222 protein-coding genes and 3 pseudogenes (1 of these 225 only partly in view) are annotated in these 227,952 nt (G+C 62.9%); 129 read left to right on the top strand and 96 right to left on the bottom strand.

Annotated elements, in window-relative coordinates:
- Both AB0O52_RS08775 and AB0O52_RS08770 read left to right on the top strand, forming a co-directional pair.
- A protein-coding gene (locus AB0O52_RS08775; RefSeq protein ID WP_364536249.1) for a LacI family DNA-binding transcriptional regulator crosses the window boundary here: on the top strand, positions 1-534 show its 3' portion. 483 nt of this gene lie to the left of the window's left edge; the window shows 534 of its 1,017 coding nt (coding positions 484-1,017); its start codon lies beyond the left edge, outside the window; the stop codon is at positions 532-534.
- A 115-nt stretch (positions 535-649) separates the two neighbouring features.
- Positions 650-2,242, top strand: coding sequence for an AMP-binding protein (locus AB0O52_RS08770; protein WP_364536246.1), 1,593 nt, complete (start codon positions 650-652; stop codon positions 2,240-2,242).
- 111 nt (positions 2,243-2,353) lie between these two features.
- Here the strand turns inward: AB0O52_RS08770 and AB0O52_RS08765 are convergent, their stop codons facing one another.
- Positions 2,354-2,530 carry a CsbD family protein gene (locus tag AB0O52_RS08765; protein WP_364536243.1) on the bottom strand — a complete coding sequence of 59 codons (177 nt, stop codon included), beginning with the start codon at positions 2,528-2,530 and terminating at the stop codon, positions 2,354-2,356.
- A 147-nt stretch (positions 2,531-2,677) separates the two neighbouring features.
- Here AB0O52_RS08765 and AB0O52_RS08760 point away from each other — a divergent pair, with 147 nt between their 5' ends.
- Entirely contained in the window at positions 2,678-3,649 is a 972-nt protein-coding gene (locus AB0O52_RS08760) for a magnesium transporter CorA family protein (protein WP_364536240.1), read from the top strand.
- A 26-nt stretch (positions 3,650-3,675) separates the two neighbouring features.
- Here the strand turns inward: AB0O52_RS08760 and AB0O52_RS08755 are convergent, their stop codons facing one another.
- The gene (locus AB0O52_RS08755; RefSeq protein WP_364536237.1) at positions 3,676-5,334 is read right to left on the bottom strand and encodes a phosphodiester glycosidase family protein; all 1,659 of its coding nucleotides are present in this window, start codon (positions 5,332-5,334) and stop codon (positions 3,676-3,678) included.
- A gap of 160 nt (positions 5,335-5,494) precedes the next feature.
- Between AB0O52_RS08755 and AB0O52_RS08750 the strand changes: the two genes are divergently transcribed.
- Positions 5,495-6,079 (top strand): histidine phosphatase family protein, encoded by a 585-nt coding sequence (locus tag AB0O52_RS08750; RefSeq protein WP_364536234.1) that lies wholly within the window; start codon positions 5,495-5,497, stop codon positions 6,077-6,079.
- Positions 6,080-6,171: 92 nt separating this feature from the next.
- The gene (locus tag AB0O52_RS08745; protein WP_364536231.1) at positions 6,172-7,485 is read left to right on the top strand and encodes an alkaline phosphatase family protein; all 1,314 of its coding nucleotides are present in this window, start codon (positions 6,172-6,174) and stop codon (positions 7,483-7,485) included.
- Positions 7,486-7,511: 26 nt separating this feature from the next.
- Here the strand turns inward: AB0O52_RS08745 and AB0O52_RS08740 are convergent, their stop codons facing one another.
- Positions 7,512-8,627, bottom strand: coding sequence for an AI-2E family transporter (locus AB0O52_RS08740; protein ID WP_364536228.1), 1,116 nt, complete (start codon positions 8,625-8,627; stop codon positions 7,512-7,514).
- A gap of 343 nt (positions 8,628-8,970) precedes the next feature.
- Between AB0O52_RS08740 and AB0O52_RS08735 the strand changes: the two genes are divergently transcribed.
- The 3 genes from AB0O52_RS08735 to AB0O52_RS08725 are packed head-to-tail and all read left to right on the top strand — an operon-like array spanning position 8,971 to position 12,115.
- Entirely contained in the window at positions 8,971-9,909 is a 939-nt protein-coding gene (locus tag AB0O52_RS08735; protein ID WP_364536225.1) for an ATP-binding cassette domain-containing protein, read from the top strand.
- Positions 9,906-11,015 (top strand): ABC transporter permease, encoded by a 1,110-nt coding sequence (locus AB0O52_RS08730; RefSeq protein ID WP_364536222.1) that lies wholly within the window; start codon positions 9,906-9,908, stop codon positions 11,013-11,015. The genes AB0O52_RS08735 and AB0O52_RS08730 overlap by 4 nt, the downstream gene beginning before the upstream one ends.
- The gene (locus AB0O52_RS08725; RefSeq protein ID WP_364536219.1) at positions 11,015-12,115 is read left to right on the top strand and encodes an ABC transporter permease; all 1,101 of its coding nucleotides are present in this window, start codon (positions 11,015-11,017) and stop codon (positions 12,113-12,115) included. Before AB0O52_RS08730 ends, AB0O52_RS08725 begins: the two co-directional genes overlap by 1 nt.
- A 44-nt stretch (positions 12,116-12,159) precedes the next feature.
- Here AB0O52_RS08725 and AB0O52_RS08720 read toward each other — a convergent pair whose 3' ends face one another.
- The 3 genes from AB0O52_RS08720 to AB0O52_RS08710 all read right to left on the bottom strand — a co-directional run bounded on the left by AB0O52_RS08720 (position 12,160) and on the right by AB0O52_RS08710 (position 15,872).
- Positions 12,160-12,426 (bottom strand): GlsB/YeaQ/YmgE family stress response membrane protein, encoded by a 267-nt coding sequence (locus tag AB0O52_RS08720; protein ID WP_364536217.1) that lies wholly within the window; start codon positions 12,424-12,426, stop codon positions 12,160-12,162.
- Between the two features lie 111 nt (positions 12,427-12,537).
- Positions 12,538-14,805 carry a glycogen debranching protein GlgX gene (gene glgX, locus AB0O52_RS08715; RefSeq protein WP_364536214.1) on the bottom strand — a complete coding sequence of 756 codons (2,268 nt, stop codon included), beginning with the start codon at positions 14,803-14,805 and terminating at the stop codon, positions 12,538-12,540.
- A gap of 167 nt (positions 14,806-14,972) precedes the next feature.
- Positions 14,973-15,872, bottom strand: coding sequence for a diacylglycerol kinase family protein (locus tag AB0O52_RS08710; RefSeq protein WP_364536211.1), 900 nt, complete (start codon positions 15,870-15,872; stop codon positions 14,973-14,975).
- 331 nt (positions 15,873-16,203) lie between these two features.
- Here AB0O52_RS08710 and AB0O52_RS08705 point away from each other — a divergent pair, with 331 nt between their 5' ends.
- A complete protein-coding gene (locus AB0O52_RS08705; RefSeq protein ID WP_364536208.1) occupies positions 16,204-17,097 on the top strand; it encodes a transglycosylase domain-containing protein in 894 nt (297 codons plus the stop codon).
- Positions 17,098-17,161: 64 nt separating this feature from the next.
- On the opposite strand, the gene AB0O52_RS08700 is transcribed toward AB0O52_RS08705, so the two are convergent.
- The 3 genes from AB0O52_RS08700 to AB0O52_RS08690 are packed head-to-tail and all read right to left on the bottom strand — an operon-like array spanning position 17,162 to position 19,759.
- Positions 17,162-17,803, bottom strand: a complete 642-nt coding sequence (locus AB0O52_RS08700; RefSeq protein WP_364536205.1) for a hypothetical protein — start codon at positions 17,801-17,803, stop codon at positions 17,162-17,164.
- A 43-nt stretch (positions 17,804-17,846) separates the two neighbouring features.
- Positions 17,847-18,878, bottom strand: coding sequence for an aldo/keto reductase (locus AB0O52_RS08695; RefSeq protein WP_364536367.1), 1,032 nt, complete (start codon positions 18,876-18,878; stop codon positions 17,847-17,849).
- An 8-nt stretch (positions 18,879-18,886) separates the two neighbouring features.
- A complete protein-coding gene (locus tag AB0O52_RS08690; RefSeq protein WP_364536202.1) occupies positions 18,887-19,759 on the bottom strand; it encodes an NAD(P)-dependent oxidoreductase in 873 nt (290 codons plus the stop codon).
- A gap of 382 nt (positions 19,760-20,141) precedes the next feature.
- Between AB0O52_RS08690 and AB0O52_RS08685 the strand changes: the two genes are divergently transcribed.
- The 3 genes from AB0O52_RS08685 (at position 20,142) to arfB (ending at position 21,513) form a co-directional block, all read left to right on the top strand.
- Complete coding sequence (locus AB0O52_RS08685) at positions 20,142-20,396, top strand: hypothetical protein (protein WP_364536199.1); 255 nt, start codon at positions 20,142-20,144, stop codon at positions 20,394-20,396.
- Positions 20,397-20,441: 45 nt separating this feature from the next.
- Positions 20,442-21,026: an HhH-GPD-type base excision DNA repair protein gene (locus tag AB0O52_RS08680; RefSeq protein WP_364536196.1), complete on the top strand. Its 585-nt coding sequence runs from the start codon at positions 20,442-20,444 to the stop codon at positions 21,024-21,026.
- Positions 21,027-21,090: 64 nt separating this feature from the next.
- Positions 21,091-21,513: an alternative ribosome rescue aminoacyl-tRNA hydrolase ArfB gene (gene arfB / locus AB0O52_RS08675; RefSeq protein WP_364536193.1), complete on the top strand. Its 423-nt coding sequence runs from the start codon at positions 21,091-21,093 to the stop codon at positions 21,511-21,513.
- 6 nt (positions 21,514-21,519) lie between these two features.
- Here the strand turns inward: arfB and AB0O52_RS08670 are convergent, their stop codons facing one another.
- The 4 genes from AB0O52_RS08670 to AB0O52_RS08655 form a co-directional block, all read right to left on the bottom strand.
- Positions 21,520-21,915: a carboxypeptidase-like regulatory domain-containing protein gene (locus tag AB0O52_RS08670; protein ID WP_364536190.1), complete on the bottom strand. Its 396-nt coding sequence runs from the start codon at positions 21,913-21,915 to the stop codon at positions 21,520-21,522.
- A gap of 93 nt (positions 21,916-22,008) precedes the next feature.
- Complete coding sequence (locus AB0O52_RS08665; RefSeq protein WP_364536188.1) at positions 22,009-22,398, bottom strand: heavy metal-responsive transcriptional regulator; 390 nt, start codon at positions 22,396-22,398, stop codon at positions 22,009-22,011.
- A gap of 66 nt (positions 22,399-22,464) precedes the next feature.
- Positions 22,465-22,791, bottom strand: coding sequence for a thioredoxin (gene trxA, locus AB0O52_RS08660; protein WP_364536185.1), 327 nt, complete (start codon positions 22,789-22,791; stop codon positions 22,465-22,467).
- 198 nt (positions 22,792-22,989) lie between these two features.
- The gene (locus AB0O52_RS08655; RefSeq protein WP_364536182.1) at positions 22,990-23,625 is read right to left on the bottom strand and encodes a dihydrofolate reductase family protein; all 636 of its coding nucleotides are present in this window, start codon (positions 23,623-23,625) and stop codon (positions 22,990-22,992) included.
- A 218-nt stretch (positions 23,626-23,843) separates the two neighbouring features.
- Here AB0O52_RS08655 and AB0O52_RS08650 point away from each other — a divergent pair, with 218 nt between their 5' ends.
- The gene (locus AB0O52_RS08650; protein WP_364536179.1) at positions 23,844-24,590 is read left to right on the top strand and encodes an SDR family NAD(P)-dependent oxidoreductase; all 747 of its coding nucleotides are present in this window, start codon (positions 23,844-23,846) and stop codon (positions 24,588-24,590) included.
- 47 nt (positions 24,591-24,637) lie between these two features.
- Here the strand turns inward: AB0O52_RS08650 and AB0O52_RS08645 are convergent, their stop codons facing one another.
- A complete protein-coding gene (locus AB0O52_RS08645; protein ID WP_364536176.1) occupies positions 24,638-25,945 on the bottom strand; it encodes a phosphoribosyltransferase family protein in 1,308 nt (435 codons plus the stop codon).
- Positions 25,946-26,195: 250 nt separating this feature from the next.
- Between AB0O52_RS08645 and AB0O52_RS08640 the strand changes: the two genes are divergently transcribed.
- The 12 genes from AB0O52_RS08640 (at position 26,196) to AB0O52_RS08585 (ending at position 35,876) form a co-directional block, all read left to right on the top strand.
- Positions 26,196-27,176 (top strand): CapA family protein, encoded by a 981-nt coding sequence (locus AB0O52_RS08640; RefSeq protein WP_364536173.1) that lies wholly within the window; start codon positions 26,196-26,198, stop codon positions 27,174-27,176.
- Between the two features lie 105 nt (positions 27,177-27,281).
- Entirely contained in the window at positions 27,282-27,740 is a 459-nt protein-coding gene (locus AB0O52_RS08635) for a hypothetical protein (protein WP_364536170.1), read from the top strand.
- Positions 27,741-27,838: 98 nt separating this feature from the next.
- Positions 27,839-28,465 (top strand): dihydrofolate reductase family protein, encoded by a 627-nt coding sequence (locus tag AB0O52_RS08630; protein WP_364536168.1) that lies wholly within the window; start codon positions 27,839-27,841, stop codon positions 28,463-28,465.
- Positions 28,462-29,550 (top strand): DNA polymerase IV, encoded by a 1,089-nt coding sequence (locus AB0O52_RS08625; RefSeq protein ID WP_364536165.1) that lies wholly within the window; start codon positions 28,462-28,464, stop codon positions 29,548-29,550. The genes AB0O52_RS08630 and AB0O52_RS08625 overlap by 4 nt, the downstream gene beginning before the upstream one ends.
- 138 nt (positions 29,551-29,688) lie before the next feature.
- Positions 29,689-30,282, top strand: coding sequence for a sulfite oxidase-like oxidoreductase (locus tag AB0O52_RS08620; protein ID WP_364536364.1), 594 nt, complete (start codon positions 29,689-29,691; stop codon positions 30,280-30,282).
- Between the two features lie 10 nt (positions 30,283-30,292).
- A complete protein-coding gene (locus tag AB0O52_RS08615; protein WP_364536162.1) occupies positions 30,293-31,030 on the top strand; it encodes an FAD-binding oxidoreductase in 738 nt (245 codons plus the stop codon).
- The gene (locus AB0O52_RS08610; protein WP_364536159.1) at positions 31,027-31,389 is read left to right on the top strand and encodes a DUF6510 family protein; all 363 of its coding nucleotides are present in this window, start codon (positions 31,027-31,029) and stop codon (positions 31,387-31,389) included. The genes AB0O52_RS08615 and AB0O52_RS08610 overlap by 4 nt, the downstream gene beginning before the upstream one ends.
- A 92-nt stretch (positions 31,390-31,481) precedes the next feature.
- Positions 31,482-32,420 (top strand): MTAP family purine nucleoside phosphorylase, encoded by a 939-nt coding sequence (locus AB0O52_RS08605; RefSeq protein WP_364536156.1) that lies wholly within the window; start codon positions 31,482-31,484, stop codon positions 32,418-32,420.
- Positions 32,417-33,481, top strand: a complete 1,065-nt coding sequence (locus AB0O52_RS08600; protein ID WP_364536153.1) for an NAD-dependent epimerase/dehydratase family protein — start codon at positions 32,417-32,419, stop codon at positions 33,479-33,481. The genes AB0O52_RS08605 and AB0O52_RS08600 overlap by 4 nt, the downstream gene beginning before the upstream one ends.
- A gap of 135 nt (positions 33,482-33,616) precedes the next feature.
- Complete coding sequence (locus AB0O52_RS08595; RefSeq protein ID WP_364536150.1) at positions 33,617-34,393, top strand: glycosyltransferase family 2 protein; 777 nt, start codon at positions 33,617-33,619, stop codon at positions 34,391-34,393.
- Entirely contained in the window at positions 34,390-35,094 is a 705-nt protein-coding gene (locus AB0O52_RS08590) for a DUF2064 domain-containing protein (RefSeq protein WP_364536147.1), read from the top strand. The genes AB0O52_RS08595 and AB0O52_RS08590 overlap by 4 nt, the downstream gene beginning before the upstream one ends.
- Entirely contained in the window at positions 35,094-35,876 is a 783-nt protein-coding gene (locus AB0O52_RS08585) for a class I SAM-dependent methyltransferase (protein ID WP_364536144.1), read from the top strand. Before AB0O52_RS08590 ends, AB0O52_RS08585 begins: the two co-directional genes overlap by 1 nt.
- Here AB0O52_RS08585 and AB0O52_RS08580 read toward each other — a convergent pair.
- Together AB0O52_RS08580 and AB0O52_RS08575 are read right to left on the bottom strand one after the other, a co-directional pair.
- The gene (locus tag AB0O52_RS08580) at positions 35,837-36,349 is read right to left on the bottom strand and encodes a hypothetical protein (RefSeq protein ID WP_364536142.1); all 513 of its coding nucleotides are present in this window, start codon (positions 36,347-36,349) and stop codon (positions 35,837-35,839) included. The genes AB0O52_RS08585 and AB0O52_RS08580 overlap by 40 nt on opposite strands.
- Positions 36,349-37,566 carry a molybdopterin-dependent oxidoreductase gene (locus AB0O52_RS08575; RefSeq protein WP_364536139.1) on the bottom strand — a complete coding sequence of 406 codons (1,218 nt, stop codon included), beginning with the start codon at positions 37,564-37,566 and terminating at the stop codon, positions 36,349-36,351. The genes AB0O52_RS08580 and AB0O52_RS08575 overlap by 1 nt, the downstream gene beginning before the upstream one ends.
- Before the next feature lie 112 nt (positions 37,567-37,678).
- Between AB0O52_RS08575 and AB0O52_RS08570 the strand changes: the two genes are divergently transcribed.
- Positions 37,679-39,094 (top strand): glycosyltransferase 87 family protein, encoded by a 1,416-nt coding sequence (locus AB0O52_RS08570; RefSeq protein WP_364536137.1) that lies wholly within the window; start codon positions 37,679-37,681, stop codon positions 39,092-39,094.
- A gap of 49 nt (positions 39,095-39,143) precedes the next feature.
- Positions 39,144-39,839: a maleylpyruvate isomerase family mycothiol-dependent enzyme gene (locus AB0O52_RS08565; RefSeq protein WP_364536134.1), complete on the top strand. Its 696-nt coding sequence runs from the start codon at positions 39,144-39,146 to the stop codon at positions 39,837-39,839.
- Positions 39,840-39,958: 119 nt separating this feature from the next.
- On the opposite strand, the gene AB0O52_RS08560 is transcribed toward AB0O52_RS08565, so the two are convergent.
- Both AB0O52_RS08560 and AB0O52_RS08555 read right to left on the bottom strand, forming a co-directional pair.
- The gene (locus AB0O52_RS08560) at positions 39,959-40,420 is read right to left on the bottom strand and encodes a GyrI-like domain-containing protein (protein ID WP_364536132.1); all 462 of its coding nucleotides are present in this window, start codon (positions 40,418-40,420) and stop codon (positions 39,959-39,961) included.
- A gap of 24 nt (positions 40,421-40,444) precedes the next feature.
- Entirely contained in the window at positions 40,445-40,750 is a 306-nt protein-coding gene (locus AB0O52_RS08555; RefSeq protein ID WP_364536129.1) for a hypothetical protein, read from the bottom strand.
- Between the two features lie 224 nt (positions 40,751-40,974).
- On the opposite strand from AB0O52_RS08555, the gene AB0O52_RS08550 reads away from it, so the two are divergent.
- From AB0O52_RS08550 to AB0O52_RS08540, 3 genes are all read left to right on the top strand, one after another.
- Positions 40,975-42,093, top strand: coding sequence for an alanine racemase (locus tag AB0O52_RS08550; RefSeq protein ID WP_364536126.1), 1,119 nt, complete (start codon positions 40,975-40,977; stop codon positions 42,091-42,093).
- Between the two features lie 45 nt (positions 42,094-42,138).
- Positions 42,139-42,756, top strand: a complete 618-nt coding sequence (locus AB0O52_RS08545; RefSeq protein ID WP_364536123.1) for a helix-turn-helix domain-containing protein — start codon at positions 42,139-42,141, stop codon at positions 42,754-42,756.
- Between the two features lie 189 nt (positions 42,757-42,945).
- Positions 42,946-44,226: an MFS transporter gene (locus AB0O52_RS08540; RefSeq protein WP_364536120.1), complete on the top strand. Its 1,281-nt coding sequence runs from the start codon at positions 42,946-42,948 to the stop codon at positions 44,224-44,226.
- Here AB0O52_RS08540 and AB0O52_RS08535 read toward each other — a convergent pair.
- The 3 genes from AB0O52_RS08535 to AB0O52_RS08525 form a co-directional block, all read right to left on the bottom strand.
- Entirely contained in the window at positions 44,213-45,226 is a 1,014-nt protein-coding gene (locus AB0O52_RS08535; RefSeq protein ID WP_364536117.1) for a Gfo/Idh/MocA family oxidoreductase, read from the bottom strand. The two genes, AB0O52_RS08540 and AB0O52_RS08535, sit on opposite strands and share 14 nt — an antisense overlap.
- Positions 45,227-45,271: 45 nt before the next feature.
- Positions 45,272-46,765, bottom strand: a complete 1,494-nt coding sequence (locus AB0O52_RS08530; RefSeq protein WP_364536114.1) for a CoA-acylating methylmalonate-semialdehyde dehydrogenase — start codon at positions 46,763-46,765, stop codon at positions 45,272-45,274.
- Between the two features lie 94 nt (positions 46,766-46,859).
- Positions 46,860-48,020 (bottom strand): iron-containing alcohol dehydrogenase, encoded by a 1,161-nt coding sequence (locus tag AB0O52_RS08525; RefSeq protein WP_364536111.1) that lies wholly within the window; start codon positions 48,018-48,020, stop codon positions 46,860-46,862.
- A 148-nt stretch (positions 48,021-48,168) separates the two neighbouring features.
- Here AB0O52_RS08525 and AB0O52_RS08520 point away from each other — a divergent pair, with 148 nt between their 5' ends.
- A complete protein-coding gene (locus tag AB0O52_RS08520) occupies positions 48,169-49,062 on the top strand; it encodes a LysR family transcriptional regulator (protein ID WP_364536108.1) in 894 nt (297 codons plus the stop codon).
- A gap of 63 nt (positions 49,063-49,125) precedes the next feature.
- On the opposite strand, the gene treS is transcribed toward AB0O52_RS08520, so the two are convergent.
- Positions 49,126-51,372, bottom strand: coding sequence for a maltose alpha-D-glucosyltransferase (treS, locus tag AB0O52_RS08515; protein ID WP_364536361.1), 2,247 nt, complete (start codon positions 51,370-51,372; stop codon positions 49,126-49,128).
- A gap of 147 nt (positions 51,373-51,519) precedes the next feature.
- Positions 51,520-52,818, bottom strand: coding sequence for a histidinol dehydrogenase (gene hisD, locus AB0O52_RS08510; protein WP_364536105.1), 1,299 nt, complete (start codon positions 52,816-52,818; stop codon positions 51,520-51,522).
- A gap of 219 nt (positions 52,819-53,037) precedes the next feature.
- Here hisD and AB0O52_RS08505 point away from each other — a divergent pair, with 219 nt between their 5' ends.
- Both AB0O52_RS08505 and AB0O52_RS08500 read left to right on the top strand, forming a co-directional pair.
- Positions 53,038-54,459, top strand: a complete 1,422-nt coding sequence (locus tag AB0O52_RS08505) for an aspartate ammonia-lyase (RefSeq protein ID WP_364536103.1) — start codon at positions 53,038-53,040, stop codon at positions 54,457-54,459.
- Between the two features lie 34 nt (positions 54,460-54,493).
- Complete coding sequence (locus AB0O52_RS08500; protein ID WP_364536100.1) at positions 54,494-55,462, top strand: LysR family transcriptional regulator; 969 nt, start codon at positions 54,494-54,496, stop codon at positions 55,460-55,462.
- A 60-nt stretch (positions 55,463-55,522) separates the two neighbouring features.
- Here AB0O52_RS08500 and AB0O52_RS08495 read toward each other — a convergent pair whose 3' ends face one another.
- The 6 genes from AB0O52_RS08495 to AB0O52_RS08470 all read right to left on the bottom strand — a co-directional run bounded on the left by AB0O52_RS08495 (position 55,523) and on the right by AB0O52_RS08470 (position 63,010).
- Positions 55,523-56,377 (bottom strand): carbohydrate ABC transporter permease, encoded by an 855-nt coding sequence (locus AB0O52_RS08495; protein WP_364536097.1) that lies wholly within the window; start codon positions 56,375-56,377, stop codon positions 55,523-55,525.
- Complete coding sequence (locus AB0O52_RS08490; RefSeq protein WP_364536094.1) at positions 56,374-57,324, bottom strand: sugar ABC transporter permease; 951 nt, start codon at positions 57,322-57,324, stop codon at positions 56,374-56,376. The genes AB0O52_RS08495 and AB0O52_RS08490 overlap by 4 nt, the downstream gene beginning before the upstream one ends.
- A gap of 29 nt (positions 57,325-57,353) precedes the next feature.
- On the bottom strand, positions 57,354-58,664 hold the full coding sequence (locus AB0O52_RS08485; protein WP_364536091.1) for an extracellular solute-binding protein: 1,311 nt from the start codon (positions 58,662-58,664) through the stop codon (positions 57,354-57,356).
- Between the two features lie 91 nt (positions 58,665-58,755).
- Positions 58,756-59,592: a sugar phosphate isomerase/epimerase family protein gene (locus AB0O52_RS08480; RefSeq protein ID WP_364536088.1), complete on the bottom strand. Its 837-nt coding sequence runs from the start codon at positions 59,590-59,592 to the stop codon at positions 58,756-58,758.
- Between the two features lie 14 nt (positions 59,593-59,606).
- Positions 59,607-61,400 carry a thiamine pyrophosphate-binding protein gene (locus AB0O52_RS08475; protein ID WP_364536085.1) on the bottom strand — a complete coding sequence of 598 codons (1,794 nt, stop codon included), beginning with the start codon at positions 61,398-61,400 and terminating at the stop codon, positions 59,607-59,609.
- The gene (locus AB0O52_RS08470; RefSeq protein WP_364536082.1) at positions 61,397-63,010 is read right to left on the bottom strand and encodes a GMC family oxidoreductase; all 1,614 of its coding nucleotides are present in this window, start codon (positions 63,008-63,010) and stop codon (positions 61,397-61,399) included. Before AB0O52_RS08470 ends, AB0O52_RS08475 begins: the two co-directional genes overlap by 4 nt.
- Positions 63,011-63,336: 326 nt before the next feature.
- Here AB0O52_RS08470 and AB0O52_RS08465 point away from each other — a divergent pair, with 326 nt between their 5' ends.
- The gene (locus AB0O52_RS08465; RefSeq protein ID WP_364536080.1) at positions 63,337-63,987 is read left to right on the top strand and encodes a TetR family transcriptional regulator; all 651 of its coding nucleotides are present in this window, start codon (positions 63,337-63,339) and stop codon (positions 63,985-63,987) included.
- On the opposite strand, the gene AB0O52_RS08460 is transcribed toward AB0O52_RS08465, so the two are convergent.
- Positions 63,982-64,590 carry a TetR family transcriptional regulator gene (locus tag AB0O52_RS08460; protein WP_364536078.1) on the bottom strand — a complete coding sequence of 203 codons (609 nt, stop codon included), beginning with the start codon at positions 64,588-64,590 and terminating at the stop codon, positions 63,982-63,984. The genes AB0O52_RS08465 and AB0O52_RS08460 overlap by 6 nt on opposite strands.
- Positions 64,591-64,595: 5 nt before the next feature.
- Positions 64,596-65,183, bottom strand: a complete 588-nt coding sequence (locus AB0O52_RS08455; protein ID WP_364536075.1) for a sugar O-acetyltransferase — start codon at positions 65,181-65,183, stop codon at positions 64,596-64,598.
- Between the two features lie 378 nt (positions 65,184-65,561).
- Between AB0O52_RS08455 and AB0O52_RS08450 the strand changes: the two genes are divergently transcribed.
- From AB0O52_RS08450 to AB0O52_RS08440, 3 genes are read left to right on the top strand one after another with little or no spacing between them, the layout of a single operon-like run.
- Positions 65,562-66,299 (top strand): sugar phosphate isomerase/epimerase, encoded by a 738-nt coding sequence (locus AB0O52_RS08450; RefSeq protein WP_364536073.1) that lies wholly within the window; start codon positions 65,562-65,564, stop codon positions 66,297-66,299.
- Positions 66,296-67,432, top strand: coding sequence for a Gfo/Idh/MocA family oxidoreductase (locus tag AB0O52_RS08445; protein ID WP_364536070.1), 1,137 nt, complete (start codon positions 66,296-66,298; stop codon positions 67,430-67,432). The genes AB0O52_RS08450 and AB0O52_RS08445 overlap by 4 nt, the downstream gene beginning before the upstream one ends.
- 10 nt (positions 67,433-67,442) lie before the next feature.
- Complete coding sequence (locus AB0O52_RS08440; RefSeq protein ID WP_364536067.1) at positions 67,443-68,621, top strand: Gfo/Idh/MocA family oxidoreductase; 1,179 nt, start codon at positions 67,443-67,445, stop codon at positions 68,619-68,621.
- An 80-nt stretch (positions 68,622-68,701) separates the two neighbouring features.
- Here the strand turns inward: AB0O52_RS08440 and AB0O52_RS08435 are convergent, their stop codons facing one another.
- On the bottom strand, positions 68,702-69,460 hold the full coding sequence (locus tag AB0O52_RS08435) for a DeoR/GlpR family DNA-binding transcription regulator (protein ID WP_364536064.1): 759 nt from the start codon (positions 69,458-69,460) through the stop codon (positions 68,702-68,704).
- A gap of 103 nt (positions 69,461-69,563) precedes the next feature.
- Here AB0O52_RS08435 and AB0O52_RS08430 point away from each other — a divergent pair, with 103 nt between their 5' ends.
- Positions 69,564-70,814 (top strand): MFS transporter, encoded by a 1,251-nt coding sequence (locus AB0O52_RS08430; protein WP_364536061.1) that lies wholly within the window; start codon positions 69,564-69,566, stop codon positions 70,812-70,814.
- A 163-nt stretch (positions 70,815-70,977) separates the two neighbouring features.
- Here the strand turns inward: AB0O52_RS08430 and AB0O52_RS08425 are convergent, their stop codons facing one another.
- Together AB0O52_RS08425 and AB0O52_RS08420 are read right to left on the bottom strand one after the other, a co-directional pair.
- Positions 70,978-71,325, bottom strand: a complete 348-nt coding sequence (locus AB0O52_RS08425; protein WP_364536058.1) for a UBP-type zinc finger domain-containing protein — start codon at positions 71,323-71,325, stop codon at positions 70,978-70,980.
- Positions 71,326-71,365: 40 nt separating this feature from the next.
- Entirely contained in the window at positions 71,366-72,367 is a 1,002-nt protein-coding gene (locus AB0O52_RS08420) for a DUF5996 family protein (protein WP_364536055.1), read from the bottom strand.
- A 76-nt stretch (positions 72,368-72,443) separates the two neighbouring features.
- Between AB0O52_RS08420 and AB0O52_RS08415 the strand changes: the two genes are divergently transcribed.
- The 4 genes from AB0O52_RS08415 (at position 72,444) to AB0O52_RS08400 (ending at position 77,071) form a co-directional block, all read left to right on the top strand.
- A complete protein-coding gene (locus tag AB0O52_RS08415; RefSeq protein ID WP_364536052.1) occupies positions 72,444-73,715 on the top strand; it encodes a phosphatidylserine decarboxylase family protein in 1,272 nt (423 codons plus the stop codon).
- 74 nt (positions 73,716-73,789) lie between these two features.
- A complete protein-coding gene (locus AB0O52_RS08410; protein WP_364536049.1) occupies positions 73,790-74,875 on the top strand; it encodes an acyl-CoA dehydrogenase family protein in 1,086 nt (361 codons plus the stop codon).
- The gene (locus tag AB0O52_RS08405) at positions 74,869-76,266 is read left to right on the top strand and encodes a bifunctional PIG-L family deacetylase/class I SAM-dependent methyltransferase (protein WP_364536046.1); all 1,398 of its coding nucleotides are present in this window, start codon (positions 74,869-74,871) and stop codon (positions 76,264-76,266) included. Before AB0O52_RS08410 ends, AB0O52_RS08405 begins: the two co-directional genes overlap by 7 nt.
- Positions 76,253-77,071: a glycosyltransferase gene (locus tag AB0O52_RS08400; RefSeq protein ID WP_364536043.1), complete on the top strand. Its 819-nt coding sequence runs from the start codon at positions 76,253-76,255 to the stop codon at positions 77,069-77,071. Before AB0O52_RS08405 ends, AB0O52_RS08400 begins: the two co-directional genes overlap by 14 nt.
- Here the strand turns inward: AB0O52_RS08400 and AB0O52_RS08395 are convergent.
- Positions 77,008-77,574 carry a hypothetical protein gene (locus AB0O52_RS08395; RefSeq protein WP_364536040.1) on the bottom strand — a complete coding sequence of 189 codons (567 nt, stop codon included), beginning with the start codon at positions 77,572-77,574 and terminating at the stop codon, positions 77,008-77,010. The genes AB0O52_RS08400 and AB0O52_RS08395 overlap by 64 nt on opposite strands.
- 159 nt (positions 77,575-77,733) lie before the next feature.
- Between AB0O52_RS08395 and AB0O52_RS08390 the strand changes: the two genes are divergently transcribed.
- From AB0O52_RS08390 to AB0O52_RS08380, 3 genes are all read left to right on the top strand, one after another.
- Positions 77,734-77,871 (top strand): hypothetical protein, encoded by a 138-nt coding sequence (locus AB0O52_RS08390; protein WP_364536037.1) that lies wholly within the window; start codon positions 77,734-77,736, stop codon positions 77,869-77,871.
- Between the two features lie 35 nt (positions 77,872-77,906).
- Positions 77,907-78,815, top strand: coding sequence for a prephenate dehydratase (locus AB0O52_RS08385; protein ID WP_364536034.1), 909 nt, complete (start codon positions 77,907-77,909; stop codon positions 78,813-78,815).
- A 135-nt stretch (positions 78,816-78,950) separates the two neighbouring features.
- Positions 78,951-80,042 carry a hypothetical protein gene (locus AB0O52_RS08380; protein ID WP_364536032.1) on the top strand — a complete coding sequence of 364 codons (1,092 nt, stop codon included), beginning with the start codon at positions 78,951-78,953 and terminating at the stop codon, positions 80,040-80,042.
- 41 nt (positions 80,043-80,083) lie between these two features.
- Here the strand turns inward: AB0O52_RS08380 and AB0O52_RS08375 are convergent, their stop codons facing one another.
- Positions 80,084-81,022, bottom strand: coding sequence for a 5'-3' exonuclease (locus AB0O52_RS08375; protein ID WP_364536029.1), 939 nt, complete (start codon positions 81,020-81,022; stop codon positions 80,084-80,086).
- Between the two features lie 123 nt (positions 81,023-81,145).
- The gene (locus AB0O52_RS08370; RefSeq protein ID WP_364536026.1) at positions 81,146-82,099 is read right to left on the bottom strand and encodes an NAD(P)/FAD-dependent oxidoreductase; all 954 of its coding nucleotides are present in this window, start codon (positions 82,097-82,099) and stop codon (positions 81,146-81,148) included.
- A 120-nt stretch (positions 82,100-82,219) separates the two neighbouring features.
- Here AB0O52_RS08370 and AB0O52_RS08365 point away from each other — a divergent pair, with 120 nt between their 5' ends.
- From AB0O52_RS08365 to AB0O52_RS08355, 3 genes are all read left to right on the top strand, one after another.
- Positions 82,220-82,804, top strand: coding sequence for an XRE family transcriptional regulator (locus AB0O52_RS08365; protein WP_364536023.1), 585 nt, complete (start codon positions 82,220-82,222; stop codon positions 82,802-82,804).
- A 72-nt stretch (positions 82,805-82,876) separates the two neighbouring features.
- The gene (locus AB0O52_RS08360; RefSeq protein ID WP_364536020.1) at positions 82,877-83,416 is read left to right on the top strand and encodes a TspO/MBR family protein; all 540 of its coding nucleotides are present in this window, start codon (positions 82,877-82,879) and stop codon (positions 83,414-83,416) included.
- 15 nt (positions 83,417-83,431) lie between these two features.
- Positions 83,432-84,457: an NADPH:quinone reductase gene (locus tag AB0O52_RS08355; RefSeq protein WP_364536017.1), complete on the top strand. Its 1,026-nt coding sequence runs from the start codon at positions 83,432-83,434 to the stop codon at positions 84,455-84,457.
- Positions 84,458-84,495: 38 nt separating this feature from the next.
- On the opposite strand, the gene AB0O52_RS08350 is transcribed toward AB0O52_RS08355, so the two are convergent.
- The 6 genes from AB0O52_RS08350 to AB0O52_RS08325 all read right to left on the bottom strand — a co-directional run bounded on the left by AB0O52_RS08350 (position 84,496) and on the right by AB0O52_RS08325 (position 89,407).
- A complete protein-coding gene (locus AB0O52_RS08350; protein ID WP_364536015.1) occupies positions 84,496-84,990 on the bottom strand; it encodes an FMN-binding protein in 495 nt (164 codons plus the stop codon).
- Positions 84,987-86,309 (bottom strand): ferredoxin reductase family protein, encoded by a 1,323-nt coding sequence (locus AB0O52_RS08345; RefSeq protein WP_364536012.1) that lies wholly within the window; start codon positions 86,307-86,309, stop codon positions 84,987-84,989. The genes AB0O52_RS08350 and AB0O52_RS08345 overlap by 4 nt, the downstream gene beginning before the upstream one ends.
- 152 nt (positions 86,310-86,461) lie before the next feature.
- Complete coding sequence (locus tag AB0O52_RS08340) at positions 86,462-87,757, bottom strand: HAMP domain-containing sensor histidine kinase (RefSeq protein ID WP_364536009.1); 1,296 nt, start codon at positions 87,755-87,757, stop codon at positions 86,462-86,464.
- Positions 87,754-88,425: a response regulator transcription factor gene (locus AB0O52_RS08335; RefSeq protein WP_364536006.1), complete on the bottom strand. Its 672-nt coding sequence runs from the start codon at positions 88,423-88,425 to the stop codon at positions 87,754-87,756. The genes AB0O52_RS08340 and AB0O52_RS08335 overlap by 4 nt, the downstream gene beginning before the upstream one ends.
- A 152-nt stretch (positions 88,426-88,577) precedes the next feature.
- The gene (locus AB0O52_RS08330; RefSeq protein WP_364536003.1) at positions 88,578-88,733 is read right to left on the bottom strand and encodes a hypothetical protein; all 156 of its coding nucleotides are present in this window, start codon (positions 88,731-88,733) and stop codon (positions 88,578-88,580) included.
- 161 nt (positions 88,734-88,894) lie between these two features.
- Positions 88,895-89,407 carry a PRC-barrel domain-containing protein gene (locus AB0O52_RS08325; RefSeq protein ID WP_364536000.1) on the bottom strand — a complete coding sequence of 171 codons (513 nt, stop codon included), beginning with the start codon at positions 89,405-89,407 and terminating at the stop codon, positions 88,895-88,897.
- 616 nt (positions 89,408-90,023) lie between these two features.
- On the opposite strand from AB0O52_RS08325, the gene AB0O52_RS08320 reads away from it, so the two are divergent.
- Complete coding sequence (locus tag AB0O52_RS08320) at positions 90,024-90,449, top strand: Hsp20/alpha crystallin family protein (RefSeq protein WP_364535997.1); 426 nt, start codon at positions 90,024-90,026, stop codon at positions 90,447-90,449.
- Positions 90,450-90,745: 296 nt separating this feature from the next.
- Here the strand turns inward: AB0O52_RS08320 and AB0O52_RS08315 are convergent, their stop codons facing one another.
- On the bottom strand, positions 90,746-91,258 hold the full coding sequence (locus AB0O52_RS08315) for a hemerythrin domain-containing protein (protein WP_364535994.1): 513 nt from the start codon (positions 91,256-91,258) through the stop codon (positions 90,746-90,748).
- A 223-nt stretch (positions 91,259-91,481) separates the two neighbouring features.
- On the opposite strand from AB0O52_RS08315, the gene AB0O52_RS08310 reads away from it, so the two are divergent.
- From AB0O52_RS08310 to AB0O52_RS08270, 9 genes and pseudogenes are all read left to right on the top strand, one after another.
- The gene (locus AB0O52_RS08310; RefSeq protein ID WP_364535991.1) at positions 91,482-92,237 is read left to right on the top strand and encodes an HAD family hydrolase; all 756 of its coding nucleotides are present in this window, start codon (positions 91,482-91,484) and stop codon (positions 92,235-92,237) included.
- A 182-nt stretch (positions 92,238-92,419) separates the two neighbouring features.
- On the top strand, positions 92,420-93,370 hold the full coding sequence (locus AB0O52_RS08305; RefSeq protein WP_364535988.1) for a hypothetical protein: 951 nt from the start codon (positions 92,420-92,422) through the stop codon (positions 93,368-93,370).
- Entirely contained in the window at positions 93,367-93,792 is a 426-nt protein-coding gene (locus AB0O52_RS08300) for a phage holin family protein (protein ID WP_364535985.1), read from the top strand. Before AB0O52_RS08305 ends, AB0O52_RS08300 begins: the two co-directional genes overlap by 4 nt.
- Complete coding sequence (locus tag AB0O52_RS08295) at positions 93,789-94,364, top strand: DUF3618 domain-containing protein (RefSeq protein WP_364535982.1); 576 nt, start codon at positions 93,789-93,791, stop codon at positions 94,362-94,364. Before AB0O52_RS08300 ends, AB0O52_RS08295 begins: the two co-directional genes overlap by 4 nt.
- Before the next feature lie 80 nt (positions 94,365-94,444).
- Positions 94,445-95,515 (top strand): YihY/virulence factor BrkB family protein, encoded by a 1,071-nt coding sequence (locus AB0O52_RS08290; protein ID WP_364535979.1) that lies wholly within the window; start codon positions 94,445-94,447, stop codon positions 95,513-95,515.
- A 78-nt stretch (positions 95,516-95,593) separates the two neighbouring features.
- A complete protein-coding gene (locus AB0O52_RS08285) occupies positions 95,594-95,857 on the top strand; it encodes a hypothetical protein (RefSeq protein WP_364535976.1) in 264 nt (87 codons plus the stop codon).
- 31 nt (positions 95,858-95,888) lie between these two features.
- On the top strand, positions 95,889-96,227 hold the full coding sequence (locus AB0O52_RS08280; protein WP_364535974.1) for a lipopolysaccharide assembly protein LapA domain-containing protein: 339 nt from the start codon (positions 95,889-95,891) through the stop codon (positions 96,225-96,227).
- 148 nt (positions 96,228-96,375) lie between these two features.
- Positions 96,376-97,224: pseudogene (locus AB0O52_RS08275) on the top strand (substrate-binding domain-containing protein); the annotation flags it as partial.
- Positions 97,225-97,330: 106 nt separating this feature from the next.
- The gene (locus tag AB0O52_RS08270) at positions 97,331-97,510 is read left to right on the top strand and encodes a heme-binding protein (protein ID WP_364535971.1); all 180 of its coding nucleotides are present in this window, start codon (positions 97,331-97,333) and stop codon (positions 97,508-97,510) included.
- A gap of 60 nt (positions 97,511-97,570) precedes the next feature.
- On the opposite strand, the gene AB0O52_RS08265 is transcribed toward AB0O52_RS08270, so the two are convergent.
- The 7 genes from AB0O52_RS08265 to AB0O52_RS08235 are packed head-to-tail and all read right to left on the bottom strand — an operon-like array spanning position 97,571 to position 105,015.
- Positions 97,571-98,569, bottom strand: a complete 999-nt coding sequence (locus AB0O52_RS08265; RefSeq protein WP_364535969.1) for a sugar phosphate isomerase/epimerase family protein — start codon at positions 98,567-98,569, stop codon at positions 97,571-97,573.
- A gap of 35 nt (positions 98,570-98,604) precedes the next feature.
- Entirely contained in the window at positions 98,605-99,465 is an 861-nt protein-coding gene (locus AB0O52_RS08260; RefSeq protein WP_364535966.1) for a sugar phosphate isomerase/epimerase, read from the bottom strand.
- A gap of 31 nt (positions 99,466-99,496) precedes the next feature.
- A complete protein-coding gene (locus AB0O52_RS08255; protein WP_364535963.1) occupies positions 99,497-100,525 on the bottom strand; it encodes a zinc-binding dehydrogenase in 1,029 nt (342 codons plus the stop codon).
- Between the two features lie 21 nt (positions 100,526-100,546).
- Entirely contained in the window at positions 100,547-101,410 is an 864-nt protein-coding gene (locus AB0O52_RS08250) for a carbohydrate ABC transporter permease (RefSeq protein WP_364535960.1), read from the bottom strand.
- On the bottom strand, positions 101,410-102,390 hold the full coding sequence (locus AB0O52_RS08245) for a sugar ABC transporter permease (protein WP_364535958.1): 981 nt from the start codon (positions 102,388-102,390) through the stop codon (positions 101,410-101,412). The genes AB0O52_RS08250 and AB0O52_RS08245 overlap by 1 nt, the downstream gene beginning before the upstream one ends.
- A 29-nt stretch (positions 102,391-102,419) precedes the next feature.
- Positions 102,420-103,847, bottom strand: coding sequence for a sugar ABC transporter substrate-binding protein (locus tag AB0O52_RS08240; RefSeq protein WP_364535955.1), 1,428 nt, complete (start codon positions 103,845-103,847; stop codon positions 102,420-102,422).
- A gap of 1 nt (position 103,848) precedes the next feature.
- Positions 103,849-105,015 (bottom strand): Gfo/Idh/MocA family oxidoreductase, encoded by a 1,167-nt coding sequence (locus tag AB0O52_RS08235; protein WP_364535954.1) that lies wholly within the window; start codon positions 105,013-105,015, stop codon positions 103,849-103,851.
- A 248-nt stretch (positions 105,016-105,263) separates the two neighbouring features.
- On the opposite strand from AB0O52_RS08235, the gene AB0O52_RS08230 reads away from it, so the two are divergent.
- Positions 105,264-106,517: an ROK family transcriptional regulator gene (locus tag AB0O52_RS08230; RefSeq protein ID WP_364535951.1), complete on the top strand. Its 1,254-nt coding sequence runs from the start codon at positions 105,264-105,266 to the stop codon at positions 106,515-106,517.
- A 311-nt stretch (positions 106,518-106,828) separates the two neighbouring features.
- The gene (locus AB0O52_RS08225; protein ID WP_364536358.1) at positions 106,829-107,728 is read left to right on the top strand and encodes a helix-turn-helix domain-containing protein; all 900 of its coding nucleotides are present in this window, start codon (positions 106,829-106,831) and stop codon (positions 107,726-107,728) included.
- A gap of 78 nt (positions 107,729-107,806) precedes the next feature.
- Here the strand turns inward: AB0O52_RS08225 and AB0O52_RS08220 are convergent, their stop codons facing one another.
- The 3 genes from AB0O52_RS08220 to AB0O52_RS08210 all read right to left on the bottom strand — a co-directional run bounded on the left by AB0O52_RS08220 (position 107,807) and on the right by AB0O52_RS08210 (position 110,872).
- Positions 107,807-108,580 carry an SDR family NAD(P)-dependent oxidoreductase gene (locus AB0O52_RS08220; protein WP_364535948.1) on the bottom strand — a complete coding sequence of 258 codons (774 nt, stop codon included), beginning with the start codon at positions 108,578-108,580 and terminating at the stop codon, positions 107,807-107,809.
- A gap of 28 nt (positions 108,581-108,608) precedes the next feature.
- Positions 108,609-109,961, bottom strand: a complete 1,353-nt coding sequence (locus tag AB0O52_RS08215) for an MFS transporter (protein ID WP_364535945.1) — start codon at positions 109,959-109,961, stop codon at positions 108,609-108,611.
- A 203-nt stretch (positions 109,962-110,164) separates the two neighbouring features.
- Positions 110,165-110,872: a FadR/GntR family transcriptional regulator gene (locus AB0O52_RS08210; protein ID WP_364536355.1), complete on the bottom strand. Its 708-nt coding sequence runs from the start codon at positions 110,870-110,872 to the stop codon at positions 110,165-110,167.
- A 308-nt stretch (positions 110,873-111,180) separates the two neighbouring features.
- Between AB0O52_RS08210 and AB0O52_RS08205 the strand changes: the two genes are divergently transcribed.
- Together AB0O52_RS08205 and mgrA are read left to right on the top strand one after the other, a co-directional pair.
- Positions 111,181-111,609 carry a hypothetical protein gene (locus AB0O52_RS08205; RefSeq protein WP_364535942.1) on the top strand — a complete coding sequence of 143 codons (429 nt, stop codon included), beginning with the start codon at positions 111,181-111,183 and terminating at the stop codon, positions 111,607-111,609.
- 4 nt (positions 111,610-111,613) lie between these two features.
- Positions 111,614-112,660 (top strand): L-glyceraldehyde 3-phosphate reductase, encoded by a 1,047-nt coding sequence (gene mgrA, locus AB0O52_RS08200; RefSeq protein ID WP_364535939.1) that lies wholly within the window; start codon positions 111,614-111,616, stop codon positions 112,658-112,660.
- Between the two features lie 31 nt (positions 112,661-112,691).
- Here the strand turns inward: mgrA and AB0O52_RS08195 are convergent, their stop codons facing one another.
- On the bottom strand, positions 112,692-113,708 hold the full coding sequence (locus AB0O52_RS08195) for a LacI family DNA-binding transcriptional regulator (protein ID WP_364535936.1): 1,017 nt from the start codon (positions 113,706-113,708) through the stop codon (positions 112,692-112,694).
- Positions 113,709-114,128: 420 nt separating this feature from the next.
- On the opposite strand from AB0O52_RS08195, the gene AB0O52_RS08190 reads away from it, so the two are divergent.
- The 7 genes from AB0O52_RS08190 to AB0O52_RS08160 all read left to right on the top strand — a co-directional run bounded on the left by AB0O52_RS08190 (position 114,129) and on the right by AB0O52_RS08160 (position 122,067).
- Positions 114,129-115,247, top strand: a complete 1,119-nt coding sequence (locus AB0O52_RS08190) for an ABC transporter substrate-binding protein (RefSeq protein WP_364535933.1) — start codon at positions 114,129-114,131, stop codon at positions 115,245-115,247.
- Positions 115,248-115,250: 3 nt separating this feature from the next.
- Entirely contained in the window at positions 115,251-116,069 is an 819-nt protein-coding gene (locus tag AB0O52_RS08185) for an ABC transporter ATP-binding protein (protein ID WP_364535930.1), read from the top strand.
- 31 nt (positions 116,070-116,100) lie between these two features.
- Positions 116,101-117,720, top strand: coding sequence for an ABC transporter permease subunit (locus AB0O52_RS08180; protein ID WP_364535927.1), 1,620 nt, complete (start codon positions 116,101-116,103; stop codon positions 117,718-117,720).
- A gap of 119 nt (positions 117,721-117,839) precedes the next feature.
- On the top strand, positions 117,840-118,685 hold the full coding sequence (locus AB0O52_RS08175; RefSeq protein ID WP_364535924.1) for a hypothetical protein: 846 nt from the start codon (positions 117,840-117,842) through the stop codon (positions 118,683-118,685).
- A gap of 46 nt (positions 118,686-118,731) precedes the next feature.
- Entirely contained in the window at positions 118,732-120,162 is a 1,431-nt protein-coding gene (locus tag AB0O52_RS08170; RefSeq protein ID WP_364535921.1) for an amidohydrolase family protein, read from the top strand.
- A gap of 3 nt (positions 120,163-120,165) precedes the next feature.
- Positions 120,166-121,122: a 2-hydroxyacid dehydrogenase gene (locus AB0O52_RS08165; RefSeq protein WP_364535918.1), complete on the top strand. Its 957-nt coding sequence runs from the start codon at positions 120,166-120,168 to the stop codon at positions 121,120-121,122.
- A 48-nt stretch (positions 121,123-121,170) separates the two neighbouring features.
- Positions 121,171-122,067: a 2-hydroxy-3-oxopropionate reductase gene (locus AB0O52_RS08160; RefSeq protein ID WP_364535915.1), complete on the top strand. Its 897-nt coding sequence runs from the start codon at positions 121,171-121,173 to the stop codon at positions 122,065-122,067.
- 98 nt (positions 122,068-122,165) lie between these two features.
- Here the strand turns inward: AB0O52_RS08160 and AB0O52_RS08155 are convergent, their stop codons facing one another.
- From AB0O52_RS08155 to AB0O52_RS08135, 5 genes are all read right to left on the bottom strand, one after another.
- The gene (locus tag AB0O52_RS08155; protein WP_364535912.1) at positions 122,166-123,536 is read right to left on the bottom strand and encodes an alpha-L-fucosidase; all 1,371 of its coding nucleotides are present in this window, start codon (positions 123,534-123,536) and stop codon (positions 122,166-122,168) included.
- A 71-nt stretch (positions 123,537-123,607) separates the two neighbouring features.
- Positions 123,608-124,486 (bottom strand): carbohydrate ABC transporter permease, encoded by an 879-nt coding sequence (locus AB0O52_RS08150; protein WP_364535909.1) that lies wholly within the window; start codon positions 124,484-124,486, stop codon positions 123,608-123,610.
- A complete protein-coding gene (locus tag AB0O52_RS08145) occupies positions 124,476-125,417 on the bottom strand; it encodes a sugar ABC transporter permease (RefSeq protein ID WP_364535906.1) in 942 nt (313 codons plus the stop codon). The genes AB0O52_RS08150 and AB0O52_RS08145 overlap by 11 nt, the downstream gene beginning before the upstream one ends.
- 81 nt (positions 125,418-125,498) lie before the next feature.
- The gene (locus AB0O52_RS08140; RefSeq protein ID WP_364535903.1) at positions 125,499-126,758 is read right to left on the bottom strand and encodes a sugar ABC transporter substrate-binding protein; all 1,260 of its coding nucleotides are present in this window, start codon (positions 126,756-126,758) and stop codon (positions 125,499-125,501) included.
- A gap of 283 nt (positions 126,759-127,041) precedes the next feature.
- A complete protein-coding gene (locus AB0O52_RS08135) occupies positions 127,042-127,779 on the bottom strand; it encodes a FadR/GntR family transcriptional regulator (protein WP_364535900.1) in 738 nt (245 codons plus the stop codon).
- 198 nt (positions 127,780-127,977) lie between these two features.
- Here AB0O52_RS08135 and AB0O52_RS08130 point away from each other — a divergent pair, with 198 nt between their 5' ends.
- The 7 genes from AB0O52_RS08130 (at position 127,978) to AB0O52_RS08100 (ending at position 133,740) form a co-directional block, all read left to right on the top strand.
- On the top strand, positions 127,978-129,363 hold the full coding sequence (locus tag AB0O52_RS08130) for an L-fuconate dehydratase (RefSeq protein WP_364535897.1): 1,386 nt from the start codon (positions 127,978-127,980) through the stop codon (positions 129,361-129,363).
- Complete coding sequence (locus AB0O52_RS08125; RefSeq protein WP_364535894.1) at positions 129,360-129,797, top strand: RbsD/FucU family protein; 438 nt, start codon at positions 129,360-129,362, stop codon at positions 129,795-129,797. Before AB0O52_RS08130 ends, AB0O52_RS08125 begins: the two co-directional genes overlap by 4 nt.
- On the top strand, positions 129,794-130,657 hold the full coding sequence (locus AB0O52_RS08120; RefSeq protein ID WP_364535891.1) for an amidohydrolase family protein: 864 nt from the start codon (positions 129,794-129,796) through the stop codon (positions 130,655-130,657). Before AB0O52_RS08125 ends, AB0O52_RS08120 begins: the two co-directional genes overlap by 4 nt.
- Before the next feature lie 14 nt (positions 130,658-130,671).
- Positions 130,672-131,637 carry an aldo/keto reductase gene (locus tag AB0O52_RS08115; protein WP_364535888.1) on the top strand — a complete coding sequence of 322 codons (966 nt, stop codon included), beginning with the start codon at positions 130,672-130,674 and terminating at the stop codon, positions 131,635-131,637.
- A 37-nt stretch (positions 131,638-131,674) separates the two neighbouring features.
- Positions 131,675-132,598, top strand: a complete 924-nt coding sequence (locus tag AB0O52_RS08110; protein ID WP_364535885.1) for an NAD(P)-dependent oxidoreductase — start codon at positions 131,675-131,677, stop codon at positions 132,596-132,598.
- On the top strand, positions 132,588-133,334 hold the full coding sequence (locus tag AB0O52_RS08105; protein WP_364535882.1) for an SDR family oxidoreductase: 747 nt from the start codon (positions 132,588-132,590) through the stop codon (positions 133,332-133,334). Before AB0O52_RS08110 ends, AB0O52_RS08105 begins: the two co-directional genes overlap by 11 nt.
- A gap of 91 nt (positions 133,335-133,425) precedes the next feature.
- Complete coding sequence (locus AB0O52_RS08100; protein ID WP_364535879.1) at positions 133,426-133,740, top strand: NIPSNAP family protein; 315 nt, start codon at positions 133,426-133,428, stop codon at positions 133,738-133,740.
- An 89-nt stretch (positions 133,741-133,829) separates the two neighbouring features.
- Here AB0O52_RS08100 and AB0O52_RS08095 read toward each other — a convergent pair whose 3' ends face one another.
- From AB0O52_RS08095 to AB0O52_RS08070, 6 genes are read right to left on the bottom strand one after another with little or no spacing between them, the layout of a single operon-like run.
- Positions 133,830-134,723 (bottom strand): aminotransferase class IV, encoded by an 894-nt coding sequence (locus AB0O52_RS08095; protein ID WP_364535876.1) that lies wholly within the window; start codon positions 134,721-134,723, stop codon positions 133,830-133,832.
- 22 nt (positions 134,724-134,745) lie between these two features.
- A complete protein-coding gene (locus AB0O52_RS08090) occupies positions 134,746-135,519 on the bottom strand; it encodes a creatininase family protein (RefSeq protein ID WP_364535873.1) in 774 nt (257 codons plus the stop codon).
- A complete protein-coding gene (locus AB0O52_RS08085; RefSeq protein WP_364535870.1) occupies positions 135,516-136,622 on the bottom strand; it encodes an enolase C-terminal domain-like protein in 1,107 nt (368 codons plus the stop codon). The genes AB0O52_RS08090 and AB0O52_RS08085 overlap by 4 nt, the downstream gene beginning before the upstream one ends.
- A complete protein-coding gene (locus tag AB0O52_RS08080; protein WP_364535867.1) occupies positions 136,619-137,431 on the bottom strand; it encodes an amidohydrolase family protein in 813 nt (270 codons plus the stop codon). Before AB0O52_RS08080 ends, AB0O52_RS08085 begins: the two co-directional genes overlap by 4 nt.
- Positions 137,431-138,207 carry an amidohydrolase family protein gene (locus tag AB0O52_RS08075; protein ID WP_364535865.1) on the bottom strand — a complete coding sequence of 259 codons (777 nt, stop codon included), beginning with the start codon at positions 138,205-138,207 and terminating at the stop codon, positions 137,431-137,433. Before AB0O52_RS08075 ends, AB0O52_RS08080 begins: the two co-directional genes overlap by 1 nt.
- Positions 138,207-139,130, bottom strand: a complete 924-nt coding sequence (locus AB0O52_RS08070) for an NAD(P)-dependent oxidoreductase (protein WP_364535862.1) — start codon at positions 139,128-139,130, stop codon at positions 138,207-138,209. Before AB0O52_RS08070 ends, AB0O52_RS08075 begins: the two co-directional genes overlap by 1 nt.
- A gap of 149 nt (positions 139,131-139,279) precedes the next feature.
- Between AB0O52_RS08070 and AB0O52_RS08065 the strand changes: the two genes are divergently transcribed.
- From AB0O52_RS08065 to acs, 17 genes are all read left to right on the top strand, one after another.
- On the top strand, positions 139,280-139,966 hold the full coding sequence (locus tag AB0O52_RS08065) for a GntR family transcriptional regulator (RefSeq protein WP_364535860.1): 687 nt from the start codon (positions 139,280-139,282) through the stop codon (positions 139,964-139,966).
- Positions 139,963-140,871, top strand: coding sequence for a dihydrodipicolinate synthase family protein (locus AB0O52_RS08060; RefSeq protein WP_364535857.1), 909 nt, complete (start codon positions 139,963-139,965; stop codon positions 140,869-140,871). The genes AB0O52_RS08065 and AB0O52_RS08060 overlap by 4 nt, the downstream gene beginning before the upstream one ends.
- A complete protein-coding gene (locus tag AB0O52_RS08055; protein WP_364535854.1) occupies positions 140,871-141,644 on the top strand; it encodes an SDR family oxidoreductase in 774 nt (257 codons plus the stop codon). Before AB0O52_RS08060 ends, AB0O52_RS08055 begins: the two co-directional genes overlap by 1 nt.
- A 169-nt stretch (positions 141,645-141,813) precedes the next feature.
- Complete coding sequence (locus tag AB0O52_RS08050; protein WP_364535851.1) at positions 141,814-143,349, top strand: ABC transporter substrate-binding protein; 1,536 nt, start codon at positions 141,814-141,816, stop codon at positions 143,347-143,349.
- Between the two features lie 79 nt (positions 143,350-143,428).
- The gene (locus tag AB0O52_RS08045; RefSeq protein WP_364535848.1) at positions 143,429-144,499 is read left to right on the top strand and encodes an ABC transporter ATP-binding protein; all 1,071 of its coding nucleotides are present in this window, start codon (positions 143,429-143,431) and stop codon (positions 144,497-144,499) included.
- Complete coding sequence (locus tag AB0O52_RS08040) at positions 144,496-145,509, top strand: ABC transporter ATP-binding protein (RefSeq protein ID WP_364535845.1); 1,014 nt, start codon at positions 144,496-144,498, stop codon at positions 145,507-145,509. Before AB0O52_RS08045 ends, AB0O52_RS08040 begins: the two co-directional genes overlap by 4 nt.
- The gene (locus AB0O52_RS08035; protein WP_364535842.1) at positions 145,506-146,453 is read left to right on the top strand and encodes an ABC transporter permease; all 948 of its coding nucleotides are present in this window, start codon (positions 145,506-145,508) and stop codon (positions 146,451-146,453) included. The genes AB0O52_RS08040 and AB0O52_RS08035 overlap by 4 nt, the downstream gene beginning before the upstream one ends.
- On the top strand, positions 146,453-147,361 hold the full coding sequence (locus AB0O52_RS08030) for an ABC transporter permease (protein ID WP_364535840.1): 909 nt from the start codon (positions 146,453-146,455) through the stop codon (positions 147,359-147,361). The genes AB0O52_RS08035 and AB0O52_RS08030 overlap by 1 nt, the downstream gene beginning before the upstream one ends.
- 14 nt (positions 147,362-147,375) lie before the next feature.
- A complete protein-coding gene (locus tag AB0O52_RS08025) occupies positions 147,376-148,320 on the top strand; it encodes a D-2-hydroxyacid dehydrogenase (protein WP_364535837.1) in 945 nt (314 codons plus the stop codon).
- A complete protein-coding gene (locus AB0O52_RS08020) occupies positions 148,317-149,282 on the top strand; it encodes a D-2-hydroxyacid dehydrogenase (protein WP_364535834.1) in 966 nt (321 codons plus the stop codon). Before AB0O52_RS08025 ends, AB0O52_RS08020 begins: the two co-directional genes overlap by 4 nt.
- Before the next feature lie 23 nt (positions 149,283-149,305).
- Positions 149,306-150,166 carry a fumarylacetoacetate hydrolase family protein gene (locus tag AB0O52_RS08015; protein ID WP_364535831.1) on the top strand — a complete coding sequence of 287 codons (861 nt, stop codon included), beginning with the start codon at positions 149,306-149,308 and terminating at the stop codon, positions 150,164-150,166.
- Complete coding sequence (locus AB0O52_RS08010; protein WP_364535828.1) at positions 150,163-151,446, top strand: amino acid deaminase; 1,284 nt, start codon at positions 150,163-150,165, stop codon at positions 151,444-151,446. Before AB0O52_RS08015 ends, AB0O52_RS08010 begins: the two co-directional genes overlap by 4 nt.
- A 14-nt stretch (positions 151,447-151,460) precedes the next feature.
- The gene (locus AB0O52_RS08005; protein WP_364535826.1) at positions 151,461-151,841 is read left to right on the top strand and encodes a RidA family protein; all 381 of its coding nucleotides are present in this window, start codon (positions 151,461-151,463) and stop codon (positions 151,839-151,841) included.
- On the top strand, positions 151,834-153,447 hold the full coding sequence (locus AB0O52_RS08000) for a D-aminoacylase (protein WP_364535823.1): 1,614 nt from the start codon (positions 151,834-151,836) through the stop codon (positions 153,445-153,447). The genes AB0O52_RS08005 and AB0O52_RS08000 overlap by 8 nt, the downstream gene beginning before the upstream one ends.
- A complete protein-coding gene (locus tag AB0O52_RS07995; protein WP_364535820.1) occupies positions 153,444-154,685 on the top strand; it encodes a hypothetical protein in 1,242 nt (413 codons plus the stop codon). The genes AB0O52_RS08000 and AB0O52_RS07995 overlap by 4 nt, the downstream gene beginning before the upstream one ends.
- 11 nt (positions 154,686-154,696) lie before the next feature.
- Positions 154,697-155,083 carry a chorismate mutase gene (locus AB0O52_RS07990; protein ID WP_364535817.1) on the top strand — a complete coding sequence of 129 codons (387 nt, stop codon included), beginning with the start codon at positions 154,697-154,699 and terminating at the stop codon, positions 155,081-155,083.
- Positions 155,084-155,087: 4 nt separating this feature from the next.
- Positions 155,088-157,115, top strand: a complete 2,028-nt coding sequence (gene acs / locus AB0O52_RS07985) for an acetate--CoA ligase (protein ID WP_364535814.1) — start codon at positions 155,088-155,090, stop codon at positions 157,113-157,115.
- 121 nt (positions 157,116-157,236) lie between these two features.
- Here the strand turns inward: acs and AB0O52_RS07980 are convergent, their stop codons facing one another.
- Entirely contained in the window at positions 157,237-158,082 is an 846-nt protein-coding gene (locus AB0O52_RS07980) for an aldo/keto reductase (protein WP_364535811.1), read from the bottom strand.
- 200 nt (positions 158,083-158,282) lie between these two features.
- Here AB0O52_RS07980 and AB0O52_RS07975 point away from each other — a divergent pair, with 200 nt between their 5' ends.
- Positions 158,283-159,197, top strand: coding sequence for a helix-turn-helix transcriptional regulator (locus AB0O52_RS07975; RefSeq protein ID WP_364535808.1), 915 nt, complete (start codon positions 158,283-158,285; stop codon positions 159,195-159,197).
- A gap of 132 nt (positions 159,198-159,329) precedes the next feature.
- On the opposite strand, the gene AB0O52_RS07970 is transcribed toward AB0O52_RS07975, so the two are convergent.
- The 7 genes from AB0O52_RS07970 to AB0O52_RS07940 form a co-directional block, all read right to left on the bottom strand.
- Positions 159,330-161,105, bottom strand: coding sequence for an alkaline phosphatase family protein (locus AB0O52_RS07970; protein ID WP_364535805.1), 1,776 nt, complete (start codon positions 161,103-161,105; stop codon positions 159,330-159,332).
- A gap of 103 nt (positions 161,106-161,208) precedes the next feature.
- Positions 161,209-162,858, bottom strand: coding sequence for a metallophosphoesterase family protein (locus AB0O52_RS07965; protein ID WP_364535802.1), 1,650 nt, complete (start codon positions 162,856-162,858; stop codon positions 161,209-161,211).
- Between the two features lie 211 nt (positions 162,859-163,069).
- Positions 163,070-164,269: a fumarylacetoacetate hydrolase family protein gene (locus AB0O52_RS07960; protein WP_364535799.1), complete on the bottom strand. Its 1,200-nt coding sequence runs from the start codon at positions 164,267-164,269 to the stop codon at positions 163,070-163,072.
- The gene (locus tag AB0O52_RS07955; RefSeq protein WP_364535796.1) at positions 164,266-165,753 is read right to left on the bottom strand and encodes an aldehyde dehydrogenase (NADP(+)); all 1,488 of its coding nucleotides are present in this window, start codon (positions 165,751-165,753) and stop codon (positions 164,266-164,268) included. Before AB0O52_RS07955 ends, AB0O52_RS07960 begins: the two co-directional genes overlap by 4 nt.
- Positions 165,750-167,096 carry an enolase C-terminal domain-like protein gene (locus AB0O52_RS07950; RefSeq protein WP_364535793.1) on the bottom strand — a complete coding sequence of 449 codons (1,347 nt, stop codon included), beginning with the start codon at positions 167,094-167,096 and terminating at the stop codon, positions 165,750-165,752. Before AB0O52_RS07950 ends, AB0O52_RS07955 begins: the two co-directional genes overlap by 4 nt.
- 129 nt (positions 167,097-167,225) lie before the next feature.
- Positions 167,226-167,954 carry a GntR family transcriptional regulator gene (locus tag AB0O52_RS07945; RefSeq protein WP_364535790.1) on the bottom strand — a complete coding sequence of 243 codons (729 nt, stop codon included), beginning with the start codon at positions 167,952-167,954 and terminating at the stop codon, positions 167,226-167,228.
- Between the two features lie 109 nt (positions 167,955-168,063).
- On the bottom strand, positions 168,064-169,068 hold the full coding sequence (locus tag AB0O52_RS07940; protein ID WP_364535787.1) for a DUF4862 family protein: 1,005 nt from the start codon (positions 169,066-169,068) through the stop codon (positions 168,064-168,066).
- Positions 169,069-169,334: 266 nt separating this feature from the next.
- Between AB0O52_RS07940 and AB0O52_RS07935 the strand changes: the two genes are divergently transcribed.
- The 8 genes from AB0O52_RS07935 to AB0O52_RS07900 all read left to right on the top strand — a co-directional run bounded on the left by AB0O52_RS07935 (position 169,335) and on the right by AB0O52_RS07900 (position 176,857).
- The gene (locus AB0O52_RS07935) at positions 169,335-170,156 is read left to right on the top strand and encodes a DeoR/GlpR family DNA-binding transcription regulator (RefSeq protein ID WP_364535784.1); all 822 of its coding nucleotides are present in this window, start codon (positions 169,335-169,337) and stop codon (positions 170,154-170,156) included.
- A 303-nt stretch (positions 170,157-170,459) separates the two neighbouring features.
- The gene (locus tag AB0O52_RS07930; RefSeq protein ID WP_364535781.1) at positions 170,460-171,212 is read left to right on the top strand and encodes an MBL fold metallo-hydrolase; all 753 of its coding nucleotides are present in this window, start codon (positions 170,460-170,462) and stop codon (positions 171,210-171,212) included.
- Between the two features lie 27 nt (positions 171,213-171,239).
- Complete coding sequence (locus AB0O52_RS07925; protein WP_364535778.1) at positions 171,240-172,559, top strand: MFS transporter; 1,320 nt, start codon at positions 171,240-171,242, stop codon at positions 172,557-172,559.
- A gap of 17 nt (positions 172,560-172,576) precedes the next feature.
- The gene (locus AB0O52_RS07920; protein WP_364535775.1) at positions 172,577-173,227 is read left to right on the top strand and encodes a four-carbon acid sugar kinase family protein; all 651 of its coding nucleotides are present in this window, start codon (positions 172,577-172,579) and stop codon (positions 173,225-173,227) included.
- Entirely contained in the window at positions 173,227-174,231 is a 1,005-nt protein-coding gene (gene pdxA / locus AB0O52_RS07915; protein WP_364535772.1) for a 4-hydroxythreonine-4-phosphate dehydrogenase PdxA, read from the top strand. Before AB0O52_RS07920 ends, pdxA begins: the two co-directional genes overlap by 1 nt.
- A 138-nt stretch (positions 174,232-174,369) precedes the next feature.
- Complete coding sequence (locus AB0O52_RS07910; protein ID WP_364535769.1) at positions 174,370-174,585, top strand: hypothetical protein; 216 nt, start codon at positions 174,370-174,372, stop codon at positions 174,583-174,585.
- A gap of 248 nt (positions 174,586-174,833) precedes the next feature.
- Positions 174,834-176,048 carry a four-carbon acid sugar kinase family protein gene (locus AB0O52_RS07905; RefSeq protein ID WP_364535766.1) on the top strand — a complete coding sequence of 405 codons (1,215 nt, stop codon included), beginning with the start codon at positions 174,834-174,836 and terminating at the stop codon, positions 176,046-176,048.
- A 41-nt stretch (positions 176,049-176,089) separates the two neighbouring features.
- Positions 176,090-176,857 carry a DeoR/GlpR family DNA-binding transcription regulator gene (locus tag AB0O52_RS07900; protein ID WP_364535763.1) on the top strand — a complete coding sequence of 256 codons (768 nt, stop codon included), beginning with the start codon at positions 176,090-176,092 and terminating at the stop codon, positions 176,855-176,857.
- Here AB0O52_RS07900 and AB0O52_RS07895 read toward each other — a convergent pair.
- The gene (locus AB0O52_RS07895) at positions 176,854-177,750 is read right to left on the bottom strand and encodes a LysR family transcriptional regulator (protein WP_364535759.1); all 897 of its coding nucleotides are present in this window, start codon (positions 177,748-177,750) and stop codon (positions 176,854-176,856) included. The two genes, AB0O52_RS07900 and AB0O52_RS07895, sit on opposite strands and share 4 nt — an antisense overlap.
- A gap of 81 nt (positions 177,751-177,831) precedes the next feature.
- Between AB0O52_RS07895 and AB0O52_RS07890 the strand changes: the two genes are divergently transcribed.
- On the top strand, positions 177,832-179,079 hold the full coding sequence (locus tag AB0O52_RS07890; RefSeq protein WP_364535754.1) for an MFS transporter: 1,248 nt from the start codon (positions 177,832-177,834) through the stop codon (positions 179,077-179,079).
- Between the two features lie 795 nt (positions 179,080-179,874).
- Here AB0O52_RS07890 and AB0O52_RS07885 read toward each other — a convergent pair.
- The 5 genes and pseudogenes from AB0O52_RS07885 to AB0O52_RS07865 all read right to left on the bottom strand — a co-directional run bounded on the left by AB0O52_RS07885 (position 179,875) and on the right by AB0O52_RS07865 (position 183,611).
- The gene (locus AB0O52_RS07885) at positions 179,875-180,438 is read right to left on the bottom strand and encodes a cysteine hydrolase (protein ID WP_364535751.1); all 564 of its coding nucleotides are present in this window, start codon (positions 180,436-180,438) and stop codon (positions 179,875-179,877) included.
- A complete protein-coding gene (locus AB0O52_RS07880; RefSeq protein ID WP_364535748.1) occupies positions 180,435-180,584 on the bottom strand; it encodes an aldehyde dehydrogenase family protein in 150 nt (49 codons plus the stop codon). Before AB0O52_RS07880 ends, AB0O52_RS07885 begins: the two co-directional genes overlap by 4 nt.
- A 29-nt stretch (positions 180,585-180,613) precedes the next feature.
- Positions 180,614-180,940 (bottom strand): annotated as a pseudogene (locus AB0O52_RS07875) (aldehyde dehydrogenase family protein); the annotation flags it as partial.
- Between the two features lie 194 nt (positions 180,941-181,134).
- Positions 181,135-182,553: a cytosine permease gene (locus tag AB0O52_RS07870; protein ID WP_364535746.1), complete on the bottom strand. Its 1,419-nt coding sequence runs from the start codon at positions 182,551-182,553 to the stop codon at positions 181,135-181,137.
- A 119-nt stretch (positions 182,554-182,672) separates the two neighbouring features.
- Positions 182,673-183,611 (bottom strand): flavin reductase, encoded by a 939-nt coding sequence (locus AB0O52_RS07865; protein WP_364535743.1) that lies wholly within the window; start codon positions 183,609-183,611, stop codon positions 182,673-182,675.
- 154 nt (positions 183,612-183,765) lie between these two features.
- Between AB0O52_RS07865 and AB0O52_RS07860 the strand changes: the two genes are divergently transcribed.
- From AB0O52_RS07860 to AB0O52_RS07825, 8 genes and pseudogenes are all read left to right on the top strand, one after another.
- A complete protein-coding gene (locus AB0O52_RS07860; protein ID WP_364535740.1) occupies positions 183,766-184,434 on the top strand; it encodes a GntR family transcriptional regulator in 669 nt (222 codons plus the stop codon).
- Between the two features lie 125 nt (positions 184,435-184,559).
- On the top strand, positions 184,560-185,171 hold the full coding sequence (locus tag AB0O52_RS07855) for an amino acid synthesis family protein (RefSeq protein WP_364535737.1): 612 nt from the start codon (positions 184,560-184,562) through the stop codon (positions 185,169-185,171).
- The gene (locus AB0O52_RS07850; RefSeq protein ID WP_364535734.1) at positions 185,168-185,722 is read left to right on the top strand and encodes an amino acid synthesis family protein; all 555 of its coding nucleotides are present in this window, start codon (positions 185,168-185,170) and stop codon (positions 185,720-185,722) included. The genes AB0O52_RS07855 and AB0O52_RS07850 overlap by 4 nt, the downstream gene beginning before the upstream one ends.
- Before the next feature lie 12 nt (positions 185,723-185,734).
- Positions 185,735-186,475, top strand: coding sequence for an alpha/beta fold hydrolase (locus tag AB0O52_RS07845; RefSeq protein WP_364535731.1), 741 nt, complete (start codon positions 185,735-185,737; stop codon positions 186,473-186,475).
- A complete protein-coding gene (locus AB0O52_RS07840) occupies positions 186,465-187,952 on the top strand; it encodes an aldehyde dehydrogenase (protein WP_364535729.1) in 1,488 nt (495 codons plus the stop codon). The genes AB0O52_RS07845 and AB0O52_RS07840 overlap by 11 nt, the downstream gene beginning before the upstream one ends.
- 58 nt (positions 187,953-188,010) lie before the next feature.
- Positions 188,011-188,214 (top strand): annotated as a pseudogene (locus AB0O52_RS07835) (tautomerase family protein); the annotation flags it as partial.
- Between the two features lie 57 nt (positions 188,215-188,271).
- Complete coding sequence (locus AB0O52_RS07830; RefSeq protein ID WP_364535726.1) at positions 188,272-189,339, top strand: LLM class flavin-dependent oxidoreductase; 1,068 nt, start codon at positions 188,272-188,274, stop codon at positions 189,337-189,339.
- Positions 189,340-189,517: 178 nt separating this feature from the next.
- Positions 189,518-191,674: a glycogen debranching N-terminal domain-containing protein gene (locus AB0O52_RS07825; protein ID WP_364535723.1), complete on the top strand. Its 2,157-nt coding sequence runs from the start codon at positions 189,518-189,520 to the stop codon at positions 191,672-191,674.
- A gap of 34 nt (positions 191,675-191,708) precedes the next feature.
- On the opposite strand, the gene AB0O52_RS07820 is transcribed toward AB0O52_RS07825, so the two are convergent.
- From AB0O52_RS07820 to glnT, 7 genes are read right to left on the bottom strand one after another with little or no spacing between them, the layout of a single operon-like run.
- Complete coding sequence (locus tag AB0O52_RS07820; protein WP_364535720.1) at positions 191,709-192,347, bottom strand: XRE family transcriptional regulator; 639 nt, start codon at positions 192,345-192,347, stop codon at positions 191,709-191,711.
- Between the two features lie 47 nt (positions 192,348-192,394).
- The gene (locus tag AB0O52_RS07815; protein WP_364535717.1) at positions 192,395-193,651 is read right to left on the bottom strand and encodes an allantoate amidohydrolase; all 1,257 of its coding nucleotides are present in this window, start codon (positions 193,649-193,651) and stop codon (positions 192,395-192,397) included.
- Complete coding sequence (locus AB0O52_RS07810) at positions 193,648-194,814, bottom strand: FAD-dependent oxidoreductase (RefSeq protein ID WP_364535715.1); 1,167 nt, start codon at positions 194,812-194,814, stop codon at positions 193,648-193,650. Before AB0O52_RS07810 ends, AB0O52_RS07815 begins: the two co-directional genes overlap by 4 nt.
- The gene (locus AB0O52_RS07805) at positions 194,814-196,187 is read right to left on the bottom strand and encodes an FMN-binding glutamate synthase family protein (protein WP_364535712.1); all 1,374 of its coding nucleotides are present in this window, start codon (positions 196,185-196,187) and stop codon (positions 194,814-194,816) included. The genes AB0O52_RS07810 and AB0O52_RS07805 overlap by 1 nt, the downstream gene beginning before the upstream one ends.
- Positions 196,188-196,198: 11 nt before the next feature.
- Complete coding sequence (locus AB0O52_RS07800) at positions 196,199-196,909, bottom strand: protein glxC (RefSeq protein WP_364535709.1); 711 nt, start codon at positions 196,907-196,909, stop codon at positions 196,199-196,201.
- The gene (locus AB0O52_RS07795) at positions 196,897-197,805 is read right to left on the bottom strand and encodes a glutamine amidotransferase (protein ID WP_364535706.1); all 909 of its coding nucleotides are present in this window, start codon (positions 197,803-197,805) and stop codon (positions 196,897-196,899) included. The genes AB0O52_RS07800 and AB0O52_RS07795 overlap by 13 nt, the downstream gene beginning before the upstream one ends.
- A gap of 42 nt (positions 197,806-197,847) precedes the next feature.
- Positions 197,848-199,236 (bottom strand): type III glutamate--ammonia ligase, encoded by a 1,389-nt coding sequence (gene glnT / locus AB0O52_RS07790; RefSeq protein ID WP_364535703.1) that lies wholly within the window; start codon positions 199,234-199,236, stop codon positions 197,848-197,850.
- A 255-nt stretch (positions 199,237-199,491) separates the two neighbouring features.
- Between glnT and AB0O52_RS07785 the strand changes: the two genes are divergently transcribed.
- From AB0O52_RS07785 to AB0O52_RS07775, 3 genes are all read left to right on the top strand, one after another.
- Complete coding sequence (locus AB0O52_RS07785; RefSeq protein WP_364535700.1) at positions 199,492-200,781, top strand: ammonium transporter; 1,290 nt, start codon at positions 199,492-199,494, stop codon at positions 200,779-200,781.
- A gap of 304 nt (positions 200,782-201,085) precedes the next feature.
- Positions 201,086-201,331, top strand: coding sequence for a hypothetical protein (locus AB0O52_RS07780; protein WP_364535698.1), 246 nt, complete (start codon positions 201,086-201,088; stop codon positions 201,329-201,331).
- Positions 201,332-201,373: 42 nt separating this feature from the next.
- Positions 201,374-201,598 carry a hypothetical protein gene (locus AB0O52_RS07775; protein ID WP_364535695.1) on the top strand — a complete coding sequence of 75 codons (225 nt, stop codon included), beginning with the start codon at positions 201,374-201,376 and terminating at the stop codon, positions 201,596-201,598.
- Positions 201,599-201,688: 90 nt separating this feature from the next.
- On the opposite strand, the gene AB0O52_RS07770 is transcribed toward AB0O52_RS07775, so the two are convergent.
- A complete protein-coding gene (locus AB0O52_RS07770; protein ID WP_364535692.1) occupies positions 201,689-203,041 on the bottom strand; it encodes a NosD domain-containing protein in 1,353 nt (450 codons plus the stop codon).
- A gap of 399 nt (positions 203,042-203,440) precedes the next feature.
- On the opposite strand from AB0O52_RS07770, the gene AB0O52_RS07765 reads away from it, so the two are divergent.
- The 7 genes from AB0O52_RS07765 (at position 203,441) to AB0O52_RS07735 (ending at position 211,724) form a co-directional block, all read left to right on the top strand.
- Complete coding sequence (locus AB0O52_RS07765; RefSeq protein WP_364535689.1) at positions 203,441-204,721, top strand: sugar ABC transporter substrate-binding protein; 1,281 nt, start codon at positions 203,441-203,443, stop codon at positions 204,719-204,721.
- A 66-nt stretch (positions 204,722-204,787) separates the two neighbouring features.
- Positions 204,788-205,675 (top strand): sugar ABC transporter permease, encoded by an 888-nt coding sequence (locus AB0O52_RS07760; protein WP_234750643.1) that lies wholly within the window; start codon positions 204,788-204,790, stop codon positions 205,673-205,675.
- Positions 205,675-206,607, top strand: coding sequence for a carbohydrate ABC transporter permease (locus tag AB0O52_RS07755; protein ID WP_364535686.1), 933 nt, complete (start codon positions 205,675-205,677; stop codon positions 206,605-206,607). The genes AB0O52_RS07760 and AB0O52_RS07755 overlap by 1 nt, the downstream gene beginning before the upstream one ends.
- A 28-nt stretch (positions 206,608-206,635) precedes the next feature.
- Entirely contained in the window at positions 206,636-208,003 is a 1,368-nt protein-coding gene (locus AB0O52_RS07750) for a NosD domain-containing protein (protein WP_364535684.1), read from the top strand.
- Positions 208,004-208,094: 91 nt separating this feature from the next.
- Positions 208,095-209,189 carry a LacI family DNA-binding transcriptional regulator gene (locus AB0O52_RS07745; RefSeq protein ID WP_364535681.1) on the top strand — a complete coding sequence of 365 codons (1,095 nt, stop codon included), beginning with the start codon at positions 208,095-208,097 and terminating at the stop codon, positions 209,187-209,189.
- 50 nt (positions 209,190-209,239) lie between these two features.
- Positions 209,240-210,193, top strand: a complete 954-nt coding sequence (locus tag AB0O52_RS07740) for a carbohydrate kinase (RefSeq protein WP_364535678.1) — start codon at positions 209,240-209,242, stop codon at positions 210,191-210,193.
- Positions 210,186-211,724 (top strand): glycoside hydrolase family 32 protein, encoded by a 1,539-nt coding sequence (locus tag AB0O52_RS07735; RefSeq protein WP_364535675.1) that lies wholly within the window; start codon positions 210,186-210,188, stop codon positions 211,722-211,724. The genes AB0O52_RS07740 and AB0O52_RS07735 overlap by 8 nt, the downstream gene beginning before the upstream one ends.
- A 63-nt stretch (positions 211,725-211,787) precedes the next feature.
- On the opposite strand, the gene AB0O52_RS07730 is transcribed toward AB0O52_RS07735, so the two are convergent.
- Positions 211,788-212,378 (bottom strand): TetR family transcriptional regulator, encoded by a 591-nt coding sequence (locus AB0O52_RS07730; RefSeq protein ID WP_364535673.1) that lies wholly within the window; start codon positions 212,376-212,378, stop codon positions 211,788-211,790.
- 127 nt (positions 212,379-212,505) lie between these two features.
- Between AB0O52_RS07730 and AB0O52_RS07725 the strand changes: the two genes are divergently transcribed.
- Together AB0O52_RS07725 and AB0O52_RS07720 are read left to right on the top strand one after the other, a co-directional pair.
- Positions 212,506-212,856, top strand: coding sequence for a cupin domain-containing protein (locus tag AB0O52_RS07725; RefSeq protein ID WP_364535670.1), 351 nt, complete (start codon positions 212,506-212,508; stop codon positions 212,854-212,856).
- A gap of 35 nt (positions 212,857-212,891) precedes the next feature.
- Positions 212,892-214,199: an NAD(P)/FAD-dependent oxidoreductase gene (locus AB0O52_RS07720; RefSeq protein ID WP_364535667.1), complete on the top strand. Its 1,308-nt coding sequence runs from the start codon at positions 212,892-212,894 to the stop codon at positions 214,197-214,199.
- A 35-nt stretch (positions 214,200-214,234) separates the two neighbouring features.
- Here the strand turns inward: AB0O52_RS07720 and AB0O52_RS07715 are convergent, their stop codons facing one another.
- Positions 214,235-214,837: a TetR family transcriptional regulator gene (locus AB0O52_RS07715; RefSeq protein ID WP_364535664.1), complete on the bottom strand. Its 603-nt coding sequence runs from the start codon at positions 214,835-214,837 to the stop codon at positions 214,235-214,237.
- 289 nt (positions 214,838-215,126) lie between these two features.
- On the opposite strand from AB0O52_RS07715, the gene AB0O52_RS07710 reads away from it, so the two are divergent.
- The 6 genes from AB0O52_RS07710 (at position 215,127) to AB0O52_RS07685 (ending at position 222,626) form a co-directional block, all read left to right on the top strand.
- Positions 215,127-216,512: an APC family permease gene (locus tag AB0O52_RS07710; RefSeq protein ID WP_364535662.1), complete on the top strand. Its 1,386-nt coding sequence runs from the start codon at positions 215,127-215,129 to the stop codon at positions 216,510-216,512.
- A gap of 44 nt (positions 216,513-216,556) precedes the next feature.
- Complete coding sequence (locus AB0O52_RS07705) at positions 216,557-217,360, top strand: MoaF C-terminal domain-containing protein (RefSeq protein WP_364535659.1); 804 nt, start codon at positions 216,557-216,559, stop codon at positions 217,358-217,360.
- A gap of 48 nt (positions 217,361-217,408) precedes the next feature.
- Positions 217,409-218,818 carry an aldehyde dehydrogenase family protein gene (locus AB0O52_RS07700; protein WP_364535656.1) on the top strand — a complete coding sequence of 470 codons (1,410 nt, stop codon included), beginning with the start codon at positions 217,409-217,411 and terminating at the stop codon, positions 218,816-218,818.
- Between the two features lie 805 nt (positions 218,819-219,623).
- Complete coding sequence (locus AB0O52_RS07695) at positions 219,624-220,781, top strand: extracellular solute-binding protein (protein ID WP_364535653.1); 1,158 nt, start codon at positions 219,624-219,626, stop codon at positions 220,779-220,781.
- A 94-nt stretch (positions 220,782-220,875) separates the two neighbouring features.
- On the top strand, positions 220,876-221,769 hold the full coding sequence (locus tag AB0O52_RS07690; RefSeq protein ID WP_364535650.1) for a sugar ABC transporter permease: 894 nt from the start codon (positions 220,876-220,878) through the stop codon (positions 221,767-221,769).
- Positions 221,766-222,626: a carbohydrate ABC transporter permease gene (locus tag AB0O52_RS07685; protein WP_364535647.1), complete on the top strand. Its 861-nt coding sequence runs from the start codon at positions 221,766-221,768 to the stop codon at positions 222,624-222,626. The genes AB0O52_RS07690 and AB0O52_RS07685 overlap by 4 nt, the downstream gene beginning before the upstream one ends.
- Before the next feature lie 160 nt (positions 222,627-222,786).
- Here the strand turns inward: AB0O52_RS07685 and AB0O52_RS07680 are convergent, their stop codons facing one another.
- From AB0O52_RS07680 to AB0O52_RS07655, 6 genes are all read right to left on the bottom strand, one after another.
- Positions 222,787-223,251, bottom strand: coding sequence for a VOC family protein (locus AB0O52_RS07680; protein WP_364535644.1), 465 nt, complete (start codon positions 223,249-223,251; stop codon positions 222,787-222,789).
- 88 nt (positions 223,252-223,339) lie between these two features.
- On the bottom strand, positions 223,340-224,089 hold the full coding sequence (locus AB0O52_RS07675; RefSeq protein ID WP_364535641.1) for an SDR family oxidoreductase: 750 nt from the start codon (positions 224,087-224,089) through the stop codon (positions 223,340-223,342).
- Between the two features lie 96 nt (positions 224,090-224,185).
- Positions 224,186-225,013 (bottom strand): Gfo/Idh/MocA family oxidoreductase, encoded by an 828-nt coding sequence (locus AB0O52_RS07670; protein WP_364535638.1) that lies wholly within the window; start codon positions 225,011-225,013, stop codon positions 224,186-224,188.
- A gap of 112 nt (positions 225,014-225,125) precedes the next feature.
- Positions 225,126-226,352: an MFS transporter gene (locus AB0O52_RS07665; protein ID WP_364535635.1), complete on the bottom strand. Its 1,227-nt coding sequence runs from the start codon at positions 226,350-226,352 to the stop codon at positions 225,126-225,128.
- Positions 226,353-226,447: 95 nt separating this feature from the next.
- Positions 226,448-227,440, bottom strand: a complete 993-nt coding sequence (locus tag AB0O52_RS07660; RefSeq protein ID WP_364535632.1) for a Gfo/Idh/MocA family oxidoreductase — start codon at positions 227,438-227,440, stop codon at positions 226,448-226,450.
- Positions 227,440-227,952, bottom strand: a 513-nt coding sequence (locus AB0O52_RS07655; protein WP_364535629.1) for a sugar phosphate isomerase/epimerase family protein, incomplete at its 5' end; no start/stop codon positions are given. The genes AB0O52_RS07660 and AB0O52_RS07655, both read right to left, overlap by 1 nt.

Raw genomic sequence — 227,952 nt, 5'->3', positions numbered from 1 at the left:
TCCACGAAGATCGTCATCGACAACGCCGCGACGGCATACGAACTAACTCGATACATGCTTGCGCTTGGGCACCGAAAAGTTGCCTTCATCGGAGGAATCCCCGGACTCTCGGCAGCCGAACAGCGCATCGTCGGTTACCGCAATGCAATGTTCGAGGCGCAGGCCCCAGCGCAGGTGCTCGGCTTGACCGGGATGAGCCAGGAATCGGGAAAACGGGCAGCCGAGGAACTCACCGCATCGAATCAAATTCCCGACGCGATCGTCTGCACCAACGACGAAGTGGCCGTCGGCGTCCTCGCCCATCTTTGGACCACGGGGTACAAAATCCCCGAAGACGTGTCCGTCGCCGGCATAGGTGGAACGCGCGGTGGTGCCGTCTTCGGCCTCACGACAATGACGCTTCCCCTGATAGAACTCGGCGGACTTGCTGCCCGCTACATCGCAACGGCAGGCAGCTCATCAGACGTTCCGGCTCCCCCGCGCTTTGAGCTGCGCGTCGGCTCCACCTCGGCCCCGCGAGAACAATCCAACTAAACGGACGTCCGGTTTGTGGGCACCCGGCCGCGACCGCCCTTGTCCCGGCCCCGCGCCGCCGGGTGTAATGGACGCACGACGGCGACTCCCGCCGTCGTGCGCCGAAGGAGCCGCGATGTTCACCAGCCCGTACGCTGATGTCGAGATCCCCGAAGTCACGATTTATGAGTATCTGTTCGGCGGGCTGGGCGTCGAGGACCTTGACCGGATCGCACTCGTGGACGGCACGACCGGCGCGGAAATGACCTACCGGCAACTCGTCGGCCAGATCGACGCCATGGCAGGCTGGCTAGCCGGCCACGACGCAGGCCCGGGGACCACTGTGGGGCTTTTCTGCCCCAACGTGCCGGCGTTCGCCGTCGTCTTCCACGGGGTCCTGCGTGCGGGCGCTGCCGTCACCACTGTCAACGCGTTGTATACCGCCGATGAAGTCGGCAGCCAGCTCAGCGACGCCGGCGCCTCCTGGCTCTTCACTGTCCCGCCGTTCCTTGAGCGGGCGGAGGCCGCGGCGCTGGTTGCCGGGATCCCTGCGGAACGGCTCGTGGTGCTCGACGGCGGCCACCTCGCTGCCGCCGAGGGGCATCCCTCGCTCGCGGACGTGCTCGAAGCCGGTCTTCCCGCGCCGACGCTCAGCGTCGATCCGCACGCCGCCGCGGTGGTGCCGTACTCCTCGGGCACGAGCGGCGCGCCGAAGGGCGTCCTGTTGAGCCAGTACAACCTCGTGGCGAACGTCGCGCAGTCGAGCGCCTTCTTCCGCGTAACTCCCGACGACGTGCTTCTCGCCGTCTTGCCCTTCTTCCACATCTACGGCCTGACCGTGCTGCTCAATCTTGCCCTCGGCGAGCGCGCCCGGCTCGTCACGATGCCGAAGTTCGACCTCGCCGAATTCCTCCGCATTACGCAGGACCACCGCTGTACCTACCTCTTCATCGCGCCGCCCATCGCCGTCGCGCTGGCCAAGCATCCCCTGGTGGACCAATACGACCTCTCGTCCGTGCGGGCCGTGCTTTCGGGAGCGGCGCCCCTCGACGGCGAACTGGGGCACGCTGTTGCGAACCGGCTCGGGTGCACGATGCTCCAGGGCTATGGCATGACCGAGTTGAGTCCCGTATCCCACGCCATCCCGCGCGACGGTGCCGAGCGCGTCCCCCTCGACTCGGTGGGCTACACCGTGCCGAACACGGAATGCAAGCTCCTCGACCCCGCTACGGACGAAGAGATCGACGTTCCGGCCGAAGGACCGAGCGCTCCCGGACAGCTTCTCGTCCGGGGCCCGCAGGTCATGCTCGGCTACCTGAACCGGCCCGACGCAACCGCCGCGACGATCGATCCGGACGGCTTCCTCCGCACGGGCGACATCGCGACCGTCACGGCCGACGGCGTCGTGACGATAGTCGACCGGCTCAAAGAGCTGATCAAATACAAGGGCTACCAGATAGCACCTGCCGAGCTCGAAGCGCTCCTGCTCACCCACCCGCGTATTGCGGACGCCGCGGTCATCGGCATCCACGCGGACGACGGCGAAGAGGTGCCGAAGGCGTTCGTCGTCCGGCAGGCCGGAGCCGAGCTCGGCGACAGCGAAGTCATGGAATTCGTCGCCGGCAGGGTGGCGCCGTTCAAGCGCGTGCGATCGGTGGAGTTCGTCGATGCGATTCCCAAGTCGGCGTCGGGAAAGATCCTCCGGCGGGAGCTGCGCGCGAGAGCCTAGCCAGCGGGGCGAACGGCCCCGCCGCATGACGTTCCAGTGCTGGAAAAATGTATCAGGACATGACGCGGGCGCGGGCCGCATGGCCCGCGCCCTGCTATCGGCGTCCGCGGACTAGTGCTTCCTGAAGGCGCCTTTGATCTTTTCGCCTGCCAGCTTCAGATCGGCCCTGACCTGACGGGACTTGCCCTCAGCCTTGAGCCGGTCATTGCCGGTGGCCTCGCCGGCCGCCTCCGTGGCCTTGCCGTGGAGTTTACCGGCAGCGTGATGGAACCTGTCGCCCCAACCCATAATGGCTCTCCTTAGTCGCCGGCCCAGCGGCAGGACACCGCAAGGCCGCACTTAAATTGTAGGGACAGAACGACGGCAAAGGCACGTCCCGGCCGCGAAGCCTTGCCGCTCAGGAAGCGCGGATACGCGTCCCGTACTATGGGGCGGATGGTGTTCATACGGCTATACCGCGAAGGCAAACTCGAACGCGACGATGTCCTGGCCCACGAGATCGAAGCACTGGCCCGCCAGGATGACGTGGTGCTGTGGATCGACTACACGAACCCGACGCCGGATGACCTTCTCGGCGTCGAAACCGTGTACGGGCTTCACCGACTCGCCGTCGAGGACGCCGTCCACGACTTTCAGCGGCCCAAGCTGGACCGCTACCCGAACCACCTCTTCCTCTCGGCCTACCAGGCGGCGTTACAGCCTGGCACCGGGGAACTGGCTGTCGCCGAGATCTCGGCATTCGTGACCCACAATGCGCTGGTGACTGTGCACGGGGCCGGATTCGACACCGACAAGCTGACTGCGCACTGGGACGCGGAAACCGAGCTGGCACAACACGGGGTGCCCTTCCTCTTCTGGGGCCTGCTGGACATGATCGTCGACGGGCACTTCGACGCCGTCCAGGAACTCGATGGCTACATCGATTCCCTCGAGGAGTCGCTTTTTGCGGACCACTCCCCCGATCACGACCTGCAGCGGAAGACGTTCGAACTCCGAAAGAACCTCGTCCGGCTCCGCCGTGTCGTCCTGCCCATGCGTGAAGTCCTGAACACCCTCCTGAGGCGGGAGGACCTGGTTGGCTGCAGCCCCGCGATGCAGCCCTTCCTCCAGGACGTCTACGACCACGTGCTGCGTGCTTCGGAATGGACGGAATCGCTCCGCGACCTCGTCACGACCATCCTGGAAACCCACATCAGCATCCAGGGGAACCAGATGAACCTGGTCATGAAGAAGGTCACCAGTTGGGCCGCGATCATCGCCGTCCCCACTGCCGTGACCGGCTTCTTCGGGCAGAATGTGCCCTTTTTCGGTTTCCAGAGCGATTACGGCCTCTGGCTATCCTGCGCTCTCATGGCCGGCGGTTCAATTTTCCTGTACCTCGCCTTCAAGAAGCGGGACTGGATCTAGCTGGTTCCCCGTGGAAGTCCCCTGTCCTACTGCCCGTCTTTGCGGGCCGGCAGCACAAGGAGCGCGTCCCCGACCGCGCGTTCCGAGCCGCCCGACGGGCTGTTCTGGACTTTTCCTTCGGCAACGGCTGTTGTTGAGCCACCGCCGTCCAGGTTCATGGCCTGGACCATGCCAAGTGACAGTGCGACGTCAGCCTCTTCCTTCAGGCTCAGTCCGAGCGAGGCAGTTGAGCGTCCATCGGCGGTGACAAGCATGGTCCTGCCCTGGGCATCGGTCCCGGCGAAGGTCCGGGGGTTCCGTTTGTGGACCCAGCCGTAGTAGAAGCTGTTTCCGTCGTTGGGATGCACGATGCCGTCATGGCGGACAGTGACGTCTTCACTGCCGTCCTTGACCAGCAACGGGCCACCGTTGACGACGCTGGTGAACTTGTTGGCCTGCAGGGACTTCCCGTCCTGGCCGAGCAGTCCGGCGTCGATCTTCAGCTTGGCGCCCACCGGAGCGAGTGCGCGGAGCCGCGCGACGTCGGTTCCGGTGGCCTGGATGGTGTGTCCTCCGGGAGGGACGGACGCACCACGGGTTTCGGCGATGGCGGTAACGGTGTCGTGGCTGTCCACCATCACTTCCAGGCCCGGACCGGCAGGCGTGGACGGCCCGAACTCCGGAGTGAACGTGACGAGCTCATTGGAGTTCGTGCAGGTGACATCCTGGAGCGGGCCTGAGGTAGGCACGTCGTTGGCGCCGCCGCAGTTGCGGATCAGGCCAGGTACCCGGTCGATGCCGTCCAATGGCGCTTCCCCGGAAGCGGAGGAGATTTTCCCATCCCAGGTCAGTCGCTGGATGCTGCTGGCATTCTTCTTCCCGTCGATGACGAGAGCCGGGCGGTCCGCCACGGCTTCGCTGAGGGTCTTGCCTCCATAGACCCCGGCCCCGGCGGGGTCGCCTTCGGCACCGGCCTTCGGGTCGAAGACGAAGAACCCTCCGTTCACAGCCGCGATGGCGTGGGCGTCGGAAGCCAACTGGCTGGTGGTCTCCCGCTTCTCCAGATCCTGGCCGAACGAGGCGGCGAGCTGGCCTTGGTACGTCCCGGGGTCGATCGTGATGACGTCAAGATTCCACGGTCCGCGTGTCTTGGTGGTGGTCTCGGAATCGCCGTCCCAACCTGTGTAGATCACTGAGGAGGCAAAACCGGCGGTCTTGATCTTGGCGACGACGGAGGCACCGTCGGCCTGCGCGGCGAAGTGGCCGGCGCGGACCCGGTAGCCCAAATCGCCTCCGGCGTCGGCAAGCTGCGGCGACTGGACATGTTCAACGCGCGCATCGACTCCGCCGGCTTTGAGTTTGTCGGCCGTGCGCTGCGCAGTGGCCTGGCTTGAGAGCGCCGACGCCGGAGCATCCGGATCCGGCGAGTCGGAGGGAATGGCGACTTCGGCTGTCCAGAATAGTGAAGAGTCGGCTCCGCCCCGGCTGATTTTGGTGAGTGTGACGCCGGGGGCGAGGGTTGTCACTGTCCGGCTCTCGGGGAGGTCAGCGGCGCCAAGGTTGAGGTGGGCACCCTGATCCGTGTTCTTGCCGCTTGTCCGGACATCGTCCGCATGGGTGGGCCCAACGGGACTAAGGAGCGCCGAAAAGACGGCCAGAGCGAGGCCGCCGGTGAGGGCACTGCGACGTTTTAGGGAGGCTTTCATGGGTCCACCGTATAAAGACCGGACCGTCACCCAGTCCGGTTTTCCCGTTTCGCGACCCCTGTTGACCGAACCTTCATGCCACGTTCACTTGCAGGCGGAAGGCCGACCCAAGAAGCAGCATTGGCTGCCCACGGACTTATCCCAATGCAGAATGGAAGGCATGCCCCTTACTACGTTCGCCCTCATCCGCCACGGCCAGACAGACTGGAATGCCCAGCGCCGGCTACAGGGATCCACCGACATTCCGCTGAACGACGTCGGCCGCGGCCAGGCGCGCGACGCCGTCGCCGTCCTTTCCGGCTACGAATGGGACGTCATCGTTTCGTCACCGCTGAGCAGGGCCGCGGAAACCGCCGAACTGATCGCCGCAGGCCTGGGGCTCAGCGTGGACCGGCACATGCCGGAGCTGACCGAGCGACGCTTTGGACCTGCCGAGGGCCTTCAAGCGGGCCCAGAACTGGACGCACTGCGCATTCCCGGCGGCTTCCGCGGCGCGGAAAGCGAGGATGCGGCAGCCTCCCGAGGCCTGGCCGGGCTGGAGGCGCTCGCCGAGGAGTTCAGCGGCCGCCGCGTCCTTGTTGTCGCCCACGGAACCCTCCTCCGCTTGAGCCTGGGCCGCGCCGTCGCCCGCACGCTGGAGAGTATCGAGAATGCCGCGCTCAACCTCGCCCACCACGATGCGCTTGACGGCTGGCAGCTCGAATACTTCAACGGTGAACCCGTGGTGGCTCCCGTTCCCGCCTGAGCAGCGCCGAGCCCACGGCATATCCACCAGGACAGCTGCGTGGGAGACTGTTCAGCACGGACAGGAACTCCTTTCGAAGGGGGATGGTCATCGTGCCGGCAACTGGTCTCAATGCCGTCCAGCACATCGTCGTCTTGATGCTTGAAAACCGCTCATTCGATCACATGCTCGGATACCTCTACGCCGATTCCGCCAATGTTTCTCCCGCGGGAGACCCGTTTGAGGGCCTGACCGGCACGGAGTCCTGCCCCGGCTCCGATGGCAGTCCTGTCGGGGTCTATCAGCTGACGTCCTCGACGCCCGACGTCTACTTCATGCCGGGCGCCGACCCCGGGGAGGGATACCAGGCAACGAACGAGCAGCTCTATGGCAGCGCCGGCGCGCCGCAAGCGGGAACTCTACCTCCCATGAGCGGCTTTGTGACCAACTACGCCGGTGCCATCAAGGACAACCTGGCCAAGGGCTGGCACGTGGTGCCGGGAACAACCGAGCAAATGATCATGGGCTGCTTCACCCCGCAGACACTTCCTGTCTTGTCAGGGATGGCGAAGGGGTTCGCCGTCTGCGACGCCTGGTTCGCGTCAGCTCCCACGATGACGATGCCCAACCGGGCGTTCGCGTGTGCCGCGACCAGCCAAGGCAACCTGGATGACAAGGCCAAACGGTTCACCGTGCCGAGCATCTTCGGGCACCTGGGCAACCATGGGATCCCGTGGAAAATCTACGGCGAAACCAAGTCGCCCCTGACGAAACTCGACTTCGACGACACCCGGCACGCTCCGGCGTCGAACATTGGCCTGTTCGCGGACTTCCAGGCCGACGCGGCGGCCGGGAAGCTCCCCGCATACGCGTTCCTTGAACCGTCCTGGTCCTCGACGGGCAACAGCGAGCACCCCAACTACAACGTCGCGCTTGGAGAGCAGTTCCTGCTGGACGCTTATCGCGCCGTCCACGATGGGCCGGCTTGGGACTCCACCCTGCTCATCGTCACGTATGACGAACACGGTGGCTGCTACGACCACGTCGCTCCGCCGTGGGGCGCGACGCCCCCAGACGATACACCGGGGGAATTCGGTTTCGATTTCACCCGCTTCGGGGTACGTGTGCCAACGATCCTGATCAGTCCGCTCATCCCGGCCGGCACCGTCATCCGAGCCCGCGGTCCTGTCCCGCTCGATCACACGAGCATCCTTGCAACCGTCGAACATCGTTGGAATCTGCCGGCCCTTACCCGCCGCGATGCCGCGGCACCTGATGTTGGCGGGGCCTTGAGCCTCACCGTCCCGCGCACTGACGACCCCCTCGCGGGCGTTCGGGCACCCAGTCCCCCGCCGACCACCCGGGCGCTCGCAGAACAACCGTCCCACCTGGAGCAATTGCGCGACGAGCTCCTAGCGCAACCTTAGGTTCGGGCTTTGGCTGTGAGTCCGGTTCAGCCCGCGGTTCCATCGGCGCGGTCGATGCCGGCGGGCGCCGTGTCGCCCCGCCCGGTCCACGTCTTGATGGCAGTCCAGCCAACGGCGGCGGTCGGCACAGCCAACAGGGCACCGATAATGCCCGCGAGCATCGTGCCGATAGCCAAGGCCAGCAAAATGGCCAGCCCGTGAATGCTCAGGACCTTGCCCATCAAAACGGGTTGAAGGAAATGGTGCTCAAGCTGGTTGGCCGCGACGAGGACTGCGAGGACGATGAGGGACGTCACCGGACCGTTCGAGATCAGCGCGACACCCACAGCGAGGGTACCGGCTGCGGTGGAACCAATGATGGGAATGAACCCGCCGATAAACACAAAAACGCCAAGGGGCAGGGCAAGCGGGACACCGAGGATGGCCAGGACGGTCCCGATGATCAAGCCGTTCACCGCTGCGATGAGGGCCGTGCCCCGGACATAGCCTCCCAGGACGGTGGCGCTTCGTTCCGCGGCCAGGTGGGCTTTCCCGCGGTGAACCGGCGGCAGGAACCCGAAAAGGAAAGTCCTGATCTTCTCGCCGTCCTTGAGGAAGAAGAACAAGATCACCACCATGAGAACCAAGCCGGCGAGGATTTCACCGACCGTACGGGCGCCCGTGAGCGCTTCGGCACCGAACGTACTGCTCGTGACGAAGCGCTGTATGGAATCGGCGACGGAGCGGAGTTGCTCGTCGCTGACCTTGAAGGGGCCGTTGTTCAGGAATTGATGGAGCTGCTCGATGCCGGCAGTGAATTTCACCGCAAGCTCCTTGGATTGCGCCCTGATAAGAAAGACGATTCCGGTGATGACTCCGCCGAAGACTGTAAGGATACCCACGAACGATGCTGCGACTGCGAGGGCCTGGGGCCACCGGTGGGCAGTCAGCCAACGCACAAGAGGCGAGATTGCCGAGGCAAGAATGAGTGCGATGGTGACCGGGATCATGACGAGCGGCACGCTGGTCAGAGCCCAGAGAATCACTGATACCAGGGTGATGACCAGGAGCATCTGGCCTGAACGGATCCCGGCGCGGCCCAGCCCGTCGGACCACATCGCCGACATTGTGGGTTTGTCCGGCGAATTGTTGCTTTCAGTCATTGGGTTCCTTCCTGGTGGTTCGAGCAGTCCCTTATCGCTCATGCCCCACACTAACGGCGCACTCCAAGCTAGCTCGCAACGAGCGCTGAAATCCCTGTGTCCGCCGCGGGACATCACCGGCGACACTGCCGGTGCCCGCCTTTGCACTCCTCCTCTCCAGGCACTCGCTCACCTTTGGGGTGTTTCGGGCAGACGCTCGCTCACATGATGTGAGCGAGCGTCCTTGCTTTTGCCCATATATGTGAGCGAGCGTCCCGGTTGATGCAGACCTCTGACCATGTTGACACCTCCATTGACGGGGGCAAGACTGATCATGGATCCGCGTCCCGCAAGAGGAAAAGGCATGACTGAAGCGGCCATCGAGCTCATAGGCGTCACAAAGCGGTTCGGCTCCCTCACCGCGGTCGACGACCTGAGCCTGCAGGTTCGACGCGGAGAGATTTTCGGCCTACTCGGGCCCAACGGCTCGGGCAAAACAACCATCATCAACATGATCAGCGGCCTCAGCCGCCCAAGCTCGGGCGGGGTCAGGGTCCTGGGCATCGACCTGCTGAAAGATCCACGCGGGATCCGTCGCTCGCTCGGGACAGTACCGCAGGAGAACGCCCTTTACGAGGAGCTCACAGCAGAAGCCAACCTCCGGTTTCATGCCGATCTCTTCGACGTGCCCAAGCATGGTCTCGATAGGAAGATCACCTCGCTGCTCGAATTGGCGCAACTGGAGGAGCGCCGGAAGAGCCGCGTCGCAACGTTCTCCGGCGGCATGAAGCGAAGGCTGGCGTTGGTCCGGGCCATGCTCCACGAACCGGAGCTGCTCTATTTCGACGAACCGACCCTCGGAGTCGACGTGCAGAGCAGGCATGCCCTCTGGGACCGGATCCTGGAACTCAAGGATCGCGGAACCACCGTACTCATCACCAGCAACTACCTCGAGGAAGCGAACGCCTTGTGCGATCGCCTGGCCATCATCGACCGCGGACGGCTGGTGGCGCTCGATTCGCCAACCAAGCTGCGGCGCAGCTTCGGTGACACGGTGCTTGAAATGCGCACGCATCCAGCTCCTGGGGAGGAGATCGTTCGAAAGGTCCTTGCGCTCCCCGGCGTTGTCTCGGCAAATGCTTCCGACGGCTCGCTGAAGGTCACGGTGGAGGGTGGTGCCGACGTGACCGGCAAGGTCGTAACGGAAGTAGTCGGGTCCACGAGCCTGGAGGAGATCCAGAGCCGGGAACCGAGCCTCGACGAGGTTTTCCTGAGCCTGACGGGCAAGGAGCTCCGGGAGTGAGCCTCCGCCATGACCTGCGTGTGATCCGGGCCGTGGCGGCGACGGACATCCGGCTCACCCTCCGGGAGCCACTGTTCGCGATCATCGGCGTCCTGATCCCGATCAACTTTTTGCTTCTCTTCCTGCTCTTCGCGATCAGCGGCGGCCAGGCGCCGATCGCCGTCGTGATGAATGACCACGGACCGCTCGCGGAACGCTTCGTTCAGGCCATGAACGGCTCTCATTCGTTCATCATCCACACCGCAAGCCCGGCCGACGCGGAACGTGAGATCCATTCCGGCAGCATTGTCGCCGTCGTCACCGTGCCACAAGAGTTCGACGCCGCCCTCGCCGCCGGAGCGCGAATCGAAATTCCGGTGGAAGTCAACAACTTGAACGTCGACTTCACCAACGACATCCGGCGGGCCGTTCCGCTGTCCATCACGTCCTTCTACGCGGACGCCTTCCCCGATCAGGTGGTGGTGACCGCCCGCGAATCCGACCTCCAAGTCCAAGACACTGGCTACATTCCGTACCTCGCCGTGAGCATCATGGTTGCCGGCCTGATGCTAGCGTCCCAACTGCAAGGCAGCGTCAATACCGCGCGGGACTACGAGCTTGGGACCATCAAGGAACTCGCACTTGCGCCTGTGAGCCGCTTGACGATCGGGGTGGGCAAGGTCTTGGGAGCCGCAGTCCTCGCGGCGGCGTCCGCGTTGCTGCTACTCGCCGTCGTGGTCCTTTTTCTCGGGGTCCATCCGCTCCATCCCCTCGAAGTGTTGGGCTTCGGACTCTTGGTTCTGGCGGCGTTCCTTGCCCTCGGCGTCCTCGTCGGGACACTAGTCCGTCGGAGACAGCAGGCAATCCCCCTCTCCATCGCGGCCGTTCTTCCCCTGTTCTTCCTGAGCGGACCGTTCGGGCCGGCGAACTGGCTGGGCGCCATCCCCGGCGGAATCGCTGCGATATCGCCTCTCACGTATGCGATCGCCGCCTTCCAGCACGCCTTCCACGGTTACCAGACGGCTCCGCAAAGCCTGACTGTGGACGCGATCGTCCTGGGAGCATTCAGCTTGGTGGCCGTGGGGTGCGCGGCTTTCGTGTTCGGTCGGCATGGGGCGAGGCACTGATGGCTGCCCGGCGTGCCGTGCTCGCCATAGCGGCGAAAGACATCCTGACCTGGTTCCGGACGCCGTCCGCGATTCTGGCCAGCCTCCTGCCGCCCGTCGCATTCCTGCTGATCATCTTCGTGGTGGCCGGGGCGGTCGGCCGGAACCCGGTGGCGCTGGTGGTTGAGGACAGCGGGCCGCAGGCGCAGCGGCTCGTCTCGATCCTTGAGAACTCGGACGCCTTCCGCGTCCAGCGCGCCGACCCCGTCGAAGCCACACACCTGCTGGACACGCTCCAAGTTGCAGCGGTCATCACGGTACCCGCCACGTTCGACGACGACTACCGGGCACGGCGGCCCGACCCCGTCAGCGTGCAGATCAACAACCTGAACCTCGACTTCACCAACGACCTGCGCCGCTCAGTCCCGGCCGCCATTACCAACTTTTATGCCGGACAGCCGGACACACCGATCATGGTCGGCGTCGCCGAATCGGACCTGAGGCCGCACGACGTCGACCTGGTCCAGTTTCAGCTCGTGCCGATCCTCGTGCTCCTGCTCACGATCATGGGGATTGTCAACGGCGGGTTGGCAGCCGCCCGCGAGTTCGAAGAACTTACCATCAAAGCGCTGTTGCTCTCCCCGATCGGCCGCGGGTCGCTGATCGCCGGCAAGATCCTGGCGTGCTGGGTAACAACCATGCTCGTGGCTGCGGTGGTCCTGGTCTTGTCGTACGCCTTTGGGATCCTTCGGCCTGCCGGATGGTATTGGTTGCCGGCGCTGGCTGCAATCGGACTGATCGCGCTGGCGGCCGCGGGGCTCGGAACGGCTTTGGGCTGTGCGCTGCGGCGCTTCTCAGCCGTTGCCGGGGCTGGCATCAATCTGTCGATCTACCTGTTTTTCCTCAGCGGCGGAATCAGCGTTGCGGCGTTCTTGCCGGATTGGATCCAGGCCATAGCGCACTTCACACCGACCTTTTACGGGGTGGACGCGCTAGAGGCAGCGATCTTCTACCAGTCGACCGAAAACCTCGGCCGGGACCTGGCTGTGCTGCTGGCGACCGCCGCCGTCGGACTCGTTCTAGGGACGGTGTCCCTTCGACGGCGGCTGGTCGCCTACTAGCCTGGCCTCGCTCCCGCTGTATGTGAAGCTACCTGGCTTCGCGCCTATACCCTGCTTCGCCGTCCTCTGAGTGCTCCGAAGATCAGCAGCACGATGATGGCTCCCAGGATGGACAGCAGCCACGTCCTCAGATCGAAGAAGTTTCCCAGTCCGCCACCGAAGAGGACGGAACCGATCCAACCACCAAGAAAAGCCCCGACAACTCCCAGGAGCATGGTAAGCAGCAGACCGCCGCCTTGCCTTCCAGGAAGAATGGCCTTTGCGATGGCGCCGGCGATCAGGCCAAGCAGAAGAAAAGCGAGAAAACCCATGGTGCATCTCCTTTGCAACGAAGACGAGCGCCGGTCCGGCGCTTCGCCTCCGAGTTAATCAGCATGCTTACTGACAGGCAAGGCCCCGATCAAGATGTCGTCGCCAAACGTTCACGGAGTGTCCTGCTTGCTTGGCCGCCGCCCGGACGCCGGCTTCTTCGTCTTCTTCGGCTCCGGAACTGCAGGGGAGGTGAGCGCCGCGGTTTCGGCGGTCGCCGTCTGCGTCAGCGCTGCGAGCGAGGCGGCCACTGAGTGGTCGGGCACCTCCTCGGGGGCACTGTGCGCACGAAGCACTACGAGTGACTTCGCCACGAGCGACACTACACCGCCTGCTTCGACGGGCGCGGAGTCGGCGCTCTCCCCCGCGGTGTCGATCAGGATGTCCCAGGCGGGTGCGTATTCGTCCGAGGGCAGCCTGAACTTGACTTCGTCGTCGTGGGCATTGAAGTAGAGCAGGAAGTTGACGTCCGTGATGCGCCGGCCCTGGTTGTCCTTTCCTTGGATGCCGTCACCGTTGAGGAACACGCCCACGGAGCGGCCGAAGCCGTTGTCCCAGTCCTCTGGCTGCATGGTGCTTCCATCCGGATCCAGCCACTCGATGTCCGGAAGCCTCTCGCCTTCGCCGCGCAGCACCGGGCGGCCGTCGAAGAAGCGGCTCCGGCGGAAGGTGGGGTGCTTGGCGCGCAGAGCGCTGACCGCGGCCGTGAACTCGACGAGGGGCTGGTCCACGCTGTCCCAGTTGATCCAGGTCAGCTCGGAGTCCTGGCAGTAGCCGTTGTTGTTGCCCCGCTGCGTCCGGCCCAGCTCGTCACCGTGCAGCAGCATCGGGACACCCTGGGATAGAAGCATCGTGGCGATGAAGTTCCGCTGCTGGCGGGCGCGAAGGCCCAGGACCTTGGGATCCTCCGTGGGGCCCTCGACGCCGCAGTTCCAGGAGCGGTTGTGGGATTCGCCGTCGTTGTTGCCCTCGCCGTTCGCCTCGTTGTGCTTCTCGTTGTAGGACACCAGGTCGGCCAGGGTGAAGCCGTCGTGGGCGGTGACGAAGTTGATGGAAGCCACCGGGCGGCGGCCGGAGTGCTCGTAAAGGTCCGCCGACCCGGTCAACCGGGAGGCGAATTCGCCCAGGGTGGAGGGCTCGCCGCGCCAGAAGTCGCGGACGGTGTCCCGGTACTGGCCGTTCCATTCCGTCCACTGCGGCGGGAAATTGCCCACCTGGTAGCCGCCCGGACCGACGTCCCACGGCTCGGCGATCAGCTTGACCTGCGAAACCACCGGATCCTGCTGGATGAGCTCGAAGAAGGTCGACAGTTTGTCCACGTCATAGAACTCCCGGGCCAGGGTGGAGGCGAGGTCGAAGCGGAAGCCGTCCACATGCATTTCGGTGACCCAGTACCGCAGGGAATCCATCAGCAGCTGCAGCGAATGCGGCTGGCGGACGTTCAAGGAGTTGCCGGTCCCCGTGTAGTCCATGTAGTGCTTCTGGTCACCATCCACCAGCCGGTAGTATGCGGCGTTGTCGATGCCCTTGAAGGACAGCGTCGGGCCAAGGTGGTTGCCTTCGGCGGTGTGGTTGTACACGACGTCGAGAATGACCTCGATGCCTGCTCGGTGGAGGGAACGGACCATGGCCTTGAAGTCCTGGACCTGCTGGCCGGCGTCCCCCGCGGAGCTGTAGCTGTTGTGCGGGGCAAAGAACCCGATCGTGTTGTAGCCCCAGTAGTTGTTCAACCCCTTGTCCTGCAAGGTGCCATCATTGACGAATTGATGGACGGGCATGAGTTCGATGGCCGTCACCCCGAGCTTCTGCAGATGGGAAATCACGGCAGGGTGGGCCACGCCGGCGTACGTGCCGCGCTGCTCCTCCGGGACCTCGGGGTGGAGCTGGGTCAGGCCCTTGACGTGCGCCTCGTAGATCACGGAACGGTGGTACGGGATCCGCGGGAGGTGGTCGCCGTCCCAGTCGAAGAACGGGTTGATGACCACGCCCAACATCATGTGCGGCGCCGAATCCTCGTCGTTGCGGGAGTCCGGATCCCCCATGTTGTAAGAGAAGAGCGCCGGGTCCCAGTCGAGTTGGCCGTGCACCGCCTTCGCGTAAGGGTCCAGGAGGAGCTTGTTGGGATTGAAGCGCTGCCCGGCGGCAGGGTCATACGGACCGTGCACGCGGTAGCCATACTTCTGGCCCGGCTGAACCTGCGGCAGGTAACAGTGCCAAACGTAACCATCGACTTCCACGAGATCGATTTTGGTTTCGGAGCCGTCCTCCTGAACCAGGCAAAGCTCGACTTTTTCAGCCCTCTCGCTGAACAAGGCGAAGTTGGTTCCGGTTCCGTCGAAGGTGGCGCCAAGGGGGTACGCCGATCCGGGCCAGATTTCCATTCGTGCTCCTATTGTGTTGTCCAACCGATTTGTCCGGCAGGGTCCTGCGTCGGCAGGGAACTTTTGTCCTACGTCCTGCTGAACAGCAAATCCCGTAAAGTACTAAGCTTGCTGACTATATCCCGGATCGCTCCTCCATGAGATTCATTTCGCCGGGCGGCCTTTGTTTATCCCAAGGTGGAGAGAGCCGCCGGGGCGCACTCGATCCTGACTGGCATGTTCGCGGCGACGGATTTCACTTCACCGTCGATCTGGTAGACCAGGGGCGCGATGGTGGTGAACGAGTAGCTGCTGACGCTGGGCTGGTCCCCCAGGCCCTTCGTAGCTGCCCGCAGCGCCGTCAAGAGGACCCGCCACTTTGGCATGTGGGCAAAGGCGATCACTTCGAATTTTCCGTCTGAGAGCTTGTCGTCCGCGTCGCTAAGTGTGGCGTACTTCGCCATCTCTGGAATGTTGGCGAGCACGAGGCTGTCCAGGCTGCGGCGCCCGCCGTCGGCCTGGCGTATTTCGAAGGGCTCAAACTTCGAGAAGGTCCGGATCACCGAGACCATTTCCTTCAGGGCTCCCTTGCCGCCCTTTTCCAAGTCAATCGCCACCACCGGCGTCAGCCCGAAGCCGACATAGGAGTGCGCGTACTCCCCGGGCGAATCCGATCCCTTGCCCGTGTGGACGCGCAGTAGGTCGATGCTCCGCACCCTGCCCCCGGCGATTGCTTCCCCGAGCGGCTGGGTGCCGGTACTCCGCCGGTGGTCATTGGCATTGCCCGCCCCCAGCACTGCGCACACCGCCCTGGGATTGCCGCCTTGCATCACACCGTTGACAACTTCGTTGTAGCCCCCGTCACCACTGACGGAAACCACCAAGACATCCCCTCCACCGCGGACTGCATCGCGTGCCAGCTCGACGGCATGTCCGGCGTGGCTTGTCGGCTGGAGCTTGATGTCCACTGGGTAGTTGAGGAGATCCGCCAGCTCGCCATGGAGACTCTCGGCCAGTCTGCGTGCGTCCCCGGTGCTGTTGGGATTGAAAATGATGACGATCGATTCAAAGGTCCGTGCAGAAGTCATTGCCGCTCCGATTTTTGCTCGTGATGACTTCAGTAAGTGTACTTACAATCGTCCGCCGCACCCTACGGGAGGGCGTCCCGGACTACTTGGCTGAACGGAGCAACCAGCAAGGCCCGGTAGACTTTCTTGCCATCCTGTCCCCTTCAAGGGGTAACCGCGCGGGACGAGAAGCGAAGGCAGACCGATGGACATTCCGACACCGCCGACCTCGCCGCGGCGTCCGCAACCAGCGAGCCCTCCGTCAGGGGCCCGACCCGATCCGGCGCGGGTCAAAGTCATCAGCTACCCCGTGCCGGACCCCTTGGAGCCACAAGGGCCTTTACAGGACCGGGTGAAACAGTCCGCGACGGAGCCGGATCGGGCACAGGAGCCAGCTCCCAAAGCCGGCAAGAAGGCTAAGCGATCCAAACGGAAGTGGCGCCGCAAGGTCCTCCTGGCGCTGATCGTCCCGCTCGTTCTTGTCCAGCTCATCGCCTTCATGTTCAGCATGGGCGTGACCCCGCCACGCACCGCCTACATGCTGGAAGCGGGTGAGCCCAACGTCTACCAGTTCGTCTCGATCAACCACATGAGCCGGCATTTGCTGGCCGCGACCATCGCCCATGAAGACGAACAGCTCGGCACACGCAGTGGGGCCTTCGACGTCGGAGACCTCCAGGCGAGGGCACAGGCGTATTTCCAGGGAAAGCCCGACCCCAGCGGCTCCACCATCCCCCAGCAGCTGGTCAAGAACATTTTCCTCTGGGACGACCAGAACGCTGTCCGCAAGGGGATTGAAGCGGTCCTGGCAACCCAGTTCAGCTACACGTTGAGCCCACAACGCACCTTGGAGCTCTATCTAAACTACGCACAGTTCGGCCCCCATCTGTACGGGGTCTGCGCGGCAAGCTGGTACTACTTCGGAACCCCGCCGTGGAACATGACCGACTATCAGTCCGCGCAGCTGATGGGCGTCCTTCCCTTGCCGGATCTGGTCAAACGGGACCCCAACGGAGGCATCTACCTGGGCACAGGCGTCAACCCAGCTGTGTGGAACCTGGTGAACGGAGCGGCAAACGTCTGGGTCCCCCGGCAGCTCGTTGGCCTGGGCGGATGGCAGGCGGCCGTCGCGACGATCGGCATCACGGACACTGCCGACAGCCATGCCAACCAGCGCGCCGACAACGACGCATGCTCCACCATGCCCCAAAGCGTCAAGGACCGCATCCAAAGCGAAACCGGCTAGGACTACCGGGAACGACTCCGGCAACCGGCAGCCCGTGTACCCGCACGGAGCCTGGAGCCCGGGCTCAGCCGCGCGGGGCAGGTAAGTCCAGGTTCCAATGGCGCGAGACCATCAGCAGCCAGTCGGCGTCGTCCTGGGCTGCATCCGCGGGTCCCGGGGTGATGAAGAAACGGGAGACAACGCGCTGCGAACCTTCGGCGTCTCCGTAAAGGACATCGACGGCGAAGCCGTCGCCGGCCGCTCCCGCGGTTGCGTTGCGGAAGTCGGCCGACTCCGGATCCCGGATTGCAACCTGGCAGAATCCTGCGTCGTTGGCCGGCACGTAGATATCCCGCGTCAGCCGGTGGAACTCCTCCACTGGCGACAGCGGAGCCCTGGCGTCAGGTGGCAGGTGCCAGCCGTGCAGGACCGCCACTCCTGCCCCCGCGTTGCGCACAGACATCAACAGGTACACAGCGTTATCGCTGATCTCGAGCGTGGCATGGCCGCCGCGCACCGCCATCCACTTGCCTTCCATGAACCGCACCTTCTGCGGGGCGTCGGACCAGTTGGAGGGCAGCAAGATGGGGCGCAATCCATTCAGCAGGGCACGCTCCGCCACCCGCGCCGATCGGTTGGCCGATCTCGTGGAAATGAACGTCGCGACGGCCAGGACAGTCGTACCGAGCGCGGTGCCGAGGTTGGAGAGTAGAACCCAGTCGACCATAAGCCACATTCAACGCCTGTGCTGCCCCGCGGGCAATGGAACGCTATCTGCCGCCCTCGATCTTCCGGCTGCGTTGGTTCTGGGCCATCGGGCCGTAAGGATAGACGCCGACGCGCGGTTGGCTGGCCTGCGTGAGGCGGCCGGTTTCCTCGGGGCTGAGTTCCAGGTCTGCCGCGGCCAGGTTGTCCGCCAGCTGATCCGTTGTGCGGGCGCCGAGGATCACGGAGGTCACCGCAGGCCGGTCCGCCAACCAGGCCAGTGCCACTTGGGAGGCACTGACGCCATGATCTGCGGCGATCTTTTCCACGGTTCCGATGACATCCCAAGTGCGGGGATCGTCGTTGCGGGCCTGCCACGCCTCCATGCCGCGTTCCGGGTTTTCACCCAGGCGCGTGGCCCCGGTGGGCGGCACGTCGCGCCTGTACTTGCCGGAGAGCCAACCGCCGCCCAAGGGAGACCATGGCAGCAGCCCGATGCCCGCATCCAGCGAAGCCGGAACGATCTCCGATTCGATCTCACGGACCAGCAGGCTGTACTGCGGCTGCAGGGTCACCGGCGCGCTCCAGCCAAAGGCCTTGGCCACGTGGACGGCCTTGGTCAATTGCCACCCCAGGAAGTTGGAAAAGCCGTAGTAGGCGATCTTGCCGCTGCTGACGGAGTCGTGCAGGAAGCGCAGCGTCTCCTCCAAAGGCGTAATGGGGTCCCACGCGTGCATTTGGTACAGGTCGATTTGCTCTACGCCCAAGCGGCGAAGCGAGTCGTCCAGCGCTCGCGTGAGGTGGCGTCGTGAAGTGCCGACGTCGTTCGGCGCCGTCCCCATCGGGAAGCGGCCCTTGGTGGCCAACACCACGCGGTCCCGCGCATCCGGCCGTTCGGCCAGCCAGCGGCCGATTATTTCCTCCGACACGCCGGCGCTGTAAACATCGGCGGTGTCAATGAAGTTGCCGCCAGCCGCGACGTAGCTGTCCAGGATGTCGCGGGATGTTTCCTCGGTGGCCTCGGCCCCGAAGGTCATGGTTCCGAGCGCGTAGTTCGAAACCACGGCGCCGCTGTTGCCCAAAGTGCGGTATTGCATCATGTTCCTCAATCTTCGACGGGAGTAGTGCGGTTCGAATGGTAAGTGCGCCAAGTGTGTTCGGGCTCGAAGCCCAGCAGTCGCCTGGCCTTATCGATGGAGAGCATGGTCTCGTGCTCGCCCAAATTCTTGATCACCTTGACGTTGGGGAACACCTCGGCAGCCAGGCTGGCACTGGACCGGCTCATGACCGTATCCGCGTTCGCGATGATGAATGCTTCGAAGCCAGGCTTGCCGTTTTCGAGGGCCCGGGCCACAGCCTGCGCACCGTCCCGGCCATCGATGTAACCCCAAAGGTTCCACTTCCGCAGCCTGGCATCGGAGTCGAAGGATGGAAACCGTTCGTAATCCTCCACGTCCATGACATTGGAGAACCGCAGCCCCACGATGCTCAGCTCGGGATCCCACCGCGTCAACTCGATCGCCATCTGCTCTTCCAGATGCTTCACCAGCGAATAGGTGCTCTCGGGCCGGGCCGGGTATTCCTCATCCACCGGGATGTAGGGAGGGTCGACGTCGAAGGGCAGGCCCAGAACTGTCTCACTTGAGGCGTAGACAACCTTTTTGATGCCGGCCCGGCGGGCCGCCTGGAACACGTTGTACGTCGAAAGCATGTTGTTCTGGAACGTCGCGACATCCGGGACGATGCCGGGTGCCGGGATCGCGCCGAGATGCACGACGGCGTCGAAGCCGCTGTGGCGGTCGTCCAGCCCGAGAAACACATCCAGCACCTGGCCGAAGTCACGCAAGTCGACAATCGCCAGACCGGGGCTCCGCTCGCCAGCCCGGTCCAGGTTCAACACCTGGTGCCCGTCCTCGCTGAGCCGGCGCACTACGTGCCGGCCCAGTTTTCCGCTTCCACCCGTCACTGCAATTCTCATCGGTACTCCTTCGAAATAGCCCGGCGGTTTCACCTCGAGAGTAGGGCACAAAGCTGCTCCGGCGCGTGGCCCTCCCGGTCCTAGGAAAGCCAGACACCCGCTCCCGCGGGATGACCTCCGCGGATGATTTTCGCCGACACGGGCAACTTTTTCGGCATTTCAACTTGTGCCCGAGCTGCCGATCATCCACACTGGCTACAGATCCGCAGGAAAATCCATCCGCCGATCAAGCCCGCCGGACTCTACGGCCAGCAACCGCCCCATCACAGAATGCCGGGCACCCCCTCTCGAACCACCGCTTTCCGCCTCCCCGGGTGCGCCTGGACCCGGAAGCCTGTGACCGCTGAGAGCCCCGGCGCTTCCCGCCGAGAAAGAGACCACGATGATCAAACGCCATTCGGACGTCGTCCTGGAAATCACCGCCCACGACTCTGACACCGTCGAAAACGAGCTGAACACCGCCGTCGAAATCGCCCGCGAACACGCCGTCAAGGAGCGCCGTTACGGCATCCTCGTTACCCAGCACGAATACACCAGGTACACCGTCGCCATCAGCCGCGACGTGCCTTACGGACAGACTCTCGAACGGCGCGAATTGCCGGCGAGCTCGCAGACGGATCCCGAACCGGGCTGCTGATTCGACCGGTATGACGCGAATCAAAGCAAGTGGGAGGATGGGCGCATGGAACTGCACATTACGGGCGACCCCGCCGCCGACCAACTCCTCAGCGAGGACGCGTTCGCACTTCTCATCGGCATGCTGCTAGACCAACAGGTGACCATGGAGTCTGCGTTTGCCGGACCCGAAAAGATCCGGTCGCGGATCGGATCCATGTCCCCTGCCGCGATCGCCGATTATGACCCTGCAGGCTTCGTTGAGGTCTTCAAGGAGCGTCCGTCCGTCCACCGTTTCCCCGGCTCCATGGCCGGCCGCGTGCAGGATCTAGCCGCAGTCGTTCAGCGCGATTGGAATGGAGACGCGACCGCCATCTGGACCCGCGACAACCCCGACGGCCAAGAGGTGCTCCGCAGGTTGAAAGGATTGCCCGGCTTCGGAGAGCAAAAGGCAAAGATCTTCCTGGCGCTGCTCGGCAAGCAGTGCGGACTCCAGGCACAGGGTTGGCGCGAGGCTGCCGGCGCCTACGGTCAGGAGAGCGCATTTCTTTCTGTCGCCGACATCGTGGATCCGGAGTCGCTGAGAAAAGTGCGCGCCAACAAACAGGCTGCGAAGGCCGCCATCAAGGCTGCGAAGGCTTCCGGGAGCTGAGACGCCAGCGGGTTCCAGGGGGGCGAGGGCTTTGTTCCCGCAGATATCGTGAAACGCTTGCAGCATGGACCTCGAAGTGTCGCCCGCGCTCACGATTCCGTCGTCGGAACTCGGCTGGCGGTTTTCCCGCTCGCCGGGGCCAGGCGGTCAACATGTCAACACCTCGGACAGCCGCGTCGAACTCTCATGGAATGTGGCCGGCTCCGCAGCGCTTTCCGATGCCCAACGGCTCATGCTGTCCGCCCGCCTCGGACCACGTCTCATCGCCGGGATAATCAGCGTGTCCGCCTCCGAGCAGCGCTCCCAGTTGCGGAATCGCGAGATCGCCCTGGCCAAGCTCTCCCGCCTCGTGGCGGAGGGCCTTGCTCCCGAAGCCGCTGCCCGTCGGGCGAGCAAACCCACCCGGAGCTCGAAGCGGCGGCACCGGGTCGCAAAGGAACACCGGGCGGCAACGAAACAACAACGAAAGCGACCGTCCGCCGAGTAGCCAGGCTTAGCGAATCCCGCTGTCAACAACCAGCGTGATGTGAACCGGGGTCTTCGAGATGACCACCGGCTCAGTCGCCGTCGAGACGTAACCTCCAACATTGCTTGCTTTGATCACGTAACGACCGTCAGGCAACGTGAGATGGAAGGCCCCGGTTCCATCGGTCAGCGTTGAGCCCCGGACAGCTTCACCGTCCAAGGCGACAACCGCTGCCCCTGGGACGGGTCGCGGCGGACACTCCTGACCGACACGTTCGACGGGACACGCCGGGGCGCTCAGGACCAAGCCGGTGACAACCCCGGTGCGCCCTTTGTCCGGACCGCCAGGACCGCCACACGCACATAACGACAGGACCGCGGCCAGCAGGACCAGGACGGATCGCTTCACTTCGCTCACCAACATGTGTCGATTGAGGGAGCTGGATCAAGGGGATCGATCCGCGCCCCTGGGACAATCATATGTGCGTCGGATAAGACACGGGGGTCGGGCGGCTTTTCAGAGGTAGCTGCAGATCCGCTCGGCGTCGCACGCCTCCGGGTCAGCGGCGGCCGCGACGGCGTGGGAGTCGGCGACGGTAGCGCGCAGCGCGACGAGTTCGGCGATCTGCGCGTCTAGGGCGGCCAACTGACCGGCCAGTAGGTCGCGCACATGGGTGCACGTGGAGCGCCCGGCGTCACGCAGAAGCAGGATTTCGCGGATCTGCGCCAGCGCCAGTCCCGCGGCTCGCCCGCGGCGAATGAAGTCGAGCCGTTTAACGGTTTCGCCTGTGTAATCGCGATATCCGTTCGCGGTGCGCTTCGCGGGCGGCAGCAGCCCGTGCTCTTCGTAGAACCTCAAGGCCTTGCTCGTCATGCCCGCCGCTTGGGCGGCTTCACCGATTCGCACCCTGCACCTCGTCTCCCCCATTGACCTTCCACTGTAGGGGAAAGGCGCTCAGACGGTGAAGCAGGGCTAGCGCAAGTAGTCAGCGAATTCCGCTTCGAAGTACCGCTTCGCCCCCACACCGATCACGGAGATTCTTCGTTCGCCGTCCTTGAACAAGAACACCGACGGAACAGAGCTGATCCCGAAGGCAGCCGCGGTTTCCGGATTCTCATCGACATTGACTTTTACGACGTCGATTTTGTCTGCGTATTCGAGAGCGAGCTGTTCCAGGACGGGGGTAAGCCTGGCGCAAGGTCCAGACCAACGCGCCCAGAATTCCACGACGACGGATTTTGGCGACTGCAGCACTTCGGCATCGAAGGACACGTCGGTTACTTCCCTGGTTTTTGCCATTCTTTCCCCCTCTTGAATGCACCCCACCTTTGCACCCTCCCCCAAGGGAAAAGTCAAGGGGATGAATCCGATGATGGAAACATCCCAGGCCCGCCGCTTTGCACCCACCGGTCGTTGACGACTTGGGAATTTGAGCACGAACCGGCAGCGTCACCTCCGGAGGTCACCGGGCCTTGTTGCCGTCGCCCTCGCCCTCTCTCACGCCGGAGCGCTGCCCGGCGGACCGCTGAGCACGGTGGGGACATACTCGAGCAGCTGGAGCCGACCGTCGAAGGTCCTGCTCTCCACCATCTCAAGCGAGACGTCCGGATAGCCGTCGTAGATCCGCTCCCGCCCGGTGCTGCCCGTGATCACCGGGAAAATGACCACCCGGAACCTGTCCACGAGCCCAGCGGTCAGCAACGACCGGCACAGGCTCAGGCTCCCGAGAGTGCTCAAGGGCCCGGTCCCGGTCCGTTTCATCTCCGCCACGGCCTGGACCGGGTCCCCGGTGACCAGCTCCGAATTCGGCCATGCCAGGGGAGCCTGCAGCGTGGAGGAGAAGACGACCTTCGGCACCGCAGCAAGGCCGGTCAGGGTGGCCCCCTCATCCTGGGAGAATCCCGAGCCCTCAGCGGCGGCCTCCTCTGACATCCTGGACATCAGCCGGTACGTTTTCGCGCCAAGAAGGAAGGTGTAGCCCTTCTCCCCCTCCTGCTGAAGCCATGCCAGGTATTCCGGCCCCTCCAGGCCCCACCAGCCGGGCCATCCCTCGGCTGAGGCATACCCGTCCAGGGATATGATCAGGTCGACCATCAGGTCCGCGGATGACGCCGCCGCCGTTGTACCGCCCATGGCCGTCTCCTCGAACTTGATCGACGTCGGTGTCCGCCTGCCCCAGGGACGGGCCGTTCCGCCGGCAATGCTAACCCTGGAGCGATCGGACGTTCAAGGGGCCGCAGGCTGGCCTCTGGTTCAGGACCCGCCCCCTTGGGTCTGAAGAAGCACTTCCTCCGGCGCTGCGCATCGGCTACGGTGAAACGGATTCCCCAAGACAAGAAGGTGGCCGCCACATGTCACTTGTCCTCGTCACCGGCGCTTCCGGCGGTCTAGGGCTAGCGACGGCGACCGCCCTCGCAGACGCCGGGCACGACGTCGTGCTGCACGCCCGCGACGCCAGCCGCGTCACCGACAAAAGTTTTCTCAGCCGCATGCGCGACGTCGTCTACGCTGACCTCGCAGATCTGGATGAGATCGTTGGTCTCGCCCGGCAAGCGAACCGTATCGGGCGGTTCGATGCCGTCATCCACAATGCCGGAGTCCTCAACGGCCCCGAGGTTTTCGCCGTCAATATCGTCTGCCCGTACGTGCTCACCGTGCTGATGACGCCGCCGGAACGGTCGATCGTCCTCAGCAGTTCGATGCACATGTCAGGCTCGACCGACCTCGATGCCGTCGACTTTTCCCGCCCCGGAAACCGGAGCCGCCCCTATGAGGACTCCAAGCTCTACGTCACAGCGTTCGCTCTTGCTCTTGCGGGGCGCCGGACTGACTCCCTGGCGCATGCGGTGGACCCCGGCTGGGTGCCGACACGGATGGGCGGCCGCGCCGCCCCCGACAGCCTCGAAGAAGGCCACCGTACCCAGGAATGGCTCGCCACCGCCGACGAGAGCGAGATCAGCCCGCGCTCCGGCGGATATTGGTATCACCGCAGGCCGCGTCAGCCGCATCCCGCAGCCCGAAGCGCCCAGTTCCAGCGCGAGCTCATGGACAAACTCGAAGCACACACAGGCTTCGCCTTAACCGCCGGAACTGTCTGAGCAAGGGTAAAGCACTATCGCGGTCCACGAATCAGTTCCCACTCCGCCTATCCTTGCGGCAGGTACTGAACAAACCAGTTCATGGCGAGAATCGCCGCCGCCTCCAATGTTCCCGGTTCTTCGAAAAGGTGGGTGGCTCCCGGAACAAGCTCCAGGCGCTTGGGGCAGACCATCACGTCTTGGGCCCTGCGGTTGAGTTCGAGCACCCGGTGATCCGCGCTGCCGACAATCAAGAGCGTGGGAGCGCGGACAAAGGCAAGCCTCGCACCCGCCAGATCCGGACGTCCTCCCCTCGAGACGACCGCGCTGATCTTCCCACCCAGCTCGGCCGCCGCCCATAACGCCGCGCCGGCACCTGTACTCGCGCCGAAGTATCCCACGCTGCATGAAGCCGTGTCCGGCCTTCTGCCAAGCCATCCAGTTGCCGCGATCAGCCTGCGCGCGAGCAGTTCGATATCGAAAACGTTGGCACGATTGAGCTCCTCCTCCGGGGTGAGCAGGTCGAGCAGCAAAGTCCCCAGGCCTGCCCGTCGAAGCGTTGCGGCCACGAACCTATTTCGCGGGCTGTGGCGGCCACTGCCGCTACCATGGGCAAACACCACCACTCGGGCAGTCGATCCGGGCAACTGAAGGTCTCCTCGAAGCCACAACCCGTCAGACGGTATCCGGACTTCCTCATCGGGGCCACGGGATCCCGCTGTTGAAGAGGCATTTTGCAGGCGCTCGGCAGCAGCGGCGAGCAGCCACGCCACCTCGTCGTCGCCCGTCGGTGAGAAGTCACGGTAGTGGTGCCCGACAGCCGTAAGCCGCGGAGGCGTGGCAAGGCACACCACCTCGTCAGGATCCGTCAATCTGGCGAGGACGTCGGCGGAAGCGACAGGAACGGCCAGGATCACTTTGGCTGCCCCCAAGTTCCGAGCAATACGGCATGCCACCCTCGCGGTTGACCCCGTAGCGATTCCGTCATCGACGACGACGGCGATGCGGTCCTTCAGGTCAACGCGGCCCCGGCCAGCGCGAAACCGTCCCACCCGGCCCTCAAGGATAGCCCGTTCCCGACGCTCAACAGCCCGTAATTCTTCCTGTTTGACTCCTGTAGCTGCGAGGACGCTTCGTTCGAGCACATGTGTGCCATCCTCCCCGATGGCGCCCATCGCGAGTTCGGGCTCGGACGGGACTCCCAACTTGCGCACAATGATCACATCCAGCGGTGCGTCCAGAGCAGCTGCAACCTCAAAGGCGACCGGAACCCCGCCACGCGGCACCCCGAGGATGACTGCGTCCTGGCCACGCAGATACATCAGCCGCAGCCCCAACTGCCGCCCCGCATCAGCCCTATCCTGAAAAATCCCCATCGCCGCGGCGTTCCCATCAAGGCTGCCGCACTCCGCGTCCAGACTGGAAAGCAGCAATAAACACACGCAGGGCGGCCTCCTGATCCAACTATCCCCCACGAATCCAGAGCATGCGAGGCCTTTCCGCGAAGAACCGTTCAAGCTGGACTCCTTGGGGTTCGACGACGGTTACCTCGTCTGTCGGTGACTGGCACCGCACGGCGAAACGGCCCATCCTGATAGCAAAGACCTGCCACGTTGGAGGTGGAGAATGCGGATTGCCCTCCTGGGAGATGTCATGCTCGGCCGGCTGGTAAACGACCAGCTCAAGGTCGCTGCTGCCGACTATCCCTGGGGCGATACCCTCCCGGTCCTCCGGCAGGCCGACATCCGATTCGCCAACCTCGAATGCGTTCTCGCGGACCACGGATCGCCTGCAGCCGGCAAGATCTATCACTTCCGCTCGGATGCCAAGAACGTGGAGAGCCTTCACTCCGCGGCGATCGACGTGGTCTCGCTGGCCAACAACCATGTGCTCGACTTCGGTGTCGATGCGCTGTTGGAAATGCTGCCGACGCTCGATTCACGGGGGATCCTGCGCGTCGGGGCAGGAACGGACCTTGAATCCGCCCGCCGGCCGGTGGTCCGGCGGGTGGGAGCAAGTGCTCTCGGCTTTATTGCGTTCACCGATAATGAACCGGGCTGGGAGGCAACCGAGCGAACTCCGGGAATCCACTATGTCCCAGTGGACGGCGGTGACCGGCGGGTGAACGAATTGCTGGACATGGTCCGTCGGACGAAAGCCCGCAACCAGCTGCTGGTCGTTTCGGCGCACTGGGGCGCCAATTGGGGGTCCACGGTCCCGCCCGCGCATCGCGGTTTGGCCCGTGCGCTGATAGACGCGGGGGCCGACATCGTGTTCGGGCATTCAGCCCACATTTTCCGCGGCATCGAGATTTACAAGAACCGGCCCATTATCTACAGCGCAGGGGACTTTGTGGATGACTACGCCGTTGACCCGGATGAACGCAACGATCAGTCATTCGTCTTCCTCCTGGAAACAGAGGGAAACGTGCCTCATATGTTGCGCCTGCATCCGACGAACATCGCCCACCTACAAACCCGGCTGGCGAGCCGGAACGCGGAGAAAATCGCCGGGCGGATGCAGCGGCTGAGCAGGCAGTTCGGCACCCGGAGCACGTGGATCGAGGGCGACAGAGTCTTGGAAATACCGATTGAAGTAGTCTCATGACCGAATTGCTGCTGGCGCGGGAATCATGCCGGGTTCCCGTCCGTTCTCTCCGTTGATGGCCTGCTTCGTAAGCGGGAACAGACACGACAAAAGTTTGGGGACACCATGACGTTGAACGAAACCATTGCCCGTCTGCGGGCCGGACACCTCATGGTCCGCGACGCCAGTGAGTGGGACCAGCTTTCCACGGAGCTACGGCGCGCTTACGACAGCAACGACGACGAACTTATTGAACAGTTGCAGCCACAATTCCTCCAGTCCTGGCGGACGGTCACACGATACGTCCTCCGCGACACCTTCGACGCAGTTGGCATCGTAGTCACCGACCCCGGCCATCCCTGGGGAATCGCAACGCTCACCGCGAACGGAACCAGTTGCGAGCCGCTCCTCTGCCACGCCGGGGAATCAGGAAGTGAAAGGGCAGAGGCCGCCTACGCCGGACTCCGGCTTCTCACTTTCGCGGACACGATGACCAACTACGAGGGCTGCCTGACGCGCCTGTTCGATGAGCAGGACGAAGCAGGGTCGTCCAACTCGAAGGCCAAGCACAAGCCAATCCATTGAACTCGTAGCTTTCGAACGGGTCTCTTGCCTTCCAGCAGCGCGCGCCGAAAAATGGGGCGTGTGGATTTCGGCTCGCCATTCATGCAAGGGAGCGCCCCGTGGGAATCATCGTGGTCGACTTGTTCAGTACCCTTGACGGGGTCTACCAGGCGCCCGGCCGGGCAGACGAAGATCGCGAGGGCGGCTTCGAGTTCGGCGGCTGGCAGGCACCGTACTTCGACAAGGAGTCCGGCGAGGCAATCGGCGCTGGCATCGATCGCCTCGACGCCCTTCTCCTCGGGCGGAAGACGTACGACATCTTCGCTGGTTTCTGGCCCACCGCACCGGCCGACGACCCCATCGCGGCCCGGTTCAACTCCGTGCCGAAATATGTCGCTTCACGCACACTGGCCGAGCCCGCTTGGGCCGGGACGACAGTGCTTGCCGACGTCGCATCCGGGGTCCGCGAGATCCGCGAGCGCCACGACGAGACCCACGTCCTCGGCAGCGGCGACCTCTTTCAGACCCTCCTCGCCGAGGACCTCGTCGACCGGCTCAACCTCTGGCTGTATCCGGTGACCTTCGGCACGGGCAAGCGGATCTTCCGGGACGGCACAGTTCCAGCCGCCTTCGCGGTCGCCCAGCCACCTCGGGCCTTCCCGAAGGGCGCGATTTGGCTCGTTTATGAGCGCGCGGGCGATGTGGTGACAGGCGTGGACATCGAGGCAAAGCGCGCGGAGACATGACAGCCGGCGGCGTGAGTGGAGCCCGGTGGGTGCTCCACGTCGATCTCGACCAGTTCATCGCGGCGGTCGAAGTGCTCCGGCGGCCGGAGCTTGCGGGCAAGCCGATCATTGTCGGTGGTCGGGGCGACCCCACGGAACGGGCTGTGGTGTCGACCGCATCCTACGAAGCACGGGCATTCGGCGTGGGTTCCGGAATGCCCTTGCGCGTTGCGGCTCGGAAAGTGCCCGGCGCTGTGATCCTGCCCGTCGATCAGGAGGCTTACCTCGCGGCGTCCGAAACGGTGATGGCTACCTTGCGAGCGCAGCCCGGCGCCACAGTGCAGGTACTGGGTTGGGATGAAGCTTTTGTGGGCATTGAGACGGAGGATCCGGAAGCCTACGCTCGGCAAGTGCAGGCCGCCGTGCTGGAACGAACGCAACTGCACTGCAGCGTGGGCATCGGCGACACCCTGGTCCGGGCGAAGGTCGCCACTGGATTCGGTAAGCCCGCTGGCGTCTTCCGGCTCACCCGCGAGAATTGGCTCGACGTCATGGGCAGCCGGCCCACCAGGGAGCTGTGGGGCGTCGGCACCAGAGTGTCGGCCCGTCTGGCGAAACTCGGCATCAACACGGTCGCTGAACTTGCAGCGTCCGACCCCCAGGCCCTGGTCCCGGAGTTCGGCCCCAGGATGGGTCCCTGGTACGCGCAGCTTGGACGGGGCGACGGCGCCAGCGTTGTGGACGACACCCCGTGGGTTGCCCGCGGGCACAGCCGCGAGACCACCTTCCAGCAGGACCTCACCGATCCGTCCCAAGTGGAGGACGCTGTGCGGGAGCTGGCGGCGCATGTCCTTGAGGATGTCATGGCCGAAGGACGGCCCGTGGTCGGGCTGACCCTGAAAGTCCGGTACGCGCCATTCTTGACCACGACCCAAGGGAAGAAGATTCCGGAGACATTCGACCGGAACGAAATCCTCGCACGGGCCTTGGATCTCGCAGCCGGAATCGAGGCGGGACGTCCGATCCGGCTTCTGGGCCTGAGGGCCGAAATGGCAATGCCCGACGACGCCCGAAAGGGGCATACGCCCACGCGCGGCGGTTGGTGACGCCGTCGTTCCCTATACGGGCGACGAAGGGTGTTCATTTTTGCCCCCAATCCATTGCGTCTGGACCCTGCGCGGCCCTTGCCCTATCGTTGGGGAACCGAGCACAGTCGGCTTGAGTCTCCGCATCGGAGGTACATGGTGGGCATCATCTCGTCTGGATTTCATGGGAGACGCCAAGGCGGCAATCCGGCGTTGCCACCGGGACAATACGAGACCGGCAGCTTCCCGGTACTTACGGCCGGCCCCGCCCCCCGGATCCCCACTGGCGACTGGGAATTCTTCATCGCCACTGAGTCCGGGCAGCGTCATTCGTGGTCCTGGGACGCATTCATGGCATTGCCCCAGATGGACATCCATACGGATATCCATTGTGTGACCAGCTGGTCCAAGCTGGGCACCACGTGGCGAGGAGTGTCCCTGGACACTCTTTTTGAGAACGTGGAAACAAACTGCAGGTTCACCATGGCCCACTCCTACGGCGGATACACGACCAACGTGCCGCTCCCGGACCTTCTTGGCGGCCGGGCATGGGTGGCTTGGGAATTCGACGGCGAGCCGCTTGAACGCGCCCACGGCGGACCTGCCCGACTCCTCGTGCCGCATTTGTACTTTTGGAAGAGCGCAAAGTGGATCAACGGCATTGAATTGACGCAGGATGACGATCCAGGCTTTTGGGAATCCAACGGTTACCACCTCCACGGCGACCCGTGGCGGGAGGAACGCTACTCATGAGGTGCGTGGGATGAGCACGCTGTGGCGCGTGGCCGACGTCGTCAGCAGCATGCCGGAAACGGAAACCGCCAGAACCATAGGGCTGCGGGTGAACGGCCTGAACGGCAACCTCGCCGGACAGCACATCGACATCCGGCTCACTGCCGACGACGGATACACGGCCGTGCGCTCATATTCCGTGGCCAGGGCGGGCATGGACGAAACCCTGGAGATCACTGTCGACGAATTGGCCAACGGAGAAGTCTCCCCCTACCTGGTCAGGGAACTGGCGGTCGGGGACCAATTGGAGATCCGCGGGCCGGTGGGAGGCTGGTTCGTCTGGAAACCGACGGACACGAACCCCGTTCAGCTCATTGCCGGTGGATCCGGGATCGTGCCGCTCATGTCCATGATCCGCGCACACCAGGCATCGGAAAATCCGTCGCAGTTCCGGCTGCTCTATTCGCTCAAGTCACCGGATGCCGGGTTCTATCGGGAAGAACTCCAAACCTTGGGCCGGGAATCCCACAAGCTGATCATCGACTACGTCTATACACGCGAGGCACCAAAGGGTTGGCCGACCGCTCCGCAACGGCTCACCGCGGAAACGCTGCTGGCCAACATCCTGCCGAAGGACCCCGCCCCGGACACCTTCATCTGTGGCCAGACCGTCTTTGTGGAAACGGTCGCGGAATGGCTCGTGCAGGCGGGATATCCCACCGCCTCCATCAAGACCGAGCGCTTCGGCGGAACAGGAGGAATCCGGTGAGTGGCAAGAACGGCTCCGAACCTCCGGGCGCTAAGGATCCGGGCGCTAAGGATCCGGACCTGGAGGACCAGGACATCGCTGGAATCGCCGGCAATGCGATACCCCATCTGGACGGAAACGCGGTGGCCGGACCCCTGTGGGACTTGTTCCGATTCGATATCGTCGCCGCGATCGGACGGTGCAAGCATTGCGGCGCCGTCCGCGTCTTCGGGGAGACCATGGTGTACGTTGACGCCCCGGGAATCGTTGTGCGCTGCGCTTCCTGCGAGGGTGTGCTGCTGCGCCTCGTGGAGACGCCCACCCGGTACTGGCTCGATGTGAGCGGACTCAGCTATCTGCAAATCGACCGAGAGGGCTAAGGCAACGCGCTCCGTCGGTCCGCGCGCCCACGTTCCGGATCCGTAAGGATTCCACCCGCGACGGCGAGGGCTGACGTTGGCATGATGGGGTCATGTCATTGCTCCTGGGACCGTCCGCAGAACCACATGCCCGGATCGGAATCATTGGCGGAACCGGCCTGTACAAGCTGCCCGGGTCCGTCGTGCTCGACACGCTGGACATCCCGACCCCGTTCGGGCCGCCCTCCAGTCCCGTCACGGTCGCCCGGCTGCCCGCACCAGACGGCGACGGCGACGGCGGCCCGGTGGTCGCATTCCTAAGCCGGCACGGCCGCGGGCACAGCGTTGCCCCGCAGCAGATCAACTACCGCGCCAACCTCTGGGCCCTCAAGAGCCTGGGCGTAGAAGCGGTTATCTCCTCCGCGGCTGTGGGCGGGCTGGTTTCCACCCACGGAACCGGCACTTTTGCCGTACCCGATCAAGTCCTGGACAAGACCTGGGGCCGCGCGGACACCTTCTACGACGGCTCGCTGCCCACCGGGGTGCAGCACTTGCCCGCCGCCGAGCCCTACAGCGCCCGGTTGCGCGCTGCGCTCATCGCCGCCCTGGAGCGCCAGAGGGAAGAGTTCGCCAGGGCGGCCACCGTGGCCGTCATCAATGGTCCGCGCTTCTCCACCAAAGCCGAGTCCGCGGCCCTGGTTCAGTCCGGCGCGCAGCTGATCAGCATGACCCAGTACCCGGAGCCGATGCTCGCCGCGGAATTGAACATGCACTTCGCGGCGCTGGCATTCATTACGGATGCCGACACAGGGCACGATGGCTCCGAACCCGTGACGGCGGAACTGGTTCTGGGCCGCCTGGCGGCCGCGCAGCCACGGATCCTCGCGGTTCTGTCCGACGCGGTGCAGACAGTGTCCGCGGGGTTGGCCGGTGCCGGGCCAGCGAACGACGGCGGAATGTGGCGGATGGCGCTCATGCCAGCTGCCGCGGTGTCCACCGTAATGGGCGCTGCGGGCCCTGTCCGCCCCGGTAGGGGACGAACAGGGCCGTGAGGATATTGGTCACCGGCGGAGCCGGTTTCATAGGCAGCCATATCGTCGATGCCGCCGTGGCACGCGACTGGGACGTCCGGATCCTGGATTCGATGGATCCGGCAGTGCACCCGGTTCGACTGGGGGAAATTTCCGGCGTGCCTGTGCTGGTGGGCAACGTCGGAGACCCGGCTGCAGTGGCAGAGGCGCTCGCGGGAGTCGACGTTGTGGTCCACCAGAGCGCCAAAGTAGGCCTTGGCGTGGACTTCTTCGACGCGCCGGACTACATCCGCAACAACGACCTGGCCACGGCCGTGCTCCTGGCAGGCATGGCCACCTCGGGCATCGACAAGCTTGTCCTGGCCTCCTCGATGGTGGTCTATGGTGAGGGCGCCTACACCGATTCAGCGGGCAATCCGGTCCGCCCGGGCCCGCGCCGGGTGGAGGATCTGGAGCGCGGAATCTTCGACCCCCGCGATCCTGCCACCGGCGAGCTGCTGCTGCCGGCGCTTGTCACCGAAGACGCGGCAATGGATCCGCGGAACGTCTACGCTGCCTCCAAACTGGCCCAGGAAAACCTGGCTTCCGCGTGGGCACGCTTAACCGGAGGAACCGCCGTCGCGCTCCGGTACCACAACGTCTACGGCCCCAGGATGCCCAAAGACACCCCGTACGCGGGCGTAGCCAGCCTGTTCCGCTCGGCACTGGCCCGCGGAGAGGCTGTGCGCGTGTTCGAGGATGGAGGGCAGCGGCGCAGTTTCATCCACGTCAGGGACGTTGCGGAGGCGAATCTCTTGTCCATTGACGCGTTGGTGGCGGGCCGGATCGCGTCGGGCAGCCTGAGGGCCTATAACATCGGCGCCACGGAGGTCCACACGATTGGACAGATGGCCGCGGTCCTGAGCTCTGTCAGCGGGGCGGCTGACCCTGTGATCACCGGCGAATTCCGGCTGGGCGACGTCCGACATATCACCGCCAGCTCGGCCAGGGCCCGGGCCGAGCTGGGTTGGATCCCCAAGCATGGTTTTGAGGACGGCATGCACGAGTTCGCCACCGCACCGTTGCGGGGAGACCAAGGCTAGCCGACCGCGCCCGCCGGAGGGCAAACGTCCCGGTTCCGTAAGGATTTCCGCCTGTCGCGCCGGGCCTGTGGATTCTACGGTCAAAGGGTGGAGAAAGAGCAATGCGGTACACACGGTTCACGCGATGGAATCGGCATGGCCGGCCTCCAGAGCGGGCCAGTTGATGACGACGGCGGTCCGCCCGCGGCGCTGGTAGACGTGGTGCTGCCGTGCCTCAATGAACGTCCGGCCCTTCCCAAGGTGCTCGGGGCCTTGCCACCCGGATACCGCGCGATCGTCGTGGACAACGGGTCAACCGACGGCTCCGGTGCCCTGGCCGCCAGCCTGGGGGCCGCCGTCGTCGACGAACCGAGGCGCGGCTTTGGCGCGGCGGCGCATGCCGGACTGCTGGCGGCCACGGCCGAGTTTGTGGCCTTTTGCGATTGCGATGGTTCGCTGGACCCTTCCCAACTGGCCACGATGCTGGAGCTCGTCTGCACTGGTCGTGCCGATCTGGTGTTGGGTGCCCGGCGTCCTGCCCGCGGTGCCTGGCCGATCCACGCCCGCTTGGCCAACATGGCCTTGAGCTGGCGATTGCGCCGGCTGACGGGTGTCCCTGTCACGGATCTTGGCCCCCTTCGCCTTGCCCGTCGCAGCGCCATCCTGGGACTGGACCTCAGGGACCGACGCAGCGGATACCCGCTTGAGATGTTCCTCAAGGCCCACCGCGCCGGTTGGCGTGTAGTCGAGATCCCGGTCGACTATGCGCCCCGCGTGGGGAAGTCCAAGGTCACTGGGACATTCCGAGGAACCGTCACGGCCCTCAAAGACATGGCAACGCAATTGGCCGCCGCTTCGGGGCGGACACCGCAGACGGAGGGCGGCAGCTCGGCGGATCGGCCAGCGGCCGACGCCGAAAGAGCGACGCCGTGAACCTCACCATCGCCGTCATCGCCAAAGAGTGCAGCCCAGGAATGGTCAAAACGCGGCTTACTCCCCCGCTCACCCCGGAACAGGCCGCAGCCTTGGCCCAGACCAGCCTGAGCCAGACACTGGAAACGGTGCGGTCCCTCCCCGCAGCCAGGCGGTTGCTGGTGTTTGACGGTACGCCGTTGCAGGGGGACGCTGCTGGTTTTGAAGTATTCGCCCAGGGCACCGGCGGCCTTGACGAGCGGCTGGCGGCCATCTGTTCACTCGCGGCCGGACCCCTGCTGATCCTTGGCATGGACACGCCCCAGCTATCCCGTGACCAGTTGGCCCCGCTGCTGGCGGACTGGGCAGCGCCCGCTCCGGTGGCGCTTCGCCGCGCGTGGCTCGGCCCGGCGTCGGACGGCGGCTTCTGGGCGTTGGGCCTGTACCGGCCCGACGGCGGTTTGCTCCGCGGGGTGGAAATGTCCACCCCGCGGACCGGGGCGCACCAACTGGACCGGCTGACCCGCGCCGGCCTGGACGTGGGACTGTTACCCGTCTTGACGGATGTGGACCACTTTGCCGACGCCCTGGCTGCTGCGCAGCGATGCAGCGGAACCCCCTTTGCCTGCGCAGTCGAGCGCTTGGCCACGGGGCTGCAAGCGGCGGGTATGCCGGTTGAGGCGCTGTCCGCGGCTGCGCCCACCCGAAGGACTGCCCCGTAATGAGCATCCAGGCAGCCTCCAGGGGTACCGACGCGAGGGACGCTGACGCTCTTGCTGCGGACACCGGCAGGCTTGCCCCGTCTGGACAAGCTCTATTGGGACAAGCTCTATTGGGACAGGGTCTATTCGGACAGGGCGGCCACGAACCGTATGCCCGTAGCCTGCCCCTCGGCCTGGGTTGCCTGACGCTGCGTCCGGCCTCTGCCTGCCACGAAACCATCGGCCCCGTTCACTTCAACGTGCTCGGCTGGTCCGCGCCGGCCACGGCAAGCGAACGCGAACTGCTGCATACCCTCCGTGGGCCGGTCCTCGATGTGGGCTGCGGCCCGGGCCGGATGCTGGAGGCCGCCCGGGACCTGGGACTGGCCTCCCTGGGCGTCGATTCAAGCCCGGCCGCGGTGCGGCTGGCAACCGCCCGCGGCGGTGCGGCCATCCTTGGCTCCATCTTTGACCCCGTTCCGCACGAGCAAGGTTGGGGTTCGGCCCTGTTGCTGGACGGCAATATCGGCATCGGCGGAAACATCGGGGTGCTACTGAAGCGCGTTGCGTCACTGCTGGCGCCGGGCGGTCAGGTGCTGGCAGAGGCCGAAGGCCCGGATTCCCTCGATGTGGCCTATCTGGCGGTGCTGGAGGATTCCGACGGACGGGCCAGCGCCGCCTTTCCCTGGGCCCGCGCCGGCGCGAAAGCGCTCGCCCTGCACGCGGCCCGGGCAGGGCTGGATACCGCTGTCACCCGGACGCTTCAGGACCGGGTCTTTCTGACCTTGGAACGTCGGCCGTAGAGTCCGACTGCGGCCACAACCGCAGCCGCGGCCACCACCAGGACCACCCAGAAAACGCCCAGGACCAGCGCATAGTCCCCCTGCAGGACGGTGCCGTTGGCGCCGCTGCCCGGACCCCTTGGCTGGAGCACCTGCTGGGCACGGACCAGTGGGGCTGCGACCAAGGTCACCACTGCCCCCACAAGCAGGGCACCGCGCACAATTCCCTGCTGGACAGGGCTCAGCCCATACGTCAGCCGCGACAATCCGCCGCCGGCCAGCGTCGTCAACGGAACCAGCACGCCGTCGTGCACCAACAACGCCACGGCAAGCCAGGCCGCCACACCGATCAGCTGGGCAGGCGGCACATTGGCCAGGAATCCGAAGAGCGCATAACCGAGAGCCGCCAGGCCCAAGGCGCCCAGGGCCGCTCTCACCCACCAGACGGTCCTGTGCCCCGCCGGCGCCGACGGACGCACCAAGGGCAGGCGCATCAGATCACCTCCACTTTGTGCACCCATTTGGTCTGGAGGACCCCCGGGCGGCCGGGTGCGATGATCCGTGCCGGATAGCCGTGGTCCAGGTCCAGGGGTTCACCGTTGAGCTCGAGCGCCAGCAATGTCTGCTCGTCCTGGCTGTATGCGGCCGGCATGAAGGAGCGCCCGTAGACGCCGCCCTTCTCCATGCTGGAAATCTGCAACTCGGCATCCGCCGGGGCGCCCACCGTTGCCATGAGGTCCCTGATTCGGACACCGCGCCACTGGGCCCCTTGGCTCCAGCCTTCTACGCAGGCGATGGGCAATCCGTAACTGTACTGCGGCAGGGCCGCCAGTTGTGCCCGCGTGAACGTCTTCTGCACCGATCCCGAAGACACGGTCAGCACCCAGTCGGGAGCCAGCGCGGCGTCAGCCACACCTGCCTGGGCTGCGGTCCTGTTGATGGGTACGCCCTGCGGGCCGGTATCCATTCGACGCGGCGCGAAGAGGTTCAGGCCCGATAGCCAAGCGAAGGACTGGCCCGCCGTCGTTAGGACGACGACGCCGGTGCCGGCGGTGATTGCCGCCAGGAACCCCCTGCGGCTCCAGCTGTGCCCGCGTCCAGGCTTCACGGCTGCCGGGACCGCATTGCCGGCCCCGATTCCCCCTTCAGCCTCCGCGGCGATAGCGGCCGCGTCCGATCGACGGCTCCAATGCGCCCGTATGAGCGGCAGCTTGATAGCGATGTGAAGCGCCAATGATCCGATGATGACCCAGGCCAGCCAATAGTGGACATCCCTGAAAGAAAACGGCCAGGGGTACCACTGGAAAGTGTTGAGCAATCCGATGGTGACTTCCACCAGCGAAGCGGCTACAAAGAGCGCAATCGAGGCCCGTTCGAGTGCATGCACCACGGATTTCAGCGGAGGCCAGCGCAGGAGTTCTGGGTACACGGACCATAGCTTGGCCGCCAGGAGCGGGATGGACGCGATCCCGGTGGTGACGTGGATGCCCTGCGTAGCCACGTATAGCCACACGGGACGGGTAAGGAAGAGCATCCAAGTTGGCGGATCCTGCAGAAGGTGGCTGAACAACCCGGTCACGAAGCACACACTGAAGGCAAGGCCTAGCCAACGGCCCAGCACCACCGTCAGCCGCCTGCTGCGCAAACGTGAGGAGAACCGTCCGTTCACCGCTTCCATCCGCTGTTGGAGGAAAGTGGTCAATCTGTCCATACCTTGATCAGACCACCAAGACCCGCCCTCCGTCCCGGTCCAGACCTTACGAAAGGCAAACGGTCCCGTGGATTCATGCCCCGGCAGCGTGGAAGTGATGCAGGATCAAAGGGTGAGCGAACCGACAACCCGGCGCGCGTCCGGCATTTCGGCTGTGGTGGTGGCGCTGGCCCTGGTGGCCTTACTCGCCGTCGTGGTCTGGTGGACGGTCAGTACCGATCCGTCAGCGGAGTGGGCGTCCCCCCTAGGCACACTGGCGGCCTGGACCGTCTTCGTCCCGGCGGCACTGGTGGCGCGCCGGATCCCGGCGCGCGTTTCGGCGGCCCTAGTGCTCCTGGGCTCCCTTCTGCTGGGGGCCGCGGCCATCGCCGCACCGCCGGCCACGAGCAACGATTCCGCACGCTATGCGTGGGACGGCATCGTCCAGAAAGCCGGAATTTCCCCTTATGCCCACGTTCCGGCGGACGAGACGCTGCGGCCGCTGCGGCCGGCCTGGCTGTTCCAGGACGCTGGACCGGACGGAACCTGCCACAGTAATCCCTTCCCCACGGGCACGGAGACCACCACCAACATTCCCGGCGGCAGCACCCTGTGCACGGCCATCAACAGGCCCGCCGTGCCTACTGTCTATCCGGCGGTGGCAGAGCTGTATTTCCTGGCCGTGCGGCTTATCCCCGGTTCCGAGGCGGGGTTCATCGCGTTCCAGCTGGCCGGGCTGTTGCTCAGCCTGGCCGTGACGGTGGCGCTGTTGGCCTTCCTGCGCCGCACCGGAAGGCCAGCACACCACGCCGTGTGGTGGGCTTGGTCTCCGCTGGTGGCCTTTGAAGCCATCAACGGTGCGCACGTGGATGCACTGGGCACCGCGTTGGCCTCGGCGGCAGCGCTGCTGCTGGTGGGCGGGCGCACGCTGGGTTCCGGCGTGGCCTTTGGCGCGGCGGTGGCCACCAAGCTGATTCCAGCCATCAGCGCCCCGGCCCTGCTGTACCGGCGGCCGGTCCGCTTCGTCGCCGCGGCCATTGCCACCTTTGCCGTGGCGTACGTGCCCTATGTCCTCGCCAGCGGTTGGGCCGTACTGGGCTATCTGCCCGAATACCTGCGCTCGGAGGGATACGACGGGCAAGACAGCCCGCGCTTCACCCTGTTGAAGCTGGTGCTCCCGGCCAGTTGGGCAGCGCCGGCCGCACTAGTGCTTCTGCTCGGCCTGGCCCTTTACGTGTGGCGGACCACCGACAGCGCCCGGCCCTGGGACGGGCAGGTCTTGATGGCCGGAGGAATGCTGCTGATCGTCTCGCCGAGCTACCCCTGGTACGCGCTGCTGCTCCTGCCATTCGTGGTGCTGAGCGGTCTTTACGAGTTCACCGCGATCGCTCCCGCGCTGGCCCTGATGTATTTCACTGGCGCCGAACCCTACGGCCAGTCGGCGGCGCGATGGGGACTGGGCGCCGTCGTCGTGATCGTGGTGGCTGCCACGGTGGTGAGGCGACGGCGGCAGCCTGCAAGCGGTAGTAGGTGGTCCATCCGGCGCTGACCCCCGAGTGGTGGTCCCGGGAGGCCGGCTGGCCCGTTATGCTCGGCACATGTCACCGGATCGCTATCTTACTGAGCTGGCCAGCAGCCTGGACCGCCTAAGCGTCCTGGCACGCCAGCCCGAGGACATTCTGGCTCGTCCCGTGCCGGCCTGTCCTGGCTGGACGCTTATGGATCTCTTCGGGCATCTGGGGTCAATCGAACGTTGGGCAACCCAAATAGTCCTTTCTGGGAAGTTCGTCGAGGAACCGGCACCACCGGCCAACGGCGCCGTATCGTGGTTCCTCGAAGGCGCCGACGCTTTTCTCGGGACCATGGCGGCGCTGGATCCCGAAAAACCGTGCTGGAACTTTGGCCCACCCCCGCGCACAGCCGGGTTCTGGCGTCGCCGCCAGGCACATGAACACGCCGTCCACCTCATCGATGCGAGCCAGGCATCAGGGTTGGCTATCCCCGCTTTCGCAGCAGACTTCATGCTCGATGGAATCGACGAAGTCCTGACAATGTTCACCCCGCGCCAACTTCGGCTGGGACGGATGCCCCCACCGCAAGGGGCAGTGGCCTTCCAGGTACCCGGGGCCGCCAGCTGGAAGGTCGGCGAAGGGGCCGCGCAGGCCTCGATTACATCCCCGCTGCAGGGGATGTACCTGGGTCTCTGGGGCCGGTCCAGTCTCTTGGAAACAGCGATCATCGAAGGCGACAAAGACCTCGCGGTCCGCCTCCTGCAAGGCCCCCTCACCCCCTGAATGTGTTCCGCGGCCTCGGCGACGACGCCCGGCCGGCCAGCTTCTCCGCTGCGACGTCGAGCGGCCGGACCAAGTGCAACGACTGCTCGACGAACTGTGGTCCCCGTGAAGTGTTGCCCCTACTTCAGCAGGTGCACGACCGTCGTTTCGGTGTCGGCCGGATCTGGTGTCGGGTCTCCATAGATCTCCCAGGAGTGACCGGCAGATTCCCAATGATTCGCAGCCATCCACTTCTCGATCGCCTTGCATGCCTCGCCCATGCGGTGGTACGGCCCACGGTGGACCGCTATGGCAGCCTGGCCCGCGGGGGTTTGGGTTGCGTAGACCTCGCCCGCCGTTTCAAAGGTGCGGGTGACTTCTACTCCGAAGTCGCACAGAAGGGGAGCATCGGGTTGGTCTGGGTGGTGGTAGACGAAGATGTTGTGGCCGTCGGTCCACAGACCCGGTTGACCGCGAATAAAGTCCCAGACCTTGCCCACCGCAGGCCCCCATGCCGAGCCGACTTCGCCCGGCACGACCTCGCGGCGGACGGCGGCCAGCATGCGCGGGTGGACAGTCTGTAGGTTGACGGGGACCGACATGCCCGGACCGGCCCGGTTCCTCAGCTAGTACTTGTCCGCAGAGTCGACGGATTCCCCCACAGTGACTTCAGGGGCCACATTGGGATCGCCGCCGACCGAGCCGATGAACGCCTGGATCTCCGGATCACCGAAGAATTTCTGGAATGCCTCTGCCGATTCCCATTCGTCGACCACGAGGACAAACCCGTCACCGATCGCGAACTGGTGGTGGATCGCGCCCGCAGCCCGGCCGCGCTCGCCCCACTGGCGGTATTCGTCCGCGCGCTCTTCGAGGGACTTGGTGAAAACGCTCGTGTCACCGGAAACCTTCGTTGCAATGATGACTGACATGATTTGACCTCCTATGGCCTGAACTCAGCTCGTGGCAGCCAGCCGCACGACGATGCGCTTGATCGGTCTGACACGTCAAAGACCATACTCACTCCCCCTCTCAACCGCCCGAGTGGTCGCTACTTGTCATTCGCCGCGATCTGTCCAGGGTTCTCTAGTTACTGAACCCGGATAGGATCTCCGGGTACCCAGCTTCCCGAACAGTCCCGAGAGAACCCCACCGCATGCCGCACCTTGCCCCCGCCCTCCAGCTCCAGACGTTGCCGCAGATGCTCCTGGACGTTGCCGCCGTCGAGCACAATATCGGGATCAAAGAGGCCTGGACACGGGAGCACGGCATGGTGCTGGCCCCGCACATCAAGACCACCATGACGGCCGAGATCGTCCGCCGGCAGCTGCCCGGCTCCTGGGGCGTGACCGTGGCGACCACCGCGCAGGCCGCCCACGCCATCGAGTGGGGTGCCACCCGGATCCTCATCGCGAACGAGGTGCTGTTCCGCGGCCACCTCGGGCAACTGCGTGCCTGGCTGGCGGCTTCGCCGGAAACGGAGATTTACTGCCTGGCCGATTCAGCGGCGGGCGTCCGGGCCATGGCCGAGGTTTTCGAGGACTCGCCGCGGCCCCTGAACGTCTTGATCGACGTCGGAACCCCCGGCGGCCGAACCGGGATCCGCAGCGACGCCGAGGCTGGCCCGCTGGCCGCGGAAATCCGTGCCGCCGGCGGCCTCCTGCTGGCCGGCGTCAGCGCCTACGAGGGCGTGGCACCGAACACCCGGACTGATGAAAACCTGGCCGGGATCGATTCACACTGCCGCCTGGCCCGAGACATTTTCGATCAACTGCGCCCCGCTTTCGAGGTGGAGCTGCCGGTCTTCAGCAACGGCGGCTCTGCATTCCAGGACCGCGCGGCCGCGTTCCTGCCCGGGAGCGCCTCCGTCAATGTGCTCCGTTCAGGCTGCTACGTGGTGCACGACCACGGCACCTACCAGAGCGTCTCCCCGGTCCCCGGACTGACTGCCGCAGCGGTGGTGCGGGCGCTGGTCATCTCCGCCCCCGAAGCCGGGCGGGTGGTCCTGAACGCGGGCAAGCGCGAGTTGGCGTACGACGCCGGCCTGCCGGTGATCGTTTCCCGGTACCGTCACGGGGCCCTCCTGCATGCTGGTGCTGGCGCCACGCTGACCCGCCTCTTCGACCACCACGCCATCGTGGACGACGCCGAGGGCCTGCAGGTCGGCGACATCGTGGACCTGGGCGTCTCCCACCCTTGCTCGCTGTTCGACCGCTGGCGCGAGGTCGTCGCAGTCAGCGATGACGCCGTCGAGACCTGGCGGCCGAGCTTCTAAACTGTACTCCAAAATGGCTCGTGGCACCTCACGTACGATGGTGGGATGGCCAACGATCAAGCCGCGGAGCGTGGGCGGTCATACCGGAAAGCCCCCGAACGACGAGCCCAGATTCTCTTGCGCGCTATCGAACTGTTCGCCGAACAAGGAGTTGGCTCTTCGCTGCGGGCGATCGGGGCTGCGATCGGCGTTTCGCACGCTGCGCTGCGATACTACTTTGCATCGCGCGATGAGCTCCTGGTCGCGGTCTATCAGGAACACGAAGCCAGGGTGCATGAACCGTCCGATGCGGCCGACGTCTCGGCCGTTGCCGTGATGGAAAAGAGCGCCGAACGCAACCGCGCAATTCCTGGTCTGGTTGAGCTGTATGCAACGCTGACGACTGATGCGCTGCAGGAACAAGACCACCCGATCACACGGGAATTCATCCAGGAGCGTTTCCGCCGCGTCCGGGCCGATCTGGCCGAAAGGGTCCGGGCAGCCCAGCGATCCGGATCCATCGCGGCGGACATCGATGCCGCTGATGCTGCAGCGCTGGTTGCCGCCGCCTCCGATGGTTTGCAGCTGCAATGGCTGCTCAGCCCGGACGACGTGGACGTGCACCGCTCGTTGGCAATCCTGGAACGGCTGTTGCCGGCTGCCGGGCCGGAATTGATGCACTAACTGGAGGCCGATGGGCCTCGATGCGGCCACCCTGCGTCCTCCGCGGCCAAGTATTCGCATGCCTGTCCGGGGTTTCCCCGCACGCCCGGGTCCTTATTCTTACAGTGGAAGATATTCTTACAGTGGAAGAATTCGGGCCGATCGATCGACGGACCCGCGCCCGGCCCCTCAGAAAGCAGTGTGATCCTGATGACCGCACCGAAGGCCGTCGAAGACGCCGACCCCGTCCTTCTAGGCTCGGAGGCAGAGCGGAGATCTGCGCTCCGCCTCGTCCTCGAAACTCCCCTCTACCGGGCGGCAACGGTAGCGATGTTCCTGTCGGGCCTCGGGTTCTCTGCGGCGGCACCCCAGATCGCCTCGTTCCTTGTCAATGAGCTCCACGCGTCCCTCCCCGTTGCCGGGCTCTACTACCTGACTAGCCTCACAGCACCCATAGCGGGATACCTGGTTGGCGCGCGCTCTGACCGGACGGGCCGTCGCCTTGGCCTGTTTCGCATGTGCGCCGTCGCCGGTTTCCTGGGCTGGACAGGAATCGCATTCTCCACCCAGCTGTGGATGCCGTTCGTCGTGAGTGCCGTGGTCCTCGGATTTGCGGGCGCCGCCACGTCGCAGGTATTCGCCGCCCTTCACGACGAGATCGCTGCGCGTCCGAAGGCGGGAAATGATGGCGTTGTCGCCATGGTGCGTATGGCGTTGACCGGCGGCTGGGTGATCGGGCCGGCAGCGGGGTCATTTCTGGCCGCTCTGGCCGGCCCCCGCGTCATGCTTTTCGCGACCGCCTTATGCACCCTCGCCCAAATCGTGCCGTTCCTGACGAGGAGGGCATCGGCACCCCGCGCCACCGGCGTCGACGTGCGGGCGAAGAGCCTGCCTGCAGCTACCGCAAAGCCCGGGTTCCGGCAGATGGCCCCCTTGCTGATGTTCACTGCGCTCTATATGTGCGTATACGCCGGCGAATCGATCAAGTACGCCTACCTTCCGATCTACATGATCGATCAGCTCCGGCTGACCCCTGCGCTCAGCGGCGCGATTATCGGCGTCCAGCCACTCGTGGAACTCGCACTAATGCCCCTGGCTGTGTTTGTTGCCAGGAGAACCGGGATGATGCGGCTCATGATCCTGGCAGCAGGATTCGGCGTCGCGGCGAACATCTGCTTTGCCACCAGCGGTACCGCCCTCGGACTTTTCGCCGGCCAGATCCTAATGGGCGGGGTTTGGGGAGTGTTCGCTGCATTGGGCATTGTCGTCGCGCAGCGGCTGCTGCCCACATCGGTAGCCACAGCTTCGGCGATCTTCATGAGCTCGGCCGCCCTGAGCTCGGCACTGGGCGGGCTCGCCGGCGGGCTCGGGGTCGCCACCATCGGGCTCCCCCTCGTGTTCCTCGTGCCGGCGTTGTTTGCCGTCATCGCTGCCGTCGGCCTGGCGTGGATGTCCCGTTTCAGCGCACAGTCCCTAACTACCGGGCGATGAGTTCAATCAGTTGTTTTTCGCCTGTTCTACCTGCTTCCAGGATCGAGAGGGTGACAGATAATGCGTTTGCGGCGTCCACGCCGTCGACAATTGGCTGCGCCCCTTCGCGTACTGCTGCCCGGAAGCGTTCGAGCGTGATGTCGTAGGTATGGCGACGGTCGGTAACTGGAATCTCCCTCGTGCCGGAGTGATCCGTGAGCAGGATCGAGCCTTTCGGCTCGGGAGTCATGACGTCATGTCCAAGGATGCTGCCTTGGTCACCGTTGATCTGGATGAAGGACGGCGTGAAGGGCAGCGTGAATGAGTCTTGGAAGTCGACCAAAATATCGGTGTCGTAACGGATGGACGCACTGGACGCATCATCCACACCCGAAGACCAATCGCTTTGCGACAGGGTTGACGCAACGACCTCGAGCGGGCGAGTGCCTAATAGCGGATTGACGACTGACGCATTGTGACACGACAAATCCATGACGACGCCGGCACCCGGAGACTTTTCAAGCCGCCACCCGCGAAGGCGTTCGGGGAGGAGAGTCGAATGCCTGACGTTAACGCTCAACGGCCGCCCAATGCCGCCTGAATCGACGAGCGCCCGAATGGATTGATGGGTCCCGGCAGCCGGGAGGTGGTGGTTGACGGCCAGGACCACGTTGTGGACGCGGCAGGCTTCCACCATGGCTTGTGCCTCCTCCAGGGTCGTTGCGACGGGCTTCTCACAAAGGACATGCTTGCCGGCGATGGCCGCGGCGATTGTTTGCCGGCAGTGATGCTGGTTTCGGCTGGAGATGTAGACGGCATCGATGGAAGCATCCGCCAGGAGCGCGTCAAGGCTTTCATAATGCATTCCGATGCCGTTGCGTTGCGCGTATGCCTTGGCATGGCCAGTGTCGCCACTGACGACACTGGCCACCACGTCGCCGACACGGCGAATTGCAGGGATCATTCGAGTGGCAGCTATGTCACTGGCACCCACAAGCCCCCAGATGAGTCGTTTGGTCATAATCCTGCCTGCTTATCGTGTCCAAAGGCCCGGATTGCGGGCTCCTTAGTTGGAGGGGAAGTTGTAGGAGGCGCCGGAGGCGTGGGTGGGTTCGGGCCAGCGGGAGGTGATGACCTTGCCGCGGGTGTAGAAGGAGACGCCTTCGGGTCCGTAGATGTGCTTGTCGCCGAAGAGCGAGGCTTTCCAGCCGCCGAAGGAGTGGTAGGCCACCGGGACCGGCAGGGGCACGTTGATCCCGACCATGCCCACGGTGACGGCGCGCTGGAACTTGCGGGCGTTCGCGCCGGAGGAGGTGAAGATGGCGGTGCCGTTGCCGTAGGGGTTGGAGTTGATCAGCCTGATGCCTTCGTCCAGGTCCTCGACCCGGACGACGACGAGGACGGGTCCGAAGATTTCCTCGGTGTAGGCGCTCATTCCGGTCTTGACGTGGTCGATCACGGTGGGGCCGACCCAGAAGCCGTCCTCGTGGCCGGGGACCACGAGGTCGCGGCCGTCCACGACCATGGCCGCTCCGGCGGCTTCGGCTTCGGTGACGATCCGCACGATGCGTTCCTTGGAGGCCGGGGTGATGACCGGGCCCATTTCGGCGTCGGGCTCGGTGCCGTTCTTGACCTTCACGGCCAGGGCGCGTTCCTCGACCTTCTTCACCAGCAGCTCCGCGGCGTCCCCGACGGCGACCGCGACCGAGATGGCCATGCAGCGTTCCCCGGCGGAACCGAACGCGGCCGCGGCCAGGTGGTCGGCGGCGTTGTCCAGGTCGGCGTCGGGCATGATGATCGCGTGGTTCTTCGCCCCGCCCAGGGCCTGGACCCTTTTGCCGTGCTTGGTGGCGGTCTCGTGGACGTACCGCGCGATCGGGGTGGAGCCGACGAAGGAGATCCCGTCCACGTCCGGGTGCGTCAGGAGCCCGTCGACGGTTTCCTTGTCCCCGTGCAGGACCTGGAACACGCCGTCGGGCAGTCCGGCCTGCTTCCACAGCTTCGCCAGCAGCATCGAGGCGGAAGGGTCCCGTTCGGAGGGCTTGAGGATGAACGCGTTGCCCGTGGCGATCGCCATCGGGGCCATCCACAACGGCACCATGACGGGGAAGTTGAACGGGGTGATGCCGGCCACGACGCCGAGCGGCTCGCGGAAGGAGAACACATCGATGCCGGTGGAGACCTGGTCCGAGTAGTCGCCCTTGAGCAGGGTCGGGATCCCGCAGGCGAACTCGATGACCTCCAGGCCGCGGCCGATCTCGCCCTTCGCGTCGGAGATGACCTTGCCGTGCTCGGCGGTGACCAGGGCCGCGAGTTCCTCCACGTGGGAAGCGACGAGCTCACGGAAGGTGAACAGCACCGCGGTGCGCTTGGCCAGGGAAAAATCGCCCCACTTCTCCGCCGCGGCCTTCGCCGCGGCGACGGTGGCGTCCAGGTCGGCCCGGTTCGCGAGCCGCAGCTCCGCGGTCACGGCGCCGGTAGCCGGGTTGTAGACCGGCTGGCTGCGGTCGCCTTCGCCGGCAGTTTCAACACCGTTGATGAAATGATTGATGGTGGTCATGGTGGATCCTTTTCAGAGTCTTCAGGTGGGGAGGGGCCGTACCGGGTTCACGCCGGCAGGCAGCCGTTCATTGGTCCGGTCATTTCGGAGGAAGTTAAGCGTAGATTTCCTGGTAGATACCTTGGATCTGCTCAGCATCCGGAACGAGAGGATTGTTGCCCGGGGAACCGGAAGCGAGCGCCTGTTCGGCCATGAGGGGTATCTTTTCCTCCCAGGCTGCACGGTCGATGCCGAATGCTTCGGGTGTCGGGACCTCGAGGTCGCGGTTGAGGGCGTGCAATTCGGCCACCAGAGACTCGGCGGCATACTGGTCCGAACTGCTTGAACTCACGATCCCAAGCGCTCTGGCACAGTCTGCGTATCTTGGCGCGGCCGCCGAGACCGAGAATTCCGTGACAGAGGGAAACAACATGGCGTTGGCCAAACCGTGGGCCACATGGAAGTGGGCACCAATCGGCCGGCTCATTCCATGCACAAGGGCCACGCTTGAGTTCGAAAAGGCGATCCCTGCCTGTGTGGAAGCCAGCATCATCGCCTCCCTGGCGTTCGCGTTCGATCCGTCCGCATAGACGAGCCGCAGGCTTGGGCCGATAGCCCGCATGGCAGACAAAGCGAAGGCATCCGAAAAGGAGTTGGCTTTCCGGCTAACGTAGGCCTCTATCGCATGGGTCAACGCGTCGATCCCGGTATCTGCGGTCAGCCGCGGCGGCATTGAGAGAGTGAGCTCATAGTCAATAACTGCGGCCACCGGAAGGAACGAAATCCCTGCACAGAGCATCTTCTCGTGGGTCTCAGTGTCACTGATGATCGAGAATTGGGTAGCTTCCGAGCCGCTGCCCGCGGTTGTGGGAATTGCAACGACTCGAACAGAAGGTCCGTTGTTGACCCTGGGTGCCTTGAAGTCACGCATTTGGCCGCCTTGGCGACTGAGCAGACCCAGGGCCTTGGCAGTGTCAATCGCGCTCCCACCACCAAGACCGATGATGATGTCAGCCTGGTGATCCTGCACAGCCGCGACGCCCTCACTTAGGGAAGCAGTCGTAGGGTCGGGGACAACGCCTGAGAAGACCGCGACCTCAAGACCGCTTTGCCGGAGCATGTGCATGATGGAATCAACGCTGGGTGTAGTCAGCATGAACGAATCCGTGACGATGAGCGGCCGGGTTGCGCCCAGTTCCTCCAGCAGGGTACCGACCTGATTTACGGCACCTCTTCCGACCTTCATGATTCGGGGAAGAGCGATGTTTGCGATCATGGAACACCTTTGTTTCCGACCGCCTCGGCAGCTGTGCATCGAAGGCGGTTCCGTGTAAATATCCGTATAAAGTCTCAATGCATTTCGAGTCCGAATCAATGACCAAACATGCCCTCCGATGTGCACAATTGCACGATAAGCTGAGGGGGTGATTTCCGCAGACGATCTACGTTTCTTTCTTGAGGTGGCACGGACCGGGAAGCTGGTAACCGCCGCTCGAGGCCTCGGGGTGGATCACACCACCGTGGGACGGCGCATTTCCCACCTTGAGCGAGCCACGGCTTCCCGGCTTTTCGTGCGGTCGACCGGTGGCTGGACGCTCACAGAGGCCGGTCAGCGGCTAGCTGTTCACGCCGAAGCTGTCGAGTCGTCGCTCCTCGCGGCGGCAGAAGAGCTGGGCTCCGAGCCAGGCCGCTTGTCGGGAACCGTCCGTATCGCCACCCCGGATGGCTTCGGGGCCTTCGTGCTAAGTCCCGGTCTTGGAGGCTTGAGAAGAAAACATCCGGATCTTGCCATCGAGATCGTGACGGCGACCCGTTTGAACCTGCTTGCCACGAAGGAGTTCGATGTTGGCATTTCATTGGCCGAGCCGACCATTCGTGGAGTCTCGGCCACAGCGTTGGCAACCTACCCGCTTGGCCTCTATGCCGCCCCGCAGTACTTGGAAACCAACGCGCCCATTGCAGCCGTGGATGACCTGCAAGACCACTCGGTCATCGGCTACGTGGATTCACTTCTGGACATTCCTGACTTGCGCTTCCTGGACACGGCTCTGCCCGGAATCCGCCCCGCGATACAGACAAACAACATCACGGGGCAGTGGATGGCAACGGTTGCGGGCCTTGGAGTGGCAGTTCTTCCGTTGTTCATTGGCGAACCCGATCCACGCCTCGTGCGGATTCTTGCCGACACGGTTCACCTCCGCAGGAAGTACTGGCTCGCGGTTCCGCGCGAACTTCAGCGCCTGGCGCGAACGAAAGCCGTCCAGAACGCACTCTTCGACCTCGCAGCCTCCCACCCCTACCTCGGTGCCGCGTCCTGAGTCGCCCCTAGTCGCCCCAGATTTCATATCCTTCTGATCTGCGGGCTTCCTCCTTCAACTGCCTCAGGGCGTTTCTTCCCCGCCTTTTGGTGCGGGTTCCCGAAGCACAAGCAGACTTCCCGCGAAGGCAGGAACATCGAAATAGAAACTGTGCAGGTCGTCCACTGAATTGAGAGTCTCCCCCGTGAAAGCATCCGTTACGTCGGCGCCGGGGGTCAGAAGCGTCGAGTTGACCGTTCCGGAAATGTCTTCGCCGGTGAAGTTCAGGACAGTGACCGCGACGGCATCCGAGGGAAGCCGCTGGACCATGACGAGCATCCCTGGGTGCGAAACGTCAGGGACGTCGATGAGTTCGCCTTTTGCAAGCTGGAGTTCTTCGCGTTTAGCGAGGATGGCGGACAACTTTCGAGCAAAAGACGTCTCGTCCTTCAGCTGTTCCGGAAGCGTTCCATACAAACTCGTCCCCTTGGGCAGGCCGGAGGACGACTCGGCAGCCCCGGGGTTGACCCCCATCAGGTCGTGCGCACCGCGGTTGATCCATCTGGTGTCGCCCGTAGAGACTAGTTGAGCCACTTTGTCGACGCCCACGGAAACAACGCCGCAGAGATCCCAGCCTGAGAGAGCAAAAACCCCGGGCTGGAGCGCGTTGTACATCGATAAGAGCAGGTGCACGTCGCGGACCTGATCCACCTGCTCGGCAGTCATGGTTTCGAGATCCCGTATGCCCAGTGCGGCCGTGATGACGCTCGCGGTGGTGCAGGCGATGCCGTTCGTGGTGAACAGCAGGTTGTACGGCGCGGCTTCTCCCGTGAGGCCGTCCCGGAGATCATTCTGGATCCGTTCAGCGACGCCGGCGCCGGTCAGGTTCTGGCCGAAGAGGTTGAAGGTCTCATCCTTGTGCCGGGTGGTGAAATGGACGAGTTCGTAGGTCAGTTCGTCGTGGTTCTGCAACCCGTGGACCAGGGAGGCCTGATCGACGCCGGCCTCCATCGCCAGCCGCAGGGTTAGGCGAAGGAACTCTGTATTTCCAGTAACGAGGGCGTGGTGATAGGCCGGCCTGGTCACGAAGTCGTAAGAGAGATCGGGTCCGTTTACGGAGGTTTCCTTTATGTCGTCGATGGTGAGGTTGAGCTCCTGGAAAGTGAAACCCCCGACCTTTCGCACCATGCTCGCGATGAGCTGGTTCGCGGCCTGGGACAGCGGATGCCCCTCTGACCAGCCGGGAAGTTCCTCCGCGCTCTTCTCGACGCCCAGGAATCCGTTGGCATCCAGCCTTAAGGCGCCGGTTCCAAGGTCCACCAGTGAGTGGAGCGCGTCGCCGATCACAAGCCGCATGCCTGCAAAAGTCGGATCCAACCAGTTGATGGAGGGCTGTCCGGCTTTGAAATAGTGCAAGTACACCCAGCGGCGCATCGTGCCGTCCGTTCCGTATACCGCCCGCGTGGCGCTCCAGTTCGTCTCTTTGATGTCGGGTTCATAAAAGATCACGCGCTGCAGTTGGCCGATGATATAGCCGGCTTCCTGGAGTGCTCTTTCGGCCTCGATGCTGATGTTGACAGAGTCTTTGCCCTCGGGGACATCTGGGAGCAGATGCCAGTCAGACTCCGGGATATGGATCATGTGGTAGATCCCGGGATAGTCTTTGTAGTTCATTTCCGCCAGGCGAAAGTCCGGGCCCTTGCCCGTATGCCCGGGAACGATATCGTCAACGATCGTTGCTCCGTGATCGGTGGCGGCCTGACACATTGCCCGGAATTCTTCTTCGGTTCCGAACGACGGATCGATGGCCATGCTGATTCTGTCGAAGTGTCCGTCCACGCTGGCCGTGTAGTCCCAGCCGGTGATCCCCCCGGCGCGCTTCACCGGACCCGTGTGCAGAGCCTGTATGCCGATTTCCTGGAACGCATCCCAAAGACCGGGTTGTGCCAATGCACCTAAGAACGACTGCCCTGGAGCCGTGATGAAGGACAAGGGATACGCGGTGAACCAGACCGACGCCCTGTCCAGGGCCGAGCGGGGACTTGGATGTGCAAAGGGTTTTTGCCACATGCTTGCCTGACCTGACAGCTGCCTTGACATGGCGTCTGCGTCGCCGAGCATGGATTGGTTTCTCAGCCACTCAACATAGACGGCGTTCCGCGCATCCGGGTCGAACGGCGGTCGACCTTCATCGAGTGTTTGGCGACGGCGCGCCTTGGGACGAAGCTGACGGGGGCGAGCGGGATAGAACTGCTCATCGTAGGTAATCTCAGACAAGGCTGCCGTCACGGCCTGGTCGTCGCTCGGTTCTTCCGCTGATTCACGGTTCATGGATTCCGGAGTGTTCATTTGCAGGTGTCCTCATCCCTTCCAGACTTTGCTGTGGCCGTTAGCCTAGGCGAAAGTGTCCGCACAAGACCATCGCTTCGACGAACAGAGCGGTGGAGCGCGTGCGGTTCGCGCTCCACCGCCTTACCACTAGGAAGCCCAGGCCGGCCGCTCTCCCGCCAGGCGCGCGGCCCTGATGTCACCGGAGCGTGCATGGCCTTCGAAGTTCTCTGCCCGGGCCGCCCGGCCGAGTAGTTCGCCAAGTTCGGCGCTGGCTGCGGCCGAAGTTATCTCCTGGTAGGTCACGGTCTTGATGTATTTCCCGACCCACAGTCCACCGGTGTACCGGGCCGCCTGGCGCGTTGGAAGGACGTGGTTGGTGCCGATGACCTTGTCACCGAAGGAAACGCAGGTGTTTTCGCCCAGGAACAACGCTCCATAGTTGGTCATGCTGTCCAGTGCTTCGCGGGGGTTGGCCGTCAGGATCTGCACATGCTCGCTGGCGAACTCGTCGGCGACGGCGTAGGCCTCTTTGACGTCGTCGACAAGAATCACCTGGCCGTGGTCGCGCCAAGCCACTTCTGCGACTGCGCGGGTCGACAACCCAAGCAGTTGACGGTCGACTTCTTCAAGCACCTGCCGTCCGACCTCTTGCGATGTCGTGACAAGAATCGCCGGAGAGTCGGGCCCGTGTTCGGCCTGGCTGAGCAAGTCAACAGCGATCAAGAAGGGATCGGCCGTCTCGTCGGCGACGATCAGAACCTCGGTGGGGCCTGCGAATAGATCGATGCCAACTTCACCGAACAGTTGCCGCTTGGCCTCCGCGACGTAGGCGTTGCCCGGGCCGGCAAGAAAATCCACGGGCGCGATTGTCTCGGTGCCGACGGCCAGGGCCGCGACAGCCTGGACCCCGCCGAGCAAGTAGATTTCGTCTGCTCCTGCGAAGTGCATGGCTGCGATCGAGGCGTCGGGGACTACTCCCCCAGCCGCTGGAGTGGCGGCGGCAACCCTGCGGACGCCGGCAACCTTTGCGGTCACAATAGTCATGTGGGCTGAGGCCAGAAGCGGGTAGCGACCACCAGGAACGTAGGCACCTACGGCATCGATCGGAATGTTCTTCTGGCCGAGGATGATGCCCGGTTCGACTTCGGCTTCGAACTCTGTCAGTGACTGGAGCTGGAGCCGGGCAAACCTTTCGACGTTGCGCTGGACAGTCTTGATGTCTTCAACCGTCTGCTCCGGGAGCCGGGCTATGGCGGCATCAATCTCATCCCGGGAAAGCAGGAACGATGTGGGAGACCACTGGTCAAACTTCTCGGAGTAGGACCGAACGGCTTCGTCGCCGCGTTCGCGAACGTCCGAGATGACGGTTTCGACCGTTTCCCTCACGCCTGGAGACGAGGTGGGATCCGAGATGGTGACGTCAGCATTTTTGAGGGAAGTGCGCAATGGTTTTCTCTTTCGTTGCTGGAGCCAGAGCGCAGGTAGTGCGTGTGCTCCTCGTTACTTGGAAACCACTCAACCATAGCATTATGCCTTGGCTGAGAACATGAAGGAAAGTATTTACTTATCCTTCTAGGTTCGACGGTAGCACCTGAGCAAAGCAAATGCTAGTCTTTTATGATCTATCAAAAGGTTAACTTATGAGCTGGAAGCAGGTGACGCATCATGGACCAGGAACAGCAAACTCGCGCGGAGACAGACCTGTTGGGTGTCCGCGAGGTTCCCGCTGAGGCGTATTGGGGAATCCATACCCTCAGGGCGACGGAGAACTTCCAACTGGGCGGGGAAACGGTAGGCAGTGCCCCTGGCCTTGTCAGTGCTATCGCAGCAGTCAAGGAATCGGCGGCAAGAGCCAATATGGAACTCGGATTGCTGGACCCTGACGTGGGCGCCGCCATCGTGGCCGCCTGCCGGGACTTGCGGTCGGGCGCGTTCCACGATCAGTTTCCCGTACCCCTGATCCAGGGAGGCGCCGGAACCTCAACGAACATGAACGCCAACGAGGTCATCGCCAATCGTGCGTTGGAGCACCTTAACGAACCAAGAGGCTCGTATGGCCTCGTCAGCCCCAACGAGCACGTCAACATGGGGCAGTCGACGAACGATGTCTATCCAACCGCCTTGAAACTTGCCACTATCCAGGGTTGCCATGGCCTCCTCGATGCACTCGAGAAGTTTCAGGCAGCGTGTGAACGAAAGGCGCGGGAGTTCGACCACATTGTGAAGATGGGGCGAACGCAACTGCAGGACGCGGTACCCATGACCTTGGGCCAGGAGTTCAGAAGCTATGCCGTCACGATCAGAGAGGATGTTGCGCGGCTGTCAGAGGCGGTGGTGCACCTGCACGAAATCAACCTCGGGGCAACGGCGATCGGTACCGGATTGAACACGCATCCCCGCTACGCCTCGATAGTTCGGGAACAGCTTAAGGCGGTCACGGGATTGCCCTTGACAACCAGCCCCGACCTTGTCGAAGCAACCCAGGACTGCGGCGTCTTCGTTCTGATTTCCGCCACTGTGAAGAGGGCAGCCGTGAAGTTGTCCAAGATTTGCAACGACCTTCGCCTCCTGTCTTCCGGACCCCGCGCCGGGTTCGGCGAGATCAACCTCCCTGCGCGACAAGCCGGTTCCAGCATCATGCCCGGGAAAGTGAACCCGGTCATCCCGGAACTAGTCAACCAGGTCGCATTTGAGATCATCGGCGCCGACGTAACGGTATCCCTCGCAGCAGAAGCCGGACAACTGCAACTGAACGCCTTCGAGCCGATCATAGCCTCCAGCCTTTTTCGAAGCATCAACCACCTCCGGATAGCGGCAAACACGCTCGCGGACGCCTGCATCGACGGAATCACAGCCAACGAACATACACTTCAAGACCACGTCGCTCGAAGCATTGGCATCGTCACCGCCCTAAGCCCCTATCTGGGCTACCACGTGTCCGGCGAGATCGCCGCAGAAGCGCTGCGCACTGGCAGGGCCGTTGTTGACCTCGTGTTGGACAGGGAACTCCTCGACCGGGAACTGCTGGGCCGGCTACTTCATCCACAGGCAATCGCCGGTGGTGGCAGCTCCGGCACGGAGAGATAGAGCATCATCTACCCGTGAGCTATAGGATTGCCTTATGACCTTGGCCCAACTTGAAGCATTCGTGGCAGCTGCCAGCGGACAGACTTTCACGGCTGCCGCTGCCGAATTGGGCATGAGCCAACCCGCGGTGTCTGACCTGATCCGCCGGCTGGAATCAGAGTTTGGCGTGCCTCTGTTCAACCGCAGTGGCCGGGCGCTCGTGCTCACGGCAGCCGGGGAGCAACTGCTGCCCTACGCGGAGCAGACCATTTTCTCCGCCAAGCAGGGCACCGAAGCAGTGAACGCCCTGCTTTCCCTGGGCGGTGGTACCGCAACGTTCGGGCTACTGCGAAATGCAGAGTTCTACATCCGTCAGGATCTGGCCAAGCGCTTTCGCGAGAGACACCCGAATGTGCGTATCCGTCTCGTGGGGCAGAATAGCGCCGAAACCGTCAGTGATGTGGTTTCGGGACATCTTGAAGCGGGACTGGTCACTTTGCCGATTGACGACGACCGGCTGGACGTACTCCCCCTGGCCCGGGACGAGGTGGTTTACGTCAGTGCCGTTCCGGAGCGTGTCCAGACGCCGCCGGATATCGCCGCGATCTGCAAGGCTCCGCTGATCCTGTACGACGCTCACTACGCCCAGACAGATCCGGCCCGAAAGCAGCTCTCCGCCCGGGCTCGCCTGCGTGGTTTGTCGCTTAATGCAGGCATTGAAGTCGAATATCTGTCGGCCGCGCTGTCACTGGCCGCCGACGGATTCGGCGACACCATCGCCTGCAAGGCCTCGCTTGAGTCCGAGGTCTTCCCACGCGGGCTCCAGGCCGTCTCCTTGGCTGAGCCCATGTTCGACACCCTGGCACTCATCAAGCGGCACGGGCAGCTTCTCTCGCCCCCGACCAAGGAAATGGCCCGTCTGGCACATTCAGCTCTTATTGACCACCAGACCTCGGACCATGGCACTGCCGAAATACTCAACGGCGCGCACGACATCGAAGCGTTTCTGAGCGAAAGTCACTGACGACGAAGTGGCCGGCATCCCCCGATGCCGGCCACTTCGCCTTCGGCCCAAGGCAAACGTCTACTGGCCTGCCAATGATCCCGCCACACCTCCGACGCTGAAGAACTTGTTCAGCGTAGCGAAGATGATCGTGGGTGGCAGCAGCATGATGACGGCAACCGCCATTACTGATCCCCAGTCGGTCGAGTGCTGCTGAAAGAAGGTCTGGACGCCGATCGGGAGCGTGAAGGTTCCTGCTGAGCGGAGGAAGATCGATGCGACAAGGTAGTCGTTCCAGGCCATCAGGAAGGTAAAGATGGCGGTTGAGAGTACACCTGGCAGTGAGTTCCGGAGCACGATGTGAAGAAACCCTTTGAACACCGACGCCCCATCAATCCATGCCGCCTCTTCGAGGCTCCCGGGGATACCGTCCATGTAGGAGGCCATCATCCACGTTGCGACGGACATGGAACTCGCGACATACAGGATCGTAATTCCGACGAGGTTGTCAGCCAGGCCGACGTGGGAGAAGAGGATGAACAACGGAATCACGGAGGTGATCACGGGAAGGGCCTGTACGACGAAGAGCAGGAGCGAGTAGCCTCCGACGAGCCGGCCCCTCCCTCGCGACAGGACATACCCGGCCGGTGCCGCGACTGCTACGGACACCACGACTGTCGCCAACGCAACCTGGAGACTGTTGACCAGCCAGGCGACCGTACCGCTGCTACTTAGCACGTTCGCGAAGTTTTCCAGGGTGAGGGAGCCCGTCCCATTGTTCGCCCGGAGGGAGAGGCCAACAGTTCCCGCAATGGGGATGAGGGCAAATGCCGCTAGTGCGACAAGGATCGCAAAGCGCAGCCATTGCCCGCGACTTCCTGCTTCGACGGACCGCCGGGGTGCTGCGATCTTGGTTCTGAGTGTTGCAGTGGTCATAATGATGTCGACTTTCGGATCTGTCGGAAGAGCAGCACGGCCACGATGGCCAATGCAAGGGTCATGAGGAAGGCGATGGCAACGCCCGGGCCTGTCTGGAAGTTCTGGAATACGGTCTTGTAGGCCAGGACAACCAGGGTGTTCGTCGCGCCGACCGGGCCGCCATGGGTGAGCAGATACACGGTCGGGAAATCGTTGACGCAGAAGATCGCCATCAAGACCCAGGAGATGTACGTGGGCTTCGCGATGATAGGCAGTGTCATGTAACGGAACTGTTGCCGGGCGCTGGCGCCGTCGATCTTGGCGGCCTCGTAGATACTTTCATCCACGGAGCTCAGAGCCGCGCTCATCATGAGCATCATGAACGGGAAGTTGACCCAGATCTCGAACAGGCAGACCGTGATCTGGGCGCCAAGCGGATCGGAGAGGAAGATAGCGTCCCCGAAGCCTAGCGCGTGGATAATCGTCGGAACAGGGCTCGAACTCGTTCCTATGAGCCAATTCCAGGACATGGCCGAGACGACAATCGGCACAACCCACGGAAGCAGGAGAATTGTCTTCAGGAGCCCTTTGGCCGGAATCCGGGTGCGGAGCAGGAGTGCGATTGCGATCCCGATGATCCAGCTTCCGAAGACGCCCACGACCGCGAAGACAGCGGTAAATCCAGCTGCCCGCCAGAAAGCCGGATCGGCCAGGACTTTCGCGAAGTTATCGACGCCGACAAATTCCCCCGGTGAGATCAGGCTCCCGTTGTGCAGGGCCTGAAAGGCGGCGTAGGCGATCGGGTACGCGTTCGTGAGGATGAGGATGACGACTGACGGCAAGATCAGGAAGAGCTTGGTGGCAGGCGCGCGTCCGGGACTGCTCCTTCGGCGGCGGTTCCGCGGTGCGTGGGTCGGCGTCCTCGCCGTCAAGGGCAATTCAGTGCGGCGAACGGTTGTGCTCATGGTGTGTGACGGCTTTCGCTATTGCTTCGCTAGGAGATGGCGGCCTTGATGTCGCTCTCAAGCTTGGTCAGGATGGTCTTGGACGGGGTCTTTCCGGCAAGGACGGTCTGGCAGAAGTCCGTCATTGCCTGACCGCCGTCGATGGTTGCGAGCTTGGCGCTGAGGGCACTCGATTGGGCCGCGGTAGTCTTGCAAATTGGCTGCCATTTCTCGACGACAGCCGTGTTCTGTGCGTTTGCCTTGAATTCCGGAAGCTCGGTGATCGACTTCAGTGCGGGCAGGCCCTGCATGACGCCTTTCTGCCAGAGGGTCTTCATGTTCTTGATGTAGTAGGAGGTGAACGCTTCAGACCCGGCCTGGGATGGAGTGTTCTTGTACATCATGATGTTGTTCACGTAATAGAGCCCCCCGACTTCGCCGCGGCGGGACTTGAGGGGGTCCGTCACGAGGACGTCCTTTTCGTCGCCGACGACGGTGTTGAATGCCGGGCTTTGGAATCCCAGGGCTACTTTCTTGTTCGTCCAGAGAGTCGTGAGATCGTCGTCCTTCATGCTCACGGAGCCCGGATCGACGGCACCTTGCTTGACCAGCTCGGTGAGGAAATCAACCGCCTCCACGTTGCGGTCATTGACGACATCGAGGTCGCCATTGGAGTTGAAGAGGCCGCCGCCGTTGTTGATCATCAGGCTCAGGACGGCCATGGGTCCGTAGTTGCCGCTGCCGCCGCTGATGCCGAAACCGACATAGCCCTTGGCGGAAGCTTTCTTTGCCACATCCAACACGTCATCCCAGGACTGCGGCGGTGTTGCTCCGATCTGGTCCAGGATCGACTTGCGGTACCAGAAGACCTGGACGTCGAGGTTCCACGGGATGCCGACGTAACCGTCGGAGGTCTTCATCGCGTCGAGTGTGTGCGGGAGAAAGTCGTCGTAGGTGCCGTCCTTCTTGAAGGAATCGATGAGGTTGTCGGCATAGGCGATGGCACCCTGCTTCGCGAACTGGAACGCCTGGAAACCGCCGCCGGTGGAAACAGCCGGACCCGTGTTGGAGGCGATGGCCGAGGAGAACGTCTGGTTGAACCCGTCCCAGTTCACCTGCTGGTACGACACGCCCGGCATGCCATCACCGGGTTTGTAGGCCTGCGCAAGGCTTTGGGCCGCAGCGGCGTAGTTCTTGTCGCCCCACGGCATGTCCCAGAACTTGACTGTAGCGCCGCCGTTTGCCGAGGCATTTCCGCCGCCGACGGCGCAGGCGCTGACGGAAGCGGTGAGGGTAACGGCCCCCGTGAGGGCGAGGAAACCGCGACGAGACATGGCAGCGGGTGGTAGTAGATTTTTCATGGCTTCTTCCTTGTTGCGGGTTTGGAGCGGGCGGGATAGGTCATCTTTGTCCCTGGTTTTCCCGCCCTCGCGTCGACATCTGGGATCCCTGCTAGGTGTGCACTCTTGAGATCAACTCGCCGAGGTAGCTGTAGCTTTTTACCGCGGCATCCAGCGAGCCGCACTCGACCGAGAGGACAACATCGTGGTCGGCATCGGCGAGGGTACGGACGATCCGTTCCCAGTCGATGACCCCTTCCCCGCAGGCGCAGCCGAGCATCCCCCGGACTTTGCCGCGGTATTTCCTGGCATCCTCGATTGAGATGTCTTTGGCATGCATGTGCGTGACGTTTGAGACGATGTCCTCCAGCCACGCATGGGGATCATTTTCACTCAGGTAGCTGTTTCCCGTGTCCAGATTGATCGTCAGGACCGGCGAGTCGATCAGCTTCATGAGGCGGTCCAACCCGGCAGGTGTGGCGGTGTAGGGACCATGGGTTTCGATCGCAATCCCGATCCCGCGCGGTTCGGCCACGAGAGCTGCCTCCTGCAGGGTGTACTTCATCAAGACGAGGTTCTCCTCCTCCGTGGTCCACGTCGGCAACGGTCCGTCGTCGACCATGATCATCGGCGCCCCGCACTCGGCTGCGTACCGGATGGACTGTTTGAGGTAGTCGACGGCGATGTCAGGTTTGGCTAACGGGGCGTGACTTGAGAGGGATGAAATCTGAAGGCCCCGGCTTTCGGCCGCTTGCTTGAGCTTGAGCGGGTCATCCAGCATTGAGCGGCTGTGGAAATAGCCGGCCTCGCTGAGCAACTCCCGGCCCCAGTGGACCATCGGCTCGACATAGCGGTAGCCGATTTCCGCGGCACGGTCCATCGCCCAATCAAATGAACCGTTTTCGTATCGTGCAAATTCGAGGTTGAGTCCGAGCTTGATGTCACCCATGATGCTTCTCCCGCTTAGAACCCGCGCTGGGCGACGTATTCATCACGGGTGTCACCGTGGTACGCCGGAACAGTGATGTCCCACCAGCCGGTGGGATGCATCTCGGTCCACGGCAGCTCAGTGGCGCTCATGGCCTCAATGACGACAGGCCCCTCGGTGGCGAAGGCACGTTCGATCGCCGGCGCCAGCTTTGCGGGGTCTTCGATCCGCTCGGCTGTGCAGCCCAGGGAGCGTGCGAACTCGGCAATGTTGGCGAAGTAGGGTTTCCCGTCGGGAGTGCTCCAGTTCGTGACGAGTCGGCGCTCAGCGCCGAACAGGCTGATCTGAAGATCCTTGATGGCTTCCCAGCCGCCGTTATTCAGGACGACGACGACCAGCGGCGTGCCGAGCATGACCGCCGTCGACAGCTCTGTGCCTGTCTGGAGGAAGCTGCCGTCTCCGACCATCGCCAGGACCGGCGTCCCTGGAACTGCGATCTGCGCGCCGATGGCGGCAGGGAGGCCGAAGCCGATTCCTGACATACCGCCGGCCACGATGTTTGTCTTGGGCCCGTAGATGGGGAATTCGTTGAATGCCTGGTTCGCGGGATTGCTGGAGTCGGTAACGAGGATGCCTTCGCGGGGCAGTGCCTTGCGGATTTCGACCATTGCCCGTGAATTGGTCATGGGGAGGTAGTCGGTTTCACGCATCGGCCGCAGGTGCTCTTCCCACTTGGCCTTGAGCTCCTGGAGCTCGGCGAAGTACTCGGTGCCGTGGTAGTCAGGCCCGTCGCCCAGAGCATCCCGGATGGCGGCCAGGGAGGTCTTGGCGTCGCCGACAATTCCGACCTCGACCGGGTAGTTGCGCCCGATCTCGAATCCGTCGATGTCGATCTGGACGAGCTTGGTGACGGCCGGAATGTTGAAGGTGACGCCTTCCTTGTAGGAGGACGTGATGCGGTCGCTGAAACGGCAACCGACGGCGAGAATGACATCCGCCTTGCGGGTGACACCGTTTCCAGGGATGGAACCCATATCGCCACACGGCCAGGCGTACAGCTCGTGATCTGCAGGGAAGGAGCCCTTGCCCATGAATGAGTGGGTGACCGGAGCGCCGAGTCGTTCGGCGATGGCACGGAGCTCTTCACTGGCCTCGGCGGCAATGACACCCCCGCCCGCGAGGATGACTGGTCGCTTGGCAGACTTCAGCAGCTCGACGGCAGCGGCGATTGCCGTGGCGTCGCCGGTTGCGCGGGCCTGGGCGCGGCGGGAGCCAGGCACACGCTTGTAGTCGCCGTATTCGGCCTGCAGGTCCTGCGGCACATCCACGAGCACCGGACCGCGCCGCCCTTCGTACATCGTGTTGAAGGCCTGGTCCATGACCATCGGGATCTGCTCGAGGCGGCTGGGCTGCCACCAGCGCTTGACTACCGGTTCGGCCATGCGCGGGAAATTGTTGCCGTGCGGCCTGTCGATTTCCTGAAGGACTCCGCGATTTTCCATGTAGGTATGGACGGCGCCCGTGATCAGAATGAAGGGCTGCGAGTCCGCGAAGGCGGTCACAAGTCCTGTCAACGTGTTGGTTGCGCCAGGGCCAATCGAGGTGCAGACCGCGGCGATCTTGCCTGATGCCCGATAGTAGCCGTCCGCCATGTGCGCTGCGCCCTGTTCGTGCATGGCGGGGATTACTTCGATCTCGTCGGCACGGTCAACGAAAGCGTCCAAGAGTGCCGTGTTGCCATGTCCGGGAACCGCGAAAACGCGCTCGACGCCTTCTCGGATGAGGCAGTCGACAATCATCTGTCCACCGGTCAGCTGCTGATCAGTCATTTGTTCTTACTTCCTGTAAATACGGGGGTTAGCGGGAGGAATTCGGGGACGTGCGTCTCGGACTGGCGCTGGGCTGCGCCGGGCACGATCTGTTCCGCGACACGGAAGGCGTTGGCGGCAATGGTTAGTGCCGGGTTCATCACCGGAAGCGAGGGGAAGAAGGACGAGTCGACGACGAACAGGTTCCTGACATCATGGGTCCGGCAGCTGGGGTCGAGCACGGACGACCGCGGGTCATCCCCGGCCCGGATCGTTCCGGCCTGGTGGGAGTTGACGGCAATACCAGTGGTCTCACTGAAAATCAGTGGATAGCCCATCCTGTGGAGAATGCGTTTCATCTCCGTGACGAGGTGCTGGTGGGCCCGAACATTGTTGGGTTTCCAACTGATCCGGATAGCTTCGTCGTTCCTTAGGGTCACCCTGTTTTCCGGATCGGGAAGATCTTCAGTGAAGAGCCACCAGTCCATGCTGTGACCGGCAGCAATTTCCAGCGCCCATTTAGGGATGAGCGGCTTCTGCCCGACCAGCATGGCGCCCTGGAGCTTGCCGATCAACTGGACGTGACCGAGCGGGTACGGAAAATCCGCGTTGCCCTTGAGGTAATAGTCGTTGAAGTAGAGCGTCTTTTGGAACTCAACTTTGTTCCTCTTGGGGTGCAAGGCGATCATGATGCTGTTGTTGTGCACCATGTAGTTCCTGCCAACCATTCCCGAGGAGTTGGCGAGGCCGTTCGAGTGTTTGTCCGTGGCGGAGCGGAGCAATAGCGCCGCGGAGTTGACGGCCCCGCAAGAAACGACGACCTTTCCGGCCCCGACGACGATGGTCTTCCCATTGAGGACGAGTTGTACGGCCGTGGCAGTCTGGCCGGACTCGTCGGTGAGCACCTTCTCGGCATACGCCCCGGTCAGCAGTTCAACATTGCCCGTTTGAAGAGCCGGCCTTACACACGCGATGTCGGCATCCATTTTGGCCAGGACGCGACATGGAAAACCGTCGCAAGTACGGCAACGGATACAGGCACCGCCCTGGCGCCAGTCGATTCCCAAGGGAATGCTGGACGGAGTCAGTCCCTGTTTAGCCAGCCCATCCGCAACTGCCTGCACCTCAGGTTCATGACCGATCGCAGGGTATGGAAAGGGCTCTTCGCGGGGCAACGTGGGATCATCGTGTTGGTCTCCATGGACTTTGTACACCCGCTCGGCCCGCGAATAATAGGGGGCTAGGTCGTCATAAGTGAACGGCCAAGCCGGTGAGGTACCGTCCTCGTGTTCGGTCGCGACAAAATCTTCGCGTCGAAACCTCACCAAGGACGACCCGTAGAACTTGGTGTTGCCACCGACGTAGTAATAAGTACCAGGGCTGAAGGCTTCCCCGGTGTCGGAGTACCATTTTTCAGCATTTTTGTATCTGCCGTGCTCAAACACGGCGTCCGGGTCCCAGTTCTGCTTCTCCTGGGGAACGAACCCGCCGCGCTCAATGAGCAGCACGCTGACGCCCGCGTCCTTCAATGCGTAGGCCAGCGTACCGCCGCCCATGCCGCTTCCGACGATTACGACGTCGTAGCTGGACTTTGCAGGACCATCGACCTGCAAAGAAGTCTCAACAGTCATTTTGGAATTTACCTCTCGGTTCTGGCCATTGCTGGGGCCGGGTGCGTGAGTCTGGACCTGCCAGTGGACTACGAACTTTTGCAGTACGTCACGAGTGAGAGTCACATCACCTATAAGCAAGAGTACACTGATTATGGATTTACTCAAGGATGAACTTTGGTTAAAGACTCTCGATAGGCGATTTTCCGCAAGGTTGGACGCTCCGCAAGTGGCCCTGCTCACATTCTGTACGTTTAGTGTACGATCGTACGCATAAGAAATCTAGTGCACGATCGTACGCATCGAACACAATGTACGTCCGTACACATTCGGAAGATGGAGAGTCGATGGATGCACAGGACCATTCCGCGCGAAAGGAAGTGCTGCCACCGAGTCCAGCCCCGGGCGTCGCCAGCGCCCTCCGAATCCGACGTTTTGATCCGGATCGCCGGAACCGGATTGTCGACGCAGTGCTCGCGGTCATTGCAGACAACGGTGTGGCCGGCACCAGCTTCCGGAAGATCGCAACCCAGGCCGACGTGCCCCTGGGGTCAATGACCTATCACTTCAGCGGCATGCAGGAGCTCTTGGAGACAGGCTTCGAGCGTTTTGTGAGCCAATCCCTCGCCCGGCTCGAGGATCGGCTTAAACCAGCAAGAGATCATCGTGACGCACGCGGAATCATCTTGGCGATAGTTCACGAAGATGCCACCGCAGATCCTCCTCGGTACCTGGCCCTGTCTCGCGAATTTCAGGCCCTGGTCATTCGTGATCCTGCCTTGCGCAACATCGCGAACAAGTGGGTGGAGGGTAGCGCTGGAATCCTGAAACGCTACTTCGACCCAATAACGGCAGAGATTCTGGAGATTCTCATGGACGGCCTGACTCTTCGCCGAGGCGTTGCCCGTATGGAAGGAGAGCCGCTTGCGGCCGACGCGGTGGCAAGGGTTATCGCTGGCTTTTGGCCCCTAGGCGCAGGCAAGGACACCGTGTCATGACAGTTCGTCGGAAAAGGTGATCGAAGCGTCAACCGGCGAGGGTGGCATCGTTTGCGACGGCGCTTCCCTAAGTAGCTTGTCGACGGCGTTCGAAACCAGCTCCCGGTCGTCGTCGCGCGGTTCGAAGGCGCGATGAATTGAAAGTCCTTCGACGAGCGCATCCAGTTGTCGAGCCACATCCGGCTCGAAGTGCTTTTCAAAGGCACGGCGGCTGCGCATCATCCAGTCGTGAGTGAGGTGCCGGAACTTCGCCTGGCGGGCCGCCAGCGTGTAGAGCTCCAACGTCAAAACGAGGGCGTCCCGATCGCCATAGGTGTCCTCCATGATCATCTCGACGACGGCTTCTTTGGTCGCTTCAATGGTCGAGGCCTCGTTCATACGCCGCTCGAACCGGTCGCTAATACGGGTGGCGAAACGCGTGAAGGCTTCGTGCAGAAGTTCGTCCATTCCTGCGAAGTGATAGGTCATGGACCCCAACGGGACATCTGCCAGGGCGGCCACTTTCCGATGTGAAGTGCCGGCCACGCCCTCGGCAGCAATCAGATCCAATGTCGCTTCAATGATCCGGTCGCGCCGATCCGGATCAACCCGCCGTTTCGCCATTTTCCTCAGCTTTCAATGGTTCTGATGACTTTAGCCGGTGTCCCCATGGCCACGACATTGGGAGGCAGGTCGCGGCTGACGACCGCCCCGGCACCGACAACCGTGTTTTCGCCGATCGTTACGCCGGGAAGCACGATGACTCCTCCGCCCAACCACACGTTGTCTCCGATAACAATCGGTTTGGCCGATTCCAACTTGTCCCTTCGGGGTTGAGCCTCAACGGGATGGGTCGGTGTCAGCAGCTGCACGTTCGGGCCAATTTGGCAATGGCTTCCAATTGAAATCGTGGCCACGTCAAGAGCCGTGAGGTTGTAATTAATAAAGGTGCCCTCACCGACGCTGATGTTGGACCCGTAGTCGACGAATACCGGTGGCCTTATATGGGCACCTTCGGCCAGGCAACCGATGAGCTCATGGATGAACGGCTGCGCCGCATCTATGTCCTCAACGTAGGCCGAAGCATATGCCCCGGCCAGGCGAATAGCCCGCTGCTGTCGAGCGAGGATCTGCGGATCATCGGAGATGTACAGATCCCCAGCTAGCATCCGTTCGTGGTTGCTCCGGGGGTCGTCTTTGAAATACTCGGCCTCCATGTGTACAACTGTACTAAAGAATGACCACCTCGGTCCCACAGCCCGGCTGGCGGACGAGCACGCACGCCGTGACAAGCGTGTCCTGGAGAGACCGTCTCCATCAGGTTCCGTTCTCTTCCAGTATCAGGCTGAGCGCTTCGCGGGATGTAAACAGGTGGCGTCGGAGTCCTGATTGCCGGGCAGTACACATAATTCTCGGATTCATCGAAGATCGCCATCTTTTGCTTGCCAATCATCAAAAGGTTCCCTTAGTCTTTATTCAGAATTCATAAGTAATCCTTGTGCGCTGCCCGAATCCTCCTTTCTCCGACGTGCCGTCAAGCACACGTGCGCAAGCAGCATCTCTACACACCCTCGAAATTAAAGGAATCCGTCGCAATGAAATATTCTGTCCAGCTCTACAACGTACGCAGCGCTGTCGAAGACGACCTGCCCGGCACGGTCCGGCGCCTTGCCGGGATCGGCTATGACCACATTGAGCCCTATGACTTTGTCGCGCGCGCCGAGGAGTTCGCCCGTGCCTTTGCCGACAACGGTGTATCTGCTCCGACGGGGCATGCGCCGCTGCTGAGCCAGGACCAGGATGAGATCTTCACCGCCGCAAAAATGCTCGGCATCAGCACCGTGATCGACCCGTATCTTCCTGCCGAGCACTGGCAGAACGCCGATGACATCCAGGCCACGGCGGCAAAGCTCAACGCCGCAGCGAAGAAGGGCGGCGAATACGGCATCCGCGTCGGCTACCACAACCACCAATGGGAACTCGAGTCCAGCATCGAGGGCCAGACCGCCCTGGAGTACTTCGAAAGCCTCTTGGATCCTGAACTGGTCCTGGAAGTCGACACCTACTGGGCCGCCGTCGGGGGCCAGGATCCAGTGGAGCTCCTGAAACGCCTGGGCACCAGGGTTGTGGCCGTCCACATCAAAGACGGTCCAGTGAATATGGACCTCCGTGCCCAGTTGCCCGCGGGGCAAGGGCAAATGGACATCTGGGGAGCTATCAATGCAGTCCCTGGTTTGGAAGTGGGCGTCGTGGAGTTCGACGACTACGCCGGAGACATCTTCGAAGCGATGGAAGCCTCCTTGCGGTACCTGGAAGCCGGCGTGAACGCATGAGCGCCGGAACGCACCAGACCATCCCGTCGACGCGCCGGGGCCCGGTCGGGGTCGCTGTCATCGGCGCGGGGAACATCAGCAAGGCCTACCTGGACAACCTGACGGTCTTCCCGGACCTGGTGGTCCACGTCATCGCGGACCTCTTCGAGGACGCCGCGCAAGCGCGGGCCAAGGAATACGGCATCCCGGCGTGGGGCGGGGTGGAGGCGGCCCTGAACCATCCCGACGTCGAGATCATCGTGAACCTGACCATCCCGGCCGCGCACGTCGAGGTGGCCACCGCCGCCGTGAACGCCGGCAAGCACGTCTGGACCGAGAAGCCCTTCTCCCTGGACCGCGAATCCGGCCTGGCCCTGCTGAAGACCGCCGACGCCGCCGGCATCCGGCTGGGCTGCGCGCCGGATACCTTCCTGGGCGCGGGCCTGCAGACGGCCCGCCGGATCATCGAACGCGGCGACATCGGCACCCCGCTGACCGCCCTGACGATGTTCCAGACCCCGGGCCCGGAGTCCTGGCACCCGAACCCGGCGTTCCTGTTCGCCCACGGCGCGGGACCCCTGTTCGACATGGGCCCGTACTACATCACCGCCCTCGTCCAGGCCTTCGGGTCCGTGCGGCGCGTGGCCGCCGTCGGGTCCAAGGCCAAGGAAACCCGCGTGGTCGGTTCCGGGCCCAGGGCCGGGGAGGAATTCCCGGTCGAGGTCCCCACCCACGTCTCCGCGATGCTGCAGTTCGAGACCGGGGCCTCCTCGCACAGTGTCTTCAGCTTCGAATCCCCCCGCCTGCGGATGGGTTTCGTGGAGATCACCGGCACCGAGGGCACCCTGGAAGTGCCGGACCCGAACTACTTCGACGGGGACCTCAAGCTCTGGCGTGCCGGGGCCGGGGAAGCCGAAACCATCCCCGCCACGGGACCGGCCAACGGCCGCGGCATGGGCGTGCTGGACATGGCCCGGTCCCTGCGCGCCGGTGTCCCGCACCGCGCCCAGGGCGCCCTGGCCTACCACGTGGTCGACACCCTGGTCTCCATCGCCGAGTCCGCCGAAACCGGCACCTTCGTAGGCGTCGACAGCTCCGCCGTCACATCCCAGGCCCTCCCCGAGGACTGGGACCCGATGGCCGCCACCCTCTAGGAACCCACCCATGACCAGCCCCACCCCCACCAACCCGCACACCGGCGACCCGGGCAAGACACCCCTGGGTGTTGCCGCGATCGGCTACGCGTTCATGGGCAAAGCCCATTCCAACGCGTGGCGGAACGTGGATTCCTTCTTCGATGTTCCGGCCTTCGAGCAGAAAGTGCTCGTGGGCCGGGACCCGGACCAGGTCGCCGAAGCCGCCGCCAGGTACGGGTGGGCCGAGTCCGCCACGGACTGGCGCTCCGTCCTGGAACGCGACGACATCCACATCGTAGACATCTGCGCGCCGGGCTGGATGCACGCCGAAATCGCCATCGCCGCCCTGGAGGCCGGCAAGCACGTGCTCGTGGAAAAACCCCTCGCGAACACCCTGGCCGAGGCCGAAGCCATGACCGACGCCGCGCGCGCCGCCCGCGCGCACGGCATCCAGTCCATGACCGGCTTCAACTACCGCCGCGTGCCGGCCCTCGCCCTGGCGAAGGAACTCATCGCCGAAGGCAGGCTCGGCACCATCCGGCACGTCCGCGCCGCGTACCTGCAGGACTGGCTCACGGACCCGGACTCCCCCATGACCTGGCGGCTGAACAAGGAAAGCGCCGGATCCGGGGCCCTGGGAGACATCGCCTCCCACGCGATCGACCAGGTCCTCTTCCTCCTCGGGGACAGCGTCACCGAGGTCTCCGGCCGGCTGCACACCTTCGTGGACAGCCGCCCCGGCCCGCACGGCCCGGAACCGGTCACGGTCGACGACGCCGCCTGGGCCACGCTGACCCTCGCCTCCGGGGCCCTCGCCTCGGTGGAAGTCTCCCGCATGGCCACGGGCAGGAAGAACTCGCTCACGATGGAAATCTACGGCGACAAGGGCTCGCTCCTGTTCGACCTGGAAACCCTCAACGAACTGGGTTTCATGGACGCCACGGTGCCCGTCAGGGAGCAGGGCTTCCGCCGGATCCTCGTCAACGAACCCGAACACCCCTACATGGCCGCCTGGTGGCCGCAAGGCCACGTCATCGGCTGGGAACACACCTTCACCCACCAGATCCGCGACTTCCTCACAGCCATCAACACCGGGACCCCGCCGTCGCCGTCGTTCGAGGAAGGACTCGCCGTCCAACAGATCCTGGCCGCCATCGAAGAATCCGCCGACGCCAAGTCCGCCATCATCCAAGTCGCCGGCCACTAACCGTCCCTGAAAACCGCCGGCCTTCCAGCCTGCCCCCTTCCCCGAAAATCCTGCTAGGAGAAACAGGACGAACCCGCTATTCAAACCACAACTACTTCGACCCCACCGGCGCTCAGCCGTTCAACCACTTGCGCAGGCACTGCCGCGTCAGTCACTAGTATGTCGATCGACTCCAACGGACACACTGCGGCCATGGCCGAGCGGGAAAACTTGCTGCTGTCAGCAACCAGAATCGTCCTTCTGGAGGCATCAATGATGGCTCGCTTAACGGCAGCATCATGGAGATCGTGCGCCATCACACCATCTTCCGGAGATGCGCCGCACGGCGAAATGATTGCTGTGTCGAACCGAACGGACCGCAGTGATGCCTCCGCCAGCGGTCCCGTGATCGATCCCTCATCATGGCGGACCGACCCGCCGGGCGTGATGAGATTGATGTTGGATTTTCCAAACAAGGCGCCGATCGCCTGGACTGAAAACGGCATCACAGTGAGCCTGGTGCCGACGAGGACACGGGCTATCTCAACGCAGGTCGTACCGCTATCGAGGGCCACGGCCTCACCGTTCCGGACCAGTTTGGCAACTGCGGCCGCTAGAAGTTGTTTGGTTTCCGCCACTTCGATTTCCCTCATGGCGTACGGAAGTCCCTCTCCGAGCATCATCATGCTCACCGCACCGCCGCGTGTCCGCCGTAAGACGCCGGCCTGGGCAAGGTATTCCAGGTCCCTGCGAATGGTCACGCCGGAAATGCCGAGCTCCTCGGACAGCCCTGCCACGTCGACCTTCCCATCCCTGTTCAGTCGCTCCAAAATGCGCTCGTGCCGCTTGGTTCCATTCATGATCAAATGATAACGCTATTATGATCAAACGAAAGCTGATGGCGTCTATTAGCAACCTGGGTCTCCATACCGCGAGTCGCCGGCCCTATTTGAAGGACTTCTAATGGCTGAATCTCTCAGCAACATCTCCCCCCAACTGCTGCGGGCACGTTTGGGTGTTTTCGGAGCATTCACCACCGTGGGCTTCCTCACGGCGATTTGGTTGGTAAACATCCCCGACATCCAGCAACGCACGGGAACGTCCCATGCTGTTCTCGGCGGACTGATCCTTTTGCTTGGTCTCGGCGCCCTCATCTCCATGCAGTTTGCAGGGGTTCTGATCAAGCGTTTCGGCAGCAGAACTCCGACCCTGATGGGCCTTGGCCTTCTGCTGGTTTCAGTGAACCTTCCCGGCATGGCTTCAGATGCCCTTAGCCTGGGCATTGCGCTCTTCATTTTTGGACTCGGTCACGGCCTGACTGACGTGGCGATGAACCAGCACGCCGTGGTGGTCGAGCGTGGGTATCGTCGGCCCATCATGTCCGCGTTCCACGCGTTCTTCTCGCTCGGCGGTGCCCTGGGTGCGGTAGCCGGGGCTGCTGGCCAATCGATCCACCTTCACGTGTCATGGATTCTACTGGGCGCCGCCCTGCTGGGTCTGGGTGGTACAGCTTGGTCGGCATTCTCGATGCTTCCGAAAGCCTCCGAAGAGTTGCTCGATTCAGACCGAGACTCCGCTACTTCGGGTGAGACGGCGTCTTCAAACAATCCAGCGGAGCCCAGGCGCGGGCGAATGCTGGCACTGGCACTTCTTGCGTTTTTGGTACTGCTCTCCGAAGGTGCGGCTAATGATTGGAGTGCCCTTCAAACCGTTGAGCATTTGGGCGAACCGGAGGCGGCAGCTGCGCTGGCATACGGGGCCTTCGCTGCGGCGATGACCATTGGACGACTCGTTGCGGACCGTATTTCGCATGCGATCGGACCCGTCAAGGTCGTGAGATTCGGATCTCTCATTGCCGCAACCGGAATGCTTGTCGTGGTGGCGTCTCCTTTCTATCCCGTGTCCCTCTCCGGGTGGCTGCTCTTCGGCTTGGGACTCTCAGGGATCGTTCCCCAGGTTTACACTGCGGCCGGGAGCATCGGCAGGTCGGACGCCGGCAAGACGCTTTCCCGCGTTGTGAGCTCCGGTTATGTCGGGCTCCTAGCGGGCCCCGCGATCATTGGATGGCTCGGCGGGATGCTCGGCCTGACCACTGCCTTCTTGCTACCGTTCCTCTTTTGCGTCGCCGGAATATTCCTCGCATCCACGCTGACTACGGGTAAGGAAGGGCCGGCGGAGCCTGCCCTCGCTGTGAGTAGGGACGCGGAAAGCTAGGGCGGACCCGGCATTGGCGGCTATCAACCACGCCGCCCGGGGCGATGGACGTGCGGTAGTGCGCAGTGCAGGCAGGAGCGGGACGATAAGGATCGTCGTCGACCCTTGGGCCTGATGACCCGCGAGGCGGCCTGGTGTGGGCGCGTTTCCGCCGTGGACTCCGTCAGTGCAACTGCTGCTTCCAGCCAGCCGGGACGCGTGAGGCTGGGCCTGGAACGCCTTGATCGAGCGGGTGATGCGCCGGTGGTTCGAGTTCCGGTCCGGCGAAAAACTCGGACTTCGGATAGTTGAAGAACCAGTCCTCGCCCGGTTCGAAGCTGCGGATGACCGGATGGCCGCTGGTTTGCGCATGGGCCGTGGCGTGTTGCCCCGGCGAGTTGTCGCAGCAGCCGATGTGTCCGCACTGGGCGCACCGGCGCAAATGCAGCCACCAGCCTCCGTTGGACTCGCATTCGACGCAACCAGGTCCGCTGGGTGGAATCGAAACGTCGATTCCTTGTTTTGCATTCATCGCGGCTTTCCCTCGAATTGGAGTGCCTTTAGACCACCCACTACTCTACGCTCCGGCCATTCCGCGCCGAAGGAGTGGCCGAGCGCCGGCTGCCCCGCGACCCCGCCTGTTGGCCTCCTCGTGAGCGCTGCCAACGGGCCGGATCCGCCTCCAAAGCGGCCCGGTCCCAGTGTCCCGTCTCCGCAGCCGCTTCGTAGGTGGATTGCAGGAACCGCAACAGCATCTTGTCGGGGTCCGATGCCGTGCGGACGCTCTCATACGGGAGGAGGTACAGCCTGCCGTCATTGTTGTAGGTGGCGCCGTCGACGTCGTTCACATATTCGGCGTAGCCGGCAGGCTCGGGATAGGAGTACGCATAGAAGGCTCCTTCGTCCCCTCCCCCGGGCCAAAACCCGCAGCTGCTTAGCTCGTGGGAATAACCCTCCACCATCACCCAGTCGGCGCAGTTCGGGACTCCTCCGGGGTGCGTGGGCGCGTCCCGTCCGGAGAACCGGGCGTACGCCAGGTCCATGCCTCCCCAGAAGAAGTGGACGGGACTGGTCTTGCCCCTGAACCGGGACCTGAATTCGTTCAGGACCCGGTCCGACTGGACCAATTGCCGCCAGAACAACTGGCTAGCCTCAGGATCGTAGGAAGCATGCTGATGGTCCTCGGCGAAGGGTATGGCCGGGTCCACCTCGTTCGGGATGCCGCGGATGGACGCCTCGATACCGAGCCGGTCCAAGGCTTCGAATACCTCGGCGTGGAATTCGGCCACCGACTTGGCTTCGAGGACGACGAATGCCGAAGTTCCGTTGCTCGAGCGGATGTGGAGCCGATGGTCAAGGAAATCGAATTCGATGTCATAGGCACCTCGGCCGTACGGGATCATTGATGTCGTCAGTCCACGCGGCGTGACGTATAGCGTCACCTGCCACCAGTGGTTCAGCATCGGGGCGTGCGCCATGCGGATTTTTCCGACGATCTGGATCCACATGTGCACGGTCTCCCGGGTCGGGGTCCAATCATCGACCCGAAGCCGTGGCCATCCAGGGTGAGCCATCTGACAATTCTGCCACCTTAGCGCCAGAACCGCCGGGGTCTCCGTCCCGACGGCGGAGGCGCGTAGGCTCTGCACTATGACAATCAACGCTTCATCCGACCGTGTCCGAAGACGGGGCGGCTGGCTGCCCGAGCGACAAGACGACCTTGAGGAATGGATTGCCGGCCACAGGGAACGGGTGGAGGCGCGGGGCGAAGACGCTGCTCTGCATCCCGTGATCGTGGAGTTCAAGGAACTGATCGCCAGCGATCCGGTTGTCCGCCTTTACATGACGGAGATGATCGAGCAGGTTCCTAAATCAAAGCCCTACCGCAAACGGCATCTCACGAGCGTTGACCAGATGCTTCGGCTCATCAACGAGGTCCTGACGACTGCCCCCGAGTTCAGCGAAGGCGGCATGGTCACCACGCCGTTGACAGCGATCCTCGATTGGACCATGGGAACCGAGGCCGGGTTCGCGGCTCACCGCGATCCCCGGATCATCGCCATGTTCCGCAAAATACTGAATGCCTGGTCCGAGTTCCTGAGCAGCGAGGACTCGCTTTATGTGCTCAACGACTCGCCATCCGGGTGGATGTCGGAGAACGCGCGGCAAGTTGTCGGGATGGACGACTATGAACACGATCCCCTTGCCGAGCACTGGGGCTTCACGTCGTGGAACGATTTCTTCACCCGCAGGCTCACTTCGACCTCAAGACCGGTCGCTGCACCCGATGACAACAAAATCATCGTCAGCGCCTGCGAGTCGACCCCATACAAAATAAGCGCCGACGTCCAACGCCAGAGCCGGTTCTGGGTCAAAAACCAGCCCTACTCACTCCAGGACCTGCTCGCGCGGGACGAGGCGGTGGATCACTTTGTGGGCGGAACTGTGTACCAGGCGTTCCTAAGTGCGCTCAATTATCACCGGTGGCACGCTCCCGTCGCCGGAACGATCGTGCGGGCGTACGTCAAGGACGGCACGTACTTCTCCGAGGCAGACTCCGAGGGGGCCGACGCCGTCGAAGCGACCCTCTCCCAGTCATATCTGGCCCATGTCGCTGCCCGCGCGATCATCCTGATCCAGGCCGACGACCCCGTCATCGGTCTCATGGCGGTGATCCCGGTAGGCATGGTCGAAGTCTCCTCCTGCGTCATCGATCCGGAGATCGTCCCGGGCCACCACGTGAACAAGGGGGACGAGCTGGGGTACTTCCAGTTCGGCGGCTCGACCGAGTGCCTCGTCTTCCGACCCGGTGTTATCGACCAGTTCGCTCTCACCGCTATCCCCCAACCGCAGGATCCGAACGCACCCCTCGTGCGGGTCCGGTCGAAGCTTGCTACGGCTAGAGCTGAGCAGAATGCATGATTTGGCCAGTCGATGATAAGGCTGCTTACTATTAGGCGCAGGAAATGATTAGTCGAGGCGATGCGGAGGAAGAAATGAGCATGCACCGCCTGGATGATTTCAAGGCGAGCAAAGCCGTGCAGTTCGGGAGGGATGCACCGGCTGACGACGTCCAGCGCCTGTTGTCCCAGGTCGAAGAGCGGATAGGCGACGTCCCGGCGTTGCTGGCGCTGGCGGAGGTGACAGGCCGGACGGCACCGGACCCCGGCGCAGGAGGGACGGTCCGGCTGTGGGAGATGCTGGCGTCGCTGGCGGCAGTCGACGTCGCTGCTGCGCGCGTGTTCGAACCGCACCTGGACGCCGGCGCAATCCTGAAGCAAGCAGGACAGCAGGCCCTTTTCGACGGCACATGGGGGGTGTTCGCCGCCGAGGGGCCGGGTCACGTTCTTGAGGCGCGCGCGCACGGGCAATCCGCGACCACAGAGGCGGGTGTGACGCTTTCCGGCTCGAAGCCGTGGTGCTCCTTGGCGGGCCATCTCGACCATGCAATCGTCACCGCGAAGACGCAGTCGGGCAGTCGCCAGGCATTCGCCGTCGACCTGCGCTCCCCGGGAGTGCAGGTGGAAGAACCGCTCTGGATTAGCCACGGGCTACGCGAAATTCCCAGCGGGACGGTGCATTTCACTGATGTCCCCGCTGTCCCCGTCGGCGAGCCGGGCTGGTATTTTGAGCGACCGGGCTTTGCCTGGGGAGGCATCGGCGTCGCCGCTTGCTGGCTGGGCGGTGCCGTCGGCCTGGTCCGCACGTTCAAGGACGCCCTTTCGCGGCGGGAGCCGGACCAGATCGCGCTTTCCGGGCTTGGCGAAGCGGACCGTTTGCTCGCTTCCGGATTCGAGCTGCTCCGCGGCGCGGCGGCCGGGATCGACGGCGGCACACCCGGCGTTCGCGAAGACTGCAACGGCTCGTGGGCGCACGCGCTGCGGGTCAGGGGAAACGTGGCTGCCATCGTGGAAAGTATTCAGGGAACTGTCGGTGAGAACCTGGGTCCGGGCCCACTTGCCCGGGATGAGCGGCATGCCAAGCGGGTTTCCGACCTTCGCCTCTACATCCGGCAACATCACGGCCAGCGCGACGATGCCCAACTCGGTTCCCTGGTCCTGAAGGGGAAAAGCACATGGTGACCTTTGCACATGCTGACGCAGGTACGTCCGAGGACGAGTGGCTCCAAGCAGGCGTGGACTTGCTGCCCGAGCTCCCCCTGGACGATGCCGAACTGGCCGGGCGGACCGTCGTCGTTCTCGCTGCCCATCCCGACGACGAGACGCTCGGCGCCGGTGGCCTCATCTCCAGGCTGGTGGACGTGGGCGCCGCTGTCCGAGTGGTGCTGTGCAGCGCAGGTGAGGCCTCGCACCCGCACTCCCCGACCACCACCCCTGGCGAGTTGGCAACGCGGAGGCTGCAGGAGTTCGAGGAGGCAATGGCGGCGTTCGGCTTGGGCGGCGGCTGGACATTCCTCCGGCTCCCCGACGGTCAGCTTGGACATCACCGTCCTGCAATCAGCGACGGCCTGCGGGCTGCTGTCAGGGATGCGGCCGTACGGGACCCTGCCGTAGGCACCCAACCCTCGGACGTGGTGCTGGTTGCCCCACTGCGAGGGGACGGCCACAGCGATCATGATGTCGCCGGTTCGGTTGCCGCGCAGCTGGCCGAAGCAGGGGGTTACGGGCTCCTCGAATACCCCATCTGGTACTGGCTTTGGGCCAGCGTAGCCGACGGGCGATGGCGCGGTTGGGTGCGGTCGGAACTGACGGCGCGCGGCCGGGAAGCCAAGTTCGCGGCATTGCAGGCCCACCGGTCACAGACGGAACCGCTTTCAAGACAGCCTGGTGACGAAGCACTCCTGCAGGAGGGCTTCGTCGACCATTTCCGGCGGACGTGGGAAACATTTGCGTGGACTCCTCCTTCAGGCAGCAACACAGCGGCGGATGCCGAGCGGGTATTCGACGCCGTACACCTCGCATCCGGCGACCCCTGGGACTATGCAAGCAGTTGGTACGAGAGGCGGAAACGCGCGTTGACCATGGCGGCGCTACCTAACCCGCGCTACGCCCGGGGCCTCGAACTGGGCTGTTCCACTGGAGTGCTGAGCGTCGAACTCGCCCAGCGCTGCGAGCAACTCGCCTGCGTGGATGCCAGCAGCCAGGCCCTCGCGTCGGCAAACGCACGACTTGCAGACAGCCCCGGCGTCACGACGGCGCACATGACGGTGCCCGCCCAATGGCCCGATGGCCGGTTCGACCTCATTGTCATCTCCGAGGTGGGCTATTATTTGAGCCCCGCCGAGTTGGACGCTGTGCTCGACAAGTCGGAGGATTCCCTCTTGCCGGGTGGGACGTTGGTGATGTGCCATTGGCGCCGGCCGATTTCGGGCTGGTCGCTGGATGGGGACAGCGTCCATGCGGCCGCGCGGGCGCGCCTGCCGTGGCCTTCCAACGCGATCTACCGGGAGAAAGCCTTCATTCTTGAGACGTTCGTCTCGGCCGCGCCTGGAAGCACCGATGCCCGCGCTTAGCCTTGAGGGCAGCACCCGGCCCCTTGATGGAAATCTGCCCGCACACGTTGGACTGTTAGTGGGCAACATCACCCATGTCGCCGTCGTGGTTCCGGCCCGTAACGAGGCCGAGCGCATCGGACCGGCGGTCCGCGCTATATGCCGCGCCGCCACCGAGCTGCGCTCGGTGCGGCCCGACGTCGAGATCGGCGTAGTGGTTGTGTTGGACGCGTGCGACGACGGTACAGGAGAAGCCGCCGTCGACGCCGCCGCTCCTGCCGGGTGCCTCAGCGTCCTCGAAGTTCGGCTCCACAGTGCAGGGGCCAGCAGGGCGGCCGGCATCCGCGCCGCGCTCGCCGCTACAACCGCCGCCCCTGAGCAGGTCTGGCTGGCCAATACCGACGCCGACTCCATGGTTCCACCGCATTGGCTTTGCGGCCAGGTGGAACTCGCCGAGTCCGGGGCCGACGCGGTGCTGGGCACCGTTGAACCGGATCCCGGCGAACTGGACGGGAGCCTGCTTAAGGCGTGGGCGCGCAAGCATCGCTTCGCCGAGGACCATCCCCACGTGTTCGGGGCGAACTTCGGCGTCCGTGCTTCGCACTACCTCCGCGTCGGTGGGTTTGAGCCCGTGCGCATCCACGAAGACCGAATTCTGGCGGAGCGCCTCCGGCGTGCTGGGAGTGCCGTGGTCGCAACGGACACCCTGAGGGTCGTCACCTCCAGCCGCCTCCAAGGCCGGGCACCCCATGGCTTTGCCGGTTACCTCCGTGGCTTGGGCGACGCTTTGGCCCCGCCCCCGGACGCAGTGTTGGAGACTGGATGAGGAGTGCCCGGATTGGCTTTGGATGGACCGCCCGGGGTGGTGCGATGGAGCAGGGCCAACGCCCGCGTTAGCGATATGTCCGCCCGGGCGACGATTAGGGCCGTCAGCAAGGCAGCCGCCACGTGCGTGTCCAGCATCAAATCCGGTGAGTGCCCGGCAGCGACGGATGGCGTCGCGGCCAGCTGCCCAGGCTGCCATCCTGACCCTGCATGCTGATGTTGGGCCGGCGCAACAACCGAGAAGGTCCCCGAGAGCCGGTCGAAGGCCAGATGCAGGACCTGTTGGGTCACGCCGCAGAGAACGAGCAATAACCAACTCGGAAGGTTTACCCGGGCGAGCAGCGAAGCGCACATACTCAGCAGAGCAGTGAGCGCGATCAGCACCGGGACCCCGGGAGACACGCCACCTGAGACGAGGTGGGCGACCAGGCCCAGTCCGACCGCCGCCGGTCCGACTTCCCACCCCGGGAATCTGGGACGTCGAAGGGACCTCTGCTCATCCACGCTGCCCTCTCCCTTGCATCGTTGGACGGGTTCTGCTCTCCTTCATGGTGCCGCCGTTTCGCACCTGAAGGAAGACTTTCCGGCCGTTCAAGGCTTCTTCAACGCCGCTCGGACCGATACCTCCGCATACGCGTCGGCGCGCCGCGTAAAGTAAGTAGGGTGACCGTGAACCGGCTAATGGACAGCTCACGGGTGATTTTCGACGCCGTGGACAACTGCTCCACCGTCGTGATGGGCCTCGCGTACCAACGCGCAAAGGGCCGGGCGGAGCTCGTCTCTACAGCCGGCGTCATCTAGATTGGGGCAGCGGAAAGTGTGACACCATTTGCTCCATGGTTCGTAAAGTTGCATACCAAGGAGAGCCCGGCGCCAACTCCAACATCGCCTGCCTACAGATGTTCCCAGCCATGGAGCCAGTCCCGTGCCCCAGTTTCGAAGATGCTTTCGAACTGGTGAAATCCGGCGATGCGGACCTCGCCATGATTCCGATCGAAAACTCGATCGCCGGGCGGGTTGCGGACATCCATGTCCTCCTGCCCGAATCCGGATTGCAGATTGTGGGCGAACATTTTCTCAGGATCCGATTCCACTTGCTGGGCATACCCGGAAGCACCCTCGAACAGGCGCAAGAGGTGCACAGCCACATTCATGCCCTCGGCCAGTGCAGGAAGCTGATCCGCTCACTTGGGCTGAAACCGGTAGTCGCCGGCGACACGGCCGGTTCCGCACGGGAAGTCCGCGACTGGAATGACGCTTCCAAGGTCTCGCTGGCGCCTCCGCTCGCCGCCCAGATGTACGGGCTGGATGTCTTGGCTGAAGACGTCGAGGACGACGCCACCAACACCACAAGGTTCGTCGCCCTGTCCAGGGAGCGGCCGCGGCAAACCCGCGACGAGTTGCCCGGGCCCGTGATTACCAGCTTCGTTTTCCGGGTTCGGAACGTACCCTCGGCCCTGTATAAAGCTCTGGGCGGTTTCGCAACGAACGGCGTGAACATGACGCGCCTGGAAAGCTACATGGTGGGTAACGAGTTTGCTGCGACCACGTTCATGGCGGACGTTGAAGGGCACCCGACCGACACCCCCTTGCGCCAAGCGCTCGAGGAGCTGGAATTCTTCACCGATGAGGTCAGGGTTCTCGGCGTATATGCTGCTGCTCCTTACCGAAGCCTGGGCTTCAGCGGTTCCGTCAATCCAGCCACAACGCCTGCCGCCACCCCAAAGACCACGCTGTCGCTTTAGCGGCTACCCGTGCCCGCTACACGCACTCCGGGCGATACGTCGGATCTGCGGGGCCGCTGCGGGCGACGGCGCGATGAGGCCTTGATCTTCACATTGCTACTCGCCGCGGAAAGCGGCGAGACCTACTGTGGAGCTATGGACGCCACAGCAGCCCACGCCTTTGCGAATCCGCCGGTCTCAGTCCACCGGCCCACCACTGCCGTTGAAGACATCATCACCCTCGCGGCCGGCGTTTGGCTCCTCACCGGAACCTATGTTGACGGCTGGGCTCACAACAACCTCAGTGATCTCGAGACGTTCTTCACTCCGTGGCACGCGATCCTCTACTCGGGGTTCGCTGCCTGCGCCGTCTGGATCGCCGCCCTGACCTGGCGCCGGCACGCCCCCGGCGCGCGGTGGACGGAAGCGATCCCCGCCGGCTACGGGGCCGCGGCAGCCGGGGTCCTCCTCTTCCTCGTCTCCGGGGCGGCCGACTTCGCCTGGCATTCGGTATTCGGCATCGAGCAGGGCCTCAAGGCGCTCTTCAGCCCGTCCCATCTGGGGCTCGCGACAGGCGGCTTCCTCATCCTCAGCGCGCCCTTCTCCTCAGCATGGCACTCACCCCAGCGGTCATGGCCGCAGCTGATACCCGCCGTCGTGAGCGCCATGCTCTCCGGTATGGTTGCGGCATTCATTCTGCAGGAGTTCGCGGTCTTCGCGCGCCATGGGCTCATCCAGACATACAGCGGCGCCGGCGGGGCGCAACCCGCGGTGACGAGTCCGACGTCGTCGAGCGTCATGGTTTCTTTGGCATCGTTCTTCGTCTCGACTGCCGTGATCTTCGTGCCCGTCCTCTTGCTGTCGCTGCGCTGGCGCCTGCACGCCTCGGTGCCCGCGGCCATGGCACTGCTCCCCTCCATATCCCTGCAGATCATGGTCGCGTTGCGGGACGTCTGGCTTGTGCCGGTGGCCCTTGTCGGTGCCGTCCTCGTCGCAGTGCTGTGGGCGGCGGCGCGACCCACGCCGGACCGCCGCGCAAGGCTCATCACCGCGATAGGCCTCTCCCCCGTCGTGTTCTGGGCCCCGTACTTCGCCGGGGTGGCGCTCCACGACGGAACGCTTAGCTTCTCCCCTGAAATTTGGGGCGGGACGCTCGCATGGACCGGACTCGAAATGCTCGCCGTCGCCGCGCTCACGCTAAAGGTGCGCGCCACAGCAGGCACCAGCCCGCTTTCACCAGCCCACTGACTTGTCAGCGGCGCCGATCATATCGCAGGGCTGATGTCCCCTCACTGACGGAGTACGAGAGCGTCGAGCAATCGTTTCACCGAGCCGCCGAGATTCCAGTCGGTAGCGAGACGCTCGAGTTCAAGGCGCGAGTCTCCGACGACGGGACGCAACAGCGCTCCCGCCTCATCGAGAGTGGGCAGCGGGAGGTCGCGCACGACCTTCACAACAACGGGAGCAACCGCCAGATAATCGGCGGAGGCGGCGAGTTTCGACCTCGCGGGCGCGGACAGCCCGCTGCCTGGATCGATCGCGGCCGCGAGCAACGCGTCCAGGGTCCCGTACGTCGCCAGCAATGACGCCGCGGTCTTTTCGCCGATCCCAGCGACGCCCGGCAGCCCGTCGGAGGAGTCGCCGCGAAGCGTCGCGTAGTCGGCGTACTGTTCCGGCAACACGCGATACTTGCCGACGACCACCGCATCGGTCACGATCTCGAGGTTCCGCAGGCCTTTCGCCGTGTAGATGACCCGGACCTGGCGGGCGTCGTCGACCACCTGGAACAGATCGCGGTCACCCGTCACGACGTCGACAGGAAGCTTCGCGTGGCTGGCGTAGGTGCCGATGACGTCGTCGGCTTCATGCGAGGCAGCCCCGACGACGGCGATCCCCGCTAGGCGGAGGACCTGCCGGATCATGGGAACCTGCGCCTGCAGCGCGTCCGGCACCATTTCGACATCGGGAGCACCCTCTACCGCTTCGGCGACCCGGTGCGACTTGTACGTCGGGATGAGATCCACCCGCCACTTCGGACGCCAGTCATCATCCCAGCACGCCACCAGATGCGTCGCCCCATAGTCGGAGGTGAGCCGCGCGATCATGTCCAGCAGGCCGCGAACGGCGTTCACCGGGGTGCCGTCGGCGCGCCGGATCGAATCGGGCACGCCGTAGAAGGCCCGAAAGTACAGTGAGGCCGTATCCAGGAGCATCAGGCGGTGGGTCATAACCGATCCTTACATCCAAGAACCCGCAAAGGGCGGAGCGTGGGTCGGACGGTCGTCATTTTTTCTCCTTGACCACCACTTCGGTGGTGTCGCGCTGGGTGGCGGCCCAGCTGGCGAGGACTTTCAGGGCATCCTCGGAGGGGGTCCCTCAACGGCCCACCGGGTTTCCTCTTCGATGAGATCGGCGTTGATCCGTGCGCCGGCCATGACGCCTTCGGCCGCCGCGGTGATCACTTGGGCCATCAAATTCGAGACATTGCCCGCTGCATACACACCCTGGACGGCAGTCGCACCGGTAAGGTCGGTCTCGATGAACCGCCCCACCCCCATGGGGTGCACCTGAGTACTCAGCCCGAGCGATTCCACGAGGGCGGACCTAGCCTCCATCCGTGTACTGACAGCCAAGGCCTGTATGTCGAAGGAGGAGCCCTGGCGCAGCGTGAGGCCCGTGAGGACACCGTCGACCGCGTCAACAGAGGCTACGGCGCCGTTGACGACGGTCACGGACCGGGCGCGGAGCTTGTCCCACTCTTCGTTGGTGGGGTCCACGGTGTCATTGAGGAAAAGAGCGATGTTTGGGGACCATTGCCTGAACATCAGTGCCTGATGGACCGACATCGGACCGGTGCCCAGCACGCCGATTCGCTTCCCCCGGATTTCCCAGCCATGGCAGTAGGGGCAATGCACAACACCCTGCCCCCATTGCTCCCGCAAACCGTCGATGGGAGGCAGCCCGTCAGTCAAACCCGTGGTGACGAGGAGGCGCCTGGCGGAGAAGCGGCGGGCATCTCCGAGCATCACCTCGAATCCATCGGCGGTCCGCCGTGCCGAAACGGCTTCGCCGTCAATGACCGTTCCTCCGTAGGAGAGCACTTCGCTGCGTCCGATGGACAAAAGTTCCCCGGGGCTCATACCGTCCCTCGAAAGATAACCGTGCACACCCGCCGCAGGCGCGTTGCGGGGCGTTCCCGAATCGATGACCAGCACCGAGCGCAGCGCGCGGCTCAGCGTGGTGGCCGCGCTGAGCCCCGCAGCCCCGCCCCCGATAATCACAACGTCATACCGTGTGGTGTCCATAATGATTTGCCCTTCGTCGTGTAGTGAAAGTCCGCCGTCACCTTCTTTGGGCGGCTAAACCAGCTTCCATCGCATGGAAAAAGCTGGCAAAATATTTTGCTGTTATGGCAAACTTGGGTAATGGCAAATGAGCTGGACGATGTTCTCGGAGCTGTCGGACCCCGGCTCCGGGCACTCCGCACGGAGCGGGATCTCACCCTTGGAGAGGTGTCCTCCGCATCGGGGGTATCGGTTAGCACCCTGTCCCGACTGGAATCGGGCCAACGCAGGCCGAACCTCGAAATCCTGCTGCCCTTGGCAAGGTTGTACGGCGTTCCCCTTGATGATCTGGTCGGCGCTCCACCCACCGGGGATCCAAGAATTCACCTGCGGCCCATCACGCATGGCGGCATGACGGCTGTTCCCCTCACGCGCCGGCCGGGCGGTTTGCAGGCCTTCAAGATGGTGCTCACCGGTGATGCCCGTGGAGCCGAGCCCGATCCGCGGGTTCACGAAGGTTACGAATGGCTTTACATCCTCAACGGACGGCTACGCCTGGTGCTGGGCGACAAAGACTTTGAACTCCGCCCTGGCGAGGCCGCGGAGTTCGACACCCACACACCGCACTGGTTCGCCAGCGCCGACGGAAAACCCGTCGAATTCATCAGTCTGTTCGGACAGCAGGGCGAGCGGATGCACGTCCGCGCCCGCCCCAAGCCCTCATAACCGTCATGCCCCTCAGGCGGTGCGTGCCTGTCAAACTGTAAGTCCAAGCCTCGATCAAACAAGGTGGACCAAGTGCCGGGCGAATCCCAACAGACGAGCGGGCCGCTTATAACGCCCCGGACGGGTCTTGCGCGCCAGGTCTCGGTACTCCTGGGTCTCCTCGCTCTCTCCTACACGGTGTCTTTGCTGGGGTCCATGGCCATCCTTGGCAATGCCTCCGGCTGGTACGCGACCGCCAACAAAGCTCCCTGGACGCCGCCGGGCTGGGTTTTCGGTTCGGTCTGGACGGTGCTGTACACGGCGATGGCCGTTGCTTCGTGGCTTGTCTGGCGCCAAAGGTCGTCCAAAACCCGTGGAGCCATGACGGCGTACGGCATCCAGATGCTGCTCAACCTAGCGTGGGCGCCCACCTTTTTCGGCATGTACCCGGTATGGGGCGACGCCGCACTCTGGCTTGCCTTTCTTCTCATCGCCGCGTTGGCTCTGGCCGTGACAGCCACCGTCATCCTGTTCGGCCTTATCAACACGACAGCAGGACTGCTTATGCTGCCCTACATTTCCTGGATCGTGTTCTCGGCCAGCCTGAACCTCTATGCCGCAGCCAACAACTAACGATGAGGAGTAACAGTGAAAGCCGTCGTGTACGAAAGGACAGGTCCGTCGTCGGTGCTGGTTCTGCAGGACAGGCCGCTGACATCGCCGGGACCGGGCCAGGTCAGAGTCCGGGTGGTGGTGTCGGGAGTCAATCCCACCGATTGGAAGTCCCGGGCCGGGAGCGGGACCGGAAGCAAGCTGGAGGCACCGAAGGTGCCCAACCAGGATGGCGCCGGCGTTATCGACGAGCTCGGGCCCGGCGTGACGGGGTTGTCCGTCGGAGATCGCGTTTGGCTGTGGGACGTTGCCTGGGGCAGTACCGAGGGCACAGCCCAGGAGTACGTGGTGGTGCCGGCCGCGCAGGCCGTTGCACTTCCGGACACGGAATCCTTCGACACGGGCGCTTCCCTGGGGATTCCGGCGTTGACCGCGCATCGTGCGCTGACCTCCAAGCAAAATGGTCCGGCCAGGCTCTCCCCCGGATCTTTGGAAGGGCACGTGGTGCTTGTCACCGGAGGCGCAGGGGCGGTCGGGCACGCTGCCATTCAGCTCGCCCGCTGGGCTGGGGCAACCGTCATCACAACCGTGAGCGGGGAAAGGAAGGGTGAACTTGCCCGGCAGGCCGGCGCAGACTACGTGATCAACTACCGCACTGACAATGTTCCGCAGGCAGTTTCACGGGTGGCCCCCACCGGCGTTGATACGATCGTCGATGTCAACGCTCCGGCGAACATCGGCACTGACCTCGCTGTGCTGAAGGCCGGCGGAACCATTTCCATTTATGCTGCTGCACCCGGTGAATCCCTGGCCATTCCCATTCGCGAGAGTATGGCAAAAAACGTTCAATACCAGTTTGTCCTCACCTACACCGTTACGGATCAGCAAAAGAGCGCGGCCGTTGCCGCCGTCACCGAAGCACTCAAAGCAGGGGTATTGCGTGTCGGCAATGAACACGGGCTGCCTCTAACCCGTTTTCGACTCGAGGAAACCGCCGCAGCGCATGACGCCGTGGAGCAAGGCTTCGTCGGAAAGATCCTGATCGACGTGTCCGCGCCCTGAGCTCGCGATCGAACTCGAGATCGGCGAAAATCCCTGCATCACTTGAAGTTCGCCGCGTCGAGAGCGGCCTGCAACGAGGTGAGGTAGCCCTGGCTCGTGTAGGTTGCACCTCCCACCGTGTCCACGTTGGCTGATTGGCTCGATAGCACCTCGGATTTGAGCATCGGCACGGCCTGCTGGTCGATTTCGCCGGACAAGGACCCGACATCGGTCAGCTGCAGCGGCACGACGTCGGTGATCTTGCCGCGGGTTATCACCGCTTGGACCTGCACTGTGCCGTACCGGGTCTGGATCTGGCTGCCGTCGAAGGTTCCGTCTTTGGCGCCCGCACCGGCCGGCCCCGCTGGACCGGGGCTGGTGCCGGCCGCCGTCGGGCTGCCCGGTCCGGAAGTCGTTCCGGTGCCCGACGGCGGATTGGCCGCCTTCCCCGTGGCTGAGCCCGGGGTGGAGTCTGCCTGGTTTCCAGCTTGCCATCCAATCAGGAGGACGGCGGCGGAAGCGAGGCCGGCGAGTAGAGCGCTACGGGCTCTCACCAGCTGAACCTTTCGTAGTGGATCCGGAAACGGGGTACGCCCGCCCGCTTTGCGTCCTCGACCACCAGGTCGGTCCAGTCGCGCGGGCCGCACACGAACACGTCGGCGCCCCGGACATGGGGAACGATCGTGGACAGGCTCATGCAGTGGCTGGCCTCACGGGCCGGCAGCCAGCTATCGGGGCCCCTCTTCGGCCGGCGCCCCAGCAAGACGTAGAGGGTTGCAGATTTCCTGGTGCACAGGTTCTGGAGCTCGCGGTAAAGGTAGAGCCCCTTCTCGTCCGGCGCCCTGACGATCACGGTCATCTCGCCGGGAGCGAAGTCGCCCTGCTCGAGCAGGGAGATGATCGGGGTAATTCCGATTCCGGCTGCGACGGCGACCGCCCGGCGGGTGGTGCGGGCCCGGTCCGTAAAGAGCCCGTAGGGCCCCTCGATGCTTACCCTTGTACCGATCCTGAGGGAACCCAGCTCGGCGGTCCCGCCTCCCAGCTCACGCACAGTCACTTTCAGGCGAAGGATCCCCGGAGCCGCCGAGAGCGAGAAGGGGTGGGCGTGCCACCACAGCCCGCGCGACCAGAAGCGCCAGATGAAGAATTGGCCGCCGCGGACCTTCAGATCCGCCAGGGAACGTCCGGTCATCTCGATGGAGTACACACCGGGCGCCTCAGGAACGACATTGCTGACCCGAAGGTCGTGGCGCAGCGTCCGCAACACGGGAATGATGAACCGATAGATGAGCAGTGCGGCGGCGACCCCGAAATAGAGCGCCAACCAGTAGTAGCGCGCCCACGTTCCGTCAGCCAACAATTGCCCGGTGCTGAACTGGTGCGGCAGGGCTGCGAGCACCGCGGCGTATGCAAGGAAGTGGACCACATGCCACGCTTCGTAGGAGAGTTTCCGCCGGACAAGAACCAGTGAGGTGATCACGACGACCGCCAGTAGCGCGTACCCCAGATAGGCGGCTTTCATGTCCGGTAGCGAGTTGAACATGTCCCAGACCTCTGCAACGACATTCAATCGCGCCGTCGCCGCGTAGCCGATCCAAAGCAGCAGCACATGTGAGGAAATGAGGTAGAAAACGGGCTTGCCCAGCCGTTGGTGGACGAGCAAGGCACGGTCGTGGCCGAAAGCCCGGTCAATGACCGGGAGCCTCGCAGCCAGAAGGAGCTGGATCAGCATCAGGTCGGCCCCCACGAGTCCGGCGATGATGCCGACGGCGGTCAGAGCGCCCGGGACGGTCTTGAATTCCACCAGTCCGCTATCCGCCAGGAACAGCGCCAGGACAAGGGCTACCGACAACCAGACAATCGTCTCCAGCAAGTCGGCCAAACGAGCCCGGCGCAGATAGCGCGTCCGTTGTGGCACCCTCCGTTGACCGGCCGTCCGGCCCGTTGTCCCGGCCCGGGCGGTCATTTGCTCTGTCCCAGGGTGGCCCATGGTCTGTTCATGTTCGCAATGCTAGGTTCGCGTTCTTAGAACATTCTTCGAAGCCTGGAAACCAAGGCGCGAAACAACGAACCAGCCACAGGAGGGTTCCCGCGCTTTCCTCGGATCATCGGCAGGCGCACAATGATGACTGCTCCCGCGGCTTGAGTCCCTATTTCCACCCGGCCTCCGTGCTGGGCGGCCACTTCAGCCACAAGCGCGAGCCCGAGACCGTAGTGGCGCGGCCCGGTACCGTCCTCCGGTGCAACCCCGGCAGGCGCTGCAGTTGCGAACCTTTCGAAGGCCCTAGGCTTGACGTCGTCGGAAAATCCGGGACCGTCGTCGCTGACCGTGATGACAAGGGTCCTCGAGTCTTTGGAAACGCCCACCTCCACGCGAGACCGGGCGAAACGGACCGCGTTGTCCAGCAACGCCACAAAAAGCCGGCGCAGCGCCGTCGGCGCGCCGGTGATCCGCATTGGGCCGTCGATTCCGCTTCGTTCAACCGTGATCCCGCGGCGCGCGGCAGAAACCGAAAACGATTCGACGACGTCGTCCGCCAATGCCACGACGTCGACGTCCGTAAGTTCGATCTGCCGCGAATCCGCTGAAATGAGCAGGTCTTCGAGCAATCGAGTCAGCGAGCGCGAATCTTCGATCATGGCGTCCACTTCCGCGTCAATGTTTCCCGGCGGCTCGTGCACTGGAGAAGATGCCACGCGGCGCCGCAGCATTTGCGCTCGCATACTCAGCAGAGTCAGCGGCGTGCGCAGTTCGTGGCTTGCGTCGGCGACAAATCGCCGCTGCCGGTCGAGGGCCTCGGCCATGGGCCGCATGGTGCGCCGCGCCAACCACACCGCCAATAGGCTGGCCACCACCACTGCTCCCCCGCAGGTCAGCAGCAGGGCAACGCCCAGCCGGTTCAGTTCCTCCAGATTCTCGTGACGATCGAATACCGCCTGGACGACCCTGCCCCCCGAATCAGCGGTACGAACGGTGTATGAGCGGCCCCCCATCGAAACGTCCTCCTGGGCGGCGACTCCGCTGGCGGCGACAGCCTCGATAGCCTTCAAATCCGGCAGCCCTGACGGCATCCCCGGGGAGACCGTCAAAGTGCCTTGGTTGGAGATCGCCAGCCAGGTTCCAGCTGGCGCGTCCACGATCGAATCTACGTGCTCGGTGGCGGTCGTCAGCAAGCGCCGGGCTGCGGTGGCCTGGCTCGTATTGACAATCAACAGCACCGATCCCGCAATCGCCACCAAAAGCAGCACCAGCAAAGCGCCGGTCTGCAGGGCCAGTCGCCAAGAGGACCGCTGCAGCTCGTCCTCGGCTTGACCCTTCATGCGAGCGTACCGATCCTGTAGCCGACGCCATGAATCGTCCGCACGCTGCCCCGTCCCAGCTTCCGCCGGAGGTAATGGACATAGGTATCGACCACCCCGGCTTCTTCCGCGTTCGGAAACACATACTCGAGAATCTCGTCACGGCCGAACACCCGGTTCGGCCAACGTGCCAGTTCCTCCAGTAGGGCGCTCTCCCTTTCGGACAGCACCACGACGGAACCGTCAGGGCGGATTACGCTGCGTGATTCCAGGTCAAAGCGACCACCAGTGATCCGCAGGGTCGTGGCGGCGGCGATATGCCGGCGTCGTAAGGCACGCAAACGCGCCAGAAGTTCATCAACGTCGAAGGGTTTGGCGAGATAGTCCTCTGCACCGGCGTCGAGTCCCTCCACCCTGTCTGCGGGATTGCCCAGTGCGGAGAGAATGAGGGCTGCGGTCTCGACGCCTTCCCTGCGCAGTCTCGCCAACAGGTTCAATCCGTCCGTTACCGGAAGGCCCCGGTCCAGAACCAGCACGTCGAATTCCCCGGTCAGGGCAAGGTGGAGGCCTTTTTGCCCGTCCGAAGCGCTGGAAACTTCGTAGCCTTCGCCGACAAACAACTCTTCCAGCATCGCACGAAGCTGCGCGTCGTCCTCGACCAAAAGAACGCGCGGCTTCATCTCATTCATAGTCGGAGTATAGGCGTCGGAGCTGGGGCCGACGGCTGAAGGCAAACCGGGCGGTCCCGTCCGGATGGGCGCAGCTACCCCGGCCGACTGGGCCCGCCAGTGGTCGTCACGATCTCCTCAACCGCCGGGATCGCCGGCGCGGAATTCCTGGCCTAGACACTTCGTCCACGGTTGACGAAGAACATGATCACCGCGACCACGAGCAGGATCGGAGCGATCCACAACAGGAAGCCGACAGCCTTCACCGTGCCGCCTATGATGAACAAAACGATCGCTATCACAGCCAGGATCCACAGCAACGCGCTCATTACCATTACCTCCCAAATTGCGGTTCTCGAACAGCCCCGGGCTCGGCGGCTGGCCTCAATCTACTCCGCGCGAAACAGGGTTTCCAGTGACACGCTGCGGCCCCGGAGCCGTTGGCGTCGAATGATTCGCAGAAGGCGTAAATGGCGACCTGCTGCGCAGGTCAGACGCCTTCCTGCGGGTCGCTATTTTCCTTGCGCAGTTCCTCGGTAAGGGATTCATCAGCGCCGTTCTTGTCGGCTTCCGAGTAGCGGCGCAGCCTGGGATGTCCGGTGCCCTGATCAGCATCCGGGTGCGCGTTCGGTCTCCCGGCATCTCCATCGCTGTCCCCGTCAGCGGCCTCAGCGTAGGTGCGGATCCTTTCTGGACGGTAGTGCTCATAAAGACGGGCCTCCTCTTCCGGACCGGGATGTCCGCCTGGATCTATGAGCGGGGCGTCCTTGACCTCATCCTTGCCATGCTGGACGACGAGGTCATTGCCCTGGACCCAGGCCCCTTCCAACGGGACGAACGATTCCCGCAGGCCAAACAGCCCCGTCTTCACAGTGATCCAACTGGGTTCACCGGTATCTCCATCGAGGAAGAACTGGCCAATACCCCCGATCTTCTCCCCGTCCCGGCTCAGCACGTTGCCGTTGCCCCGAAGCAGGGCGTCGATGTGTTCCTTTGCGATCATGGTTGCTCCTCTCGAAGACCCGTTTTAGTCACTCGGGGATACCTCAGTCGTTAGGCCGCGGTCATCGGCAGAAGCCCGGTTCTGCTCTTCTGCCGGACCGGGCGGATCTTCGGAGCCGGTCTCCGATGGCTCACCGGCACCTGTCTCGGCGAGCGGCATATGACCGCCGGATGGGCCCTTCTCGGCGGTCGTCGAACCAATGGGATCCCTGGAAACCGGATCTGTATCGTTTTGGACGCCATCCTGGACCGGAGGGTCAGGGTTGTTTTTTTCAGTGCTCATCTTAATCACTTCCGTGAGGGGCCATGTTCCAGCCTGGGAAATCAGCTCCCGGGTTCTCCGGGTTCGCATCGCGCGTGTGCCGCTCTTGTACGCGCTCTTCGCTCATGTGCCCAAAGTAGCGCCGCACGCACATGCTGTCGAGATCGCCTCGGTGGCAAAATCACGGAAAACCACGCCCCAATTTCGGCCTGGGCGCTTCTCCCGTATCTCCCTCCACATCCAACCAAAATCCGGCTTGCCATTATCTGGCTGCAGTGCTATAAGAAATATATACCAGCCACCATAGATCGGCTGGGTGACAACAAAAGCTGCGATCTGCAAGGAGTGACACACCATGCTGATGCGAACGGACCCGTTCCGTGAATTCGACCGGCTGACCCGTCAGGTATTCGGAACGACGGCACGGCCGGCAGCCATGCCGATGGACGCCTGGCGCGAAGGCGAGGACTTCGTGGTCGCCTTCGATCTGCCAGGAGTCAACGTGGACTCGGTGGACATCGACGTCGAACAAAACGTGCTGACCGTCAAGGCCGAACGCCCGGACCCCGTCGGCGAGGGCACGGAACTGATCGCCTCCGAACGCCCCCGCGGCGTCTTCAGCCGCCAGCTCATCCTCGGCGACGCGCTGGACACCAACGGTGTCAAGGCAAGCTACGACGCCGGGGTCCTGACCCTGCGCATCCCGGTGGCGGAGAAAACGAAGCCGCGCCGCATCGAAATCGAAACAGGCGGAAAACAGCGCCAGGAGATCAGCGCCTGAGCAGAGGCAACCGCCCAAGAGCGGGGCGCCGGACCTGAAGTTCTCGCCTATGCTAACCCGGCAGTGCGCGCGGTTGTTCCGTCAGATACCGGATGAGCCTTTCGGCCCGGGCGAGGGGACGCGCCAATGCCCGGTGTCACCCTGTGCCGGGCATTGGCGCAGCTACCGCCGAGAGCGTCTTCCAGGAAATCGCCCTCGTCCCCATCGTAGGCTGCCGAAAGGGCCGGCGCTTGAGTACCGGCTACCTGTTTTCTCCCGCGTATGCGCATTTTCTCGCGCGGATACGCCCGACCGTGTTACTGATGCCGTCGAATGTAGGATTCCGGGTCCAGATCGTGGCCAGTGATCCCTCCCGCATGGCCCGCTTCAAAGGCACAGAAGGCCAATCCGATCGCATGCCGGAGGTCCAAACTGGCATGGCGACGAAAATCGCTCAGCCCTTCGCGCTCTTCCTCCGCCATGTGGTCACCGTTTACTTCATTCACTTTCGCGATTGCGAGCCACCAATCTGCGGAGCCGGTTTCGTAGGCGCCTACATTTGTGATCGCGTCCCGGATCTCGTTGTGGTCATGAATTGCGTCGCTTGTCTCGCCCTCCGAAGAGTCCTTGCCACCAGCTCCCTTGCCTAGCGAAAGCAGCTCCGGGTAGAACAACAGCTCTTCAGCCTTCGCATGGACCTCGAGGAGTATACGTAGCCGTGACCAGACAGCATCGAGGTCCGAAGCTGACGCATCGCGCATCTCGTCCAGGAGCGCAAACATACGACGCTGGTCGTGATGATCGTTGAGAATCACATCGGTAATGTCCATAACGTGTTCCTTTCACAAGGTTCATCCGCGAACCCCTGGATGCATCCTATGAATGCGCAGGAGTCCTTGGGATTGACCCATTGGAAGGACGTCGGGCATTCATTTCAGTAAGTATACTTACCATATTCTGCTGCACCCCGGGGACGTTCATGGACCATCCGCGCACCGATGCGGAATCGCGTAGCGGCCGAGGCCGGAGCAGCCAAAAGGAAGGTTGCCACTCATGAAGGACCAAACGAAAAGCGCTAAAGACGTCGGAGTCCTGTTCGATGTGGACGGAACCCTGGTTGACTCCACCTATTTCCACACCACGGCGTGGTGGCAGGCCTTCCGGCAACAAGGACTGGACGTGCCTATGGCCTCCATCCACCGCCACATCGGCATGGGTGGAGACAAACTGCTTGAGAGCCTGCTCCCCGCGAATTCCGATCGGGATATCCGCGATGCCGTCGAGCGCGCTCACGGCGCAATTTTCTCGACCTTTTGGCCGGCTATCCGGCCCTTCGACTCGGCAAGGACCCTCCTGCAAGCGTGTGCGGAATCCGGATTGGCCGTGGCATTGGCCTCCTCGGCACACGAGCGGGATCTTCGGGTGCTCCGAAACGTCCTTGATGCCGAACCTTGGATCGACTGCGCGACGAGTTCAGCCGAGGCGGCAGAGAGCAAGCCCTCCCCCGACATTCTCCTAGCGGCACTTGAAAAGCTGCACCTAAACGCGGCAGATGTCGCATTTGTCGGCGACTCCGTCTGGGATGTCAAGGCTGCGGCCCGGATCGGCATTGAAACGATCGGCCTCACGTGCGGGGGGATCAGCGCAGCCGAGCTTTTCGAGGCAGGCGCCGTCGAAGTCTATTCAGGACCAAAAGCACTCCTCGAGCGACTGGACGCCAGCGCCCTTGGAAAACTTGCACGCCGGAACGATGACGCGGAACCGGGTGGAACCGCGCCCGGAGCCCCTACGGACAACGCATCGCGATAGTCGCCGCAGGAAAGAAACGCCCCCTGCGGGGCGACGCGGACCTTTGCCAGGCTCAGTTCGCGCACTTCTCAGACCACATTCATCAAAGGGGTTACGCTCACATGGTAAGCATGCTTACTATCTTAACTACCAGTATTTCTGGTTCTTGATCCGCAGCCGACCTTCTTGGAAAGAGAGCGAAGATGACAGAGAACCAATGGGACGGGACCCACACGCCCCGGCCAGCCACCGAGCAACTAGAGGATTCGCAAGTTCCCCCGCCGCCCACCCGTAACAGCGGCGCGCCGACGACGGAAGCCATCAAGGACGAAGCAGGCAACGTGGCCGCACAGGCAGGAGACTCTGCGAAGAACGTCGTCGAAACCGCGAAAGCCGAAGTCGCGAACGTTGCCTCTGAAGTGAACTCGAGCGCAAGGGATCTGCTGGAGCAGGCAAGGCTGGACCTCACAGACCAGGCCGACAAGCAACAGCAAAAGGTCGCCGCAGGCCTTCGATCCATCTCGGCGGAACTGCAGTCCATGGCCGCCGCTTCCGAGCAACCCGGCGTCGCAACGGATTTGGTGCGGCAAGCCGCCGAACGGTCTTCTTCGGTGGCGGCTTGGCTGGAGGACCGGGATCCGGGCTCCCTTCTGGACGAAGTGAAGACCTTCGCGCGACAGCGTCCCGGTGCGTTTCTCCTTCTGGCCGCAGGAGCAGGCGTTCTGGCCGGCCGCCTGAGCCGCGGGCTGAGCGCCGGCGCTGACGGCTCCCGACCAGGAACAGCCACCGGGCGGGCCCCCATCCAACCTGCCCGCGACGAAGCCCGGCCTTTTGTCCCCGGGCCAGGGATGACAGTACCACCTCCCCCGGTCCAGCTACCCGGTCCAACCACCACGACTGCCGGATACTCGAACCCCGGCACCCTCTCGGGCGACGGGGCCGCTGCGCCCACCGGCGCACCGGGGACCATGCCTCAACCCGCACCGGTCACCGAGCCGGAAGCTGACCCATGGCCTAGCGGCGGGATAGCCGAGGATCCATTCACCCGTGAGCGTTCGCATCGTCTCGATTCTCCTGCTCCCCTGACAGGAAATGATGCAGCCGACGCCGGGCGCAGCCCAGACGTGGACCCCGCCAGCGGTGAGTCGCGATGACCGAGAGCCAAATCCCGCCGACGCCCGCCCACGCCAAGGCGGACTCGACATCCTTGGGAGACCTTCTGGGCGAGGTCACCCGGGACATTTCCACGCTGATGCGCCAGGAAGTGGAACTGGCCAAAGCTGAACTGAAGCAGTCCGCGGCGCAAGCAGGCAGGGGCGCCGGAATGCTGGCAGGCGCCGGTGTTGCCGGGCATTTCGTCCTCCTTTTCCTTTCCCTCGCCCTTTGGTACGCACTGGGCGAGCTGATCGGCTTAGGCTGGTCCGCCGTCGTCGTAGCTGTTCTCTGGGCGATCGTGGCGGCCGTCCTGGCATCGGTCGGCCGCAAGGAACTCAACGCCGTCAAAGGCATGCCCCAGACGGCCGAAACAATCCAGGAAATCCCAGAAACACTCAAACCACGCGAGGAGCAACGATGAGTGAAAATCCGGATGATATCCGTTCCGAGATCGAGGAAACCCGGCGTCGCCTCGGCACCAACGTTGACGCAGTGGCGGATAAGGTGACGCCATCGCACGTTGTCCGACGCCAAACAGAGAAAGTCAAGGATGCCGTGTTCGGCGTGAAGGAGAACATCATGGGCGCAGCTGACGACCTGGTGGACGGCGGACGGTCAGCGATCGACGACGCCGGTGCGGCGATCGGCGAGGTGCCCCATCGTGTGGCCAGCAAGACGCAAGGCAACCCGTTGGCTGCGGGGTTGATAGCCTTCGGGGCCGGACTACTGGTGGCTTCCCTCATCCCGGCAAGCGAGAAGGAAAAGGAGGCAGCCGCGGCCCTGAAGGAAGCGGCTGAACCCCTGACCAGCGAACTGGCCTCGGCGGCTCACGACGTGGCCCAGGATCTCCAGGAGCCGGCCCAGGAAGCTCTCGAGAACGTCAAAGTGGCAGCCTCGGACGCAGTCGAAAACGTCAAGGAAGAATCCCAGACCGCCGTCTCCGACGTAACGGACAGCACCACAGCGGCCAGGGAAAGGATCCAGCCCACCTGATCCAGACGGAGGCGTGCTGTCTGCCCAATACCGCTGGACGGACGGCCCGCCTCCATCACGCCTTGGAATGAGGGACATCCATGACAGTCAAAAATCCCGCCGAAAGCAGCAGGGCCAAGGCAACAACAGCCCCGGATGCGGATGACGCGCGAAAACCGGCCAGACCCACCGACATCGCAAAGCCAACCTGGACCTACATAGTCAAGAGGACCTTCCGGGAGTTCGGCAAGGATCAGTGCCCGGACGCTGCCGCGGGGCTGACCTACTACGCGGTGCTTTCACTTTTCCCCGCCTTGCTCGCGCTCGTCTCCCTGCTTGGTATTTTCGGGCAGGCAGGAAAGAGCACGTCCGCCCTCCTGGATCTCCTCCAAGGCATCGCCCCCGGATCCACCATCGACACCATCCGCCAGCCGATTGAAGAACTCACCACCTCTACATCGGCCGGTTTCGCGCTGATACTCGGTCTCGTCGCTGCTCTGTGGTCCGCGTCGGGGTACGTGGGAGCCTTCAGCAGGGCCATGAACCGCGTATACGAAGTGGACGAAGGGCGCGGGTTCATCAAACTCCGCGCAACCATGCTCGGCGTCACCGTGTTCGCGGTGATACTCGTAGCCCTGATCGCCGGCATGCTCGCGCTCAGCGGGCCCGTGGCGGACGCCGTGGGGAGGGCAGTCAACCTTGGCGGAGACCTCCTGACGGTGTGGAGTATCGCAAAATGGCCCGTCGTCATCCTGCTTGTGGTCTTGATCATCGCGGTCTTGTACTACGTCACCCCCAACGTGAAGCAGCCGCGGTTCCGTTGGATGAGCATCGGCTCCTTCATCGCTTTGATGGCATTCATCCTTGCATCGCTGGGCTTTGGCTTCTACGTGGCCAACTTCAGCAACTACAACAAGACCTATGGGGCAATAGGCGGCGTCATCGTGATGCTCCTGTGGTTATGGATATTGAACATGTCCCTCCTGTTCGGCGCAGAGTTCGACGCCGAAATGGAACGCGGGCGGGAGCTACAGGCAGGAATGGACGCCGAAGAAGCCATCCAGCTCCCACCCCGCGGAACCAAGCGCAGCGGGAAAGTCGAGAAACGGGAAGAAGAAGAAGTCGTCGACGGCGAAAGGCTTAGCGCGCGGCACACCCGGAACGCGGATTGACCCGGACCAGACACGGCAGCGCGAAGGTCGCCCCGGCGGGTCCTTTGCCCTTCGGAATTCAATCAGTGAGGGATCACCATGGAGATGAATATCAGGGACCGCTGGGACAGCCTCAGCCCCGAAACCCGGCAGTGGCTCATCGAGAACCCCGGGTGCGTGGTCCTGCCGCGCACGATCACGGAGACGATCCATCAGGAAACCGGAATCGCCCCGGACTCGGACCGGCACGCCCAGGCCAGTCTCTCCCCCGAAGACCTCGACTTCATCCGGGCCCAGGCCGAAGGAACGCCTGCTCGGCCGGAGCACCGGTTCTTCGACGCAATCCAGCCCGGAGAAGGCTGACGCTGAGCGTCAACGGACAAAGGAGTCCCCAGTGAATTCAGAACCACAGCCGGCACCGGAGCCTCCCCGCCCACCCACACCCGGGCCGGACCAGCCGGCGGGGCGCCGGCCGATGGTCACCCGCGCCGGGATGGCCTGGACGGCCACCATCGCCGCCCTCGTGCTCCTGATCCTGCTCATCGCATTCATCGTGCAGAACCAGGACGCCGCCAGGGTCAGGTTCTTCGGCCTGGACGGGACCATCTCCCTTGGCATTGCCCTGCTCATCGCCGCGGTCGGCGGCGGTGTCCTGGTCGCCGTAGCCGGTGCCGTACGCATCATCCAGCTCCGTGCCCGCACCCGCCGCGCGCCAGCCACACCACGGCCCTGAGACCAGCCAGGACCCCGCCTGGCCCGCCTCAGCCGTACCAGACCCGAACCCGGAGCCCGGACCCCTTCTCGTCCCCGACCCGGGACCGGTGCCACCGCCGCACCCCGACCCAACCCAACGTTCATAACGGTCCGCGCAGCCGTAAACCGTGCCCCCGCAGGCAGACGCCGCGATCCGGTGGGGCCTTGGACAGTCTCGGAGAAGCCAACGTTCCCGATGGCGTTCGGGTTGTGCTTCTTCATGTATTGGTGCGCCGGGTGCTCGGGGCTTCGGCCTCGAGGGCGAGGAGGAGGCGGACGGTGCTCTCTTCCTTGAGCACCAGGCGCGGCGCATCCGTCGTCGGGCATCTTTTGACCTGCGCCGGCTTCCCGATACGGTGGTGGCGTACAACGACACTGTCGCCCAAGGCGTGTACGACAAATTGCGCCGCCGCGGCCTCGAACCCGGCCGCGACATTGCCGTCGCATCCTTTGACGACACACGCATCGCCGCCAGCCAGGTCCCTCCCATGACGTCAGTGGCAGGATTCCCGCAAGAGATCGGCACCAAAGGCACCGAAATGCTGATGAAGCGACTCGCCGACGGCAACGACGACATCCCGACCCAATTGAGCCTCATCCAGCCGCAACTCAGGATCCGGTCATCCACTGCGACCTGGCGCCCCGTACCTAGGCACACCGGACCCGGAGTCGCTGCGAGGACGCAAACCACTCCAATAGAGAGGAAACACGCAATCATGATCCACGACGCGACTCTTACATCCGAGCCGGAATTCGACCCGGATTCCCGTGACGAACAGCCCGAAGCGGCGCTTCGGGCCATGATCGAACGGCTCGAAAACGAAATCAGCGCCCTACACCTGAAGAGCTTCAACCAGGCCGACGCCCTGGCCCTGGGTCTATCGCTGGTGGATCTCGCTACACGGCGGAACCTCCCCGTTGCCATCGACATTCGTCGAAACGAGCACGTACTCTTCCACGTATCCCTCCCCGGAGCGACGCCGGACAACGAGATTTGGGTCCAGAGAAAGAGCAGGACTACTGAGCGGTACGCCCGAACCATCACTCCTGGTTGCACTCAAGGGCAGGCTCGGCGGAGGAACCTTGGAAGACAAGGGATGGTTCGATCAGGAACGCTACGCCTCCGCCGGCGGATCCGTCCCAATATTCGTCGAAGGCACCGGTCACGTAGCCACCGCGACAGTCTCCGGGCTCCCACAAAAAGCCGACCACGACCTGGTCGTCGAGGCACTGACCACATTCCGCAACCGCAGCACAGACTGAGAGGGCCAATCGAATTCGCGAGCCTCTTGCGTTTCCCATGCTGAGCTGCGGGCTAAACTCCTAGTCCTGGTTGAAGGCGGCGTCGAAGCTGGTTTGCGACGGCGGGAAGTCGAACTTCTTGAGGTTGGCGAGGGCTTCGGGGGCGCCGTGGAGGCGGTCCATGCCGGCGTCTTCCCATTCAATGCTGATCGGCCCGGTGTAGCCGATCGCGGTGAGGGCGCGGAAGCTCGATTCCCAGGGGACGTCGCCGCGCCCGGCGGAGACGAAGTCCCAGCCCCGGCGCGGGTCGCCCCAGGGCAGGTGGGAGCCCAGGACGGTGTTCCGGCCCGTGGGGCGCAGCTTGGTGTCCTTGCAGTCCACGTGGTAGATCCGGTCCTTGAAGTCCCAGATGAAGGACACGGGGTCGATGCCTTGCCACATGAAGTGCGAGGGGTCCCAGTTCAGCCCGAACGCCTCCCGGTGCCCGATCGCTTCCAGGGTCCGCACGGTGGTCCAGTAGTCATAGGCGATCTCGGAGGGGTGGACTTCGTGGGCGAAGCGGACCCCGCACTCGTCGAAGACGTCCAGGATGGGGTTCCAGCGGTCCGCGAAGTCCTGGTAGCCGGCCTCGATGACCTTCTCCGGGACGGGCGGGAACATCGCGACGTACTGCCAGATGGAGGAGCCGGTGAACCCGACGACAGTGTCCACCCCGAGGGCCTGGGCGAGGCGGGCGGTGTGTTTCATTTCCTCGGCGGCCCGTTGACGCACTCCTTCGGGGTCCCCGTCGCCCCAGACTTTGGCCCCGACGATTCCCTGGTGGCGGAAGTCGATGGGGTCATCGCAGACGGCCTGGCCTTTGAGGTGGTTGGAGATGGCCCAGACCTTGAGGTTGTATTTTTCCAGGACGGCGAGTTTGGATTCGACGTAGCCGGGTTCGTCCCAGCGCCAGGCGTCCAGGTGGTCCCCGGACACGGCGATTTCCAGGCCGTCGTAGCCCCACCCGGAGGCGAGTTTCGCGACGTCCTCGAAGGGCAGGTCGGCCCACTGGCCGGTGAACAGGGTGTACGGGCGGGGCATGGTTCTCCTCATCTTTGCTGAATCGTCCGGGATCCTCACAGGGCGTCGGATTTTTTCATGCACTCCCTGACATACGCGTCGGACGCGCGAAGGTGTTCACCGATCTTTTCGAAGCTCCATCCTTGGGTTCCGTGGCATTTGAGGCTGGCAACGCCTTCGTACCCGACCCGGCGGAGTGTTCCTAGCATCACGGAGTGGTCAAGTGTGCCCTCGGGGCGGGGTAGTTGCTGGTCGGCGGGACCGAAGTTCAGCCCATCGGTGCCGTGGCGGTAGGCGCGATCGATGTCCCAGATGTAGTAGTAGAAGAGCCTCTTGCGTTCGGCGAGGAAGGTGATCGCTTCGCTGATGGTGTCCTGCATCACCCACAAGTGCGGGGGCGCGATGCAGACGCCGAGGTAGGGGTCGTCGATGTCGCGGATGAGCCGTTTCATCTGCGCGAGCGTGTCAACGCCTTCATCCCATCGCTGGTCTTCGTTGGCGCCGGTTTCGAAGTCGGGTGCGAAGGGGACGGTGAGATGGTTTTCGACCGCGATCCGGACTCCGTGGCGCGCTCCTGCTTCGACGATGGGTGGCAGGAAGGTGGAGACGAAGTCGGGGTAGTTGGCTTCGCAGTCGAAGATGAGGGTGTCGATTCCGAGGTCTGCGGCGAACTCGACGCGTTCAAGGATCTCTTCCTGGGTCTTTCCATACACGGTGAGGCCGCAGGGTTTGACCCCGTATTTGTCAAGCACTCCGAGGATCTTTCCGGGGTCATCTCCCGGGTTGACGTGATGGGCCAGCGGAGCGGCGGAGGACCAGAGGTTGACCTCCTTGAAGCCGATGTCGGCAAGGTCGCGGATCGAATCTTCGAAGCCATGGTCGTGGTAGGGGACGAGCTCGGCGGCATATCTGAACATGGGTTCTCTCCTTGGGAGGGGCTGACGGGGTTTACCAGACGAAGACGGCTTTTTCGGTTTCGCGCTGGTCGAAGGCGCGGAATGCTTCCTCGGCCTGCTCGATGGAAAAGTCGTGGCTGATGAGTTTTTCGACCGGGATCTTCTGATCGATGACGAGGCGGACTATTTCTTCCCAGTCGCTGATCGGGAAGTACCAGCCGCCGACGACGGTGAGCAGCTTTCGGAGCATCTGGTCGCTGGGGTTGATCTGCGTCGCCCGCGACTCACCGACGAAAGCGACGGCACCTAGTTTGGCTGCGGCGTCCAATGCCGAGTTCTGCCCGGCCGGGTTGCCGGAACAATCGATGCAGATGTCTGCTCCGCGGCCCTGGGTGAGGTTCCGGATCTGCTGAACGGCGTCGGCTGTTGTGCTGTTGATGACAGCGTCAGCGCCAAGGGAGCTGGCCTGTTCGAGCCGATGGTCGATAACGTCGACGGCGATGACTCTGGCCCCGAAGGCCTTGCCGATGAGTACTGCCGCGGATCCCATTGGCCCCATGCCGAAGACGGCGACGGTTTTTCCGCCGGCCACGCCGAGCTGCTTCTGCACGTGGTACTGGCTTCCGACCATGTCAGTCATCACCGCGCCGGCGCGGAAGCTGAGTTCGTCGGGGAGCTGAAGACAGTTGCGCTCGGGAAGGACGAAGTAGTCGGCGTCACCGCCGTCGACGTCGAAACCGAAGCATTTCCACTGCTCACACAGCATCATGTAGCCGCTGAGGCAGTACTCGCAGAATCCGCACCCGACGGCGAGGTAGCCGGCGACGCGGTCGCCCACTTTGACGTGGGTCACGGCGCTCCCGACCCTGACGACTTCGCCGGCCGCCTCGTGCCCGGGGATCACCGAGCCCTGGCCGGCGCCTTCGCCGCCGACGATCGGGGTGCCGTAGTAGAGGCTCATGTCGCTGCGGCAGATCGCGGAGGCACGGGTCCTTACCAGCACCTCGTGCGGCCCCGGCTCGGGGAGCTCGCGTTCCACGACAGTGACTCTTTTGTCACCGGGGAGAATGACTGCTTTCATTTTTTCTTCTCCAATACTCATTTACTTGACTGCACCGAAGGTCAGGCCGGCGACCATCTGGCGGCGCAGCACGACCATGAGCACTAGGATGGGTGCGACGATCAGGGTCGCGGCGGCGGTGATGTTGCCCCAGTCCGTGCCGTACATACCGGTGAACTGCTGCAGGCCTACCGGAGCGGTCTTGGCTCCGCTGCGGGTCAGGGACAGCGCGAACAGGAACTCATTCCAGGATAGGACGATGGTCAGTACGGCGGCCGTGGCGACGGACGGCACGAGCAGGGGCCAGATGATCCGGCGGAGGACTTCCCAGGTCGAGGCGCCGTCGACCATGGCTGCTTCCTGGATCTCATAGGGCAACTGCAGGATCGAGCTGCGCAGGATCCAGACCACGATGGGCAGGTTGAAGGCGGCGTACGGGATGATCAGCGCCGGATAGGTGTCCATGAGCCCGAGCTTGCCAGCGAAGACGAAGACCGGGATGACGGCGACGATGGGAGGGAACATGTAGGTCGACAAGATCCAGGACGAGAGTCCCTTGCGGGCCCGGAAATCCCGCATGGTCAGGGCATAGGCGGCAGGGACCCCCACGACGATGGCCAGGGCTGTGGCGCCGAGGCTGACGACGGCGCTGTTGGCCAGCAGCTGACCGAAGCTTTCGGATTTCCCGCCGCCGGCTGACAGCACGGAGGCGTAATTGTCCAGGGTGGGCTGGAAGATCCAGGCGGGAGGGATCTGGTTGGCGATGCCGGCCGGCTTGATGGAGGTGACAAGCATGAAGAGCAACGGCACGAGGCCGATCAGGAGCCATGCCCACAGGAAGGTACGTCCGATGATGACCCGTGCCACGGCACCGCCGCGGCGGGTTGATGATGATGTCGTTGTCATTACATTTCCTCGGGGTCTGCTCGGCGGCCGATGACGCGCAGCATGAAGGGGACAAGAAGCGAGAGGATGATCAAGAAGACCACGCCCAAGGCGCAGGCGAGACCGACATTGAAGCTTTGAAGGCCTACGCGGAAAATGCCCAGGTTGATGATTTCGGTGGACTCACCGGGCCCCCCGCCGCTGAGGATCTTGAACGAATCGAAGGTCTTGAAGGCCTGGATGGTCCGCAGCACGGCCGCGATGGCAATGAACGGCACCATGGCCGGAAAGGTAATGTGCCGGAACATCTGCCATGGGGTCGCCCCGTCGACCATGGCTGCTTCCCGGGGTTCGCCCGGCAGGGACTGGAGGCCGGCCATCAGGATCAGGGCGATGAACGGGGTCCACTGCCACAGATCGAGAATGACGAGGACGATCCACGCCGATGTCGGATCCCCAAGCAGGTCAGTGCCTTTGGGGAATCCGAAGACGCCGAGGTAGTAACCTACCCAACCGTAGTTGGGGTTCAACAGCTGCTTGAAGACCATGGCTGCGACCGCCGGAGTGACGGCAAACGGAAGCAGCATGAGAGCGGCCCCGACTTTGTTGGCACGGGTCTGGGCGGCCAGCGGGAGTGCCAGGGCGAAGCCGAGGACCATCTCCAGAATCACCGCGACAGCGACGAAGCCGAAAGTGATCAGGAATGCGTGCTGGACCGAGGCATTGGTAACCGCCTCGATGAAGTTGTCCAGTCCGACGAATTTGCCCACGCCGCCGAGGATCTTGTCGTTGCGGAAGGCCGAGTAGAAGATGAAGATGGCCGGGGCCACGGTCATCAGCAGCAGGACACCCATGGCCGGGGCCATGTAGATCCACGGGGTCGAACGTTTTTTCCAGGTCAACGGCTTCCTGCCGCGCGGACCGGCCGTGGTACGGCCGGCCGCTCGGCGGGAAGCATCAACCGTCAAGGTCGCATCCGGTGGTGCGGCGGTTGCTTTCATTATCGATACTCCTTGAGCGGTCCGTTGTGTTAGTAGCCGGCCGATTTGACGAGGGCCGAGACCTTGTCGGACGCGGATTTGAGGGCGTCCGATGGTGAGGAAGCGCCTGTTGCTGCGTTGTTCACCGCGACTGCCACTTCATGGCTGACTTCGGTGTAGTTGGTCAGCCGCGCACGGCCAACGCCAACCGCGAGGGATTTCCCGAGGGTGTCGTAGAAGGGCGCGAGGGGGTTATCGGTCTTGATGCCGGCAAAGACGGATGTCCGGCTGGGGTGCAGGGACTTGGCGGTCATCGTGGTTTGCTGTTCGGCGGCAGTCAGCCAGCTGATCGCCTGGTAGGCCCATTCCTTGTTCTTGGAATTCTTGTTCAGGCTCAGCATCCAGGTACCGAAGTGGGGGCCGGCAGCCTTGCCGGTGGGTACGGGGGCGTAGCCGATGGTGCCCCCCTTGACGTTGTCAGCGAGCTTGAGGTCGTGGTAGTTGATCGTCATGGCGGTTAGCCCGCTGCCGAACGATTCGGCTGTGGTGCCCCAGTCAGCTGACGTGCTGCCCGGGGGGACGTGTCCGCTTTGCGCGAGCTTGGCGTAGTAGTCCAGAGCCTGAGTTCCTTCGGGAGTGTTGAACGCGGGTTTGCCGCTCTCGTCCGCGAGTGTCCCGTCTCCGCCGTACGATGCCAGTAGGGTCTTGAAGTCGTCCGTGGCCCAGTCGCCGACGCCTGCCATGACCGTAGTTCCGTAGAGCTTCTTGTCGGGCTGGGTGAAGAACCCTGCCACCTGGGCATAGTCATCCCAGGTCTTCGGAACCGTGAGGTCCTTGCCGTACTTGGCTTTGAAGTTCGCCTTTTGGGTCGGGTCGTTGAACAGGTCGCTGCGGTAGGCCATGACCGCCACGTTCGACTGGATCGGCATCCCGTACACGTCGAATCCAGCGTTCTTGATCGCGGACACTTCCGGCTTCGCGGTGGGATCGGGGTAGCGTTTGATCGGGGAATCAACGTTGTAGACTGCGGTGTCGTAGAACACCTTGGGGATGAAGTCGCCCACGTTGGATTGCGGGCTGCCAGGGTTCAGGGCGTCGCTCTGGATGTACTGGCTCAGGGGTTCGAGGTTCTGCACCAGCGCCGGCGCCCACGGGGTGTCGACGACGACGATGTCGTAGTAGCTGCTGCTGGACGCGAACTCCGAGAAGACCTTCTGCTGCAATGCGTCGTACGGCTGATTGTCGATCTTCAGATCAATGCCGAACTTTTCCTTGAATTGGGGTACCAGCGATGCGACGGCGGCACTGTTGGCTTCGTCGGTGGCGTAGAGCATCCGCAGCTCTGTCGGTTTGGCCGCGGCGGTGCTGGGTGCTGATGAGCCGCCCGTGCATGCGGTCGCCAACAAGGTCACGGTGAGCGCAGCTCCCAATCCCGCGACGATGCGGGATCGCTTGACGCGATCGAATGATCGGATCATCCTACTGCCTTTCCTTAAGGGTTAATAAAGGGATCTTGTGCCCGGTCGATTCCGGGTCGTTCGGAGAAACTTCTTGCCAGCCACCCTCCTGGGCGGAGCGTTGGACGGCGGACGTGAGGCGGGCAGCCCGCAGGCCGTCCTCGAAAAGGGGCAGGCCGTCCGGAACCGTACCGGATCTCACCCCGAGGTAAACATCGGCCATGAAGGAGTTGAAGGCATCCTGATAGCCCTGCGGATGGCCTGCCGGCAGGCTGCAGTATCGGGCAGCCGATGGATCAAGGGCAGCCGGATCGCGGACCAGCAATTGGGAGCCCGAGCGGCGCCCGACCCACAGAGTTTCCGGATGCTCCTGATCAAAGCTCAGGGTTTCCATCGTTCCCGAAATTTCCAGAGCGAGGCGGTTCTTACGCCCCGGGGCGACCTGGCTGATCAGGAGCGTCCCCACGGCCCCGCCGCGGGTCTCGAACACCACCGAGACAATGTCTTCGGTCCGGACCTCCCGGCCTCCCCGTTGACTGAAAGCGGTCCGGGTCAGGGCGGCCAGGCGGCTGATCCGGTCATCAAGAACGAATTCGATGACATCGCACAGATGCGAGCCGATATCGGCGAAAGCCCGTGAGGGTCCTCCGAGGCTTTCATCGACCCTCCAGTCGTCGTCATCGCTGGACAGGAGCCAGTCCTGAAGAAATGAACCCTGGATGGTCAGGACACGTCCAACCTGGCCGTGTCGCACCCTCGCCCGGGCCTCCCGGACCATGGGATGGAACCGGTAGATAAAGGGCACGGCGGCGGTGCGCCCCCGGGTGCGCGCCAGTGCGGTTAACTTTTCAGCTTCCTGCACGGAAGTGGCCAGGGGTTTTTCACAGACAACATGCTTGCCCGCCCGCAGCGCTGCATCCGCCAGCGCAAAGTGGGTGACGTTGGGAGTGCACACGTGGATGACGTCGATCGTGTCGTCCTCGACGAGATCCTGGACGGATCCGTAAGCCTGTATGACGCCCAGGCGGTCTTTGGCGCGGGCGGCGCTGGCATGGCTCGAGGAAGCGATACCGGCGATTTCCGCCCCTGCAGCACGGGCGGCTCTGCTATGCACCTCAGCCATGAACCCGGCGCCGACGAACGCTGCCCGTAACCGGCCGTGGGCTGTCGTGGTTCTGTCGTTTTCCATGCCGAAAGAGTGACACGCACCACGCAGCTTTTGTCAGTCACCAAGCAAAAGTATGCACCTTTTGACGCTCTTGCCGAAGGAATGCACACCGAAGTTGCACCTTTTGAAGCTTCCGGCGTCGACGTGTGGACGGGAACGAAAGGGCACCTTAACACTGGTGGAGGCAAGGTCCCTCGGGGCCTGTGAGCGTGATGTGTCAGACCTCAAGCTCACCAGTCACCTCTTTCGAGCCCCCGGAATGGAGAGATATGGACAACGGCGGCCCCGGCGACCTTTTGCGTATTCTGCGGGACCGCCGCCCGCGAACCAGGGCCGACCTGGCTGAGATAACGGGCTTGGGGCGAGCTGCCATCAGTTCCCGCCTCGAAGCGCTCCTGGCACTCGGACTGGTTGTACCGGTGTCGGATGCGGCTTCCACCGGAGGCCGCCCCTCGGCGCGGCTAGCCTTCAACCCAGGTGCAAGGCTAGCCGCTGCCGCCGACGTCGGTGCCACACACGCGAGCGTGGCTCTCACGGACCTGTCAGGAAGAATTCTCGTGGAAACCACTGAACCACTTGAGATTTCACGAGGACCGGAAACTGTTCTGGACTGGCTAGCGGTGACGCTGCAGGGTCATTTGCGAACGGTGAAGCGTCCGGCAACGGACATTGTCGCCGTCGGCATCGGACTTCCCGGTCCGGTTGAACACTCCACCGGAAAACCGACCAGCCCGCCGATCATGCCGGGATGGGACGGATTCGATGTCCCCGCGTACGTTCGGCAGACCTTTGAGGTTCCCGTGCTGGTCGACAACGACGTCAACATCATGGCCCTCGGCGAGCGGGCTACACGCTGGCCCAACGAGGACAACATGATCTTCCTCAAAGTCGCCACCGGCATCGGCTCCGGGATCATCAGTGGAGGAATATTGCAGCGAGGAGCGGCAGGAGTGGCCGGAGACGTCGGTCATATCGCCGTTTCCAAGGCGGCAGGAATCCAATGCCGTTGTGGCAAGACTGCCTGTTTGGAAGCCATCGCAGGCACTCCGGCCCTCGCCGCCCAGCTTCGCGAAAACGGACTCGAAGCAACCACCGCAAACGACGTCGTCTCACTCGTCCGTTCCGGCGATTTGGCCGCTATTCAAGCCGTCCGGCAGGCCGGCCGCGACATCGGAGAAATGCTCAACATGTGTGTGAGCCTCATCAACCCCTCCCTCATTGTCGTCGGTGGATCCCTTGCACAATCCGGAGAACACCTGATCGCCGGAATCCGTGAAACCGTCTATGCACGCTCAACGCCCTTGGCGACACAGCGCCTGAATATCACCCAATCCGAAACCGGGCCGGAAGCAGGCGTGGTTGGGGCCAGCATCTTGGCCATCGAGCACGCGCTCGCCCCCCATCGACTCAGTGATCTCGCAACAACACCGCGTCCCGGCGGACACCAAAGTGCCGACGTGCAGAATGCGGAACGCGTCGCCCAAGCCTCCCGGTCTTCGCTCCGTGACTCGGTAGCCAGTTGAATCCACCGCGTTCCTTGGCCACGTTCCCAAACGGAGAGGCAAATAAAGATATACACGCGTAAAATACGCCTAACATCTGAGGTCTTTTCTGGCCGGCACTGCGTGCCACCGCAACCGCTGCCCCAAGACGTTCCGGCCATTCCAAGGGACCGCCATGAAGATTCACGCTGGCGAAAAAGGAGGATGGCATGCCTCAATCTGCCGCAGGGAACAGCGGCCAGCTGCGAAGATATGCAGTGCCGCAGGGGCTCAGTCCCGAACAAAGGTTCGAACATTGGCGAACGTGGTACAGCAGTGCTGTCGAAACCCCGATGCGATTGGAGAAGTCCAAGGATGCTGCGCCCCGGCCTTTCACACCGTCAGCCATTAGTTTTTCCGGGCCAGGCTTCAGCCTCATAGAAATGCACAACGCCCCCGCAGTGGGCTCGTGGGCGCCCAATCCCGACGCCAGGGATCTGCGACTGGCCTACTTCAGGAAAGGGCCAGCCCTAACCCTGGCTCTCAACGGCGTGCCTGAGCCAGTACCACCAGGCTCCGTCAGGTTCATCGATACCTCGCTGAGCGGCAGTTTCGATGCGCCTGAGGGCTTTCACGCCTTACAGATCAACATCGACCGCAGCAGTCTGGAGGTCAGCGATGCCGCACTTCGCTCCCTGCTTCGCCTGCCTGACCTCGCAAAGCACCCAATTGTGGGCACTTTCGTGATTCCTGCGCTGTTGAGCTGGAAGCGCCCCGGCATTGAACGGCAGGCATCGGGAACCGCAGACATATTCCGATCCGTAATGGCAACCCTGGTTGGCTCCCTGCTTGAAACACCGGTGGACGATGAGGCGCAGAAACCGACTCTAAGACTGGCAGTGAATAGATACCTTGATTCCAACTATGACAACCCGGATCTGGACGTGGCGATGGTCGCCGAAAGGTTCAACCTCTCCCGCCGCTCCCTGTTCTACGTTTTCGAGAATGAAGAACTCCACCTGGGTGAGCGTATACGCGCCTTGAAAACGCGCAAAGCGCTGGAGCTCCTCCTTAATGCCGATGCCCGGAAGATCACCTACTCAGAAATTGCGACATCATGCGGATTCACCAACGTGCAAAACATGCGCCGCGCGGTGAAAGAGTTCACCGGGATGAATGTGAGGGAGATCCACCGATCCGAGACCGTCATTCGTGTTGCGTTGCAACAGCTGCGCGAATCGCTCATCCGGTAGCGCCTAATCGCAATGGCACAAAGAGGTGTGCCCCGCAGCTCCCGCTGCGGGGCCTACATATTCTTGCCGTTCGAACAATCAGGAGACCTGAAGGCCACCGTTGATGTCGTAGGTTGCCGCAGTGATATAGCCAGCATCCCCGCTCAGGAGGAAACTCATCAGGGCGGCTACTTCCTCGCGGGTGCCGACTCTTCCCATCATGATGCCCTGGGACATTTCTGCTTTGCGTTCCTCAGTGAGGGTGCCCCCCATGATGTCGGTGTCGATTGGGCCAGGTGCGACGCAGTTGACGGTGATGCCGTGTTCGCCGACTTCGCGGGCCAGGGCGCGGGTGAAGCCGATCACGCCTCCCTTGGATGCACTGTAGGCCACCTTGGAGAAGGTGCCGCCGCCGCGCTGGGCCGAGATGGAGGAGATGCTGACGATGCGCCCGACCTTGCGTTCGATCATGCCCTTGAGTACGGCCTGGCTGACCAGGAAAGTGCCGCGCATATTGATGTCGAACACCCGGTCCCATCCCTCCACGGTTTCTTCCATGAACGGGGTGGGGTTGCTGATACCGGCGATGTTGGCGAGGCCGACAATCGGCGGCAGTTCCGCCTCCACTTGGGCGATTGCGGTGTCCACCGACTCCTTGTCGGAGACGTCGGCGGCCAGCCCGATCGTCTGGACGCCGTGCTTCGCGGCGATCTCGTCGGCTGCGGCTTTCGCGTCGACGCCGTTGATGTCGAGGATGGCCACGGCCCAGCCTTCGCTGGCCATTCGATCCGCAGCAGCCCGCCCGATGCCTCGGGCCGACGCTGCTCCGGTCAGTACAACGGTGCGTTCAGTGGGGAAATTGGTTGAGGTCATTGCTTTGTTTCCTTCGGTTTGTGCTGGATCAGGAGGCGGAGGAAGGCCCGGTTGCCTGGGCGGGAGCGGCGTCGCCTTCGGGGCGTTTTCGTGCGTAAAGGTAAGTGGCAACGCCGGTAGCGGCGAGGCAGACGGACAGGAAGACGAGGCCGCTCTGGTTGTTGCCCGTTGCGTCCTTCAGAAGGCCCACCGCGTAGGGTGCCACGAAGCCGCCGAGGTTGCCCAGCGAGTTGATCAAGGCCAGGCCCGAAGCTGCCGCAGCGCCGGTGAGCGCAGCCGAAGGCATGGAGAGGAACGGTGCGATGGCCCCATAGATGCCCATGGCGGAGACGATAAGGCCGACCATCGCGACCAGGGGGTTGATCGGAAGCAGGAAGCCGGCCGCGAGGAGGCCTGCGCCGGCGAGAACCATGCTGGCTGCTGCGTGCCAGGCCCGTTTGCCGGTCTTGTCCGCCCGCTTGCTCCACCAGTACACGAACACAGCGGCGATGGCGTAAGGGATGAAGACGATGAAGCCGACTTCCGTCGTCGAGAACTTGCCAAGGGCCGAGACAATGGTGGGCATCCATAGGCCCAGTCCGTAAATGCCGCAGACCAGACCGAAGTACAGGGCAGAGTATGCAAGGGTGCGCTTGTCCTTGAGTCCGGCGAGGAAGTTATTGTGTCCCGACTTTGATTTGAGGGCAAGTTCCGCGTCCATGGCGTCAGCCAGCCATTCGCGCTCATCGTGTTTGAGCCACTTGGCGTCGCGGGGCCGGTCCGTCATGAGAATCGGTGTGAGAAGACCCAGGAAGACCGCCGGGATGCCTTCAAAGATATAGAGCCACTGCCAGCCGTGAAGGCCCATAACGCCGTCCAGCTGCAGAAGCAGCCCGGAGACCGGAGCGCCTAGCGCGTTGGACAATGGCTGCGCGAGGATAAAGATCCCCAGCACGGTGACCCGCTGCGCTGCGGGGAACCACAGCGTCAGGTAGAACAGGATGGCAGGGAAGAACCCAGCCTCGGCCGCCCCCAGAAGGAAACGGACGATGTAGTAAGTGGACTCGCCGTTCACCAGGGCCATGGCCGCGGCAAGCATGCCCCAGGTGATGAGAATCCGGGCCAGCCATTTACGTGCGCCGAAGCGATACATGCCCACATTGCTCGGAATTTCGAGCAGGGCATATCCGAGGAAGAAGATCCCGGCACCGAGTCCGTAGGCGGCAGAATTGAGGCCAATGTCTGAGCTCATGGTCAACTTGGCGAAACCAACGTTGTTCCTGTCGAGGTACGAGACGAAGTACAGAAGCACAATCAGGGGCATGATGCGACGGCGGACCTTGCGCAGCGTGCGCTCACCTAGTTCACCGAGGGTTGCGGACCGCATCGTGAGGGAAGTCATCTTTGACCTTCTGTCTGTGGACCCGCACCGTGCAACTGGGCTCGGCGTGAATCCGGGGATTTGAGTTGGAGACATTCATTCAATGTCAGATGTCAGACATCTGATCTGACAGAAAGAATACGATGGCATGGAAGAGGCGTCAAGGGCCGGATCGAAATGCCACTTCTGCAACTCAGCTTGGCAATGAGAAGCTGCTGCCTGCCTCAGGGCTTGGCGCTGTGCACGTAACGTTCGTAGTCTTCGAACGTCTGGTCCATGTGCTCATCCATGATTTGCCTTGAGAGCTCAGCGTCACCGGTGAGGATGCTATCCAGCACGCGCTGATGGAAGTAGATGGCGTGGAGCTGAATCTCCGGAACGGCAGAAGTTTCCCGCCGGGCCGTGTACAAGAGCTGACCGAGCTGGGCGAGGAGCGCACGGACAAACGGATTGCCCGAGGCCCTAAGCACGGCGTCGTGGAATCCAATGTCGGCCGCAACGAACCGGTCCAGATCGCCAGCGGCGCGCGAGAGTTTCATGTCGTGGATGCACTGCCTCATCCGTTCCACGTCCTCGGGAGAATGCCGCTTTGCCGCAAGCCCGGCCGCCCCCGTCTCCACCATGCGACGCACCTCGATGAGCCCGGCCGCCACCTGCTCCGCGCTACTGCCGCGTGAGGCAGCCCGGAAGATCGCACCGAGTCCCGTCCAGGTCTCCGGTGGGTTGACGAACGTGCCGCGGCCGGCCTTCACATACAAGATGTTTTGTGCCCGCAGCACCTTCAGCGCCTCACGCACGGTGAGCCGACTGACGCCGTAAAGCTCGGCTATCTCCAACTCGCTGGGGAGGACATCATTAGGCCCAAGCTTGCCCTCAAGGATGTCATCCAAAAGCCCGTCGACCACATCGTCAACAAGTGTCTTGCGGCCCAAGGTCCATCCCGCCTTCATTCGGTCTCAACTCCCAACATTACAGAAGCGCCCGGGAACTTCGGGGGAATCGCGCCGGCAACTCTTCGGTGGGGCTCGCGATCCTAGGTTCGACAGGGCCACGATCATCGCATTCGAGGTGATCGCACGAGACCTAAGCTATTGGTGGCGAGAGCACGCGCGAAGCAATCGGCACGGATGCAAGGCCATCCAGTCCATCGGCTCAAGACCCCGTCATTGACGCCCAAGCCGGTTGTTCGCCCTGGACTCCCCCATTTCCTACAAAGCGAAACCAATCCTAGGAACCAACGATGTCTATATCTGGCACGAGCGATGTCGCCGCCATAGCAGGCGGTGCTGTCAGCACCGTTTTGAATGCCCCGAACAGCACTCGGAAAGTCAAAATCGAAACCCGGGAGCCAAGCGGTCCGGGGGAAGATTTTGTCCGTGTATTTGGCGGGATCGAGGTGCTGGGCTCCTCGCTGCTGGTGCAGCTCTTGGTGGGAAACTACGTTGGCCTCATTAGCCGGGGCCGCATGATTGCCCGGGGCTGGTTGGACATGGTCTCGGCAGATGGGACTACAGCTTGGGTCTGGCTCGACAGTGGCCGCGGGCGTCGGATGGTGCACGCTGGAGACGGGATCAGTCTCATGGTTCTGGACGAAGCCCCCGCCACTGCTTACGCCAACAAAACGACAAACAAGAACCGCAAGTGCAAAACAACAACCGAAGGAAACTGAACCCTTGATCTACATTCCGGCGCAGGACCGTTATGATTCCATGCCGTACCGAAGGGTCGGCCGAAGCGGGCTGAAGCTTCCAGCGGTCTCCTTGGGCCTCTGGCACAACTTTGGCGACGACAAGCCCTTTGAGACGCAACGGGCCATCCTTCGCCGCGCTTTCGAGCTCGGCGTCACACACTTTGACCTGGCCAATAACTATGGTCCGCCCAGCGGCAGTGCCGAAACCAATTTTGGCCGCCACCTCAGGGACGACTTCAAGCCCTACCGCGACGAGCTCGTCATCTCCACCAAGGCGGGATACCACATGTGGCCTGGCCCGTATGGCGAATGGGGATCCAGGAAATACCTCCTCTCGAGCCTGGACCAGTCCCTGGAACGCATGGGCCTGGACTACGTGGATATCTTCTATAGCCACCGACCGGACCCGCACACTCCCCTTGAGGAGACCATGGGAGCGCTCGACACCGCGGTCCGCTCGGGCAGGGCGCTGTACGCGGGCATTTCCTCCTACTCCCCGGACAAGACGCTCGAGGCAGCTGCCATCCTTCGGGACCTTGGAACACCGCTGCTGATCCACCAGCCCTCGTACTCAATGCTCAACCGTTGGACCGAACAGGGCGAACCCAACTTGTTCCAGACCCTTGAGCAGGTGGGCGCGGGCGCCATCGCGTTCTCGCCCCTCGCGCAGGGTTTGCTGACCACGCGGTACCTACATGGCGTCCCGGAGGACTCCCGCGCTGCCGCAGGCAAGTCACTGGTGGACACGCAACTCTCTGAGGAGAACCTGACCCGGATCCGGGGCCTCAGCGAGATCGCGACGCAGCGTGGGCAGACCCTGGCCCAGATGGCCATAAGCTGGGTTCTGCGTCCACAAAACAAGGGAATACCCGTCACATCGGCCCTGATCGGTGCCAGCAGCGTCCGGCAACTCGAAGACAACCTGGCGGCAATCTCAGGTCCGGACTTCACCAATGATGAGCTGGACAGAATTGACGAATTTGCCGTCGAATCCGACATCAACCTCTGGGCCAAGGCACTCCAGGCATAGCAGCACCCCTCTCTGAAGGGCTCTCTTAACCTTAACCGCAGCCGCAGCTGTGGCGGATGATCAGTTCCACAGGGAGCATCTCGCTCTGGAGTTCCATCGCTTCGCCCGGCCTCGCCCGGAGAAGCAGGTCAACCGCGAGGGAGCCCGCCCGAGCGATCGGCTGCTGCACGGTCGTTAGCCCCGGGGAGATAATGCCTGCCTCGCGGATCCCGTCGAACGAAACCACGGCGACGTCCTCCGGGACTCGGACCCGGGCCTCCGCTGCGGCATGCAGTATTCCGATTGCCTGCTCGTCACTGTGCACGAACATGGCTCGCGGCCGTTTCCGGGTTGCCAAGAGCATCTTGGCAACCCGGAAAGCGTCATAGCGATCAAAACTGCTCTGAACTTTCAGCTGACCGGCCGGGTCGATTCCCCGCGCGATCAGAGCCTGCTCCCAGCCTTCTTGGCGTTCTCTGACGGCCGACAGCCCGAGAGGACCGCTGAAGCTCGCCACTTCGGTGTGCCCGTGGTCGAGTAGGTGCGTCGTGCCGGCAAAAGCACCCGCTCTATTGTCGACAATGATTGAGGTGCCCCAGACTTCGCTGGCCGATCGGTCCAGGAAGACGACGGGGGTCTTGTTGCCCTTCAGCGCTGCCATTGTTGCGGGAAGAAATGCCTCGTTCGTCACCGAGCTACCCGCGAAGATGATCCCCTTGACCTGCTGCTCGATAAAAGTGCGCAGATGCTTTGCCTGTCGCTCATCGTTCTGCATTGCGTTGCCAAGAAGAAGGCTGTATCCGCGTTCGAGCGCGGAGGTTTCGACGGCTTGGGCAACTTCGCCGCAATAGGGGTTCGTGATGTCGGCAGCGATCAGCCCTAGGGTCGTGCTTGACGCAGAGCGCAGTGACCGCGCTACCGCATTCGGGCGATAGCCCAGTCTCTCCACGGCATCCAAAACGCGCTTCCGCGTTGCCTCGGAAACCTTTCGCGGCCCGTTGTTGACCACATAGCTAACAACCGCTGTGGACGTACCGGCCTCTCGCGCGACCTCCTCTTGGGTGATCATCCGTTACTCCTATCGTGTATTCCGCGAACCCGCACCAAACTCGCGGCCCCCTTATGGATCCAAGCCTAGAGCACGGGACGACCGGCCGCTTGTTACGAGTTTAAGCACGAATTGTTGCGGCCGTGTTAACTTTCCGGCCTTGACGCAAATCCGGATCACATCATATTGACACGTCTCCAAGTTCGCTCCTATCGTAAATCTAAACGTATAGATCCGCGGCCCGTAGCGGATATCGATTCCGGCCCTCGGCTGCCATAAACGGTAACCCATGGGGTGCGAGCAGCTCCCCACAATTGGTTGATGCGCTGCCAATCCCCATGGGTAATAACTCCGTCGCTGAAATGTTCGCCATGAACATCAATTGTCAATTTTCTCCTAGACATAATTCCACCCGGTTTTTCCGATGAAAAGGATAGTTCCGTGATTAAAACAAATGATGCGTCCGTCGCCTCCAGTGCGGAGGCCAATCTTATGTCCGCGTTGCCGCCCGCTGCCATGTCCCGACGACACCTGTTGCGGGGGGTAGGGGCGGGGGCGTTGGCGGTTGCTGGCGGGGCGCTGTTAGCCGCCTGTGGATCGGCGACGACTGCATCCAGCACCGCTTCTTCCGGCGCTGCCAGCGGGACAGTGGGTCTGCAGCTGGTATTCATCAAGAACGTCCAGTTCGCCGGTAGCTTCTTTGCCGACCAGAACGGGTACTGGAAGAACCTGGGCCTGAACGTCAACCTGATGGCCGGTGGACCCAACCTGACAGTGGAGCCGGTTGTCCAATCGGGTAAGGCGCTGGTGGGCATAACCCACACGGCGCAGGCCGTAAAGGCCATCATCAACGGCGCTGACCTGCAGATCATCGGCGCGGGTTTCCAGAAGAACCCCTTCGTCCTGATCTCCCGTGCGGCTGCGCCTATCAAGACGCCGCAGGAACTTGCCGGTAAGAAGATCGGGGTACAGGCCCTGGACCTTCCGGTCTTTACGGCCTTCCTCACGGCCAACAAGATCGACAAATCCACGTTCACGATCGTGCCGCTGCAGTCCGACCCCACACCGCTGGTGACCGGTGAACTCGACGGCATCATGGGCTTCTACAGCAACGAGCCCAATTTCCTGCGCATCAAAGGAGTCGAACCCTACAACCTGCTGTTTGACAACTTCAACTACCCCCTCATGGAGGAGGCCTACATCGTGAAGAAGTCGAATCTGCAGGACACCGCGAAACGGGCGCAGATCGTGGCACTGATGCAGGGCGAATCGAAGGGCTGGCTGGATGCCGTTGCCAGTGTGGACAAGGCGGCCGACCTGGCGGTCAACAACTACGGCAAGGACCTCAAGCTCGACGTGAGCCAACAGGTGTTGGCGATGAAATCGGAAGTTGATCTGGTCGTCACGCCCGACACGAAGACTCACGGGCTTTTCTGGATGACCGACACACTTATCAACGGCACGGTCAACTCGCTAAAGCTCGGCGGCGTCGAGGCGACGAAGGACATGTTCACCCTTGATGTCCTGAATGACGTATACAAAGGAAAGGCCACGGTCTGACCCATGGGCACCACACCCGGAAATGCGGGCGTCAGCATTCGCGACGTCTCCAAGAAGTTCGCCGTTCGTGGCAGGGAGGTCCTGGCGCTCTCCGGAGTGAATCTGGAGGTCCCGCTCGGAGGATTCCTGTCGCTGCTGGGCCCAAGCGGTTGCGGCAAGTCCACGATGCTGCGCATCTTGGCGGACCTGGACGAACCGACCAATGGCCAGGTCCTTGTTCACGGCGAAGCTCCCTCGGTCGCCCGGAAGAACCACCATCTCGGCATCGCTTTCCAGGATGCGGCGCTATTGCCATGGCGCACGGTGGAAGAAAACATCAAGCTTCCCATCCAGGCGGCCGGTCGAAAGCCGGAAGAAAATGACCTGCGGGACATTATCTCGCTCGTCGGCCTGACCGGCTTTGAGAAGGCAAAGCCCGCACAGTTGTCCGGCGGAATGCGTCAGCGGGTTGCAATCGCCAGAGCGCTCATTCACGAGCCCCAGGTCCTGCTGTTGGATGAGCCTTTCGGTGCCTTGGACGAAATGACCAGGCAAAGGCTGAACCTTGAGTTGCTCCGGGTATGGACGGCGCGCAGGACCACGACGGTACTGGTCACGCACTCGATCGCCGAGGCTGTCTTCCTTTCCGACTCTGTGGCCGTAATGGCACCACGTCCCGGACACGTCGTCGAGAAGATTGACATCGATCTGCCAAGGCCCCGTACCCCCGACATGCTGCGCTCACCCGAGTTCCATAAGATCGCCGACCGGCTGAGTGGACTTCTTTTCACGGGAGAGTCCAGCCCGCGCGGGGACCGGCATGCCGCCAAAGTCGACGCCTGATGCCGTCAGTGCTCTTAGCGAAAGGAACCTCGTGGCAACATCCAGTGCTGTAAGCACGTCCGCGCCGGCGCCCGCGCGCCAGCCCCCTGCGTCCAGGCTAAAGAACCGCTTGAGAGGCTGGTTGCCGCCGATGGCGGGGCTTGCCGCGCTGCTCGTGGGTTGGGAACTCATCGCGCGAACTATCGCGGCGGGTAAGCACATCGTGCCGACCGTACAGGACGTAGTTGGCACCATGGTCGCCGACGGCTTCTATTTTGACGGTGTGATGACCACCCTTGGGGAAGCGGGCCGTGGATTCTTTTGGGGAAACCTCGCAGCGCTGGGTGTTGCCGCCGTTTGCCTGCTCTTGCCTCGATTGAAGAACATCTTGACGCGGCTGGCAATGGCCACGTATTCCACTCCTACCATTGCCATCGCGCCGCTGTTGATCGTGCTGTCTTCCCCGGACGGGGCGAAGGTCAGCATGGCGGGGCTGTCAGTGTTCTTCCCGACACTGCTCGGGGCACTGGTGGGCCTGGAGGGCGGGCCCAAGTCAGCCTTGGAATTCGTCCACGTCTCTGGTGGATCCCGGGCATTTGCTCTGGCACGTGTACGCGTTCGCGCGGCGGTGCCTGAAATAGCCGCCGCGCTCAGCCTGGCTGCACCTGCTGCGGTGGTTGGCGCCATGATCGGGGAGTATCTTGGCGGGGACCAGGGACTCGGCGTCGTCATGGTGCAGGCTCAGCAGTCACTGAACGAGGCACGGGCCTGGGCGGTAGCGGTCGAGGCGACGGCTCTTTCCACCGTAACTTACCTTTTGATCGGTGCAATCGCCCACCGTCTCGCGTACACCGCTACATCGACAGAATTCGGCATCTCCGCGACGGTCCGGTCGAAGGGCACCAAGCAGGTGACTTTGGCTGTCGGGCGTACGATTGCGTCCCTCGTGGCGGTGGTTCTTCTGTGGTTCGCACTGGTGCGCGGGTCAGGCCTTGACCCTTACCTCGCCAAGACTCCAGACCAGGTATGGACGTATCTCACCGCCGGCCCGGATGCGGCGGCAAATCGAGGCGTGATCTTCTCCGGGTTGGCAAAGACACTGAGCGACGCCTCCATCGGCTATGTTGCCGGCACCGTCGCAGCGCTCATTGCGGCAGTTATCTTCCTCAACTCTTCACTGGTCGAGGGCATGTTCCTGCCGGTGGTCATGACCATCCGTGCCGTACCGCTTGTCGCAATGACTCCCATCATCGCCCTCGTCTTCGGGCGGGGCGTCATGACGGTGGCAGTGCTCGCCGGCGCGGTCACCTTCGTGCCGACGCTGGTGATCGTCTTGGCGGCGTTACGCGCTGTGCCGAAACCCGCAACCGAGTTGATGCACGTATATGCCGTCGGCTGGGTTCGCTCGCTCTTCAGCGTCCGTTTGGCCTACGCCATTCCAGCCCTGGCCGCGAGCGCCCGGGTGGCGATTCCGGGCTCCATTCTTGGCGCCGTCCTCGTTGAGATCCTGGCAACAGGCGATGGGATTGGCTACACGGTCGCGACCAGCATTGGAAATTCCGAATATGTGACCCTGTGGACTGCATTGGCGGTCCTCAGCGGGGTTACGGCGCTGCTGTACATGCTGCTATCGCGCGTGGAGTCGGCGCTGCTGACACGTATCACCCAGTAATCAAGGCCCTTGAACAGTGGATGCATGTCGATGTTTTGCGCGACAACTGAGGGACCGCAGCGGTCCGCGCCGGCAGCATCCGCCGAATTAATGTCACGGTCCCGAACGGAAGGATTCAAATGAACAGGCATTCCGAAGCGGTCCGCGAGGACGATCTTGAAGAGGGGCGCTGGAAACACCCGACTCCGGTCACGGCTGAACTCGCGTCCACTTGGGTCGACAAGGGTCGGCGTCTTTCGATCCCGATGCTTGAACTGGCCGGACCTGTAGCGGACCCGGCGACCGTTGTTCCCCAGGTTGTTGAAAAGGAAAGTGAGCGGCTGTACGGGAACTTCATGCTCGCTTGGCTCGATAACAGCAGCGAGCCACGGGTAGTGAACCACCTTCCCGACGCAGCGTTTTTTCTGCAATTGCTGGACCTCACCTATGGGCCTGTCTTCGAATTGCGTCCCGAGCTCCGGAGCCTCTTGAGTGGTACGAGTCGGCCCGAAATGTCTTTGACCAACGACGTTCTCCAGATTCAGCTGGGCACAGTCCAAGGGAACTACAGCATGATCCGGCACCACGCCCTCATGTTGTTCTACGCGGCCCTGTGGCTGGATGAGCCCGAACGGTCCGGATGGTTTGACCTCTACGACCAATTAGTGACCTACGTAGACGGGCGCCCGGAAGGGCGGCCGAGCCTGGAACAGATCGGCCTCACGGAAAGCGGCGCCTTTGAGGATTTCGCGGCGCTCTCCGGGCGAACACTGACGGCTCCGGAGGCTCGGCAGCTGTTGAACGATCCTGAAGCACTGAAACGGATCATTGACTACCAGTTGTATGCCGCTGTGGCGATTGGCCTGCTGTGGCGCGAGTATCGCGCCCTCCCCGAGGACCTGCGGGAAGGATGGCACCGTGAGCAGCTGTCCAGGGGCTACGTCAGCCCGGATTATCTGGAGGACAACTGGCTGAACAAAGAGTAATCCTCCACCGCCCGGCAAACTAAAGACTCGAAAGAGAGAACAGAGCATGACCGAACTACAGCTCATCATCAAAAATGCACGCCTTAACACGGACGACCAGGAACTGTACAACATCGGAGTCCGGGACGGAGTCATCGTCGCCCTCACCGGCCAGGCGGAGGACCTCGGCACTGCCGCCGAGACGTTGGATGCCGCCGGCCGCTGGGTGATACCAGGTGCCATCGACACTCACTCCCACATTAACCAGCGGGCTCCGGAATACAATGACCTGCCGGGCTTCGGCCCTGACGACAACTTCGCGGTGGAATCCAAGGGAGCACTCGCGGGTGGGTGCACCACAGCCTTGAACTACGCGCAATTCGGACTGGGCTCAATGCTGGAGGCATACCGTGAGGGTCTCCGCGCGGCCGGTCAGCAGAGCATGATGAACGTCCTCTTCCATGGCTACGTCATGAACATGGAACAGGTCGCTGAGATCCCGCAGGCGGTCGCCGAAGGCGTCACAACATTCAAGTTGTTCATGCCCTATCGCGGCGAAGAGGCAGCCGCCCTGGGCGGCATCGGCAGCCTCAACCACGCCCAAATGAGAATGGCCTTCCGCGAGATTGCTCGGCACGGGGTACAGGCGCTGGTGCACGCCGAGGACGGTGACATCGTTGATCACTGCATGCAACACGAGATTTCGACGGGAATGACCTCGCTGGCCTCATGGGAACGGTCCCGGCCAACCGAGGCCGAAGGCGACGCCGCGTGGACCGCCCTCTACCTGGCCGAAAAGGCGAACTGTCCGGTCACGATTGTCCACGTCTCGAGCCTCGAGGCGATCCGCGCTCGACGGGCCGCGGGCTATAGCGATGCCGCACTCGAGTCCTGCGTGCACTACATGCTCCTGACAACCAGCTCCGGCATTGGCCCGGAGGGCAAAGTAGCCCCTCCCCTTCGCGACCCCGAACTGGCAGCTGCAATCACGGACGCCGTGTTGAACGGCGAGATCGACTTCTTTGGCTCGGACCACAATGTCTGGCCGAGTGCCGCGAAAACCGACTGGGTGACTGCCCGCCCCGGATTGCCGGGCATCGCTTTGATGCTTCCCCTGTTGCTCACTCACCTTGTTTATGAGCACGGGATGAGCATGGAGCGTGCTATCGAGCTCACGTCCACGAATGCGGCACGCCGATTCAACCTGCCAAACAAGGGCCATGTCTCCATTGGAGCCGACGCGGACCTGGTCATTCTCGACGAGGGTGAACGGGTGGTTCGGGCGAATGAACTGCACTCAGCCGTGGATTACTCGCCCTACGACGGATACGTCCTCAAGACCTGGCCCTCCGCCACGGTTGTTGGCGGAACAGTGGTCTTCAGGGACGGCGTTTTCCCCAACGAAGATTTCCGTGGAGAAATCATCAACGACCGGTTCCGGAGGGATGTGGCTGGAGTCCAGGGGCCCGACGCCGATTTGGTCGGGAGCATTGGTTAATCGATGACAAATGATTCGCAGATCATCAGTACCGTCACATTTCCTGACAAGGAACTGCTGGCGGCTTTGGAACCATTGCCGGAAGGGATGCGGGGAACGGTGTGGGACCTTCGCAGTGCGCCCGTCGGAGTTGACCTCGACGACGTCGATGCGGTCGTTCTGCCGTATATCAACGCCGCTGAGGTGCTTGGGGAACTAGGCCGTGTGCCCCATCTCAAACTCGTCCAGACGCAATCCACCGGTTACGACGGTGTGCGTGAGGCAGTGGGTGAGACAGTTGCCGTCGCATCGGCCAGCGGCGTCCACGCGGCTGCTACGGCCGAATTGGCGATCGGGCTCATCCTGGCGTCGCTTCGTGGCATCGACGCTGCAGTGCGCGACCAACAAGAGGGTGCATGGCGGCCGCAGCGGCATCTCTCGCTCGCGGACCGTAAAATCCTACTCGTTGGAGTCGGAGGAATCGGCAGGGAAATTGCCCGCCGTCTGCAGCCTTTCGAGGTTGAACTGACCCGGGTCGGTAGTTCCGCCCGGGACGATGCCGACGGCCACATTCACGGCGCGCAGGAACTCGTTGCGTTGGCTGCCACGGCGGAAGTCATGGTTGTGATCACTCCTTTGACTGAGCAGACCCACCACTTGATCAACGCCCACGTCCTTGCCGCGCTGCCTGCAGGCGCTCTCGTTGTCAACGTTGCACGCGGGGCGGTCGTCGACTCCGACGCCCTGACGGCGGAAGTGGTGAAGGGCAGACTCAAGTGTGCCATCGATGTCTTCGATCCTGAGCCGATACCGGCCGATCACCCCTTGTGGACTGCCGAGAATGCCTTGATCACCCCGCATATTGGCGGAAACACTTCAGCGTTCTACCCGAGAGTGGTCAAGCTCCTTAAGAAGCAGATGGAGGCGTTCGCGCGGGGCAAGGTCCCGGACAACCTAGTACAGCGCGGACCTTTCGCGTAACGGAGAACTCTAAGTACTAGCAAACGCTTTAGGAAATGGACACGAAAAATGAATGCTGTTCCCCGGAAAGTCGCCGTGATCGGACTGGGAATCATGGGCCTGCCGATGGCCGTCAACCTGCTCAAGGCCGGCCATCAAGTCACGGGATTCAACCGCAGCCAGGGTAAGATCGACCAGTTGGTCAGTGCCGGGGGCGCCGGCGCTCCCGGCACCGCCGAAGCCGTCAAGGACGCCGACGTCATCATCACGATGGTGCCGGACTCCCAGGACGTCGAGGCGGTCGTCAGCGGCCCGGACGGCGTCTTTGCCAATGCCCAAAGGGGTGCCTACTGGGTTGACTGCAGCACCATCCGACCCGATGTCAGCGTCCAGTTGGCCGCGGCGGCGCAGAAAGCCGGCATCAAGGCTCTGGATGCCCCTGTTTCCGGCGGCGAGACAGGCGCCGTCGAAGGCAATCTCTCCATCATGGTCGGCGGCGAAACCGCCGACGTCGACGCCGTTCGGCCGGTTCTTGAGGCCATTGGCAGCACCGTGGTTCACGTTGGTCCGTCCGGCTCCGGGCAGACTGTGAAGGCGACCAACCAGCTTATCGTTGCGGGCACCATTGAGCTGCTGGCCGAGGCACTGGTCTTCCTTGAGGCGCACTCGGTAGACACTCAGGCCGCCATCAAGGTTCTCGCCGGTGGTCTGGCCGGCAGCCGGGTTCTGGACCGCAAGGCCACCTCGATGATCGCCCGCAAATTCGAGCCGGGCTTCCGCGTGGATCTGCATCACAAAGACCTGGGCATTGTCACCGCCGCAGCCCGCGAGGCCGGCGTCGCCATCCCGCTGGGTGCCATGGCGGCGCAGTTGATGGGGGCGGTGCGCGCCCAGGGGCACGGTTCCTTGGATCATTCAGCCCTGATGCTCCTCGTTGAGGGGCTGTCCGGCCGCTCCGCTGGTTGAACACCCGGCCGTCCATCTTCTCCTGGCAGAAAAGTGCCGCTCCAGAATCAATCCTGGAGCGGCACTTCGTTAGCGAGGTTGCGGGAAACAGTGGACTTCTATGTCCGTGGAATCCGGATGACGGCCGGACCCACGCGCTCGGCTAAGAGCTGTACATGAAGCGTGCGGCCGTCATGGGTGATGGTAGCGCCCGAGCCTTCAACGGTGGCATCTTCCAGGCGCACTCCAGTGGGTGCCAAATCGGTTGCCGTCGTGCTTTCATCGAGGGAATCGACGAAAGCGACGATTTCGGTTCCGCGGTCAATCCAACGGATCCAGGGTTCGTCCGCGGGCACGGCAACGGCGGGATCCAACGGAGTGGCGCCAACCAGATACTGTTTTCCGGTGGCCATCCAGGCACCCAGCTCCGTGAGGGACTGACGTTGGATCGCCGGGATGGTGCCATCCGCCTTCGGCCCCACATTGAGCAGAAAGCGTCCACCGCGCGAAACAACGTCGACCAGCTGGCGGGCAAGCTGTTTGCCGGTCAGCGACTGTTCCGCTCCTTCAACTTGGTTGTACCCGAACGAGAAGCCTATGCCCCGGCAGTTCTCCCACGCGTCAAACGACTCTGCATCCTTGTGGGCTTCGTACTCGCTGGTGCCGTAGTCCTGGTGCGTGGCACTGCCCCACCGGTCGTTGACTACGCCCGTCGGACAGGCGGCATAAAACTCCTTGAACAGTGTGCCCAGACCGCCCGGTCCAAAGTGCTTCCCGGCGTCGGGCCATTCGATGTCATTCCAGAGGATTTCCGGCCGGTACCGCTCAATCAGGTCGGCCACGTGGTCGTAGGCGTATTGGGCGTACTCGGGGTCCCTCGGCCGGTCGGTGTCGTGGACGCTGTCCGAGCTCATATGCGGCGGGAAGGGGCGGACGTGCCAGTCCAGTCCTCCGGAGTAGTAGAGGCCCAAGTGCATGCCCCGTTCTTTGACCGCGCCGGCAATGGCGCCAATCAGGTCCCGCTTCGGGCCGCGGTGCACCACGTTGCGTCCGTTCGTTCCCGGCGCATCCCATAGGCCGATGCCATCATGGTGTTTGGTGGTTGGTATTACGTAGTCGGCGCCGGCTTCCTTGAACAATTCGGCCCAGCTGGCAGGGTCAAAATTTTCGGCGTGCCACTGGTCAAGCAACTCGTCGTAGGGAATGCCGCCATGTAGTTCCCGATGGTGCTTCTGTGCCGGGCTTCCATCAATTCGGATGGTGTTCATGTACCACTCGGCGTAGGCATTGTGCGTGAACCACTCGCGTGGGTCCTTTATGGTTCCCAGGGCGCCAATGGGTTCGGCCCAAGCCGGGACTGAGTAGGCTCCCCAATGGATGAAGATACCGAAGGGTGCGTTGCGGAACCATTCGGGCAGCTCCCTTTTTAGCTGGGCCCATTCTTCCGGGGCAGCTGGCTGGGTTTCTGTGGACGTGCTGGGCTGAGACATCAGACTCCGATTCGTTGTTGGTGAGACAGTGAGCAAACTTCTTTACGTCTTGGGGGCGGACCCGGGCGGGCTCAGCGGCCTCCCAAGCCGCCCATACTGATGCCCTTGACGAGTTGTTTCTGCAGGACGATGACGACGACCAGGCTAGGCAGCACGGCCAGTGTGGACGCTGCCATGAGGGGGCCCCAGTCGGTGCCCCGTTCGCCGGAGAACATTGACAGGCCGAGCGGGATAGTGCCCTGGGTGTTGTCATTAATCACAATCAGGGGCCATAGGAAACTGCCCCAGTAGTCAATGAAACTGAAGACGCCGACGACGGCGAGCGGGGCCTGCACGAGTGGGAGGATGATGCTCCACAGGATGCGGAAGGAACCTGCGCCGTCGATGCGGGCGGCTTCCTCGTAGTCCAGTGGCAGGGTCAGCAGGAATTGGCGGATCAGAAAAGCTCCGAAGGCGCCGAAGGCGAACGGCACGATCAAGGCAACCAGTGAGTTCACCAGGCCCAGCTTGTTCATCATGATGTACAGAGGGATGACGAGTACCTCATGCGGCAGTACGAGAGTGCCGAGGAATAGCAGGAAGAGCCTGTCCCGAAAGCGGAACCGGAACCGTGCGAAGGCATAAGCGGAGAGCAGTGAAACGGTCGTGGTCAGCAGGGCCCCGGCGAGAGCCACAATGAAGCTGTTCACGATGATCCGGCCGAAGGGGATGACCGTCCATGCCGTGTTGTAGTTCGACCACTCCAGGTGTGATCCCAGGAAACTGGCACCGGTGGAAAAGACTTCCTCGGTGGATTTCAAGGATGTTGCCAGCATCCAGATGAACGGGAAAATGAATCCCAGGGCGACGACGATCATTGCGGTCCGGCTGACGATCCGCCCTCTGCGTCCTCGGCTACGATCGCGCTTGCCCGTGTGGGGGGCGGTTCGTGTCAGGGTGTCAGTTGTCATAGTTGACCCACCTCTTTTGCTGGGAAAATTGCAGGGCCGTGATCAGCATGACGATCACGAACAGGATCCAGGCCAGCGACGAGGCATAGCCCATCTTGTCGAAGGAGAAGCCGTTGCGGTACAGGTAGAGCACGATGGTGTTCGTCGACTCCCCCGGGCCACCAAGGGTAAGCAGGTACGGCTGGGTGAAGACCTTGAAGGAGCCGATGATCGTCATGACGGTGCAGAAGAACAGCGTCGGTGACAGCATGGGGAAGACAATCCGGTAGAAACGCTGCCATGGCCCCGCACCATCGATCGTCGCGGCTTCGAGCAGGCCAGGTGAGATGTTACTCAGCCCCGCTCCCAGGACGAAGATGTTGTAGCCGATCCCCTGCCATAGCGACATAGCGATCAGGGAAGCCATGGCAAGGTTGCTGTCACTGAGCCATGACGGTCCGTGTATGCCCATTCCTGCCAGTCCCGAGTTCACAACACCGTTGTCACTAAGCATCAACCGCCAAACCAACGCATTGGCCGTCATCGGCGTAACAACGGGAATGAAGAACAACACCCGGAAAAAGGGCCCCCATTTGCCAATGTGATGCAACCAGGTGGCAAGTCCGAGGGAAATCCCGAGGTTTAGAACCGTGTAGCAGACAGCAAAGACGAGCGTGTTTCGCAGCACGGTCCAAAAGACCGGATCCGAACTGAAAAGCGATGCGTAGTTGTCAAAACCCACAAACTCCGGTTCCCCGAACAGGGGCCACTTGTACAAGCTGATAACCAACGACGCGACCAACGGGATGATGATGAAAATGAGGAATCCGAGCATCCCCGGGGCGAGATACAGAGCTGCCAGCCGACCCTGTGCGCGGCTTTGGATTCGTTCGGGCGGAGCGGCTGGCGCTGCGGCCACGGCTTCGCTGTTTACTTCAGGCAGAACAATCATGAAATGGACCTAACGCATCATGGATGGACCAGGGCGGTTGGCTATGCCGGCCCGCGGTAACCCGCAGGGCCGGCATGTCACCTATTTCGCGGAATTCGCAACGCTATTCAGGATGGTTTCGGCGGATTTCGTGCCACGGAATCCCTCAACCGAGTACTGGGTGAACAGGGTTTCGACCTGGTTCCAGTTCTTCGTTGTCTGCAGCGGCTTGCCGTTCTTGAGTAGTGTTTCGATGGTGGAAACATCAGCGGCGGGTTTAGTTCCAGCCCAAGCCTTCATCGCAGCCTGAAGCGTGGGTACGTTTCCGTGGCCTGCACCTACCGCCCCGATAACGTCGGCGGTGGTGATCTTCATGATGTTCGCGAATGCGGCTTCCTTATCCTGGCAGGAAGCAGCAATGCCGAAGCCTGAACCCTGGATCATGGAAATCGGGTTCCCGGAGGTGGACGGAATAACGGCAACTCCGACCGTGCCCTTGGTTTTGGTGGTGAATGTCTGGTACATCCAGGGGCCTCCGAAGGTCATTGCCGCTTGACCGCTCATGAACTGCTGCTGCGAGACGTCCACAACGTCGGACGCCTGCGGGGCTTGCGCAACGTGTTCCTTGTTGACCAGGTCAAAGGTGAACTGCACGTCTTTGACGAAGTCGGGGTTGGTGATATCCAGATTGCCGTCCTTGACGGGATAGTGTCCGTCCGCGAATGCCAAGGCCGGAGCCGGGCCGTTAACGAACTGCGGCGGGAGCGAGAGCCCGTAAACGCCGTTCCTGGTCAGTGCCTTCGCATCGGAGATGAACTGCGCCCGGGTGTAGTTCTCGCTCGGATACTTCAGCCCGGCAGCCTGGAACAGGTCCTTGTTGTAGTAGAGAACAAAAGGCGCTGCATCGTAAGGTATCGCCCGGAGCTTACCGTCGACGGTCATGCCCTGAATCATCGCCTGGTTGTACTTGGAGGGGTCGATATTGTTTTTCTTCGCCAAGTCATCCAGCGGCGCCAGCAGGTCTTTTAGCTCCTGCGCCCGGGCCCCCTGGGTGGTAATGATGCACGGCGCGCCCGGGCTGGCCTCACGGGTTTTGACCTTGGTCCAGTAGTCGGGGAAGCTGGGTCCCTCAAGGGTGAGGTTGAAGCCGGGATCAGTTTTCTTCGCTGCGTCAATGAATGATTGCCATTGTGAGCGGTCATTTTCGTTGGAGATCCAGGTATACATGGCCGAGGCGGCAGAACTTGCTCCGGGGCCGCTGGCTGCAGCTCCGCTCGAGCCACAGCCAGCCAAGGTGAGAGCCGCAACAGCCGAGAAGGCGATAGCGCTGACAGTGCGGCCAGCGGGGAGGTTTCGCGACACTGGGAAAACCTTTCAGTAGAACAGAGAAGGGTCGCCGCACAGCGCTGCATTCGAAAACGTCTTCAGCAAACATCTTCTGCGTTGCGTGACGGGGGTCTCATCAGAATGCAGTGCACATTATGGGAAGTCAAGGTTGTTTTGCGATATTCATCAGATCTTTGTTGATTGAGTGGGCCGGAATGAGGCATCTTAGCGGTCAAATCTGAGGCGGCAGGCATATACATCTGATGTATTGTCGGGTTCAGCTGGGCGGCGCTCCCCCGGTCGCGGCTGTGCCCCCGGTTCAGATTTCAGGCGCCTCAGCATCGGCCAGGGCGCCAGGCGGGATGTCACGCACATAGTCTTCGACGGCATACAGGTGGCTTGCCATGCGGACTCGGGCGCGTTCGGGATCGTGCAGCCGCAGGGCGGCGAGTATTTCCAGATGTTCCCGGTGGGTGTCCCTCAGGCCGGGTTTGTCGTGGGTAGAGCGCCACATTCGGCCGCGGAGAGTCCGCCCCGACAACGCCTCGATCAGAGCCGACAGGACCCGGTTTCCCGAGGCCTCGGCGATGAGGCGATGGAACTCCATATCGGCTTTCAGGGCCGTTTCGTGGTCCGTTGGATCCGCATTGATCGCAGTGTGGGCCACCGTGAGAAGTGCTTCCGCCCGTTCCAGTTCCTCTTGCGAGATCCTCCGCGCGGCAGCGCCGGCAGCCTCCGTCTCCAGGGACCGTCGGACGGCGTGGACCTCTCCCGCTTGTTCACCTTCCTGCAGGCTGACCCAGAACTCCATGGCAGACAGGAGTTCCGCGGGCTCGAGCTGAGTGACGAAAGTACCCGCCCCCTGGCGGGTTTCAATAATTCCCATGGTTGACAGGGCGCGGATGCCCTCGCGCAGCGAGCCACGGGAGACCTCGAGCGATGCCGCCAGGTCCTTCTCAACCGGTAGCCGCTCGCCGGGAACCAGCCGCCCGCTCGAAAGCATCTGCTTGATCCCGCTGATGACCACCTCGGTCTGGGACATCGGCGCAGTTGTCATCTCGGTGAACTCACTTCCTAGAGGCGTTACCTTCAGTAACTGGGGATCATCAGACAATCATCGGATGTATCTATAGACATTGCCAGCAGGTCCTGTATATTTCTCGTACCAGCAACCATTATTCATCCGATCTATCTGTTCTGTACAGGATCAAGGCTACAAGACCGTGGTCGACAAGACTGCGATCTAAGGGGAACCATGACAACCATTACCGGATTCGACGTTTACGACGTTAGATTCCCCACCTCGTCGTCCGCCGACGGCTCCGATGCAATGAACAAGGACGCCGACTATTCGGCCGCCTATATCGTGCTGCACACCGACGACCCGGACATCTTCGGGTGCGGGTTCACCTTCACTATTGGCCGAGGCAATGATATCTGTGCCGCGGCCATTGAGCAGCGGGCCCTCCCGTTGGTCGGACGGGAAGCAGCGCAGCTCTGTGATACTCCCGGTACGACATACCGGATGTTGAAGCAGGATTCCCAGCTCCGCTGGCTGGGCCCGGACAAGGGCGTGGAACATCTGGCTCTGGGCGCGGTCATGAACGCGGTCTGGGACATGGCGGCGCGAAGAGCCGGCTTACCGCTGTGGAAACTCCTTGCCGGAATGACGCCGGAGCAGTTGGTGGACGCAACTGATCTCAGCTACCTGTCCGATGTCCTGACCCGCGATGAAGCCATTGACATGCTGGCCAAGCTTGAGCTGACCAAGCAAGAACGCATCGATCAGCTGGAGCGGACCGGATATCCCTGCTACACAACGTCCGCCGGCTGGCTCGGCTATTCAGACGATAAGCTCCGGCGGTTGTGCCAGGAGGCCGTCGATGAAGGCTACCGACACATCAAACTAAAAGTCGGTGCCAATCTCGAGGACGACATTCGCCGGCTTGGCATCGCCCGGGAAGTTATTGGTCCCGATGCCTACCTCATGATCGACGCCAACCAGGTTTGGGACGTCCCGGAAGCGATCGCCTGGGTCCGCGAACTGGCCCGGTTCAACCCACTGTGGATCGAAGAACCCACCAGTCCCGACGATATTCTTGGGCATGCGGCGGTGCGGGAAGCGGTCGCTCCGGTCGGGGTTGCCACCGGAGAACACGGAATGAACCGGGTGCTCTTCAAGCAGCTCTTTCAAGCCAACGCCATCGATTACTGCCAGCTGGATGCGTGCCGGCTGGCCAGCGTCAATGAAATCCTCGCCGTGCAGCTTATGGCTGCCAAGTTCGGGATTCCGGTCAACCCGCACGCAGGTGGGGTTGGACTGTGCGAACTGGTACAGCACTTGTCCATTTTTGACTACATTGCAGTGTCCGGCGATCTGACGGGTCGGGTCACCGAATTCGTCGACCACCTCCACGAACATTTCACTGACCCCTGCGTGGTCTCCGACGGAGCGTACGTCCTACCCTCCAAACCCGGCTATTCTGCAGAAATGTTCCAGGCTTCACTGGACCGTTTTGCCTACCCGAACGGCTCGTTCTGGTCCGCTACGCCCCGGGGATCAGCGGAACGGAGCAGACGAGCAAGGCGCGTAACCGAGGGAACCGCCTTCGCCTCGGTTGGATCCGGGGAAATATCGTGATCAACTACGAACTCATTCATCCGACCCTCTTGGCGGCCCTGGCGCAATCAGGTCATGGCACACAGATTCTCATCGCGGATGGAAACTACCCCCACAACACTGGCGGGCCGACGGGCGCCGTTCGTGTGCCGCTGAACCTCCGGCCCGGGCTCCTGAGCGTAGACCAGATCCTCGAAGTGCTTGGTACAGCCATACCCATCGAGGCTGCGGCGGTGATGAGCCCGCCGGACGGCAACGATCCCCCGGCAGTTCGGGGCTACAGGGAACTTCTCGGTCCCTCGGTGGCCGTGACATCCTATCCCCGGTTCGATTTCTATGACGCCGCCCGTAGTCCGAACGTGGCCGTCATTGTCGCCAGCGGGGACATCCGCCCGTACGCAAACCTGCTTCTGACCATCGGTGTGAGAACAAGTGCAGGCTCAGGACCGCGATGAACATTGTTGATTCCCATGTGCACTTTTGGGATCCATCGGTACTGAACTACCCCTGGTTGGAAGGCGCGCCGGGACTCAATAGAGCGTACGTGCCTACCGACCTGGACACCGGGAGCCTAGGTGTCGGCCGTATTGTTTTTGTGGAAGGCGACTGCTCACCCAAGCAGAGCCTCGCGGAAGTTGACTGGGTCAGCGGAATGGCCGACGTCGTACCCCGGCTCGGCGGCATCGTTGCTTCCGCGCCTATCGAGTCCGGCCCCAGGCTCGCCACGCACCTCGGGTCGCTGCTGCAACGGCCACTTGTGAAGGGTGTGCGCAGGCTCTTTCAACAAGAGTCGCACTCGTTCATTACCGATCAGGCTACGGTCGCAGGTGGACGCGCCGTGGCCGAATCAGGGCTGAGCTTTGACGCCTGTGTTCGGCACGATCAACTACCGGCTTTGACAGCCTTCGCCCGAGTTCTTCCGGAGTTGCGGATCGTCCTCGATCACATGGGAAAACCGCCTATTTCTTCCGGCGAACTTTCGCCCTGGCGGGTGAACCTCAAGCGGCTGGGCGCACTACCCAATGTCTTCCTTAAGCTCTCCGGCGCCGCCCCGGAAGCCGATCCGGACGGGGACTTCCGCAGTCAGGTCATGCCGTTCCTCGTGACGGCACTGGAGACCTTCGGGGCAGAGAGATGCATGTTCGGCAGCGATTGGCCCGTCTCCCGCGCTGCCCGGTCCTCGGATAACGGCGATGACAGCTACGGCGAATGGGCCGACATCGTCCTCAATCAGGCTCTCGAAGGCGCGACGGCGGCAGAACTGGCCGCCGTCGCACACGATACGGCCACAAGGTTTTACCAACTCGATCAGTGAAAGCGAGCGACGAAGTGAGTACGCGTACCATTGCGGGAACGAGCGTTGAGTTACCAGCCCTGGGCTTCGGCGCGGCCCCCATCGGAAACCTTTACCGGGAGGTCCCACATCGGGAGGCGGTCGATGCGGTAGTCGCCGCGTGGGACCGAGGCATCCGCTACTTTGACACGGCGCCCCATTATGGGCTCGGACTTTCCGAACGCCGAGTGGGCGAAGCGCTGGGAGGGTATCCCCGGGACGAATACATCCTTTCAACCAAAGTCGGCCGATTGCTGCGCCCGAACCCGGCACCGACAGGGCGTGACACCGATGGCTTCGACGTGCCCGATGATCTGACCCGGGTGCGGGACTACTCCCGCGATGGTGTGATGCGCTCCATTGAAGAAAGCCTGGACCGTTTGGACTCCGACCGGATCGATATCGTCTACATCCATGACCCGGACGACTACTGGGCTGAAGCCCTCGACGGCGCCGTTCCGGCACTGGCCTCGCTCAGGGACCAGGGCGTAATCGGCGCGTACGGGGTTGGTATGAACCAGGCCGAAATGCTGCACCGGTTCGTTACGGAGAGCGACATCAATGTCATCATGCTCGCCGGACGCTACACCCTGCTGGAGCAAGGCGCCGCCGCTGAGCTTATCCCCGCCTGTATCGAACGGCAGGTAGGTATCGTCAACGTCGGCGTCTTCAACTCGGGGTTGCTCTCCAAGAACAGAGTCTCACCCGATGCCACCTTCAACTATGAGCGGGCACCGGAGGATCTCGTTCGACGGGCGACTGAACTGGCCGAAATCTGTGACGCCCACGGCACAACGCTGCCGGCCGCCGCCATCGCCTTCTCCTTCCGGAATCCAGCGGTCACCAGTGTTGTCTTGGGCATGCGCACCCCCGAACAGGTGAAACGGAACATGGACCTCACGGAGGTACCTGTACCGGACGCCCTCTGGGACGAGCTGCGCCAGCGCGGCCTCATCCTCTGATCCGTGGTCCCGACTTCATTCAAAAGGAGGACATTTCGTGAGCACAGTGCTTGTCACCGGGGCGACAGGGTTTATCGGATCCAGGCTCGTCCGTCAGTTGCGTGAAAATCATGACGTTATCGCCTTTGCCAGGGGGGAAGCCACAGAAGCATCGGTGAGCATTCGCGGCGACTTTTCCGTTGCCGAGGATCTCGCCCAGCTCGACGGATACGACATCGACGCCGTTGTGCACCTGGCAGGCGTTACCGGGGGCAGCTCAGAGGAAGACGCCTTCCGTGTCAATGTGGCCGGGTCCCGCCGGTTTTTCCGGTACGCAATCGACCACGGGATAAATCACTTCGTGGTGGCAAGTTCCATCGCCGCCGCTGGTTGTCTCTCGGATGAATTTCTTCCCTCGGACCTGCCGATCCCGGACGACCATCCTGGCCGTGCCTTCGACGCGTACGGTCTCTCGAAGTCCCTGATGGAGTCCACCATCAGGTATTTCGGGCGAACCGACCCCGGCCTCGAGTTCACGGTTTTCCGCATCGGCGCTGTGCTCCCGGAGGATGCGGAACCCGCAGAACCGGAGGCCCTGCAGACAATGAACCGGCCGTTTTGCCAGATGGGGACCATCGCCGCATCCGATGTTGTCGACGCCATCGCCCTGGCAGCCACGCACCCCGTCGGCCCTGGAGTCCGGCAAATGAACCTCGTCGCACCGTTGGCCGGAGCTCCCATCCCAACAGCCGAAGCCCTGCGCGCTGTGCTCGGTGCCAAAGCCGATGACTTGGACCTTTCGTTCTATGAAAGCCCCGGCAACTCCGATGGCCCGTTGTACGCCGTCGACCGGCTTTACCACGTCTATGGTTTCCGCCCACGGGTCAACGTGCGGACAATGCGCAATTTTGCCGACGAGCAGTATCCATCTCTTCCCCAGCAAGGAGCACAAGCCAATGAAGGAGCTGCAAATGGAATTTGAAGGACTTAAGGCGATAGTTACCGGCGGGGCGTCTGGGATCGGCGCCGCAACGGTGGAATATCTGCAGGACCGTGCGTGTAAGGTCGCAGTTCTGGACTTGAACCCAGATAGTGCCCCCGAAGGATCTGTGGGGATTCACTGCGACATATCGGACACTGAGTCAGTCGATGCCGCCGTGGACAAGGCGGCTCAGCACCTGGGCGGTATCGACATCGTGATTAACAACGCCGGAATCGGGGCCCAGGGCGATATAACCGCCAACGACGACACAGAATGGGCTCGAGTACTGAACACCAACGTTGTTGGAATCGCGCGAGTGACGCGAGCTGCGTTGCCGCACCTGCGGGAGTCCCGGAATGCCGCGATCGTCAACACGTCGTCCATCGCTGCCACGGCCGGGTTGCAACAGCGGGCGTTGTACTCCGCATGCAAGGGCGCCGTGCATTCACTCACATTGGCGATGGCAGCCGACCACGTCGGGGAAGGTATCCGGGTGAACTGCGTCAGTCCCGGCACTGCCGACACGCCTTGGGTCGCCCGGTTGCTTGACTCCGCCCCTGATGCGCAAGCGGAGCGCGCCGCGCTGAATGCACGTCAGCCTCATGGGCGGCTGGTCGCGGCAACGGAAGTAGCCGCAGCAATCGGGTACCTCGCAAGCCCGCTCAACGGTTCCGCGGTGGGCGTCTCGCTTGCGGTCGACGGCGGCATGGGCGGCCTGCGGCTGCGTTCACATTGATCCGAGCCCGCATGATTGTTTCTATCGGGGATGCCGCTTCCGCAGGGGGCTTTTCCCGGCTTTACACCGACCATCGAGAGGAAGATCCTTCGTGACCTTTGAAATGCGTACGTACACATCCACCGAGGGGCGGATGGAGGACCTGTTGACCCGGTTCCGGGATCATACCCTCCAGCTCTTCGCCAAGCACGGGATCGAGAGCCTTGGCTACTGGCATCCTCTGGACCAGGATGACGTTCTGGTCTACCTTGTGCGGCACGCGGGCGACCCCGAGGCCAATTGGGAAGCCTTCAGAAGCGATCCCCGTTGGCTAAAGGCCCGTGCTGCCTCCACGGAAAACGGTGAGATTGTCGCAGGCGTTGAGTCCGTGTACCTGAAGTCGACAGATTTCTCCCCCCTGAGCTAGACAGTGCGGCGAGAAGGCCGCTGGTTTCCAAGCCCGACGGCGGCCGTCCACCTTGGACGGCCGCCGCTGCGGTGAATCAATGAAGCATCTCATCCGGGATCCGGACTCATACGACCGAAGCGCAAGTGATGGTTCAGGCGACTGGTCATTTCGGGGTCCCTCGACACATCGGTGCCGTCGATCCGGTAGACCGGAAGCGCCAGGCTTCCACTCCCGAGCATCCACACAGCGTCCATTTCCGGGAGTTCGTCCTTATGGATCTCAACGTAAAGCGGCTTGAGTCCGAGCGATGGGGCATAAGCGAAGACATCCTGCTGTGTCGTGCCCTCTAGGATCCCGATGCCGGGATCAGGCGTAAGCAATTCGTTGCCGCGTCTCATCACGACCGAAGAGATCGGCCCCTCCATCACAAATCCTTCGACGGTAAGGAACAGGGCTTCGTCGGCGCCCCGCCGGTGCGCTTCCCGTGTGGCCGCCATGTTGAGCGCATACGAAAGTGTCTTCGCGCCCATTAGCAGCCAGGGTGCCTCACTCGCTGCCGCGCGCGTCACGCCCCGTGACATCGTCGCAATGCTGACCCCCGTGTTTCGCCTCTTCGAGTGGTCGGCGGCGGCTTCAACGTGAACCCAGCCGTGCACCGTTCCGTCTTCACCAGCCTGAGGACGGGTGAGCACCACCTTGACCGATAGTTCGGGCCAAGGAGGATGCTCGGCGACAGCGGCGATAATTGCCGACGTCCACACATCGCGCTCGGGTTCTGCCATGTCGAGTTTCCGGGCAGAAGCTGCCAGGCGCTTGAGGTGCTTTTCGAGTGCTTGTGGGCGTCCATCGAAGAATGCGATGGTCTCGAACACCGCATCGCCCCTCGTCACGGCGAGGTCTGTGACCGGCAAGGCGGCAGACCGGGGGTCGGTGAATCGAACAACCCACTCACCGTCTATCGTGCAGAGCACCGCGAGCACGGCATCCGTTAAAGAGTTCACGTCAGGCCTTTCTTGGGCCGATTCAGCCTTCAGTGCGGGTGACGACTGCGGCGAAGTCAGCCAACGCTTCGCGAGCGGTGTCGACGCAAATCGACAGGAATTCGGCGCCGCGTTCAGCGGTCCCCTCATCGGGGCTGTCACTGAAACCGTCCGGGGCCCTAAAAGGGGCGGGAGTCGCGAGATGATATGCCTTCGGGCCCGCCCACCCTGCCGTCGGCAGTTCCCGGTGGGGAACAGAGGACAGGCGAACGAGTTCGGGGCGGATCGCCAACATCATCGAGGTCTCGAAAGCGCCGGCGTGGCCGGGGACGAGACCGATCTCGCTTGCGCCTGCAGCCTTGAGCCGATCGGCGGCCAGCTGGAAATATGAGCCGGAACCGGCGAAGGCCTTGCGCCGGATGCCGACGTCGCGCGCGACCAGCCTAATGATTTCAACGTTTCCCCCGTGCCCGTTCAGCAGGAACACCGAAGCGAAGCCGCTCGTCAGTAACGACTCCACGGCATCCGTCAGGGCGTCAATAAGCGTGTTCGTCGACAGGGACGCCGTCCCGCCGTACGGCAGATGGTGGTCGGAGCTGCCGATTGAAAACGAGGGGCCGACCACCGTCCCGGGCACAAGGGCGGCAGCCCGCCTTGCTACCTCTTCGACCAGGATCGTATCCGTCGCGAGCGGTAGGTGTGGACCGTGTTGCTCGAACGCCCCGACCGGAAGCACGACGATCGTGTGCGCGGCGTGATTATCGGCATCTTCCCGGGTCCAGTGGGCGAGCAGGTCCGGCGGTGTCGTGATAGTCATACGTCTTCCATTCTTAGGCGGGTGAGTGCTTCCTGGGCGATTTCCACGCCGAGCCCTGGGCCGGTCGGAACAGCGACCGAACCCTGTTCAACGGAGAGGGGCACTCTGAGAATGTCGTCCGCGTGGTAGGCGAAGCCACACACGTCACTTGCGAGCGCGAGCTCCGGAATGGCGGCAGCGAGATGGGCGTTGGCCGCTGTTCCGAGACCGAGTTCGGGCATGCTGCCGACCCACACCGCCATGCCGCTCGAACGGGCGATCTCCGCTATGGTGCGTGCCTGGAGCAGGCCACCCGCTTCGCTGAAATAGAGGTTGAGGACGTCTGCGGCCCTCGCCCGGGTGATTTCCAAGGCGTCTCGCATGTTCCAGACGCTCTCGTCTGCGGCTATCGGTAGCGCTGATACCCGGCGAAGCTCCGCCATGCCTGCCAAATTGTCACCGTGAAGAGGTTGTTCGACGAGTTCCACGTCATACTCGCTTATGGCTGCTATCCGGTGGACAGCCTCAGAGACCGACGTCCACGCTCCGTTCACGTCGACGCGGATCGAGACATCGGGACCTACTGCCTCACGCACGGCGGCGAGAGATGCCAGGTCCTCTTCCCAAGTGCGGCCCATCTTCACTTTGAGTGTGCCGTACCCCGCCGACGCATAGTGCCCTGCTTCTGCGGCCATCGCTTCGGGAGCCTTGATGTGCAGGGAGTAGCTGACGGGGATACGGTCCCTGTAGGCGCCGCCGAGCAGCTGGTGCACGGGAACCCCGGCTGCCTTTCCGCAGATATCCAGGAGCGCCATTTCAATACCCGCTATGGCAGGGGCGTCCTCACGCCCTGGAAGTAGCTTTCTCATCCGATCGCAGAGCAGGGACACGGCGCGAGGGTCTTCTCCTTGAAGGGCCGGCGCGAGCAGGCGGTTCACGTCCCGGCACAGGCCGCTGCCCATCCGCCACCAGACCAGACAGATCTCGCCCCAGCCGGTAATGCCGTTATCCGTGTCAATCCGCACAATGCCGGCTTCTGTGTATGCCCGCGTGCCGAAAGCGCTCTGGTCAGGGCGTTCGCGCGGTACTCTCAGGGGAATTGCCTCGATGCGCACGATCCTCATCGGTCGGCCTCCTCGATGACGCCGCCAACCACCTTTATCTTCAAGGCGCGCGCGAGGTTTTCATACAGTATGGCCGTTTTGACCTCATCGGGGATGTCCGCATGGACGACCGCACCCAGAATGATGCCAGGGTCGATGAACGGGCTGTCGGACCCCCAGGTCAGGCGGGTCGGGTCAGCTCGATTTCCGAGGTACTCTACGGCGCTGCAGTGGCGCTGGATCGCCGTCATGTCGAGCAGAACATTGCTCGTGCGATCGAGGAGGGCAAGAGCGTTGTCCGCTCCGAGGTCTATGCCCGCGTGACCGAGAAAGATAGTAGCGTCGGGGTATTTCGAGGCAACGCTCTCGAACGTCGCGAGGCGGTCGCCGCCGAAATAGCTGTGCGAAAGCACGGGCAGGGCGTTGGCATCGGCGAACTCCCACATCGCCCGGTAGCCAGGTCCGTCCAGAGGATAGTCTCCGTGAAGCTCGGGGTGGACTTTGAAACCGCGAAAGCCTGGCTGCCCGAAGCACCGGGCGATCTCGCTCGCTGCCGTCTTGGGATAGTTCGGGTTGATCACGCAGAACCCGACGAGGCGGTTCGGATGGCGACGGACAGCATCCGCCACCATGCTGTTGCCGTATTCGTGGTCTGCCGAGATCCCGGCGTGGTGGCTGACGCACGCGACATCGATACCCACAGCGTCGAAACGGGCGATCATACCGTCGGCATCATTGTTGGGGATCGCAAAGTTGCGGTAGTGCCCCATGTGGGCATGCCCGTCAATGATCGGTGACGTCTTCAAGTACGGCTTGTACGTGATGTCCATCAGAGGTTCACCTCCGAGAGGAGGCGATCGAGGTTACCGTGGGCGATCAGGGCCTTTTCGCTGTCCGAGACGGCAGCGGTCGCGACGTGGAAGACTGCGCCGGACGGGGTCCAGTACGGAAATCCCGAGCCGAACATGATCCGCTCAGCCCCGAAAACGTCGCAGATTTTTTCGATGCCGTTGTGCACCCAATACCCCCCACTCTCGATGTAAACGTTGGGCGACCGTGTGAGGAGCGGGTAGAGCCCCCTGTCGCTCCTGCCGCCCGGGCGGATCACCACGATCGGAAGCCCGGGGTAAGCGTCGGCCAGGTCGTAGAGTCCCACCCAGTCGGCTTCGTCACGCCGCCCGAGTTCGAAATCGACGAAGAGCGGCACCCGGGCTGTCTCGAGCACCTCACAGATGCTTCCGATCACGCGAACATCGAACGGGTACCTGTGTCCCGAGAGCGATGGGAACAGGCGTGCAGCGAGCGCCCCGCGTTGGCGCAGCTCGTCGAGAATGTCTTCGGGCTGCCAGAGCTCCCCGGTGAGCGGGGGCATGAGGGTGAGGCAGGGACTGAAGCGATCAGCCCCCGCCAGTTCCTGACGCAGCAGGTCGTTTCCGACCGCCGGGGCATATTCTTTTGCGGCGACGTGGGTGACGAGCGCCCTGGCAATTCCCAGACGGTCGTATTCCTTTGAAAGAACTGGGACGGTGACGCGTTCGGGAAAGTACTTCACGAGGGACGGCTGGCCGATGAAGGCGTTGCAATCGAAGAAGCTCAGCTCGTTCATCACGCCCCCACCCGTCCGCCTGCGATGCCGCCGTGCATCAGCAGCTTCTGGACGGTTGCCTCGTAGCGGACCTCCGAGTCATCCACGGGCCGGAAGCCGAATACCTGCCGGGCCGACGTGAGGGACCAGAATGCCCGGGTGTTGTTGCTGATGCCGTAGACGACTTGCCAGGGCACTCCGTGCTCGTTCTCGATGTTCTCGGTATCGATGCAGCGGATGAAGAGCTGTTGGGCGTCACGCTGGGAGAGCCATGCGCCCAAGTCGCGCTTGAAGCGCGCTATACCGGTCGGGAACGCCGGGCCGGGCTGAGGCGCCGGCGGCTCGTCTGCTGAATAGGTGTCCTCATCGAGGTCCCGCGGAGCGCCGATCCGGACCTGGACGACCTCAAGGCACCGCCCGAGGCCTCCGCAAGCGTAGACGAAGCCGAGGTGTTCGTAGCAAGCTTTGGACCAGCCGTAGAAGTTGTCGGCAAGGGGAAGTTCGTAAGGTTCCACGACGTCTTTGAGTCCATGGTGCACAAGCGTGTGTTCGTACCAGTCGGCGGCGTGGTTGGAGCTCGCGACGACGACGCGTCGCACTCCGGCATCGAAGGCGGCCCGGTACACATTCTGCGCCATGCGGAGGTTTCCGAACTCGACCTCGAACTTGTCGATGGCAGGAACACTGTTGTCGTAACTGCTCCCCGGTGCGGAATGTTTGTACGCAAGGTGGACAACCGTGTCGACGCCCTCGAAAAGAACCGTCAATTCGGCAGGGTCCGATTCAAAAAGGTCAACAACTTCGATGTCCTCGCCGCCAGGATCCGCGACATCAACAAGGCGCAAGCGGTAGCGATCCCGAAGGGCCGGAACTATCTGTCGCCCCATGTAGCCGGTGGCACCGGTGACAAGTACTACGGGACGATGTGCAGACTCAGTCGACATTTTCGCTTCTTCTCTTCATCTCGGGTCAGCGGATTTCTTTTCGCCAGGGGTCTATCGCAGAATACGATATATCAGATACAGTGTCTAGCATGCGTTATACGAAGCCGCTGTTGGAACGAAGTCAAAACGAACGAGGAACGGAGTAATCAGTGACCATTCCCCAGTTACTGCCCTTGGGCACGAGGCCCGAAAGTCTGTCGAGTCTTGTGCTCGAACAGATCAAGTCGGCGATCGTGAATAAGGAGCTGGCTCCAGGAACGAAGATTTCAGAAGCGTCCCTCGCGGCCCAGCTGCAGGTGAGCAAGACCCCTGTTCGCGAAGCCCTATTGAGGCTGAGGCACATCGGCCTTGTCTCGCCCAACGGCTCTGGACTGCAGGTCGTGCAGCCTTCGCGTGAATCGATCCGCGAGGCGTATGAACTGAGGGCCAGCTTGGAGCGCGCGTCGGCGCGCTTTGCGTCAACGCGCCGCACGGACAATGAGATGCTTCTCCTTGCCGAGTTCGCAGAAGGTTCGCTCACAAAGACCCTTGCCGGAGACGCTCAGGGCTTCAGGGAGTTTGACGCCCAGTTCCATCGCCAGGTGGCGCTCTGTTCGGGGAACGAGCTGTTGAACACCGCGATCGACGACGCTCTCGTACTGACGTCCGCGCTCCGTCTGCGGGACGTTCCGATGACACAACATGATTCCGTGAGTTGCGCGAAGGAGCACGTCCGGATCGCTGAGGCTATCGCAAGCGGCAGAGTGGACATCGCGGGAGAAGCTATGGAGGAACACGTCGGTCATGTGATGTCGATGGTCCTTGCCGGCTTCGACCAGGGAGAGTCTGCCCGATGAACACGCCGCCGGAACTTCTCAACCGCGGACTCTGGGGTGTCATGGCGACACCGTTCACCGGCGAATCGCTTGCCGTAGACGAACAGGGTTTGCGGAATCTCATTGATCTATACCGGGAAGCAGGAGCACAGGGGCTCGTGCTGCTCGGTGTTTTCGGCGAGGGCGCACAGCTCGACGACGCAGAGAGCGCACGCATTGTTGAGATCGCACTCGAGCATGCCCCGGGCATGCGCCTCGTGCTTGGCCTCCCCGACCTCAAGACAGACACCGCGATTGCGAGAGCTACCCGACTGCTTGCGGTCTGTGGAGAAACCAAACCCGCGCTCATGGTGCAGGTGAATACGAACGACGTCGACGAGCTTGCGGCACACTTCGCGGCCATCCACGAAGCGACGGGCGCAGGCATCCTCGTCCAGGACTATCCCGTCGCAAGTGGCGTGACGATTCCGAACGATGCGCTCGCCGCCGTCGTCAACGCAAGTCCGTTCGTTGTCGGGATCAAAGCGGAAGCGCCACCAACGGCCGTCGCCATCGGCCGCCTCACCTCCCTCACTACAGTTCCCGTATTTGGGGGTCTGGGTGGCCTCGGCTTGCTTGACGAGCTCGCGGCGGGGGCGGCGGGAGCGATGACCGGGTTCTCGTACCCTGAAGCGCTCGTTACTGTCCTCGAGGCGTTCGACCGCGGCGGATTCACTGCCGCTTGGGAGGCATACCTTCCGTGGATGCCGCTCGTTAACTTCGAGGCCCAGGCCAAGGTCGGCCTCGCAATTCGAAAGTCAATATTCGTCGAACGGGGGCTCTTCGACAATAGGGCAGTGCGCCCGCCGAGTCAGGTCATGCCGGACGAGCTGATTCCGTTGCTGTCCGCGCAACTGGCGGCCGTCAACGAATCGGGGGTGTTGTGATGGAACTCGGACTGCAAGGCAAGGTGGCGTTCGTCGTCGGGTCGACGTCCGGGCTTGGGCTCGGAATCGCAGAGGCTTTGAGTAATGAGGGAGCATCCGTCGCGGTCGCCGGTCGAAGGGGCGATCTCGCCCGCACCCTCGCGGCGAGGATGCCGTCAGCCATCGGCGTCGAACTGGACCTCACTGACGCCGCGAGCCGGAGGGCCGCGATCGACCAGGTCGTTTCCACGCTCGGGCCAATCGATGTCCTCGTGCTCAACTCCGGGGGTCCGCCCGCAGGGCAGGCTTCGCTCCTGCAGTCGAACCAGATGAAGTCGACGATCGAAGCGTTGCTGATGGCACAGATCGACCTCGTCCAGGCGGTACTGCCGACCATGCGCGCGCGGGGCTGGGGACGCATCCTCGGAATCGGTTCACGTGGCGTAAACCAGCCGATCCCCAACCTCGCACAGTCGAACATTGCCAGATCGGCGCTTGCCGCCTATCTCAAGACACTGGCGGGCGAGGTCGCGCAGGACGGTGTCACCGTCAACATGATCCTGCCAGGGCGAATAGCGAGCGAGCGCGCCATATCCCTGGACGCCGGACAGGCGATACGCGAGGGCACGACGGCACAAGACGTGCGCGAGCGGTCCCAGAAGAGCATTCCCGCCGGCCGGTACGGCACCGCCGAAGAATTCGGGAGTGTCGCGGCATTCCTGAGCAGCGCCAGAGCCTCGTATGTCACCGGCGCCCAGATCCGCGTGGATGGAGGCCTGATCTCAAGTATGTAGCCCGCGTGTGGCCCAGGCCGCACTGCATTGCAGGCTCACGCAGAGCCCGCGCCCGCAACATGCATTCCACCTCGAAATACCCCCTACCAGGGTCGACCGTCCCGTCGACCCTGGGGTCCCTTGGATCACGTTGAAGCCGTGATTCAGCCCTAGAGAGGATATGACATCTATGAGATTAACACGTTTAAGAGGAATTGCCGCCCTTGGAGTGCTTGCGCTCACCATGCTGACTGCATGTGGCGGCGGCAGCGGCTCACCCGCCGCAAACAAGGCCAGTACAGGTACTAAACTCGTCGTCGCCGAGACGGTCCCTCCACAGACCTTCGACCCGATCCAGTCTTCGCAGATTGCCACCATGTATGCGTGGCAGCTTGTATACAACGGTCTCGTCAAGGTCGACGGCCAAGGCAAGGTACAGCCGGAGATCGCGACGGACTGGACCATCAGCAGCGACCGAAAGACCTATGACTTCACGATTCGCAGCGGTGCGAAGTTCTCCGACGGCAGCCCTCTGACCGCTGACGACGTCGAGTTCTCGTTCCAGCGGCTGCTCAAGGACGGACTTCCCTACGCCAAGGCGCGGTTCATGAGCCTGGCCTCTGTCGCCAAGATCGACGCGACGCACGTGCAGTTTAAGCTGAATACCCCCGACGCAGGCTTCCTGCTCAACCTCGGCAGCCCGTTCCTGATCGGTTCAGGCATCGTGAGCAAGGCGTGGGCAGCGTCTCACGACCTCAAGACCCAGGTCCTCGGCGCCGGCCCGTTCGAAGTTGTCTCCTACGCTCCGAACAGCGAACTGGTCCTCAAGCGCAACCCGAACTACTGGAACCCCAGCGCCGCTCCCAAGTACACGGACCTTCAGGTCAAGTACATGCCGGACCAGGCTGCCCAGGTCGCCGCGGTGCAGTCGGGACAGGTCGACCTGATCTTCCCGAGCGCTGAGAATGCCCTGCAACTTAAGAACAGCAAGACAGTGCAGGTCGCAAGTGTTCCGGGAACCAACACCATTCGCCTGAACATCAACTCCGGCCGCGCTCCGTTCGACAACCCCGACGTCAGGGCGGCGATTTCACTCGCCCTCGACCGCGACGCCATCGTGAAGGGCGCCTTCCTCGGCCAGGCAGCGCCGAGTGCGCAACTCCCTGGATCAACACCGTGGGGCCTTCCCCTCGGCCAGCTCGCAAACCAAACGCGCGACGTGGCCAAGGCGAAGCAACTGCTCGCAGGAGCCGGCTTCCCCAACGGCATCAGCATCACGCTGACGCACCTCGCCGGATACGGGACCTACCTCGACCGGTTCGCCGACCTTGTGAAGACACAACTGGCGGAAGCGGGCATCAACGTCACCATCCAGGCCGAACAGAACGCCGTGTGGCTCGATCACCAGAACAAGGCCAACTACGACATCCTGGACAACGTCTACGCATTCACCGGCGACCCAATGTCACTGTTGTCCCCCCGTCCCGGACGCCAGGGAGCAACACCGCCTGAGGTTACCGCGCTGATGCAGAAAGCCGCACAGGACGATCCGTCCGCGTACGGTGCAAACCTGCAGGCGCTCATGCAACTGGAAGACAAACTCACGTTCCCCGACATCGCTGTGGCTGCGCCAAACGCGATGATCGCCTACGGCCCGAACGTCACATCTGCGACGCCGGACCCGACCCTCGCGCGGCAGTTCCTGACCGCCGTCGCCGTCAAGTAGCACCCCCCAACCTCCGCCGTCCGGGTCGTTGGATCGACCCGGACGGCGGAATCCACCACTTCATGGGCGGAGACGATTTATGAATACCACTGACACTGACCGGACGCACGACACAGACGAGACCATCGTCGGGTCGGGCACGAAGGCGCCTGTGCTCTCAGTGCGCGGCCTGAAGACCTGGTTCAGCACCCCCGCCGGCGATGTCCGCGCCGTCGACGGCGTGACCTTCGACGTGGCGGCAGGAGAAACCCTCGGCCTCGTCGGAGAATCGGGCTCAGGCAAGAGCGTGACGGCCAACTCGATCCTCAGGCTCGTGCCCCAGCCAGGACGGATCGTTGCCGGGGAGATCCGGCTCAATGGCAAGGACCTTAAGGAGCTCAGCCCTGAGCAGCTGCGCGAGGTCCGAGGATCTGGCATCGGCATGGTCTTCCAGAACCCGATGACGGCACTCAATCCGTCCTTTACCGTGGGATGGCAACTGGCAGAAGCGCTTCGCGCCCATGGGGGCCCCACCGGCAAGGAGGCTGAAGCCCGGATCGAACAGGCCCTCGCTGACGTCGGGATGCCGGACCCGGCCAGGCAACGCGCCTCATTCCCCCATCAAATGTCCGGAGGCATGCGCCAACGCGTTGTCATCGCCATCGGCATGATCAACAGCCCCCAGCTGCTCATCGCAGACGAGCCGACAACGGCGCTCGACGTCACCATCCAGATGCAGGTGATCGCCTTGATGAAGCGCCTGGCCGACGAGCGCGGCACCGCCTTGCTTCTCATCACCCACAATATGGGCGTCGTTGCGAAGATGTGTGATCGGGTTGCCGTGATGTATGCGGGAGAAATCGTCGAGCAAGCGCCCGTCGAACCCCTCTTCGCCGAGCCCCTTCATCCCTACACCGCGGGACTTCTTGACTCCCTTCCCCGGGCTGATCACGTCCGAGGCAAGCTGCCCACGCTGCCCGGGTTTCCGCCGGACATGGCCAACGTCCCGAGCGGCTGCCGGTTCGCTGACCGCTGCCGCTTCGCGCAAGACCAATGCCGCACAACGCACCCCGAGCTGGTTGAGATCGAGCCAGGGCGCAGCACGCGCTGCCTGGTCGTGCAACAAACCGGCAAACCCGTCTCAGCCCTGATCCCGAATGAGCCATCATGACCACAGCACCTGTCGACACCCGATCGACCACCTCATTGCTTGAGGTGCGCGACCTCAAGAAACATTTTCCCGTCAGAGTCGGGGGCAGGGAACAGACCCTTCGTGCCGTCGACGGCGTCTCCTTCAACATCAACCGCGGAGAGACACTCGGCGTGATCGGAGAGTCCGGCTGCGGCAAGTCCACTGTCGCCCGGCTCGTCGTCGGGCTGATGAAGCCGTCGCAGGGAACTGTAGAGGTCGACGGCGGTGACATCTGGGCCCGGGGGCAGGAGGGCCGGGAGCGCCGCCTGGGCCTTCAGATGGTCTTTCAGGACCCTGCGAGTTCGATGGACCCGCGGCGCACAGTCGGGCAGGCGATTGCCGAACCCCTGCGCTCGCGACGGGCCCGGACCTCGGACGACCGGATCGCCGAAGTCCTGTCACTGGTCGGACTGAAGCCTGAGATGGCTGGCCGCATGCCGCACCAGCTCTCGGGCGGACAGCAGCAACGAGCCGCCATCGCCCGTTCGCTCATCGCCGATCCTTCCCTCGTTGTGCACGACGAGTCCATCGCCTCACTCGACATCTCGATCCAGGCCCAGATCCTCAACCTCATCGTCGACCTTCAGGACCGCCTGGGGGTCTCGTACCTCTTCATCAGCCACGATCTCGCGGCCGTCCAGGCGATCAGCCACCGGATCGTCGTGATGTACCTTGGCGAGATCGTCGAGGCGGCGACCTCAGAGCAGTTCGTGGCGCGTCCGCTGCACCCGTATTCAGTCGCCCTGAGGGCATCTGCCCTCACTCCGGACCCCCGAATCGAGCGTCATCGAGATTCCGTGGTACTCGAGGGTGACGTCCCCAGTCCCCTTTTCCCCCCAACCGGATGCCGCTTCCGTACCCGTTGCCCTCTCGCGCAGAAGATCTGCGAAGAGATCAAGCCTCCGCTCGCACCCGCGGGCGACGGCCGCATGGTGTCCTGCCACTTCCCTGGAGAAGCGAAACTGACGATCCAGGAGGTGCCCCGATGATCGCCCGCATCATCACCAAACGGGTCCTCAGCTTAGCGACCGTACTGCTTGTGGTCTCTGTGCTGATCTTTTCGCTCGGAACCCTCATCCCGGGCGACATGACCAGTGTGCTCGTCGGACAGGAAGGGGCCACGGCACAGCAGTTCGAGGCGGTGCGGCATCAGCTGGGACTCGACCAGCCGCTCATCGTCCAGTACTTCCACTGGCTCGCCTCGGCCGTGCAGGGAAACTTCGGGACATCGCCCATCACTGGGCGAAGCGTCGCAGCCGACCTCGCCCAGCAGATCCCGGTGTCCGCCGACCTCGCGATCCTCACGCTCGTCTTCTCGACCCTCGTGGGAGTTCCCGTCGGCATCATCGCCGCGGTGCACGCCAACAAACGGGCGGATGTCGCCGCGCGCGCGGTTCTGCTGACAATCTTTTCGATTCCCGTCTTTGTGATCGGCATTGTGCTGCTGCTTGTGGTCTCGGTGGTCGCGCCTGATCTGTTTCAGGTGAGCTACATCCCCTTCACGGACGATCCGCTAGGCAACCTTCGCTCCATGGCCCTTCCCGTGATTGCGAACACGCTCCCGTTTGCGGCTATGACGATGCAACTCACCCGCAGTGCCATGCTCGAGGTGCTCCGGAACCCGTTCATCGTTACCGCGAGAGCTGTCGGCGTACGCAGCAACAGGATCCACTATCTGCACGCGCTCCGGAACGCACTCCCCCCGCTTGTGACGTTTCTGGGCTTCCAGCTCGGCGTGATGCTCGGTGGGCTGATCGTCGTCGAACAGTTGTTCGGGCTTCCCGGCCTCGGCCGGGGACTGCTCGAGGCGATCAATAATCGCGACTACCCCGCCGTTACCGCGACGACCATGGTGTTCGCCGTCGCATTCGTGCTGATAAATGCGGTAATCGACACCCTTTACCCGATCCTCGATCCACGACAGAGGCGATGATGAGCAAGACAATATCCCAAACCGTGCGCCTGCCACGGGTCCGATCAGGCAAGAGCGGTGCGCTGAGAAGGCTTGGCCGGAACCGCGCAGCCGTCGTATCTTTCGCCGTCGTGCTGATCTTCGCCCTGCTGGCCGTCCTCTCGCCGGTAATCACACCGTACAACCCGAATGTCGGCAATGTGGTCGAAAGCCTGGCGTCGCCGTCGGCGGCTCATTGGCTCGGCACCGACGACATAGGCCGTGACGTCTTCAGCCGAGTGATCGACGCATCGAAGATCGCCATGACGGTGTCGCTGCTGTCAGTAGGCATCGCCCTGGTGATCGGACTCGTCCTCGGTGTCATCGCCGGGTACACGGGCGGCGCCGTCGACGGCCTAATCAACCGATCGCAGGACGTCATGTTCGCATTCCCCGAGCTGCTTCTCGCGATTATCATCGTCGCGGTCATGGGCCCCAGCCTTTTGAACGCCTCGTTCGCGATCTCGCTGCTCTACATTCCACGATTCGTGCGGCTCAGTCGCTCAGCAACACTGCAGATCAAGACGAGCGAGTTCCTCGACGCGGCAAGGCTGGCAGGCGTCGGGCCACTCAGGATCCTTTGGACCCACGTCGTGCCGAACGTCTTTCCCTCTGTCATCGTGCTCGCCGCGCTGAGTATGTCGACTGCCCAGCTCGCCTATGCTTCGCTGGCCTTCCTCGGCCTGGGAGTAAGTCCTCCCCAGGCCGACTGGGGAGGGATGCTGTCGACCGGGCGCAACTTCATCACGGTGGCGCCGTGGCTGGTGCTCGGGCCGAGCGTCGCGGTGGTTGCACTCGTGCTCGCCTTCAACGTGCTCGGCGACGCCGTTCGTGACGTACTTGATCCGCGCAGCGAGAGTACTCGCGGCGCCGGGGTACCAACAGTCTGATGGAAAGGAATTCAATGATAAGAGTTGTGGTCGATCCCGGATGTCCGACGGGCGTTCCCGAGACTGTGAAGGGTTTGCCCGATCTGGATGTCGTCCTCGCCCCCGATCGGGATGCCGTCGCTGCAGAACTCGCCGCAGGTGCAGAGGTGCTTGTCACCTCGTACTGGAGGGATGACTTCCTGACCCCGAGCCTCCGCTGGGTGGCCGGGAACGGCGCCGGTACCGATCAGTACCCGCTTGAGGATTTCAGCCGGAATGGCATCGAACTCACCACCGCGCACGGGGTGCACGCCTCGTGCGTCGCCGAGCACGCCTTCGCGTTGCTTCTCGGAGTCACGCGGGGAATCGGCCAGTCCGTTCGCAACTCCGTCACCCACACGTGGTCGTCAATGACGGCGGAGGAGCTCGGCGGCAAGAAGATGGCGATCATCGGGCTCGGCCGCATCGGCGAGGAGGTTGCCCGCCGGGCGATCGCATGGGGAATGGAGGTCGCCGGCCTGAAGCGCACACCTGAAAGCTATAGGGGTTGCGTCCCGGTGGTTCGCGGGCCTGAGGCCCTGCACGAGCTGTGCAGCTGGGCGGACATCCTGATGATCACTGCCCCCGCAACGAACGAGACCCGCGGGCTGATTGGAGCAGAGGAGTTCGCCCTCCTCGGGGCAGGATGGTTGGTAAATGTCGGCAGGGGACCACTCGTGGACAGCGACGCCTTGCTCGTTGCACTTCGTGACGGCGAGTTGCGCGGTGCGGGCATCGATGTGACCGATCCGGAGCCGCTGCCGCAGGACTCCCCGCTCTGGGATTGCCCCGATCTCATCATCACACCCCACATCGGCGGCGACAGTCCCAATTTCGCCCCCCGGTGGGCGCAAATCTTCGAACACAACCTGCTGGCCTACGCCGGCCTCGCCGACTGGCGGAACCGGCTCGAGCACACGGCCTCGGAGGTCAGCGCATGACGAAGCGAATGGTGATTCTTCCCCCGCAGTCTGAACTGACACGGTCCTGGGCAGCGGAGCTCGCGTCAATCGACGGACTCGAGGTTGTATGCGCCGAAAACGAGGCCGAAGCGATGGAAGTGCTCCCCGCTGCAGAGGCCGCATACGGCACGCTCGACCGCAGGATGCTCGCCGTCGCCGACAGGCTCAGCTGGCTTCAGGCCCCGATGGCTGCCCCGCCCCCTGGCTACTTCTTCGACGAGCTCACCGCGCATCCGGTGACCGTGACCAACTTCAGGGGCATTTACAACGACCACGTCGCAACCCACGCCGTCGCACTCGTGCTGGCAATCGCCAGGAACATCCCTGTCTACATACGGCAGCAGGCCAACGGCGACTGGGACCGGCATCTGGCCGATTCGGATGTCATTCATCTGCAGAACTCGACGGCCCTTGTGGTCGGCGTAGGCGCGATCGGTGCTGAGATATCGCGGATGCTCGCGGCGTTTGGTGTCACCGTACATGGGGTCGATCCGCAGCTGGCATCCCCTCCCGAGGGCGTGGTGGCCATGCACACACCTGACGAGCTCGATTCCCTCCTCCCGGGTGCAGACATTGTGCTGCTCACCCTGCCGCACACTCCGGAAAGCGAGGGACTCATCAACGCTCGCCGGATCGCCCTGATGCAACCCCACGCGATGCTCGTCAATATCGGCAGAGGTCCGACCGTAAGTCTTGAGGCCGTGAACGACGCCCTCGATCGCGGCGCTCTCGGCGCGGTCGCGCTCGATGTCTTCGAGGTCGAGCCGCTCCCGCCCGAGCATCCGCTCTGGCGTCAACCGCGCGCGCTGCTGACGCCCCATGTCGCTGTGGTGGGGCCCTATATCGACGATCGGCGTCTGGGGGTGCTGAAGCGCAATGCAGAGGCATTCGTCCAAGGTGCAGCGCTCGAGAACATCGTGAACAAAGAACTTTGGTACTGACGGAATAGGTGAAGGACATAACAATGCATCTCGCAACAATCATGCAGAAGGACGACGCGAAAGCGGCCATCGTGCACCCGGAAAGAGGGGTGGCCGCGGTTGAGGACCTGATCCCCGGTTTCAGCGGTGACGCCATGATGCTTCTGGACGACGAACTGTTCGCGGCAGCCTGTGCCGCTGCGGAGTCCGCCCCTGAAGAGGTGTTCTCGGCGCGTGAGACCGTCGTGTTCACCGCGCCATACCGTTCGCCGCGCAAGATCTGGGGAATCGGGCTGAATTACAGGGCCCACGCCGGGGACTTGTCGGAGAACGTGCCGACAGAGCCAGCGTCGTTCATGAAGGGCGACCATACGATCATCGGCCAGGACGGGCAGATCGTGCTTCCCGAGCAGAGCGAGCGGGTGACTGCAGAAGCCGAACTCGGCATCGTGATCGGCCGCTATTGCCGCGATGTCTCAGAAGAAGAGGCTCTCGACTACGTCTGGGGGGTCGTTCCGATCCTTGACCAGACCGCAGAAGACATCCTTCAGCGCAACCCCCGCTTCTTGACGCGCTCGAAGAATTTTCCGTCGTTCTTCTCGTTCGGCCCCGAGATCGTTCCCCTCGACGAGGTCCTCGGCGACGACGGCAGCCTTGAGGACGTCGTGGTGAAGACGGTACGCAACGGCGAAGTCTGGCGGGAGAACACTGTCTCCCAGATGACCTTCTCCCCCGCTTTCCTGGTGAGCTTCCACAGCAAGGTCATGCCGCTGTACCCCGGCGACATCATCTCCCCAGGAACCCCCGGGGCTGTCGTCATTCGAGCAGGTGATGTAGTCGAGAGCACCATTCCGGGTGTCGGAACGCTCCGGAACTCAGTCATCGTGCAGAACCCGGTCGCATGATCATGGATCTGTCGACGATCGAGCACGCGACGCTCGACTGGAGATACAAGGGAGTGCCGCTCGGGGCGACTGTGAAGTTGTCCGAGATTGGTTCGCTTGGCTGGAACGTGGCCGGCGGGGATCTCTCACTCCCGATCACCACGCTTCGCGTTGACGCGGTCCGACACAACATCGCGACGCTCTCTGCGTACTGTGAGCGCTACGGGGTTTCGCTCGCACCGCATGGTAAGACAACGATGAGCCCGCAACTGTTCGATTGGCAGCTTGAGTCCGGAGCGTGGGCGATGACAGCCGCCACCCCCGGCCAGGTTCAGATCATGCGGCAGTTCGGGGTCCCGCGCGTCATCCTGGCGAACGAACTCGTCGAAGCGGATGCGCTTCGGTGGGTGGGCGGGCAACTCGAGCACGACGCCGGATTCGAGTTCATGTGCCTCGTCGACTCGATCGAGACGGTTGCCGTGATGGATGCGGCGCTCCATGGTGTGCTCACCACGCGGCGGCTGCCCGTGTTGCTCGAGGTTGGCGTCCCGGGGGGACGGACAGGCATCCGCGACTTTGCCGATGCCATGCGCCTGGCTGAATCGATCGCCGCATCGCAAACGCTCGAACTGGTGGGTGTCGAAACCTACGAGGGGCTCGCTGGCCGGTCGGCGTCCCTCGAAGACATCGCCGCCGTCGACCACTTGCTCAACGCCGTGCGCGGGCTCGTGGTCTCGCTCTCTTCCGCTGGATTGTTCGCTGGAGACGAGGTCATCGTGAGCGCAGGCGGGAGCGTGTACTTCGACCGCGTGGTGGAGAGCCTCACGAACTGGCCGGCCGGAACGGCTGTCCCTCGTATTGTCCTGAGAAGCGGATGCTATCTCTCGCATGATGCAGGCCGGTATCACCGGCTGTCACCCCTTGACGGCAGGCGCGAAGCGGACGAGACGCTGAGCCTGCGTGATGCCTTGGAGTCATGGGCCGTGGTGCTCTCTGTGCCAGAGCCCGGTCTCGTCATTCTCGGCACGGGAAAAAGGGATGTTCCGTACGACGTCGAGATGCCACTGCCCATGCGGGTGCACCGCAGGGACGGCTCCATCACCGAACTCGAGAACTGCATCGTCACCGGCATGATGGACCAGCACGCGTTCATGTCCGTCGGCTCCCCGGTGTCGATCGCTCCCGGGGACATCGTCGCACTGGGACTCTCGCATCCCTGCGGCGCATTCGACAAAATGCCATTCATTCCGCTGGTCGACGACGCTTGGAACGTCGTCGACGGTGTTCTCACATTCTTCTGACCAGGAGGTCACCCATGACTAGAATTGCAAACCCCGTCCCCGACGGTCCGGCGCCGGGCGGCCCGTACTCGGCCAGTGTCCGCATCGGCAAGGTTGTCGCCATCGCCGGTCAGTGCGGATACCTCCCCGATCGCTCCCTTGTTGAGGGAGTCACCGCCCAGACCAAGCTCGCGATGGAGAATGTCGAAGCTGCCCTGACCGCGGCCGGCGCGACGTTCGATGATGTCATCAGCACCAGCGCCTACCTGACCGACGTCGACGACTTCGCCGAGTTCAATGAAACGTACGCCCCGTTCTTCTCAGAGCCACGCCCCGCGCGAACCACCATTTACTGCGGGCTTCGGCCCGGCGTGCTGGTCGAAGTGAGCGTTATGGCGGTTCTCCAAGATGCCTGACATCGTCTTTCGCGGGGCGAACGTCGTTGACGGGACGGGCGCCGCCGCCTTCACCGCCGACGTCGCCGTGGTCGACGGCAGGATCGACGCAGTAGGTTCGGTCACGGGCGGCGCGGCTGTCTCCATCGACGCGCGCGGGATGGTGTTGAGCCCTGGGTTCATCGACCTCCACACCCACACGGACTTCGCGTTGCCGAGTTATCCCCGGGCGGCTTCGATGACTCTGCAGGGCGTGACCACACACCTCACCGGCAACTGCGGCTTTTCGCCCTTCCCAGTCGTCGAGGAGCACGCGGACATGCTGCGCGAGTACAGCGGCTTCCTCGACGCGGGGTTGCCGTGGGGCAGTTGGAGCAGCGCTGCAGAGTACCTGGAACTGCTCGATGGGCTGCCTCTCGCCGCAAACGTAGCCTGCCTCGTCGGACACGGCACGGTGCGGATGGCAGTGATGGGCTTCGACACCGGCGTGCCGGACCCCTCCCAGCTCAAGGCAATGCAGGCTTTCGTCGCGGAAGGGATGCAGGCCGGTGGCTTCGGAGTATCGACGGGTCTGACCTACGCGCCCGCCAGCGCAGCTGCCCTGGAAGAACTGGTCGCTGTCGCCGAGGCAGTGGCACCTTACGGCGGTTTCTATGCCACGCACATCAGGAGCGAAGCGACGACACTCCTCGAGGCGGTGGCAGAGGCACTTGACGTCGGGCGGCGGGCGCACGTTCCGGTGCAGTTGAGTCACCACAAGATCATGGGGCGCGACAACTGGCCGAAGCTCGCCGGCTCGCTCGCGCTCATCGAATCGGCGCGCGCGGATGGTCTCGATGTCATGCTCGACCAGTACCCATACACCGCCGGCAGTACGACCCTCGCGGTCATCCTCCCGCGCTGGGCGCTCGTCGGTGGCGTCCCGGCCATGCAGCAACGGCTTGCGAACCCTGAGCAGCGCGCCGAGATCCGCGAGGTGATTGCCGCGCAACGGCCGGAAGACCTCATCGCAGGGCTGCGGGTGTTCGAACCGGACTTCGTTGTTATCGCAGAGGTCCCGGAAGGACCGCTAGCCCAGTACATCGGCTTGACGCTGACGGAGGTGGCGGAACGACGGAATCAGGAACCGGTCGACACTGTTCTCGACCTGCTGGCTGCAGCGGGCGGCGACATCCTGACGGTTGTGCACGGCCAGTCCGAAGAGAACCTCAGGACGATCATGGCGAACGAATTCACTGCGATTGCAAGCGACGGCTGGACCCTCAGCCCGGAGGCAGGCGGCCGCCCGCACCCGCGAAACTACGGCACATACTCGAGAATCCTCGGTCGCTATGTTCGCGAGGAGCAGGTCTTGGGGCTCGAAGACGCGGTGCGCAAAATGACATCGCTGCCCGCTTCGCGTCTTGGCCTCAGTGACCGTGGGGTGATCAAAGCGGGGGCAGCGGCAGATTTGGTGCTGTTCGACCCGGCGACTGTCTCCGATCGGGCTGATTTCGACCGGCCGCACCAATTCTCGACCGGCGTGCGCACCGTTGTCGTCAACGGACGGATCGTCGTGTCCGACGGCGAAGACACAGGAGCGGAAGCCGGAACGGTGTTCCGCAAAAACGACAGGAGCAGAGCATGAAATCGTCGATGTTCGTCTTCGGCACAGACATCGTGGGCGAGGGCGTCGAGACGGTGCTTGACAACCTCACGGCCCGGGCTGGCGTGGACACGATCTCGCTGTCGGCGACCTATCACAACGCCCGGGATGTCTTCCCGCACAACCCGCGCCATCGGGTTTACCGTCATGAGGGAGACATCGCCTGGTTCAGGCCGAACAAGAGGTTGTACCCCGGCGGATTCGCTCCACCCCTTGCTAGTGACGCGGACGGGATGGACGTGCTCGGCCTGGTGACGGATGCCGCCGAGCGGCGCGGCACTGACGTGAAGGCGTGGACGATTTACTCGCACAATTCAAGGTTGAGCGCGGCGGTTCCTGACACCTCCGTCAGGAACGTCTTCGGGGACAGGATGCGGGGTGATCTATGTCCGTCGAATCCGCTCGTGCAAGACCATTTCGCGGCGCTCACTGCCGACATCTGCAGCTACCCGATCTCGACTTTGCTGGCTGAGTGCCTGCACTACCGTGCCTTCGAGCACGGCGAACACCATGAGCGGTACCTCATCGACATCCCCGGCCATGTGCGTTCCGCGCTAGGGCTTTGCTTCTGCGATTCATGCGCCGCAGCGGGGGCCAAACACGGAGTTGACGTCCCGTCGCTCGAGACCGCGCTCCGTTACGCCATCGATGCCGCACTGGCCGGCGCAACTGGCGGGTTCGAGGCAGCCCTCGCTGAGGACCTCGACCGGTACGCAACTTCGCGGGTTGCGACGATCACCGCCCTGACAAGGGATATAACGAGTGTCGCCACGCAGAACGGTGTACGTCTTAGCTTCATCGATCACTCGGGAGCGATGTCGCACGTGATGACCGATGTCACCCCGGAGGAGGCGACGTCGACGGCGGCGCGGCGACTCGGGATCGATCCACGGGCAGCAGCGGGCGCTGCCGACGAGTACCTCGCCCTGATCTACACGGACGACCCTGAGCGGGCGGACACGATGATGCGGGGCTACCGCGCTCTGCTCGGTGACGATGTGCCGATCTCATACGGGTTCAGGCCCCTCAAGCCGGATTGCTCGGACGAGAGCAACCTCGCGGCCAAGGTTTCGGCCGCGCGTGCCGCAGGAGCGTCCAGTGTTGACTTCTATCACTACGCGATGATGCCGCTCGAACGACTTGACTGGATCGCCCGGGCTCTCGACGGGGCCAAGGATTCGGCAACCCGCAGCGGCCAGCCGGCCTTCGGCCCAAGCTGAAAGATCAGGTTATGCCCTCCCCCGATTCCCCATCGCACGCCGAAGGGAACGCAGCCGCAGAACTTGCTGAACTTCGAGCAAGCGTGGACAGCATCGACAGCGCGCTACTCCACATTCTTGCGGTGCGGTTCGACATCACACGAAAGGTAAGCGAGCTCAAGGCACAACACTCGCTTCCTGCTTCAGATCCCCGGCGCGAGGCCGAGCACTTGAACGAGCTCCGCGCGTTGGCTACAGCGAGCGGGCTCGAACCCTCGGTGCTGGACCCGGTCTTTTCACTGATATATGGCCGGGTCGTGCGTTCGCATCAGGACGTTGCATCTTCGCACCAGTTCGACGCATCGCTTGTGGCTGAGTCGCTAGACCATCGAGAGACCCCGTCAGAAACGAGGAACTAACAAGATGCGCGAAAACTACGACGTTACGCCACCAGGTGCTCCCCAGCATGGCGATGCCCTCGAGAATCTTCTCCATGAGGACCGGAAGTTCGCGCCTTCCGCGGAGTTCGTCGCGGACGCGGTAGTCGGCGCCGGGGTCTATGCGGAAGCGGACGCGGACCGTCCGGCGTTCTGGGCGAAGCAGGCCCGGGAACTGCTGGACTGGGAGACGGACTTCGGCCAGGCGCTGGACTGGTCCGAGCCGCCGTTCGCGAAATGGTTCGTCGGCGGCAAGGTCAACGCCGCGTACAACGCCCTGGACCGGCACGTGAAGAACGGGCTCGCGGACCGGGTCGCCATCCACTTCGAAGGCGAACCCGGCGACACCCGCACCTACACCTACGCCCAGCTCACCGACGAGGTCAAAAAAGCCGCCAACGCGTTCGAAGCCCTCGGCGTGGCCAAGGGCGACCGGGTGGCCGTGTACCTGCCCATGATCCCCGAAGCGGTCATCACGATGCTGGCCTGCGCCCGGATCGGGGCCGTGCACTCGGTGGTGTTCGGCGGGTTCTCCGCCGACGCCCTGCGCTCCAGGATCGATGACGCCCAGGCCAGGCTCGTGGTCACCGCGGACGGCACCTACCGGCGCGGCAAGCCCAGCCCGCTCAAGCCCGCCGTGGACCAGGCCCTGACCGCCCCAGGCCACAGCGTCGAAAAGGTAGTGGTGGTCAGGCGCAACGGCGAAGACGTGGACTGGGACCAGGGCCGGGACCGGTGGTGGGAGGACACCGTCGGGGCCGCGTCGGCGGAGCACACCGCCGTGGGCCATGATTCCGAACACCCGCTCTTCATCCTGTACACCTCCGGGACCACGGGCAAGCCCAAGGGCATCCTGCACACCACCGGCGGGTACCTGACCCAGACCGCGTACACGCACAAGGCGGTCTTCGACCTGCACCCGGACACGGACGTGTACTGGTGCACCGCCGACGTCGGCTGGGTCACCGGCCACTCCTACGTCGCCTACGCGCCCCTGGTCAACGGCGCCACCCAGATCATGTACGAAGGCACCCCGGACTCCCCGCACCAGGGCCGCTGGTGGGAAATCGTTCAAAAATACAAGGTCTCCATCCTCTACACCGCCCCCACCGCGATCCGGACGTTCATGAAATGGGGCAAGGACATCCCCGGCAAATACGACCTGTCCTCGATCCGGGTCCTGGGCTCGGTGGGCGAACCCATCAACCCCGAAGCCTGGATGTGGTACCGGGACGTCATCGGCGCCAACGCCGGCAGCAACGGCGAAAAGAAGGAACACCCCGCACCCATCGTGGACACGTGGTGGCAGACCGAAACCGGCGCCCAGATGATCGCGCCGCTGCCCGGGGTCACGGCAACCAAGCCCGGCTCCGCGCAGGTCCCGCTGCCGGGCATCGCGATCGACGTCGTCGACGAAGCCGGGGCCTCCGTCCCGGACGGGCACGGCGGCTACCTCGTGGTCCGCGAACCCTGGCCCGCGATGCTGCGCGGCATCTGGGGAGACCCCGAACGGTTCAAGGACACCTACTGGTCCCGGTTCGAAGGCATGTACTTCGCCGGGGACGGGGCCAAGAAAGACGAAGACGGCGACGTCTGGCTCCTGGGCCGGGTGGATGACGTGATGAACGTCTCCGGACACCGGCTCTCCACCACCGAAATCGAATCCGCCCTCGTCTCCCACCCCTGGGTGGCCGAAGCCGCCGTCGTCGGCGCCAACGACGAAACCACCGGCCAGGCCGTCGTCGCGTTCGTGATCCTGCGCGGGGACGCCCCGTCGGGACAGGACAACGGCGACACCACCATCACCGAACTCCGCAACCACGTCGGCAAGGAAATCGGCCCCATCGCCAAACCCCGGCACATCCTCGTCGTCCCCGAACTACCCAAAACCCGCTCCGGGAAAATCATGCGCCGCCTCCTCAAAGACGTCGCCGAAGGCCGCGAACCCGGCGACGCCACCACCCTCTCCGACCCCACCATCATGACCCAAATCGCCCAATCCCTGAAAAAGTAGGAAGGGCGGGCCTGCGCCGATTGCAGGATAGAGGCTGCATCGGCCGGGAGGCAGCGCGGGACTCGACCGCGGGAGCGGTCGAGTCCCGCGCGCAATCGGCCTCAGCCCATTGCCGGTTTACCTAAAGCTGGCTGTGCGACGCCGTGGCGGGGTCCGAGCCGATTCGGGCACCGCTCTCGAGCTGTGTGATGGCGGCAAGGTCCGCGGGAGTCAGGGTGATGCCCGCAGCGTCGGCGTTTTCCCGCATGCGGCTAGTCGTCGAGGACTTGGGAATGGCAATAATCCCTGAAGCGACGTGCCATGCCAACACGATCTGGGCCGGTGTGGCGCCGTATTTGGCGGCAATCGATTTCACCGCGGCTGTATTCAAATCGGCCCCCTGCCCCAGCGGGCTGTACGCCTCCACCGCAATGCCCAAGGCACGGCACTTGGCCGTCAACTCCTTCTGCTGGAACGTCGGGTGGATTTCGAACTGGTTCACGGCCGGGACCACACTAGCGTCCTTCAGTAGCGCGTCCAGATGCTCGCCGAGGAAGTTGGAGACACCGATGGCACGCATCACGCCGTTGGCGTAGAGCTTCTCCATCGCTTTCCAGGCTTCGACAAAGAGCCCCTGTGAGGGCACCGGCCAGTGAATCAGGTACAGATCCACGTACTCGACACCAAGCGCTTTCCTGCTGTTCTCGAAGGCCTCATAGGCGTTGCCCTGCTCGCCGTTGCGCAGCTTGGTGGTGATGAAGATTTCACCCCGGGGAATGCCTGAGGCAGCGATGGCTGCTCCGACGCCGGCCTCGTTGCGATAAGCGGCTGCGGTGTCGATGTGGCGGTAGCCGGCCTCAAGCGCTTCCTCGACGATTCGCTGTGTCTCTTCCGGTGGAACCTGGAATACGCCGAAGCCGATTTGCGGAATTTCGACGCCGTTGTTCAGGGTCACGGTGGGTGTGGTGGTTTCTTGCGTCTGCGACACTATCGATTCTTCCGTCAGTGGGGTTGTGCCTAGGAGCGCCCGCACGAAATTCGGTGCGAATTGTGCTCCCGGGCTTTGTAAAATACGCTACCCATCTTGGGATGTCGTGTCAGCCGGTATGCCGCTCCCTTCCTTTCCTAGGAATGACAGTCCTACCTTCCTTGTAGAAAGCTGTGATCGGGCCGTGGACAATGGGACTTATGGGTCAGAGCGCAGAGTTTGGAAAATTCCTGAAGGCCATGAGGTCACGGCTGAAGCCCGAGGACGGCGGCCTGCCGGGTACTTCGGGTGTCCGGCGGGTTCCCGGGCTGCGCCGCGAGGAGATAGCCCGGCTGGCGGACGTGAGCACTGACTACTACACGCGCCTCGAGCAGGGCCGCAACATCCACCCGTCCCGGGCAGTACTGGACTCGGTAGCCCGGGCTCTGCGCCTGGATCCCAGCGAACAGGCGCACATGATGGACCTGCTTGAGAACTGTGCGAAGTCCCAGCGTCCACCCCTGGCGGCCCAGAGCGTTCGGCCTGCCCTGAAGCAGCTGTTGGACGCCGTGGGAAGCGTGCCCGCACTGGTACTGGGGCGCCGAACGGATGTTTTGGCGGGCAATCACCTGGCTTTTCTCCTGCTTGCCGATTTCGCATCCATGCCTGCTGCCGAGCGGAACCTGACTCGCTGGATGATGCTCGATCCACGCGCGAAGGAACTCTTCCGGGACTGGAACTCCGTAGCGGCCGAAGCGGTCGGAGCCCTCCGAGTGGACATTGGCCGGCATCCGGACGACGCCCAGGCCAACCAGCTCGTTGGTGAACTCGCAGTTCAGAGCGAGAACTTCCGCCTGTGGTGGGCCGGACACCGGGTGTCCAGGAGGTCTGCGGGCAGTCTGCGGTTGCACCATCCCGTCGTCGGCGACTTGGAACTGAACGTTGAAAACCTGACGCTCCCGGACGACCCGGATCAGGTGCTGCGGGTATTTTCCGCAAAGCCCGGCTCGCCGTCGGCCGATTCCCTCACACTGCTAGGCAGTTTCGGCGCCGAAGCGGCGACGGCCTGGGAGCGCGCACAAACGACGGAAAACACGGATGCATCCGGCGCCGGGTTCTTGACTGATCCGGCTTAGGAAAATTGGGCCCTCAGGGGTTGGGGCTCACTCTGTACCCGTGACCACTTGAGACCGCCGGGACTTTGTCGCGGCCGTCTCAAGCTATGTCACTGGGAATGTGTCGCTGCGGCTAGAGCGCAGGATGGAGGGTCAGTTCAGGCCGTTCCACCGGTTGTTGATCTGGTTGCCGAATCCGCTACCGTTGCCGTTGCCGTTCTGGCCGTTTCCGTTATGGTTGCCGTTGCCGTTGGTGTCCTTCCCGGGGACGACGGCACCGGTCGTCGGATTCAGGATGACCTTGTCCGTGTTGGGGTGTTTGAAGTCGAACATGTTCGTCAACGAGCCCGCGCTGGCGTCAAGAGAGGAACCGCCGACCTGGCCGGTGCTCCAGTTGTCCTCGATCAAACGCAGAATGGATGTCTGGTCCGTCTGGGTGTGGTCAACAAAGTTCGTCTTCGCGAACGGAGAAACCACGATCAGCGGCTGACGCGGGCCCGGGCCGCAACGGTCCGCGTAGCCGCCGGCCATGGGAACGCCCTTGTTGTACGCGTTCAGGCAGAACGCGGCATCATCGGGAGAGTTGGAGGAGTTCTTCACGGCTGCTGCTACGTGGTCGTACCATCCGTCAGAGTCGTCATAGGCGAGGATGACGGCGGTGCTGTTCCAATTCTGGGAGTTCTGGATGGCATTGACCTGATTGGCGACGAAGGCCTGCTCGTCGATCGGGTCGGAGCTTCCGGGGTGGCCATCCTGGTATTGGGGCGCCTTCAGGAACGACACGGCGGGCATGTTGTTCGAGTTGACGACCTGGTCGAACGCCGTCACGTCGTACTGGTGGTTGGCCTGGCCGTTGTGACCGATTTCCGAGACCGAAGCCGGCGGCAGGTGGTGCGGGTTGGCGGTGGAGGCAAAGTACTGGAAGGGCTCGTGGTGCGGCGAGTAGTCGACGATGGAGGCGCCCGTGACGTTGGCGTGCGTGCTCAGGCAGGAAGCCGGCGTGGATCCGGACGCCGGGGCGGTCGGGGTGAATCCACCCTGGAACCATCCCCAACTAACTCCCTTGGCGTTGAGCAGATCGCCGATGTTCTTACCTTGCGCGCCGGCCACGTTGTTGGTGGTCTTATGGCTGCTGTTGGAGCAGTCGTCGTAGACAGGGTCGGGGTCGTTGATCACTGTTCCGACGCCGCTCGGGTTTGGGACGCGTACGGTGGAGGTGCTGACTGTCGGAACGACCGGTGCACCCGCGGCAGTGAATTCCTGGATACCGTGGGTCTGGCCCGAGACCAGGTTCAACGCGCCCGGGGTTGACGGACCAAAGCCGGTGCTGAAGGACGAGTCGCTCATGGCGTAGTTCTGGGCGTAATTCCACATGCCCGTGACGGTGTTTCCGTCGTAGTAGTCCATGGTCAGGCCCGGCGCGCCATATTGGTTCGCTGCACACACGTCCTTGCTAGTGTTCTCAACGAATTTGTTCATCAGGCCACCGTTGTAGGCCAACTGCTCGGCGGTGTAGGTGTGGTTCTGGTCGCAAGTGACGGCCTGTGCCGGTGTCAGTCGCTGCGGCTGGATGGAGTTCGGGTTGTTCGGGGCCAGCAGGCCGTCGTGAGCCAGTGTCGCAATGTTCGTCGGTGTGTTCCTTGCGGCGGTGAACTGCGTTGCCGGGAGCCCGGTTCCCTGCTGGGTTTCACCTGGCGTGTTGGCAGCCTTGGGGTAGGTGGCAAAGTAGTGGTCGAACGAGACGTTCTCGCCGAAGATCACCACCACGTGCTTGATGGGTGTGGCCGTGTCCGCGTGGTTTTCGCTGGCGGTGGCCGGGCCGGCTCCGAAGCCGAACAGGCCGGCGGTGAGGGTGGAGGTAGCCAGGACCGCGGCGCCGGCGGCGGCCGCGAGTGGTTTCCAGGTGAATTGATGAGCGAGGTATCGCATGTGTTCTTCAATCTTTCTCGAGGGGTACCCGGCGCGACTTGCCGGGGTGTCGGACCCGCCCGGAAGCGGGCCGACGTCGTCTAGCCGCGGACGGGGTTTAGCCTTATTGGCCTTTGTTGGTTCCGCTGCCGGTGCCTTGGCGGGTGTTGTCCGTGCGGGGCCGCTGCAGTGTGAAGGATTCGAAGGCGGCCAGCTGTCCTTGTGGTCCGAGCACGTTGTAGTAGGTGACTTGGAGTTTGGTCATTCCGCCGGGCTGGGTTCCCGGGTCGACGGTGAAGGCAGCGAATCCGTACGAGTTGGCGGCGTCGCGCTTGGCCGACCAGGGTGCGTCTTCCTGCGTGTAAACCGGTGGCCGCCTGTTGGTCGTAGGGTTGAGCGGGCCGACGCTGGTGATAACACGGCAGGCGGGCGGATTGTAGAACATCTGGTTGGAGGTCACTGAGGTGCCCCCGCCTCCCAGGACCATGTGCACGGTGCCCTTGGTAGTGTCGATGGTCTCGGTGTTGGTGTCTGCCGGGATTGGGGTCAGTGTCGCGTTGGGCTGCTGGCCGCGGATCGGGTGAGATCGTTCGTAGTGGTGTTCGTGGCCACAGACGACCAAGTCAACGCCGTATTTATCGAACAGCGGCACCCATTCTTGCCGGACGCCCAGATCGGCGCCGTTGAGCGCGCTCGCGGTGCTGATGACGACCTGGTGCATGCAGATCACAACCCAGTCGATGTTCTTGTCGGACCGGGCAGCGATCAGTTCCTTCTCAAGCCATGCTTTCTGCGCGCCCTGGGAGTATCCGCGGACGTAGCTGCTTCCGCTGTCCTGGATGCAGACGTCATCGTTGGCCAGGCTGATCACATGCACAGAACCAACGGTGAAGGAGTACCAGAGCCCGCGGGTGATATCGGTTTGGCCCGGCTGCGGCGGTACCGAAAAGTATGTCTGGTAGGCCGCATAGCCAATTGGCCCGTTGCCAAGCTCGTTCTCATGGTTGCCCGCTGCCGGCATCCATGGCCGGTGCCGGGCGCTGCGGGAGTTGTTGTCCCAGAAATCGGTCCAGGTGCGTACTCGGTCCACGGAGCCATTGGCGTAGCAGAGGTCGCCGTTGAACAAGTGGAACAAGGGCTGCACGCGTTCGATTCCAGCGGGCATGTCCCCCGCTGCAGGCGAGCCGAGATTGTCGTTGACCCACGGCGGATTGGCGATCGTGACTCCCGCCGGCGGGACGTACTTCTTTCCCAACGTCGGTGTGCCCTGGTCGCCGAAGCTGGTGAACGTGAAAGCCTCGCGGCCACGCGGTCCGGTACGGAATGAACCAAACTCAGGCTGCGCGCCGTCGTGGATGGCCGCGTAGACGTAGTCGTGGGACGATTTCAGGCCGGTGAGTTTCGCGTGATAGGCGTAGACGATTTGACCTGACTTGCCGTCGGTGTAACTGGTCTGCACCGCATCCTGGCTCTTGCTGTAGCTTCCGTCCAATTCACCGAGCATCGCCCGGGCATGGCTGACCGGCTGCAGGGTGTGCCATGACACCACGACTTCGCTGGACGCATCCGCCCCGAACTGGAGGTGCAGGCCGTTTACGATCGGGGTTGTCAGAGGGTCGCCTACCGTCGTCGGCAACGCCGACACCTTGCCCCCAGTGGCCGCGGTGGCAGGTGCCGCGCTGGCCAGTGCTGCGCCGGCACTTGCGACTCCGGCCGCCGCGAAAAAACCGCGTCGTGAAAATGCTTTACTAAAAATTTGTCTGTCATCTGTCATGTTCAACACATTGCCGGGGCAACGGTGGCCGTTCGTGAAGGATAGCCAAATCTACGGCCACCAACAGATGAACAATAGGATTCGGTGGAATCATGTACGAATGCACTCCCCCACCACACCGCGACGGCGACGCTGAGCCGTCAGCCCGCCGACTGTGGAGCGCAGGCCGGCCCGGCCCGACCCCCGCCCCGTCAGCAGATCGTGGGACCCGTTAGCCGTGGACCGGCGTCGTAGGTTCTTCGGACCTCAGGTAGTTGAACAGCTGTCGGACCCCGAACGTCCATTCCGGCAGTTCTTCGGCGGGGGCCACATGGTTGACGAGTGTGCCGAGGTGGCGGCTCTTGATGGTGACAACGTCACCCGTCTTGTGGGTGAATCCCTGCCCCGGTGTGTCCCTGTCCTGGGTGGGTGCGAACAAGGTGCCCGTGAACAGTGCGAAACCGTCGGGGTACTGGTGGTGCGGGCCGAAAGTGGCCGCCACAAGTTCCTCGAATGGCCTGCTGATTCTGGCCACGGAATTGCGGCCCTCCATTGCGTAGCCGTCCGTACCTTCCACCCGCAGCAGGATCTCTTCCTGCCGTACCGTGTCGAGGGTAAAGCCCTCGTCAAGCAGTCGAATGAACGGTCCCAGCGCGCTGGAGGCATTGTTGTCCTTTGCCTTGCCCAAGAGGAGCGCACTGCGGCCCTCGACGTCGCGCAGGTTCACGTCGTTTCCCAGGGTCGCGCCCCTCACGTCTCCCCGCGAATTGACGATGAGCACGAGCTCCGGCTCGGGGTTGTTCCACGAAGAAAAGGATGGAATCCCCACGCCGGCGCCTAGACCCACGGACGAGAGCACCGGCGCCTTAGTGAAGACCTCTGGATCCGGCCCGATTCCGACTTCCAGATACTGGGACCATAGACCTTCGGCGATCAGGACACGCTTGGCCTCGGCGGCCTGAAGAGACCCGGGGCGAACCCCGGTGATGCTGCCGCCGAGTGCCTTGCCCACGAGCTCGCGCATCGCCGTGGCCCGGCTGGCCTCTCCGCCGCAGCGTTCCTCGATGACGCGTTCGATCATGCTGTCCACAAAAGTCACGCCGCACGCCTTGATGACCTGGAGGTCAACCGGAGCCAGCAGGCAGGGTCGACTGGTGTCCTGCCGGAGGGACGCCTCGACGACGTCGGCAGTCTTCCACCGTGGTTCGATCACCGACCTGTCGGCAATAGCCGAGCGGACATCGGCCGCCGGGTCTGTGCGCTCCAACAGCTCGGAGACCGTGCCGGCCAGGCGCTGGATATCGAACATGTCCTCTCCGCGGACCGCCACCACACGGGGACCGGCGGTTTCGACGTCCCAGATCCGGCCGATCAGTAGCGCGTCTTCAGCGTCGTCGGGTAGGACCGAGGTTGCGGTGTGGCGGGAGTTCATCGCGAACCTTCAATCGATGGTGAGTTGACAACGCGTCCCCTGGCGCGCCACTCGCCGTCCACTCGTTGGGGCACGTTCCAAGGATTGTCATCCCGCAGCGGCTCGGGCAGTCTCGCTTCGGGGAACGACTGATAGGCCACAGGCCGAAGGAAGCGGCGGATGGCGGCCGTTCCAACGGAGGTGGTGGCCGAGGTCGTGGCGGGGTATGGCCCGCCGTGGTGCTGGGCATAGCTGACCGTGACTCCGGTCGGCCAGCCGTTCCACAGCACGCGACCGCTGACGTCCGTCAGCCGCGCCGCGAGCTCGGTAACGTCGTCATCCGGCTCTGCCTGCAACGTGGTGGTGAGCTGCCCCTCGAGCATTTGTGCGAGGGCCGCAAGTTCGGACTCATCGGCGTATTCCACAACTACGCTGGCCGGCCCGAACATTTCCTGACGAAGGATCGACGGATCACGGCGCACAGCAGCTGGGGTGGTGTGGAGCAGGGTGGGCGCCGGCGTCGCCGCGAAGTCCCCTTCCACCAGGACATCAACGCCGTCGGTGTCCCGAAGCTGTTCTACTGCCTCCCGGAAGCCGTGATGCAGCCGCTCACTCAGGAGCTGGGCAGGTGCGAACCCGGCCAGGGCATTGCTCAAGAGCCTGCGGACCTCATCCCGGCCTCCAGCAGGAACGAACAACAGTCCCGGTTTGGTGCAGAACTGCCCCATGCCCATAGTGAACGAGCTGACGTAACCGTTGACGATCTCGCTTCGCCGGGACTCCCAGGCCCCCCTGGTAACGAAAACGGCGTTTATCCCGCCCAGCTCACCAAAGAGCGGGATGGGCTCGGGCCGCGCGGCGGCGCGGTCGAACAATGCCCTGCCGCCCGCCGTCGAGCCCGTGAACCCAATGGCCTTGATCAGCGGATGGTCTACCAGCGCCTCCGCTGCCGGGCGTCCGTTCACGAGCGAGAACAGGCCGGGGGGTGCGCCGGCGCCGTCAAGTGCGGCCATCACGGTTTCCGCCGTGCGCCCCGCGAGTTGCCTGTGGCCGTCATGCGCCTTGTGCACGACGGCGCAGCCGGCGGCCAAAGCCGAAGCGCTATCGCCACCCATGACACTGAAGGCAAACGGGAAGTTGGACGCCCCGAAGACCGCAACAACGCCGAGTGGGACATTGACCCTGCGGAGATCCGGGCGCGGGCCCATGCCCCAGCCGGGGTCTGCATGGTCGATCGTCGCGTCGAAGTGTTCGCCTTGCCGGATTTCTTCGGCAAAGAGCCTCAGCTGGAAGACGGTGCGCTTCAATTCGCCTTCCAGCCGCGGCGTGCTGAGATGTGTTTCCCTGACCGCCAGCTCCACGAGGGCGCCGCCGGCATTTTCCAGCCCTGTTGCAACAGCCTCCAACCACGAAGCACGGACCTGCGGACCCGCGGCGCGGCCCTTTTCGAAGGCACCGTGGGCAGCCTCCACCTTGGCGTTGAGGTCGTCAATGGTGGTGTTCATCGGACGCCGCCCGCGGGAACCAGGGACGCGCCCGTCACGGCCGCTCGGTCGCCCACCTCAAGCCAGCCGGCCCCGCTGGGGAATTCCCATGTCGTCCGGGATGCACTCAGCATCTCGGCACCCGTCCCCGGGCGGCGGGGCGCGGCATACCGGCCGTTGAGGATGCGGACGGGCTCGGCGAAGTGTTCGTGCAGGTGATCCACGTATTCGATCATCCGGCCTTCCTGCGTGCCGGTGATGGCAGCGTAGTCAAAGAAAGAGAAGTGCTGGACCAGTTCACACAGCCCCACGCCGCCGGCATGCGGGCATACGGGAACATCGAAGCGGGCGGCGAGGAGGAGGTTCGCGATGTTTTCATTCACGCCACCCACGCGGGTGGAGTCGAGCTGAAGGACATCGATGGCGCCGGCCTGCATGAGCTGCTTGAAGACAATTCGGCTGGCCACGGCCTCGCCGGTGGCGACACGAACCGGCGATACTCCGCGGCGGATGTCCGCGTGGCCCAGGATGTCGTCGGTGCTGGTGGGCTCCTCGATCCAGTACGGATCGTATTCGGCCAGCTGCTTAACCCAATCGATGGCTTCGGACACCTCCCAGCGCTGGTTGGCGTCGATGGCGATAGGAAGGTTTCCGACCGCTTCGCGGGCGATGGCCATGCGGCGGCGGTCGTCGTTTATGTCCCCGCCCACTTTGAGCTTGATCATCGAGAAGCCGTCCGCAAGGGCTTCCTTGCTCAGCCTCACCAGCTTCTCATCGCTGTAACCGAGCCACCCGGGCGACGTGGTGTAAGCCGGGTAGCCGTCGGTCATGAGTGACGCGATGCGGGCAGCCTTGCCTTCTTCGCCGGCGCGCAGGATGTCGAGCGCCTGCTGCGGGTTCAGGGCATCACGGATATGCGTGAAGTCGACAGCGTCGACGATTTCCTCGGCGGGCATTTCGCTGAGGAGCAGCCAAAGAGGCTTGTTTTCACGGCGGGCACGGATGTCCCAAAGGGCGCTGACCAACGCGCCGGCCGCCATTTGCGTGACGCCTTTTTCTGGGCCAAGCCAGCGGAGCTGCGAATCGTGGATAAGGCGCTTGGACGCGTTGCCCAGATCGTAAATCAACTCGTCAATATCGCGGCCCAGCAGCAGGCGGGAGTAGGCGTCGATGGCGTACGTAATGATGTCGTTCCCGCGCCCGCAGCTGAACACCAAGCCGTGCCCCTCCTCGCCCGCGTCCGTGCAGATGGCAACGTAAGCCGCCGAGTAGTCCGGGTCAACGTTGACCGCGTCGGAGCCATCGAGCTCCAAGGACGTGGGAAACCGGACGTCCTGGGTGGTGATGGAAATGATGGAGGGCATGAATCTCTTCTCTCAGTGAACGACGGAATCGCCGTTTCCTATATGAATTTCAATAATCATATAGGAAACGGCAGCGAGATCAAGGGATCAGCCCAGCAAAAAGCCCCGGCGCCAAGCCGGGGCTTCGTTTCACCTCACAATGTGTCGCGTTGAGGGGCCGCTGTCTTCCAGTGGCGGCAACCCTGAATTACCCGGGAAAGCCTGCGCAAACCGACCGAATGAGTTCCTGATATGTTCGGCCATCGCCGCCTCGGCCTGCTCCGGCTCGCAGGCCTCGATGGCCTCCCGGATGGCTGAGTGCTCAGCGACGGTGATGGCGCCATCGACGTCAGCAGGGTAAAGCCGGAACGTGTGCAGGTGGCAGTGCGTCTGCGCAAAGGCGTGGCGGACCACATCGTTGCCCGACGCAGCCAGGATCGTGTCGTGAAAGCGAGCGTCGTGCGCCACGAGGGCCTGGCGCCGGTCGCCCGTGCCCTGCATTGCGCTTCGGAACGCCGCCAGCTCGCTCCCGAGCACACCAGCGGGATTCGCGAGCCGATCCACCGCCGCCGAGCGCGCGGCCCAGGGCTCTACCAGAAGCCGGAATTCAAAAAGGGAGCGCAGCTCGGCCAGATCCAGTAGGGGCGTTGTACTGTAGCCGCGGCCGGGGCTGTACACCACAAGGTTGTCCCCTTCCAGCCGCTGCAGCGCCTCACGCACCGGCGTTTGGGACACGCCCAGGCTGCGGGAAACGGCGTCGATGTTGATCCGAGTTCCGGGGGGGATCTTGCCTTCGAGAATGGACGCGCGCATGGAAGGATACGCGTCGCTGACCGCGGCTTTGACTCTGGAAGACTCGGAAGATTGGCGTGGGGGCACGGGCTGACCTCTTAAAGGTGATCGGTTTTTGGATTCGCTGGGAAATTCTTCACCGGCTAGCGGCGAGGAAGCGGGTGACAGGCTTTTTCCACAACATGCAGGCTCGAGGTTACACAGATGCGGACGCCCAAGCCTCGTTGACCAGCCGAATTGAATCTGAAAGCAGCTGGATCCGTCCGGCCAACGGTAAGTCCACAGGTCGGGCGGCGATCTTAAGGCCAATCCAGTCAAGCTGGCCTGATGCATCGAGAACGGATTTCATCCGGGCCGGGGTCAGCAGGGACGCGGGTTCGCCGAACCTGTTGGTATTTGATGCCGCGGGAGGCAGATGCGCGTCAACCCAGGACGGACCGAATTCCGTGTCCTGTGACGCAGCCCCCGAAAACACAATCGATCGGAGAAGCCCTGCTGACCGGACCTCAGCGATATGCTCGAGCACACGGTCCGGATCGCGTAACTCGATAGCGGAACGGCCCCAATTGATGGAGATTCCAAAGTCTGTCCCCGAGGAAATGACGGCTGATAGCTCGTCCGTCAGGGAGAGGTAGCCGAAGGCAGGTGGATGCCCTGCTACAAGGGCATCGCAGTGCTCGACAAGCAGGCTGGTTTCCCCCCAATCCCAACTTTGTATCCGGGTTAGTGACTCCGCCAGGGCCTCACTGCTACTCATCTGTGGGGGCGGGCTATGGAACTCGACGGCGATGACAGCCTGTCGCCCTGCCGCCTGATTCAGTTTGTCTACATCGTCGCGGAGTCGGGCTGCCATTTTCAACGCTGACATCCGGCCGAGCCGGTCGCGGGAGGCAAGTCCGTACGTCGAATCCGCGGCGACCCCCCGGAGGCCGGAACCTATATCGTTCAAGACCAAGTCCCAATGAGGACGAAGATGCGTCAGCAACCAGTTATCGTCGAATTGGTGCAGCGACCCGAACCATGGAATTTCAAGGCCCCGGAGTCCGGGCATGGCCGAGAGCAGGCCAAAAAGCCGACTCTCGAACTCTGGATGCCAGTCGTTGCGGTAGGGAGACGTGGCGTACGCGCCGACGATGAGACCGCCCGGCGGACCCGCCGGCCCGTCGTCCCGGCTGCGCGTGCCGTTGCGTGATCCAGTCACTTTGCCTGTCCTCTCGATGTCCCACCCTAGACCGCGGGACCTCGTCATGTGCGGGGATTTTCCCAACTTTTGCCGAATAGCTGTAAACAATATAGGTAACTCCCGCATCCGATACGAAAACGGGTTGCGGACTTCGCTCAGGAAATCGTGGATCAGCGAAGTGACCAATGGAAGCGCCGACTGGTCCTGCCCGGGTAGCATCTGATCATCGTCGAAAGCTGTGTACGGGATGTGCATCGGCCTGACGCGTAGCGAAAGGCATCGAATTGGCCACGAACTCCCACCTGCGCCGCGAGGAGATCGTCAAGCGCGCCACCACTGTCGGCCTGGCAGGCGTGGATGAACTCGCCGCCCACTTCAATGTGACGGCATCGACTATCCGCCGCGACCTCGCGCGCCTCACCGCTGAAGGACTCCTCGCCAGGACTTACGGCGGCGCTATGGCACTGGCCGCCCATCCTGAATCCGCGCTAAGGGAGCGCGCAGGCGAAGCGTACGACGCGAAATTGGCGATCGCCCGGAGCGCAGCCGGGCTCATTCGGCCAGGAGAGTCTGTTCTACTCGACGCTGGATCGACCATCGCATTGCTTGCCCACGAGCTTAAGGCGACGAGCCGGCTTCACGTCGCCACAACGAGCCTTTCAGTCATAGCGGAGCTCAATGACAGCAAAGGCGTTGAGTTGGAGTGCCTCGGCGGAAGGCTGCGGGCACTCAGTCAAGCTTTTGTCGGCCCGTTGACGGAGGCAGCCCTGGAACGCATGACGTTTGACCGCGCCTTTCTCGGGGCCGACGGCGTCAGTGCGACCGATGGCATATGTGAGGCCGAGCTCACCCAGACGAGGCTCAAGGAACTCATGGCCCGACGCGCAGAGCGCGTCTATGTTCTCGCGCATGGCGCAAAGATCGGCCACCGGCCTTTCCACTTCTGGAGCCGCCTGGGCAAACCTTGGACGCTGGTAACTGACGAAAGCGCCGAACCGGCCGAACTAAGGGCCTTCGAAGCGGAAGGGATCGACGTGTTGGTGGCGAAAAACCCCACCGCCGAACAAGCAGACCCTCCCGGGCAACTGAAGCTGCAAAACGCTTGATTCAATGACCGGGCCACCGCGGACTGCGCGGTTCACGCATCTCTGATCTGCCCTAAATCGTAAACCCACACGACAGCGCCTCTCCCGGCAACCCGCTTCTCAGTTCTGCGCAAAATGTGCATTGCTATTGCGTAGAACGCGCATCGATGTCAAGATATATGCATCGACCATGCATTGACCTAACCCCCGTCAGTGCAAGCAGGCGCCAGCATCAACGACGTGCGGCGAGGCACCCGGAAGTAATCGACCGTGAAGCGCTTGGCCGGCGCATCTGTCAGTACATGTATCGCAAGGAGGCGCACTGTGTATGACTTGACTATCTTGATCCAGGGTTTTCCCGGCAGAAGTACCTGCCATGGTGGACTGGGATGGAGCACCGTCTCAGTCCTGAGAGGGCAAGGGGAGACCATCCTTGTCGACACAGGCGGCTACGGATACCGGGTCCCGCTCATGGCGGCTCTCGCGAACCAAGGCATCGGACGCGAGGACGTGACCGCCGTCGCGCTCACGCACTGTCATTGGGACCACGCGTGCAATTTTCCCCTTTTCCCCAACGCGCGCATCATCGTGCCGCGACCGGAGCTGGAATGGGCCGTCGAACAACCCGTAGGAACGTGGGAACTGCCGGAGTTCCACGTTGATTTCCTTAGCCAATCCGATCGCGTGGAACGGATTGCCGACGGCGCAGAACCATTGCCCGGGTTCTTTGCGTTGGCGACTCCGGGACACACGCCCGGGCACTTTGCCTACCACGCGGCGGTTGAGGGTGGCCGCGCGATCTTCGCTGGCGACGCCGTCAAGAACGAAACTGAATTGATGTCAGGGGTCGCCGACATGACCCTAGATCCTGACCTGAGCCGGGAAAGCATCGAAACCGTCCGAAGGATGCTCCTCGATGATCCTTCTTCGATTCTCGTACCCGGGCATGACCGATTGCTGAGCCTCAGAGACGGGGAGCCCATCGCGCATTCCCAGCTCGAGGCAGGAGTAAAAATCTGGCAGCCCGACGGTGCCGGAACCACAACCATCGACCTGCTTGCCGGCAGCTCCAACTAAATTCTTAGAAACAACGAGGTTTTGAAAATGAAAATCGCCCGCCGCCGTTGGTGGATCTATCTCCTGCTCTTCGTCCTGGTCATGATCAACTACATGGATCGGACCGCGCTCTCCGTCGCGGTAGCACCTATCCAGAAGGAGCTCAATCTCTCGTCGACCCAGGTAGGACTCATGCTTTCGGCGTTCCTATGGTCGTACCTGCTTTTCCTCATTCCCAGCGGCATGCTCACCGACCGGTTCGGCCCGCGGGTAGTCAACGCGGTCAGCATCGTCGTTTGGTCGCTGGCCACGATGCTCGTTGGTATCGTCCGCGGATTCGGTGGCCTCATTGGAGCCCGGCTGCTCATGGGAGTCGGGGAATCGTCAACATATCCGGCCGCCGGAAGAGTGTTGCGGGAATGGGCCCCCGCCAGCGAGCGTGGCCGCGCTGCCTCCATATACAACTCAGGTGCCTATGCGGGACCGGCCCTGGGAGCAATCTTGGCAGCGGCCCTGATTACGTCCTTTGGCTGGCAGACAATGTTCGTAATCATGGGCGCCCTCGGATTCATTTGGCTTGCTGCCTGGCTGATCTGGTTCCGTGATCCGTCCAAGGCCACGTGGCTGTCGGAGCCAGAGCGAGCCATGATCCTGGAGGAGCGGAAGGTACCAGGTGAACAGTCACAGGAGGGCAAACCCAAGGGCGGCGTCCTGAGCCTCCTGCGATACCGAAGCATGTGGGGCGTGGCGCTCATCCAGTCGGCAGCCGTCTACACGCAGTACCTGTTTCTAACTTGGCTCCCGGGATATCTGGAGCAGGTCCACCATTTGTCGATCATGAAGTCGGGACTGTTTACGGCAGTACCGTACGTCGTCGCAGTCCTGGCAGGAATCGGACTCGGTATCGTCTTTGATCGCAGGCTGAAAAGACATGCACAATCCGCGGCCCGACGCCGTTATATCGTTGCCGCTTGTCTCTTGACGAGTTCAGTCGTCCTGCTGACGCCGTTTTTCTCCGACGTCACCATGATCCTGATCCTGATCAGCATCTCGATGACCTGCATTTCTACAACCGTCTCCATGAACCTGGCGTTGCTCGGCGATTTGCTCAGGTCGCGCCACTTGGCCGGAAGGGCCAACAGCATAGCCATGATCGGGGGCAACACGTTCGGGGCCGCGGCACCGATCGTTACCGGTTACATCGTTGACACCACACACAGCTACAACAGTGCCTTCGTAGTCGCCGGCATCTTCCTGTTGGCAGGTGTCGTCGTCGCGCTGACCTTGCCGCGACACCCCATTGGAGAAGAAGAGTCGGCACATGCCCATGGCGTCGACGACGCCATCGCTGCCCCCGTCGCACAATAATCACCTTGCAGGGCCGAATGAACGCGTCTGAACCCCAGACACAAAGCTGCTGCAAAGAATCAAACAGTATTCTGCCCAATTTGTCCGAGGAAGGAGGCATCGTGGATTGTAGCCAAAATGTCGGCGACGAAGTCGCCGACGCGCTCCGGGCAATGGGCCGGAAGGGGCTGCCTGCCTTCGCGGTTGTCGCACCAGCGCTGCCCGCGGCGGCCAGAATAACCGTCGACGGGACCGCGTTGATTGATGGTCCAAGCGCAGCAGGCGAAACGAACAGCATCGATGTCGTCGAAGCACTTCGCCAGGGCGGCCTGCGTCCAGCCGTCATCAAAAGGAGCGAATATGCGGACGCACAGACTCTTGCCGACCGGATCCGCGGGGTCTTCCTTGCGGAGTGTGATGCGGCCGTCGTCGACTGCACGACAGACGAGGACCTCGTAACGGTAGCGACCGCGCACCGATTGTTGGAGTTCCAAAGCCTTCTGGTTGGCTCGGCCGGGCTGGCCGCAGGGGTCGTGAATTCCCTGCCTGGCGCTGTTCAGGCGGCAGGCCCATCACGTTGCTATGCCGGATCGGCCCATCTTTACCAAAGCCATCGGTGGCCGGCCAAAATCATCGGCAACCTGCCACAAATACAACAACCCGGTTCATTGACTAGAGGAGACAGATAATGGGACGACCGATTGTAGCCATCACGATGGGAGATCCAGCAGGGATCGGCCCTGAAATCATCGCCAAGGCTATGGCGGATCCTTCGATCCAGGATCGGGCGCGCGTATTTGTCATTGGTGACAGGGGTCGACTGGAACTGGCGATGGACGTGGTCGGAAGTGCCCTTAAGGTCAACAGCATCGGCGAGCCGTCCCAGGCGCGGTTTGAGGCTGGAACCATTGATTGCCTGGATGTGCCCAGTGTCCGCGCCGATTTACCTTGGGGAGAACTATCGGCCGAGGCCGGGCATGCGGCCTACCTGTTCTTGGAGAAGGCAGTAGAACTGTCCACGCACAACAAGATCGATGCCATCTGTACCGCACCCTTGAACAAAGCCGCACTTCACGCCGGAGGACACAAATTCCCCGGGCACACCGAATTGCTGGCGCAACTAACCGGCACGGATGAAGTCTCCATGATGCTGACGGCTCCGAAGATGAGGGTCATTCATGTGACAACCCATCTTGGCCTTCTGGATGCGGTGGCGCGAATAGACGGTCCGCTCGTCTACAGGACCATCAAACGCGGCTACGACCTCCTGATCCGTTCAGGTATCACGAACCCTCAAATCGCTGTCTGCGCCATCAACCCCCATGCCGGTGAAAACGGCTTGTTCGGCAACGGGGAAGAAGCAATCAAGATTGAGCCGGGCATCAAGCAAGCCCAGGCGGAAGGAATTGATGCCTTCGGTCCGCTGCCCGCCGATACCGTGTTCTTCCGGGCCGGCAGGGGGGACTTTGACCTTGTCGTGGCGATGTACCATGACCAGGGTCATGGTCCTGTGAAAGTTCTTGGGCTAGAGAACGGCGTCAACATCACGGTCGGCCTTCCCGTGGTTCGGACGTCAGTTGACCATGGGACGGCATTCGACATCGCAGGCGAAAACATAGCAGATCACAAATCGCTTCTCGAGGCTTTGCGGCAAGCAATCGACCTCGCCCCGCCGCGACCGGAGGGCGAATAGGCCCCGAGCATCGGGGCCTTCGCGGACAAGGCTCCCAAGAACGACTTCGGCCTGCCGGTATGCCCTATTCACGGCAGGCCGAAGTCGTTTATCCGGGAACAGCAACACCTGACATATAGAACACTAAAGGAGAAACACATGATCACCGTCAGTCCTGGCACATTAACGATCACGGCGACGGACCGTGCCAGCATGGACCGCGAACTCGATGAAGCGGTGAGCGCTGCCCGGGCGGTAGCAATGCGGGAACGACGCTGTGGAATACTCGTCTCACGCCATGGACACGACTCTTTCACGGTCGCCCTCAGCGATTCCGTTCCCTTCGGCTTGACCAGGGAATTCCAGGATTGGTGAACTGAAGCCGCTTGGCACCACTCCCCCAGGAAGACTCCTGTAAGCACAAATATGCGCGTTCGGCGCAGATTCCGCGACGTACGCTACACGTAATCGGCGCGAAATCGACGATTTTAAGGTTGAGACATGGCCGTATCCATCAAGGCGACACTCCGGAAAATCCCGGGCGGGATTTTTCTATTTGCTGCCTCCCAAGCGCAGCGAATCAACGTGAGCGCTCAGGCTGCTCCCATACAGATCGCCGCATAGTGGAGCTCCTTATCGTCGCCGATGACCTCACCGGGGCTGCTGACGCTGCAGTCCCGTTCTCAGCGAGCCGGGAAACCGCTGTGCTCGTTCATCCCACCGTCGCTTGGCCGCCCGCAGAGGTCCTTGCGATTAATACTGAATCCCGTTACGCGGATGGTCTCACTGCGAGGAAAACGGTGGGTGGGCTCGTTTCACGGGCCGGCCGGAATGGCGCCCGCGTCTTCAAGAAAATCGACTCGCTGCTGCGGGGCAACGTTGGAGTCGAAATCGCGGCTTCCCTCGAAGCCTTGCGTTTGCCCGATCGCCCGATACTCGCGATCGTGGCGCCCGCGTTTCCCCGAACCGGACGCACAACCCTCAACGGAATCGTGCACGTGGCCGGCACTCCGCTCGGCAGCCAACGTCGAGTAGCAGATGTGCTGTCCGGGCCCGGACTAAGCCACGCACTTGTCTCGACTGACGACTGGACCGACCCTGCTTCCCTCGCGGCTCGCTTCGAACAGATCCTTAGCGCGCACATCGACACGGCTATTGTCGATGCCCGGAACGATTCCGACCTGGCTGCCATAGTCGCGGCCGCCGAATCCCTCGGTGACCGGGCACTCCTTGTCGGCTCCGGGGGCATCTCGGCGGCACTCGCCTCGTCGTTGAAATCCGACGAGCCTGCGAAGCGGGCACGGCCGATCCCAGTCAAGGGTGGGCATCGGGCCGGAGGCCACTCCCTCGTCGTCATCGGAAGCTATGCGCCGACGAGCCGTGCCCAATTGGATGAGCTCGTCAGAGCCGGATTCCAGCACATCCATCTGGACCACACCGAAAGGCTGGACGCCGGAGACCCCTCTGGAGCAATCAACGTCGGTGCAACGATTGCCACTCTAAGAGACGCCCTCGATCGTGGACAAGCCGTACTCACCCCGGATCTGGCTGCCGCCCTGGACAAGAAGCAGGCGAAGATCGTAGCCGCCGCGATCGGCGCCACGGCGGCAGCGGCTGCGTCCCACGCATCCTCGATAGTCGTCTCCGGCGGAGAGACAGCCGTGGCAGTGCTAAACCACCTTGGCGTGGCCGTCCTGAACATCAGAGGCGAAATCCTGCCGGGGATCGTCGACGCCGAGATGCCCGGCCATATACAGCCGTTCATAACCAAATCCGGCGCGTTCGGCGACGTCGACGCCCTCACGTCCGCCGTCGCGTACATCGAACAGCCGCAATAAGAGAAGAAAAGCAACACGCGCCGAGGTGAAATAGTCGAACCATGAATGCTAACGGGCGGCGAACAACGATAGCCGCAATACTCGAGGTCCGTCCGGCTACTGTCGAAGAGCTCGCCGAAGAATTCGGTGTATCGCTTTCGACGATCCGCCGGGATCTCGAACGCCTCACGGCCAGCGGTCGAATTCATCGCACCTATGGAGGCGCCGTCACCGCTGGCTACTCTCCACGCGAGCAGAGCCTTCAGGAGCGCGAGCTCGTCGCCCGTGACGCGAAGCTCATGATCGGTCGGTTCGCAGCTTCGCTTGTCGCTCCGGGTTCCGTCAATCTGCTCGACGCCGGCACAACAGTCGGCGCTCTCGCGGAGAACCTGACAACCCGCTCGGAACTGACCATCATCACGAATGGGATGACGTGCGCCCGGATACTCGAGCACGCCGAGGGTGTCGATCTCGTGTTGTTGGGAGGACACCTGCGTCACATCAGCTCCGGAACTGTCGGCCCCCTCGCGGAAGCGGCATTGACTAGCCTCACCGCGGACGCGGCATTCCTGGGGGCCGATGGGGTGGATCCCCTTCGTGGTCTCAGCGAAACCACTGATCAACAGGCTTCGCTCAAACGCGCCATGATCTCGGCAGCCAACGAGATTTATGTGCTGGCCGACGCCAGCAAATTGGGTGCCAAATCGGCACACTGGTGGGCAGCGATCGATCGTCCTTGGACCCTTATCACCGACTCATCCATCACTCCGGAGCAACTCGCCATGTTCCAAAGCCACCCCGATATCAGCGTCCACGTCGTATCTGACTAGAGAGCAACCACCGGCTGGGTGGTTCGCCTGAATTTGAGGATCAGTGCCTGTTCGGCCGCTGTGGGCTGCCGGGCGGCGGAGCGGGCCAACTGGATCCTCCAGCTCAGGGGAGTTTTGATGGACCAAGTGCCAGCCCCGGTCTCTTTTGAAAGTGCGGACCGGGGCAGGAAGACAACTCCAAGGTCCTGCCGCACGAGTTCCAGGGCCATGGAAAAGGACACGACCTCGGTGGAGACCGTACGGTTCAGTGCGGCAGAGCTGAAGGAGTTGTCCACAGTCGCGCGGTTTCCCCATCCCTCGGGAAAGTCGATAAAGGGTTCGTCGACGAGCTCGGACAGAGCCACGCGCTTCCGCCCGGACAGGCGGTGCCGGACCGAGCAGACAAAGTCAATTCCCTCGACGTGCATGGGGTATAGCTCAAAACCTGGAGCAGTCTGCTCGGGCACGGAGACCAGCGCCAGGTCCAAGGCTCCGGAGCGGAGGTCTTCCAGGCTGGTACGCGTGCCTTGGACGGTTTGCCGGAGCTTCACGACGACGTCCGGATAGTCCCGGCGGACCTCTTGCAGGATCTGCAACACATCAATGGATCCGACGTGGGCAAGCGTGCCGAGGACAACTGTCCCTCGAACCGCCCCTCTGGCGGCGTCGACGGCGTCCCGTGCGGCCTGTACATCCGCCAAGACCACGCGTGCGCGCGGGAGCAGCACCTCCCCCGCAGACGTGAGCCGGATGCTGCGGCCCTGGCGCACGAACAATTCTGCGCCAAGCTCGCGTTCGAGTTGTTTGATGCCGGCCGAGACGGCGGACTGGACGATGTTGACCCGGCGGGCGCCCCCGGTGAAACTCAGGGCCTCGGCGACCGCAAGGAAGTATTCGAGGTGAAAGAGCTGCATGTCTCTATTATCGCTGATCGCGATGGATACTAGCGTTAATAAGCGTTGGACGCGATGGCAGACCAATTGAATACTGGAGGAATGGCTAGTACTTCAACTTCGTTTGCACCCAGCACCGCGGCTACTCGGACGCACGAACGCCGGCACGCACGAGGATTCTGGATCGTCGCCTTCGTCTTCATGATCACGATGGCCTTCGCCTCGGCCCCCGCCCCGCTGTATGTGCTCTACCAGCAGCGCGACGGTTTCAACGCCTTCACCGTCACGCTCATCTTCGCGGCGTACGCTGCCGGAGTGGTGGTCAGCCTTTTCCTGGCCGGACATATTTCCGACAGATTCGGCCGTCGTCGGGTTATCGCACCCGCCGTTGTGCTCAACGTCGTGGCGGCGCTGGTCTTCCTGGTCTGGCCGGAGCTACCGGGTCTGCTGCTGGCGCGATTCATCTGCGGCTTAGGCATTGGTATGCTCACGGCCACCGCGACAGCGCATATGACAGAACTGCGCAGTGTGGCAAGACCCGGCGCAAGATCCCGGCGGGCCGAGGTTATCTCCACCGCCGCCAATATCGGGGGCCTCGGCCTTGGCCCCCTCCTCACCGGCTTTATGGCCGAGTACGCGCCGATGCCCCTCTACACCCCGTACGTCGTATTCGCGTTCCTGCTGCTGATCGGGCTGTTGCTGGTGGTCACGGTTCCCGAAACCGTCAACACGGTCGACGGAACCTGGACCTACCGGCCCCAGCGGATGAACATTCCTCAAGCCGCGCGGGGACAGTACCTGGCTTCAACCCTTCTGGCCTTCGTTGGATTCGCCGTCTTCGGCTTTTTCACCTCTCTGGCCCCAGCCTTTACCTCGGGGCAGTTGAGAATTGCTTCCCACTTGGTGGCCGGCGGGGTGACATTCGTCGTTTTCGCCTCCTCGGCATCCTTCCAAGTCCTGTCCTCCCGCTGGTCGCGCACCGCACAGCTCGCCGCCGGACTCAGCCTCCTCGCGGCCGGAATTGCCGCGGTCATCGCTGCAATCGCCTCTTCGTCACTGCCGCTGCTGATCAGCGGCGGAATCGTTGCCGGCTCCGGGGTCGGCGCGACGTTCAAGTCCGCAATCGGCTCGGTGATCGCCATCTCCTCGGCGGACACCCGAGGGGAGGCATTGACCGGGCTGTTTCTCGCCGGCTACATCGGTATGGCGGTTCCCGTCGTTGCGCTCGGTCTGATCATGCAATCCCTGCCGCTGGTCCAGTCCGTCGTGATATTCGGCAGCGTAATGCTCGCGCTCACCGTCGTCACCGCCTTGGCCTTGATACGCACTCGCCCGACTATGAGAAGCTGAGAAGTCTGCTCTTGGGTCAGGGTGGACCTGGCTTCAGGAACGTGGATGTTTCAGGCACGCTCCGGGAGGCCGCTGTCTCCTTGAGTGAGGGTCTGTCTTCCCCGGTGGATGGCGGAGCGAGGTTCAATGGCCCACGCTGCCCCGTGCAGGAGACGGGCCAGCGATCCCCGCAGGCGGACCAGGCCCCTGCGGGGGCTTCCGGCCGGTCGTGGAGGAATGACCGGGGCATTTGGCAATGCGCTGAGTGCTTCATGGTTGACGGACTTGACGACTGCACAAGCCATCATGAGTGAAAAATCCACAGTTCTCTTCTGTCGTTGTTACGCACCGGAATGCGCCCTTGCACAGGCATCCTTCAGGCACAGGTGAGTGGGGGGTTTGGAGGGACTCATCCGGAAACCGGTTTCGTTACGTCCCCACAGACAACGTTATGTGGCGAGGGGAATCATGTCAGCAGCTGTGCCGCTCCCTGGTTTTCCTAGGACTGAGCGACCTACCTTCCCTATCGAAGGCGGAGTCGGTGCAGCCGGCAATTGACGGCTCTCGACGACGTCGACATGCCGCTAGCTGAGGAAGCCGAGGTACATCGGGCAGACCGGCCATGAACCTACCCGTCTTGATCCCGCTGGCAAGCACGGGAGCCGAGGCGGTCAACAGTCAGGGCCAAAGCGGCCCCTCACCTGCGGGCACCCCTGCGGAAGAAACCTGGCCACGGATTCGAGCAGGGCCAGTTGAGGATAGGCTTCGGTGCCCATGCCCTCGTCATACGGCACTGTCTCACTTCGCTTTCCCGCCTCAAGCAAGGAGGGAATCGCTTTTGACGACTCTGATCATCGGTGAAAGGAGTTCCAGAAGGTTCAGCGCCTGCTGATGCGCGGCATCGCTTTGGCCGGCGCAGGCGTCCTCGACCACTGTGACGAATCGGCCTGCGTCAGCGGCGCCGAGAGCGGTGGCCAGGATGCAGCAGTCGGTCGCAACACCGGTGAGGACTACCTCTTCCCCGACGGGAATCCGCTCGGCCAGCTTTTCACCCCATTTCGAGAACGTCGGAAGATCAATGGAGCCGTGGACTTCGACGTCCGGAAGGGCGATGTTCCATATGGGATCGGCGGGATCCAGGCGCATGCTTTGCCAGCGGTCGTAATAGGAGGACCATGAGCCATTCTCTGTGGGGTCGGGGACAAAGCGCGTGAGGATGGGATCCAGTCCGGAGTCCGACAGGGCGGCGATGTTCCGGGCCGCTTCGTCGTACCGCGGGACGTGCCACTCCCCCGATTGGTGGAAGGCGTGTTGCATGTCAATCACCACCAGATATCGCTTTGCCCCGCCCGTTGAAGCCCTGTTGTTGCTGCTAGTCACGATGTGTGGCCTTCCTTGCCGGCAGAAGGGTCGGCGATGCCGATGTATTGGGTGGTTGTGTACTCAGCGATCCCCTCGGCGCCGCCCTCCCGGCCGAGGCCTGATTGCTTGACGCCGCCGAAGGGGGCAGCTGCATCGGATATCACTCCGGCGTTGAAACCGACCTTGCCGAACTCGATCTGCTGGTCACCAGGTCAAACGCGCGGCGCAGGATTTCGGACCGTTCGCGGGGTGCACTGCGCGCCCAGGCGGCCTGGGCCGCGTCGGCGGGGTCAAGTGCGGCGACAGCGTCCTCGCTCGTAGCCGAGGCCAACGTGGAGAGCACGTCCCCGGTGGCGGGATCGTTCACGTCGAACCTGCCGCCGTCGGACGCCTCCCGCCACCGCCCATTGATCAGCAGCCCGGTCGGGACGGACGCGAGGAGTTCTGCTTCACGCTCGATGGTCACCGTGTTTCCTCCAGCCACTGAGGGTTCCTTCCAAATGTCTTGTGGGTTGGTCATCGTGTGGAAATCACACTCCAGCCGGTTGCTGAGTCGGCTGATCTTCGAAGGCTCCGCCCACCGGAAGGCGCCTTGTTCGTCGTGGATCGTCAGCCTTTCGGGTAACAGAGTTGCGGGACTCATGGTGCTCCACGTCCGGTTCGATCGGTGGCCGGGTCGGTGGCTCCCCACCTGGCGGCGGGGAGCCACCCGCTTTAGAGGGTGCGCCCGGCTGCGCTGCGGTCCAGCAAGTCGTGCCCGGAGAGGCGCCGACGGCGGTGGGTGAGGAAATATACGCCGGTCGCGACGGCGGCTCCGACATAGTAGGAGAGGTCACCGATCTGGGGGAACGCAGTGGCGATGGGGCCCGTGTAGATGGACGACATCCAGAACGGGGAGGAAAGGACGACGCCGGCAGCCCAGGCCACGAACCCCCATTCGAATTTCCGGCTCTTATCGAATAGCTCACGAAGTCCGCGCTCGGTCCGCCGGCCTCCGAACAAGTAGTCGCAGACGAGGACCGCGACGTACGGGGCGATGCAATATGCGGTCAGGTTGAGGAATGCCGTGAAGCCTTCGTTGAAGCCGCCCTGGCCCCAGAGTGCCACAAGGTAGGAGGCAATGCAGATGAAGATAACTCCCGTGTGGCGTTTGACCGGCACACCCATCGTCTGGATGGAGATGGCACCGCCGTAGACGTTCAGGAAGTTCTGCGTGAAGGAGGACAATGCGACGACGCCGAGGCCGATCGGCGCCCACCCACCCATGAGTTCCTTGAGGGCGCCGATACTGTCGGACGCGGTGGCTGTTGAGCCGAGGACCGTGCCGAGAACGCCCATCCAGACCATCGTGACCGCGTTGCCGAGCATTGTGGCCCATCCGGCGCCGCGGCGGTTGCTGGCGGTGTTGGGCAGGTAGCGGGAGTAGTCGGAGGCGAAAGGCATCCAGGCGACGATGAAGGAGAAGAACCAGCCGAAGAAGATAATCCATCCGCCGATGCCGTCGAAACCCTTTGCCGCTGGATTGAAGTCATTGACGATGTGTCCGTTGGCGGCTGCCACCACGGTGATGAAGACGAAGCCGATCACCTGGACGTATGAAAGGATGCGTTGGAGGAAGTGGATCAGGTTGTATCCGATGACCGCTACGCCGAGCTGGATGCCCATCAGGACAAGCGACGAGAGCCAAAAGGGAATGTCGGTGAGCAAAGCGATGGCCTTACCGCCGAGGATGACAGTCACTGCCGCCCAGCCGATGCCGGCGAAGACGTTCACGTATGCCACGGGGAACAGGTTGCCGATGAATCCGAGCGGACCGCGCCCTTGCATCTGCTGGGGTACGCCCAGCCGGACGCCCATCGCGGAGAGGTAACCCATTCCGGCCGAGGAGGTAACACCCGCAAGCACAATCGCCAGCGCTGCGGCCCAGAAGGGAAGTCCGAAGTAGGTGGCACTGAAGCCGAGGACGACGATGGGGAAGTTCATGCCGGCTGCGAACCAGAGGAAGAACTGCGAGCGCGGCTTGCCGTGGCGTTCGACGTCGGGGATGTGCTCGATGCCGTACGGCTCGATCTTAGTGAGGCTGTCGCGATAGCCGCGATCTACAGCAATGCTGTCTTCTGAGACGGAACTCATGGTGTCTGGGCTCATTTTTTGTCCTATGGTGGAATGCGCACCTAGGTGCGCTGCTTGAGAGAGCAGGTTGTGTCGGTGCGGCTGGTTTCCCGTGCAAGGCTCATCAGCCGTGCCGACACTTAGAGTTCGGCGAGATTTCCGCCGTCGTAGAACCGTCCGGCCTTGTAGACCATCGGCGCAGAGTCGTCGATTTCGGCGTGCCGGACCCGGCAGATGAAGACCGTGTGGGTCTTCGCCTGGAAGCGCTCCTGGATTTCTGCTTCCAGGGAAGCAGCGGATCCGTCCAGAAGCGGACTGCCGTTAGGTCCCTCGTGCCACTCGAGCTCCGAAAACTTGTCCGGAGCCTTGGAAGCGAAAACACGAACAGTTTCGCGTTGTCCGGTTCCCAGGATGTTGATGCCCAGGTGGCTCGATGAGAACAGCGCCGGGTAGGTGCTGGAGGTTTTCTGGACACAGATCAAAACCAAGGGCGGCTCGATGGAGACAGAGCAGTACGAGTTTGCTGCCAGCCCTTTAGGGGTTTCGCCTTCCTTGGTGGTGACCACGGTGACGCCGGTGATGAACTGACGGTTGAACGCTTTCATCAAGTCTGCATCCAGCTCCGGGGAGTCTCCGCTGTCTCCGACTTCAGGCGTAGCTGTCCCCCGCAGCGGGCGAATCCCAAGTGCTGCCAGCAGTTCGCTACCGTCCCACGTCACGGTTTCCTTCGTGATCTTTCCGTCCTTGAGGACCAGGATGTTCGAGCCCCTGGTCTGGACGGTGAGTCCTGTTGCCGGAACCCCGAGGTACTCGCGGATGTGGGTGCCGGTGGACGTCCAGAAGACGGCCACCGTTCCGTCCCCTTCAACGATGTTGTCGATAGTCGTGCGCAGGTCCGGGAAAGCGTCCCGCACCGCGGCGATCTCGGCTTTTAGGCCAGTGATGTCGACGGTGACGCCCGTCGCCTTGCTGATTCGCGTGTAGTCATCCGCTATCAGACCGTCAAGGGCATTGAGGTCACCCTTGTCCCAGGCTTCGCGCCAAGCTGATGTGATGAGCGGTTCAAGAGTCTGTTGCATACCAATGACGGTAAGGCAGGTCACATGTTGGGGTCAATAGCCTGACTAAAAGACCTTTAAATTGGCGTAAATCCGCGGAAGACGGGAAAGGTCAATCGCGCCCTTGACTGATTTCATGCATGCATCATAAGCTGCTTGTATGCAAGACGCTCTGATGTCCACTACAGAAATTGTCGAGCAGGAAGGCCTCCTCGAGAGGATCCGGAGGCTCGTCCTAGGCGGCGAGTTCCCACCGGGCGCGCTCCTGCCCGAGGCGTACCTCGCCCAGGAGTTCGAGGTCAGCCGGACTCCTGTTCGGGAGGCCCTTAAACAACTCCAGCAAGAAGGGCTGGTGGAAATCCGTCCGAAGGTCGGAACCTTCGTGCGGGAGCCCACCCGCCGGGAGATCGTCGAACTCTTCCAGCTCAAGGAATCCTTGGAGGGCTTGGCCGCATCGCTGCTGGCCCGGCGCGGGGACGTCTCCGAGTTGTCAGTGCTCCGCCGGAACCTCCAGGACTCCGACGAGGCAGTCCTCACGGGAGACAAGGAGGCCTATGCCCGGCTCGTCCACGAATTCCACTGGACGATTGTCCGCGGCTCGGACAACCTCAAGCTTTACGAACACTATGAACGGCTCATGAACCAGCTGGCGTACCAGAGGCTCGTAGTGCGCACCGTCGAACATCCGGGCCGGATCGCCGCCTCCACCCGGGAGCACCATGCCGTCCTCGAAATGATCGAGCACAAGGACCCCTTTGGCGCCGAGGCGGCCATGCGGAACCACGTCTACGCTACGTCCCGCGAAGCCCTGAACCCCGACCCTGCGCTGGAACGCCGGAACTAATAAACGACAACACGAGAGGAAGCCATGCGTTTCTCCATTATTAAAGAGCTGCAGCGTGCAGTGGGTCTCTTCTCCCGGAAGGTCATGCCCCGGTTCACCCGGGAATCCGCCCCGGCCGGTACCGAATGATGGGCGACCAGGGCTGCGGTATCCGCAAGATCGTCTATTACAGCGAGGAGCTCCTCCTCGAGAACGGGTCCGCCCCGGCTGTGCCCGCAGTTCGGGCCACGGCGGCCGCGGTCGTCGCAAATCCCTGGCTGGGCGGAAAGCCGAGCGATGACCTGTCCGCGGAGGTGGTCCGGCTTGCCCCCGTACTCGCTCGGAAGCTCGCTGACGTCCTCATTGCCGGGCTAGGTGGCGTGGATGCCATCCAGGCCTTCGGCAAGGCAGCGATCGTGGGAACGGGCGGGGAGATCGAGCACGGCGCTGCGCTCATTCACACTCCGTTTTTCGGCAACCTCGTCCGCGAGTATTTCGAAGGCGAATCGATCATCTGCTTTGCGGATGATCGGGCCGACGCCGGCAGCACTCTCGTCGTGCCCCTTTGGCATAAAAACGCTGCCGCAACCCGCACGCACTACCAGACCATCACCACGCGGATCGGTGACGCGCCCCGGCCCGGCGAGATCGTCGTCGTCCTTGGCGCATCCACCGGGCCCCGCCCCCATTCGCGTATCGGGGACCGCCTCACCGACCCGATCGTTAAAGCAGACACACTAGGAGAATTGATTTCATGAGCATCCGCAAGATCGTCACCTTCACCGAAGACGTACTCATCGAAGGCGGACGGGAGGTCGCACCCTCCGCGCGTGTCGCCGTCGTCGCGGCCATTGTCAAAAACCCCTGGGCCGGCCAGGGCTTCGTCGAGGACCTCTCCACAGGAATCGACGCCAACGCCTCCGACATCGGGGCGCTGCTTGCCCCCCGCGTGCTCGAAGCTCTCGGCGCCCCGGCCGAAGCGTACGGCAAGGCCGCAATCGTCGGCCTGAATGGTGAAATCGAACACGGTTCCGGCCTCATCCACACCCTTGCCTTCGGAAACCACTTCCGTGACGCAGCCAACGCCACAACGTTGCTGCCAGCCGTGGAAAAACGCGGGCCCGCCGGGGTTGTCTTCGACATTCCCCTCAAGCACATCACGGACGCGACCATCCGCTCCCACCACCAGAGCATCGAGGTGCGCATCAATGACGCACCCCACGCAGATGAAATCGTGATCGCCCTCGCCGCCGCTGCCCAGGGACGCCCTCAGCAACGCCTCGCGGCTTTCGCCACCGAAACGAATTAGAGGAAGGCCCTCGTGAGCCGCGTCCGCATAGCCCTGATCCACGGCGTCGGCCTCGACGGGTCGATGTGGAGGCCCCTGCGTGAATTCCTCGAACCGGAATACGACGTCCAGATCCTCGAACTTCTGGGCCACGGACGGCGAGAACAGCCAGCCCCCGAAGGACTGACGCTTCAAGATCTTGCGGCGGACGTCGCAGAGCGGCTCGAACCGGGTACCCATGTTGTCGGCTTCTCGTTGGGCGCCCTGGTAGCGCAGCATCTGGCCCGGTTCCGGCCTGACCTCGTCGCCTCGCTGGTTTCGGTCGGATCCGTGTGCGCACGTACAGCGGAGGAACATGCGGCGGTGATGAAGCGCCTGGCCGCAGCGCAATCGGACTTCCCCGCGACGGTGGAGGCATCAATCCGCCGTTGGTACCCGGAAGGCTCTTCCGTCCCGGCGGAGATGGTCGAAGCGACGCGGGAAGTCCTGCTTCGCAACGACCCGAAATCGTTCCTTGCCTGCTACCGCGTGTTCGCAACCGCCGACGCAGAAATCGCGCCCGAACTCTCCCGGATCACCGTTCCCTCCTATGCCGTGACCGGCGAGCTGGACCCCGGGTCGACGCCGGAGATGAGCGCCCGGCTGGCCGCGGCCATACCAGGCAGCACCTACTCCGTCATCAGCGGGGCCCGGCACATGATGCCGGTAGAGCGTCCCCAAGAGCTCGCCACCGCTCTCATCGCATTCATCAAGGAGCCTTCACATGTCCACTGATCGCAGCTACGAACACTTCATCAACGGGGAGTGGGTGCCGCCGTCCTCCGGGGATTACTTCGAAAGCACCAACCCGGCGACCCTGGACGTGCTGTATCGGGCCGCACGCGGCAACGAAGCCGATGTCGCCCGGGCAGTGTCCGCCGCGGCGGCAGCCTTCGAAAACCCTGCATGGCGGGACCTCAGCCAGACAAAACGGGGACACTTGCTCCGCCGCCTGGGCGACCTCGTGGGCGAGCACGCCGAGGACCTCGCCCGGATGGAGTCCGAAGACAACGGCAAGCTCCTGCGGGAAATGCGCGCCCAGCTCGCCGCCATGCCCGAGTATTACTACTACTACGCCGGGCTGGCCGACAAGATACAGGGCGACACCATCCCGGGCTCCAGCAAAGCAATGCTGAACTACACCCTCCGGGAACCTCTCGGGGTGGTGGGTGCCATCACCCCGTGGAACTCTCCCCTGACCCTGACCACGAGCAAGCTCGCCCCTGCCCTCGCGACCGGTAACACCATCGTAATCAAACCCTCCGAGTACACCTCGGCAACCGTACTGCGCCTGGCCGCGCTGGCCGACGAAGCCGGCTTCCCGCCCGGTGTCATCAATGTCATCACGGGCTTCGGAGCAGAAGCCGGAGCGGCCCTGGTCGATGACCGCCGCCTGGCCAAAATCTCCTTCACCGGCAGCACCGCCACGGGCGCCCGCATTGCTGCCTCCACCGCGTCCCGCTTTATCGGCTCGACACTGGAACTCGGCGGCAAATCACCGAACATTGTCTTCGCCGATGCCGACGTCGCCAATGCCTCCATGGGAGTCGTGGCCGGCATCTTCGCCGCGGCCGGCCAGACCTGCATCGCCGGCAGCCGCGTGTTCGCCCACAAGGCTGTCTACGACGAACTGCTGGAGCGTGTAGCCAACCGTGCCCGCAGCATCGTGATCGGAGATCCGCTCCTTGACGCCACCGAGCTCGGGCCGCTGGCCTTCCAGGACCAGCGGGACAAGGTCGCCAACTACGTCGACCTCGGCGTCTCCGAAGGTGCCACTGTTTTCACCGGCGGCGGCCGGCCCGACATCGGGCTCGGCGGCTACTTCTTCGAACCTACAGTCCTCACCGACGTCGACAACTCCATGCGCGTCGTCAGGGAGGAGATCTTCGGCCCCGTCGCAGCCATCATGCCGTTTGAAACAGAAGAAGAAGTGCTCCGCCTGGCAAACGACACCAGTTACGGGCTGGCCGCCGGAATCTGGACCACCAACCTTGCCAGGGCCCACCGGATGGCCAGCCGCCTGGAAGCAGGCACGATCTGGGTCAACACCTACCGCACGATGTCTCCCCAATCGCCCCGGGAAGGCTTCAAGACCAGCGGAGTCGGAGTCGAACACGGCATGGAGAGCATCCGTGAATACACCAGGCTCAAGAGCGTCTGGATCAACACGGACGAATCCCCCATTGCCGACCCTTTCATCATGAGGAGCTGACCATGCCCTTCGTCAGCGAGCATGCTGCGTTTGTTCGTCCTCCGCAGCTAGAGGAGTCGTAATGCCTCTTATCGAAGTCTCCATTGCCCGCGGCCGCACCCCGGAGCAGCTCCGAGCGCTCATCGGCGAGCTTCACCGTGCCGCCGAAAGCTCGGTGGGCGCGGCACCCGAAAACACCACGGTCATCATCCGCGAAATCGAGCATGAACACTGGTCCCGCGGAAATCAAACCATCACCGAACGCAACGCAGCCGCCCAGTAATAGGCACCCATCCAGCACGTATCGGCGAACGTCGCCGGCAGAACGAAGGAGTCTCTAATGCGCTTTTCCCTTTTCGCTCATATGGAGCGCTGGGACGAGACCGTCTCACACCAAGAATGCTTCGAGAACCTGACCGAGCTCGCGCTCATCGCTGAGGCCGGAGGCTTCAGCACCATCTGGATCGGTGAGCACCACTCGATGGAGTACACCATCTCCCCCAGCCCGTTGCCCCAGCTCGCATACCTGGCGGCGCGCACGTCACGCATCCGCCTGGGTGCCGGAACGATCATCGCACCCTTCTGGAACCCGCTCCGTGTCGCCGGCGAGACGGCGCTCCTTGACGTCATCAGCAACGGCCGGATGGAAGTGGGACTCGCCCGAGGTGCTTACCAGTTCGAGTTCGACCGACTCATGGGCGGGATGTCCGCAGTCGATGGCGGCAAGCATTTGCGCGAACTGGTACCTGCCGTTCGTGCACTGTGGGAAGGTGACTACGCCCACGACGGCGAGATCTGGCAGTTCCCGACCTCGACGAGCGTCCCGAAGCCCGTCCAAAAGCCGACGCCGCCCATGTGGATTGCCGCCCGTGACATCTCCTCACACGAGTTCGCGGTCGCCAACGGTTGCAACGTGATGGTCACTCCCCTCATGAAGGGCGACGAAGAGGTTGAAGACCTTGCGCACAAATTCGACACCGCGGTAGAACGCAACCCCGGAGTCCCCCGGCCGGATCTCATGGTGCTCCGCCACACCCATGTCCACCCCGCAGACGACCCCGAGGGATGGCGGCGTCCTGCCGAGGGCATTCAGAAGTTCTACCGGACGTTTGATGCCTGGTTCGGAAACAAGACCACTCCGAAGAACGGCTTCCTCGAACCGAGCCCGGCCGGGAAATTCGCCGATCGCCCGGAGTTCACCCCTGAATCCCTCCACAAGACTGCGATGATCGGGACGCCTGACGAGATCACCGAGCGCATCCGCCACTACGAGGCACTCGGCGTCGACGAGTTCAGCATCTGGTCCGACAACAGCCTCACCCACGAGGAGAAGAAGCGTTCCCTGGAACTCTTCATCGAACACGTCATGCCGGCCTTCCAAGAGCAGCGCGTACCCGCGGCACACTGAAGTCGGCCGTCAGCATCCCGGCAGGCCGGAAGCCCGCCGATCCCGGTCCCGGATGCGCGCACCGCCTACTATCCATGCGCGCAAAGGCGTAGCGTCTATTCAACGGAATAAGCGATCGACGGGTTTACCCAGGGCCGCATAGCGCCGCGCCGGTCGTGAGCCGTTGAAGGAGGCGGGGATGGCTGGATGGAATGCTGACACGGCAGCCGGGCCGGTGGGGTCCGGCACAGTTACCTTGGTGGAGGGTTCGTCCTTTTGTATTTCCTCGGCCAATGGAGACATCCATCCCGAGCATCCGCACGGTGTTTTCCATGACGACACCCGCATTTTGTCCCGATGGAACCTCGCAGTCAACGGCCAGCCCCTGGAGCCTCTGACGGCGGAGACGAAGGAACCCTACCGGGCTTTGTTCATTGGCCGTGTTCCCCGCTCCGACGGGTACGCGGACAGCCCCATGATCGTGGAGCGCCTGCGGGAAGTCAGTGCCGGGATCCTGGAGGAGATCACCCTCCGGAACTACTCCTCCGACGACGCCGAATGTGTGGTCACCCTCAGCGTCGAAGCCGACTTCGCGGATCTCTTCGAGGTAAAGGAGGCTCGCGTCCAGCGGCGCTGGGAAGAATCCCGCCACCCGGAGGGCGACTGCCTGACCATTAGGGCCGCCTGGCAGGACCTCCGGAAGGGTATCGTCGTCAAGGCAAGCGGCGCCGACGTCTCCCCGGAGGCCCTGAGCTACCGGCTGGTTGTCCCGCCGCACGGCCACTGGAGCACCTGGGTGAGCGTGGTGCCCGCCGTCGACGGCGCCGTACCGGTGGCATCGTTCGTTCGTCCGGCCGAAGGGGAGGTATCCCGTAGCGACCGCCGCCGCCAGGAATGGGTGGCGAAGATTCCCCAACTGCATATGGGCAACCGTTCGGTCGAACGGACCCTGCGGCGCAGCTACGACGACCTGGGCGCGCTTCGCATTGAGGATCCTGCCCATCCGGAGCGGATCGTGGTGGCCGCCGGCGCTCCGTGGTTCATGACGCTCTTCGGCCGGGACTCGCTCTGGGCTTCGGAAATGGCGCTTCCCGTGGACCCGTCCCTGGCACTGGGCACCTTGCAGACCCTGGCCGACCGCCAAGGCAGCGTGGTGGATCCCATGAGCGAGGAAGAGCCGGGTAAGATCCTGCACGAGGTCAGGCTCGGAGTCTCCAGCGGGCTCTCCCTGGGCGGCAAGTCCGTCTACTACGGCAGCGTCGACGCCACCCCGCAGTTCGTGATGACGCTCGGATCGGTGAGCCGCTGGGGTTTTGCCAAGGACACCATCGAGGCGCTGCTGCCCCACGCCGACCGCGCACTGGACTGGGTCCGCACGTACGGGGACAAGGACGGCGACGGGTTCGTCGAATATGAGCGCCTCAACGACCAGGGCCTCATCAATCAGGGCTGGAAGGACTCCTGGGACGGCATCAACTTCGCCGACGGCCGGCTGGCCGAACCCCCGATCGCGCTCTGCGAAGTCCAGGCTTTGGTCTACACCGCGCTGTTGTCCCGGGCATGGATGGCGTACGACGCCGGTGACTCACCCTTGGCCGCCCGGCTCACCGGCGAAGCAGCGCAATTGAAAAAACGGTTCAACGAACAGTTCTGGATGCCCGACCGCGGCTACTATGCCATCGCTCTGGACGGCAAGAAACGGCAGGTCGACGCGTGCGCGTCGAACATGGGGCAATGCCTGTGGCACGGCATTATCGATGAAGACAAGGCGCCGCTGGTCGCCGAACGCCTCATGTCCCCCGAGATGTTCAGCGGCTGGGGAGTGCGAACCCTCGCGAGCGACATGGGCGCCTACAATCCCGCCAGCTACCACAACGGATCGGTCTGGCCGCATGACAACGCGATCATAGCCGTCGGCCTGATGCGCTACGGCTTCGTGGAAGAAGCACAGCGGATCTCCACCGCCCTCTTCGAAGCGGCCGATTACACCAATGGCAGGCTCCCGGAACTGTTCTGCGGCTTCAGCCGCGACCAGGTCACCGAGCCCGTTCCGTATCCGACGGCATGTTCCCCGCAGGCCTGGGCAGCGACCACGCCGATCCGGCTGGTGACGAGCCTGATGCGCTACGACGCCCATATTTCACGCGGCGGATTCTGGATGGACCCGGCACTCCCGGAATCCTTCGGCGAGCTGCACATCACCAACGCGCCGATGGCTGGTAGCCGGATCACCGTCGACATCGCCCACTCCGTCCCGACCGTGCAGGGGCTTCCCGAAGGAATCGTCTTCCACCGTGCCCACCGGCCATGGCTGACAGAGCTGATGGAACAAGCCGGGTTGGGAGAGCCGGGCTAGCCCGCCGTCCGAGGGTCGCTATTTAGCTGCGTCCCTATTTAGCGGAGATGGCCAGGAACCTGATGGGCAGTTCCATCAGCTCCAGCGGACCATGCGGCCCTTCGCCGTCGAGAAGAAGCGAATCCCCGGCCTCCATCGTGTACTCGTAGGCGCCGTGGCCGTAGACCATCTTGCCGGAGAGCATGTAGATGAATTCCGTGCCGGGGTGCTGGAACAACGGAAAGACATCCGAGGCGTCAGTCAGCGTCACCAGAGTGGGCTCGAGGGCGTCCGTGCGGCCCTTGAGGGTCCCCAGGACGCGGTATTCGTGCCCGTGCTGGGTTCCGCTGCGCACGGTCAGGCTGCCTTCACCGTTCCTGGTGAAAGTGGCATCCCTGTCGGTGTCTGCGCCCCGGAACAACGCCGTGACAGGAATGTTCAGACCGTCCGCCAGACGCTGCAGCGATGTCAGGGAACAGGAGGTGCTGGCCGACTCGATCTTGGAAATCATCGCCTTGGAGAGGCCGGTTCTGGCGGCGAGCTCGGCGGCCGAGAGTCCCTGGGCCGAGCGGTAGCGGCGGAGTTGCCCGGCGATGACGCGTTCAAGTTTGCCGGGTGCGTCCGTGCCGTCGGTGCCTGCCGAACGCTCGGTTTCCGGCGCGAGGTTCGTGTGGCTGGTTGAGGGGCTGCTCATTCAGCCATCATAAGTCGGGTCCGCCCGTTCTAGTCCAAGTGCCCGTTCTAGCCCAGGTGCCTGGCTTCGCCCAGCAAGCCGGCCAGCGCATCGGCAAGTGCCAAGGCACCTGCCTCGGCGTCGTGGTCCTCCACCAGCTCCTCGGGAGAATGCGAGACCCCGGTGGGGTTCCTGACGAACAGCATCGCGGTGGGGATGTGGCCTGCGAGCACTCCGGCGTCGTGGCCTGCGCCCGTGTCCAGGACAGGTGCATCCGGGAGCATCTTCTGGAGCTGGTCCCGCAGGCCGGTGTCGAAGTGCACCGTGGGGCTGAGCGATTCAACGCCGAAGGTCACAGTGCAGTTTTCCTCTGCGGCGATGACCTGTGCGTTGAGGTGGATGGATTCGACGAGCGCTGCCGTGACTTCATCGCGTGGGTGCCGGACGTCGATCCACAGGTCGACCCGGGAGGCAATGACGTTGGTGCCTCCGGGAACGGGCTGCAGGCGGCCCACGGTCGCGCGGGCGTCCCGGTAATTCCTTGCCGTGTCGCGGATGCCGATCATGATCTTGGCTGCTGCGATCATCGGATCTCTCCGGTCCTTCATCAGGGTGGTTCCGGCGTGGTTGCCCTGGCCGTTCACGGAGAGCTTCCACCGGCCGTGGCCCAGGATGGAGGATCCGATGGCCACCGGTTGGTCCAGGTCGACCAGTCCCCTCCCCTGTTCGACGTGCAGTTCCACGAACATGCCCAGCTGTTGGAGGGTTTCGGGGTCTGCGCCAATAAACCGGGGGTCCTGTCCGTTGGCCGCCGCCACATCCGCGTAAGTGTTGCCATCGGCGTCCTTGAGCTTGCGTGCCTTGTCAGGGTCGAGGGCGCCGGTAAGCAGGCGGGAGCCCAGGCAGGCGACGCCGAACCGGGAGCCTTCCTCTTCCGGGAAGACCGCGATCGCCAGAGGGCGGCGCGGCCGGATACCGCGGGCCTTGAGAACATCGACAGCGACGAGGGCCGAGGCGACTCCCAGGGGTCCGTCATACTCGCCGCCGCCGGGTACGGAGTCCAGATGGCTGCCCGTGACGACGGCGTCCTTGCGGATTCGGGTCGCAGTGTCCCACCAAGCCCAGACGATCCCGTTGTTGTCATTGGTGATATCGAGTCCGCGCCTGCCGGCCTGCTCGATGAACCAGCTTCGCAGCTCGGTTTCGGCGTGGGAGAAGACCGGACGGGAATATCCGCCGCGGCGCGGGTCTGTCCCGACGCTGGAGATGTCCCGCAGGAGGCCGGTGACGGTGTCGCTTGCCGGTTTGGTCGCCAAAGGGGTCACGTACTGGGTCCGTTTCTGTATGAAGGTTGGTTGATGATCCGAGCGGTGGCTTGCCGGAAGCGCGCCGGGATATCGCCGGTCCCGGTGGCCATGTCGGCGGCCCATTGCCCGATCAGCGGCGCGAATTTCGCGCCGTGCCCCGAACAGGGGGACACGATAGTGAGGCCGCCGGTCCGGTCGATGACGAAGTCCTCATTGGGGGTATTGGTGAACAGGCAGGTCGTTTCTGCGTATGGCTCGGGGTCGAGGCCGGGTAGGTATCTTTGCACGTAGTCCGCGACACGCCGTCGGTTGTCCGGGTCCACCAGGCCGGTTTGGGCAGCGGCCGAGGGGATGAATTTTCCGCCGTTGTATTCGGCGACCTTCTGCCCGGCGAAGCCGGCATCGCGGCCTCCGGGCAGCCCGTAGGTCTGGATGTCGGGGCCCTTATGGATGAACGTGGGCCATGGACCGCCGTCGGAACGGTAGCGGAAATGGTAGGCCTGCTCCTGCCGGACGGTGAACTCCGGCAGGCCGGTAAGGAACCCCGGCGGAAGCGGCAACTGTCCCAGCAACGACGGCAACCAGCCGCCGGCGCTGATGACGACGTTGCCGGCGTCGAGCGTCTCCCAGCCGTCAGCAACCAGACGGTAGCCGGATCCCCGCTTGTCCACGCGCGCGACGTTCCAGCCGGTCAGCAGCCGGGCGCCGTGCTTCACTGCCTGTCCGATCATGGCGTTGACTGCACTCTCGGCGTCGATCACTCCGGCACCGGGGTGCCAGAGCACGGCGGTATCAAAGGCGATGTGCGGCCAGCGTGCTCTTGCCTCGGTTGCGCTGAGGAGTTCGTGCTCGACGCCTGTCGCGGCGAGGATGCCCGCGAGGTGTTCCGGTTGCCGCCCGGAACCGTAGTCCACCGCCCCGAAAGGCGTAATCAGTTCCAGCCCGCTTGCGCGGTCCAGTTCATCCCACAAGGCCTTGGACTCGATGACAGCCCGGGTATAGAACGCGTCCGGGTAGGCGTAGCGGAAGATCCGGGCGGATCCGTGGGAGCTGCCGTCGTGGCTGGCCGGGCGCGTGCGTTCGAGGATCGTGACGTCGTGGCCGCGGGCGGCCAGCTGCCACGCCGTGGCGGCGCCGGCCAGCCCGGCGCCGACCACGACATATTCAGCGGACTCCGGCACTACTTCGCTCCGGGGATCCAGTTGGTGCCGGCCAGGGGAACGCGGGCCATGGCGGAGGCTTCGATGGTGAGGGCCACGAGGTCCTCGGGTTCGAGGTTGTGCAGGTGGGATTTTCCGCAGGCCCGGGCGATCGTCTGGGCTTCCATCGTCAGGACGCGCAGGTAGTTGGCCACGCGCCGGCCGCCGGCAACGGGGTCCAGCCTCGAGGAAAGTTCGGGGTCCTGGGTAGTGATGCCGGCGGGGTCGCGTCCGTCCTGGAAATCGTCGTAGAACCCGGCCGCCGATCCCAGGGCCGCATATTCGGCAGCGTAGCGGGGGTCGTTGTCCCCCAGCGCAATCAGCGCGGCGGTACCGATGGCGACGGCGTCGGCACCGAGGGCCATGGCCTTGGCGACGTCGGCGCCGGTGCGGATGCCTCCGGAAACGATGAGTTGGACTTTGCGGTGCATGCCCAGTTCCTGCAGGGCCTGGACTGCTTGCGGGATGGCGGCCAGAGTGGGGATGCCGACGTTCTCGATGAAGACCTGTTGGGTGGCGGCGGTTCCACCCTGCATTCCGTCAACAACCACGACGTCGGCTCCGGCCTTCACTGCCAGGGCGGTGTCGTAGTAGGGCCGGGAGGCGCCGATCTTGACGTAGATGGGGGTCTTCCAGTCGGTAATTTCGCGCAGTTCCCCGATCTTGATTTCGAGGTCGTCCGGTCCGGTCCAGTCGGGGTGGCGGCTGGCGGAGCGCTGGTCGATGCCCACGGGCAAGGTGCGCATCCCGGCGACTCGCTCGGTGATCTTCTGGCCCAGGAGCATGCCGCCGCCGCCGGGTTTGGCGCCCTGGCCGAGCACGATTTCGATCGCGTCGGCTTTGCGCAGGTCGTCCGGGTTCATGCCGTAGCGGGAGGGCAGGTATTGGTACACGAGGTGCTTGGACTGGCCGCGCTCCTCGGCCGTCATGCCGCCGTCGCCCGTTGTGGTGGAGGTTCCCACCTCGCTGGCCCCGCGGCCCAGCGCTTCCTTGGCGTTCGCCGACAGCGCGCCGAAGCTCATCCCGGCGATGGTCACGGGGGTCTGCAGGTGCAGCGGTTTGCTCGCGTGGCGGTCGCCGAGGACGACGTCGGTGTCGCACTTTTCGCGGTAGCCCTCCAGCGGGTAGCGGGACATGGAGGCGCCGAGGAAGAGCAGGTCATCGAAGTGCGGGACCTTGCGTTTGGCGCCCCAGCCGCGGATGTCGTAGACGCCGGTGGCGGCTGCGCGCTGGATGTCGGCGATGGTCGCGCGGTCGAAGGTGGCGGATTCGCGCAGGCCAAGCTCTTCCGTGTGCCGGGCGGGGATGCTTTGGGCCGGAAGGACGGTGTCCTGCGGCGGTGAGGTGATGGTCATGGGGGTGTCCTTTAGTACGACGTCGAGTTGTGGACGCTGAAGTGGTAGAGGTTCCGTGCCGAGCCGTAGCGTTTGAAGTCCGCAGCGTTGTCGGTCCGGCCCGCCGTGGTGAGCAGCCCTGCGAGTTCCTCAAGGTGTTCGGCTTCCATCGGCTTTTCGATGCAGTCCGCACCCAGGGACGCCACGGTCCCCTTCACGTAGATACGGGCTTCGTAGATGGAGTCGCCCAGCGCATCACCGGCGTCCCCGCAGACCACGAGCCGGCCGGCCTGCGCCATGAACGCCGACATGTGGCCGATGTTCCCGCCGACCACGATGTCTACGCCCTTCATGGAGATCCCGCAACGGGCCCCGGCGTTGCCGTCGATCACCACGAGTCCGCCGTGTCCGGTGGCTGCGGCCGACTGGGACGCGTCACCTTTCACGTGCACTTTTCCGGACATGATGTTCTCCGCGAGTCCGACGCCGGCGTTGCCGTTGATGGTCACGGTGCCTGTTTGGTGCATTCCGGCGGCGTAGTAGCCCGCATGGCCTTCTACCGTGACAGAGATATCGGCGTCGATTCCGACGGCGAGGCTGTGCTTGCCGCCGGGGCGTTCGACGACGAAGGATTGCCCGTCCGTCGCCTCGTGCAGGGCTTGGTTGAGGCCCCGGACGGAGGATTCCGCGAGATCGATCGTTGTTGCGGGTGCTGCTGTTTCGGGGGCTGTCAGAGTGACCATGTGTAGACCTTTCCGGGTTCCGGTTCAAAGATGCGGGCTGTCTCGATGCCGGGCAGGGCTGCAAGCGCGCGGTATTCGGAGGCCATCGCGACATAGTCGTCGGTTTCGGCGATGATGGCGGGCTTGCAGGCGATCGGGTCCCGGACCACTGCCATGCTGCCGGCGGTGGTGACCACCAGGGTGTAAAAGCCGTCGAAGACCTTGCCGAGGTTGATGAGGGCCGTTTCCAGGTCATCGCCCTGCTTCAGGCGTGAGGCGATGTAGCGGGCCCCCACTTCGGTGTCGTTTTCCGAATCGAAGACGACCCCTTCGCGTTTGAGCTCCCGCCGGATGGTGGCGTGGTTGGAGAAGGATCCGTTGTGGACCAGGCACAGGTCATCCGCCACGGAGAACGGGTGGGACCCGCCTGCGGTGACGGCGGATTCGGTGGCCATGCGGGTGTGGGACAGGCCCTGGCTTCCGGCCATGGCCTCGAGTCCGTGTTCGGCGGCGATCTCCATGGGGTGGCCCACGCTTTTCATCACGGCGACGTGTTCGCCGCGGCCGATGATGGTGGAACCGGGGAGGGTTTCGCTGACTGCCTTCACCAGAAGGTCAGTCCCGACGGCGGCGCTCACCAGAGTGGTGTCCCCCACCACCCTGACGGACGGCGCGGCGGACCGCGCCAGCAGGTTTTCCAGTGCTCCCGTGATGTCGCCGATCGGCAGGCCCTGGTCCTTGCCCAGCAGGCTGAGCGTGGAGGTGCCCTTGGAGACGAGGCCGGGAGTGTCGTAGACGGCCAGGCCGGCGGAGTCCGGTCCGCGGTCCACGATCTGGCACATCATGGAGGACAGGAGGCTGCCCATCTGTGGGTGCAGCGAGGGGTTGCGCAGCTGCAGCGCGGCAATTCCGCACATCGTGTGTCCTTTTGCTAGTGAGGCTTTTGCTAGTGGGGTCTGTCAGATCGAGGTCAAATAGGTGCGGATTTCCCAGTCGCTGACCTGGTTGTGCCAGGCCAGGAACTCTTCTTCCTTGGCATCGGCGTAGTACCTGCCGATCGTCTCGTCGCCGCTCAGGCTGGAAAGCATCACCGGGTCGCGGCGCAGCGCCTCGACGGCGTGCAGGAGGGTCGCCGGGAGCAAGTGGGCGTCCGGTTGTGATTCGCCCGGTCCGGACGGTGCGCCGGGGTCGGTTCCCTTCGTGACGCCGTCGAGTCCTGCTTCGATGGCCGTGGCGATGGCCAGGTACGGGTTGGCGGAGCCGTCCCCGGAACGCAGTTCGATCCGCTTGTTGTCCGGAACACGGATCATGTGGGTGCGGTCATTGCCCCCGAACGAGGCCTTGCGCGGTGACCAGGTGGCGCCGGAGGAGCTGGTGGTTGCGCCGGACCGCTTGTAGGAGTTGACCGTCGGGGCGAGGAACGCCTGAAGGGCCGGCGCATGCTCCAGAATGCCGCCGATGAACGAATAGGCGAGGTCGGAGAGACCGAGTCCCCTGCCGCCGTCGTCCGCACCGTCGTCGTCCCCCGGGAACAGTGCCTCCGCGCCTGACCATAGGGACAGGTGGAAGTGCAGGCCGGTGCCGGTGCGGTCGGTGAACGGCTTGGGCATGAACGTCGCGGTCATGCCGCGCTGTTCGGCGAGGATGTTCACGATGTAGCGCAGGGTGACCACGCGGTCCGCCGTGGTGAGTGCGTCGGCATAATTGAAGTTCTGCTCAAACTGTCCGGCGGCGTCCTCGTGGTCGTTGGCGTAGTTGCCCCAACCCAGGCCGTTCATCGCCTCCGAGATGGAGGTCAGGTGCTCGTACATGCGGGTGACGCCGCGGGCGTCATAGCAAGGGCGGGGCGAGTCGTCACGGGCGTCCGCAGTGCTGAGGGAGCCATCGGGGTTCTTGGTGACGAGGAAATACTCGACTTCGGCCCCCACCTTGGCCTGCATGCCCTTCCCCGCCAGCCGTGCGAGCGTGTTTTTCAGGATCACCCGCGGAGCGAAGGGCCAAGGGGCGCCGTCCACGTGCGGGTCGCAGTGGATGATCGCCAGGCCCTCCTTGATGAACGGAACGGGTGTGAACGAGGTGAGATCGGGCACTGCGATGAGATCGGAGTCCTGCGGCTTCTGGCCGATCAGCCCGGCCGCGTACCCGGCAAATCCCATGGCGCCGGCCTCGAGCTCGTCCGCGGCTTCGACCGGGACCAGCTTGGCGCACGGTTTGCCGGTCATGTCCACGAACGTCGCCAGCAGGAACCGCACGTTGTGGGCCTTGGCGATGTCCGCGAGGGAAATCTCTCCGGCCTCGGCCGGCACCGATTGCTCGGTTGGTACTTCAGGGGTTGCGACACTGGTCATCGGAACTGTCCTGTTCAATTGGTGTTACCTAAGGGGAAACTCGGTTGAACCACAGTAGTCAGAATGATGTTACAGGCACACTCCTGAAGTGTTAAATCCACATGTCACGATCGGGCGGCGAATGCAACGGGAACTTTACGTGAGCGAAACCTGCGGTCGTTCACTGTCATGAATCATGGTTTCATCCCACGGTCACATTGAGCGACGCCTCCTGCGTCTACGGCCGTCAGCCTCCCCCTTCCTGATTGGAGCCCCATGAATACTGGAGATACCGCCTGGATCCTCGCCGCAGGCGCCCTGCTGTGCATCATGATCCCGGGCCTTGCCCTGTTCTACGGCGGAATGGTCGGTTCCCGCAGGATCCTGAACATGATGATGATGTGCTTTGGCGGAATGAGCATCGTCGCGGTGCTTTGGGCCGTCTTCGGCTACTCGATGGTCTTCGGCAACTCGGTCGGCGGTGCCGGCCTCATCGGCAACATCGCCGAGTACTTCGGGATGGAGCAATTGCTCGCCGAGGACCCGAACGCGCCCATACCTGCGGCACTGTTCGCCTCCTTCCAGCTGTTCTTTGCCGGAATCACGACGGCGATCATCGCCGGGGCGGCCGCCGGACGAATGAAATTCGGTGCGTGGATGACCTTCGCCGCGCTTTGGGCAACCTTGGTCTACTTTCCCGTCGCCCACTGGGTATTCGCGTTCACTTCTGCCGACGGCTCCGTGACCGGCGGATGGATCGTCAACAACCTCAAAGCCATCGACTTCGCCGGCGGAACAGCTGTCCACATGAACGCCGGAATCGCCGCCCTCGCCCTCGCCCTGGTCCTCGGACGCAGCGCAGGCTGGCCCAAGAGCGAACACACCAAACCCCACAGCCGACCGCTCGTCCTGGTAGGCGCAGGACTCCTGTGGGCTGGCTGGTTCGGCTTCAACGCAGGATCGGCCCTCACCGCCGGCCAGTCCGCATCCGTGGTGTTCCTGAACACCGCCGTCGCCGCTTGCGCCGGACTCCTGGCCTGGGCCCTCGTGGAACGTATCCGGCTGGGCAGCGCCAGCAGCATGGGCGCCGCATCCGGCCTGATCTCGGCCCTCGTCGCCATCACTCCCGCATGCGGAGCTGTCAGCCCCCTCGGCGCTCTCGCCATCGGGGTAATCGCCGGTGCCGTCTGCTCCCTGGCCATCGAACTCAAGTTCCGCCTGGGCTTCGACGATTCACTCGACGTCGTCGGTGTGCACCTGGTCGGCGGCATCCTCGGAACCCTGTTGATCGGGTTCTTCGCCACAGCCGCGGCCCCGAACAAGGTGAACGGGCTGTTCTACGGCGGAGGGTTCGGCCTGCTCGGCATCCAGACCGTGGCGACACTGGCCGTGCTCGGCTATTCCTTCATCGTCACCTGGGTCATCGCCAAGGTCCTCAACGTCACGATGGGCTTGCGCATCCACGAAGCGGATGAACTACGCGGCATCGACATCACCGCCCACTCCGAGGCCGCGTACCTCAGCGACGAAGAACCCGTCGAACTGGGCTCCCCGCACCGCGGTTAAACCAGCGCCGGCGGGCAACGCTCTTGCCCGCGACAGCCCACTCTTTCCTCCGTCTCCCGCACCAATCCAAGCCTGCCCCCAACATCCCTCGCTCCCGGCCCGTTTTTGTTTTACGATATTGACTAAACCCGAATAGTAAGCATGCTTACATTTTCTTGGCAGTAAGTCGTCAGTGAGAGCAGGAGAGAACGATGAGCTCCATCGATGCTTCTGAACCCCAACCGTTCCCGACCACGAGCGGGGGGCCTCGGCGGAAGATCCGTCGGGGAAGAGCCTGCGGCAAGGAGATCCCAGGAGGCACGGCGTGACGCTCTACCAGCCAGACCCGGTTGAAATATCCACCAGGATGCGTCCCGGCGAGTGGACAGAAGAGAGCCTGGACGCCTTGGTGGCCTCCTACCGGGGGAAACTTCTCGATATGGGGGCGTCGGCTTCCGAGATTGAAATCGAGACCGAACGGGACGAGGACGGCGGGGTGAGTGTGGTCGTCACATGGATCAAATCACCAGTGACTGAGGTAGATCAGGATTCCGGAGATGGAACCATCTAGGCGGGCCCCGTCGGAGGGCGGAACGACACCAAGGGGGACATTTTGACTCGACCCGCTTATGTAACCCAGTGCTACGGCTTTAAGGGGCTCGGTTACCTCGTCAGATGTGCTGATCACACCAAAGACCGGGTCTTCCCCGGGCTTGAAGGTGCACTGGGTTTTGCCCAGGAGTACAACAACAAGCACCATCACGGCGCCGCCCCCTACTTCCACGACTGGAGCAACCGGCAGCTCGAATTGATCGGGGAGCCTCTCAAGGACCGCTGAGGCTCCCCGCGATACCACCGATCGGTCCGACCCCAACATAAGAAATGCCCTGGCGCGTTCGGTGGTATCCGAGAAGCTGCTCTCCGCCTGTCAGGGGGTCGGCCGGATAGCGGCGTCCGTGCTGTACGAGGTGATCTGGGAGTCGGTACCGCTGTCGAGCACTTTCGAGCGGGTGGTGGATGCGTCCAGAACGACGTGCTGGGAAGCGACGTCACTGACCACGTGGTTGAGCGCGACCACGTTGGCGTCTCCGCCGGCGATCAGGATCTGGGTCGGCTGGGCGCCGGCGGGGGCGATGTTGCCGGGCGGGACGTTGTAGGCGAAGAGGTTGTCCGAGATGAGGTTGTTGTCTCCTGCGACGTGGACGACGCCGTAGAGGTCGTCCAGGCCGTTGCCGCGGCCGATGAACGGCGGGTACCCCTCGTTGGTCCGGCGGATGTGGTTGGCCGTGATGAGGTTCTCCTTGCAGCCGTTCAGCAGGCGGAGCATGCCAGGGTAAAAGCCCTGGAGCCTGTTCGAGGAGACTGAGGACCGGTTGCAGCCGGCGAGTTCGATGAGGCTGCGGCCGCGGGGGAAGAGGTTGTTGCCCGTGACGAGGAGGCCCTCGTGGTTCTCGGCGAGGAGTGTGACCCCGTCAGGGCCGGCGCCCATGTGATTTCCACTGACAATTGTGGCCTGGCCGGCCCCGGTCAGCTCGACGCAGTTGCCGCATTCGGCGATCATGTTGTCGCTGACGCGGAGCGCGTCGGCGCCGCGCACGATCAGGGCATGTTCGAGGTAGACGAATCCCATGCCGGTGATGTGGAAGGAGTCGTTGTCGGAGGCGACTTCGATTCCGGTCTTGCCGTTGTGGTAGCTGTTCTTGTCGGGGGTGAAACCGACCCCGTCGAGGCAGAAGTCCCGGAACACGATTCCTGAAAGACGGGGATCCCCTGTCCGGCGGACGAGGAATGCCTGGGGCGCGCTCGGAGAGGTCAGGACGCGGATGTGGCTTGCTCCGGGTTGGAGGTTCTGCCATCCTGTCGGGTTCGAGTTGTCGAGGATGCTTCGGGAGAAGAAGCCATGCCCGAAGCCTGCGATTGTCAGGTAGCTTATGTCGACGAGGACCTGGGTGTGCAGGTCGTAGTCGCCCGGGGGGATAATGATGGCGGCTCCGGGACGCGCGTCCGGTGACGTCTGCCGTTGCTTGATGTCGGCGATGATGTCGTTGATGACCGCCCCGATGTCGGACTGCGCGGTGACGTCCGGGTGTGCCTTGATCCTCCATGTGGTTACGTCGTACGTGTTGGGCGAACTGAGGGGGGCACCTTGCTGGCCCTCGGCCGCATTGGCGTTCTGCATTGTCCCGAGGGTCAAGGCGGCCGCGAGGGTTCCGGCGGCTCCCGCGCCGATCAGCCGGCGGCGGCTTGGATTCGCATTGTCTAGATTCTTGCCAGTTACCACGGGGTCTCCTTTGTATGGGATAAGACTGCTGCTGTTCAGAATCAGGCACTACCGGGTTGGCCTGCCGAAGTCTTGACTGTCCTTGTCATCTGCTTCGGCGGCATCGCGCTCTAGTTCCCGGGAACCGGTGAATGTCCCACATTGGACTAATGTCACAACTGAGGTGCCAAACCGTTTGGGCTAACGAGAGATGACACTAGGAGCACGGCACACCGGCTGTCAACACCAAAATTCGGACTGAAGTTTTTGGCACACATCCAACGCGTCCCCCAATGATCTGTGACCCTTGACACCCTCCGCCCTCTCGGCATAGTCTGTTGCCAAGTCGTTTTGGCAAAACGGTTTTTCAATCCTCATCCAGTCTTCGTATTCCATTCCCGAGAAAGGGAGTCGACAGCGATGTCCTCTCGAAAAACAATCTCCAGGCTCGCCGCCATCGGTAGCCTTTCAACCGCTGTGATCCTGGCCGCGACCGCATGCGGCGCAGGAGGCCCGGCGACGTCCGGGGGCGCCGCGGGCAGCTCCATCAACGTCCTCGTGGAGGCCGGCGGCCATGCAGAACTGCAGCCGATTGCCGACCAGTGCAAGAAGGACAGCGGGATCAACGTCAACTTCGTTGAACTCCCCTACGACGGCCTTTTCAACCGTCTCTCCAGCGAGTTCTCTTCGGGCACTGTCTCCTTCGATGTTGCTGCCTTGGACTCCGTGTGGCTGCCCAGTTTCAAGGACGCCCTGCAGCCCATCGATGAGCTCTTCACCGACGAGGCGAAGAAAGATATCTTCCCCGCACTGGTCAAGGAAGCCAACGTCGATGGGCACTTCATTGGCATGCCGGCGTGGACCAACGCCGAGATAGTCCTCTACCGCAAAGACCTCTTTGAGGACGCCAAGAACAAGGCCGACTTCAAGGCCAAGTACGGCTACGACCTCGCCGCGCCGAAGACCTGGCAGCAATACCAGGACATCTCCGCCTTCTTCACCAAAGACGGCATGTACGGCACGGACGTCAAGGGCGGCGTTGAGACCGAGTATCTCGCCCATGTGCTGCAGGCGGGATCGCCCATGGTCCTGGATAGCAACAACAACGTGGTCATTGACAATGCGGCCCACAAGCAAGCGCTGGATTTCTACACCAGTCTCGTCAAGGACGCCCCGGCCGGCGCGGCCCAGGTCGACTGGGCTGCCGCCCAGAACCTCTTCAACCAAGGCAAGACGGCCATGACCCAGTTCTGGGCCCATGCCTACCGGCAGATCCCCAAGGACTCCCCCGTCTACGGCAAGGTCGGAACAGCCCCGATGATCGGCGGGTCCGCCGGTGTTGCCGGTGTTCCCGGCCCCTGGTACCTCTCAGTACCGAAGGCAACCAAGAACACGGACGCTGCCAAGAAGTTCGTCAAGTGCGCCTTCGACCACAATGACCTGGCCGTCCAGTCAAGCCTTGGCCTGGCAGCACGAGTCTCCGCCTTCCAGAAGTACCAGGACCAGCCTGGCTACGAGAGTTTCAAGCCGCTGATCGAAACACTTAACGCTCCCGCGACGGCGACCCGTCCGGCGACGGCAAAGTGGCAGCAAATCGTCGACACCGTGCTGGTTCCGATGCTCCAGAAGGCGGTCGCCGGCGGAGACAGCACGACCTTGCTGGCGGACGCCAAGTCCAAGATCCAAGCCCTCCTCAAGTAAGACTCCGCGGCCGGCAGCAGCCCATGGCGTTGCCGGCCGCGGCCCCAACCAGCGGAAGAGAATCCCGTGCGCATCCCTGATCGCCGCTTCGCCCTCTACCTGATGACCCCGGCGGCGTTGTTCCTCGCAGTCTTTGTTGCTTACCCGCTGTTCCGGTTGGTCACGGACAGCTTCTTCAAAATCTCCCCGATCGTCGGCGGACCCCGTGACTTCGTGGGCTTGGACAACTACGTCCGCGCCTTCACATCCGATGCCTTTATCGGGGCTGGATGGCGGACCCTCGCCTACACCCTGATGGTGGTGACCCTTGAGTTCGCGCTGGGCCTGGGCATGGCCCTCCTGTTCACCACGTTGGGCCGGAAATCCCAGGTCTGGCGGACCATGTTCCTGTACCCGCTGATGATTGCCCCGATCGTGGCCGGCCTGCTGTGGAAGTTCCTCATGATCGACAACTTCGGCTTGCTCGGCACCCTGCTGAACCAGGCAGGCATCCTGCAGAATCCAAACCAGATCGGCTGGCTGTCGAACCCGGACATCGTCCTGTTCTCCGTCGCTATCCCGGACATTTGGCTCACGACCTCGTTCATGTGCCTGGTTTTGTTCGCCGGTCTGCAGAACATCCCCGGAGACCTCATTGAAGCGGCCAGGCTCGACGGCGCCCGTGCACCGTCCCTGCTGTTCCGCATCATCCTCCCGCTCCTCCGGCCGGTCATCGCCGTCGCGCTGGTGGTCCGCGGCATCGACGCAGCAAGGGCCTTCGACACCATCCTCATCCAGACCAACGGCGGACCACAGTCCGCTTCCCAAACCATGAGCCTGCTCATCTACCAGACCATGATCCGCTTCGGCGACCCCGGCCTCGCAAGCGCAATGGGCACCATCTACCTGCTGGCCATGCTCGCCATAGCCTTCGTCGCGGTCACCACGATCTGGCGGCCAGGAAAGGACACCTGATGAGCACTATGGAAAGTCCAACCATCCCTGCACCGCAGACGAGCCCGGAACCTTCACGGACCCGCGAGGGCCGCAGGCGCCGCGGCGTCAATCGTGAAGGACTCGAAGCCGGCAAGCGCAGCACAAGGACCATTCTGTGGATCCTGCTCGCAGCCTCCCTCGTCATCTACGGCTTCCCGTTCCTGTACCTGCTGTTCACGTCCTTCAAGACGCCGATCGACACGATTGCCGTTCCGCCGACCATCCTGCCCAAAGAATGGACGCTCGATAACTACGTCAACGCGCTGGGCCGCGGCGGCGTGCCGGCGTCGTTCATCAACAGCATCCAGACCGCTGTCATCAGCACCTTGTTGTCCCTGGTCCTCGCGGTCCCGGCCGCCTACGGCATCACACGCTACAAGACCCGAAGCGGCCGAGTGTTCATCATGGCCGCGCTGGTCACCCGCATGGTCCCGCCGGTGGCCATCGGCATCCCGCTCGCGTCCATGATGGCCTCCGTGGGTCTCGCGGATACCCCGATTGCCCTGTCCATAGCACACACCACGATCTCCCTTCCGCTATCCATCTGGCTCATGTCCAGCTTCTTCGAAGCCGTGCCGCAGGATCTGGAGGAAGCCGCGACAGTGGATGGCTGCAGCCGGCTCGGAGCCCTATGGCGGGTAGTCATCCCGGTCGTCTCCGGAGGCATCGCAGTTACCGCGATCTTCGCCTTCCTCGCGTCCTGGAACGAATTCCTGTTCGCACTGCTGATGACCGCCGTCCGGTCCCAGACCACCCCCGTCGTCATCGCAAACTTCCAGACCCAGTTCGGACTGGACTGGGGATCCATGACAGCCCTCGCGGCTGTCTACTCGATCCCCGTCATCCTTCTCACTCTCCTCCTGCAGCGCAAAATCGTCGCAGGCATGACCCTCGGCGCCGTCAAGGGCTGAGAAACCACAACACAAAGTGAAGAAACCCATGTCAAGCAACAATTACTACGACGTGACTACGTGGCACATCGGCAATCCGTCCGAAGACGTCGGTGAAGTAATCAACAGCATGATCGCCGACATCAAGAACCGGCAGGCCGCCACCGATGCCAACGACGGCGGAAAACCGGGTGCGGTGATTTACCTTCCGCCGGGGGACTACCGCCTGCGGACGCAGGTGGTGATCGACGTCAGCTTCCTGCGGATCCAAGGCTCCGGACACGGCTTCACGTCGTCGAGCATCCGGTTCAACGTTCCAGAAGACGAATGGCCGGACCTGCATGATTTATGGCCCGGAGGGAGCCGGATCCTCAATGACCTTCCCCTCGGCGGAGACGGGGAGGAAGCCAAGGGAGCCGCCTTCTACGTCGAGCGAAGCGGGAGCCCCCGGATCAGCTCCGTGGAATTCGCCAACTTCTGCATCGACGGACTGCACTTCAACGCGGACGGCTCCGAACTGGATCCGGAAAACACCTACGTCAACGGCAAAACCGGCATCTTCGTGGCCAGCGCCAACGACTCATTCCGCGTAACCGGCATGGGGTTCGTCTACCTGGAAAACGCCCTCACCATCCACAACGCGGACGCGCTCTCCATTCACGACAACTTCATCGCCGAATGCGGAAGCTGCATCGAGTTGCGCGGGTGGGGGCAGGCGTCAAAGATCACCGACAATTTGATCGGGGCAGGCTTCAAGGGCCACTCGATCTACGCCGAGAACCATGGCGGACTCTTGATCACCGCGAACAACGTCTTCCCCCGTGGTGCGAGCAGCGTCCATCTCAACGGCGTCACGCGTTCAAGCGTCACCAACAACCGTCTGCATTCGTTCTACCCCGGGATGGTGGTTCTCGCTGCGAATAGTTCGGAGAACCTCGTGGCCACGAATCACTTCCTGCGTGACCACGAGCCGTGGACGCCCTTCCTGGGAGTCGACAACGGGCTGGAGGACCCTTTCGGACTTCTCTGTGTCAGCGGCAACAACAACTCGGTCATCGGCAACCACTTCTCCGAAGTCATCGACGCGCAGAGCATCCGGCCTACAGGTGCGACGCCTGTCATCATCCGGCTGATGGCGGGGTTTGGCAACTTCGTCTCCAACAACCACGTGGTGGCGATGGACGTTCACTCCAAGTCAAGTGACTCCTGCTTCTCGGCCCAGGTGGACGCCCTATTGACGACCGAGGCTTCGGACGTCCTCGCCGTTACGGCCGTCATGGTCGATCCCGAATCAGCCCGGAATACGATCCTTGATTCCGGAAGTGACGCCCAAGTTATCGCAGACAGGGCTGTCAACGCCTTTCGGGCCACACCGACGGTCGGATTCGAGGCGGCACATGCACTTGTGGCCCGGTGACGCAAAGTCCCGGGTTCCAGCAAGCACCGGCTCCGGAATGAATAGGCCGAACGTAGGATCAGTACCAGAACAATGAGGATGTGGGAGAGCAATGACCAATAGATCAGTCGGTATCAAGGATGTGGCGGCCGCGGCCGGTGTTTCTGTCACGACCGTCTCCCATGTCCTCAATGACGTTGCCTACGCCCGGGTGGGCGCACGCACGAGGGAAAGGGTCCACGAAGCGGCTCAACGGCTCGGGTACGGGCCCAACCGGCTCGCCCAGGCCCTGCGCACCCATCGCTCCGGGATGATCGGGTTCATCAGCGAGGAAATCGCCACCACCCCGCACGCGGGGAGGATCATCCTCGGGGCCGAGGAAACGGCACGGTCCCGCGGGTACCGCATCATGATCATCAACTCCACCAGCACCGGCTCACAGGATTCCAAGGAAAGCCAGGTGGCGGACCTGCTGGACAGGCAGGTGGACGGCATTCTGTACGCCACGATGTACCACCGGAAGCTGGTCGTCCCCAAGAACCTGGCCGGACTGCCGGCAGTCCTCGTGGACTCCGAGGATATCGGTCACACCGTTTCGTCCGTCATCCCCGACGAAGCGGGCGGCGCAAGGTCGGCCGTGCAAACCCTGATCGACGCCGGGCACACCCGGATCGGCATGCTCAACAACACCGATGACGTGCCGGCAACCCACTCCCGGCTGAGGGCCTTCAAGGACACACTGGCCGACGCCGGGCTGCCGTTCCATGAAGAACTGGTCCAGTCTGAGCCTTCGGAGGTGTCCGGCGGCCACCAGGCGGCCCTGCGCCTGCTGAAACCCCGAAACCGGCCCACGGCCGTGTTCTGCTACAACGACCGTATGGCCATGGGCGCGTACCGGGCCGCCGGGGAACTTGGCCTGAGGATTCCGGACGACGTTTCCTTCGTAGGTTTCGACAACCAGGAACTGATTGCGGAAGGCCTCTATCCGGCCCTGACCACTGTTGCCCTCCCACACTATGAAATGGGTGCATGGGCAACCGAAAACCTGATCGACGCCATCGAGGGAAAAACTGACCTTCAGTTGTTCGCCGCTCACCCGACGGTTCTTCCCTGTCCCATCGTGCTTCGCGATTCCGTCGCCTCCCCAAAACATGAGGACACTTCCAGCAGAGCAGCACCAGGCTCTCCTGCACACGCCAACACCTGACCTCGAGCGCGTCCAGTAGACGACGCGCCCAACCTTCCAAGGATTCAAAAATGCACAGCTCCCCTGTTCCACCCTGCCCTGAAACAGATGTCGTCGTCGTCGGCGAGGCCATAATCGACATCATTGACACCGCAGCAGGGCCCGTCGAGTTTCCCGGCGGATCGGGTATGAACGTCGCATTCGGACTCGGTCGGCTAGGCGTCAGCACCGCGTTTCTCACGGCGCTGGGCAGGGATGAACGCAGCAAGACCATCCAACGGCACATGGACGGCGCGGGGGTAAGCCTGCTTCCGGGAGCCGAGCACCTCGACCGCACATCCACTGCACGGGCACTTCTGGACAGCAGCGGTTCCGCAGAGTATGAATTCGATTTCGAATGGAACCTCCCCCAGATCAGCCCCACTTTCCTCCCGAAGGTGCTGCATACTGGGTCCCTTGCCTCTTTCATGGAACCTGGAGCAACCCAGGTCCTGTCCTTGCTGGAACTTTTCTCCGGCCGTTGCTTGATCACGTATGACCCCAATATCCGCCCGACACTCCTCCACAGCCAATCAGAAGCACTCAGGACCTTCGAACACACAGTTGCGCTGGCCACAGTCGTGAAGCTGAGCACGGACGATGCCCGGTGGCTCTATCCCCGCACGTCCCCTCACGACGTCGCGCGGCGACTACTTGATATCGGGACAGAACTGGCAGTCATCACGGACGGCGCATCCGGATCCTATCTGCGTTCGAGCGCCGCCGAGATCGAGGTGCCGGCACTGCCGGTACTCGTCAAAGACACGGTCGGCGCAGGCGACTCCTACATGTCCTCGCTTATCGCTGGCCTCATTGAGGACGCTCAGGACGATTTCGGCTACGGCAAACTCAGCCGCCTGGGAACGGCCTCCTCGCTCGCTGCGGCCATAACGGTCGGGCGGCACGGAGCGAACCCGCCCACACGGGCAGAACTGGTTCGATCGCTGGAGCTGGCCCAGACTTCCGGGGAGAACTCCGATGACTGAAACGACAACGCACCTTGCCGGTGGCCGCGGCGAAGACAACGTCCCCACCATCCGGCCGGTACTTCACTACACAGCCAGGAACACGTGGCTGAACGACCCCAACGGGCTCGTGTGGCACCAGGGCATCTACCACCTCTTCTACCAAAACAACCCCTTCGACAACGTCTGGGGCAACATGTCCTGGGGACATGCCACCTCTACCGACCTCCTGCATTGGACCGAACACCCGGTTGCCATCGCCTGCGACGAGGAAGAAGACGTCTTTTCAGGCAGCATCGTGGTGGACGAGGGCAATACATCGGGATTCGGCACGGTGGAAAATCCGGCTTTGGTGGCCATCTACACGAGCGCCTTCAAGGAAGGCTCGGCGCACCAAGGGACACAAGCGCAGTCTCTCGCGTTCTCCACGGACGCCGGCATGACCTGGAGCAAATACGCAGGCAACCCGGTGCTTGGCCGCGGCTCGGCCCATTTCCGGGATCCCAAGGTGTTCCACTACGAAGGACCGGCCGGTTCCTGCTGGGTCATGGTGGCGGTGGAGGCCCAGCATCAGCAGGTTGTGCTGTACCGCTCGGCCAACCTCAAAGACTGGGAGTACCTGAGCACCTTCGGCCCGGCAAACGCGACAGGAGGCGAATGGGAATGCCCCGACCTGTTCCCGCTCCCCGTCGACGGAGACCCGGACAACGTCAAGTGGGTCCTGGTGGTGAATATCAACCCGGGTGCCGTTGCCGGCGGCTCGGGAGGGCAGTACTTCGTCGGGGACTTCGATGGGGTGCAGTTCACCGCCGACTTTGATTCACTCGTTCCGACAGATGCCGATGGGACCACGGATCTCAGAAACTGTCTCTGGCTCGACTGGGGACGGGACTACTATGCCGCCGTCTCCTTCAGCAACGCCCCGCAGAACCGCCGGATCATGATCGGCTGGATGAACAACTGGGACTATGCCAACTCCTTGCCCACGTCTCCGTGGCGCTCCGCGATGTCCCTTGCCCGCGAGGTCGAGCTCGCGACGGTGGAGGGTTTGGTGCGCCTGATCCAGCGCCCGGTGTTGCCGTTGGACTATGGGGAGCCGACCCGCACCATCCAGAACAGGGAAGTTCACGACTCACTCGTGCGACTGCCCGACGCGGTGCCCGGATCAGCCCAACTGATCGAGGCCGAAATCCTGCCCGGCACGGCACAGACCGTTGCTTTCAAGCTTCTCAGCGCGTCGAGCGGGAGCGCCGCAACGGTTCTGAGCTTCGATGCCACCACGAGCCGGCTCACCCTGGATCGCCGCAACTCCGGAAACACCTCTTTCCATGACAAGTTCGCGTCGGCTGAGTCGGCGTCGGTGGAACTCGACGACGGCGTGCTGCGGCTAAGGGTGATCGTCGACCGGTGCTCCGTGGAGGTCTTCGCCCAAGACGGCAGGGTCGTCCTGAGCGATCTGGTGTTTCCCCTGCCCGAAAGCCTGGGCACCGACGTGTTCGTGGAAGGCGGCACGGCCGTTTTCCGGAAACTGTCCGTCACGGCAGTGTCCTAAGGGCAGCACTGCACCCCAGCACTCACGTCCCGCGGCAGGAGGCTGCGCCAGGGCGGTAGCCCTTCACACCTCGAGGCTTGAAAGGGATCCAGCTTCGTCCGAGCCAGCCAGGACTCCCCACAAATAACGGATGGCACGCTCAACCCCTTCTTCCTCCACCCCCGCGATGAGTTGGAGCACCAGGCCGTCAAGGGCAGCAAAGGCGGCCTGCGCTGCTCCTGGACCACCCTTGATTCCCAAGCGGCTCAGCCCGACGGACAGTGCCGAGATGTAGCTTTCATACAGACGGCGGACCGCGCCGGCGAGTTCCGGGCGCCGCCTCGCCTCCAGGATCATTTCGTACTGAAACGTTTGCAGGTCCGGATTTTCGCGAATGAGCGCCATGAGGGTGCGGCAAAAATCATCTTTATCCGAGGGCAGGTTTTCCAGCCCGGACAGGCCAATCGATCGGCTGACCGACCATTCCAGCGCCGCCTCGATCAGGGCATCCCGGTTACCGAAGTGATGAGCCACGAGCGAGTTATTCACGCCGGCGATCTCAGCGACGGCACGGTATGTGAGGCCCCGCAACCCCTTCCGTGCCACCACGTGAACCGTTGCGGCCAGCAGGGCTTCTCTGCCGGTGCCATAACCGGCGCTGACGAATTCTTCCATGAAGCAGAGTCTAATGCCCTTTGAAACAGTCTTGACGGCGAAGCTAAGCGGATGCTTATATGTGACTCACGACACGACTAAGCATCTGCTTAATTTCATCATCTAATCGCAACGCCAAGGAGAAGCCATGCCAACCCCTACATCCGCTGAATTCACCGCGCACGACGCATTTGACCCAGAAAAGTACGAGCCGTTCGAATTGGGGCAAGTGCAGTGGGTGCGCCGCCCGGGAGAAGGAGACCGGCCCGCCCTGTCGGCTGGCTTTTGGCATGTGACACAGGAGGAAGCTCCGGAACCGTTCGACTTGCTCATGGAAGCGGACGAAACCATCCACATCATCGAAGGCCACCTGCGCATCGAGGTCATCGGCAGCGAAACCTTTGACCTGAAACCAGGTTCGGCAGCGTCATTCAACAAAGGCGCACAGACCCGATGGACCGTCGTCGAAACCACTACCGAGTTCTTCGTCTACTCCTGACCCCCTCCCCGAATACGACCACCAAAGGCTTGATCATGACTGAAACCACCTTCCGGACCGAACAGACCGACGTCGTTGTCATCGGCGCCGGTTTCGCAGGTCTTACCACTGCGCGTGAATTGCGCCAGTCCGGCCGATCAGTGATCGTTTTGGAAGCCCGTGACCGCATCGGGGGGCGGACTTGGCTCGACACCCGATTGGGGCGCCCGCTCGAGATAGGCGGCACCTGGGTGCACTGGACCCAGCCGCACGTCTGGTCGGAAATGAAGAGGTACGGACTGGGGACCGTGCCGAGCCCGGTCCCGGAGACTGCCTATTGGTGGGCGGACGGAAGGCGACACCAAGGCGACCCGGAGCAACTCCTGGGTGACATCGACGCATCCAACCGGAAGCTCATGGAGGAAGCACGCCGGTACTTCCCCGAGCCCTTCACCCCGTGGGCCAATCCAGAGGCCAGGGACATCGACGCAACGCCCCTATCGAAGAAAATAGCCGAGCTGCAGATTACCGATTATTCGAAGGACATCCTCGAATCCTTCTGGGCGCTGAACTTCAACGGACCAATAGACGATGCGGCATATACCCAGGCGCTCCGATGGGTCGCCCTCACCAACGGCGACTGGATGGTCAGCTTCGAGGCGTGCGCCACATTCAAGATCCAGGGAGGCACTGGGGCGCTCATCCAAGCCATGGCCGCCGGCACGGACATCCGGCTAAATGAGACGGTTGTGTCGGTCAAACACGACGATGCGGGCGCTACCGTCGGGGCGGCCGACGGCTCGCTCTATCGGGCGAATCACGTGGTCTGCACTCTGCCCTTGGGCGCGATGGGCGGTATCTCCTTCGAGCCACCGCTTCCTGAATCCAGCACGAAGGCCATTTCTGAGGGCCAGGTCTCCAGGGGCATTAAGGCCTGGATCAAAGTCAAAGGCGCACGGAGGCCTCTTGTTGCATTGGGGTTGGCTGATTGGCAGCTTAATTTTGCCCAAACAGAGTATGACCAGGACGGAGACACTATTCTCGTTGCCTTCGGCCCGGATTCCTCGCGGTTGGACGTGACAGACCTCCGGCAAGTGCAGGCCGCCCTCGAACTCCTCGTGCCTGATGCGGAGGTTCTAGGGGTCGCAAGCCATGACTGGACCGCAGACCCCTTGTCCGGGGAAACGTGGCCCATGCATCGCCCCGGATTTCTCAGCGGGGCTCTGGCGGTTTTCCAGAAACCGCAGGGCAGCCTCCTCTTCGCTGGCTCCGACTACGCCAACGGTTGGGGTGGTTTCATCGACGGCGCCATCGAAAGCGGCCTCGAGGCAGCCCGCGCCATTCAAGACGCACCTTCGGCCTGACATGAAGTGATGCAGTACCGACCGGGACCAAGTGCTCAGCTGGTGGTTGCCGGGCGCCGGGATTCCTCTGCAGTGTTCTGCAGTCCGGACACCAGCTTGCCCACCTGGATCACGGCCGATCTGATTTTCGCGGGGTTGGTGATCGTCAGGAACTGGAGCATGAGCCCGTCCAGGGCGGCAAAGATGGCCAGGGAGGCTTCGCCTGTAGTGTCGAGGCCTCGCTTGCTCAATGCCTCTTCGACGGTTCCCACGTAGGTCTCGTAAAGCCGCTCCACCATCGCCAGGATCTTAGGGTTGCGCCTGGACTCGAGGAGCATTTCGAACTGGAAGAGCTGCAGTTCGGGTTCAGCCGACACCGTAGCCATGAGGGAGTCGGCGAATCCTTCATCAAAGTCCGCGATACCAGCCAGCCCGGTCTCCTCGATGGAGCGCTGAATGGCCCACTCCATGGTGGCGGCCAGAAGTCCCTCGATGGATCCGAAGTGGTGCGTGACAAGCGTATGGTTCACGCCGGCCCGGCCGGCGACCGCGCGGTACGTGACACCCTTGAGGCCTTTTTCTGCGACGACGTCGATCACCGCGGCCAGCAGGGCGTCTCGGCCGTCTCCGTACGGCAACCTCCGTGAATCCTGGCTCATAGACCGAGTCTAGCCTCGTCAGCTCGCACTGAAAGGCCATTGACAGAGAAAACTATACAGATGTAGAGTTCTGCATGTGGCCGGGATCACTACCCGGGCCGCAGTCCTCGAAAAGAGCTTCGGACCTACCCGCTACCGCGCATCGGCGCGCGAAAGCCGGGCCTTCTAACACACCTTCCGCATGAGGCTTCCCGCCATTGCGCTTCCGAAAGAGCCGCCCATGAACCAAGAACCAGGCGAGACCTCAGCAGGTCTCGGATTAGTAGAGCCAGTGTCAAACGCTCCCGCAGTGCGATTGAGGCCGAACAAACTCGGCGTCATCGCCGTCGCGTTCTTTTCCATCGCCGCAGCAGCGCCCATGGCCGCCGTTGTAGGGGCCAGCCCGGTGCTTTTCGCAGCAAGCGGCCCCGGGACCCCGGTGATCTACTCCATCGCGGCGCTGCTCGTTGCGCTCTTCTCCGTCGGATACCTGCGGATGAGCCACCACATCACCAACGCGGGTGGCTTCGTCGCCTATATCGCCAAGGGACTGGATAACAAATGGGCCACCGCCGGTGCCGGCATCGCCATCCTCACCTATCTCAGCCTGCAGATAGGCCTCTGGTCCCAGTTCGGCGTCTTCGCCCAGCAACTGGTTGAAGGCCTCACCGGAATCGGAATACCCGTCTACGTCTGGATAGTCGTTGTCCTGGCATTGACGGCAGGACTGACGATGAAGGGCGTCGATGCGAGCCTGAAGGTCCTGGGCGTCTTGATCCTGGGAGAAACCCTAGTTGTCGCGGCCTTGGTTATCTCCCTCATTGCCCAGAAGGGGCTGGGAATCTTCACGTTTGAGGGTTTCACCGCATCGAGTGTCTTCGGTCCTGGCCTAGGGATCTCCCTGCTGTTCGCCTTCGCCTGCTTCACGAGTTTCGAAGCCACGGTTGTCTTCGCCGAAGAGGCGAAAAATCCACGACGGACGATCCCCCGCGCGGCCTACCTTGTCATCGCCTTTGTCGGAGTCTTCTACACGCTCTCCACCTGGGCGATCAGCGGCTCCATCGGAATAGACCACATCCAGCAGGAGGCAAGCAACAACCCCGCCGGAATGATCTTTGACCTCGCCAATGCCAGCGCCGGCCCATGGCTGAGCGTTGCCATGCAGGTCCTCGTTGTCACGAGCTTCATCGCCATGCTCCTGGGCCTGTCCAACATGTTCTCCCGGTACCTGTTTGCACTCGGCCGGGCCGGCGCCTTGCCCGCCAAACTTTCCTCCGTCTCCAAAACGGGAGCGCCGTCCTTCGCCGGTCTCGTCAACGCCTTGGTCGTCCTGGTCGTGATCAGCGCCTTCCTGCTGGCCGGAGCCGACCCCATCGGCATTGTCTTCTCCTGGTTCGTCGCGCTGGGCACGGCGGGCTTTATCACTATCTTGCTTCTGACCTCGGTTGCGATCGTCGCATTCTTCGCCCGAAACGGCGTCCGCGACAATCTCTGGGTGACGGTCATCGCTCCTTCACTGTCCGTCCTGGCCTTCATCGCCATCGGGTACCTGACCTTGGACAACTACGACGCCCTGCTCGGCGGTGGCGGCGGAGTCGCCCGTTGGCTCCTTCTGGGCATACCGATCTTTCTCGTCGCGGGACTGCTACGGGGGAAACAGAAGCCATCGATCGACTACGCCGCAGAAATCCTCTAACACCCGACATCAAGCCCCTCATGATTATCAAAAGGAACCACACCATGACCTCGACGGACATTCAGGACTACATCCCCGAAGACCAGTGGCCGCCAGTATCAGCCATGCTCGATGGCTTCGGAGACCAGACCCTCCCGGCGTCGCCCGAGCTGGCGGGCACCACCCTCCGCCTCCCGGGACAGGACGGGTCCACCGCCGAATACGGTTTTGAGGATGCATCCTCTCTCACCTGGCGTGTCTCGGAACGTGATGCCAACCGGAGCGGCACGGCCACCTACAAGGCCATCGAGGCGCGCCCCGGAATCTTCATCATTGACTTCGTCATGGGCCAAGGCGTCGACGCCGAGAACGTCACCATCATTCTCGACCGCAACACCGGGGCAGTGACCGCCGGCGTTTCCAGGTTCGTCACCGTCGACGGCAAAACCCGGAGCACCACTGAATTCAGCCACTCGAACACCTTTGGCTCGACCGTTGTGCACCAGCGGTCAACGGGGCTGGTCGGAAAGCGGATCTTCTACCGCTACAGCGATGTTGAAACCTATGAGCACATCTACCTGAACCCGGGCACCTTCACCTGGAACTGCATCCGGGGCGGCGAAGCAGGACTCGCCGACACGGACCGCTGCATGACTTGGGACGCCGCCGATGACCTCTACATCTTCTTCTGGACAGAGAAAGTCATGACTGTTGAGGCCGTGCTGCTCGTCGATCTCCGCGAGCAGCGCTCGATCGGACGCATGTTCGGATGGGACGATCCCGCCGCCGAACCCGTGATTCTGCCGTTCAACTCCAGGCTGAGCGTGCTGAATACCACCGAGTACCCGCAGGACACCCACAAACACTAGCCGGACATCGAGCAACGGCTTCATCCAGCTACTCGAAGAGGAGACCCCATGGAAACGTACGATTCATTGCTTGCCAGGATCACCCCTGCCACCGGCGAAACCCGGATCATCTTGGACCCGGCCACGGGCACTCCCGTGGGTGAGGCTCCCGTGCACACCGTCGAGGACCTCGAGGCCGCGATCGCCGCCGCCGCGGCGGCCCAGCCCGCGTGGGCCGGCCTGGGCCACGACGCCCGGTCCGCCGCGCTCATGAAGGCCGCCGACGCCGTCGAACGCTCCGCCGAAGAACTCGCCCGCCTGCTCTCCCGCGAACAAGGCAAACCGCTCAACGGCCCCAACGCCCGCTTCGAAGTCGGCGCCTGCGCCGCCTGGCTCCGCGCCACCGCCGCCACCCCGCTCGACCCCGAAACCGTCCTGGACGACGGCGAAACCCGCGCCGAACTGCACTACCGGCCCATCGGCGTCGTCGGGGCCATCGGACCCTGGAACTGGCCCATGATGATCACCATCTGGCAGATCGCCCCCGCCCTGCGCATGGGCAACACCGTCATCGTCAAACCCTCCGAATACACGCCCCTGTCCGTGCTCGCCCTGGCCGCGGTGATCAACGAAGAACTCCCCGAAGGCCTGCTCACCGTGGTCTCCGGCGGCCGCGACATCGGCCAGGCCCTGGCCTCCCACCCGGCGATCGGGAAAGTCATGTTCACCGGCTCCACCGCCACCGGCAAAGCGATCATCCGCTCCAGCGCCGACACCGTCAAACGCCTCACCCTCGAACTCGGCGGCAACGACGCCGGCATCGTCCTGCCCGACGCCGACCCCAAAACCATCGCCGAAGGCCTGTTCTGGGGCGCGTTCATCAACACCGGCCAGACCTGCGCCGCGCTCAAACGCCTCTACGTCCACGACTCCCTCTACGACGCCGTCTGTTCCGAACTCGCCGCCGTGGCCGCCGCCATGCCCATGGGCAACGGGCTCGATGAGAACAACGTCCTCGGCCCCCTGCAAAACCGCCAGCAGTACGACATCCTCGCCCGCCTCGTCGACGCCGCCCGCGACGCCGGCGCCCGCATCCTGCTCGGCGGCAACCCCGACCCCGCACAGCCCGGCTACTTCTACCCCGCCACCCTCGTCGCCGACATCGACAACAACAACCCCCTCGTGACCGAGGAACAATTCGGACCCGCCCTGCCCATCATCCGCTACACCACTATCGACCAGGCCATCGCCATGGCCAACGCGCTCGACGTCGGACTCGGCGCCTCCGTCTGGTCCCCCGACCCGGACGCCGCCCGCGGCGTCGCCTCCCGCCTCCAAGCCGGAACCGTCTGGATCAACAAACACGGAAACGTCGACCCCCGCATCCCCTTCGGCGGCGCCAAACAATCCGGCTACGGCCTCGAATTCGGCACCGAAGGCCTCAAAGCCCTCGGCCAACCCCAAATCATCAACGGCTAGACGGCAACGCAAACGCGGGCCACCCAACCAGCTCGCAGTTGTTGTCGTTCTCAGCCCCCAGAACGACAACAACTGCCAGCCAGTTGGGAGGCACGGACCGCGGCATTCCAGGGCCGTGGAGCACTGGGATGTGGCGGAAAATGCAGAATCCGGAGCAGTCCGGTGGGTGTCTGTCCACACTGGTTTCTTTGTTCTAGCGGCGGCAGATCGCTCATGTACTTAGCCGGGAGTGGAGCCAGGGAAAGAATGAAGTGCGACGAACCGAAAGCCGCCTAATCCGGCGGCGGCAACAGGTACTGGGCAAGAAGCCTCGGAAGTCCCGGCCTGCTGCGAGCGGCAAAGTAGCGAGTCAGTGAGAGCCCTTTGAGATCGGCCAGGCGCCCGCTTGGATCGCTCGGGACTCTCTGGAGTGCACTTCGAAACGATCGAGGGTGACCAGCCCCGACATACCGGATCTAATCGTCAAATTTCAGACCTCCCAAATCCGCGTCAAATGCTCCCTTGACAGAGCCAGTCTCCGGCCCTAAGTTTGTTGCAACCGATCTCAGCAACCGATCTCACTGCTAATTTCATAGATGCAACCGATCTCAAGGGAGAGACTCGATGATCAACTGGCTCCTCCCAACCGTCGGTGGCCCTCGTTTAGTAGGCGTCGATTGAGCACGGCATGCTCCCGCAACGGCAAACCAGTTCTCAGGAGAAACTCATGATCAAAAAGCGATGGAGCTTGGCGCTCGTCACAGCCGTCGTAGCCGGCCTCGCTCTCAGTGGCTGCTCCCCTTCAGCTTCGGAACCCAAAGGAGCTGTGACGCTCAATTACTGGGACTTCCTCGATCCCAGCCAGGCTAATCCGCGCTCGAAGGCCCTAAAGGAAAACATTGCCAAGTTTGAGGCGGCAAACCCGGACATCAAGATCAACCTCTCCGTTGTCTCGCTTGGCGACATGTTGAACAGACTGCCGCAAGCCGCGGCAGCAGGTCAGGCTCCTGACGTCTTTAAGATGTACACCCCCGTCGTTCCGCAGATGGCGTCTGCCGGCGTATACGCACCGCTACCTGAAGCTGCTTCCAAGGTGAGTGACTGGCTGCGTCCGATCGACACTCTTGCTGGCCCTGACGGCAAACCAGTTGCGGTGCCGTATGAATATCGAACCTGCGCCCTCTACTACAACCAAAAGATCCTTAACCAGATTGGCGCGACCGTTCCCACCACGTACGACCAGGTTGTCGACGTTGCTCAAAAAGCTGCCGCAGCAGGATTCACCGGCTTCGGGACCGGCTTCTCGGACACGGACAACTCGGCTATTATCAGCACCTTCTTCAACTGCTTCATGACACAGGTTGACCAAGAAATCTGGAACAAAGATGGACAAGCGGATTTCGCGACGGCCAAAGGAATCGAGTTTGGCAACTTCCTTGCAAAGCTCAGGGACGCAAAGGCTCTGGGTAGCAACGTCGTTTCAGACACTTACGGCACCGTAGCTGACGGCATGGCGAGCGGCACGGTCGCCATGGCAGTTTTGGGAACGGAGCGAGCGGTTTCCTTCAGCTCGCAAAACAAAGACCTTAAGTGGACGGCCTTGCCTAAAGCCAGTACCGGCGACACGACAGGTACCACCATTGGGTGGACCTTGGGCATAGGCAATGGCAGCAAGAACGCCGAGGCCGCCTGGAAGTTTATCGAGTACATGACCGGGCCGGAGGCCGGTGCCCTAATGGCAACGGGCGGTGAGGTACCCACCAGGGCAGCCACCTACCAGCAACCGTTCTTCTCCACTCCCGAGGCAAAGACCGTCAACGACATCGCAGCCTACGTCAAGGCCAACAGTAAACCACGCACTTATTCCAACACATGGACCGCGCTTGCCACTGGCCTCTCCCAAGCCGGGCAGAGACTGACCCTCAAAGGTTCATCAGGCAACGACTTTATCCGTTCCGCGCAGGATGCGGCCAACAAGAAGTAGCCGCCCGATATCAGGGGAGCCTGACGAAATCAGGCTCCCCTCGGAAGGAACATAGATAATGTCAACAAAAAGCCCCACACGACCACGCAGGACCGTGTCTTCCCCTTCAGGCGTCGAAACTATTCGCCGGGTCCGGAGGGATCGAATTGTATGGCTCTACGTTGCCCCCGTCAGCGCCGTCTTCCTCTTTGTTTTTGTGGGGCCGCTCATCTACACAGCGTGGACGGCCCTCCACGAGACAACCTACTACCAGATAGGCAAGTTCTCGGGGCTGAATTCATTTGTCCGATTGTTCTCAGACTCCGACCTGCCGAGCCGCATATGGACAACCTTGGTTTTCTCGATCGGCTCCTTGGTTATCGCACTGCCGGCAGGACTTCTGTCAGCGATCGTGCTCAACAATCTTCACCGCTTCAAGCGTTCCGTCCGGAGCCTGTTCCTGCTGCCTTGGCTGATGTCACAGGCCACTGCAGGAACCATCTGGCTTTGGTTCCTCAATCCCAATTACGGTCCTGCTTCTGCCATTACCAAATCCCTCGGATTCGGTCCTACTGATGTGTTCTCATCACCGACCAGTGCGCTAGTCGCAGTAACCCTGATGACTGCCTGGTGGTCCTACCCGCAAGCCATGCTCCTCTTCCTGGGCGCCCTCCAAACGATTCCTGAAGAGCTCAGAGAAAGCCTCAGAGTAGATGGTGGAGGTGTCTGGCACGGGTTTGTGAACATCACACTCCCCTACTTACGCAACACCATCGTCTCCGTCGTCGTCGTTCTTCTCATGCTGTACGTGCAGATGGTCACCATAATCCTGGTCACCACGAGAGGGGGCCCCATCGGGTCTACAGAGACGTTGTCCATGCGTGTCTACAACCAGATGTTCGACAAGTTTGATCTCTCCGGAGCATCTGCAACGGCAATCCTGCTTTTCGCCGTCAATATCGTCCTGACTCTCGTCGCCATTCGCTTCCGACGGAAGGAAAGCCTGTGAGCATCACAACCCCGCGCCGCCAGCGACGCCTGGGCAATTTCATTCGCGCAGTCCCGGTCTGGGCGTACATCATTCTGTCCGCCGCGGTCGTGCTTCCTCCGGTCGCATGGATTGTATCCACATCGCTCAAGACCGCTTCGAGCACGCTTGAATTCCCGCCAAGGTGGATACCGGCCCCATTCTCTTCCGAGGGCTATGTTGGTCTCCTGACGTCGACCAACATCCGCTTTTTCGCAAACTCCCTCATCTATGCGGGCGGCTCTATCGTCCTTGCCCTCGCCATTTGCATCCCGGCAGCGTATGTGGCCACGCGGTACCGGAGCCGCCGCATGGAAACTTTGATGACCGGGATTCTGGTCCTGTCCATGGTTCCTGCGATCGTGGTTTTCATCGCGCTGTACTCAATGTTTGTCAAGACCGCCTTGATCAACACCTACCCAATGCTGATCATCGTCTACACGGCAATCATCTGTGGACAAACCATCCTGTTTCTGCGAAATTTCATCGAGAACATACCCGTCGAAATCGAGGAAGCAGCGGCAATTGATGGCTGCTCCCGTATGCAGATTTTGTGGCGCATCATCCTCCCACTCATCCGGCCCGGTATCGCTGCTGTGGCAATCTTCATCTTTGTATTCGTTTGGAACGACTTCCTTGTGGGCACCGTCCTTGCCACCACGGAAGACATGAAGACCGTCCAGAACGGCATAGTGCGATACATCACCACCGGCTTCGGTAGCTTCTGGGGACTCTTCGCCGCGTTCATCGTCGTTGCTTTCATCCCCGTACTCTCAATCTTCCTGGCTTTTCAACGCTGGTTCGTCGCGGGAATGACATCCGGTGGTGTCAAGGGGTAGCTGAAGCCGCCGTTCAGCCGCACTTTCCAAAGAACCTCAGAAGGCAGGCCCCGTGACCGCTTACAACGGCTCATGGGGCCCGCCCTTTTGCATCCGTGAATGCAACATTGGCGGGCAGGGTGCACCCTGCCCGCCAATAGGCTACGGAAGAGCGAGTGACCTATGAGTCTTCGCTCGGGCGCCAGCCGGGCGCCTGAAGAAGCTCTACGCGATTTCCATCTGGATCGAGCAGGTAGATCAGCAGACCCCCTGCAACCGGTCCGGACGCTGGCGCGACCGGTTCGGACAAGGCCCTGTACCCGAGCTTCGTCATTCTCGCGTAGACCTTGCGCAAGTCGATATCCGTGAAGGCAAGATGTGCCGTGCCAGGCTGCGCTTCCGACGGATCAACGGCGGGCGGAGGATCCTCAACTTGGACCAGTTCCAGACAGAAAGTCCCGTCACCGGCGGTGAGCATCATTGCTTTGACCTTGACATTCGGACGGCCGTACAGCTCGCCGACATACGGGCCTGACGTCCACTCATTCAAACGGGTAAAGCCGAGCCCTTCGACGTAAAACCGGGCGCTGCGTTCCAGGTCTGCAACGTGCAGAGCAGTGTGATGATGACGGATTGCTGTATGCATTTTTTACCTCTAGTTCCTGCCTGGATCGAAATATCTGGTCAAAGATGAGTGAAGGAGCCTCCATGATTGCGAGGCAAGGCGCAGGGGGTCAGGTTCCCATTCCCAGATGTGCTCCGCCTGCGACGTCGAGGGACACGCCTGTGATGTAGCGGTTGTCGGGATCAGCCAGGAAAAGGACGGCGCGGGCAACTTCATCGGGTTCGGCAAACCGGCGCATCGGCAGTTGTGCCGCCCTCTTCGCCCGGTTGGCGGCTGCATCGGGGCCGGAATCTTTGGCGAACTGTGCCCACATGGGCGTGTTTACCGGACCTGGCGCGATGGCGTTGACAGAGATGCCCTGAGGTCCAAGCAATTCGGCGAAGGACCACATGATGTGCAGGACGGCGAGCTTGCTTGCGTTGTAGGGCAGATAGTTGAGGCGTGCTTCTTTGGCCGCCACGGAGGATAAGACCACGATGGCGCCGGCCGTGCCGGACTCAAGCATGGACTTGGCCGTTTCCCGTACCATCGAGAATGTCGCAGAGGCGTTGATCCGCAGAATGGAGTCGAACTCATCGGTGGTTGTCTCCATGATGCCGGGGGTGGTGCCGAGCACTCCTGCCGCATGGACGAGGACATCGATGCGGCCGTATTGGGCCGCGATGCCCTGCACAACCGATGCGCACTGTTCTTCCGAGGTGATGTCGAGGGGATAGAAGGCCCCTAAGGTCTGGTCCTTTTTAGGGGAACGATCAGCGCCAATGACAGTGGCACCGGCAGCTGTGAACGCGCTGACAGCTGCGTCCCCGATTCCCCCGCTGGACCCGGTTACCAGGACCACCTGGTCTTTGAGGCTCATCAGTTCTCTCCGCTCCGGGCGCGGGAGCACCGCAGTTCTCCTGCGGTCATGGCGTGGCTTGCTCGCTTCATGGCTAAATTCCTTAGTTGAGGTTGTTCAGTCAACGGTCGGGTGCGGATTAGGTTTTCGATGATGTGAGGGTGCGACCCATGCCCTCGGCCCGGAATGGTGCCGCTGCCAGGACCGCATCGGCGATTTCTGTAGCACGGAGTGCTTGGGCGAAAGAGACCGGCATAGCATCCGGCAGTCAGTGGCCAGGACATCGATAGTGAGGCTCCAGTCACCCTGATTGAGACCTTGAGGCTCCTGCCAGGGACACCAATAGCTCTGCAATGTGACTACGACACCCTCCGGAAAGTCGAGGGTGGAAATAACGTGCTCCGACACTGGGGATCCATACATGCTGCTGCTGGTACTGGTGGCCAGTACCTTCGGGTCAGCGCGCCATGAGTTGATGCTTTGTTTGTGCGCCGCGGAACGAATTGCCACGGCGATCACGTCCTGGCTTTTGACCCATTGAGCCACCAGGGATGCTGCAGGATGCTGATGAAGCGTATAACCGACCATGAGTCTCTCGTTCACCCCTGAAGCGGCAGCCAGGACGGCACCACCTTCGGCATCTGGTGCCACCGGCTTTTCCGTCAGCACCCGGAATCCCCTGTTCAGCAGATCTGCGCAAATGCCCGGCTGAATCGTCGTCGGCAGCGCTACGACCACGAGGTCCAAGTCTTCTGGGTGGAGTTCGGCTGGACTGGCCACCAACTGTGCGTCCAGCTCCTGAGCGAGGTCGAAGCCGCGATCGTCCTTCTCCACCAGAATGGTGACCTTGGCAACTGCCGCGGCCAATGCCCGCGCGTGCCGTGATCCCGCCCAGCCGGCCGCTCCGACGACGGCGACGCGCGGGGCATGGCCCAGCGGGGTCATAGTTTGACGCCGAAGGTCAAGCCGGAAATGAACCAGATAAACATCGAACCTCTCCTTTGAGATCGGTTGCTGAGATCGATTGCAACAAACATATGGTCGTGAAAAGCGTGTGTCAAGGATGTCTCTGGGCGGGGCTTTCCCGGCCGCGTTCGTCTTCAAGCAGGCGCGGCTTGTTCACCATCAGGGCTCCTGCCAAAAGCACCAGGAGCCAGGCTCCAAGCATGCCGAACGAAGGCAGCCATCTATCCCCCGGATCGTGCAGCAGACCGAAAAGGAACGGGCCGCCGCTCGCGAGGGCATAGCCGGCTCCCTGGGCGAACCCGGACAGGACCCCCGAACCGGCTTGCGTTCGTGTTCGCTTATTGATCAGCGTGAACGCGTACGAGTACACGCCTTGTCCGAGTCCGGCGATAACGACCCACACCATCGCGGTGGCGGGTGGAGCGAAGATGATGCCTCCGTAACCTACAGCGAATGCGACGACAAAGAGGATTGCCACGGGTAGCGGGCGGGACATTTTCACTACTACGAGTGGCACAATCAGGGCGACAGGCACGGTGAGGATTGAATAGACCGCCAGCATGGATCCCGCCGTTTCCTGACTCATTCCCCTGTCGACAAGAACGGCCGGAAGCCACGTGAGTGCCGCAAAAGTATTGCTCGAGAACCCTGCGAAGATCAGTGCAGCACCCCAGCCAATTGATGATCCCCAGGGTTTGACCGTGCTTGCAGCGGGATGTGGCCTGACCGGCGGTGACTCGGACCGGGCAACATCCTGCTTGCGTGCAAGAATAATCAGCCAAGGCACGGCGGCGACCGCGCTGAACACAGCCCAAATGCCAATGGAGAACCGCCAGTCATAGAGGTTGGACAAGGGTTTGGCACCTTGGGCGGCCACGGCCGTGCTTGCCCCCAGGAGTGTTACGTGGAGCGCCGCGACGATCCCCATGTGGTCGGGAAAATACTTCATCAGCAGAGGCGGAGTGAGGACATTAGCCGCCCCGATCCCCAGCATTGCGATCCCGGTAAAGGCCAAAAAGGCCGGGACGTTACCTGCCAGTGCGCGGCCGACCTGGCCCAGTGTTGTCAGCAGGATCGAGGCCAGCAGCAGGTGTTCGAGCTGGATACGCCGCAGGAGTGGAAGGGCCACGAACCCCATCACGGCGAAGCCGGCGGTCGGCAGCATGCCCAGGGTCCCTGTCGTCACGGCGTCGAGGGGAATGTCCTCGCTTATTGGACGAAGGAGTGGGGACACCGCCGAAACCGCTTCTCTGGCGCTGAATGCGACCAGCAGGATGCCAGCAAGAGCGGTGAGCCGGCCGCGCGGCGGTTGGCTCACCGCTCCTCCGGCTTGTGGTCTGCCCTGGCGGAGGCGAAGTTGAGCTATGTCGGCACCTCCCTATTTTCAGCAGATTTGTTCAAGCTCGGTTGGACTTAGCTTGCGTTTACCGCATGGCTGGCCCATTCCCGACCGGCTTGCTCCTCCGTCGGCAAGCCGGAGGCCGCGAGGATCTGGTCGAGCAGGCGTTGGGTGTAGACAGCTTCGCGGCCTGAGGTCAGCGGCTGCGCCCGGTCGGCGACCCGGTCGAGGAAATGGTGAACGGCGGCAGAAAAGCCCAGGGTGTCCGTCGCAGTGGCCCAGCCAAACGCCTCGGCGCTGAGTTCCCGGGATGTGGTGACTCCCTGGACAGTGGTCGAAACCGTCTCCGGTGCCCTGACCTCGACGGTCTTCCCGTCGCCGTAGGCGTCGAGTTTTTCATTCCAGGCACCGGCGGTTCGAGCTGCCATCAGCACTCCGGTGTTGCCCGTGCTGAAGCGGATGACGGCCGCGACCCCGTCTTCTTCCCACTGGTCATTGCCGGCTGCATGCGCGGCGACATCCACGGGTTCCCCGCCGCAGTACCAGCGGAGCAGATCGACCATGTGAATCGCGTTCTCGAATGTCGCGCGGTATTCCGATCCAGGCCGGTTTTTCTGGGCGACGCAGAAAGTGGCGCCGTTGGTGCCAAAGACTTCCCGGCCGGCTGTGTAGACGGGTGCATACCGGCGGTTGAAATCAACCATCAGTATCCGTCCGCGCTCGTCGGCGAGATCGGCCAGACGTTCCGCTTCACCAGTTGCCGGAGCCAGGGGCTTCTCGCAGAACACGTCGACGTCACGGCTGAGGCATAGCTGGACGGCGTGGGCATGTTCGGAACGCGGGGTCAAGACGAAAACCGCATCCAGCTCCTGTGCGGCCAGCATGTCCTCCACCGTTTTGTACGCAGAGTTGAAGCCCCAGCGCCGGACCAGGCTGCTTGGATCCTCGCGCCGGGAAACCAAGGCAGCCAATTCAACGTCGTCGCGTTGCACGAGGGTAGGCAGCTGGGCAATGGTGGCGATGTTTCCGGCGCCGATAACGCCGACGCGGAGGTGGTTGGCGTTCATCAGGCATTCCTTACTTTGGCCGGATCAGTGAGCATTGAGCGCAGAACGGCGACGGATTCCTTGAATCCGTCCTCGGGTGCGGGGAGGTCTTGCGGGTGCCAACGGTATTCAAGCTCGATGCTCAGTACGTCGTCGTAGCCGTGCTGAAGCAGAGCGGCGAGGATCTGGGACCACGGAACGACGCCGCTTCCGACAACGCGGGACCGTACGGCCCGCTCTGAGGCGTTGACCCTGGCCGTTTCCGTGGCACGGAAGGCCGCGTTGGGATCCGTGAAGACAAGGTCTTTCACGTGGACGTGACCGATCAGGTCTCCTTGAACAGCGAAGGCTTCTTCGTAGTTTTCGTCGTGCGTGAAGGTCAGGTTCGCCTGGTCATAGAGCACCCGGACGGACGGGTGGGCAATTTCCCGGACCAGGGCCGCTGTGTCCGCTGCCGTCTGGGTCATGGTGCCGAAATGGTTCTCCACGCAAAGGCGGACGCCGGCCTGCTGGGCTTCGGGGGCAAGGGTCTC

Origin of the sequence: Arthrobacter sp. NPDC080073 (genome assembly GCF_040686575.1) — a bacterium.
Taxonomy (GTDB): Bacteria; Actinomycetota; Actinomycetes; order Actinomycetales; family Micrococcaceae; genus Arthrobacter.
The sequence above is the reverse complement of the archived record's forward strand: the minus strand, read 5'-3'. Positions and strand labels throughout refer to the sequence as shown.

Coding starts and splice junctions, on each gene's coding strand:
- AB0O52_RS08770 (WP_364536246.1), top strand. CDS start 650: ATGTTCACCAGCCCGTACGCTGATGTCGAGATCCCCGAAGTCACGATT.
- AB0O52_RS08765 (WP_364536243.1), bottom strand. CDS start 2,530: ATGGGTTGGGGCGACAGGTTCCATCACGCTGCCGGTAAACTCCACGGC.
- AB0O52_RS08760 (WP_364536240.1), top strand. CDS start 2,678: ATGGTGTTCATACGGCTATACCGCGAAGGCAAACTCGAACGCGACGAT.
- AB0O52_RS08755 (WP_364536237.1), bottom strand. CDS start 5,334: ATGAAAGCCTCCCTAAAACGTCGCAGTGCCCTCACCGGCGGCCTCGCT.
- AB0O52_RS08750 (WP_364536234.1), top strand. CDS start 5,495: ATGCCCCTTACTACGTTCGCCCTCATCCGCCACGGCCAGACAGACTGG.
- AB0O52_RS08740 (WP_364536228.1), bottom strand. CDS start 8,627: ATGACTGAAAGCAACAATTCGCCGGACAAACCCACAATGTCGGCGATG.
- AB0O52_RS08735 (WP_364536225.1), top strand. CDS start 8,971: ATGACTGAAGCGGCCATCGAGCTCATAGGCGTCACAAAGCGGTTCGGC.
- AB0O52_RS08725 (WP_364536219.1), top strand. CDS start 11,015: ATGGCTGCCCGGCGTGCCGTGCTCGCCATAGCGGCGAAAGACATCCTG.
- AB0O52_RS08720 (WP_364536217.1), bottom strand. CDS start 12,426: ATGGGTTTTCTCGCTTTTCTTCTGCTTGGCCTGATCGCCGGCGCCATC.
- glgX (WP_364536214.1), bottom strand. CDS start 14,805: ATGGAAATCTGGCCCGGATCGGCGTACCCCCTTGGCGCCACCTTCGAC.
- AB0O52_RS08710 (WP_364536211.1), bottom strand. CDS start 15,872: ATGACTTCTGCACGGACCTTTGAATCGATCGTCATCATTTTCAATCCC.
- AB0O52_RS08700 (WP_364536205.1), bottom strand. CDS start 17,803: ATGGTCGACTGGGTTCTACTCTCCAACCTCGGCACCGCGCTCGGTACG.
- AB0O52_RS08695 (WP_364536367.1), bottom strand. CDS start 18,878: ATGCAATACCGCACTTTGGGCAACAGCGGCGCCGTGGTTTCGAACTAC.
- AB0O52_RS08690 (WP_364536202.1), bottom strand. CDS start 19,759: ATGAGAATTGCAGTGACGGGTGGAAGCGGAAAACTGGGCCGGCACGTA.
- AB0O52_RS08685 (WP_364536199.1), top strand. CDS start 20,142: ATGATCAAACGCCATTCGGACGTCGTCCTGGAAATCACCGCCCACGAC.
- AB0O52_RS08680 (WP_364536196.1), top strand. CDS start 20,442: ATGGAACTGCACATTACGGGCGACCCCGCCGCCGACCAACTCCTCAGC.
- arfB (WP_364536193.1), top strand. CDS start 21,091: ATGGACCTCGAAGTGTCGCCCGCGCTCACGATTCCGTCGTCGGAACTC.
- AB0O52_RS08670 (WP_364536190.1), bottom strand. CDS start 21,915: ATGTTGGTGAGCGAAGTGAAGCGATCCGTCCTGGTCCTGCTGGCCGCG.
- trxA (WP_364536185.1), bottom strand. CDS start 22,791: ATGGCAAAAACCAGGGAAGTAACCGACGTGTCCTTCGATGCCGAAGTG.
- AB0O52_RS08655 (WP_364536182.1), bottom strand. CDS start 23,625: ATGGGCGGTACAACGGCGGCGGCGTCATCCGCGGACCTGATGGTCGAC.
- AB0O52_RS08650 (WP_364536179.1), top strand. CDS start 23,844: ATGTCACTTGTCCTCGTCACCGGCGCTTCCGGCGGTCTAGGGCTAGCG.
- AB0O52_RS08645 (WP_364536176.1), bottom strand. CDS start 25,945: ATGGGGATTTTTCAGGATAGGGCTGATGCGGGGCGGCAGTTGGGGCTG.
- AB0O52_RS08640 (WP_364536173.1), top strand. CDS start 26,196: ATGCGGATTGCCCTCCTGGGAGATGTCATGCTCGGCCGGCTGGTAAAC.
- AB0O52_RS08635 (WP_364536170.1), top strand. CDS start 27,282: ATGACGTTGAACGAAACCATTGCCCGTCTGCGGGCCGGACACCTCATG.
- AB0O52_RS08625 (WP_364536165.1), top strand. CDS start 28,462: ATGACAGCCGGCGGCGTGAGTGGAGCCCGGTGGGTGCTCCACGTCGAT.
- AB0O52_RS08615 (WP_364536162.1), top strand. CDS start 30,293: ATGAGCACGCTGTGGCGCGTGGCCGACGTCGTCAGCAGCATGCCGGAA.
- AB0O52_RS08605 (WP_364536156.1), top strand. CDS start 31,482: ATGTCATTGCTCCTGGGACCGTCCGCAGAACCACATGCCCGGATCGGA.
- AB0O52_RS08595 (WP_364536150.1), top strand. CDS start 33,617: ATGGCCGGCCTCCAGAGCGGGCCAGTTGATGACGACGGCGGTCCGCCC.
- AB0O52_RS08585 (WP_364536144.1), top strand. CDS start 35,094: ATGAGCATCCAGGCAGCCTCCAGGGGTACCGACGCGAGGGACGCTGAC.
- AB0O52_RS08580 (WP_364536142.1), bottom strand. CDS start 36,349: ATGCGCCTGCCCTTGGTGCGTCCGTCGGCGCCGGCGGGGCACAGGACC.
- AB0O52_RS08575 (WP_364536139.1), bottom strand. CDS start 37,566: ATGGACAGATTGACCACTTTCCTCCAACAGCGGATGGAAGCGGTGAAC.
- AB0O52_RS08565 (WP_364536134.1), top strand. CDS start 39,144: ATGTCACCGGATCGCTATCTTACTGAGCTGGCCAGCAGCCTGGACCGC.
- AB0O52_RS08560 (WP_364536132.1), bottom strand. CDS start 40,420: ATGTCGGTCCCCGTCAACCTACAGACTGTCCACCCGCGCATGCTGGCC.
- AB0O52_RS08555 (WP_364536129.1), bottom strand. CDS start 40,750: ATGTCAGTCATCATTGCAACGAAGGTTTCCGGTGACACGAGCGTTTTC.
- AB0O52_RS08550 (WP_364536126.1), top strand. CDS start 40,975: ATGCCGCACCTTGCCCCCGCCCTCCAGCTCCAGACGTTGCCGCAGATG.
- AB0O52_RS08545 (WP_364536123.1), top strand. CDS start 42,139: ATGGCCAACGATCAAGCCGCGGAGCGTGGGCGGTCATACCGGAAAGCC.
- AB0O52_RS08540 (WP_364536120.1), top strand. CDS start 42,946: ATGACCGCACCGAAGGCCGTCGAAGACGCCGACCCCGTCCTTCTAGGC.
- AB0O52_RS08535 (WP_364536117.1), bottom strand. CDS start 45,226: ATGACCAAACGACTCATCTGGGGGCTTGTGGGTGCCAGTGACATAGCT.
- AB0O52_RS08530 (WP_364536114.1), bottom strand. CDS start 46,765: ATGACCACCATCAATCATTTCATCAACGGTGTTGAAACTGCCGGCGAA.
- AB0O52_RS08525 (WP_364536111.1), bottom strand. CDS start 48,020: ATGATCGCAAACATCGCTCTTCCCCGAATCATGAAGGTCGGAAGAGGT.
- treS (WP_364536361.1), bottom strand. CDS start 51,372: ATGAACCGTGAATCAGCGGAAGAACCGAGCGACGACCAGGCCGTGACG.
- AB0O52_RS08505 (WP_364536103.1), top strand. CDS start 53,038: ATGGACCAGGAACAGCAAACTCGCGCGGAGACAGACCTGTTGGGTGTC.
- AB0O52_RS08500 (WP_364536100.1), top strand. CDS start 54,494: ATGACCTTGGCCCAACTTGAAGCATTCGTGGCAGCTGCCAGCGGACAG.
- AB0O52_RS08495 (WP_364536097.1), bottom strand. CDS start 56,377: ATGACCACTGCAACACTCAGAACCAAGATCGCAGCACCCCGGCGGTCC.
- AB0O52_RS08490 (WP_364536094.1), bottom strand. CDS start 57,324: ATGAGCACAACCGTTCGCCGCACTGAATTGCCCTTGACGGCGAGGACG.
- AB0O52_RS08485 (WP_364536091.1), bottom strand. CDS start 58,664: ATGAAAAATCTACTACCACCCGCTGCCATGTCTCGTCGCGGTTTCCTC.
- AB0O52_RS08480 (WP_364536088.1), bottom strand. CDS start 59,592: ATGGGTGACATCAAGCTCGGACTCAACCTCGAATTTGCACGATACGAA.
- AB0O52_RS08475 (WP_364536085.1), bottom strand. CDS start 61,400: ATGACTGATCAGCAGCTGACCGGTGGACAGATGATTGTCGACTGCCTC.
- AB0O52_RS08470 (WP_364536082.1), bottom strand. CDS start 63,010: ATGACTGTTGAGACTTCTTTGCAGGTCGATGGTCCTGCAAAGTCCAGC.
- AB0O52_RS08465 (WP_364536080.1), top strand. CDS start 63,337: ATGGATGCACAGGACCATTCCGCGCGAAAGGAAGTGCTGCCACCGAGT.
- AB0O52_RS08460 (WP_364536078.1), bottom strand. CDS start 64,590: ATGGCGAAACGGCGGGTTGATCCGGATCGGCGCGACCGGATCATTGAA.
- AB0O52_RS08455 (WP_364536075.1), bottom strand. CDS start 65,183: ATGGAGGCCGAGTATTTCAAAGACGACCCCCGGAGCAACCACGAACGG.
- AB0O52_RS08450 (WP_364536073.1), top strand. CDS start 65,562: ATGAAATATTCTGTCCAGCTCTACAACGTACGCAGCGCTGTCGAAGAC.
- AB0O52_RS08445 (WP_364536070.1), top strand. CDS start 66,296: ATGAGCGCCGGAACGCACCAGACCATCCCGTCGACGCGCCGGGGCCCG.
- AB0O52_RS08440 (WP_364536067.1), top strand. CDS start 67,443: ATGACCAGCCCCACCCCCACCAACCCGCACACCGGCGACCCGGGCAAG.
- AB0O52_RS08435 (WP_364536064.1), bottom strand. CDS start 69,460: ATGAATGGAACCAAGCGGCACGAGCGCATTTTGGAGCGACTGAACAGG.
- AB0O52_RS08430 (WP_364536061.1), top strand. CDS start 69,564: ATGGCTGAATCTCTCAGCAACATCTCCCCCCAACTGCTGCGGGCACGT.
- AB0O52_RS08425 (WP_364536058.1), bottom strand. CDS start 71,325: ATGAATGCAAAACAAGGAATCGACGTTTCGATTCCACCCAGCGGACCT.
- AB0O52_RS08420 (WP_364536055.1), bottom strand. CDS start 72,367: ATGGCTCACCCTGGATGGCCACGGCTTCGGGTCGATGATTGGACCCCG.
- AB0O52_RS08415 (WP_364536052.1), top strand. CDS start 72,444: ATGACAATCAACGCTTCATCCGACCGTGTCCGAAGACGGGGCGGCTGG.
- AB0O52_RS08410 (WP_364536049.1), top strand. CDS start 73,790: ATGAGCATGCACCGCCTGGATGATTTCAAGGCGAGCAAAGCCGTGCAG.
- AB0O52_RS08405 (WP_364536046.1), top strand. CDS start 74,869: ATGGTGACCTTTGCACATGCTGACGCAGGTACGTCCGAGGACGAGTGG.
- AB0O52_RS08400 (WP_364536043.1), top strand. CDS start 76,253: ATGCCCGCGCTTAGCCTTGAGGGCAGCACCCGGCCCCTTGATGGAAAT.
- AB0O52_RS08385 (WP_364536034.1), top strand. CDS start 77,907: ATGGTTCGTAAAGTTGCATACCAAGGAGAGCCCGGCGCCAACTCCAAC.
- AB0O52_RS08380 (WP_364536032.1), top strand. CDS start 78,951: ATGGACGCCACAGCAGCCCACGCCTTTGCGAATCCGCCGGTCTCAGTC.
- AB0O52_RS08375 (WP_364536029.1), bottom strand. CDS start 81,022: ATGACCCACCGCCTGATGCTCCTGGATACGGCCTCACTGTACTTTCGG.
- AB0O52_RS08370 (WP_364536026.1), bottom strand. CDS start 82,099: ATGGACACCACACGGTATGACGTTGTGATTATCGGGGGCGGGGCTGCG.
- AB0O52_RS08365 (WP_364536023.1), top strand. CDS start 82,220: ATGGCAAATGAGCTGGACGATGTTCTCGGAGCTGTCGGACCCCGGCTC.
- AB0O52_RS08340 (WP_364536009.1), bottom strand. CDS start 87,757: ATGAAGGGTCAAGCCGAGGACGAGCTGCAGCGGTCCTCTTGGCGACTG.
- AB0O52_RS08335 (WP_364536006.1), bottom strand. CDS start 88,425: ATGAATGAGATGAAGCCGCGCGTTCTTTTGGTCGAGGACGACGCGCAG.
- AB0O52_RS08330 (WP_364536003.1), bottom strand. CDS start 88,733: ATGAGCGCGTTGCTGTGGATCCTGGCTGTGATAGCGATCGTTTTGTTC.
- AB0O52_RS08325 (WP_364536000.1), bottom strand. CDS start 89,407: ATGATCGCAAAGGAACACATCGACGCCCTGCTTCGGGGCAACGGCAAC.
- AB0O52_RS08320 (WP_364535997.1), top strand. CDS start 90,024: ATGCTGATGCGAACGGACCCGTTCCGTGAATTCGACCGGCTGACCCGT.
- AB0O52_RS08315 (WP_364535994.1), bottom strand. CDS start 91,258: ATGGACATTACCGATGTGATTCTCAACGATCATCACGACCAGCGTCGT.
- AB0O52_RS08310 (WP_364535991.1), top strand. CDS start 91,482: ATGAAGGACCAAACGAAAAGCGCTAAAGACGTCGGAGTCCTGTTCGAT.
- AB0O52_RS08305 (WP_364535988.1), top strand. CDS start 92,420: ATGACAGAGAACCAATGGGACGGGACCCACACGCCCCGGCCAGCCACC.
- AB0O52_RS08300 (WP_364535985.1), top strand. CDS start 93,367: ATGACCGAGAGCCAAATCCCGCCGACGCCCGCCCACGCCAAGGCGGAC.
- AB0O52_RS08295 (WP_364535982.1), top strand. CDS start 93,789: ATGAGTGAAAATCCGGATGATATCCGTTCCGAGATCGAGGAAACCCGG.
- AB0O52_RS08290 (WP_364535979.1), top strand. CDS start 94,445: ATGACAGTCAAAAATCCCGCCGAAAGCAGCAGGGCCAAGGCAACAACA.
- AB0O52_RS08285 (WP_364535976.1), top strand. CDS start 95,594: ATGGAGATGAATATCAGGGACCGCTGGGACAGCCTCAGCCCCGAAACC.
- AB0O52_RS08265 (WP_364535969.1), bottom strand. CDS start 98,569: ATGCCCCGCCCGTACACCCTGTTCACCGGCCAGTGGGCCGACCTGCCC.
- AB0O52_RS08260 (WP_364535966.1), bottom strand. CDS start 99,465: ATGTTCAGATATGCCGCCGAGCTCGTCCCCTACCACGACCATGGCTTC.
- AB0O52_RS08255 (WP_364535963.1), bottom strand. CDS start 100,525: ATGAAAGCAGTCATTCTCCCCGGTGACAAAAGAGTCACTGTCGTGGAA.
- AB0O52_RS08250 (WP_364535960.1), bottom strand. CDS start 101,410: ATGACAACGACATCATCATCAACCCGCCGCGGCGGTGCCGTGGCACGG.
- AB0O52_RS08245 (WP_364535958.1), bottom strand. CDS start 102,390: ATGAAAGCAACCGCCGCACCACCGGATGCGACCTTGACGGTTGATGCT.
- AB0O52_RS08240 (WP_364535955.1), bottom strand. CDS start 103,847: ATGATCCGATCATTCGATCGCGTCAAGCGATCCCGCATCGTCGCGGGA.
- AB0O52_RS08235 (WP_364535954.1), bottom strand. CDS start 105,015: ATGGAAAACGACAGAACCACGACAGCCCACGGCCGGTTACGGGCAGCG.
- AB0O52_RS08230 (WP_364535951.1), top strand. CDS start 105,264: ATGGACAACGGCGGCCCCGGCGACCTTTTGCGTATTCTGCGGGACCGC.
- AB0O52_RS08225 (WP_364536358.1), top strand. CDS start 106,829: ATGCGATTGGAGAAGTCCAAGGATGCTGCGCCCCGGCCTTTCACACCG.
- AB0O52_RS08220 (WP_364535948.1), bottom strand. CDS start 108,580: ATGACCTCAACCAATTTCCCCACTGAACGCACCGTTGTACTGACCGGA.
- AB0O52_RS08215 (WP_364535945.1), bottom strand. CDS start 109,961: ATGACTTCCCTCACGATGCGGTCCGCAACCCTCGGTGAACTAGGTGAG.
- AB0O52_RS08205 (WP_364535942.1), top strand. CDS start 111,181: ATGTCTATATCTGGCACGAGCGATGTCGCCGCCATAGCAGGCGGTGCT.
- AB0O52_RS08195 (WP_364535936.1), bottom strand. CDS start 113,708: ATGATCACCCAAGAGGAGGTCGCGCGAGAGGCCGGTACGTCCACAGCG.
- AB0O52_RS08185 (WP_364535930.1), top strand. CDS start 115,251: ATGGGCACCACACCCGGAAATGCGGGCGTCAGCATTCGCGACGTCTCC.
- AB0O52_RS08175 (WP_364535924.1), top strand. CDS start 117,840: ATGAACAGGCATTCCGAAGCGGTCCGCGAGGACGATCTTGAAGAGGGG.
- AB0O52_RS08170 (WP_364535921.1), top strand. CDS start 118,732: ATGACCGAACTACAGCTCATCATCAAAAATGCACGCCTTAACACGGAC.
- AB0O52_RS08165 (WP_364535918.1), top strand. CDS start 120,166: ATGACAAATGATTCGCAGATCATCAGTACCGTCACATTTCCTGACAAG.
- AB0O52_RS08160 (WP_364535915.1), top strand. CDS start 121,171: ATGAATGCTGTTCCCCGGAAAGTCGCCGTGATCGGACTGGGAATCATG.
- AB0O52_RS08155 (WP_364535912.1), bottom strand. CDS start 123,536: ATGTCTCAGCCCAGCACGTCCACAGAAACCCAGCCAGCTGCCCCGGAA.
- AB0O52_RS08150 (WP_364535909.1), bottom strand. CDS start 124,486: ATGACAACTGACACCCTGACACGAACCGCCCCCCACACGGGCAAGCGC.
- AB0O52_RS08145 (WP_364535906.1), bottom strand. CDS start 125,417: ATGATTGTTCTGCCTGAAGTAAACAGCGAAGCCGTGGCCGCAGCGCCA.
- AB0O52_RS08135 (WP_364535900.1), bottom strand. CDS start 127,779: ATGACAACTGCGCCGATGTCCCAGACCGAGGTGGTCATCAGCGGGATC.
- AB0O52_RS08130 (WP_364535897.1), top strand. CDS start 127,978: ATGACAACCATTACCGGATTCGACGTTTACGACGTTAGATTCCCCACC.
- AB0O52_RS08120 (WP_364535891.1), top strand. CDS start 129,794: ATGAACATTGTTGATTCCCATGTGCACTTTTGGGATCCATCGGTACTG.
- AB0O52_RS08105 (WP_364535882.1), top strand. CDS start 132,588: ATGGAATTTGAAGGACTTAAGGCGATAGTTACCGGCGGGGCGTCTGGG.
- AB0O52_RS08090 (WP_364535873.1), bottom strand. CDS start 135,519: ATGACTATCACGACACCGCCGGACCTGCTCGCCCACTGGACCCGGGAA.
- AB0O52_RS08085 (WP_364535870.1), bottom strand. CDS start 136,622: ATGAGGATCGTGCGCATCGAGGCAATTCCCCTGAGAGTACCGCGCGAA.
- AB0O52_RS08080 (WP_364535867.1), bottom strand. CDS start 137,431: ATGGACATCACGTACAAGCCGTACTTGAAGACGTCACCGATCATTGAC.
- AB0O52_RS08075 (WP_364535865.1), bottom strand. CDS start 138,207: ATGAACGAGCTGAGCTTCTTCGATTGCAACGCCTTCATCGGCCAGCCG.
- AB0O52_RS08070 (WP_364535862.1), bottom strand. CDS start 139,130: ATGTCGACTGAGTCTGCACATCGTCCCGTAGTACTTGTCACCGGTGCC.
- AB0O52_RS08060 (WP_364535857.1), top strand. CDS start 139,963: ATGAACACGCCGCCGGAACTTCTCAACCGCGGACTCTGGGGTGTCATG.
- AB0O52_RS08055 (WP_364535854.1), top strand. CDS start 140,871: ATGGAACTCGGACTGCAAGGCAAGGTGGCGTTCGTCGTCGGGTCGACG.
- AB0O52_RS08050 (WP_364535851.1), top strand. CDS start 141,814: ATGAGATTAACACGTTTAAGAGGAATTGCCGCCCTTGGAGTGCTTGCG.
- AB0O52_RS08045 (WP_364535848.1), top strand. CDS start 143,429: ATGAATACCACTGACACTGACCGGACGCACGACACAGACGAGACCATC.
- AB0O52_RS08040 (WP_364535845.1), top strand. CDS start 144,496: ATGACCACAGCACCTGTCGACACCCGATCGACCACCTCATTGCTTGAG.
- AB0O52_RS08035 (WP_364535842.1), top strand. CDS start 145,506: ATGATCGCCCGCATCATCACCAAACGGGTCCTCAGCTTAGCGACCGTA.
- AB0O52_RS08030 (WP_364535840.1), top strand. CDS start 146,453: ATGAGCAAGACAATATCCCAAACCGTGCGCCTGCCACGGGTCCGATCA.
- AB0O52_RS08025 (WP_364535837.1), top strand. CDS start 147,376: ATGATAAGAGTTGTGGTCGATCCCGGATGTCCGACGGGCGTTCCCGAG.
- AB0O52_RS08020 (WP_364535834.1), top strand. CDS start 148,317: ATGACGAAGCGAATGGTGATTCTTCCCCCGCAGTCTGAACTGACACGG.
- AB0O52_RS08015 (WP_364535831.1), top strand. CDS start 149,306: ATGCATCTCGCAACAATCATGCAGAAGGACGACGCGAAAGCGGCCATC.
- AB0O52_RS08010 (WP_364535828.1), top strand. CDS start 150,163: ATGATCATGGATCTGTCGACGATCGAGCACGCGACGCTCGACTGGAGA.
- AB0O52_RS08005 (WP_364535826.1), top strand. CDS start 151,461: ATGACTAGAATTGCAAACCCCGTCCCCGACGGTCCGGCGCCGGGCGGC.
- AB0O52_RS08000 (WP_364535823.1), top strand. CDS start 151,834: ATGCCTGACATCGTCTTTCGCGGGGCGAACGTCGTTGACGGGACGGGC.
- AB0O52_RS07995 (WP_364535820.1), top strand. CDS start 153,444: ATGAAATCGTCGATGTTCGTCTTCGGCACAGACATCGTGGGCGAGGGC.
- AB0O52_RS07990 (WP_364535817.1), top strand. CDS start 154,697: ATGCCCTCCCCCGATTCCCCATCGCACGCCGAAGGGAACGCAGCCGCA.
- acs (WP_364535814.1), top strand. CDS start 155,088: ATGCGCGAAAACTACGACGTTACGCCACCAGGTGCTCCCCAGCATGGC.
- AB0O52_RS07975 (WP_364535808.1), top strand. CDS start 158,283: ATGGGTCAGAGCGCAGAGTTTGGAAAATTCCTGAAGGCCATGAGGTCA.
- AB0O52_RS07970 (WP_364535805.1), bottom strand. CDS start 161,105: ATGCGATACCTCGCTCATCAATTCACCTGGAAACCACTCGCGGCCGCC.
- AB0O52_RS07965 (WP_364535802.1), bottom strand. CDS start 162,858: ATGACAGATGACAGACAAATTTTTAGTAAAGCATTTTCACGACGCGGT.
- AB0O52_RS07960 (WP_364535799.1), bottom strand. CDS start 164,269: ATGAACTCCCGCCACACCGCAACCTCGGTCCTACCCGACGACGCTGAA.
- AB0O52_RS07955 (WP_364535796.1), bottom strand. CDS start 165,753: ATGAACACCACCATTGACGACCTCAACGCCAAGGTGGAGGCTGCCCAC.
- AB0O52_RS07950 (WP_364535793.1), bottom strand. CDS start 167,096: ATGCCCTCCATCATTTCCATCACCACCCAGGACGTCCGGTTTCCCACG.
- AB0O52_RS07925 (WP_364535778.1), top strand. CDS start 171,240: ATGAAAATCGCCCGCCGCCGTTGGTGGATCTATCTCCTGCTCTTCGTC.
- AB0O52_RS07920 (WP_364535775.1), top strand. CDS start 172,577: ATGAACGCGTCTGAACCCCAGACACAAAGCTGCTGCAAAGAATCAAAC.
- pdxA (WP_364535772.1), top strand. CDS start 173,227: ATGGGACGACCGATTGTAGCCATCACGATGGGAGATCCAGCAGGGATC.
- AB0O52_RS07910 (WP_364535769.1), top strand. CDS start 174,370: ATGATCACCGTCAGTCCTGGCACATTAACGATCACGGCGACGGACCGT.
- AB0O52_RS07900 (WP_364535763.1), top strand. CDS start 176,090: ATGAATGCTAACGGGCGGCGAACAACGATAGCCGCAATACTCGAGGTC.
- AB0O52_RS07895 (WP_364535759.1), bottom strand. CDS start 177,750: ATGCAGCTCTTTCACCTCGAATACTTCCTTGCGGTCGCCGAGGCCCTG.
- AB0O52_RS07890 (WP_364535754.1), top strand. CDS start 177,832: ATGGCTAGTACTTCAACTTCGTTTGCACCCAGCACCGCGGCTACTCGG.
- AB0O52_RS07870 (WP_364535746.1), bottom strand. CDS start 182,553: ATGAGTTCCGTCTCAGAAGACAGCATTGCTGTAGATCGCGGCTATCGC.
- AB0O52_RS07865 (WP_364535743.1), bottom strand. CDS start 183,611: ATGCAACAGACTCTTGAACCGCTCATCACATCAGCTTGGCGCGAAGCC.
- AB0O52_RS07860 (WP_364535740.1), top strand. CDS start 183,766: ATGTCCACTACAGAAATTGTCGAGCAGGAAGGCCTCCTCGAGAGGATC.
- AB0O52_RS07855 (WP_364535737.1), top strand. CDS start 184,560: ATGATGGGCGACCAGGGCTGCGGTATCCGCAAGATCGTCTATTACAGC.
- AB0O52_RS07850 (WP_364535734.1), top strand. CDS start 185,168: ATGAGCATCCGCAAGATCGTCACCTTCACCGAAGACGTACTCATCGAA.
- AB0O52_RS07840 (WP_364535729.1), top strand. CDS start 186,465: ATGTCCACTGATCGCAGCTACGAACACTTCATCAACGGGGAGTGGGTG.
- AB0O52_RS07830 (WP_364535726.1), top strand. CDS start 188,272: ATGCGCTTTTCCCTTTTCGCTCATATGGAGCGCTGGGACGAGACCGTC.
- AB0O52_RS07825 (WP_364535723.1), top strand. CDS start 189,518: ATGGCTGGATGGAATGCTGACACGGCAGCCGGGCCGGTGGGGTCCGGC.
- AB0O52_RS07820 (WP_364535720.1), bottom strand. CDS start 192,347: ATGAGCAGCCCCTCAACCAGCCACACGAACCTCGCGCCGGAAACCGAG.
- AB0O52_RS07805 (WP_364535712.1), bottom strand. CDS start 196,187: ATGACCATCACCTCACCGCCGCAGGACACCGTCCTTCCGGCCCAAAGC.
- AB0O52_RS07800 (WP_364535709.1), bottom strand. CDS start 196,909: ATGGTCACTCTGACAGCCCCCGAAACAGCAGCACCCGCAACAACGATC.
- AB0O52_RS07795 (WP_364535706.1), bottom strand. CDS start 197,805: ATGTGCGGAATTGCCGCGCTGCAGCTGCGCAACCCCTCGCTGCACCCA.
- glnT (WP_364535703.1), bottom strand. CDS start 199,236: ATGACCAGTGTCGCAACCCCTGAAGTACCAACCGAGCAATCGGTGCCG.
- AB0O52_RS07785 (WP_364535700.1), top strand. CDS start 199,492: ATGAATACTGGAGATACCGCCTGGATCCTCGCCGCAGGCGCCCTGCTG.
- AB0O52_RS07765 (WP_364535689.1), top strand. CDS start 203,441: ATGTCCTCTCGAAAAACAATCTCCAGGCTCGCCGCCATCGGTAGCCTT.
- AB0O52_RS07755 (WP_364535686.1), top strand. CDS start 205,675: ATGAGCACTATGGAAAGTCCAACCATCCCTGCACCGCAGACGAGCCCG.
- AB0O52_RS07750 (WP_364535684.1), top strand. CDS start 206,636: ATGTCAAGCAACAATTACTACGACGTGACTACGTGGCACATCGGCAAT.
- AB0O52_RS07745 (WP_364535681.1), top strand. CDS start 208,095: ATGACCAATAGATCAGTCGGTATCAAGGATGTGGCGGCCGCGGCCGGT.
- AB0O52_RS07740 (WP_364535678.1), top strand. CDS start 209,240: ATGCACAGCTCCCCTGTTCCACCCTGCCCTGAAACAGATGTCGTCGTC.
- AB0O52_RS07735 (WP_364535675.1), top strand. CDS start 210,186: ATGACTGAAACGACAACGCACCTTGCCGGTGGCCGCGGCGAAGACAAC.
- AB0O52_RS07730 (WP_364535673.1), bottom strand. CDS start 212,378: ATGGAAGAATTCGTCAGCGCCGGTTATGGCACCGGCAGAGAAGCCCTG.
- AB0O52_RS07725 (WP_364535670.1), top strand. CDS start 212,506: ATGCCAACCCCTACATCCGCTGAATTCACCGCGCACGACGCATTTGAC.
- AB0O52_RS07720 (WP_364535667.1), top strand. CDS start 212,892: ATGACTGAAACCACCTTCCGGACCGAACAGACCGACGTCGTTGTCATC.
- AB0O52_RS07715 (WP_364535664.1), bottom strand. CDS start 214,837: ATGAGCCAGGATTCACGGAGGTTGCCGTACGGAGACGGCCGAGACGCC.
- AB0O52_RS07705 (WP_364535659.1), top strand. CDS start 216,557: ATGACCTCGACGGACATTCAGGACTACATCCCCGAAGACCAGTGGCCG.
- AB0O52_RS07700 (WP_364535656.1), top strand. CDS start 217,409: ATGGAAACGTACGATTCATTGCTTGCCAGGATCACCCCTGCCACCGGC.
- AB0O52_RS07680 (WP_364535644.1), bottom strand. CDS start 223,251: ATGCATACAGCAATCCGTCATCATCACACTGCTCTGCACGTTGCAGAC.
- AB0O52_RS07675 (WP_364535641.1), bottom strand. CDS start 224,089: ATGAGCCTCAAAGACCAGGTGGTCCTGGTAACCGGGTCCAGCGGGGGA.
- AB0O52_RS07670 (WP_364535638.1), bottom strand. CDS start 225,013: ATGACCCCGCTGGGCCATGCCCCGCGCGTCGCCGTCGTCGGAGCGGCC.
- AB0O52_RS07660 (WP_364535632.1), bottom strand. CDS start 227,440: ATGAACGCCAACCACCTCCGCGTCGGCGTTATCGGCGCCGGAAACATC.